At 59.8% G+C, this 230,686-nt stretch carries 184 protein-coding genes, 1 tRNA gene, 13 pseudogenes and 2 riboswitches (2 of these 200 running past the window's edge); of the genes and pseudogenes, 93 read left to right on the top strand and 105 right to left on the bottom strand.

All coding sequences use genetic code 11. The features are described 5' to 3' along the window. On the bottom strand, nucleotides 1-594 hold the 5' portion of the coding sequence (locus AB4N33_RS07360; protein WP_460141775.1) for an AraC family transcriptional regulator. Its footprint begins 423 nt before the window's first position; the window shows 594 of its 1,017 coding nt (coding positions 1-594); the start codon lies at nucleotides 592-594; its stop codon lies off the left edge, out of view. A gap of 356 nt (nucleotides 595-950) precedes the next feature. Between AB4N33_RS07360 and AB4N33_RS07355 the strand changes: the two genes are divergently transcribed. The 3 genes and pseudogenes from AB4N33_RS07355 (at nucleotide 951) to AB4N33_RS07345 (ending at nucleotide 3,439) form a co-directional block, all read left to right on the top strand. Beyond that, nucleotides 951-1,763 carry an EAL domain-containing protein gene (locus AB4N33_RS07355; RefSeq protein WP_476456853.1) on the top strand — a complete coding sequence of 271 codons (813 nt, stop codon included), beginning with the start codon at nucleotides 951-953 and terminating at the stop codon, nucleotides 1,761-1,763. Between the two features lie 50 nt (nucleotides 1,764-1,813). Beyond that, nucleotides 1,814-2,584, top strand: a pseudogene (locus AB4N33_RS07350) (MCP four helix bundle domain-containing protein); the annotation flags it as partial. After that, a complete protein-coding gene (locus AB4N33_RS07345) occupies nucleotides 2,567-3,439 on the top strand; it encodes a methyl-accepting chemotaxis protein (RefSeq protein WP_460142134.1) in 873 nt (290 codons plus the stop codon). The pseudogene AB4N33_RS07350 and the gene AB4N33_RS07345, both read left to right, overlap by 18 nt. A 54-nt stretch (nucleotides 3,440-3,493) precedes the next feature. Here AB4N33_RS07345 and AB4N33_RS07340 read toward each other — a convergent pair whose 3' ends face one another. After that, nucleotides 3,494-5,623 (bottom strand): TonB-dependent siderophore receptor, encoded by a 2,130-nt coding sequence (locus tag AB4N33_RS07340; RefSeq protein WP_476456852.1) that lies wholly within the window; start codon nucleotides 5,621-5,623, stop codon nucleotides 3,494-3,496. A 180-nt stretch (nucleotides 5,624-5,803) separates the two neighbouring features. Here AB4N33_RS07340 and AB4N33_RS07335 point away from each other — a divergent pair, with 180 nt between their 5' ends. Next, a complete protein-coding gene (locus AB4N33_RS07335; RefSeq protein WP_460141772.1) occupies nucleotides 5,804-6,301 on the top strand; it encodes a hypothetical protein in 498 nt (165 codons plus the stop codon). Between the two features lie 59 nt (nucleotides 6,302-6,360). Here AB4N33_RS07335 and dapA read toward each other — a convergent pair whose 3' ends face one another. The 4 genes from dapA to AB4N33_RS07315 all read right to left on the bottom strand — a co-directional run bounded on the left by dapA (nucleotide 6,361) and on the right by AB4N33_RS07315 (nucleotide 12,492). Beyond that, nucleotides 6,361-7,227 carry a 4-hydroxy-tetrahydrodipicolinate synthase gene (gene dapA, locus AB4N33_RS07330; RefSeq protein ID WP_476456851.1) on the bottom strand — a complete coding sequence of 289 codons (867 nt, stop codon included), beginning with the start codon at nucleotides 7,225-7,227 and terminating at the stop codon, nucleotides 6,361-6,363. A gap of 482 nt (nucleotides 7,228-7,709) precedes the next feature. Next, nucleotides 7,710-8,996, bottom strand: a complete 1,287-nt coding sequence (locus tag AB4N33_RS07325; protein ID WP_476456850.1) for a carbohydrate porin — start codon at nucleotides 8,994-8,996, stop codon at nucleotides 7,710-7,712. An 84-nt stretch (nucleotides 8,997-9,080) separates the two neighbouring features. Next, complete coding sequence (locus AB4N33_RS07320) at nucleotides 9,081-11,489, bottom strand: glucose/quinate/shikimate family membrane-bound PQQ-dependent dehydrogenase (protein WP_476456849.1); 2,409 nt, start codon at nucleotides 11,487-11,489, stop codon at nucleotides 9,081-9,083. 67 nt (nucleotides 11,490-11,556) lie between these two features. After that, complete coding sequence (locus AB4N33_RS07315) at nucleotides 11,557-12,492, bottom strand: LysR family transcriptional regulator (RefSeq protein WP_476456848.1); 936 nt, start codon at nucleotides 12,490-12,492, stop codon at nucleotides 11,557-11,559. A 134-nt stretch (nucleotides 12,493-12,626) separates the two neighbouring features. Between AB4N33_RS07315 and AB4N33_RS07310 the strand changes: the two genes are divergently transcribed. The 6 genes from AB4N33_RS07310 to AB4N33_RS07285 all read left to right on the top strand — a co-directional run bounded on the left by AB4N33_RS07310 (nucleotide 12,627) and on the right by AB4N33_RS07285 (nucleotide 19,818). After that, nucleotides 12,627-13,952, top strand: a complete 1,326-nt coding sequence (locus tag AB4N33_RS07310; RefSeq protein WP_476456847.1) for an MFS transporter — start codon at nucleotides 12,627-12,629, stop codon at nucleotides 13,950-13,952. 13 nt (nucleotides 13,953-13,965) lie between these two features. Further along, a complete protein-coding gene (locus tag AB4N33_RS07305) occupies nucleotides 13,966-15,522 on the top strand; it encodes a M81 family metallopeptidase (RefSeq protein ID WP_476456846.1) in 1,557 nt (518 codons plus the stop codon). A gap of 52 nt (nucleotides 15,523-15,574) precedes the next feature. Continuing rightward, complete coding sequence (locus AB4N33_RS07300; protein WP_460125041.1) at nucleotides 15,575-16,462, top strand: LysR family transcriptional regulator; 888 nt, start codon at nucleotides 15,575-15,577, stop codon at nucleotides 16,460-16,462. A 94-nt stretch (nucleotides 16,463-16,556) separates the two neighbouring features. Next, on the top strand, nucleotides 16,557-17,336 hold the full coding sequence (locus AB4N33_RS07295) for an aldolase (protein ID WP_460141765.1): 780 nt from the start codon (nucleotides 16,557-16,559) through the stop codon (nucleotides 17,334-17,336). Nucleotides 17,337-17,449: 113 nt separating this feature from the next. Then, nucleotides 17,450-18,793 (top strand): MFS transporter, encoded by a 1,344-nt coding sequence (locus tag AB4N33_RS07290; protein WP_460125036.1) that lies wholly within the window; start codon nucleotides 17,450-17,452, stop codon nucleotides 18,791-18,793. A 284-nt stretch (nucleotides 18,794-19,077) separates the two neighbouring features. Beyond that, a complete protein-coding gene (locus AB4N33_RS07285; RefSeq protein ID WP_476458791.1) occupies nucleotides 19,078-19,818 on the top strand; it encodes a creatininase family protein in 741 nt (246 codons plus the stop codon). 15 nt (nucleotides 19,819-19,833) lie between these two features. Here the strand turns inward: AB4N33_RS07285 and AB4N33_RS07280 are convergent, their stop codons facing one another. The 4 genes from AB4N33_RS07280 to xylA all read right to left on the bottom strand — a co-directional run bounded on the left by AB4N33_RS07280 (nucleotide 19,834) and on the right by xylA (nucleotide 25,098). Further along, nucleotides 19,834-20,970: a sugar ABC transporter permease gene (locus AB4N33_RS07280; RefSeq protein ID WP_476456845.1), complete on the bottom strand. Its 1,137-nt coding sequence runs from the start codon at nucleotides 20,968-20,970 to the stop codon at nucleotides 19,834-19,836. Beyond that, entirely contained in the window at nucleotides 20,971-22,527 is a 1,557-nt protein-coding gene (xylG, locus tag AB4N33_RS07275; protein ID WP_476456844.1) for a D-xylose ABC transporter ATP-binding protein, read from the bottom strand. A gap of 111 nt (nucleotides 22,528-22,638) precedes the next feature. After that, nucleotides 22,639-23,640 (bottom strand): D-xylose ABC transporter substrate-binding protein, encoded by a 1,002-nt coding sequence (gene xylF / locus AB4N33_RS07270; protein WP_460125027.1) that lies wholly within the window; start codon nucleotides 23,638-23,640, stop codon nucleotides 22,639-22,641. Nucleotides 23,641-23,781: 141 nt separating this feature from the next. Continuing rightward, nucleotides 23,782-25,098: a xylose isomerase gene (xylA, locus tag AB4N33_RS07265; protein ID WP_460125024.1), complete on the bottom strand. Its 1,317-nt coding sequence runs from the start codon at nucleotides 25,096-25,098 to the stop codon at nucleotides 23,782-23,784. Nucleotides 25,099-25,274: 176 nt separating this feature from the next. On the opposite strand from xylA, the gene AB4N33_RS07260 reads away from it, so the two are divergent. The 4 genes from AB4N33_RS07260 (at nucleotide 25,275) to AB4N33_RS07245 (ending at nucleotide 29,583) form a co-directional block, all read left to right on the top strand. After that, a complete protein-coding gene (locus AB4N33_RS07260; protein ID WP_476456843.1) occupies nucleotides 25,275-26,486 on the top strand; it encodes a XylR family transcriptional regulator in 1,212 nt (403 codons plus the stop codon). A gap of 82 nt (nucleotides 26,487-26,568) precedes the next feature. After that, on the top strand, nucleotides 26,569-27,300 hold the full coding sequence (locus tag AB4N33_RS07255) for a GntR family transcriptional regulator (RefSeq protein WP_460125018.1): 732 nt from the start codon (nucleotides 26,569-26,571) through the stop codon (nucleotides 27,298-27,300). A 134-nt stretch (nucleotides 27,301-27,434) separates the two neighbouring features. Further along, complete coding sequence (locus tag AB4N33_RS07250; protein ID WP_476456842.1) at nucleotides 27,435-28,724, top strand: MFS transporter; 1,290 nt, start codon at nucleotides 27,435-27,437, stop codon at nucleotides 28,722-28,724. A 28-nt stretch (nucleotides 28,725-28,752) separates the two neighbouring features. Further along, nucleotides 28,753-29,583: an amidohydrolase family protein gene (locus AB4N33_RS07245; protein ID WP_476456841.1), complete on the top strand. Its 831-nt coding sequence runs from the start codon at nucleotides 28,753-28,755 to the stop codon at nucleotides 29,581-29,583. A gap of 40 nt (nucleotides 29,584-29,623) precedes the next feature. Here the strand turns inward: AB4N33_RS07245 and AB4N33_RS07240 are convergent, their stop codons facing one another. Next, on the bottom strand, nucleotides 29,624-29,854 hold the full coding sequence (locus AB4N33_RS07240) for a hypothetical protein (protein WP_460125009.1): 231 nt from the start codon (nucleotides 29,852-29,854) through the stop codon (nucleotides 29,624-29,626). Nucleotides 29,855-30,028: 174 nt separating this feature from the next. On the opposite strand from AB4N33_RS07240, the gene AB4N33_RS07235 reads away from it, so the two are divergent. Beyond that, nucleotides 30,029-31,681 (top strand): SulP family inorganic anion transporter, encoded by a 1,653-nt coding sequence (locus AB4N33_RS07235; protein ID WP_476456840.1) that lies wholly within the window; start codon nucleotides 30,029-30,031, stop codon nucleotides 31,679-31,681. A gap of 23 nt (nucleotides 31,682-31,704) precedes the next feature. On the opposite strand, the gene AB4N33_RS07230 is transcribed toward AB4N33_RS07235, so the two are convergent. Then, nucleotides 31,705-31,893, bottom strand: coding sequence for a ribbon-helix-helix protein, CopG family (locus AB4N33_RS07230; RefSeq protein ID WP_460125003.1), 189 nt, complete (start codon nucleotides 31,891-31,893; stop codon nucleotides 31,705-31,707). A 315-nt stretch (nucleotides 31,894-32,208) separates the two neighbouring features. On the opposite strand from AB4N33_RS07230, the gene AB4N33_RS07225 reads away from it, so the two are divergent. Continuing rightward, nucleotides 32,209-34,773 (top strand): EAL domain-containing protein, encoded by a 2,565-nt coding sequence (locus AB4N33_RS07225; RefSeq protein ID WP_476456839.1) that lies wholly within the window; start codon nucleotides 32,209-32,211, stop codon nucleotides 34,771-34,773. Nucleotides 34,774-34,935: 162 nt separating this feature from the next. Here the strand turns inward: AB4N33_RS07225 and AB4N33_RS07220 are convergent, their stop codons facing one another. The 7 genes from AB4N33_RS07220 to AB4N33_RS07190 form a co-directional block, all read right to left on the bottom strand. After that, a complete protein-coding gene (locus AB4N33_RS07220; protein ID WP_476456838.1) occupies nucleotides 34,936-36,204 on the bottom strand; it encodes an MSMEG_0569 family flavin-dependent oxidoreductase in 1,269 nt (422 codons plus the stop codon). Between the two features lie 49 nt (nucleotides 36,205-36,253). Continuing rightward, nucleotides 36,254-36,589, bottom strand: coding sequence for an MSMEG_0570 family nitrogen starvation response protein (locus AB4N33_RS07215; RefSeq protein WP_476456837.1), 336 nt, complete (start codon nucleotides 36,587-36,589; stop codon nucleotides 36,254-36,256). Nucleotide 36,590: 1 nt separating this feature from the next. Next, nucleotides 36,591-37,622: a sll0787 family AIR synthase-like protein gene (locus AB4N33_RS07210; RefSeq protein ID WP_476456836.1), complete on the bottom strand. Its 1,032-nt coding sequence runs from the start codon at nucleotides 37,620-37,622 to the stop codon at nucleotides 36,591-36,593. Continuing rightward, entirely contained in the window at nucleotides 37,615-38,175 is a 561-nt protein-coding gene (locus AB4N33_RS07205; protein ID WP_476456835.1) for an MSMEG_0567/Sll0786 family nitrogen starvation N-acetyltransferase, read from the bottom strand. The genes AB4N33_RS07210 and AB4N33_RS07205 overlap by 8 nt, the downstream gene beginning before the upstream one ends. An 11-nt stretch (nucleotides 38,176-38,186) precedes the next feature. Next, entirely contained in the window at nucleotides 38,187-39,269 is a 1,083-nt protein-coding gene (locus AB4N33_RS07200) for an MSMEG_0568 family radical SAM protein (RefSeq protein ID WP_476456834.1), read from the bottom strand. Further along, complete coding sequence (locus AB4N33_RS07195; RefSeq protein WP_460141750.1) at nucleotides 39,256-40,236, bottom strand: Nit6803 family nitrilase; 981 nt, start codon at nucleotides 40,234-40,236, stop codon at nucleotides 39,256-39,258. The genes AB4N33_RS07200 and AB4N33_RS07195 overlap by 14 nt, the downstream gene beginning before the upstream one ends. Before the next feature lie 103 nt (nucleotides 40,237-40,339). Then, nucleotides 40,340-40,822, bottom strand: a complete 483-nt coding sequence (locus AB4N33_RS07190) for an MSMEG_0572/Sll0783 family nitrogen starvation response protein (RefSeq protein WP_460124982.1) — start codon at nucleotides 40,820-40,822, stop codon at nucleotides 40,340-40,342. A 242-nt stretch (nucleotides 40,823-41,064) separates the two neighbouring features. Here AB4N33_RS07190 and AB4N33_RS07185 point away from each other — a divergent pair, with 242 nt between their 5' ends. The 4 genes from AB4N33_RS07185 (at nucleotide 41,065) to AB4N33_RS07170 (ending at nucleotide 46,770) form a co-directional block, all read left to right on the top strand. Further along, nucleotides 41,065-42,972 (top strand): sigma 54-interacting transcriptional regulator, encoded by a 1,908-nt coding sequence (locus AB4N33_RS07185; RefSeq protein WP_476456833.1) that lies wholly within the window; start codon nucleotides 41,065-41,067, stop codon nucleotides 42,970-42,972. 142 nt (nucleotides 42,973-43,114) lie between these two features. Beyond that, a complete protein-coding gene (locus AB4N33_RS07180; RefSeq protein ID WP_476456832.1) occupies nucleotides 43,115-44,641 on the top strand; it encodes an efflux transporter outer membrane subunit in 1,527 nt (508 codons plus the stop codon). Next, a complete protein-coding gene (locus AB4N33_RS07175) occupies nucleotides 44,634-45,755 on the top strand; it encodes an HlyD family secretion protein (RefSeq protein ID WP_476456831.1) in 1,122 nt (373 codons plus the stop codon). The genes AB4N33_RS07180 and AB4N33_RS07175 overlap by 8 nt, the downstream gene beginning before the upstream one ends. Beyond that, the gene (locus AB4N33_RS07170; RefSeq protein ID WP_476456830.1) at nucleotides 45,745-46,770 is read left to right on the top strand and encodes a DUF2955 domain-containing protein; all 1,026 of its coding nucleotides are present in this window, start codon (nucleotides 45,745-45,747) and stop codon (nucleotides 46,768-46,770) included. The genes AB4N33_RS07175 and AB4N33_RS07170 overlap by 11 nt, the downstream gene beginning before the upstream one ends. Here the strand turns inward: AB4N33_RS07170 and AB4N33_RS07165 are convergent. Then, nucleotides 46,755-47,204 (bottom strand): hypothetical protein, encoded by a 450-nt coding sequence (locus tag AB4N33_RS07165; RefSeq protein ID WP_476456829.1) that lies wholly within the window; start codon nucleotides 47,202-47,204, stop codon nucleotides 46,755-46,757. The genes AB4N33_RS07170 and AB4N33_RS07165 overlap by 16 nt on opposite strands. A 39-nt stretch (nucleotides 47,205-47,243) precedes the next feature. Further along, on the bottom strand, nucleotides 47,244-48,182 hold the full coding sequence (locus AB4N33_RS07160; protein ID WP_476456828.1) for a helix-turn-helix domain-containing protein: 939 nt from the start codon (nucleotides 48,180-48,182) through the stop codon (nucleotides 47,244-47,246). A gap of 161 nt (nucleotides 48,183-48,343) precedes the next feature. Here AB4N33_RS07160 and AB4N33_RS07155 point away from each other — a divergent pair, with 161 nt between their 5' ends. The 17 genes and pseudogenes from AB4N33_RS07155 (at nucleotide 48,344) to AB4N33_RS07075 (ending at nucleotide 64,937) form a co-directional block, all read left to right on the top strand. Next, complete coding sequence (locus AB4N33_RS07155; RefSeq protein ID WP_476456827.1) at nucleotides 48,344-49,702, top strand: glutamine synthetase family protein; 1,359 nt, start codon at nucleotides 48,344-48,346, stop codon at nucleotides 49,700-49,702. 112 nt (nucleotides 49,703-49,814) lie between these two features. After that, nucleotides 49,815-50,903 (top strand): polyamine ABC transporter substrate-binding protein, encoded by a 1,089-nt coding sequence (locus AB4N33_RS07150; protein ID WP_460124960.1) that lies wholly within the window; start codon nucleotides 49,815-49,817, stop codon nucleotides 50,901-50,903. Further along, nucleotides 50,900-52,201, top strand: coding sequence for an NAD(P)/FAD-dependent oxidoreductase (locus tag AB4N33_RS07145; RefSeq protein WP_476456826.1), 1,302 nt, complete (start codon nucleotides 50,900-50,902; stop codon nucleotides 52,199-52,201). Before AB4N33_RS07150 ends, AB4N33_RS07145 begins: the two co-directional genes overlap by 4 nt. A gap of 310 nt (nucleotides 52,202-52,511) precedes the next feature. Beyond that, on the top strand, nucleotides 52,512-52,703 hold the full coding sequence (gene relB, locus AB4N33_RS07140) for a type II toxin-antitoxin system RelB family antitoxin (protein ID WP_476456825.1): 192 nt from the start codon (nucleotides 52,512-52,514) through the stop codon (nucleotides 52,701-52,703). Then, nucleotides 52,693-52,962: a type II toxin-antitoxin system RelE/ParE family toxin gene (locus AB4N33_RS07135; protein ID WP_476456824.1), complete on the top strand. Its 270-nt coding sequence runs from the start codon at nucleotides 52,693-52,695 to the stop codon at nucleotides 52,960-52,962. The genes relB and AB4N33_RS07135 overlap by 11 nt, the downstream gene beginning before the upstream one ends. 99 nt (nucleotides 52,963-53,061) lie before the next feature. After that, nucleotides 53,062-53,658: a paraquat-inducible protein A gene (locus AB4N33_RS07130; RefSeq protein ID WP_476456823.1), complete on the top strand. Its 597-nt coding sequence runs from the start codon at nucleotides 53,062-53,064 to the stop codon at nucleotides 53,656-53,658. Continuing rightward, nucleotides 53,655-54,299 (top strand): paraquat-inducible protein A, encoded by a 645-nt coding sequence (locus AB4N33_RS07125; protein WP_476456822.1) that lies wholly within the window; start codon nucleotides 53,655-53,657, stop codon nucleotides 54,297-54,299. Before AB4N33_RS07130 ends, AB4N33_RS07125 begins: the two co-directional genes overlap by 4 nt. Then, nucleotides 54,280-55,935 (top strand): PqiB family protein, encoded by a 1,656-nt coding sequence (locus AB4N33_RS07120; protein WP_476456821.1) that lies wholly within the window; start codon nucleotides 54,280-54,282, stop codon nucleotides 55,933-55,935. The genes AB4N33_RS07125 and AB4N33_RS07120 overlap by 20 nt, the downstream gene beginning before the upstream one ends. 17 nt (nucleotides 55,936-55,952) lie before the next feature. Beyond that, nucleotides 55,953-56,510, top strand: a complete 558-nt coding sequence (locus tag AB4N33_RS07115) for a PqiC family protein (protein WP_476456820.1) — start codon at nucleotides 55,953-55,955, stop codon at nucleotides 56,508-56,510. Nucleotides 56,511-56,718: 208 nt separating this feature from the next. Continuing rightward, nucleotides 56,719-57,357 (top strand): lipopolysaccharide core heptose(II)-phosphate phosphatase PmrG, encoded by a 639-nt coding sequence (gene pmrG / locus AB4N33_RS07110; protein WP_476456819.1) that lies wholly within the window; start codon nucleotides 56,719-56,721, stop codon nucleotides 57,355-57,357. Between the two features lie 296 nt (nucleotides 57,358-57,653). After that, nucleotides 57,654-58,667, top strand: a complete 1,014-nt coding sequence (locus tag AB4N33_RS07105; protein WP_460124933.1) for an iron ABC transporter substrate-binding protein — start codon at nucleotides 57,654-57,656, stop codon at nucleotides 58,665-58,667. Between the two features lie 4 nt (nucleotides 58,668-58,671). Next, nucleotides 58,672-60,270 carry an ABC transporter permease gene (locus tag AB4N33_RS07100; protein WP_476456818.1) on the top strand — a complete coding sequence of 533 codons (1,599 nt, stop codon included), beginning with the start codon at nucleotides 58,672-58,674 and terminating at the stop codon, nucleotides 60,268-60,270. After that, nucleotides 60,267-61,330, top strand: a pseudogene (locus AB4N33_RS07095) (ABC transporter ATP-binding protein). The gene AB4N33_RS07100 and the pseudogene AB4N33_RS07095 overlap by 4 nt, the downstream one beginning before the upstream one ends. A gap of 205 nt (nucleotides 61,331-61,535) precedes the next feature. Then, complete coding sequence (locus tag AB4N33_RS07090) at nucleotides 61,536-62,393, top strand: SDR family oxidoreductase (RefSeq protein WP_476456817.1); 858 nt, start codon at nucleotides 61,536-61,538, stop codon at nucleotides 62,391-62,393. 166 nt (nucleotides 62,394-62,559) lie between these two features. After that, a complete protein-coding gene (locus AB4N33_RS07085) occupies nucleotides 62,560-63,171 on the top strand; it encodes a Yip1 family protein (protein WP_476456816.1) in 612 nt (203 codons plus the stop codon). A 17-nt stretch (nucleotides 63,172-63,188) separates the two neighbouring features. After that, a complete protein-coding gene (locus AB4N33_RS07080; RefSeq protein ID WP_476456815.1) occupies nucleotides 63,189-64,532 on the top strand; it encodes a cation:proton antiporter in 1,344 nt (447 codons plus the stop codon). Between the two features lie 117 nt (nucleotides 64,533-64,649). Then, the gene (locus AB4N33_RS07075) at nucleotides 64,650-64,937 is read left to right on the top strand and encodes a hypothetical protein (RefSeq protein ID WP_476456814.1); all 288 of its coding nucleotides are present in this window, start codon (nucleotides 64,650-64,652) and stop codon (nucleotides 64,935-64,937) included. Here AB4N33_RS07075 and AB4N33_RS07070 read toward each other — a convergent pair whose 3' ends face one another. The 3 genes from AB4N33_RS07070 to AB4N33_RS07060 form a co-directional block, all read right to left on the bottom strand. Continuing rightward, entirely contained in the window at nucleotides 64,938-66,890 is a 1,953-nt protein-coding gene (locus AB4N33_RS07070) for a hybrid sensor histidine kinase/response regulator (RefSeq protein ID WP_476456813.1), read from the bottom strand. A 94-nt stretch (nucleotides 66,891-66,984) separates the two neighbouring features. Continuing rightward, complete coding sequence (locus tag AB4N33_RS07065) at nucleotides 66,985-69,267, bottom strand: ATP-dependent DNA helicase (protein WP_476456812.1); 2,283 nt, start codon at nucleotides 69,265-69,267, stop codon at nucleotides 66,985-66,987. Next, nucleotides 69,264-70,916, bottom strand: coding sequence for a VRR-NUC domain-containing protein (locus tag AB4N33_RS07060; RefSeq protein WP_476456811.1), 1,653 nt, complete (start codon nucleotides 70,914-70,916; stop codon nucleotides 69,264-69,266). The genes AB4N33_RS07065 and AB4N33_RS07060 overlap by 4 nt, the downstream gene beginning before the upstream one ends. Before the next feature lie 192 nt (nucleotides 70,917-71,108). Between AB4N33_RS07060 and AB4N33_RS07055 the strand changes: the two genes are divergently transcribed. The 3 genes from AB4N33_RS07055 (at nucleotide 71,109) to AB4N33_RS07045 (ending at nucleotide 73,296) form a co-directional block, all read left to right on the top strand. After that, the gene (locus AB4N33_RS07055; protein ID WP_460124905.1) at nucleotides 71,109-71,333 is read left to right on the top strand and encodes a YgdI/YgdR family lipoprotein; all 225 of its coding nucleotides are present in this window, start codon (nucleotides 71,109-71,111) and stop codon (nucleotides 71,331-71,333) included. A gap of 32 nt (nucleotides 71,334-71,365) precedes the next feature. Further along, nucleotides 71,366-71,854, top strand: coding sequence for a GFA family protein (locus tag AB4N33_RS07050; protein ID WP_476456810.1), 489 nt, complete (start codon nucleotides 71,366-71,368; stop codon nucleotides 71,852-71,854). A gap of 206 nt (nucleotides 71,855-72,060) precedes the next feature. Continuing rightward, complete coding sequence (locus AB4N33_RS07045; protein WP_476456809.1) at nucleotides 72,061-73,296, top strand: trypsin-like serine peptidase; 1,236 nt, start codon at nucleotides 72,061-72,063, stop codon at nucleotides 73,294-73,296. 21 nt (nucleotides 73,297-73,317) lie between these two features. Here AB4N33_RS07045 and AB4N33_RS07040 read toward each other — a convergent pair whose 3' ends face one another. Further along, nucleotides 73,318-73,926, bottom strand: coding sequence for a MiaE family protein (locus AB4N33_RS07040; protein ID WP_460124897.1), 609 nt, complete (start codon nucleotides 73,924-73,926; stop codon nucleotides 73,318-73,320). A 160-nt stretch (nucleotides 73,927-74,086) separates the two neighbouring features. Here AB4N33_RS07040 and AB4N33_RS07035 point away from each other — a divergent pair, with 160 nt between their 5' ends. Further along, nucleotides 74,087-74,950, top strand: coding sequence for a universal stress protein (locus tag AB4N33_RS07035; protein WP_460124894.1), 864 nt, complete (start codon nucleotides 74,087-74,089; stop codon nucleotides 74,948-74,950). Between the two features lie 170 nt (nucleotides 74,951-75,120). Here the strand turns inward: AB4N33_RS07035 and AB4N33_RS07030 are convergent. Further along, nucleotides 75,121-75,592: pseudogene (locus AB4N33_RS07030) on the bottom strand (DUF1289 domain-containing protein). Between the two features lie 406 nt (nucleotides 75,593-75,998). Here AB4N33_RS07030 and acnB point away from each other — a divergent pair. Further along, complete coding sequence (acnB, locus tag AB4N33_RS07025; RefSeq protein WP_460126695.1) at nucleotides 75,999-78,599, top strand: bifunctional aconitate hydratase 2/2-methylisocitrate dehydratase; 2,601 nt, start codon at nucleotides 75,999-76,001, stop codon at nucleotides 78,597-78,599. 69 nt (nucleotides 78,600-78,668) lie between these two features. On the opposite strand, the gene AB4N33_RS07020 is transcribed toward acnB, so the two are convergent. Then, the gene (locus tag AB4N33_RS07020; RefSeq protein WP_476456808.1) at nucleotides 78,669-80,075 is read right to left on the bottom strand and encodes an NAD(P)/FAD-dependent oxidoreductase; all 1,407 of its coding nucleotides are present in this window, start codon (nucleotides 80,073-80,075) and stop codon (nucleotides 78,669-78,671) included. Between the two features lie 50 nt (nucleotides 80,076-80,125). After that, the gene (locus AB4N33_RS07015; protein WP_460124885.1) at nucleotides 80,126-80,941 is read right to left on the bottom strand and encodes a helix-turn-helix transcriptional regulator; all 816 of its coding nucleotides are present in this window, start codon (nucleotides 80,939-80,941) and stop codon (nucleotides 80,126-80,128) included. A 264-nt stretch (nucleotides 80,942-81,205) separates the two neighbouring features. On the opposite strand from AB4N33_RS07015, the gene AB4N33_RS07010 reads away from it, so the two are divergent. Continuing rightward, complete coding sequence (locus tag AB4N33_RS07010) at nucleotides 81,206-81,478, top strand: DUF1652 domain-containing protein (protein ID WP_460141728.1); 273 nt, start codon at nucleotides 81,206-81,208, stop codon at nucleotides 81,476-81,478. Nucleotides 81,479-81,626: 148 nt separating this feature from the next. Here AB4N33_RS07010 and AB4N33_RS07005 read toward each other — a convergent pair whose 3' ends face one another. Beyond that, nucleotides 81,627-84,098, bottom strand: coding sequence for a UvrD-helicase domain-containing protein (locus tag AB4N33_RS07005; RefSeq protein ID WP_476456807.1), 2,472 nt, complete (start codon nucleotides 84,096-84,098; stop codon nucleotides 81,627-81,629). A 234-nt stretch (nucleotides 84,099-84,332) separates the two neighbouring features. Between AB4N33_RS07005 and AB4N33_RS07000 the strand changes: the two genes are divergently transcribed. Then, nucleotides 84,333-85,028 carry a pirin family protein gene (locus tag AB4N33_RS07000; RefSeq protein WP_476456806.1) on the top strand — a complete coding sequence of 232 codons (696 nt, stop codon included), beginning with the start codon at nucleotides 84,333-84,335 and terminating at the stop codon, nucleotides 85,026-85,028. Between the two features lie 255 nt (nucleotides 85,029-85,283). On the opposite strand, the gene pgm is transcribed toward AB4N33_RS07000, so the two are convergent. The 3 genes from pgm to AB4N33_RS06985 all read right to left on the bottom strand — a co-directional run bounded on the left by pgm (nucleotide 85,284) and on the right by AB4N33_RS06985 (nucleotide 89,916). Beyond that, a complete protein-coding gene (gene pgm, locus AB4N33_RS06995) occupies nucleotides 85,284-86,930 on the bottom strand; it encodes a phosphoglucomutase (alpha-D-glucose-1,6-bisphosphate-dependent) (RefSeq protein WP_460124873.1) in 1,647 nt (548 codons plus the stop codon). 110 nt (nucleotides 86,931-87,040) lie between these two features. After that, a complete protein-coding gene (locus tag AB4N33_RS06990) occupies nucleotides 87,041-88,441 on the bottom strand; it encodes an aminotransferase-like domain-containing protein (RefSeq protein ID WP_476456805.1) in 1,401 nt (466 codons plus the stop codon). Continuing rightward, on the bottom strand, nucleotides 88,438-89,916 hold the full coding sequence (locus AB4N33_RS06985; RefSeq protein WP_476456804.1) for a hypothetical protein: 1,479 nt from the start codon (nucleotides 89,914-89,916) through the stop codon (nucleotides 88,438-88,440). The genes AB4N33_RS06990 and AB4N33_RS06985 overlap by 4 nt, the downstream gene beginning before the upstream one ends. A 345-nt stretch (nucleotides 89,917-90,261) precedes the next feature. On the opposite strand from AB4N33_RS06985, the gene AB4N33_RS06980 reads away from it, so the two are divergent. After that, nucleotides 90,262-90,486 carry a hypothetical protein gene (locus AB4N33_RS06980; RefSeq protein ID WP_476456803.1) on the top strand — a complete coding sequence of 75 codons (225 nt, stop codon included), beginning with the start codon at nucleotides 90,262-90,264 and terminating at the stop codon, nucleotides 90,484-90,486. Here AB4N33_RS06980 and AB4N33_RS06975 read toward each other — a convergent pair. Continuing rightward, entirely contained in the window at nucleotides 90,468-91,490 is a 1,023-nt protein-coding gene (locus AB4N33_RS06975) for a zinc-dependent alcohol dehydrogenase family protein (protein WP_460124861.1), read from the bottom strand. The genes AB4N33_RS06980 and AB4N33_RS06975 overlap by 19 nt on opposite strands. A 269-nt stretch (nucleotides 91,491-91,759) precedes the next feature. On the opposite strand from AB4N33_RS06975, the gene AB4N33_RS06970 reads away from it, so the two are divergent. Continuing rightward, a complete protein-coding gene (locus tag AB4N33_RS06970) occupies nucleotides 91,760-92,674 on the top strand; it encodes a LysR family transcriptional regulator (RefSeq protein WP_460124858.1) in 915 nt (304 codons plus the stop codon). 299 nt (nucleotides 92,675-92,973) lie between these two features. Next, nucleotides 92,974-94,461 (top strand): MFS transporter, encoded by a 1,488-nt coding sequence (locus tag AB4N33_RS06965; protein ID WP_476456802.1) that lies wholly within the window; start codon nucleotides 92,974-92,976, stop codon nucleotides 94,459-94,461. 50 nt (nucleotides 94,462-94,511) lie between these two features. Here AB4N33_RS06965 and AB4N33_RS06960 read toward each other — a convergent pair whose 3' ends face one another. The 6 genes from AB4N33_RS06960 to AB4N33_RS06935 form a co-directional block, all read right to left on the bottom strand. Next, nucleotides 94,512-94,916 carry a heme-binding protein gene (locus AB4N33_RS06960; protein WP_460124852.1) on the bottom strand — a complete coding sequence of 135 codons (405 nt, stop codon included), beginning with the start codon at nucleotides 94,914-94,916 and terminating at the stop codon, nucleotides 94,512-94,514. 65 nt (nucleotides 94,917-94,981) lie between these two features. Further along, nucleotides 94,982-95,764, bottom strand: a complete 783-nt coding sequence (locus AB4N33_RS06955) for an ABC transporter substrate-binding protein (protein WP_476456801.1) — start codon at nucleotides 95,762-95,764, stop codon at nucleotides 94,982-94,984. Nucleotides 95,765-95,914: 150 nt separating this feature from the next. After that, nucleotides 95,915-96,268, bottom strand: a complete 354-nt coding sequence (locus tag AB4N33_RS06950; protein ID WP_460124846.1) for a RidA family protein — start codon at nucleotides 96,266-96,268, stop codon at nucleotides 95,915-95,917. After that, nucleotides 96,265-97,665: an FAD-dependent oxidoreductase gene (locus tag AB4N33_RS06945; RefSeq protein WP_476456800.1), complete on the bottom strand. Its 1,401-nt coding sequence runs from the start codon at nucleotides 97,663-97,665 to the stop codon at nucleotides 96,265-96,267. The genes AB4N33_RS06950 and AB4N33_RS06945 overlap by 4 nt, the downstream gene beginning before the upstream one ends. After that, nucleotides 97,658-97,990, bottom strand: a complete 333-nt coding sequence (locus tag AB4N33_RS06940; protein WP_460141719.1) for a (2Fe-2S)-binding protein — start codon at nucleotides 97,988-97,990, stop codon at nucleotides 97,658-97,660. The genes AB4N33_RS06945 and AB4N33_RS06940 overlap by 8 nt, the downstream gene beginning before the upstream one ends. Next, nucleotides 97,980-99,098 carry an NAD(P)/FAD-dependent oxidoreductase gene (locus tag AB4N33_RS06935; RefSeq protein ID WP_476456799.1) on the bottom strand — a complete coding sequence of 373 codons (1,119 nt, stop codon included), beginning with the start codon at nucleotides 99,096-99,098 and terminating at the stop codon, nucleotides 97,980-97,982. The genes AB4N33_RS06940 and AB4N33_RS06935 overlap by 11 nt, the downstream gene beginning before the upstream one ends. Before the next feature lie 168 nt (nucleotides 99,099-99,266). Here AB4N33_RS06935 and AB4N33_RS06930 point away from each other — a divergent pair, with 168 nt between their 5' ends. Continuing rightward, nucleotides 99,267-100,178, top strand: coding sequence for a LysR substrate-binding domain-containing protein (locus AB4N33_RS06930; protein ID WP_476456798.1), 912 nt, complete (start codon nucleotides 99,267-99,269; stop codon nucleotides 100,176-100,178). Between the two features lie 97 nt (nucleotides 100,179-100,275). Next, a complete protein-coding gene (locus AB4N33_RS06925) occupies nucleotides 100,276-101,850 on the top strand; it encodes a sensor domain-containing diguanylate cyclase (RefSeq protein WP_476456797.1) in 1,575 nt (524 codons plus the stop codon). Here the strand turns inward: AB4N33_RS06925 and AB4N33_RS06920 are convergent. Further along, the gene (locus AB4N33_RS06920; protein WP_476456796.1) at nucleotides 101,847-102,779 is read right to left on the bottom strand and encodes a S66 peptidase family protein; all 933 of its coding nucleotides are present in this window, start codon (nucleotides 102,777-102,779) and stop codon (nucleotides 101,847-101,849) included. The genes AB4N33_RS06925 and AB4N33_RS06920 overlap by 4 nt on opposite strands. Nucleotides 102,780-103,129: 350 nt before the next feature. On the opposite strand from AB4N33_RS06920, the gene mexE reads away from it, so the two are divergent. The 4 genes from mexE (at nucleotide 103,130) to AB4N33_RS06900 (ending at nucleotide 110,583) form a co-directional block, all read left to right on the top strand. Then, nucleotides 103,130-104,383, top strand: a complete 1,254-nt coding sequence (mexE, locus tag AB4N33_RS06915) for a multidrug efflux RND transporter periplasmic adaptor subunit MexE (protein WP_460124827.1) — start codon at nucleotides 103,130-103,132, stop codon at nucleotides 104,381-104,383. Nucleotides 104,384-104,398: 15 nt separating this feature from the next. Continuing rightward, nucleotides 104,399-107,584: an efflux RND transporter permease subunit gene (locus AB4N33_RS06910; protein ID WP_460124824.1), complete on the top strand. Its 3,186-nt coding sequence runs from the start codon at nucleotides 104,399-104,401 to the stop codon at nucleotides 107,582-107,584. Beyond that, nucleotides 107,584-109,005, top strand: coding sequence for an efflux transporter outer membrane subunit (locus AB4N33_RS06905; protein ID WP_460141715.1), 1,422 nt, complete (start codon nucleotides 107,584-107,586; stop codon nucleotides 109,003-109,005). The genes AB4N33_RS06910 and AB4N33_RS06905 overlap by 1 nt, the downstream gene beginning before the upstream one ends. Before the next feature lie 120 nt (nucleotides 109,006-109,125). Then, nucleotides 109,126-110,583, top strand: coding sequence for a hypothetical protein (locus AB4N33_RS06900; RefSeq protein ID WP_476456795.1), 1,458 nt, complete (start codon nucleotides 109,126-109,128; stop codon nucleotides 110,581-110,583). Between the two features lie 283 nt (nucleotides 110,584-110,866). Here AB4N33_RS06900 and AB4N33_RS06895 read toward each other — a convergent pair whose 3' ends face one another. The 4 genes from AB4N33_RS06895 to AB4N33_RS06880 form a co-directional block, all read right to left on the bottom strand. Beyond that, nucleotides 110,867-111,814, bottom strand: coding sequence for an HlyD family secretion protein (locus AB4N33_RS06895; RefSeq protein ID WP_460124816.1), 948 nt, complete (start codon nucleotides 111,812-111,814; stop codon nucleotides 110,867-110,869). A 4-nt stretch (nucleotides 111,815-111,818) separates the two neighbouring features. Continuing rightward, a complete protein-coding gene (locus tag AB4N33_RS06890) occupies nucleotides 111,819-112,019 on the bottom strand; it encodes a DUF1656 domain-containing protein (RefSeq protein ID WP_460124813.1) in 201 nt (66 codons plus the stop codon). Continuing rightward, nucleotides 112,009-114,144 carry an FUSC family protein gene (locus AB4N33_RS06885; protein WP_476456794.1) on the bottom strand — a complete coding sequence of 712 codons (2,136 nt, stop codon included), beginning with the start codon at nucleotides 114,142-114,144 and terminating at the stop codon, nucleotides 112,009-112,011. The genes AB4N33_RS06890 and AB4N33_RS06885 overlap by 11 nt, the downstream gene beginning before the upstream one ends. 181 nt (nucleotides 114,145-114,325) lie before the next feature. Beyond that, on the bottom strand, nucleotides 114,326-115,435 hold the full coding sequence (locus AB4N33_RS06880; RefSeq protein WP_476456793.1) for a PilT/PilU family type 4a pilus ATPase: 1,110 nt from the start codon (nucleotides 115,433-115,435) through the stop codon (nucleotides 114,326-114,328). A gap of 111 nt (nucleotides 115,436-115,546) precedes the next feature. On the opposite strand from AB4N33_RS06880, the gene AB4N33_RS06875 reads away from it, so the two are divergent. Both AB4N33_RS06875 and AB4N33_RS06870 read left to right on the top strand, forming a co-directional pair. After that, nucleotides 115,547-118,084, top strand: a complete 2,538-nt coding sequence (locus AB4N33_RS06875) for a PAS domain-containing hybrid sensor histidine kinase/response regulator (protein WP_476456792.1) — start codon at nucleotides 115,547-115,549, stop codon at nucleotides 118,082-118,084. A 55-nt stretch (nucleotides 118,085-118,139) separates the two neighbouring features. Beyond that, nucleotides 118,140-118,415, top strand: coding sequence for a peptidylprolyl isomerase (locus AB4N33_RS06870; protein ID WP_368558263.1), 276 nt, complete (start codon nucleotides 118,140-118,142; stop codon nucleotides 118,413-118,415). Nucleotides 118,416-118,508: 93 nt separating this feature from the next. Here AB4N33_RS06870 and AB4N33_RS06865 read toward each other — a convergent pair whose 3' ends face one another. The 10 genes from AB4N33_RS06865 to AB4N33_RS06820 all read right to left on the bottom strand — a co-directional run bounded on the left by AB4N33_RS06865 (nucleotide 118,509) and on the right by AB4N33_RS06820 (nucleotide 128,348). Next, nucleotides 118,509-119,426 carry a sugar kinase gene (locus AB4N33_RS06865; protein ID WP_476456791.1) on the bottom strand — a complete coding sequence of 306 codons (918 nt, stop codon included), beginning with the start codon at nucleotides 119,424-119,426 and terminating at the stop codon, nucleotides 118,509-118,511. 127 nt (nucleotides 119,427-119,553) lie between these two features. Next, entirely contained in the window at nucleotides 119,554-120,771 is a 1,218-nt protein-coding gene (locus tag AB4N33_RS06860) for an amino acid deaminase (RefSeq protein WP_476456790.1), read from the bottom strand. A 39-nt stretch (nucleotides 120,772-120,810) separates the two neighbouring features. Continuing rightward, entirely contained in the window at nucleotides 120,811-121,575 is a 765-nt protein-coding gene (locus AB4N33_RS06855; RefSeq protein WP_460124794.1) for an IclR family transcriptional regulator, read from the bottom strand. Between the two features lie 154 nt (nucleotides 121,576-121,729). Further along, on the bottom strand, nucleotides 121,730-122,119 hold the full coding sequence (locus tag AB4N33_RS06850) for a RidA family protein (protein WP_476456789.1): 390 nt from the start codon (nucleotides 122,117-122,119) through the stop codon (nucleotides 121,730-121,732). Nucleotides 122,120-122,150: 31 nt separating this feature from the next. Next, nucleotides 122,151-122,945: an amino acid ABC transporter ATP-binding protein gene (locus AB4N33_RS06845; protein ID WP_460141709.1), complete on the bottom strand. Its 795-nt coding sequence runs from the start codon at nucleotides 122,943-122,945 to the stop codon at nucleotides 122,151-122,153. Then, a complete protein-coding gene (locus AB4N33_RS06840) occupies nucleotides 122,942-123,604 on the bottom strand; it encodes an amino acid ABC transporter permease (protein ID WP_460124787.1) in 663 nt (220 codons plus the stop codon). Before AB4N33_RS06840 ends, AB4N33_RS06845 begins: the two co-directional genes overlap by 4 nt. An 8-nt stretch (nucleotides 123,605-123,612) precedes the next feature. Further along, on the bottom strand, nucleotides 123,613-124,275 hold the full coding sequence (locus AB4N33_RS06835) for an amino acid ABC transporter permease (RefSeq protein WP_460141707.1): 663 nt from the start codon (nucleotides 124,273-124,275) through the stop codon (nucleotides 123,613-123,615). Nucleotides 124,276-124,324: 49 nt separating this feature from the next. Next, nucleotides 124,325-125,173: a transporter substrate-binding domain-containing protein gene (locus tag AB4N33_RS06830; RefSeq protein ID WP_460141706.1), complete on the bottom strand. Its 849-nt coding sequence runs from the start codon at nucleotides 125,171-125,173 to the stop codon at nucleotides 124,325-124,327. Nucleotides 125,174-125,551: 378 nt separating this feature from the next. Then, on the bottom strand, nucleotides 125,552-127,111 hold the full coding sequence (locus AB4N33_RS06825) for a TerC family protein (RefSeq protein ID WP_476456788.1): 1,560 nt from the start codon (nucleotides 127,109-127,111) through the stop codon (nucleotides 125,552-125,554). Nucleotides 127,112-127,481: 370 nt separating this feature from the next. Next, nucleotides 127,482-128,348 carry a LysR family transcriptional regulator gene (locus AB4N33_RS06820; protein ID WP_460124775.1) on the bottom strand — a complete coding sequence of 289 codons (867 nt, stop codon included), beginning with the start codon at nucleotides 128,346-128,348 and terminating at the stop codon, nucleotides 127,482-127,484. Nucleotides 128,349-128,512: 164 nt separating this feature from the next. On the opposite strand from AB4N33_RS06820, the gene AB4N33_RS06815 reads away from it, so the two are divergent. Next, nucleotides 128,513-130,054, top strand: a complete 1,542-nt coding sequence (locus tag AB4N33_RS06815; RefSeq protein WP_476456787.1) for an MFS transporter — start codon at nucleotides 128,513-128,515, stop codon at nucleotides 130,052-130,054. 218 nt (nucleotides 130,055-130,272) lie between these two features. Here AB4N33_RS06815 and AB4N33_RS06810 read toward each other — a convergent pair whose 3' ends face one another. The 4 genes and pseudogenes from AB4N33_RS06810 to cobW form a co-directional block, all read right to left on the bottom strand. Then, nucleotides 130,273-130,878, bottom strand: a complete 606-nt coding sequence (locus tag AB4N33_RS06810; RefSeq protein WP_476458790.1) for a vWA domain-containing protein — start codon at nucleotides 130,876-130,878, stop codon at nucleotides 130,273-130,275. A 55-nt stretch (nucleotides 130,879-130,933) separates the two neighbouring features. Next, a pseudogene (locus tag AB4N33_RS06805) lies at nucleotides 130,934-131,932 on the bottom strand (magnesium chelatase ATPase subunit I); the annotation flags it as partial. 164 nt (nucleotides 131,933-132,096) lie between these two features. Continuing rightward, nucleotides 132,097-135,945, bottom strand: a complete 3,849-nt coding sequence (gene cobN / locus AB4N33_RS06800; RefSeq protein WP_476456786.1) for a cobaltochelatase subunit CobN — start codon at nucleotides 135,943-135,945, stop codon at nucleotides 132,097-132,099. A 3-nt stretch (nucleotides 135,946-135,948) separates the two neighbouring features. Beyond that, the gene (gene cobW / locus AB4N33_RS06795) at nucleotides 135,949-137,010 is read right to left on the bottom strand and encodes a cobalamin biosynthesis protein CobW (RefSeq protein ID WP_460124766.1); all 1,062 of its coding nucleotides are present in this window, start codon (nucleotides 137,008-137,010) and stop codon (nucleotides 135,949-135,951) included. A gap of 99 nt (nucleotides 137,011-137,109) precedes the next feature. Then, nucleotides 137,110-137,322, bottom strand: a riboswitch (cobalamin riboswitch). A gap of 164 nt (nucleotides 137,323-137,486) precedes the next feature. Further along, a riboswitch (cobalamin riboswitch) is annotated at nucleotides 137,487-137,713 on the top strand. Nucleotides 137,714-137,831: 118 nt separating this feature from the next. Between cobW and AB4N33_RS06790 the strand changes: the two genes are divergently transcribed. From AB4N33_RS06790 to cobM, 4 genes are all read left to right on the top strand, one after another. Further along, a complete protein-coding gene (locus tag AB4N33_RS06790; protein WP_460124763.1) occupies nucleotides 137,832-138,026 on the top strand; it encodes a CbtB domain-containing protein in 195 nt (64 codons plus the stop codon). 11 nt (nucleotides 138,027-138,037) lie between these two features. Continuing rightward, nucleotides 138,038-138,730 (top strand): CbtA family protein, encoded by a 693-nt coding sequence (locus tag AB4N33_RS06785; protein WP_476456785.1) that lies wholly within the window; start codon nucleotides 138,038-138,040, stop codon nucleotides 138,728-138,730. Continuing rightward, nucleotides 138,727-139,140 carry a cobalamin biosynthesis protein gene (locus AB4N33_RS06780; protein ID WP_476456784.1) on the top strand — a complete coding sequence of 138 codons (414 nt, stop codon included), beginning with the start codon at nucleotides 138,727-138,729 and terminating at the stop codon, nucleotides 139,138-139,140. The genes AB4N33_RS06785 and AB4N33_RS06780 overlap by 4 nt, the downstream gene beginning before the upstream one ends. 80 nt (nucleotides 139,141-139,220) lie before the next feature. Continuing rightward, complete coding sequence (gene cobM / locus AB4N33_RS06775; protein WP_476456783.1) at nucleotides 139,221-139,967, top strand: precorrin-4 C(11)-methyltransferase; 747 nt, start codon at nucleotides 139,221-139,223, stop codon at nucleotides 139,965-139,967. Nucleotides 139,968-140,036: 69 nt separating this feature from the next. Here the strand turns inward: cobM and nfuA are convergent, their stop codons facing one another. From nfuA to AB4N33_RS06760, 3 genes are all read right to left on the bottom strand, one after another. Continuing rightward, a complete protein-coding gene (gene nfuA / locus AB4N33_RS06770) occupies nucleotides 140,037-140,621 on the bottom strand; it encodes a Fe-S biogenesis protein NfuA (RefSeq protein WP_007959519.1) in 585 nt (194 codons plus the stop codon). Nucleotides 140,622-140,678: 57 nt separating this feature from the next. Continuing rightward, nucleotides 140,679-141,713, bottom strand: a complete 1,035-nt coding sequence (locus AB4N33_RS06765; protein WP_476456782.1) for an acyltransferase family protein — start codon at nucleotides 141,711-141,713, stop codon at nucleotides 140,679-140,681. A 108-nt stretch (nucleotides 141,714-141,821) separates the two neighbouring features. Further along, nucleotides 141,822-144,119, bottom strand: a complete 2,298-nt coding sequence (locus tag AB4N33_RS06760) for a fatty acid cis/trans isomerase (RefSeq protein WP_476456781.1) — start codon at nucleotides 144,117-144,119, stop codon at nucleotides 141,822-141,824. A 153-nt stretch (nucleotides 144,120-144,272) separates the two neighbouring features. On the opposite strand from AB4N33_RS06760, the gene metH reads away from it, so the two are divergent. After that, nucleotides 144,273-147,983 carry a methionine synthase gene (metH, locus tag AB4N33_RS06755; RefSeq protein ID WP_476456780.1) on the top strand — a complete coding sequence of 1,237 codons (3,711 nt, stop codon included), beginning with the start codon at nucleotides 144,273-144,275 and terminating at the stop codon, nucleotides 147,981-147,983. A 252-nt stretch (nucleotides 147,984-148,235) separates the two neighbouring features. Here metH and AB4N33_RS06750 read toward each other — a convergent pair whose 3' ends face one another. Beyond that, complete coding sequence (locus tag AB4N33_RS06750) at nucleotides 148,236-153,449, bottom strand: dermonecrotic toxin domain-containing protein (protein ID WP_476456779.1); 5,214 nt, start codon at nucleotides 153,447-153,449, stop codon at nucleotides 148,236-148,238. Nucleotides 153,450-153,580: 131 nt separating this feature from the next. Here AB4N33_RS06750 and AB4N33_RS06745 point away from each other — a divergent pair, with 131 nt between their 5' ends. Next, a complete protein-coding gene (locus AB4N33_RS06745; protein ID WP_460124743.1) occupies nucleotides 153,581-153,799 on the top strand; it encodes a DUF2970 domain-containing protein in 219 nt (72 codons plus the stop codon). Here AB4N33_RS06745 and AB4N33_RS06740 read toward each other — a convergent pair. Next, nucleotides 153,796-154,869 carry an ABC transporter substrate-binding protein gene (locus tag AB4N33_RS06740; RefSeq protein ID WP_476456778.1) on the bottom strand — a complete coding sequence of 358 codons (1,074 nt, stop codon included), beginning with the start codon at nucleotides 154,867-154,869 and terminating at the stop codon, nucleotides 153,796-153,798. The two genes, AB4N33_RS06745 and AB4N33_RS06740, sit on opposite strands and share 4 nt — an antisense overlap. A gap of 518 nt (nucleotides 154,870-155,387) precedes the next feature. Between AB4N33_RS06740 and AB4N33_RS06735 the strand changes: the two genes are divergently transcribed. After that, nucleotides 155,388-157,046 (top strand): nitrite/sulfite reductase, encoded by a 1,659-nt coding sequence (locus AB4N33_RS06735; RefSeq protein WP_460141689.1) that lies wholly within the window; start codon nucleotides 155,388-155,390, stop codon nucleotides 157,044-157,046. Then, nucleotides 157,030-157,524 (top strand): DUF934 domain-containing protein, encoded by a 495-nt coding sequence (locus AB4N33_RS06730; RefSeq protein WP_460124735.1) that lies wholly within the window; start codon nucleotides 157,030-157,032, stop codon nucleotides 157,522-157,524. The genes AB4N33_RS06735 and AB4N33_RS06730 overlap by 17 nt, the downstream gene beginning before the upstream one ends. A 104-nt stretch (nucleotides 157,525-157,628) precedes the next feature. Here AB4N33_RS06730 and AB4N33_RS06725 read toward each other — a convergent pair whose 3' ends face one another. From AB4N33_RS06725 to sohB, 3 genes are all read right to left on the bottom strand, one after another. Further along, the gene (locus AB4N33_RS06725) at nucleotides 157,629-161,081 is read right to left on the bottom strand and encodes a leucine-rich repeat domain-containing protein (protein ID WP_476458789.1); all 3,453 of its coding nucleotides are present in this window, start codon (nucleotides 161,079-161,081) and stop codon (nucleotides 157,629-157,631) included. A gap of 19 nt (nucleotides 161,082-161,100) precedes the next feature. Next, on the bottom strand, nucleotides 161,101-161,349 hold the full coding sequence (locus tag AB4N33_RS06720; protein WP_476456777.1) for a hypothetical protein: 249 nt from the start codon (nucleotides 161,347-161,349) through the stop codon (nucleotides 161,101-161,103). A 294-nt stretch (nucleotides 161,350-161,643) separates the two neighbouring features. Continuing rightward, nucleotides 161,644-162,666 carry a protease SohB gene (gene sohB / locus AB4N33_RS06715; protein ID WP_460141686.1) on the bottom strand — a complete coding sequence of 341 codons (1,023 nt, stop codon included), beginning with the start codon at nucleotides 162,664-162,666 and terminating at the stop codon, nucleotides 161,644-161,646. Nucleotides 162,667-162,868: 202 nt separating this feature from the next. On the opposite strand from sohB, the gene AB4N33_RS06710 reads away from it, so the two are divergent. The 5 genes from AB4N33_RS06710 (at nucleotide 162,869) to AB4N33_RS06690 (ending at nucleotide 167,282) form a co-directional block, all read left to right on the top strand. Further along, complete coding sequence (locus tag AB4N33_RS06710) at nucleotides 162,869-163,579, top strand: histidine phosphatase family protein (protein ID WP_476456776.1); 711 nt, start codon at nucleotides 162,869-162,871, stop codon at nucleotides 163,577-163,579. Nucleotides 163,580-163,629: 50 nt separating this feature from the next. Then, nucleotides 163,630-163,944: an SCP2 sterol-binding domain-containing protein gene (locus tag AB4N33_RS06705; RefSeq protein WP_460124723.1), complete on the top strand. Its 315-nt coding sequence runs from the start codon at nucleotides 163,630-163,632 to the stop codon at nucleotides 163,942-163,944. Nucleotides 163,945-164,085: 141 nt separating this feature from the next. Continuing rightward, nucleotides 164,086-164,949: a LysR family transcriptional regulator gene (locus AB4N33_RS06700; protein WP_460124720.1), complete on the top strand. Its 864-nt coding sequence runs from the start codon at nucleotides 164,086-164,088 to the stop codon at nucleotides 164,947-164,949. Nucleotides 164,950-165,048: 99 nt separating this feature from the next. Then, a complete protein-coding gene (locus tag AB4N33_RS06695; protein WP_476456775.1) occupies nucleotides 165,049-166,194 on the top strand; it encodes a sterol desaturase/SRPBCC family protein in 1,146 nt (381 codons plus the stop codon). Continuing rightward, entirely contained in the window at nucleotides 166,191-167,282 is a 1,092-nt protein-coding gene (locus AB4N33_RS06690) for an SMP-30/gluconolactonase/LRE family protein (protein ID WP_460141683.1), read from the top strand. The genes AB4N33_RS06695 and AB4N33_RS06690 overlap by 4 nt, the downstream gene beginning before the upstream one ends. A gap of 136 nt (nucleotides 167,283-167,418) precedes the next feature. On the opposite strand, the gene AB4N33_RS06685 is transcribed toward AB4N33_RS06690, so the two are convergent. Then, nucleotides 167,419-167,661 carry a DUF465 domain-containing protein gene (locus AB4N33_RS06685; RefSeq protein ID WP_460141681.1) on the bottom strand — a complete coding sequence of 81 codons (243 nt, stop codon included), beginning with the start codon at nucleotides 167,659-167,661 and terminating at the stop codon, nucleotides 167,419-167,421. A 216-nt stretch (nucleotides 167,662-167,877) separates the two neighbouring features. Here AB4N33_RS06685 and AB4N33_RS06680 point away from each other — a divergent pair, with 216 nt between their 5' ends. Then, nucleotides 167,878-168,399 carry a DUF4142 domain-containing protein gene (locus tag AB4N33_RS06680; RefSeq protein WP_460124705.1) on the top strand — a complete coding sequence of 174 codons (522 nt, stop codon included), beginning with the start codon at nucleotides 167,878-167,880 and terminating at the stop codon, nucleotides 168,397-168,399. A gap of 82 nt (nucleotides 168,400-168,481) precedes the next feature. Here the strand turns inward: AB4N33_RS06680 and AB4N33_RS06675 are convergent, their stop codons facing one another. Next, nucleotides 168,482-168,658, bottom strand: a complete 177-nt coding sequence (locus tag AB4N33_RS06675; RefSeq protein ID WP_476456774.1) for a hypothetical protein — start codon at nucleotides 168,656-168,658, stop codon at nucleotides 168,482-168,484. Nucleotides 168,659-168,916: 258 nt separating this feature from the next. Here AB4N33_RS06675 and AB4N33_RS06670 point away from each other — a divergent pair, with 258 nt between their 5' ends. Genes AB4N33_RS06670 through AB4N33_RS06645 form a run of 6 tightly spaced genes read left to right on the top strand, consistent with a single transcriptional unit; the run spans nucleotide 168,917 to nucleotide 174,338 of the window. After that, on the top strand, nucleotides 168,917-169,768 hold the full coding sequence (locus tag AB4N33_RS06670; RefSeq protein WP_460124703.1) for an STAS domain-containing protein: 852 nt from the start codon (nucleotides 168,917-168,919) through the stop codon (nucleotides 169,766-169,768). A gap of 4 nt (nucleotides 169,769-169,772) precedes the next feature. After that, nucleotides 169,773-170,135 carry an STAS domain-containing protein gene (locus tag AB4N33_RS06665; RefSeq protein ID WP_460124700.1) on the top strand — a complete coding sequence of 121 codons (363 nt, stop codon included), beginning with the start codon at nucleotides 169,773-169,775 and terminating at the stop codon, nucleotides 170,133-170,135. After that, nucleotides 170,132-170,536 (top strand): anti-sigma regulatory factor, encoded by a 405-nt coding sequence (locus AB4N33_RS06660; RefSeq protein WP_460124697.1) that lies wholly within the window; start codon nucleotides 170,132-170,134, stop codon nucleotides 170,534-170,536. Before AB4N33_RS06665 ends, AB4N33_RS06660 begins: the two co-directional genes overlap by 4 nt. Beyond that, a complete protein-coding gene (locus AB4N33_RS06655) occupies nucleotides 170,533-171,537 on the top strand; it encodes an ATP-binding protein (protein WP_476458788.1) in 1,005 nt (334 codons plus the stop codon). Before AB4N33_RS06660 ends, AB4N33_RS06655 begins: the two co-directional genes overlap by 4 nt. Continuing rightward, nucleotides 171,530-172,405: a sensor histidine kinase gene (locus AB4N33_RS06650; RefSeq protein ID WP_476456773.1), complete on the top strand. Its 876-nt coding sequence runs from the start codon at nucleotides 171,530-171,532 to the stop codon at nucleotides 172,403-172,405. Before AB4N33_RS06655 ends, AB4N33_RS06650 begins: the two co-directional genes overlap by 8 nt. After that, on the top strand, nucleotides 172,395-174,338 hold the full coding sequence (locus AB4N33_RS06645) for a response regulator (protein WP_476456772.1): 1,944 nt from the start codon (nucleotides 172,395-172,397) through the stop codon (nucleotides 174,336-174,338). The genes AB4N33_RS06650 and AB4N33_RS06645 overlap by 11 nt, the downstream gene beginning before the upstream one ends. Nucleotides 174,339-174,436: 98 nt before the next feature. Here the strand turns inward: AB4N33_RS06645 and AB4N33_RS06640 are convergent, their stop codons facing one another. The 16 genes from AB4N33_RS06640 to AB4N33_RS06565 all read right to left on the bottom strand — a co-directional run bounded on the left by AB4N33_RS06640 (nucleotide 174,437) and on the right by AB4N33_RS06565 (nucleotide 194,029). Then, the gene (locus AB4N33_RS06640) at nucleotides 174,437-177,073 is read right to left on the bottom strand and encodes an excinuclease ABC subunit UvrA (RefSeq protein ID WP_476456771.1); all 2,637 of its coding nucleotides are present in this window, start codon (nucleotides 177,071-177,073) and stop codon (nucleotides 174,437-174,439) included. Nucleotides 177,074-177,225: 152 nt separating this feature from the next. After that, entirely contained in the window at nucleotides 177,226-179,337 is a 2,112-nt protein-coding gene (locus tag AB4N33_RS06635; protein WP_476456770.1) for a hybrid sensor histidine kinase/response regulator, read from the bottom strand. 235 nt (nucleotides 179,338-179,572) lie between these two features. Further along, a complete protein-coding gene (locus tag AB4N33_RS06630) occupies nucleotides 179,573-181,855 on the bottom strand; it encodes an error-prone DNA polymerase (protein WP_476456769.1) in 2,283 nt (760 codons plus the stop codon). Continuing rightward, nucleotides 181,747-182,649, bottom strand: a complete 903-nt coding sequence (locus tag AB4N33_RS06625) for a PHP domain-containing protein (protein ID WP_476456768.1) — start codon at nucleotides 182,647-182,649, stop codon at nucleotides 181,747-181,749. The genes AB4N33_RS06630 and AB4N33_RS06625 overlap by 109 nt, the downstream gene beginning before the upstream one ends. Beyond that, nucleotides 182,646-184,061, bottom strand: a complete 1,416-nt coding sequence (locus AB4N33_RS06620; RefSeq protein ID WP_476456767.1) for a Y-family DNA polymerase — start codon at nucleotides 184,059-184,061, stop codon at nucleotides 182,646-182,648. The genes AB4N33_RS06625 and AB4N33_RS06620 overlap by 4 nt, the downstream gene beginning before the upstream one ends. 7 nt (nucleotides 184,062-184,068) lie before the next feature. Beyond that, complete coding sequence (gene imuA / locus AB4N33_RS06615; protein ID WP_460124674.1) at nucleotides 184,069-184,686, bottom strand: translesion DNA synthesis-associated protein ImuA; 618 nt, start codon at nucleotides 184,684-184,686, stop codon at nucleotides 184,069-184,071. Beyond that, the gene (lexA, locus tag AB4N33_RS06610; RefSeq protein ID WP_460124672.1) at nucleotides 184,686-185,303 is read right to left on the bottom strand and encodes a transcriptional repressor LexA; all 618 of its coding nucleotides are present in this window, start codon (nucleotides 185,301-185,303) and stop codon (nucleotides 184,686-184,688) included. Before lexA ends, imuA begins: the two co-directional genes overlap by 1 nt. A gap of 237 nt (nucleotides 185,304-185,540) precedes the next feature. Then, nucleotides 185,541-185,816, bottom strand: a complete 276-nt coding sequence (locus AB4N33_RS06605) for a DUF971 domain-containing protein (protein WP_460124670.1) — start codon at nucleotides 185,814-185,816, stop codon at nucleotides 185,541-185,543. Beyond that, on the bottom strand, nucleotides 185,813-186,775 hold the full coding sequence (locus AB4N33_RS06600) for a HEAT repeat domain-containing protein (RefSeq protein WP_476456766.1): 963 nt from the start codon (nucleotides 186,773-186,775) through the stop codon (nucleotides 185,813-185,815). The genes AB4N33_RS06605 and AB4N33_RS06600 overlap by 4 nt, the downstream gene beginning before the upstream one ends. Next, the gene (locus AB4N33_RS06595; protein ID WP_476456765.1) at nucleotides 186,772-187,620 is read right to left on the bottom strand and encodes an ABC transporter ATP-binding protein; all 849 of its coding nucleotides are present in this window, start codon (nucleotides 187,618-187,620) and stop codon (nucleotides 186,772-186,774) included. Before AB4N33_RS06595 ends, AB4N33_RS06600 begins: the two co-directional genes overlap by 4 nt. Further along, nucleotides 187,620-188,402 (bottom strand): ABC transporter permease, encoded by a 783-nt coding sequence (locus AB4N33_RS06590; protein ID WP_460124665.1) that lies wholly within the window; start codon nucleotides 188,400-188,402, stop codon nucleotides 187,620-187,622. The genes AB4N33_RS06595 and AB4N33_RS06590 overlap by 1 nt, the downstream gene beginning before the upstream one ends. A gap of 140 nt (nucleotides 188,403-188,542) precedes the next feature. Continuing rightward, entirely contained in the window at nucleotides 188,543-189,949 is a 1,407-nt protein-coding gene (locus AB4N33_RS06585; protein WP_476456764.1) for an ABC transporter substrate-binding protein, read from the bottom strand. Between the two features lie 212 nt (nucleotides 189,950-190,161). Continuing rightward, entirely contained in the window at nucleotides 190,162-190,407 is a 246-nt protein-coding gene (locus tag AB4N33_RS06580; protein WP_008060065.1) for a 4Fe-4S dicluster domain-containing protein, read from the bottom strand. Between the two features lie 25 nt (nucleotides 190,408-190,432). Further along, on the bottom strand, nucleotides 190,433-192,175 hold the full coding sequence (locus AB4N33_RS06575) for a fumarate reductase/succinate dehydrogenase flavoprotein subunit (protein ID WP_476456763.1): 1,743 nt from the start codon (nucleotides 192,173-192,175) through the stop codon (nucleotides 190,433-190,435). Continuing rightward, nucleotides 192,172-192,924: a GntR family transcriptional regulator gene (locus tag AB4N33_RS06570; protein ID WP_476456762.1), complete on the bottom strand. Its 753-nt coding sequence runs from the start codon at nucleotides 192,922-192,924 to the stop codon at nucleotides 192,172-192,174. The genes AB4N33_RS06575 and AB4N33_RS06570 overlap by 4 nt, the downstream gene beginning before the upstream one ends. Before the next feature lie 217 nt (nucleotides 192,925-193,141). Further along, nucleotides 193,142-194,029 (bottom strand): Dyp-type peroxidase, encoded by an 888-nt coding sequence (locus AB4N33_RS06565; RefSeq protein WP_460141670.1) that lies wholly within the window; start codon nucleotides 194,027-194,029, stop codon nucleotides 193,142-193,144. 163 nt (nucleotides 194,030-194,192) lie between these two features. Here AB4N33_RS06565 and AB4N33_RS06560 point away from each other — a divergent pair, with 163 nt between their 5' ends. Together AB4N33_RS06560 and AB4N33_RS06555 are read left to right on the top strand one after the other, a co-directional pair. Further along, entirely contained in the window at nucleotides 194,193-195,818 is a 1,626-nt protein-coding gene (locus AB4N33_RS06560; protein ID WP_460141669.1) for an NADP-dependent glyceraldehyde-3-phosphate dehydrogenase, read from the top strand. Between the two features lie 67 nt (nucleotides 195,819-195,885). Beyond that, nucleotides 195,886-196,905, top strand: coding sequence for an FUSC family protein (locus AB4N33_RS06555; RefSeq protein ID WP_476458787.1), 1,020 nt, complete (start codon nucleotides 195,886-195,888; stop codon nucleotides 196,903-196,905). A 2-nt stretch (nucleotides 196,906-196,907) separates the two neighbouring features. Here the strand turns inward: AB4N33_RS06555 and AB4N33_RS06550 are convergent, their stop codons facing one another. Beyond that, the gene (locus tag AB4N33_RS06550; protein ID WP_476456761.1) at nucleotides 196,908-197,801 is read right to left on the bottom strand and encodes a DMT family transporter; all 894 of its coding nucleotides are present in this window, start codon (nucleotides 197,799-197,801) and stop codon (nucleotides 196,908-196,910) included. A 135-nt stretch (nucleotides 197,802-197,936) separates the two neighbouring features. On the opposite strand from AB4N33_RS06550, the gene AB4N33_RS06545 reads away from it, so the two are divergent. Continuing rightward, entirely contained in the window at nucleotides 197,937-198,374 is a 438-nt protein-coding gene (locus AB4N33_RS06545) for an Lrp/AsnC family transcriptional regulator (protein WP_460124645.1), read from the top strand. 68 nt (nucleotides 198,375-198,442) lie between these two features. On the opposite strand, the gene AB4N33_RS06540 is transcribed toward AB4N33_RS06545, so the two are convergent. Next, complete coding sequence (locus tag AB4N33_RS06540) at nucleotides 198,443-199,114, bottom strand: Bax inhibitor-1/YccA family protein (RefSeq protein WP_064677351.1); 672 nt, start codon at nucleotides 199,112-199,114, stop codon at nucleotides 198,443-198,445. 123 nt (nucleotides 199,115-199,237) lie between these two features. Between AB4N33_RS06540 and AB4N33_RS06535 the strand changes: the two genes are divergently transcribed. Then, nucleotides 199,238-199,325 (top strand) — tRNA-Ser (locus tag AB4N33_RS06535). 420 nt (nucleotides 199,326-199,745) lie between these two features. Here AB4N33_RS06535 and AB4N33_RS06530 read toward each other — a convergent pair. Next, nucleotides 199,746-200,917, bottom strand: a pseudogene (locus AB4N33_RS06530) (IS3 family transposase). Nucleotides 200,918-200,970: 53 nt separating this feature from the next. On the opposite strand from AB4N33_RS06530, the pseudogene AB4N33_RS06525 reads away from it, so the two are divergent. The 7 genes and pseudogenes from AB4N33_RS06525 to AB4N33_RS06495 form a co-directional block, all read left to right on the top strand. Then, nucleotides 200,971-201,234, top strand: a pseudogene (locus AB4N33_RS06525) (sunset domain-containing protein); the annotation flags it as partial. 34 nt (nucleotides 201,235-201,268) lie between these two features. Then, nucleotides 201,269-201,655, top strand: a complete 387-nt coding sequence (locus tag AB4N33_RS06520; RefSeq protein WP_460124639.1) for a hypothetical protein — start codon at nucleotides 201,269-201,271, stop codon at nucleotides 201,653-201,655. Between the two features lie 451 nt (nucleotides 201,656-202,106). Beyond that, complete coding sequence (locus AB4N33_RS06515) at nucleotides 202,107-202,430, top strand: hypothetical protein (protein WP_460124636.1); 324 nt, start codon at nucleotides 202,107-202,109, stop codon at nucleotides 202,428-202,430. Nucleotides 202,431-202,834: 404 nt separating this feature from the next. Further along, the gene (locus AB4N33_RS06510; RefSeq protein ID WP_460124633.1) at nucleotides 202,835-204,370 is read left to right on the top strand and encodes an OmpA family protein; all 1,536 of its coding nucleotides are present in this window, start codon (nucleotides 202,835-202,837) and stop codon (nucleotides 204,368-204,370) included. Nucleotides 204,371-204,391: 21 nt separating this feature from the next. Next, nucleotides 204,392-205,978 carry a hypothetical protein gene (locus AB4N33_RS06505; RefSeq protein WP_460141667.1) on the top strand — a complete coding sequence of 529 codons (1,587 nt, stop codon included), beginning with the start codon at nucleotides 204,392-204,394 and terminating at the stop codon, nucleotides 205,976-205,978. Continuing rightward, on the top strand, nucleotides 205,975-206,808 hold the full coding sequence (locus tag AB4N33_RS06500) for a hypothetical protein (protein WP_460124629.1): 834 nt from the start codon (nucleotides 205,975-205,977) through the stop codon (nucleotides 206,806-206,808). Before AB4N33_RS06505 ends, AB4N33_RS06500 begins: the two co-directional genes overlap by 4 nt. A 737-nt stretch (nucleotides 206,809-207,545) precedes the next feature. After that, entirely contained in the window at nucleotides 207,546-208,880 is a 1,335-nt protein-coding gene (locus AB4N33_RS06495) for a PBS lyase (protein ID WP_460124626.1), read from the top strand. Between the two features lie 103 nt (nucleotides 208,881-208,983). Here AB4N33_RS06495 and AB4N33_RS06490 read toward each other — a convergent pair whose 3' ends face one another. The 13 genes and pseudogenes from AB4N33_RS06490 to AB4N33_RS06430 all read right to left on the bottom strand — a co-directional run. Further along, nucleotides 208,984-209,850, bottom strand: coding sequence for a PoNe immunity protein domain-containing protein (locus AB4N33_RS06490; RefSeq protein ID WP_460124623.1), 867 nt, complete (start codon nucleotides 209,848-209,850; stop codon nucleotides 208,984-208,986). A gap of 169 nt (nucleotides 209,851-210,019) precedes the next feature. Continuing rightward, nucleotides 210,020-210,175: pseudogene (locus AB4N33_RS06485) on the bottom strand (DNA/RNA non-specific endonuclease); the annotation flags it as partial. A gap of 382 nt (nucleotides 210,176-210,557) precedes the next feature. Continuing rightward, entirely contained in the window at nucleotides 210,558-210,773 is a 216-nt protein-coding gene (locus AB4N33_RS06480; protein ID WP_460124620.1) for a hypothetical protein, read from the bottom strand. 716 nt (nucleotides 210,774-211,489) lie between these two features. Next, a pseudogene (locus tag AB4N33_RS06475) lies at nucleotides 211,490-212,290 on the bottom strand (transposase); the annotation flags it as partial. Nucleotides 212,291-212,359: 69 nt separating this feature from the next. Further along, nucleotides 212,360-212,800 carry a DUF6990 domain-containing protein gene (locus AB4N33_RS06470; RefSeq protein WP_460126688.1) on the bottom strand — a complete coding sequence of 147 codons (441 nt, stop codon included), beginning with the start codon at nucleotides 212,798-212,800 and terminating at the stop codon, nucleotides 212,360-212,362. A gap of 157 nt (nucleotides 212,801-212,957) precedes the next feature. Beyond that, complete coding sequence (locus AB4N33_RS06465; RefSeq protein WP_460124617.1) at nucleotides 212,958-213,227, bottom strand: hypothetical protein; 270 nt, start codon at nucleotides 213,225-213,227, stop codon at nucleotides 212,958-212,960. 71 nt (nucleotides 213,228-213,298) lie between these two features. Further along, on the bottom strand, nucleotides 213,299-215,272 hold the full coding sequence (locus AB4N33_RS06460; protein WP_460155219.1) for a hypothetical protein: 1,974 nt from the start codon (nucleotides 215,270-215,272) through the stop codon (nucleotides 213,299-213,301). Then, nucleotides 215,269-216,213 (bottom strand): bpX6 domain-containing protein, encoded by a 945-nt coding sequence (locus tag AB4N33_RS06455; RefSeq protein WP_460124612.1) that lies wholly within the window; start codon nucleotides 216,211-216,213, stop codon nucleotides 215,269-215,271. Before AB4N33_RS06455 ends, AB4N33_RS06460 begins: the two co-directional genes overlap by 4 nt. Further along, nucleotides 216,206-218,038, bottom strand: a complete 1,833-nt coding sequence (locus AB4N33_RS06450) for a hypothetical protein (RefSeq protein WP_460124609.1) — start codon at nucleotides 218,036-218,038, stop codon at nucleotides 216,206-216,208. Before AB4N33_RS06450 ends, AB4N33_RS06455 begins: the two co-directional genes overlap by 8 nt. After that, on the bottom strand, nucleotides 218,038-218,472 hold the full coding sequence (locus AB4N33_RS06445) for a bpX5 domain-containing protein (protein WP_460124606.1): 435 nt from the start codon (nucleotides 218,470-218,472) through the stop codon (nucleotides 218,038-218,040). The genes AB4N33_RS06450 and AB4N33_RS06445 overlap by 1 nt, the downstream gene beginning before the upstream one ends. After that, nucleotides 218,469-219,590, bottom strand: a complete 1,122-nt coding sequence (locus AB4N33_RS06440; RefSeq protein ID WP_460124604.1) for an AAA family ATPase — start codon at nucleotides 219,588-219,590, stop codon at nucleotides 218,469-218,471. Before AB4N33_RS06440 ends, AB4N33_RS06445 begins: the two co-directional genes overlap by 4 nt. Before the next feature lie 818 nt (nucleotides 219,591-220,408). Then, nucleotides 220,409-220,753 carry a hypothetical protein gene (locus tag AB4N33_RS06435; RefSeq protein WP_460124601.1) on the bottom strand — a complete coding sequence of 115 codons (345 nt, stop codon included), beginning with the start codon at nucleotides 220,751-220,753 and terminating at the stop codon, nucleotides 220,409-220,411. A gap of 427 nt (nucleotides 220,754-221,180) precedes the next feature. Next, nucleotides 221,181-221,492 (bottom strand): annotated as a pseudogene (locus AB4N33_RS06430) (transposase); the annotation flags it as partial. Between the two features lie 553 nt (nucleotides 221,493-222,045). Here AB4N33_RS06430 and AB4N33_RS06425 point away from each other — a divergent pair. Beyond that, a pseudogene (locus tag AB4N33_RS06425) lies at nucleotides 222,046-222,204 on the top strand (IS30 family transposase); the annotation flags it as partial. A 181-nt stretch (nucleotides 222,205-222,385) separates the two neighbouring features. On the opposite strand, the pseudogene AB4N33_RS06420 reads toward AB4N33_RS06425, so the two are convergent. After that, nucleotides 222,386-222,873, bottom strand: a pseudogene (locus AB4N33_RS06420) (Lrp/AsnC family transcriptional regulator). Between the two features lie 131 nt (nucleotides 222,874-223,004). Between AB4N33_RS06420 and AB4N33_RS06415 the strand changes: the two are divergent. From AB4N33_RS06415 to AB4N33_RS06400, 4 genes and pseudogenes are all read left to right on the top strand, one after another. Beyond that, nucleotides 223,005-224,464 (top strand): annotated as a pseudogene (locus AB4N33_RS06415) (L-lactate permease). A gap of 176 nt (nucleotides 224,465-224,640) precedes the next feature. Beyond that, nucleotides 224,641-225,330, top strand: a complete 690-nt coding sequence (locus tag AB4N33_RS06410) for a B3/B4 domain-containing protein (RefSeq protein ID WP_460141662.1) — start codon at nucleotides 224,641-224,643, stop codon at nucleotides 225,328-225,330. A 157-nt stretch (nucleotides 225,331-225,487) separates the two neighbouring features. Next, a complete protein-coding gene (locus AB4N33_RS06405; protein WP_460141661.1) occupies nucleotides 225,488-226,123 on the top strand; it encodes a LysE family translocator in 636 nt (211 codons plus the stop codon). 104 nt (nucleotides 226,124-226,227) lie between these two features. Further along, entirely contained in the window at nucleotides 226,228-226,869 is a 642-nt protein-coding gene (locus AB4N33_RS06400) for an FMN-binding negative transcriptional regulator (RefSeq protein ID WP_460141660.1), read from the top strand. 22 nt (nucleotides 226,870-226,891) lie between these two features. Here the strand turns inward: AB4N33_RS06400 and AB4N33_RS06395 are convergent. Together AB4N33_RS06395 and AB4N33_RS06390 are read right to left on the bottom strand one after the other, a co-directional pair. Further along, nucleotides 226,892-227,458: pseudogene (locus AB4N33_RS06395) on the bottom strand (molybdopterin cofactor-binding domain-containing protein); the annotation flags it as partial. 159 nt (nucleotides 227,459-227,617) lie between these two features. Then, a complete protein-coding gene (locus AB4N33_RS06390; RefSeq protein ID WP_460141659.1) occupies nucleotides 227,618-228,823 on the bottom strand; it encodes an MFS transporter in 1,206 nt (401 codons plus the stop codon). A 109-nt stretch (nucleotides 228,824-228,932) separates the two neighbouring features. On the opposite strand from AB4N33_RS06390, the gene AB4N33_RS06385 reads away from it, so the two are divergent. Beyond that, complete coding sequence (locus AB4N33_RS06385; RefSeq protein WP_476456760.1) at nucleotides 228,933-229,559, top strand: TetR/AcrR family transcriptional regulator; 627 nt, start codon at nucleotides 228,933-228,935, stop codon at nucleotides 229,557-229,559. A 480-nt stretch (nucleotides 229,560-230,039) separates the two neighbouring features. On the opposite strand, the gene AB4N33_RS06380 is transcribed toward AB4N33_RS06385, so the two are convergent. Both AB4N33_RS06380 and AB4N33_RS06375 read right to left on the bottom strand, forming a co-directional pair. After that, complete coding sequence (locus AB4N33_RS06380) at nucleotides 230,040-230,555, bottom strand: hypothetical protein (protein ID WP_460141657.1); 516 nt, start codon at nucleotides 230,553-230,555, stop codon at nucleotides 230,040-230,042. Nucleotides 230,556-230,558: 3 nt separating this feature from the next. Beyond that, nucleotides 230,559-230,686: the 3' end of a hypothetical protein gene (locus AB4N33_RS06375; protein ID WP_460141656.1), read on the bottom strand. It continues 319 nt past the right edge of the window; the window shows 128 of its 447 coding nt (coding positions 320-447); the start codon falls outside the window, past its right edge; it ends in the stop codon at nucleotides 230,559-230,561.

The raw sequence follows: 230,686 nt of genomic DNA, 5'->3' as shown, positions 1-230,686 counted from the left end.
CTGGATGTCGCTATCGAAGGTAAACCTAAGATGCGGAGCATCAAACAGGATGTGGCTGCCGAATAGCTGCGTCAGGTCATTCGTTTCAAGCGGCTCCGGGTAGGGCATTTCAACCCTGATCGGATCGACTTTCGAGGGATGAGCCAGCCAGTGGATGAGCCCTAGTAAAAGAGCGGCTACAGCATCAAAAAAATACCGGGGGGCTTCGTAGGAACCGCCCGGTTGAACGGTGAGGATGAAGTCTGCACACGCCTCTTCAAAGGTGAGGACCGAAGAATCAGTGATTAACGGGTGATATCGTGCCAGGCGCTCCAGCGCAACTTTGATCGTGGAACTGGACATTACCAAATAACCCGGCACGCCAAGAAAATAGGGCCTGCCGAAATCATAGGCAATCAAACCAATATTTTCATCTCGGGTATTTGCATAAGCATCATTGCAAAAGCGATAAACTAGAGCGAGGTCAAGCTTGTCGGTGGTTATACCATTTGACAGTTCGGCCTGAAAATCGGCTAGAAGACTATTGAGTGCCTTATTATTTTTCGAGATCGCCTGGGCAACATTGTTAAATGCAGTCGCCGAAATTGTACACATTGCTCACCCTGAAAAATTCACAACTCACGGATAGTTTCGGCATTCAAGTTAGAAAACATGAACTGCGCGATCGGACATAATAAAAGAAGCTCAAGACACTAGGCAAGGATGACTGTCGGTGTGATGATTTATTCGGTGGTAGCTTAAGGCCACTTTCTTGAATGGATATTTGGAGAGAATTCAAATCGGTTTCATGCGCACACCAGCGCACTACCAGCGCAGGTCCGACGCAGAGCGTTTTGCACGCGTTGATTATCAACTGTAGTGGAGGCTGAGTTGAGTTTCACCGTTCGGTTTGCTCTTCGCTTCTGAGACTGGCGTACCAATATGGCGGCGTCGATCGAAAGGTAATATTGATGGTCTCTCACGTTGATATGTGTTCCGACCTGGAATTTTGCAGCGTTTGTTCAGATGAGGCATTGGAATTTGTACACTGGTTCTACGATGAGCTGGCGCGGGGCCAATTGTTTCTGGCGTTCCAACCTGTTACGTCGGTCAAGCCCGGCACGATTTTCTACTACGAAGGGCTTCTGAGGCATTGCGAAGGCCCGATGAAAACTAATCCCTTTCCGATCCTGGAAGGTCGCAAGTCCATTAGAAAGTTAGATCATTGCGTGGTCTCTAGCGTCATTTCAATGTTGCGCGATAATCCGGGCATTCGCCTGGGTTGCAATGTATCTGCACAGAGTGCAGTACTGGATGAGAGATGGAGCGACATTATCGCGCAATTAGTTGCAGAACCCTTGCTGGCAAAAAGACTGGTCATCGAAATAACCGAAAGCGCTTTAGCAAACCATGACGCAGCCGCGGAGTTTGTTATCCGCATGCGCAGTTTGGGGTGCCTGACAGCAGTTGATGATTTTGGTTCGGGCTTCAGTACTCTCGAGTTTATTCGCACGGCATCCCCCGACATTATAAAAATCGATAAGGGATATCTGCACCGAGCCCGTCACTGTGAAGTCGCTGCCAAGGCCTTCGAACACCTGATGGGACTGTGTCAGACATTTGTGCCCCATGTCGTGGCTGAAGGTGTGGAATTTGCGAGTGACACCGAGCGACTGGTGCACTGTTCAGCGCAATGGATGCAGGGCTTTCTGATTGCAAAGCCGCAACGCGTTTTACCAGGCGCATCGAGGCAGTGCGTGGTCGTTAATTATCCGACCCCGTAACCGAGCGTTGATCGACGCTGATTTACTTTAAATGACCGACCGAGGTAAAAATGTTGCTGCGCAAATTAAAAATAGCCAATCGCGTGCTGGTGTGTTTTGCCTCGATGGTTTTGATTGTATTGATGCTGGGCGTTTTTGGCCTTTTACAAATTGCCAAGGTTCGGGAAGAAGGGCAGAGGATCGAGAACGATGCGCTGCCTGGTGTCGCATTGGGAGACGATATCGCCCTGGCTTTTTCGAACACCCGAGTCGACGTCGTTCGTTTGATGTCAGTCGGTGTAGCCAAATTGCCGGAGGCTTTCGCCAGCTATCAGGACAAGGTCAAGGCATTCAATTCGGCGGTTGATCACTATCGCCCGCTGATCAATACACGGGAAGAAGAAACGGCTATCGGTGCGCTGCTGTCGTTGTTCGCCACCTACAACACCGATGCCCAAGCCAGTTACGAGCTTTTGCAAAACGGCAAAAGCGAGGCGGCCCAGGCTGTCATCATGGGCAAAATGGTGACCACCGCAGGGTTGATCAAAGAACAACTCGCGAACCTGGAAACCATCAACGACGATACCAAGGCCAGTGCAGTCGACGCGGCTGCCGCTGCCTATAGCGAGGCCCAACTGGTGGTCGGCATCGTACTGGTCGTGGCGTTGCTGTATACGATGATGCTCGCCTGGCGATTGATCGCGAGCCTGGCGGGGCCCATCAAGCTGGCACTCGACAGCTCGGATCAAGTCGCGTCCGGCGATCTGCGCAAGACGGTTGTGGACATCGAGGGCACCGATGAAGCGGCCTTGTTACTTCAATCCATGGAGCGCATGCGTGGCAACCTGCATGCGATGCTCCTGCAGATTGGGGCTGCGTCGAACCAATTGGGATCAGCCGCTGAAGAGCTCAATGCGTTGATGCGCGACAGTCATGCGGATTTGAATGCCCAGAATGTTGAAATCGAAATGGCGGTGACTGCCGTTACGGAGATGACGCAAGCGGTCGAAGAAGTTGCGCGCAATGCCGTATCCACGTCCGAGGCGTCCCGTTCGTCAAACAGTGCCGCTCGTTCCGGGCAGGAAGAGCTCGATGTCACCCTGGGCTCGATCACCGATCTGGTGCGCAATGTGGGTGAGGCGTCCGCTCAGGCGCAGTTGTTGTCGGATCACACACAAGCTATCAGTAAGGTTCTGGAGGTGATTCGCGCGGTGTCGGAACAGACTAACCTGTTGGCGCTGAACGCCGCGATCGAGGCGGCCAGGGCGGGCGAAGCGGGGCGTGGGTTTGCCGTGGTTGCCGATGAGGTTCGAGGACTGGCCTATCGCACCGGTGAGTCCACGCGGGAAATCGAAAGCATGATCGAACAGGTTCACGTCGGTACGCACAACACCGTGCAGGCGCTGGGGCACAGTACATCACAGGCCGAGCGCACCCATTCTCAAGCCACTTTGGCCAATCACGCGTTGTCGGTGATCGTCAAATCGGTTGCCGAGATTGATGAGCGCAATCTGGTGATTGCCAGCGCTTCGGAAGAACAGGCGCAGGTCGCTCGAGAAGTCGATCAGAACCTGGTGCGTATTCGCGACCTGTCGGCTCAATCGGCTGTTCGTGCAAGCCAAACCACCAGTGCCAGCCAGATGCTCGCGCAACTGGCCGGCGAGCTTAATGTCACGATCCAACGCTTCACGCTCTGAATTGCGGCGCTGCCGGATCCTCCTCGAGGGAAGATCCGGCCAGCCTCCGGTGTTCTAGAACGTGTACGCCACCCCCATCTGCACCGTCCGCGGTGCACCCGGATAGGCATAGGTGTTGAACGCGCCTTCGTCGTAACCCTTGTTGAAGACATTCTTCACATCCAGGTTCAACCGCACGTGCTCGTTGACCTTGTAGAAGCTCAGCAAGTCCACCACGCTGTAGCGGTCCATGCTGTAGGTGGTCGCTTCGGTCTGGCCGTTGCGGTCATCCACGTATTTAACGCCGGCGCCCAAGCCCAATCCCTTGGCGAAGCCATCCTGAAACTCGTAGGTGTTGAGCAGGCTGAAGCTGTTGCGCGGAATGTTGGCCAGGCGCGTGCCGTTGGGCAGGCGATTGTCCTCGATCACTTCGGCATCGACGTACGCGTAGCCACCGATCACTCGCCACTCTGGGGTAATGTTGCCGGCAACGTTGATGTCCAGCCCACGGCTGCGCACTTTGCCCGCCGCCACGCTGTAGTTGGTGTTCACCGGGTCAAGGGTCAGCACGTTTTCCTTGACGATGTGGTACACCGCCGCATCGACGCTCAGTTGGCGATCCAGCGCTTCCCATTTCACACCCAGCTCATAGGACTTGCCTTTCTCCGGATCGAAGCCACCGCCGGCGAACGGAGTGCCGCTGTTCGGTTTGAACGAGCGCGCGGTGTTGGCGTAGACGGCGACGGTATCGGTCAGGTCATACAGCAAGCCAAAGCGCGGTGTGGCCGCATTCTGGCCCTTGGTGAAGTCCCGGGAGTTGACCAGCTTGTCATCGTAGTCATGCTCGAAGCGCTCCAGACGCACACCGGCCAGGGCCTTCAGGCGCTCGGTCAGCGCAACCTGGTCTTGGATGAAGAACGCCCAGGTCTTGAGGTTTTCCTTGTCCCAGGTGGTGGTGCGGGTGAGGGCAGGGCGGGGCTGTCCAAGGACCGGGGTGTAGATGTCGATTGGATAGGTGCCGTTGGCCGCCGACGAGCGCCGGATGATCGAGTTGTAGTCGTAGTTCTCGTACTCGATGCCGGTCAGCAGCGTATGAGCGAAACCTGCCGTGTCGAAGTGGCCGGTGAGATTCAGTTGGAAGTCACGGTCGGTCCACTCAAGCTTCCGGTAGTTGAAGTTGCGCTGCAACGTACGGCCATCGGCCGGCGCGCCATTGGCTTCGACCGCATTGCCTTCAAGCGAGCCATCGAGAAACTGGAAGCCACCGCCTAGGGTCCAGTCGTCATTGAGCATGTGCTCGAAACGCACTTGGGCCATGTTGTTGTCATTGTGCAGCAGGTTGTCGCTGCCTTTTTCCCAGATGTAGGTATCGCGCGAGGCGCTGCCGGATTGCGTGGGGTAGCGTGTCAATCCACGGTCGAGCGGGTGGTTGTTGCGCATGAAGTCACCCTCGAAGATGATCTTCGTGGTGTCGTTGACCTGCCAGCTCACCACCGGCGCAACGTCATACCGCTCACTTTCGACATCATCACGGAAACTGTCACCCCCTTCGCCCAGCAGGTTCAGGCGATAGGCCAGGCTGCCGTCCTGATTGAGCGGCCCGGTGGCATCGAGCGTGGCACGGTGCATGCCCTGGTCATCGAACTGGCTGCCCAACGTCACTTTCGATTCTGGCAACGGCTGCTTGCTGACTACGTTGAACGTGCCACCCGGATCGCCACGGCCATACAGGCTGGTGGCCGGACCGCGCAGCACTTCCAGACGCTCGATGGTATTGGCGTCCGGGGCATTCGGGTAGCCACGGTTGATGGGGAAACCGTTGCGGTAGAACTCGCCGGTGGTGAAGCCGCGCACGGTGAACGTGGTCAAACCCTGGCCGCCGAAGTTATTGGCGCGTCCTACGCCACCGGCGTAATCCAGCGCGTCCTGCAGGCGCGTGGCGCTGGTGTCCTCGATGACATCGCGAGGCACCACGCTGACCGATTGCGGCGTTTCATGCAGGGCGGTATCGGTGCGGGTGGCGCTGGCCGAGCGGGTGGCCTTGTAACCTTCGACCGGGCCGTCGGCACGTTCGACATTCAGCGCATCGGCATTGATGCTGAGGGCTTCGAGTTCAATACTGACGGGTTCTTGAGCGGGTTGCTCAGCCCAGGACAACGAGGGGACAGCTTGTAGCAGACAAAGGGAAACGAGGGTGCGGCGCATTGGTAGGGAAATCCTTGCGGGGGCAGGGTAAAGAAAGCGCGCGGATATTATCTGCGAATAGTTCCTATTAGCAATGTAATTTTGGGATGATGGTATGCCGAACCAAAACCGTGATTTTCCCTCCTGTTAATTCAAGACTGGCCGATAAGGATCAACGTCTACGGCTGATTTACTTGTGGTGTGAAGTTGAAAAAATCCATCCTGATCTGCTGCATCGCGTGGCTGGCGGGCTGCGTCGGTCACTACCAGCAACCGGCGTCGAGCGCTCCCCATGCCACCCTCGAGGCCAAATGGGGCACGAACAATTTGATGAATGGTGGTAGCCAGGCGTACTGGGCGTATCACGATAGGCGCTGCCAGGACACGACCGAGACCGGCGTGCTGGGCGCGCTCTCGCAGACGGAGCCTGCGAAGAATCGATTTCTGATCAAGGCGGATCAGCGCATTTACCTGACGGCGGCCAGCATGGGCATCATCGAGCGCAAGAGCAGCGGCGACGCACTGATTCACCGCAGCTGCATGAACGCCAGCAGCTTTGTGCCCGAGGTGGGGGTGACGTACCAGGCCACACATTCGGCGACGGAGTCGGCGTGTTCGTTGGCGGTCGTCGACACGCGCACCGGTCAAGCACCGACATCGCTGGTCGTCGAGACCATCTCGAAAGAGTGTGGTTTTTGACGGGTGCCTTCGCCGTCACCTCGCAATAAACGTGGCCACGACGGCCACCTTTGCGCTGACTAAGCATCCAGTTCCAAAAGCACCGCTTGCAAGCGCCTGATCGTCGCCTCCGTGCACGCTTGCATGGGCTCCCGAAGCTCATTGGCAATCAGGCCCTGAAGGCTCAGCGCAGCTTTCACCACCGCAGGATTGGCTTCGACAAACGCCATCTGAATCCACGGCAGCAGCCGGTAGAACGTCGCCCGTGCACCGGCCACATCGGCTTGATCCATTTCATTCATCAACTGGACGTAGAGATCGGCCCGCACATGCGCGGAGGCGGATATTGCACCCGCGCCGCCCAGCGCCAGATTCGAAAAGATCTGCACGTCTTCGCCCGTCAGCACCTCGGCCAGGCCATCGTTGATGAGCGCCAGGGTGGTTTCGATGTCCCCGCCGCAATCCTTCACCGCCGCGATATTGGGGTGACCCACGATCCTTCTTAGGGTTTCCCGCTCTATCCGTACGCCGGTCCGATAGGGAATGTCATACACCACCACCGGCACCGACGATGCGTCAGCCACTGTCTGGAAAAACGATTCAAGGCCTTGTTGTGAAGGGCGGATGTAGCAGGGTGCCGGAACAAGGACGCCGGCAATGTCACGTGCCTGGATCTTTTGCTGGAATGCCAGGAGTTCGTGCAGATTGTAACCTGACAGCCCCATGATCACCTGATGTGGCTGCGCGACTTGCAGCACGGCATCCAGCACCGCCAGTTGTTCGTCCTTGCTCATGGCAGCCGCTTCGCCGGTGGTGCCACACACCACCAGGCCGCGCACCCCGTCCGCCAACAGCTTCGTCACCAAGTCAGCAAGGGCGTCGAAATCAACGTGCCCAGCACGAAAAGGTGTGACCAGTGCAACCCAGATACCGCGAAAATTAGACATGCATGACTCCTAAGGCAGACCGATTAGTCGACGTCAGAGGAGGAGAGGGGAATCAAGCAGGGGGAGGAAACCTGGCGCTATCTGTCCTGTCAGCTCATCTGACGGGACAGCGCCCCGGTCAAATGAGCGACTGTTTCTTCGATTTCTTGGCAACGGACACACATGCGCAGCCCTGGGCAGAAAGGCCCTGGGTGGTCAGCATGCGGTGAGCGTCGTGAATCATGAATGATCCGTTGCCAAGTTAGGTGAAGCCGGATAATGCGCAGGGTGGCGCGCGCAAGTCAACCACCTATCTCGCGACTTGCCCGCCCCAACCTGTAGGAGCGAGCATGCTCGCGATGGTGGTACAGGCACCGCGGAGTGCCAGGCCGCCAGCGTTATCGTTAACGACCATCGCGAGCATGCTCGCTCCTACAGATTTGGTGTGACCTCTGTGGGAGCGAGCCTGCTCGCGATTGCGGGCGTCCTGATACCCCGCAGTGTCAGAGCGCCGCTTTCACCTGCAACCCCACCACCAAGGCGTTGTCGATGTCCTGTCCGGAAAACGCCCCCGGCTCGATGATGTATTGCAGGTTCGGCCGCAGGGTCAGCCAAGGGGTCGCTTGATAGCCGTAGCCAAGTTCGATCAGTTGTTCGGCGCTGTCCAGGTTCGACAGCGGTGTGCCGTTGGCCAGCGCAGCGTCCTGTTGCACATCGCGGCTGCGTGGGTTGAGCACGGCGCGGCCGTAACCCAGGGCAACGGTGTCACGCGGGCGGCCTTCGAACGGCTTGTACAGCACCACTCCCGTGCCATACCACTTGCTGAAGGGTGACGCCGCTTCACTCGCTGCCGAGTATTCGCCGAAGGCATGCAGGCTGCGGCCCTGGTCGGTGGACGAGCGCCACACGGCCTGGTCGATCAACAGGTAATGGCCGCCACGACCGGACACTTCCTCGTCGCTGCCGATGCGTTTCACATCGGAGCTGTCGTAGTAGTAGCCGACCTTGTATTCGCCGGGCAGGGGGCCTGCGTGTTTGTAAACCAGCTCGATAGGCACCACGGTGCCCGTGGTGTGTTTCGGGCCCAGGTGCCAGGCGCGGCTGGAGTTGCCGTTGCTCGACGGGTCGACGTTGAAGGCGGCCACGCGCAGTTGCCAGGCCGACGACAGGCCGTATTTCACCCGTGCGCCGAGGTGAGCGTTGGGGTAGTTGGTCCAGCCGCTGCCGCCGGACATGTTCAGCGGGTGGCCACAGAAACCTGCGTTCATGAAGTTGCAGAGGATGCCGCTGTCGAGACCGCCCAGGTCGTTGCCCATGGCCATGTAGCCGAGTTTGACGTTGAGCCTGGAGGTGAACAGCGTGCGCTCGTAGCTCAATTCGGTCAGGCGAGTGTAGAGGCCGCCGTAGTTTTCCTGGATCGGCAGGCGGTTGCCCACCAGGTCTTCGGAGGCGCTGTTGCCGCGACGGTCGTTGATGGTCAGTTGGATTTTGCCGGCATTGTCGACGCCATACAGCTTGCTCAAGTCGAACTGCGCGCCGAGTTTGATGTTCTGCGAATAGCGCGCCGAGCGGTGCAGGCCGCCGTCGACGTTGTAGGCGGTTTCGCCGCTGTAATCGCCGGTGAACTTGACGCCGTCTTCATCCAGTTGGTGGCGCAGGTCACCCCAGTCGCCGGTCAGGGTGTTGCGGGTGAACAGGTCGGATTCGGCGAAGGCGGGCAGGGCTGTGCTGCAGGTGAGACCGAACAGCACCCCGGTGACGACGCCGGGGTGGGAAAAACGAACTGGCATGTGAAACTTCCTGCTGAAAGCTAGTACGGAAAACGACGCGGCACCCGAAGGTGCCGCGCACTGTTGCAATGAAGGGAGCCGCGGTTACGGCAGGGCGTAGGCCATCACGTAGTCGCCCCGATCGGTCGACTGACGCGCACCACCGGCGGTGATGACCACGTATTGCTTGCCGGTTTTTGGCGACACGTAGGTCATCGGGCCACCCTGGCTGCCCACCGGCAGGCGGGCTTTCCAGACTTCTTCACCGTTGCCGCTGTTGAACGCACGCAGGTAGAAGTCCTGGGTGCCGGCGATGAAGATCAGGCCGCCCTGGGTCGACAGTGTGCCGCCGAGGGTCGGCAGGCCGATCTTGATTGGCAGGTGCATGCGGATCCCCAGAGGACCGGTGTCTTCAACGGTGCCGACCGGCACTTGCCACGCGATTTTCTGGGTCTTCATGTCGATCGCGGTCAGCGTTCCGAACGGCGGCGCCTGGCAGGGAATGCCGGCCACCGACAGGAAGCGGTTCTTGTTCACGGCATAAGGCGTGCCTTTGAGCGGAACGGCGCCCATGCCCGTGTTAAGCGCTTCGCCACCGGAGGTGGCCTGGCCCTTGTTCTGCGACGCGATCATCTGGATCCACAGGCCCAGGCGCATGTCGTTGACAAAGATGAAACCATGCACCGGGTCGGTGGAGATGCTGCCCCAGTTCATGCCACCCAGGGAACCGGGGAAACTCAGCGATTTGTCGGTGCCCGGTGCGGTGTAGAGGCCGTCATAACGCATCGATTTGAAATCGATCCGGCACAGCAACTGGTCGTACGGCGTCGCGCCCCACATGTCCGACTCGGTCAGGTGCTGGGCACCGATCTGCGGCATGCCCACCGATTTCGGCTGGGTCGGCGAGTACGGCTCATTAGGGATGTTGGACGCCTTGACCGGTACTTCCTTGACCTCTGTCAGCGGCTTGCCGGTGGCACGGTCCAGTACGTAGATCTGTCCGGCCTTGGTGCCGATCACCAGCGCCGGGATGGTTTTGCCGTCCTTGGTGAAATCGATCAGGCTCGGCTGCATCGGTAGGTCGAAGTCCCAGAGGTCGTTGTGGACGGTCTGGTAAACCCACTTTTCTGCGCCGCTGTTGGCGTCCAGCGCCAGGATCGACGCGCCGTAGGTGTGATCCAGCTTGCTGCGCTCCACGCCGTAAATGTCGGTGGACGAGCTGCCCATTGGCAGGAACACCGTGTTGGTGGTGGCGTCGTAGGACATCGGCGCCCAGCTGTTCGGCGTGCTGCGCACATAGGTGGTGCCGTCGGCGGGCGCGTTGCGATCCTGCGGGTTGCCCGGGTCGAACGCCCAACGCATGGCGCCGGTGATCACGTCAAAACCACGGATCACGCCGCCTGGCATGTCGGTCTGCACGTTGTCGGCCACACGACCGCCAACTACCACCGTGGTGCCCGCCATCAACGGCGCGGAAGACAACTGATAGTAGCTGTCCGGCACATCACCCAGGCCGGCCTTGAGGTCGACCTGGCCGTTGTTGCCAAAGCCCTGGCAGAACTCGCCGGTGTCGGCATCGACGGCGATCAGGCGGGCGTCGATGGTGTTGGTCAATAAACGACGCTGGCAGTTGGCGCCAGATGCAACCGCAACCGGGTCCGCCAGCAACGGCGTTTGCGGCGGGGCGACGGCGGCCGTCGCGTCGAAGTAGGCCATGCCACGGCAGCGCTGCCAGACCTTGGACTGGGCGTTGATCGCGTTCTTCCAGAGTTCCTTGCCCGTGTCCGCATCCAGCGCAATCAGGTTGTTATGCGGGGTGCAGATGAACACCTTGTTGCCGACCTGCAATGGGGTGAGCTGGTCTTCGGCGCCATTGCCGTCACTCTCGGCCACGTCGCCGGTGTGATAGGTCCAGGCGACCTGCAACTTGTCGACGTTGGTGCGATTGATCTGGTCCAGCGCGGCAAAGCGGCTGCCAGCCTCGGTGTTGCCGTAATGCGCCCAGTCTTTTTGCGCCTTTTCAGGCGCTACCGGCGTCAGGCCAGGGCCGGTGCCCGTCGCGGCGACGGTAGGGTGTGCAACGAACATGTTGCCGCCAGCGACGGCGACCGCTACAGCCAGCACGGCGGCAATGCCAAAGGCACCGCGACCTGGCACGCCACCGCTGGCACGCTGCAGCAGCGGATAGACCAACGCCACCACCACGCCCACGACGCTGAACATGAACAGGCGCGAGAACACCGGCCAGAACACCAGGCCGGCATCGATCACCGCCCAGATCGCCGTGCCCACCAGGAACGCTGCGAACAACCAGGCACCAGCGGGTCTGAAGCGAGCGATCAGCAGGCCGGAAACAGCCATTACCAGACCGCCCACCAGGAAGTACCACGACCCTCCCAGGCTGACCAATTTCACGCCGCCAGCAGCCAGCGCCAGGCCGAGGAGGGCGATGACCACGCCCAGCCCGACCAGTATGAATTTTGATAGGCCTGAGAGGCCCTGACTCTGCTTCACGTTGAATGTCCCGTTGGAAAGAGGGACGCAGTATATAGATAGGTAACTACCTAGTTAAATCATAAATTCACGACGAAGGTGGATTAGCGTGAGTTCGCGCAAACAGTGGCATGCGCTCGATGATCCAGCTCAGGCACTCTTCGGCGGCAGGGGATAGCGGGCGCCTGGCTTTAACCAACAGGCGTGCATGGGCGGTCTGGAAAAAATTGTGATTGATGGAGACAGCAACCAGATCGTCACCGGTAATGCTCAGGGAGTCTGCAAAACCACCCAGCAGAGTCACACCGTTGCCTCGGCTGACGAAGCGGCGCAGGCCTTCCAGCGAATTGGTGACAAGGGTCGGATGCAGTTGCAGGTTCTCCGAGAAGGCGACCCAACGTACTGCCTGGCCCAGCCCATATTCTGGCGGCATCAGGGCCAGTGGGTACTCGAGCAACTCCTTGACCTCGACCGCAGTACCCCGCACAGCCAGAGGGTGCCGGGCATGTACCAGCAACTCAACCGGCTGCAACGCGCTGCAGCGGTATTCAATTTCAGGGTGTGGGGCCGGGTTGTAGGCGATACCGATGTGGGCACGGTTTTGCGCGACCTCCGTCAGCACTTCGTCGACCGGCAGGATATCCATCAGTATCCTGAGCCCCGGATAAGTCGAACAAAAGTCGGTGAGAACTGATTCCATCAGTCCGTCCACGTAGCCTTGGCTGAGGACGATGCGGATCTCCCCGGTCTGCAAACCCATCAGCGCGTTCAGTTGATCTTCGAGGCGCTCCTGCTCCGACTGGCAGCCACGCCAGAACTCCAGCAAACACTGAGCAGCCTCCGTTGGCAGTACGCCACGTGCCTGGCGCTCGAACAACTGCGCGCCCACTTCGCTCTCCAGCAACTTGATCTGCCGGGTGATGACCGAGGGAGCGGTATTCAGATTGTCTGCCGCCCCTCGTATGGAGCCCGTCTTGAGTACTTCGTGGAAGTACCGAATTCGCCGCTGATTGAGCTCGCGCATGTTCAACCTCCGTTGCTCTTAGGGCAACGATAGTACCAACAAGTTGCTCTTGCTGTAGCCAGCGTCCCGTCAGACCATGACCTCACCCAGCAGGCGACGACCGTGCGCCTGGCTTACCCACGAGAGGTCTGGTCATGTTGCTCGATACCAAGAATAAAAATAGTCCGGATGCACTGTCCCGCCTGTATCGCAAGATTAGCTGGAGGCTGCTTCCATTCCTGCTCCTGTGCTACGTCTTTGCGTACCTGGACCGGGTCAATATTGGTTTCGCCAAGCTGCAGATGCAGGCGGACCTGGGGTTCAGCGACAAGGTCTACGGCATCGCCGCCGGCATGTTTTTTGTAGGCTACGTGTTGTTCGAGGTGCCCAGCAACCTGATGCTGCCCAAGGCCGGTGTTCGCCGCACACTCGGGCGTATCATGGTGCTGTGGGGGCTGACATCCACGAGCATGCTGTTCGTACAGAGCGAAACCACGTTCTACGTCTTGCGCTTCATTCTTGGCGTGTTCGAAGCGGGCTTCGCCCCCGCCATGATCTTTTACATGACCTACTGGTATGCCCAGAAGCGCATGGCCAGCGTCATGTCGATCATCTGGTTGGCGGCACCATTGGCCGGTATTTTCGCGGCGCCGGTGTCGACGTGGATCATGGATGCATTTGCCGGCCAGAATGGCCTGGCGGGGTGGCAGTGGATGTTTTTGCTTGAAGGGCTGCCCTGCGCTGTGCTCGGCGTCGTGGCCTGGTTCTACCTGACCGATCGTCCCGAACAGGCTCAATGGCTCAGCGCTGAAGAAAAGCGGCTGCTGGCGTCGCAAGTCAATGTCGAGAAGACGCAGCATCATTCGTTCAGGGCCGTCCTGCGTGACCCCAAGATCTACCTGCTCGCCGCAGCCTATTTTTGCCTGCTGAACGGCATTTACACCACCAGCTTCTGGTTGCCGACGCTGCTTCGTGACGCTGGGATCACGGATATCAAGCAAGTAGGCCTCTATTCTTCAGTTCCCTATATCGCGGCAGTAGTCGCCATGCTGATCTTCAGTCGCAGCTCTGATCGGCTTGGTGAAAGACGCCTGCACAGTGCAATCCCGGCACTGGTCGCAGCAGTTGCACTGGCTCTGAGTACCCAGATCAGCGGACAGTTGTTCTGGACAATGGTAAGCCTCACCGTGGCGACCTCCATGACCTGGGTGGCCTACACCGTGTTTTGGGCCATGCCCGGTCAATTCCTCAAAGGCGACAGTGCCGCAGGGGGCATCGCCCTGATTAACAGCATTGGGCAAACCGGCGGTTTTTTTCAGCCCCATCATCATCGGCTGGGCGAAAACCACCACCGGGAGCACCAACGCCGGCCTGCTACTCATGTCCTCGTTACTGGTGGTGGGGGCCTTGCTGCTGCTCGCCAGCCGTGCACCCCAGCGCTCGATCGCGAACGCACTGCCCTCACGATAACAACCGATTGAATGGACCCGTCATTTGGACGGGGATCAGATTCAGGAGTTTGCCGACATGAACATTCGAGTACTGATTGCGGGGTTTCAACACGAAACCAATACCTTCGCCCCGTCCAGGGCGACGTACGAGAACTTTGAGAAGGGTGAAGGTTTTCCGATGATGGCGCGGGGTGAGCAGGTGCTGGCGCTGCGCGACGTGAACATCCCGGCGGGTGGTTTCATACAGGCTGCGGAGCGCGTCGGATACGAGCTGCTGCCGGTCATCTGGGCAGGCGCGAGCCCGAGTGCGCACGTCGAGGAAGAGGCCTATGAGCGCATTGTCAAAGAGATAACCAACGCTGCCCGCGAATGGGATTTCGACGCCATCTACCTGGACTTGCACGGCGCAATGGTTGCCGAACACACGGACGATGGGGAGGGCACCTTGCTGGAGCGGCTCAGGGTCATAGTCGGACCGCAGTTACCCATCGTTGTCTCGCTGGATTTGCACACCAACTTCACGCAAAAGATGTTCGAAAATGCCGACGCGTTGGTCGCCTACCGGACGTATCCGCACGTCGATCTGGCGCAGACGGGCGAGCGGGCAGCGCAATTACTCGAACGTTTGCTCATCCAGGTCACCCCCTATGCTCGCGTGATGAAGCGGGTGCCATTTTTGATTCCCATCAATGGCATGTGCACGTTGCTGGAACCCGCTCGGTCTTTCTACGCGCGCCTCGCGGAGCTGGAGACTGGCGCGGTGCAGTCGCTGTCGTTCACCCCGGGGTTTCCGGCAGCTGACTTTCCCGAGTGCGGTCCGGTTATCTGGGGACATGGGAGTGATGCAGAAGCGGTCGCCCAGGCCGTTGATGAGCTTTACGCCACGCTACTTGCCGAGGAAGCGAAGTGGAGGGTGCCACTGCTTGACCCCGATGCCGCTGTCCTGCAAGCCATGCGACTGAGCGCAGGTGCGAGTAGGCCCGTGGTGATTGCCGATACCCAGGACAACCCGGGGGCAGGTGGGGACGCCAACACCACCGGCATGTTGCGCGCACTGATACGCAATGGCGCCCAGCGAGCAGCCATCGGCCTGATATGTGACCCTGAAGCGGCTCGCGCCGCTCATGCCGCAGGTGTGGGTGCATTTATCGAAATCGGATTGGCCGGCTGCGCGCAAATCACCGGGGATGAACCGCTGTTCGGGCTTTACCAGGTCATGTTTCTTTCTGACGGACGATGCAGGTTCGATGGCCCGATGATGCATGGCATGCTCGCCGAACTGGGCCTCGTAGCCTGTCTGAAGATTGACGACGTGCTGGTTGCGGTGAGTTCGAACAAGGCCCAAATGTTTGATCGTAATCTTTATCGCGTGGCAGGCATTGAACCTGAGGCAATGAAGATTCTGGTCAACAAAAGCTCAGTGCATTTTCGTGCTGACTTCGAGCCCATTGCCGAGGCGATCCTGGTCGCCCAATCACCGGGGCCGGCAGTGGCGGACCCTGCTGCATTGAACTGGACGCGACTGGCAGAAGGCATGCGCACCAGCCCGATGGGCCGCCCATTCACCCGTGCCGTCGCCGCGTGCGCTCCGATGCCGTGATACTTTGGGTTCAAGGACCCCAAAAACACCGGCAGCAGGAGTTCACACCCAGATGAATCACGAGCTCGACAGCAAGATCAGGAGTTTTCTGTGTATCTCCATGCATGGTTCCATCTCGAAGGCGTCCGAACACCTGGAAATCTCCCAGCCTAGCCTGAGTCGCCAGTTGGCCTCGCTCGAAGCCTTTGTGGGCCGGCCATTATTCAAGCGTACCGGCCGAGGCTTGATATTGACGGACGCCGGTACGCACCTGGCTGCCAGCGCGGGGCCTGCCTTCATTGCCATCGACTCGGCACTCACCCAGATCAGGGAGCAGTTCGGGGTGACACAAGGCAACCTGCGCCTTGCGACGGTACACACCTTGACCTACTACTTTCTCGGCGCAGTCGTTGCCCGTTTCGTGCACGAAAATGAGGACGTCAACGTCTCGTTCATGGCGCGCAGCTCAACCGAGGTGGTCAAACTCGTGGAGTCGGGCAGGGCGGAACTCGGTTTTGTCTATGACAGCGCGGTTGCATCTGCGGAACTGGTCAGCCAATCACTGTTCATGGAGTCCATGTGCATCGTCATTCGGGCAGAGGAGGTGGCGCCGCAGGGCACTCTCGATCTACACGAAGCCTGCCCCAGGCTGGTGGTATTCCCACAAGGCTATGCGCTGCGAAGAATGCTCGACACCAGCGGTATTACATACACGATTGCCGCTGAAGTCGAAACGGTCGATGCCATGCTGGAGCTTGTTTCGTCGGGTGTTGGCGCGTGCATTCTGCCTTCGTTCATCCCATCGCGCGTGCTGGAGCAATACCAGCTCAAGCGTGTGCCGGATATCACTCCCGCACTGACGCGCAAGGTGGTGGCAATCTTTAAATCCGATCAGGAACCGAGCGCCGTTACCCGGGAATTTCTGCGACGAGCTGCTCAAACCATCCCCTTCGTGGATTGAATAGCTGATATAGCGCTGGCCCCATCGCGTCGGGCAGCACAGGTTTTTATTCTCGAGTTCAGTGATTGAACGTCTGCATCCGAGGATAAGAAAAATGAGTCAGCCATTGCGTAGCAAAGAATACTTCGACCAGCGAGCCACCGAGGAGATGGCTCAGCACCTCAAAAGCAAAAAGATGACACTCAAGGAGCGGCTTGCCTACGCCGCGCGCATTCTAGCCATGACTGGCCAGGAGGCGGGGCTCGCGGGGCAGCTCAGCGCTCGCTCCGAACGTGAGGATACCTATTGGACACTGCGCTTCGGGCTCGGCTTTGAAGAAGCGACGGCAGACGATTTCATCGAGGTCGACAAGGATCTCAATACCGTATCCGGTGAAGGGATGGCCAACCCCGCCACTCGTTTTCATTTGTGGGTGTATCGCAACCGGCCCGATGTCATGTCGATCATTCACACACACTCACCATGGGCCTCTGCGTTGGCGGCTGCGCGTCAGCCATTGGTCATTTCCCAAATGGACATGACGCCGCTGTTCAACGATTGCGCATTTCTTGGGGAGTGGCCTGGCGTGCCCATTGCCGACCATGAGGGCACGCTGATTTCAGAAGCGCTGGGCGCCATGAAATCGATCATTCTGGCTCACCATGGCTATCTCACCGCTGGCGTGACAGTGGAGGAAGCGACGTATCTCTCGGTGTATCTGGAGCGCGCTGCGCGCCTGCAAATACGTGCCCAAGCGTTCGGAAACCTGACGCCCGTAGACCCCGTGCTGGCCCAGGAAGCCCACGATTACTTGCTTAAACCCTCCATCGTGAATGCAACCTTCGAGTACTGGTGCCGCCAGACCCATCGTGCACCCGGCATGCCGCCGATGTAGCCCAGTCAGTCGCTCAGTATCAGGCGTCCTGTCCTCGATGGCAGGACGCCGCACGGGCCTATAAGAAAACCAATTTCCCGAATATTGAAAACTGCCAATAAAGGTGACACCGCATGTCTAAGCAAACAAGAACGGCAGGTTCGAGTCCACAATCGGTTAAACGCCAGACCGTGATCGCGGCGTTGGCAAGCATGATGGGGACGACCATCGAATGGTACGACTACTTTCTGTACGGAACAGCCGCAGCGCTGATTTTCAACAAGATCTTTTTCCCGGATTTTGATCCGGTCACCGGCACGCTGGCAGCCTTCGCCACTTACGCCGTGGGGTTCTTCGCACGCCCTTTCGGTGGCATCGTGTTCGGTCATTTCGGCGATCGTTTCGGGCGCAAATCAATGCTGCTCATCACGTTGTTCATGATGGGCGTGCCGACAATCGTCATCGGCCTGATTCCGTCCTACGACTCAATTGGCTATTGGGCAGCCGTGCTGCTGGTTCTCATGCGTATCCTGCAGGGCATCGCGGTGGGAGGCGAGTGGGGCGGGGCGATCCTGTTGGCGGTGGAGCATGCGCCTGAAGGCAAGAAGGGGTTCTTCGGCAGCCTTCCCCAGACAGGCGTTGCGCCGGGGCTGATCCTGTCTTCGCTGGCCATGGGCGCTGTTTCCCAGCTACCCGAACAGGACATGCTCAGTTGGGGCTGGCGCATTCCGTTCCTGGCCAGTGCGGTCCTGTTGCTGGTGGGTTGGTACATTCGCGAGCATGTGTCCGAGTCGCCCGATTTTATCGCTGCGAGGCGAGAAGCCCCCAAGGAAATGCCACTGCGCACGGTGTTTCGGGATCACACCCGGGCGTTGCTGGCGGTCGCGGGTGCGCGACTGGCGGAGGTCACCTGGTTCTATACCGTGGCAACGTTTTCGCTGGCCTATGCCACCAAGACGTTGAGCATCCCTCGGGATACGCTGCTCGGCGCAATCGTCTGGGGAGCCGGCGTCGCGATGTTCACCATGCCCATTTGCGGCTGGCTGGGCGACAGGATTGGTAATCGAAGAGTCTTTGCACTCGGCACAGTGGGCGTCATCCTCTTTTCGCCGATCTTTTTCTCCCTGCTGCAAACCCAGGATGCATTCTGGGTAGTCTTTGCCATGGTGGTGGCGATCGGTATTGTCTACGCGCTGTTGTATGGACCTGAAGGCGCGTTGTTTTCGGCGCAATTTTCAGCGGACGTCAGGTACACCGGCATTTCGGTGGCGGTGCAGATTTCCGGTGCGGTCGGTGGCGGCTTGGCGCCGATTGTTGCGACCTCCTTGCTCGCCTACGGCAGTGGAAACCCGTTCTATATCAACTGTTACCTCATGGGGCTGGGTGGCATCGCACTGCTGGCGCTGTGTTTCATGAAAGGTGTGGTAGGCGAGGACGTCAGCGCGCAGCGACCAGGCCAACCTGTTCCCGCTCGTTAGACACCGTTGCTCGCTGATACAACACGGGGCGGACTCAAGGAGTGAGTCCGCCCCGTGCGCTTGATGACAGCTCCAGTGCCGCGTGATGTCATGAGGAGCAGTTTGCCAGTGGTTACACGGTTCTGCTCACCTCCACAAACGCACAACTGTTGCCTATCGAGCAACAGGTAAGGATTCTTGTTGCTCTTGCTCCGATGTCTGGTTGGGCGCACCATTTTCATACAGGCGCGATGAAACGCCGTCCGTGGATAGCCTTCCACACAACCTGCGAGGAGAACCGCCGCATGCTTTTGTATATGTCGACATGGTCTGAGATCGGCCAATACCTGGAGCGCAGCCGTACGATAGTGATTCCGATCGGCTCGAACGAGCAGCATGGCCCGACCGGACTGCTGGGTACGGACTGGATGTGCCCGGAAATCATCGCCCGCGAAGCGCAAAACAACGCCGATCTATTGATCGCTCCAACCTTCAATATCGGCATGGCGCAGCACCATCTGGGTTTTCCAGGGACAATCTCGTTGCGCCCATCAACGTTTATCGCCGCCATCGGCGATTGGGTGCACTCGCTGGCGGCGCACGGCTTTGAGAAAATCCTGTTTCTCAATGGGCACGGCGGCAACGTGGCCTCCATCGAGGCGGCGTTTTCCGAGCTGTACGCGCAAGCCAGCTTCGCCAAACGGCCAGCCGGTTTCGCTTTGAAGCTGGTGAACTGGTGGGATCTGGCAGGGGTCAATGAGCTGGCTCGTGAGCAATTCCCAACAGGGCATGGCGCCCACGCCACCCCCTCGGAAATCGCGGTTACTCAATGGGCCTATCCGGACTCCATCAAACAGGCTCACTACTCCCCGCAAATTGCCAACTCTGGTCCCATCCGCGAGGCAAGTGATTTCCGTGCGCGCCATCCTGACGGCCGAATGGGCTCGGATCCAGGTCAGGCGAGCCCGGAGAAGGGAAGGGCATTGGTGATGCTGGCTGCTCGCAGTCTCGTGCAGGAAGTCGCGGCCTTCAGTCAGGAACGCTGACGGCCTGCCCGGCTCTCAACGTCGCCCGGTGCGCGTGCTCACGTCCACCCACACGGCCAACACCAGAATGCTGCCCTTGACGATCATCTGCCAATAACTGTCGACGTCGAGCATGGACATGCCGTTGTCCAGGCTGGTGATGACCAGCGCGCCGAGGAGGGCGCCGTAGACGGTACCGGAGCCGCCGCGCATGGACGTGCCGCCAATGAAACAGGCAGCAATGGCGTCGAGTTCGCCCATGCTGCCGGCGGACGGTGAACCGGCGGCCAGGCGCGCGGTGTTGACCACGCCGGCGAGGGCGCACATCACGCCCATGATGCCGAAAATCCACAGCTTCACGGCCTGGACGTTGATACCGGACAGGCGTGTGGCTTCCATATTGCTGCCCACGGCATAGACGCGTCGACCGAACACCGTCTGGCTCGCGACGTAGCTGAACACGCCCAACAGCACCAGCAGGAGCAGCACCGGCACGGGAATGCCGTCGTAGCTGTTGAGCGTCTGGACGAAGCCGGCCAGCACGGCGCCGATCACGGCCACGCGTATGATGTCCCGCGCCAGCGAGTGCGCCGCCAGACCGTGAAGGGCGCGATTGCGCCGTTGTTTCCAGGTCAGGAACACCGTCAACGCGAACAACAGCACACCCAGGCCGGCTCCAATCGAGTGGGGCAGGTAGCCCTGGCCGATGTACACGAGCTGCGGCGATACCGGCGCGATGGTCGTGCCGCCGGTGATCCCCAGCAAAATGCCTCGGAAAGCCAGCATGCCGCCCAGACCGACGATAAAGGAGGGTATGCGCAGGTAAGCCGCCATGTAGCCATTGGTAAGGCCGATCAACAAGCCGCAAAGGGCGACCAGGCTCAGGTTCGCCAACAGTGGGACGTGGTAAATCACATCGAGAATGGCCGCCAGCCCACCCAGCAGTCCCAGCAATGAGCCGACCGACAAATCGATCTCGCCGCTGATGATCACCAGCACCATGCCGCAAGCGAGGATGCCGGTAATGGACATCTGGCGCAGCAGATTGGAAAGGTTGCGCGGGGTCAGGAATCCGCCGTCGGTCTGCCAGCTGAAAAACAGCCAGATCAACACCACGGCAAACACCAGCGCGAGCATCTTGTAGCGGGTGAACAGTTGTTTAACCTGATTCATTTACGCGGATTTCCGATCATTATTGTTATGGCTGCCAGGCTGGCTGAGTGCGGCGGCGAGCACCTGTTCCTGCGTGAGTTCATGGTTGACGAAGTCGCCCCTTAACTGGCCTTCGCCGATCACTAGCACGCGATCGGATACGCCGAGCACTTCGGCCAGCTCCGACGACACCATGATGATCGACACCCCAGAGGCGGCCAGCGCGCCCATCAACTTGTAGATTTCGTATTTGGCGCCCACATCCACGCCTCGGGTGGGCTCATCGAGAATAAGCACCCGGGGCTGAGTCAGCAGCATCTTCGCCAATACGGCTTTTTGTTGATTGCCTCCCGACAGACTGGTGATCGGCAGGAACGGGCTCGCGGTCTTCAGGTGCAGGCGCGAGATCTCCCGATCGATGCTGCCCAACTCGGCCTCGGCATCGATGCGAGTCAGTTTCGAATAATTGTCCAGCACGGCCAGGGTGATGTTCTGGCCGACACCCAGGTCCGGAATGATGCCCTGGCGCTTGCGGTCCTCAGGCACCAGGCACACACCTGCGCGAATGGAGTTGAGGGGCGTGCGGGTGTCGATGCGTTGACCTTCCAGCCAGACTTCGCCCTCGTGGCGTCCGGGGTAGGCGCCGAACAGCGCGGTCACGAGTTCCGTGCGGCCAGCGCCGACCAGCCCGGCGATGCCCAGGATCTCGCCACGCTTGAGAGCGAAGGAGACATCGTCGACGCGTTTGCGCCTGGGGTTGTCGACGTCGTAGCAGGTGATGTGACGGGCCTCGAAAATCACTTCGCCAACGTCGTGGGGTTCGCTGGGGTAAAGGTTGCTCATTTCCCGCCCGACCATCTGGGTGATGATCTGGGGGATGTCCATGTCGGCCATGGCCGTGGTGGCGATGTGTTTTCCGTCGCGGATCACTGAAATGGTGTCGCAGACGGCGGCCACTTCATCGAGTTTGTGCGAGATATAGACGCAGGCCACCCCCTTGGCCTTGAGGTCGCGGATGATGTCCAGCAGCACCTCGATTTCCGAACGGCTCAAGGCCGACGAGGGTTCGTCGAGGATCAGCAGGCGCGCCTTTTTGTTAAGGGCCTTGGCGATCTCCACCAGTTGCTGATAGCCACCACCGTACTGGGAAACCGGCAGCGATACGTTCATGTCGGGGACTTTCAATTCGCGCATCAGGGCTTCGGCGCGGTGGATCATTGCCGGGTAGTTCATTCGTCCGCCCGGCAGCGTCAGTTCGTGGCCCATGAAGATGTTTTCGGCCACCGACAAGTCCGGAACCAGGGTCAGTTCCTGATGAATGATGACGATGCCGGCGGCTTCCGTTTCGCTGATTGACTGCGCGGTAAGCGGTTGCCCGTCCCAGAGGATTTCACCGTCCCAGGTGCCGTGGGGATAGACCGCCGAAAGGATCTTCATCAGCGTGGACTTGCCGGCGCCATTCTCGCCGCACAGTCCCACGCATTCACCCGGCTTGACCTTGAGGTCGATACCGTTGAGCGCTTTGACACCGCCGAAGGTTTTGACGATACCGTTCATTTGCAGCAGATAGTCGGGCATGGAGAGGACTCAAAATCGCAAAGACACTGGACTTTGTGGGAGCAACGGTGCGACGAGTCGACCTGCTCGCTCCCACAAGGTTTTGCGTAGAACCAGAAGTTGGTGCCTTTGTCACTGCCCGGCTATTTGTGCCTTGGTGTAGAAGCCATCCTGTTCGAGCAGGTCGATGTTGTCCTTGGTCAACGCCGTAGGCGTGAGCAGGATGGTGTCGACTTTTTTGCTGCCATTGTCGTACTGCGAGCTGTAGGCGGGTTTCTCGTTGCGCGCCAGTTGTACCGAGAGCTTGGCGGCTTCAGAAGCGATGAGTTTCAGCGGCTTGTACACGGTCATGGTCTGGGTGCCGGCGATGACACGCTTGACCGCTGCGAGGTCCGCGTCCTGGCCCGAAATCGGCACCTTGCCGGCCAGTTGCTGAGCTGCGAGGGCCTGAATGGCGCCGCCTGCCGTCGCGTCGTTGGAGGCGACAATGCCGTCGATTTTGTTGTCGTTGCGGGTCAGGGCGTTTTCAACAATGCTCAGCGCTTCGGTCGGGTTCCATTCCTTCACCCATTGTTGGCCAACGATCTTGATATCGCCCTTGTCGATGGCCGGTTGCAGCACTTTCATCTGGCCTTCGCGCAGGATTTTTGCGTTGTTGTCGGTGGGTGCACCACCCAGCAGGAAGTAATTGCCCTTGGGCGCAGCGTGCAACACGCCACTGGCCTGCATCTCGCCGACCTTTTCGTTATCGAAGGAAATATAGGCGTCGACGTCGGCATTGAGAATCAGCCGATCATAGGACACGACCTTGATCCCGGCCTTCTTCGCTTCGGCCACCGCGTTGGTCAGCACTGTGGCGTTGAACGGCACGATGACGATGACATCGACGCCGCGGGAAATGAGATTTTCGATTTGTGAAATCTGTTTTTGCTCGTTGGCATCCGCTGATTGTACGAACACCTTGGCATCCATTTTTTCTGCCGCCGCGACAAAATAATCACGGTCACGGGACCAGCGCTCCAGGCGCAGGTCGTCAATGGAGAAACCGATTTTCGGGTGGGTCGCATCAGCCATCACTGGCAATGACAGCAGCGCCAGGGCAGAGGCCAACAGTGTACGTTTCAGGTTTTTCATAGCGGGGCGTCCTTTTATTGTTGTTTGAAAGAAACGGCCTGACGATGAGTCTCGGGCTGGGTAAAACTGTAGAAAATCCGCAGGCGCCGCAAGCATAGTTTTGTCGTTGAAATGTCACAGCGCGCGCAGACCGCTTGGTGATCAACGATAGATAAATCGGTTGACGACGTTCTCGAGCATTTCCTGCCTGCCGCTGACGGCCTGCGGGTTCAATGCGTTGGCGAAGGCGTGTTCGGCCAGTGACTCAAGGTTGAATTCACCTGCCAGCACTGCCTTCCCCAATGGCTGTTGCCACCCGGCGTAGCGCTGATCCTTGAAGCGCTGCAGCTCATCGTTCTGCACCATGGCGGCTGCGCGTTCCAGAGACTGGGCAAGAACGTCCATAGCGCCCACGTGGCCATGGAACAGGTCGATCTGGTCGAGGCTTTGGCGACGAACCTTGGAATCGAAGTTGAATCCGCCATTGTTGAACCCTCCCGCCTTGAGGATTTCATAGAGGGCCAAGGTCATTTCTTCGACGCTATTGGGGAACTGATCGGTGTCCCAACCGTTTTGCGGATCACCGCGGTTGGCGTCGATGCTGCCGAAGATGCCCAGGGAGGCGGCGGTCGCTATCTCGTGATGAAAACTATGGCCGGCGAGGGTGGCGTGGTTAGCCTCGATGTTGACCTTGATTTCCTTTTCCAGCCCGAATTGCTGGAGAAAGCCGAACACGGTGGCGCTGTCGTAATCGTATTGGTGCTTGGTGGGCTCCTGCGGTTTTGGTTCGATCAGAAGATCGCCGGTGAAACCGATCTTGTGCTTGTGCTCGACCACCATGCGCATGAAACGGCCCAACTGCTCACGTTCATGCTTCAAGTCAGTGTTGAGCAGGGTTTCGTAGCCTTCGCGACCGCCCCACAACACGTAGTTAGAGCCTTTGAGGCGATGGGTCGCGTTCATGGCGCTGAACACCTGGGCGGCGGCGCAGGCGAACACCTCAGGGTCCGGATTGCTCGCCGCGCCGGCTGCAAAACGTGGATTGCTGAAGCAGTTTGCGGTGCCCCACAGCAGCTTGATGCCACTCTCTTCCTGATGGCGCTCCAGGTGGTCAACCATTTGCGCGAAGTGGTTGCGGTACTCCTTCAACGAGTTGCCTTCCGGAGCGACATCGGTGTCGTGGAAACAGTAATAATCGATACCCAGTTTGGAGAAGAACTCGAAGGCGGCAGCCGCCTTGCCGATCGCGACTTCCATCGGGTCACCGGCCTGATGCCATGGGCGCTTGAACGTACCCGCACCGAACACATCGGAACCTGGCCACACGAAGGTGTGCCAGTAACACGCGGCCATGCGCAGATGTTCGCGCATGGGTTTGCCAAGGATGATCTTGTCGGCGTCGTAGTGGCGGAAGGCGAGGGGAGAATCGCTGTTCGGTCCCTCATAGCGGATTGTGTCGACATCGGGGAAGTACTGCATTGGCCATGTCCTGGTTGTTCTTGTTGGTGACTTGATACTAACAACGGCGTTTGGCCTGCTGATTATGAAAAACATCAACACAGGGTGCGATTTTGCGTATTGAGCTTCGCCGCCCACGCGCCTAGTCTGTGCACATCGCCTCAGTGACACCGGGGCCCTGAACCTGCATAAAAACAATGAAAACAGTACCGCCTGTTCACCGCATCGCACTGTTGTTCAACGGCAGCAAGGTTTATGACCGAGGCATCATCAGCGGCATCGGTAACTACCTGAGCAGCACGCGAGCGTCCTGGGACCTGTTCCTGGAAGAAGACTTTCTGTGCCGCTTGAAGGGAATAGAGCGCTGGCAGGGAGACGGCATCATTGCCGACTTCGATGACCCGTTGATTGGCGAGGCGCTGGCCGACATCCATCTGCCGGTGGTAGCGGTAGGGGGCTCTTATGAGGAGAAGGGGGCCTATCCGACATCGATTCCCTATGTTGCCACTGACAACAACGCACTGATCACCCTGGCCTATACGCACCTGATCGAGGCGGGGCTGCAGCGTTTTGCCTGCTTCAGCCTGCCTGAAGCACAGGCCAATCGTTGGGCCCAGGAGCGGGAAAAGGCCTTTCGCCGATTGATGCAGCGCGACGGCTTGCACACCGAAATCTATCGTGGCATGGGCACCAGCGCACCGCTCTGGGACAGCGCGGTCGAACAGCTGATCGCCTGGCTGCAAAGCCTGCCCAAGCCCATTGGAATCATCGCGGTCAGTGACGCCCGCGCCCGCCAGTTGCTGCAAGCTTGCCTGACAGCCGGCATTGCGGTGCCGGAGCAGGTGGCGCTGATTGGCATCGACAACGACCCACTGACCCGCAGCCTGACGCGGGTCCCTTTGAGTTCGGTGAGTCAGGGCACTGAAACCATGGGCCGGACCGCCGCTCAGTTACTCCACCAGATGCTCCACGGCATGCCATCCACCGGCACGCAAATCCTGGTGCCTCCGGATGCGGTCAACGTGCAGGTGTCGAGCTTGCACCAACCGTTGGGCAATCCGTATGTGATGCAGGCGCTGCTGTTTATCCGCCAGTACGCCTGCCAGGGCATCAAGACTGCGCAGGTCGCGGCCTATGTCGGCGTATCTCGCTCGTCACTCGAAGCGCATTTTCGCAACGAGCGCGGCTGCAGCGTGCATGACGAGATTCTGCGTTTCAAACTGGCCGCGGCGACCAAAGGGCTCAAGAACACCGATTCGGCCATTGCCGATGTGGCGAGGATGTGCGGCTTTAAATCGGCGCAGTATCTGCACACGGTGTTTCGGCGGGAGTTTGGGTGCACGCCCCGGGAATATCAGCAGGGGGGAGGCACTCGCGGGATCTTGAGTCAAAGCCCTGACTCACGCTGATCGACCTTGACAGTCAAGTCATCTATATGAATACTCCGCCCATATTCATATAGATGACTAGATAACAAGGTGAATAAAGTCGATGAATGCTCTTTCCAGCGATGCTCGTCTGCCGCTTTATCAACGTCTGCGTGACCACCTGGTTGAACAGATCGCTAACAATCGTTGGCGTCCGGGGGAAGCCATTCCCACAGAGGCTGCGCTTTGCGCGGAATATCAGCTGTCCACGGGCACCGTGCGCAAGGCGGTGGATTCGTTGGTCAGCGAAGGCATTCTTGAGCGTCATCAAGGGCGGGGCACCTTCATTCGCCGTCCGCAGTTTCAGTCATCGCTGTTTCGATTCTTTCGTTTTCAAACCGCTGCCGGCGAACGCCAGGTACCCGAGAGCCGCATTCTGTCGATCGAACCGGTCGTCGCGCCCTCGGCCGTCGCACAGGCGCTGGGGTTGCCCCTCGAGTCGCCGGTTATCCGCATCGTTCGCTTGCGTTTGCTGGAGCTCAAGCCCGTTCTCGCCGAAGAAATCTGGTTGCCGCGCAGCCGTTTTCAAGCGCTGCTGGACATTGACCTGAGCCGCAAAGGGCCGCTGCTTTATCCCATCTACGAAGAAATCTGCGGTCAGGTCGTGGCCAACGCCGAAGAGACACTCACCGCTGAATCGGTGAATGACGTGCATGCTCGATTGCTGCAGGTACCGGTCAACAGTCCGGTGGTTGTGATCGAACGATTGGCTCGCGATTACGCGGGCACACCACTGGAGTGGCGTCGTTCTCGTGGGCATGCGGAGCACTTCCGCTACAGCGTGGATATTCGCTGACGCATGCCTGTGTAACCAATCGTTGTGCGGCGAGCCGATCGCCGCTGGTTTCCTGTTTATTTGCCAAAACTGGCCCTGTAGCGGTGCGGTTCGCTCTCGGCTGCCTTACGTTCCACTTATAAGGATAAAAAATCATGTTCAGTTGGTATCGCCAAGTCACTCCTCGGGAGCGCAAAACGTTCTGGGCCTGCTTCGGCGGATGGTCGCTCGATGCGCTGGAAGTACAAATGTTCGGCTTGGCGATTCCGGCGTTGATCGCCGCGTTCGCCCTGACCAAGGGCGATGCAGGGCTGATCAGCGGCGTGACGTTGGTCACTTCAGCCATCGGCGGTTGGGTAGGGGGGACATTGTCCGACCGCTACGGCCGGGTGCGCACACTGCAATGGATGATTTTGTGGTTCTCGTTCTTCACTTTCCTGTCCGCCTTCGTCACCGGTTTTCACCAGTTGTTGTTCGTGAAAGCAATGCAAGGCTTCGGTATCGGGGGTGAATGGGCCGCGGGCGCGGTGCTGATGGCCGAGACGATCAACCCTAAGTTTCGTGGCAAGGTGATGGGCACCGTCCAAAGCGCCTGGGCCGTTGGCTGGGGACTGGCGGTTGGGGTGTTCACCCTGATTTATACGTTCGTGCCGCAGGACATGGCCTGGCGTGTGATGTTTATCGTCGGTCTGCTGCCATCGTTCCTGATCATCTGGGTACGCCGCAGCGTCGAGGAGCCTGACAGCTTCCAGCGCCTGCAAAAAGAAAACGCCATCCCGCAAAGCTTCTTCAAGTCCCTGGCCGGCATCTTCCGACCTGAACTGATCCGCGTAACGCTGTTTGGTGGTCTGTTGGGCCTCGGCGCGCACGGTGGTTACCACGCGGTCATGACCTGGCTGCCGACGTTCCTCAAGACCGAGCGTAATCTTTCGGTGCTCAACTCTGGCGGTTACCTCGCCGTGATCATCTTCGCCTTCTGGTGTGGGTGTGTGGTCAGTGGATTGTTGATCGACCGAATAGGCCGTCGTAAAAACATCGTGTTGTTTGCGTTGTGCTGTGTCGTCACCGTGCAGTGCTATGTGTTCCTGCCACTGACCAATACCCAGATGCTGTTTTTGGGCTTTCCGCTCGGCTTCTTCGCCGCAGGTATTCCGGCCAGCCTCGGGGCGCTGTTCAACGAGCTGTACCCAGCGGACGTGCGCGGCGCCGGGGTCGGTTTCTGCTACAACTTTGGCCGAGTGCTTTCTGCGGTCTTCCCATTCCTGGTCGGTCACATGAGCGACTCCATGTCCCTGGGCTCTGCGATTGGTATCGACGCCGGTATTGCCTACGGCGTGGCCGTGATCGCGGCACTTTGCCTGCCGGAAACCCGTGGCCGTGCCCTGGAAGCCTCGAACATTTCGGCGCAAGCGGCAGTCGACGGCAGTGAAAGCGCGCGAGCCTGATGACTCTTACCTTCAAATGATGAAAGCCATGCCTGATACCTGTTCAACGCCGATCACCGGCATCGATTCCCATGCTCACGTGTTCAGCCGCGAACTGAACCTGACCGCCGCTCGACGTTATACCCCTGGCTACGACGCCACGCTCGGGGAGTATCTGGAGCAACTGCAAACCCATGGCCTGAGTCATGGCGTGCTGGTGCAGCCCAGTTTTCTCGGCACCGACAACAGCTACCTGTTGGCGGCGTTACGCCAGGCGCCGGAACGGTTGCGCGGGGTCGTGGTGCTGGAGCGCAGCGTCAGTCGCGAGACGCTCAACGATATGGCTCGGCTCGGTGTGGTAGGCATTCGCCTGAACCTGATGGGCAAAGCCCTGCCGGACTTTCGTGACTCGGCGTGGCAAGACTTCTTCGGCCACATCGCCGAGTTGGACTGGCATGTCGAATTGCACCGCCAGGTGGAAGATTTGCCGGGACTGCTTCGTCAACTCATGCCATTGGGCATTAAACTGGTGATCGATCACTTCGGCCGTCCGGATGCACGCCTGGGTGTTGATCAGCCAGGTTTTCGCGAGATGCTGGAACTGGGCTCGCGCGGGCAGGTGTGGATGAAGGTTTCCGGGATCTATCGATTGGCTGGGACGGATCCCCAGAACCGAAAGTTCGCCCGAAACGCGTTGTCCTTGCTGCAGCAGAGTTTCGGGTCCAGTCGTTTGGTGTGGGGCAGCGACTGGCCGCACACTCAACATGAAGACAGTGTTGGTTTTGGGGCGGTTGTGGAACAGCTTCAAGCGTTGGAGTGTTCGCCTGAGTTGATGCGGTCGCTGCTGGTGGAGGCGCCTGGGGAGTTGTTTGGATTTTAATCTTGCTCCTGTCGCGAATGACCGGAGTGTGACCCAAGGGTTAAAAGTGGATTTCAGCGGTCTTGAGGCCCAAGTCTCGTAGCTCGGCGATCAAGTCATCCAAATGCCCGAAAGACTCGACCTCCTCGTTGTCGTCCACCAGGAAATAACTTCTTCCAGCGTCCTTCTTGAAAAACACAATCCACTCCTTGGGGTTGGTTGGATTTGCGATCAAATGGGTGTCGAAGGTCACGCCTTCGGCATGTTTGGTTTTCACAGCTTGACGATTCATGTCTATCACCACGCTACGCGCGTTATCAAAATTTCTCTATTGGCAGCACGCCCGCTCAGCTCCCTCTGAGCTTCCAGCATGGACATCTCCAGCCGCACAAGGCATTGGAATCAGGAGATTTCAATTATCACTGCATGTTAATATTATGCACATGGACGCACTGAGGAGCTAGCCATGATTGCGATAGGTGAGGCATGGAAGGCGGGGTTGTTGGGACGAGGACACTGGCTTCGCAACGTGGTGTCTGGCGTGATCGTCGGAGTCGTGGCACTCCCGCTGGCCATGGCGTTTGCCATTGCGTCTGGCGTCAAACCTGAGCAAGGCATCTACACCGCCATCATCGGTGGTCTGCTGGTTTCACTCTTTGGCGGAAGCCGCTTGCAGATTGCCGGGCCGACAGGTGCGTTCATCGTGATTCTGGCGGACGTCACAGCCAAGCATGGCGTTGACGGCCTGCAAATCGCCACGATGATGGCAGGGGCCATGTTGTTACTGCTGGGGATGGCCCGGCTCGGTGCAATCATCAAGTTTATCCCTGACCCGGTGATCGTCGGATTCACTGCGGGCATCGGGGTGATCATCTGGGTCGGGCAGTGGAAAGACTTTTTCGGGTTACCGACGGTCGGGGGAGAGCGCTTCCATGAAAAGCTCTGGCATCTCGTCCAGACCCTGCCGGATCTTCATATGGCTACGACGCTGCTGGCGACACTCAGCCTTTTCCTGGTCATCACCGCGCCCAGAATTCCCGGTCTCAAACGAGTGCCTGGCCCATTGATCGCCATGGCGGTCGCGACAGCGATACAGTCCACCTTTCATTTCGAGGGGGTCGCAACGATTGGCAGTGCATTTGGTGGCATACCTCAAGGTTTCCAAGGGGTGAGCCTGCCTGAAATCACGCTGTCGCGTGTCATCGATTTGATTGGTCCGGCGTTCACGATCGCCATGCTTGGGGCAATCGAATCGCTGTTGTCCGCGATGGTGGCCGATGGCATGGCAGGTACCAAGCACGACTCCAATCAGGAGTTGATCGGTCAGGGGGTGGCCAACTTGGTCACGCCATTGTTCGGCGGCTTCGCCGCTACCGGGGCCATTGCGCGCACGGCCACCAATATCCGTAACGGCGGCACAAGCCCGCTGGCCGGCATTACCCACGCCGTCACCCTGGTACTTATCATTCTGTTTCTGGCGCCTTTGGCCTCAAATATCCCGCTGTGTGCATTGGCCGCGATACTTTTTGTGGTCGCGTACAACATGAGCGAGTTAAAGCACTTCAAGCGAATGGTCAGGAGAGCTCCGCGGGCAGACGTATCGATCCTGCTAATCACCTTCGGTCTCACCGTATTCAGTGATTTGGTGATCGCGGTGAATATCGGCGTCATTCTGGCGATGCTGCACTTTATGCGTCGCATGGCCTCATCGGTGGAGGTGCGGCAGGTCGTCGAGCACGAGTTGGAAGTAGAGCTCAGGGCCAACGGGAATGCTCGCCTGCCGCCCGGGATATTGATTTATACGATTGAAGGGCCGTTGTTCTTTGGCGCAGCCGAGACCTTCGAGCGTGTCCTGGCTCAGACCCATACCGATCCACGCCTGCTGATTATCCGTTTAAAACGCGTACCGTTCATGGATATCACGGGCTTACAGGTGTTGGAGGAGGTCATTCAGCAACTGCACAAACGACATGTCATTGTGAAACTCTGCGAGGCGAATGCGAAGGTGCTTAACAAGCTGAATAAGGTGGGCATCCTGCAAGAAATCGGCGCGGAGCATTACCACACCGACTTCAACAACGCGCTGGCCAAAGCTGTCAGTCTCGCAGAGGACAACTAGAGCCTAAAACTGCCCGTGTTCGGTTATGACTTGGCGCTGGTGGCGTGCTTGCTTCTCGTTGAATAGCTGGCACCGTGGGTGTCCAGGTAATCACGAATAAGCTGACGTACCACCTGAGAAGACGTCAAATCCTGTGCTGCACAGAGCTCCTCGAACGCTTTTTTCTTGATGGGATCAATGAGCACAGTGAGGCGCGCAGTCTTGCTTTCCATGGGGTATTCAATCACTCAATCGCTGGATGTTAATCAAATTGTAATTGCCTTGTCCGGTGCTGTCACTGCTACGACGTGGGTCGTTCGGCAGGTTAATTGTGATCAGTAATGTGCGACCGGAAACGACTTCAGAGCTATCCTGACTCTATAACTTGAGCACAGTGGTGAACGTGTGTGCAGGGCAGGCAGAGCAGCGTTGTTTGACATCAACATCCCGTACTGGATGTTGCGCTCACCCTCTGGTGAAGAGGGCTCTTTTGGTGCTCCACAAGGCCTTTAGGGAAAAAGCCCGGTGGCATATGGAAAGTAGCAGCAATGAATGCAAAAGTCGGATTGACGAGTGATGCAGAGGCGGAAGACTTTTTCATACAAACACTGGAGCAGGCGATCGATGCTGTTGTGATCATTGATGATCACAACAGGGTGGCGTTTTTCAATGCCGCTGCCGAGGCCTTTTGGGGTTGCTCCAGGCATGAGGTGCTCGGTCGAAATGTCCACGCTTTGGTGCCAAACATCCTGCGCGCCCATCATGATGGCTATATCCAAGCTAACCGCGAGACCGGGATCAACAAAATTGTGGGCGTCTGCCGGGATGTCCGAATTATGCGTGATGATGGGCAGGAGCGCTGGGGCTCGATGTCGATCTCGAAAATTACCCTTCATGATCGAATCCTCTACGCGGCCTTTCTCAAGGATATAACGCAATTACGCTTGAACGACATCGAACGCCGGTTGTTATCGATGTCGGTGAATGTCACCAGTTCGGCCACCTGCATCGTCGACGCGCACTCATGCCTTATCTATGTCAACGATGGGCTGATTCGACTGCTGGGCTATTCTCGCGAGGAGATGATCGGGCAGTCACCGCTTATGTTCTTTGTTTCAGTCGCTCCTGCGCAAACGCCCGCGGAGCCGGGGCTGGAACCCATTCTCTGTGGTCAACCTCATGATGTCAGTGCCTTGATCAGCAAGCGCAACGGCCAACGACTTTGGGTGCACGTCTCATCAACGCCTGTGTTCGACGCGCAAGGGTTGCTCGAAAATGTCGTCATCGTGCTCACCGACATTACCCAGTCAAAACTGCATGAAGTCCTACAGGATAGGGTCATTGGGGCACTGCTGAAAGAGGAGCCTCTAGAGAGCGTGCTAACCATGATGTGCCACGAGATTGAGCGCATCGTCCCGGACGTCATTGTCTCGATCCTGAGCGTGGACGAGGAGGGGACCTTGCACCCTCTGGCCAGTCCAAGCTTGCCCACCGATTACTCCAGGGCCATTGAGGGATTATCCATCGGTCCGGTGGCAGGTTCCTGCGGTACGGCCGCCTATCGGGGCGAACCGGTTCTGGTAACGGACATCAATAATGACCCGTTGTGGGCTGAGTACAAATGGCTGGCGAAACAGTCAGGCCTACGGGCTTGTTGGTCTATTCCTGTACGCAACGGCTCAGGACGAGTTGCGGCGACCTTTGCGCTCTACTTTAGGGAAAACCGCGGCCCCGACCCCTTGCACGCTCACTTGGTGACGGCGGGAACGCACTTGTGCATGTTGGCACTCGAACGAGAGGAGGCACGTCAATCCATTCGAAGAATGGCCTTCTATGATGCGTTAACCGGCTTGCCCAATCGCAACTTCCTTCTTTCCCAGGCACAGCAGTGCATACTCGAAGTGACTCGAGAGGCTGCAGAGCTTGCCGTCCTGTTTGTCGACCTGGACCGATTCAAGCAAGTCAACGACGCCTTGGGGCATGCGTCGGGAGACGAGTTGCTGCGAGTCATGGCGCAACGGCTACGCAGCGTGCTTCGAGAGTGTGATTTCGTTGGGCGTTTATCCGGTGATGAGTTCGTGTTGGTACTGCCGCGGATGAATGCGACGCAGGTCACGATCTTTCTTGAACGACTGATGATGGTCCTGAGGGCTCCGACGACGATTGCGGGCACTTCCATCGTTGTTTCCGCCAGCATCGGCATCAGTCTGTTTCCAGGAGATGGTCAAGACATGGAAAGTCTATTGCATTGCGCTGACATTGCCATGTACCAAGCCAAACGGGCGGAGCGGGGTACCTTCAGGTTCTTTCTTGAAGAGATGAATACACTCGCTCAAGGGCGATTGATGCTGGAAACGGAACTGCGCAAAGCGCTCACTGACAGCGGTCTGCAACTGCATTATCAACCACAAATCGACTTGAACAGCGGACGCCTGTTCGGTGTTGAGGCATTAGCGCGTTGGGTACACCCAACGCTCGGAGCTATCTCGCCCATGCAATTCATTCCTCTTGCCGAGGAATGCGGGTTGATCAACGACCTGAGTCAATGGGTATTGCGGGAGGCCTGTCAGCAGCTAGCCGAATGGCAGCGGCATGGCTTACAGGTTCCGTCCATGTCGATCAACCTCTCACCCATCAATTTTCACAACCAGAACCTTGCGACGCTGATTGCTCAACAACTGCAACGCCACGGCTTGCAACCCGCCAACCTGTGCGTGGAAGTCACCGAGGGTGTATTGCTTAGCGAAAGCCCCGGGGCCGAGCAAGCCATCCGGGATTTGCACGCACTAGGAGTGCGACTGGCCATTGATGATTTTGGCACAGGCTATTCCAGCCTCGGGTATTTACGGCGCCTACCCATCAGCGAGCTGAAACTGGATAAGAGTTTTGTCGACGATCTGGAGCACGATACGTCCTGCCGCGCTTTAAGCGAATCCGTCATAGCGATAGGCAGAGGGCTTTCCTTGCACGTAGTGGCTGAGGGTATAGAGCACGCAACTCAGTGTGAGATTCTTAAAGCCCAAGGCTACAAAGTGGGGCAAGGTCACTATTTTTCAGCACCGATGTCTTGCCGGGATTTTGAACAATGGTTCACGGCCTACAAATTTGTTTGAGGGGGGCTGGCAAGGCCACGTAATATGTCGTTTAACATAATATACATTACACGTAACACGATATTACGAAATCCCCCCGGTTACCCACGCCTTTTCACACCTGCAATGAGATGGGCATGGCGCACCACCCAATCCACCTTGCGATGGCGCGCGCCCACTTCTTCAGCTGGCTTTCAATTCAGCAATGCGCTCGACCACATACTCGGCATCACGTGCGACCCCCGAGAAACGCCCGGAACCCCACGTGTAGAGCCAGGGTAATCCGAGAAAATACAAACCTGATTGCGCCGTGACCCCGCGTTGGTGCCCAGGATGGCCACGCCCGTTGAATACTGGAGCCTCCACCCAGCTAAAATCGGGACTAAAGCCTATGCACCATATGATGCAAGAGATGGCTTCGGCTTCAAGGTCCAGTTCACTTCGCTCTTGTTCAGGTGTCCACTTTGGGACGTAACGCTCGCCAGGGGGAGCATCGATCTCGTTCTGCTCAATGTAGTTGTCGATCGAAGTATTTATACGGTTGTACACCGCGTCAGCACTGTCCAGGCTTTCGCCCAAGTTATGGGAAAATTGCAAGCGAGTGCCCTGTAATCCTTCGAGTCGTCCGAATAGCTCCATGCCCTCGCTAGCAAAGCTACGCAGGTCAATATCGCGCCCGCCATCGCGCCCCGTGACGTAGTGGTTGGTGTTATCACGCACACCCTCACGCAAGGGATGAGTGTCGACGCCAATGTCGTAGTAACCCATTTCCGCGAGCCAGTCGACCACGTCTTTGCCGCGGTAAAAGCGCGCACAACGTGGGGCATCACCTACTGCCAGGTAGACCTTACGTCCTGCCAGATGCAGGTCCTCCGCGATTTGGGCTCCCGACTGCCCTGAACCAACCACCAATACATTGCCTGCGGGAAGTGACTGCGGGTTGCGGTACTGTTCAGAATGGAGTTGATGAACACTCGCGGGCAGACGCTCGGCCAATCGCGGAATAATCGGCGTGTGGTAACCGCCTGAGGCCACGACTACCTGATCCGCTGTGAACTCACCTTGCGAGCTATGGATCTCGAATCCACCCGACGCTTTTGGAACTACACGCTGCACAGTAGTGCTCTCGCGCACTGGCGCATTTACTGACTTAACAAAACCGGCGAGGTACTCGTTGATTTCGTCCTTCCTCATGAAGCCATGTGGATCCGCGCCGTTGAAGTCATTGAGGTATGTATAGCCCGGTAAGGCGCATTGCCAGTTGGGTGTAACCAGACTGAAGGCATCCCAGCGCTGGTTACGCCACGAGTGAGTCACACTGTGTTTTTCAAGCACCAGATGGTCAATATCCTGTTGTTGCAGGTAATAGCTTGCAGACAACCCAGCCTGCCCGCCGCCGACGACGATGACGCTGTAGTGTGGAGGTTTGATGGTGGTGAGGTGGCTGGTCATGGGCACTCCGTAACTCGGTGAATATAGGATTAAAGAAACAAACGATGGATCAGAACGAGCCCCAGCCTTCGCGAACAACTCGGCCAGCGCCCTCGGTGCACATACTGAGAATGTCGACCTGCGCAGCTGACGAATCCGTCCGCTCGAGATAGCTGGCCTGCCCCTTGAGCGAACTCAAAGTGTCCATCGCTGAACTGCAATAGAATCCCTTGACCTGTTTGACGCGCTCCGAGGCATTGTTCAGTGCACTTTCGATGCGTTGGAGGAACTCTGGCAGCGGGTAACTTGCGCCCTCCTCCAGGTATTGATAGATCACAGTCGACGGCGAGTAGCCGGTCGCTTCCTTACCATTTGGCCAGCGGATCTTGAAATTGACGGCAGGCATGTCAGTGCTCCTGTTGCGTGCGGTTTAAGGGGGATAGATCGAGATGGGGGTAGCTGAACCCGGTGAAGGCTTGCTCACGCAGGTCCCAAAACTCATCGCACTGCTCACCGAACTGGACGCTTAACGCTCCAGTGGCGTTAACCTCACCGATGCGCTCACAACACACTCCTTCGAAGGCAAATGCGGTCTGCACCTGCGCCCAATTGCGCTCGTCCAGCGTCATCAAAAAGCCGTAACTGGGAAAGACCTGGAGCCAACGAGCCAAATCGGCCTCCACCGGAGATGGGAGCGCCGACAGGTCGATAGTCGCGCCGCAACCGGTGGTTTCCAGAAGCATCAGCAGGCTACCCAGGACCCCAGCGTTACTGATGTCCTTGGCCGCGTGCAGCAACTGCGCATCGGCCAGGCGTGGAAGTACATCGAGCTTGCTGCGAAGGCGTTCGGCGGGTACTCCTTCGAATGCTTTCCAGTAAGCACTGTCGGCATGCCAGTGTCCTTCAAGGTCCACTGCCATGGCGATGACCTGACCCGGTGCCACGTGCAGGGTCGACAGCAAGGTTTGCGCAGTTCCCGTAATCGCCACCGCGAGCGCCGTTGGATTGCCCGTAACGAGGCTGGTATGTCCACCTGCTAGCAGCAAGCCGTAGGCCTCGCATGCCGCACGGATACCCGAGAGGATCTGCTGCGCAGCAGCGTTGTCATGATGCCAGTAGGCATTGACCACTGCTGTCGCGCGCCCACCCATGGCGGTAATATCGCTGACATTGGCCATGACCGCGGACCAGCCGGCAAACCAGGGGGCTGCTTCAACAAAGGCCGGTAACATTCCTTCGATGGCGAGCAATTGGAAGTCAGTGCCACAGGCAATAGCCGCAGTGTCGTCCCCGGGCAATGCGTACAGCTGTTCGCGGGTCAAAGCCCGTTCCTTGTGACCAATCGCCGCTGCGGGTTGTTGGATGGTCTGTTTTGAGAGCATCGCCGGAGTGTTGCGCAAGGCGCGCAATAACGCCGTCAGATCGGAAGCCTCAGTCATGGCGAATGACCTTTTGCGCACGCAATGACACTTGGCGTGGCATCAGGGGGTAGCTGGATAGCTGCGCTTGCATCAAACAATGCGGTTGGCCGAGCAGCTCGAGCGTGTCGAGGGTCTGCCAGTGCAGACTGTGAAAGTAGGCTTCGTTTTGCGCCTGCACCGTGGCCCGGAATACTTCGCAGCCCAGTTCTTTAGCCCGGGACACCGCTTCGTTCACCAGCGCTTTACCGATCATGCTGTGCCGGCGATAGGCCGACGCAACGCACAGGCGCCCGCCAAACCACAACCCAGGTTCAGACTGATAGATTCGTACCGCCCCCACCACTTGATCGGCCATGCCGCAGTTGCCCGCCAAGGCGACGATGGCGATGGCCTGGAAGTCGTGACTGTCCTTGTCCTGTGCCAGCAGTTGTTGTTCGTCCGAAAAAACAGCGCGGCGCAAGGCGAAGTAAGCCTGTTTTTCCCAGTTTTCGCCGGCGGGTTTGACCAGCAGTTCACCGGCACGAAAAGGCTCGAAAGTACTGTCGACTAATGCAAATGCAAGGTTGGCCATGTCGCTTCCTCCTATTCGTGACTCTTCAGGGCTGAACACGCACCACATTTGGCGCAGCCAGCCTTGATCTGTTCGGAATGCAAACCATGGCGACGCAAGCTGGCGCCAATCTGCGGGTAGAGTCGAGCCATCATCGCGCTGTCGGGTTTCGGGTGATGGGCAAGCGGCGTCCCGTCGATGGGCACAAACGGCACTACGAATGGGTACACACCAATCGATGCCAAACGCTCGCTCATTTGGCTGATGGCCGACTCGCTGTCACCTAGGCCCGCGAGAATGTAGGTACTGACCTGCCCCCTGCCAAACACGTCGACCGCTGCGCGGAAGGCCTCGAAATAACGGCTCAGCGGCACTTCGGCCTTGCCTGGCATAATCCGCTGACGAACTTCGTCGGTGACCGCTTCCAAGTGCATGCCAAGGGACACCACACCGCTGTCGGCGAGGCGCTGGAACCAGCGATCATCATCTGGCGGTTCGCACTGTGCCTGGATCGGCAAGTTCACCGCTGCGGTCACGGCCGCCGCCGACTCGCAAAGAATTGCCGCGCCACGGTCCGGGGTTTGGGGGGTGCCCGTGGTCATCACCATGTGCTTGACGCCGTCAAGCTCCACCGCGGCTTTGGCCACTTCCGCCAGTTGCTGCGGACGTTTTCGGGCAATGGTCTTACCTGCCGCTAAAGACTGGCCGATCGCGCAGAACTGGCAAGAAGTGGCCCTATCATTAAAGCGGATGCAATGCTGCAACACCGTTGTCGCCAGTACGTCGCGGCTATGCAGCGTGGCGATCTTCCAGTACGGAGTACCGTCAGCGGTGGTCAATCCGTAAAAATTCGGCACGCCAGGCATCTGCACCTGACCGACCTGAATACCTTCGCGAAAGATAAGCGCCTCGCTGCCGTCACTGCTTGGCTGGGCCTGGTACGGTGAACTTTGCGAAGCTTGATTGAGGATCGGCACCATCAGGGTGCGACTGCCGAGGCTCAGCGCCTTGTGATCCGAAGGGCCTGCGCCCCCTTGGCGCGACAAGCCATTCTGTGCGGCCGGCCAACGCAGGCCTTGAATTTGCAGATCAGCGAGCAATTCATTGGTCTGCATGGACGACCTCCTGCATACCGACACTGCTCGGAACGAAACCGGCGCGCTCATGAACATGCGCAGTTGGCGATCGATCGATTAAGAGGCTGAGCAATTCGGGCCGACTGTAATGCCCAACTGAGTCCATCATGCGTTTACGTTTATCGATCAATGCCAGATCGAGATCAGCAATCACTACACCTTCGCCTGAGCGCAGCGGCTCGCCGAGTAATTTCCCCTCCGGCGAGACGATAGCGGTGAAGCAACCGCCGGAGATCGGACCTGGGCCGCAACCGGTGTCCTGCATAATCTGGCCTTGCTGATCAGCATCCAGCCAAGCAGTGGCATTGACCACAAAGCAGCCGGATTCCAGCGCGTGATGGCGGATGGTGACTTCGATCTGCTCGGCGAAAATGTCCCCCACCAAGGAGCCGGGGAACATCGCTGCGTGGATCTGCTCGCGGTCAGCCATCAAGGCATAACGGGCCAGCGGATTGTAGTGCTCCCAACAGGCCAGCGAGCCGATGCGTCCGACGGCGCTATCAACAGCGCGCAGGCCGGAACCGTCGCCCTGCCCCCAGACCATGCGCTCATGGTAGGTCGGGGTGATTTTGCGGCGATGTTGAATCAGCATGCCATCCGCGTCGAACAGCAATTGGGCATTGTAGATTGTGCCGCCATCGCGCTCATTGACTCCGATGGAGACGACCATTCCTGCTTGCTTGCACGCTTCGCCAATCGCCAGGGTCGCGGCCGATGGCACGGTTACAGATTGATCGAGTAATTTGAGGTGTTGCGCACCCATGGCAAACGCCGGCTGCACGAACGAAAAATAGGGGTAGTACGGCACCACCGTCTCCGGGAACACTGCGAACTGAACGCCTTGCTTGCCGAGGGCAATGATCTCCCGGCAGACCTTTTCCACGGTGCCTTCGCGGCTGTAAAGCACCGGGCTGATCTGTACGGCTGCTGCGCGAATGATGGCCATGATGGGTCCTGGTGTTGAGATGATGTTGTACGATCGTTTCGCGGGCTGGACCTGCTCCTACAAGATGCGGGTGCAGTACTCACATCCTGCAGGAGCAGTAAAGTCAGGCAGTCCAGGTGTCGATGATCATCGCGCCCTCACGGCGCATCAGCAGACGGAGGTCCATCACATCCAGGGGATTGATCGGACGAATGCCTTCGATCAAGGCTTTCTCGGTCTGACCATAGAGGGCTTGCAGGGCAAAACGGCAGGCGTACACCTCACCGCCCTCCTCCATGAATTGCATCAATTGCTTGTTCACTGCCAGATGGCCCGGGAACGCCTCGGCGCCCAGGGTTGGGAAACCGCGTTGCACGCCCAGTTGCACCCCCGGTCCGTACAACAGAACTTTGGTTTCAAAGCCTTTGCGCAACAGACGCTTGGCCTGAAGCATATTGACCAAGCCGATGGAGCCCTCGAAGGCGATGGTGTGGAAGGTGATCAGAACTTTTTCGCCGGGCTCGGCTTTGACGTCCTCGAAGACTTTCTCTTCGTAATTGACCAGGAAGTCGCCGTCTTTGTAATGGGGGATGTCCACGGTTGGCATAGTGTCGCTCTCCAGTTTCTTCTTACTTGAACGTCAGCCATGTCGGCTGCCGGGGTTACAGGAGATAGAGCGAACGCCGTGCCAAAAAATAAAATGATTTTTAGTAGCCTCCTAGGCTATTGATTTATATGGAAATACGAATCTGATCCGCCTTTTAAACACGTATCTGATGCTATCGGATGATCACGGATTCCCGTAGAAATACGAATATTCGTAGGGTTAAAACACGAGAATTCGTAGTCATGACCGAAACTGACTCTCTTAACGGCTGGGCTGATCTGGCGTATTCAGCACGAAATATGGTGTTCGAGCATTGCGCCGAAGCCATTGCGCTGCTCAATCCATTTTCCGACCGGTTGGGCGATCTCAACATCGCTGCTTGCAAGCTGCTTGGCTATCCGCGTCAGGAGTTGTTGGAGCTGCCGGTAAGCAAACTGTTCGGTCATCAACTGGCGGACTTGATCGTATTCACTCAAGCGGTGATGGACAAAGGCCGTGGCTGGACCGAGGAGCTGAGCTGCAACTGCAAAAGTGGCGAGCGCATTGAACTGGAGATTTCCGCAACAACCCTACAGATCAAAGGTGAGCAGCACTTGATTCTCGTGCTCCGCGAAATGAGTCATGAGAAATATCAACGTGATCAGGCTCATACCGAACGTACGATGCGTGGCGGCCTGATTGAGTGGCGCAATATCCTTAACCTGTTCCAGGAATCCGAACGCGACAACCAACTTTTGCTTAGCTCAGTGGGTGATGGCATCTACAGCATCAACAGCGAAGGACTGGCCACTTTCGTCAACCCGGCCGGCGCGCGAATGCTGGGCTGGGAGCCGCAGGACATGATCGGCAAAAACATACACCGCATCCACCATCACACACATGCAGACGGTAGTCATTATCCGGTCGAAGAGTGTCCGATCTACAAAGCCGTGCGCGACGGGGTGGTCCACGAGGGACGCCAAGAAGTCTTCTGGCGTCGAGACGGTAGTTCTCTTCCAGTTGAATTCACCAGCACCCCGGTGATATCCGACGGCCGAATCGTAGGTGCCGTTGTAGTGTTCCGCGACATCACCGAGCGCCGCAGCACCGAAATCCAACTGCAAAGCGCCCTGGAGGAACTCAAGGTGCTCAAGGTTCGCCTCGAAGAGCAAAACGCCTACTTGCAGGAAGAGATTCACATCGAGCATAACTTTCGCGAAATCGTCGGCCAGAGTGAACCGATCAAGAAGATCATTCGCCAGATCGACGTAGTCGCTCCGACCGATGCCAGCGTTTTGATCAATGGTGAATCGGGGACGGGTAAAGAGCTGATCGCCCGTGCCATTCACCAGGCGAGTCGCCGTAACGGGCACCCACTGATTCGGGTCAACTGTGCGGCGATTCCCGCGGAGCTTTTCGAGAGTGAATTCTTCGGCCACATTCGCGGCGCCTTTACCGGTGCTGTACGTGACCGGGTAGGACGCTTCGAGCTGGCGGATGGCGGGACCCTGTTTCTCGATGAAATCGGCGAAATCCCCCTGGAACTGCAAAGCAAACTGTTGCGGGTCTTGCAGGAAGGTCAGTTCGAGCGCGTCGGTGAAGAACGGACACGTAAAGTTGATGTGCGGATCATCGCAGCGACCAACCGCGACTTGCGCCAAGAAGTCGCGGCCAAACACTTTCGCGAAGACCTCTATTTTCGTCTCAACGTTTTCCCGATCCAGTCGCCGGCGCTACGTGACCGTCCCTTGGATATTGCTCCCCTAGCTGCGCACTTTCTCAAACAAACCAGCAAGCGCTTGAACATGCCTGGACGACGCCTCCGTCATTCCGATATCGAGGTACTGCAACGCTACTCTTGGCCGGGCAACATACGTGAATTGCAGAACGTCATTGAGCGAGCCTTGATAACCTCCAATGGTCCAGACCTGAACCTGGATTTTCCAGATGAAACGAAAGCGCCTGCCCAAAGCACTCAGCCTCCATCAGCGTCAAATGCGATTTTGACCGACGCTCAAATGAGGGAATTGGAGCGCAATAATGTTCAGTCGGCCCTCAAGGCCACAGCCGGGAAACTGTTCGGGAAAGGTGGTGCAGCGGAGCTATTAGGGCTCAAACCTACGACATTGGCATCGAGGCTGAAGCGTCTGGACATTAAGCTCGATGGATGAGCCCATAGCGATATGCGGTGGGAACAGGGTGCGGCGCCAAGGCTGACCGCCATCATTCAATTTAACCCGCACGCCCAGTTTGAAGTTGGCAACGCTGCAAGCCGTCTATGCTCCTTTGAACTCAATCCACTGGCGTACACGCATGCATCTGACGCAACTGGGCCGATTGCTTTTGCTGGGTGTGCTGGGCCTGACCGGCTGCGTGCGCCTGGGGCCGGATTTTCAGTCGCCGAAACAACCGTGGATTGAACACTGGAACACTCCTGCCCTTGATCAATCCAGTCAGCACGGCCTTCATCCGGATTTGCAGCGTTGGTGGCAGGTGTTCGGTGACCCGGTGCTGGATCGTTTGATTGCCGACGCCGACGCCAACAATTCCGACCTCAGGATAGCCGGCCTGCGTGTGATGGAAGCCCGGGCGCAGTTGGGTATTGCGCTGAGTGGACGCTATCCACAAGTGCAGCAAGCCAGCGCAGACAGTCTTTACGTCAATCGTCGACAATTCGGGGGCGATAATCCGCAGGACAACCATTTCTGGCAATACAGTGCCGGCTTCGACGTGGGCTGGGAGCTGGATTTCTGGGGACGGTTCAGTCGGGCCATTGAGTCGGCCGACGCCAGTTACTTCGCCGCACAGGCCAACTATGACGACGTGCTGGTGCTGCTGCGGGCTCAGGTAGCGGACACCTATTTCTCCCTGCGTACCACTGAGGCGCGTTTGCGCGTCGCGCAGGCCAACGCCAAGCAACAAAAGCGCAATTTCGAGATCACCGAAAAGCTGTTCAACAGTGGTCAGCAAGCCGAGCTCGATCTGCAGCAAGCCAGGACTCAGTACCTGGGGACCTTGAGCACCATCCCGAGCTTCGAGGATCAGGTGCTGCGCCTGCGCAACGCCCTGGCCGCGTTGATCGGTCAGCCACCGGGGGCGTTGCCGCAGTTGCTTGAAAATCAGGGGCTGATTCCTTTGGTGGATCGCGCCGTGTTGCAGGATGTGCCGGCCAACCTGCTGCTTCGCCGTCCTGATGTGCGCGCCGCCGAGTTGAATGTGGCGGCGCAGTCGGCCTTGATCGGTGTGGCCGAAACCGATTTTTACCCATCGCTGACGTTGCTGGGCAGCATCGTCTGGTCCGCCGATACGCTGAATGGCACGTCGAGGAACCTGGATTTTATCGGCGGGCCTAGCCTGCGCTGGAATCTGTTCGACCATGGCCAGATCAGCAACAACGTGCGAGTCCAGGACGCGCGCTTGCAACAACTGATCGAGGCCTATCGCGACAAAGTGCGACAGGCCGCCCGCGAAGCCGATGATGCAGCCAGCGGTTTGATCAAATCCCTGGAACGCGAACGCATCCTGCGCGAAGCCGAAGTGGCCGCCAAACGCTCGCTGGTGTTGGCGGACGCGCAATACCTGGAAGGCTACTCGGATTTTCAGCGGGTGCTGGATGCCCAACGCGCATTGCTCGAGCAACAGGACAATTATCTGGTCAGCCGCAGCAATGCCGTGAGCAACGTGATTGCCCTGTACAAGGCCCTGGGCGGTGGCTGGTACAGCCCGCAGCCGAAACTCGATGCGGCGACCCGCCAGCAAATGGAGCAACGCACGGACTGGGGGGATTTGCTGGAAGACCCCAGGCCTGCCCAAGTGAAAAAGGTAGAGTCCCATGAGTGAAGCGCCCCCCTCCTCCAAACCTGCCAAGGCACCGGCCGACCCTGCGAAAAAAGGTATCCGCTGGGTGTTGCTGCTGATCCTGCTGAGCCTGGCGTGGTACCTGGCGGCGGACCGCGTTACGCCTTACACGCAGCAGGCGCGGGTCGGTGCCTTTGTGATTCCGGTGGCGGCTGAAGTCGCTGGCCGGGTGGTGCGCGTCAACGTCCGCAACAACCAGGACGTCAAGGCCGGCGACCTGCTGTTCGAAGTGGACCCGCAGCCCTACCAGATTGCCGTCGACCGTGCCCGCGCCGACCTGGAGTCGACGCGACGGCAGATCGGCGCCAGCACGGCCGGCATCGCTTCAGCGCAAGCCAACTTGCGCGCGGCCCAGGCCAATGAGCTCAAGGCTCGCCAGGACAACCAGCGCCTGGAAGCCCTGCATCGAGACGACCCCGGAACCATTTCCGTACGCCTGCTGGAAGTGTCCCGGGCCAACCGCGAACAGGCGGTCAGCCAGGTGGCCGCTGCCCGCGCCGAAGTGCAACGTGCCCAGGAGCAGGAAGGTGGCAGTGCCGAGGACAACGCACTATTGCGCAGCGCCGCCACAGCACTGTCGAAAGCCGAACTGGACCTGGCCAACACGCAGATCCGTGCGCGCTCGGCAGGATTGATCACTGACCTGCGCACTGACGCCGGGCAATTCGCGGCGGTGGGCAGCCCCGTCATGACGCTGATCGCCATCCATGACATGTGGATCAGCGCCGACATGAGCGAGAACAACCTGGGAAGGGTCAAACTCGATACGCCGGTATCGATCGTACTCGATGCGTTGCCCGGTGAAGTGTTCGACGGGCGCGTGCGCAGCATCGGCTACGGCGTCAGCGTGGGCCAACCGACCCAGCCTGGTAGCTTGCCCACGGTGCAGAACAGCCGCGACTGGCTGCGCCCGGCCCAACGTTTTCCGGTGATCATCGAGTTCTCGGAGGACGCGGAGGCGCGTTTGCGTGACAGTCGGGCGATCCGTGCGGGCGGCCAGGCGGAAGTCATGGCGTTTCCGTCCGAAGGCCATCTGTTGAACCCGTTGGGTCGCCTGTTCTTCCGCCTGATGAGCTGGCTGTCGTATGCCTACTGAACGATCGCCTCGGGCCCAGCGCGCACTGCGCCTGGCCACCGGCACGGCGTTGTGCCTGGTGGCGAGCTTTGGCCTGGCGTTGCCGATTCCGTTTCTGGCGCCGGTGCTGGCGTTGGTGCTGCTGGCCAGCGTCAATCGCCCCTTGCCGCTCAAGGCCGGCCTGGCTTTGACGCTCGCCGCGCTGTTGACCACCGGCGTTGGCCTGCTGTTGATCCCAGTCCTGCGTTATTACCCGGTCAGCGGCGTATTGCTGGTGGGCGTCAGTCTGTTCCTGGTGTTTCGTTATGGTTTGCGTGGCGGCAACAATCTGATCGTGACGTTCCTGGTGATCGGCCTGACCATGATACCTGCTGCGGGGGTCGCCGATTTCGACCTGGCGGCAACGGTCATCGGCGCACTGGTCAAGGGCTTGCTGTGGGTCGTGCTGATCGTCGCCGTAAGCCACTGGCTGTTTCCCGACCCGACCAATGCCCCCTCCCCACCCGCTGCCCCGTCGCTGCCGGCCGAAGAAACTGACCGGGTGGCGCTGCGTGCGACGCTGATCGTGATGCCGACCTTTTTGCTGGTCCTGGTGGATCCGGCGAGCTATCTGCCAATCATCCTCAAGGCCGTGAGCCTGGGACAGCAAAGCTCCACCACCGCCCGCAATGCTGGGCGTGAGCTCGTCGGATCGACGTTATTGGGTGGTTTGCTCGCGGTGTTGTTCTGGTGTGCGCTCAGCCTGTTCGTGCATCTCTGGATGTTTTTTCTGTGGATGTTGCTGTTCGGCCTCATCCTGGCGCGCAAGTTGTACGGCTTAAGCCCCGGCCGATTCAGTCCGGGCTTCTGGCTCAATACCTTCATCACCCTGATCATCCTGCTCGGCCAGTCGGTTCAGGACAGCGCGGCAGGCAAGGACGTCTATACCGCGTTCGCGATCCGCATGGGGTTGTTCTTGCTAGTGACATTGTATGCGTGTCTGATGGTTCGCCTGTTGGACCGGCGAGCCACACGACACGCTCACGGATTGACCTGATAGCCCTTGCCTTGCAGACAACTGCTGTAGGCCGTCGCGTTGGCGGTCTCATTGCTGTTGCGCTGAGCTCGCCGGTCCTGGCGCTGGCGCGAACCACCGACCACCATGCCCGCCGCAGCCGTTTGTTTGGCGCGGTCCTGGCGATAGTCCTGCTTGCGGTCGTCGTCGACACGATCATAAACCTCATCGTGCTGGTTGCCGCGTATCTGCGCCGCCGTCGCCCCGGCGGCAGCACCGGCCGCAGCGCCCTTGATACGGCCGCCAGAGGGCGTCGATGAAGGGGTTTGGCCGGCCGCGATGTTCTGGCATTCAGCCATGTCGGTCTGGGTCTGCTGCGAGCTCTGGCCTTTCATGGGGACGACCGACTGGGCAAGTGCCTGGCTGACACCGAGCGAGAGCGCGACACAAAGGCCTAGGGAAGACAACCTGTTCATGATGACCTCCGGGCAATGGGGAGTCATCAAGAGTCTAGATCAGCGTGACGAAGCACTCCGGGCAGGCGACTGACGGCCGCATGTGCGCTTCAGAGTTTCACTCGGAAGCTCCCGAAACAACGCGTGATAACTGCTGGAAAACCGCCCCAGATGCCAGAACGACCACTGCATCGCCACCTCGGCCACCGTGGTTTCCAGCGGTGAGCTGCTGAGCAGTTGGCGACGGGCGCTGTTGAGGCGGCGCAGCCGTAGCCAGTGGGTGGGTGTCATGCCGGTGTAGGCCTTGAATGCATGTTGCAACTGACGCAGTGAAACACCGGCAATCTGCGACAGCTCCAGCAGGTTGAGCGTTTCCTCAGGGGAATCGGCTGCCCATTCGCCGATGCGTTTTATCACTGAGCGCTCTTCAGTGCGACGCTGCAAGCCGCCACGATCCAGGCAGATACAGGCGTTATCGAGGATGTAGAGGCAGTCTTCGAGCAACTGCTGCGTCAGCGCGTCCCTGCTCGGCGGATCAATGATTTGCGCCAGACGGGTCAGGGTTGCGCTGAGCCAGCGACTGAACAGCGCGTTCTGTCCCGAGTTCAGCGGCGCCATGAACAAGCCTTCCAGACGGGACACATTCAGGCCGTGGCGCTGGACAAATTCCGGGCCGAAGACCACGGCGATTTCCTGGTAGTTCTCCGGGGTGATCCAGATGTTGCGGCTCTCTTCATTGAGCACGTACAGCGTGTTGTCGCTGCGATCGAAACAGAACGCCAGGGCCCCTTCGGGAGCGCCGAAATTCTGTTCGACCCGGGTGTTCATGTGTTCTTCGTAGATTTCCACGCCCTGCAGGTCGAGATAGCGCACCCGCCCAGCAAAATGACCCGGCGACATCTGCTGGTAATGCTGCACCCAGCCCGGTGTGGCGCGGATTTGCTCAGCCACGTCGGTGGTATCGAACGCCTGGACCTGTAACGAATTGCACGCTGTCATGGGTGACCTTTCGCACTCTTTTGGTGCGTCTCGGTGCTGCTGAAAGTGGATAGATGGAACCTCGGGGCTCGCCCAAGATAGTCGTCAACGCGTCTCAGGGGAAGTGTGCGGCGGATGAAACCGGCCTCCCCGGCGTTAATAAAACCAATAACGAGGTCTTTATGAATGTCCCTTTCGATCAGTTGCTGACGTGGCTGAAAGATCACAAGATTACCGAAGTCGAGTGCGTCGTCAGCGACCTGACCGGCATTGCACGCGGCAAGATTGCACCGACCAACAAGTTCCTGCATGAGCGAGGCATGCGCCTGCCGGAAAGTGTGCTTTTGCAAACGGTAACCGGGGACTTCGTCGACGACGACATCTACTACGACCTGCTCGACCCGGCGGACATCGACATGGTCTGCAAACCGGTATCCGACGCCGTGTACGTGGTGCCATGGGCGATCGAACCGACGGCCATCGTCATCCACGACACCTTCGACAAGTTTGGCAACCCCATCGAACTGTCACCGCGCAACGTGCTGAAAAAAGTCCTGCAGTTGTACACCGACAAAGGCTGGAAGCCGATCGTCGCCCCGGAAATGGAGTTCTACCTCACCCAGCGCTGCGAAGACCCGGACTTGCCGCTCAAGGCGCCGCTGGGTCGTTCCGGTCGCGCGGAAAGTGGTCGACAGTCGTTTTCCATCGACGCCGCCAACGAGTTCGACCCGTTGTTCGAAGACGTCTACGACTGGTGCGAACTGCAAGGCCTGGACCTCGACACGCTGATCCATGAAGACGGCCCGGCGCAGATGGAAATCAACTTCCGTCACGGCGACGCCCTCGACCTGGCCGACCAGATCACCGTGTTCAAGCGGACGATGCGCGAGGCAGCGCTCAAGCACAACGTGGCGGCAACCTTCATGGCCAAGCCTATTGGCGACGAGCCTGGCAGCGCCATGCACATTCACCAGAGCGTGGTGGACATCATCAGCGGCAAGCCGATCTTCGCCACTGAGGATGGGCAGATGAGCGAGCTGTTCCTGCACTACATCGGCGGTTTGCAGAAATACATCCCCAAAGTGCTGCCGATGTTCGCGCCCAACGTCAATTCGTTCCGCCGCTTCCTGCCAGACACCTCGGCGCCGGTGAACGTCGAATGGGGTGAAGAAAACCGCACTGTCGGCCTGCGCGTGCCGACCTCCAGCCCTGAAGCGATGCGCGTGGAAAACCGCCTGCCGGGCGCCGACGCCAACCCTTATCTGGCGATTGCCGCCAGCCTGCTGTGCGGCTACATCGGCATGGTCGAGGGCATCGCGCCGAGCGCTGCCGTAGAGGGCCGGGCCTACGAACGCCGCAACCTGCGGTTGCCGATCACCATCGAGGAAGCGTTGACCCAGATGGAGGAATGCACGGCCATCGAGCGCTATCTGGGCAGCAAGTTCATTCGTGGTTATGTCGCGGTCAAGCGCGCCGAACACGAGAACTTCAAGCGGGTGATCAGCTCGTGGGAGCGGGAGTTTTTACTGCTTAGTGTCTGACACACCGCCCCTTCTTCAGTGGGAGCGAGCAAGTCGGATCGCCGCACCGCCGCTCCCACATGGGGTAAGCGAACACCAAACAATCTCAACAACTCCAACAAGAGGTGTCGAAATGCGTCTACTCAAATCCTTCCTCCCCACCGCCCTGGTGGTAGCGTTCAGTACCCTGGCCCACGCCGAGCCCACCGTCAGCGTCTACAACTGGACCGATTACATTGGCGAAACCACCCTCACCGACTTCCAGGCGAAAACCGGGATCAAGGTGATCTATGACGTTTTCGATTCCAACGAAACCCTGGAAGGCAAGCTGCTCGCCGGCCGCACCGGCTATGACGTCGTCGTGCCGTCCAACCACTTTCTCGGTCGCCAGGTGAAGGCCGGCGCGTTCCTAAAACTGGATCGTGAACAACTGCCGAACTTCAAGAATCTCGACCCGAAACTGTTGAAGTTGCTGGAGCAGAACGACCCGGGCAACCAGCACTCCGTTCCGTATCTGTGGGGCACCAACGGTATCGGCTACAACGTGGACAAGGTCAAACAGGTGCTGGGCATCGACCACATCGACTCCTGGGCCGTGCTGTTCGAGCCGGAAAACATCAAGAAGCTCAGCCAGTGCGGCGTGTCGATGATGGACTCGCCGGATGAAGTGTTCCCGGCCGTCCTCAATTACATGGGCATGGACCCACGCAGTGAAAAGGCCGACGACTATAAAAAGGCCGAAGCCAAGCTGCTGAGCATCCGTCCCTATGTGACCTACTTTCACTCCTCCAAATACGTGTCGGACCTGGCCAACGGTGATATCTGCGTGGCCTTCGGTTATTCCGGCGATGTATTCCAGGCCGCCAACCGCGCCAAGGAAGCCGGTAATGGTGTGAACATCGCCTACGCCATTCCCAAGGAAGGCAGTAACCTGTGGTTCGACCTGCTGGCGATTCCCGCCGATGCCAGTAACCCCAAAGAAGCCCACGCCTTCATCAATTACCTGCTAGACCCGCAAGTAATCGCCAAGGTCAGTGCCTCGGTCGGCTACGCCAACCCGAACCCGGCGGCCAAGCAGTACATGGACGCCGAGCTTGTGAACAACCCCGAGGTTTACCCGCCTCAGGACGTTCTCGACAAGCTGTACATCTCCACCACTCCGCCCCAGTCGATCATGCGCTTGATGACCCGCTCCTGGAGCAAAGTGAAGTCGAACAAATGAATCAGTACACCCAAGAACATGCCCGCTCCTACTATGCCGCCTCGGCCAACGGACTGGCACCCTTCCCTGCCGTGTCTGGAGACCTGACGGCGGACGTCTGTGTGATTGGCGGCGGGTTTACCGGGGTCAACACCGCCATCGAACTGGCGCAGCGCGGGCTCTCGGTGATCCTGCTGGAAGCCCGGCGCATTGGTTGGGGCGCCAGCGGGCGTAATGGAGGGCAGTTGATTCGCGGCATTGGTCATGATGTCAGTGGTTTTGCCAAACATGTCGGCGTTGAAGGCGTGCGTTACATGGAGCGCGCCGGGGTCGAATCGGTGCAGTTGGTGGGTCAGCGCATCCGTGAGCACGACATCGAATGCGACCTGCGCTGGGGATTTTGCGAACTGGCCAACACCCCGGCCCAGTTCGCTGCGTTCAAGACCGAGCAGCAACACCTGATCGAAAGCGGTTACGCCCACGAAACCCGACTGGTCGGCCCCGAGCAGATCCGCGAACAAGTGGTCAACTCCGGGGTGTACGCAGGAGGCCTGGTTGACATGGGCTCCGGGCATTTGCACCCCTTGAACCTGGTGCTCGGCGAAGCGCGCGTGGCGCAAAACCTCGGGGTGAAGATTTTCGAGCAGAGCCCGGTCCTGGAACTGATCCATGGCAGCACCGTGCAGATACGCTGCGCCTCCGGCACCGTACGCGCCGGTAGCCTCGTACTGGCATGCAACGCACATCTGGACGAACTGGAGCCCAAACTCAGCGGCAAAGTATTGCCCGCCGGCAGCTACATTATCGCCACAGAGCCCCTGGCGCCGGACGTCGCGGCCAATCTGATCCCGCAGAACCTGGCGTTGTGCGACCAGAAAGTCGGCCTGGATTATTACCGGCTCTCGTCCGACCGGCGTTTACTGTTCGGCGGCGCCTGCCATTATTCCGGGCGCGATCCGGCGGACATCGCCGCCTACATGCGTCCGCAGATGCTCAAGGTGTTCCCGCAACTGGCCGACGTGCGTATCGACTATCAATGGGGCGGCAAGATCGGCATCACCGCCAATCGCTTCCCGCAGGTGGGTCGCTTGCGCCAGCATCCGAACGTGTTCTACGCCCAGGGTTACTCCGGTCATGGCCTGAACGTCACGCACTGGTGCGCGAAGCTGCTGGGTGAAGTGATCCATACAGGTCACAGCCAGGGGTTCGACGTGTTCAGCGCGGTGCCGCACATGACCTTCCCCGGCGGCCCGATGCTGCGCTCCCCCCTGCTGGCCCTCGGCATGCTCTGGTACCGCCTGCGCGAAGTCCTGGGCTGACCCCACTCCTGTAGGAGCGAGCTTGTCGAGGCGTCGAACCGTCGCGATGGTGGCCCAGGCACCGCGGGCCCCCAGACAACCCACTGCGCGGGATGTCAGATTTAACGCGGGATCGGGCACAGCACCAGGAATCGTCCGACATCTTTTTAAGGTTGCCGGTCAGAAACCCGAAGTTTAGCGTGGTGACCTCCTTCAGCGACGGCATCTCATCATGAACGATCTGTGTGAAATACCCACCCGACAGTCAGTGCAACCACGACAAAAAACTCCATCGCGAATAGACTGGCCGGCATCCGATATGGAGGTCTCCATGTGCCCCGAACGACCTACGTTTGATCCTTCGTTCGATAACGAGGAACAGGTGGCCGGCCATGACCGCTGGTTCCGTGCAAAAGTGCAGTCTTCGATAGACGATCCGCGTCCCAATACTCCGCACGATCAGGTAATGGCCGAAGTCCAAGCATTGATTGAGTCCAAGCGTAACAGGAGCGATGCGGATTGAATGGCGGCCCGGAGCTCGGGCTGAATTATTGGAAATACTCGACTACATCAGCGATCACGATATTCAAGCAGCCAACGAGCTGAGCAGAGCCATCGACGCTGCTATCGCAGCACTTTCGCGACACCCCTTCCTGTATCGAACCGGCCGCGTTTCCGGTACTCGGCAAATCGTGGTACATCCCAATTATGTCGTGGTCTACCGCGTAACGGACCAGATAGAAGTCCTGAGCATCCTGCACGCAAGACAGGAATACCCCTGAGTCGGCACCTCGCATTGCGCCTTTCGATTTGCTCAATCGCAAGGCACTTCTATATTGAGGTGGTGCTCTGACTTTCCTGTCTCCCGGCGAGAGCGGCCTATGGCTTCGACCGATCAACTGATCATCTGCGAGCACTGCGACTGCGTGTACCAGAAAGTCACGCTCACCAAACATCAGAAAACACTCTGCGTGCGCTGCGGTGGCGTGCTTCAGCGTTATAACGGGCTGACGGTGCAGCAGCGCCTGGCGCTGACCCTCACCGCACTGATGCTGTGGATCTTCGCCAATTTCTACCCGGTCATGAGCATCAGCCTGCAAGGCCTGAAGAACAGTGCGACGCTGTGGGATTCGGTGCTGGCCCTGAGCCTGGGGCCGATCACCTTCATTGCCCTGGTGGCGGCGATCTCCATGATCATCGCGCCGATATTCCAGTTGGTCCTGCTGATCTGGGTGCTGAGCCATGCCCTGGCCGGCCATCGTTCGCCGGGGTTCAAGTTCTGCATGCGATGGCTGGAAACATTGCGGCCCTGGAGCATGCTGGAAGTCTGTCTGCTGGGGGCCATGGTGGCCGTGATCAAACTGGCCGGGTTTCTCGACGTGCTGCCCGGTATCGGCCTGATCGCCCTGGCCATTCTGAGCCTGATGATGATCCGCATCGCCGGGCGCGATGTGCGCGATCTGTGGGAGCTGCCATGAGCACACCACCCACCGCCGACGAACTCAACCTGTGCCTGTGCCACACCTGCGGCCTGGCCTGTGACATGACCCATGAGCCCCACGAATGCGAGCGCTGCGGCGCGCCGTTGTATCGGCGCAAGACCAATGCGCTGACGCGGACCTGGGCCTATCTGATCACCTCCCTGGTGTTCTACGTCCCGGCCAATCTGCTGCCGGTGATGAACACCAAGATGGTCGGCAACGGTACCGACAGCACCATCATGAGTGGTGTCATCGACTTTTGGTCGCACGGTGCCTGGGACATCGCCCTGATAATTTTCATTGCCAGCATTGCGGTGCCAGGCATCAAGTTCATTGCCCTGGGCATGCTATTGATTACCGTGCAGCGCAACAGTAACTGGGCGCGCAAGGAGCGCTCGCAGTTGTACCGCTTCGTCGAGGTCATCGGCTATTGGTCGATGCTCGATGTGATCGTGGTCGCGCTGGTTGCCTCACTGGTGAAATTCCAGGCCCTGGCCGACATCGAGCCACGCACCGGCATTCTGTTTTTCGGCCTCGTGGTGGTGTTCACCATGCTGGCGGCGATGAGTTTCGACCCCAGGATGATCTGGGACAGTCCAATCAACGAGGAGGTCATGGATGAAGTCGCAAGCCACTGAAGGGCCGCAGGCCCCGGGACCGGCGCCTGTCAAGACCAGGCGTTTCAGCGTTTCGCTGGTGTGGATCGTGCCCATCGTTGCCGTCCTGGTGGGCATTTCCCTGGTGGTGCACAGCATCATGCAGGAAGGCCCCACCATTACCGTGACCTTCAAGACCGGCAGTGGTCTGGTCGCCAACAAGACCGAGGTGAAATACCGCAACGTGGTCATCGGCCATGTATCCGACGTCGAGCTGAGTGACGACCAGAAAAGCGTTAACGCCACCATCCAGTTGGCCAAGCAGGCCGAAAGCTTCACTCGCAAGGATTCGCAATTCTGGGTGGTGCGTCCGCGCATCGGTGCCGGCGGTGTATCCGGCATCGACACGCTGCTTTCCGGTGATTACATCGGCGCCGATATCGGCCAAGACAATACACGAGCCAAACGCTTCATCGGCCTGGAAAACCCGCCGCCCATCACCTATGGCGAACCGGGCAAACGCTTCACATTGCACACCGACGACCTGGGTTCATTGGATATCGGCTCGCCGGTCTACTACCGCAAGATCCCGGTCGGCCAGGTGGTTGCCTACGCGCTGGATACCGACGGCAAGGGCGTTAACATCGAGGTGTTCATTCATTCACCCAATGACGCCTACGTCACTGAAAACACCCGCTTCTGGAATGCCAGCGGCATTGACGTCAATGTTGGCGCCAACGGTTTTGCGGTCAAAACCGAATCCCTTTCTTCGCTGCTGGTGGGTGGCATCGCCTTCCGTGCCCCCGAGTACAGCCCCAATGACGTGGCGGCAGCCGAGGAAAAGTCCTTCGAACTGTTCGAAGACCAGCAGACCGCCCTTGCCCCACCCGCCGGCAAGGCGCAATACCTGGTGCTGCGCTTCGAACAGGCACTGCGCGGACTCAAAGTCGGTGCGCCGGTGGAGTTCCTGGGTGTCGAGTTCGGTCGCGTGGTATCGGTCAATCTGGATTTCGATGCCGAAAAACGCAGCTTCCCGGTCAATGTCGGCATCCTCATCTACCCGCAGCGGCTCGGTCAGGCCCATGTAAAAATGCTCAAGGTGTTGAATCACAACCCTGAGGACGAAGCCGCCGGCATCCGCCTGATCGGCACTTTCATCGACAATGGCCTGCGCGCCCAGGCTCGCAGCGGTAATCTGCTGACCGGGCAGCTGTATATTGCGCTCGACTTCTACCCCAAGGCCGAGAAAGTCGTGTTCGATCCGACCGCCCGCCCCCCTTCCATTCCAACCATCCCCGGCAGCCTCGAGCAGTTGCAGGAAAAACTCGAAGGCATGGTCAACAAGATCAATCAGCTGCCAATCGAGCGGATCGCCGGCAACCTCGACAGCAACCTCGTGGAACTGCGCAAGAGCCTGGTGCAGTTCAATGCCAAGACGCTGCCTGGCGTGTCGACTACTCTGGCCGATGTCAGCAAGACCTTGCAATCGGCAACGTCGACCCTGGCCGAGGACTCGCCGCAACGCGAGCAGTTGGGCCAGACCCTCAACGAACTCGAACGCATGTCGCGCTCGCTGCGAGAGCTATCGGACTACCTGGGCCGACATCCGGAATCGCTGATTCGCGGCCGTCCCGACAACGCCGCGCCATTGGACCTCAAGGCGCCACCGCGCAACTGACCACAGGAGCAACAATCATGGCGTGTTCGCTAAAGGTTACGTTGGTCACTGCGTGTGTGCTGCTGGCGGCTTGCCGCAGCGATCCCATTCAATTCCACACGCTCACGCCTGCACCGCTGGGCGCCACGGCCCGGGGCAATGGCAGCGAAATTCAGATTGAAAGCCTCAACGTGCCGCCACAGGTGGATCGCCCGCAGATTGTCATCCGCCAGGGCAACAGCGGGCTGGCGATCCTCGAAACTGACTGGTGGGCGGCAACCCTGGTGGATGAGTTGCGCAGCGCACTGATCGATCAACTGGCCAACAGCGCTCCCCAACGCAAGGTGTCGGTGCGACTGGAGGTCCAGCGCTTCGATTCGATTCCCGGCCAATATGCGTTGATGGACGTTCGTTGGCGCCTGCGCAGCCCTGGCGACGGTGAGCGCACGACGCTCAACTGCCGCAGCACCTTGCAGACGCCTTCCGGGCCTTCGATCGACGATCTGGTGCTGGCCCAGCAACAAAACGTCAAGCGCCTTGCGGAAGCGATCAGCAAGGCAACTGGCGGTACAAACCTTACCTGCCCTGCTTCCTGAACACGGTCTGCATGGCGGTGACGACTGGAGCCGCTGTGCAGACATGTGTCTAATCCGAGCCGGGTAATACACGTCAAAGACAAACTTTATCAGTCGCTCAATAACGCACTCCCACCGACTTGCGCTGCGCTTTTTTCACATTGGTTTCACCGCTCGACTACCGCGCTGAACTTAGTTTTCCCTAACGACGTTCAGATCGTAGATCTTCATGAAATCCCGACTCCAAACGATACTGTCTTACAGCGTAGCGCTTTGCGTCGCTGTTGCGGTCACTGGTTTTGTCTGGTGGCCGCGCTCCCCCGCCGATCTCGGGCAGGCAGGCTCCAGGAACGCTGGCGAACTGATTCGGCGCTGGCAGGCCGGCGATATTGTCGCGTTGGTTCGTCACACTGAGCGTTGCGACCGTTCAAGCAATCCCTGTTCCGGCCCGGCAGATGGCATAACTGACCTTGGTACCCAAGCGGCAAAGGCGCTGGGGCAAGACTTTGAACAACTTGGCATGGCCCAGGTGGATGTCCTCACCAGCCCGATCACCCGCACCGCGCAAACTTCACATTTCATGTTTGGCAAAGAGGCCATCACCCAGGACTGGCTCGCCTCCTGCGGCAAGGCCTTGCCCAACGAAGTCGTCGCGCACAAACGTACCCACCACAACCTGTTGCTCGTCACCCATAGCGGTTGCATCAGTGACTTCGAAGCACAGACCGGTTTCCCGCATGCGAAAACCAGCGAATACGGCAGTGTGTTATTCGTGCGAGTCGACAGCAACGGGCAACTTCAAGTGCTGGGTCTCGTCAATACCGACGGTTGGCCGGTCGTTTTGAAGAAAACACACGCCTTCAAATAACCTCGCAAAACCAGTCTTCAGCGGTGGCGACCTTTCAAGCTGCCAATCCATAGCTACGCTAACCCTCGATATCTGGCTCGACGCCGCTGACGGTGCTCGATCCTGATCGCGCGAGCATTTGTTTCTCGTGCTGCTAATCTGAATGGAAATCACATTTGTTAACGGTTTTTTTAACGTATTTTTCTCATTGTGCTCACTACATTCCCTGCGACTTAAATATGCAAATCGTTCGCATTAAAGCTTTTTTGCGAAAGGCCTTGCATCACTGGAAAAATAGATCAGGAGTTGCCCGCCCAATGAATTGCAAAGTTCCGTCTTTCCTGAAAAAAGCCCTGCTGGCCACCGCCTTGCTCGGCGCCGGCCATGTCTATGCTGCCGACGCCGATGGCATTGTGGTTTACAACGCCCAGCATGAAAGCCTCACCAAGGCCTGGATCGAGGGTTTTACCAAGGAGACCGGGATCAAGGTCACGGTGCGCAATGGCGATGACACCGAGATGGGCAACCAGATCGTCCAGGAAGGTGCAGCTTCGCCGGCGGATGTGTTCCTCACCGAAAACTCGCCGGCGATGGTGCTGGTCGATAATGCCGGGCTGTTCGCACCGGTGGCGCCGGCCACCCTCGAACAGGTGGATGCCGCCTACCGCCCGGCTCACGGCAAGTGGGTGGGCATCGCCGCGCGCTCCACAGTGTTTGTCTATAACCCGAGCAAATTGACCGAAGCCGACCTCCCGAAATCGCTGATGGACCTGGCCGATCCGAAATGGAAAGGTCGTTGGGCGGCCTCGCCCGCCGGTGCGGACTTCCAGGCCATTGTCGCGGCGGTGCTGGAACTCAAGGGCGAAGCGGCCACGCTGGAATGGCTCAAGGGCATGAAAGCCAACTTTACCGCGTATCGGGGTAACAGTTCGGTGCTCAAGGCAGTGAATGCAGGGCAGATCGACAGCGGCGTGATCTACCACTACTACCGTTTTGGCGATCAGGCCAAGACGGGCGAAAACAGCAAGAATACCGCCCTGCACTACTTCAAGCACAAGGATCCGGGCGCGTTCGTGAGTGTCTCCGGTGGCGGCGTCCTGGCGTCGAGTCAACACAAGGAACAGGCTCAGGCGTTCCTCAAGTGGGTGACCGGCAAGGACGGCCAGGCGATCCTCAAGACCGGGAATTCGTACGAGTACGCCGTTGGCAAGAACGCTGAATCCAACCCAAAACTGGTGCCTTTGCAACAGCTCGACGCGCCGAAGGTCGACGCGTCCAGGCTCGACAGTAAAAAAGCCGTGGAGCTGATGACTCAGGCCGGACTGCTCTGAATTGATGCCTGAAACCCTACCGGCGAGGGTCGCTACACCGATCCCCGCCCCCATGCGCCGCCATTCCCGGGGTTTGTTTGCCGGCCGTGGCGGTGCGTGGGTGATCGGCTTGTCCGTACTGGTGTCCTTGCTGTCTCTGCTGCCCATTGCGTTTGTGCTGGGTGTTTCCTGGCAGACCGGATGGGTCAGACTGGTGGAATTGGTAGTTCGCCCCCGGGTGGGCGAACTGCTGATCAATACCGTATTGCTGGTGGCGATCACCATTCCTCTGTGCATCGCGCTGGGCGTTACGTTGGCGTGGTTGACCGAGCGCAGCAATTTGTCCGGGCGTCGGGTCTGGTCGTTGCTGGCCATTGCGCCGCTCGCCGTACCGGCGTTCGTGCACAGCTACGCGTGGGTCAGCCTGGTACCGCCGATCCATGGGCTGTTTGCCGGCGTGCTGGTGTCGGTCATCGCCTACTTCCCCTTTCTTTACTTGCCGGTGGCCGCAACCCTGCGCCGTCTCGACCCGGCTATTGAGGACGTCGCGCAATCGATGGGGCTCAAGCCCTGGACGGTGTTTTTCCGAGTGGTGGTGCCACAGCTGCGGCTGGCCATCTGCGGTGGCTCGCTGCTGGTAGGCCTGCATCTGCTGGCCGAATACGGCCTGTACGCGATGATCCGCTTCGACACCTTCACCACGGCGATTTTCGACCAGTTCAAATCGACCTTCAACGGTCCTGCCGCCAACATGCTCGCCGGCGTGCTGGCCCTGTGTTGTCTGGCGATGCTGACGGTCGAGTCGGCGGCCCGTGGACATGCACGTTATGCGCGGGTCGGCTCGGGCAGTGCCCGCGAACAGCGACTGGTCCGGCTCAAGCCTGGCCAAACAGTGATGGCCCTGACGCTGTGGGTGCTGACCTGCGCCCTCACGCTCGGCGTCCCGCTGGTGACCTTGGGCAAGTGGCTGCTCGCGGGCGGTGTGCAGGTCTGGCAGATGGCCGAGTTGTTGCCGGCGTTGCAGCAGACACTATTGTTGGGAGCAGCAGGCGCCGCGCTCACGACCCTGGCGGCGATTCCGATCGCCTGGCTTTCGATCCGCTCGCCCGGGCGTTTACAGAGGATGCTTGAAAGCTGCAATTACATCACCAGTTCCCTGCCGGGCATTGTCGTTGCCCTGGCACTGGTGACGGTGACGGTGCATTTCGCCCGGCCGATCTACCAGACGACCCTGACCGTGCTGCTGGCCTACCTGTTGATGTTTCTGCCCCGGGCATTGGTCAGCCTGCGTGCCGGTATCGCACAGGCCCCCATAGAGCTTGAAAACATGGCTCGCAGCCTGGGACGTTCGCCCGCCCGGGCGCTGTGGCTGATCACTTTGCGCCTGGCTGCCCCCGGCGCTGCGGCAGGTGCTGCACTGGTGTTCCTGGCGATCACCAACGAACTGACCGCCACCTTGCTGTTGGCACCCAATGGCACCCGCACGCTGGCCACCGGTTTCTGGGCCCTGACCAGCGAAATCGACTATGCGGCAGCCGCGCCCTACGCGCTGCTGATGATCGTATTGTCATTGCCGTTGACCGGCCTCCTCTACCACCAATCCAAACGCACGGCGGGCCGATGAACGCGCTTGAACTGCATTCGCTCAGTAAATCCTATGGCTCACAGCGCGCGCTGGACGGCGTTAGCCTCTCGGTGCCGACTGGGAGCCGCACTGTTATCGTCGGGCCTTCGGGGTCAGGCAAAACGACGCTGCTGCGCATGATCGCCGGCTTCGAGTTCCCCGATACCGGGCGCCTGCTCCTTAACGGCCAGACGCTGGTGGACGCCACCCACGAAGTCCCGGCTCACCAACGCCAGATCGGTTACGTTCCGCAGGACGGTGCGCTGTTTCCGCACCTGAGCGTGGGCGCGAACATCGGGTTTGGCCTGGCGACCAAAGGCGAGGAAAAACGCGAGCGTATCGCGCAGTTGCTCGACAGCGTGGCGCTGCCCCAGAGCATGGCGGAGCGTTGGCCCCATGAACTGTCCGGCGGGCAGCAGCAACGGGTCGCGTTGGCCCGGGCCCTGGCGCAACAACCCCGGCTGATGTTACTGGATGAGCCTTTCTCCGCGCTTGATACCGGCTTGCGCGCGGCCATGCGCAAAATGGTCGCGCGCTTGCTCGACGATGCGGGCGTAACCACCATTCTGGTCACCCATGACCAGAGCGAAGCCTTGTCGTTTGCCGATCAACTGGCCGTCATGCGCGATGGCCGGCTGGTGCAGTCGGGTCATCCGCTGGACCTGTATCGCTACCCCGACGATGAGCAAACCGCGCATTTTCTGGGGGATGCGGTGGTCATGCCCGCCCGGATCGAAGCCGGCTGGGCCCATTGCGACCTGGGGCGGATCCCGGTCAACAACCATCGTAACAACCACAGTGCCCAGATCATGCTGCGCCCTGAGCAATTGCAAGTGATTGGCGTGGTCTCGAACAACCTGGATGTCGCCGGTTGCCCCGCCGTTGTCACTGACCGCGACTTCAGCGGCAACACCTGCACCCTGACCGTCGAACTCGCCCCCAGCCCGGCCGGTCACTGATGGTGCGCAGCTCCGGGCTGTACGCCCCGCCGACCGGCACCGCGGTACACCTCACCACCATTGGACATGCGCATGTGTTGAGCGGGGCGAGTCCTCCGTGACTCCATTCCTGTAGGAGCAGGCTTGCCCGCGATGAGCCGGAGAGCGCCGCGGAGTGTCAGGTGCCCCGCGTTATCGTTGACCTCCATCGCGAGCAAGCTCGCTCCTACAGTCGAGGTCGGCGCAGGTCATCAATCCAACCGAACTCACCGTTAAAGAGCCGGGTCCACCCTATGACTCTTCAACCTTGATAACGGAGATTTTCCGATGACCGACTATCCAAAACCACCCTTCAAGAAACAGGCCCAACCCGTCCCTGGCTCGCAGAAAAAGATGGATCCGTACCCCGATTGCGGCGAGCAGAGCTACAAAGGCTCCGGCCGCCTGGAGGGCAAGATCGCCCTGATCACCGGCGCCGACAGCGGCATCGGCCGAGCGGTGGCCATTGCTTTCGCCCGTGAAGGCGCGGACGTTGCGATTGCCTACCTTAATGAGCACGAAGATGCGCAGGAAACCGCGCGTTGGGTCGAACAGGCCGGACGACAGAGCCTGCTGCTGCCGGGCGATATCGCGCAAAAAGCCCAGTGCCAGGCGCTGGTGGACAAGACCGTCGAACGGTTCGGCCGCATCGACATCCTGGTTAACAACGCCGCGTTCCAAATGACCCATGAGCGCTTCGAAGACATACCCGACGAGGAATGGGTGATGACCTTCGATGTCAACATCACGGCCATTTTCCGCATTTGCCAAGCCGCGCTGAAACATATGCAGCCGGGCAGTTCGATCATCAACACCAGCTCGGTCAACTCGGACATGCCCAAACCGACGCTGCTGCCTTACGCCACCACCAAGGGCGCAATTGCCAACTTCACCGCCGGGCTGGCGCAGATGCTCGGCGAGAAAAACATCCGGGTCAATTGCGTGGCGCCGGGCCCGATCTGGACGCCTTTGATCGTCTCGACCATGCCGGATGAGGAAGTCGAGAACTTCGGCGGGCAAACCCCACTGGGACGACCGGGCCAACCCGTGGAAGTGGCGCCGATCTATGTGCTGCTGGCGTCGGATGAAGCCAGCTACATCACCGGTCAGCGCTACGGCATTACGGGCGGCAAGCCGATGCTCTAGGTCCGCTGATCCCCTGCAGGAGCGAGCGTGCTCGCGATGAGCGCTTTCAACAGGCTTGCTCCCGCAGGGGCCATCGGTTCACGAGAAAAACGGAACTCCTGCCAAACCCCGCCCCTCAACTGCTTAAGAGCCCATTTGCCGGGCCGTCCGCGCTCAGGAGGTCGTCATGTCCGCACCCCTCGTCAAACTGTTTACCCAGCCAAACTACGCCTGGACCGAAATCCGCCAGGAAGAGGAAGCTCATCCACGTCATTATCTGGCGCATTTGCTACTGCTCGCCCTGATCCCCGCGGTGTGCCTGTTCATCGGCACCACCTACGTCGGGTGGAGCCTGGCGGAGAGTGAAACGGTCAGGCTCAGTAGCAGCAGTGCCCTGCAATTGTGTGCGTTGCTTTACGTCACCATCGTTGCCGGTGTGGCCCTGATGGGCGCGTTTATTCGCTGGATGTCGCGCGCATTCGAGGCGCGCCCGACGTTGAACCAGTGCATTGGATTCGCTGCGTACACCGTGACGCCGTTCTTTATCGCGGGCATCGCCGGTTTGTACCCGAGCCGTTGGCTGGCGATCATCGTGCTCGGCGCCGCGTCGGTGTACTCGACGTTCCTGTTGTTCGTCGGCATGCCCACCTTCATGCATGAACGCAAGGAACAAGGACTGCTCAATGCCGCCTGCGTGTGGGGTGTCGGCCTGCTGGTCCTGGTCACCATCCTGGTGGAAATGATCCTGGTATGGTTCAACGTCCTGCAACCGGAGTATCTACGTGCGACGGTGGGTTGATCGTTGAGCCCGGTAGCATGAACTTCATTTCATGGGTGGCGGTGCTCGGTGCGGTGCTGCTGACATTGGCGCTGACGTCCTCGTATTTGCGCTGGATGCCGGTGACCACCTCGGCAGTGTGCCTGGTACTGGGCATCGCCATCGGTCCGTCCGCACTGGGCCTGTTGCAGTTGGACATGAACGACGCCGCCACCTGGATGGAGCATCTGACAGAAGTCGCAGTGCTGTTTTCGTTGTTTGTCTGCGGCCTCAAACTGCGCAAGCCGTTCAGCCACGTAAACTGGCGCGTTGCCGTCGGCCTCGCTGGCCCCGTGATGGTATTGACGATCGCTTGCGCGTGCCTGGCGCTGCACTATGCGTTGCAACTGCCATGGGGTGTTTCGGTGTTGATCAGCTCGATCCTGGCGCCGACAGATCCAGTGCTCGCTGCGCTGGTACAGGTCAACGATGCACGAGATGACGACAGCGTTCGTTTCGGCCTGTCCGGAGAGGCCGGCCTCAACGATGGCATCGCCTTCCCCTTCGTGATTCTCGGTCTGTTGTTGGTGCGCAATGACGCCGCGCCCGGCTTTTTCGGTGACTGGGTTCTGGGGAGCGTGGTGTGGGCGGTTCCCGCCGGTTTGCTGATCGGTTACGCGATGGGGCGCGGCATTGGTCGTGTGACGCTGAGCTTGCGCATCAAAAACGACGACAGCACCCTTTCGCCCAATGACTATCTGGCCCTGGCCCTGATTGCCCTCGCCTACGTGGCGGCCGAGGCAATCCATGGCTACGGCTTTTTATCAGTGTTCGCTGCCGGCCTGGGCTTGCGCCATGTGGAGGTCAATTCCGCGGGCAACGATGATCTCCCGGCCGAGCATTTGGTCCAGCCAGTGGTCGGCCATCAGAACGTGGAGCCGCAACAGGCGGTGCATGGTGATACCCAGCGCCTGGAGGACGCCCAGGTCGCCGCTGGCATCATGATGGGCGACATGCTCGCGTTCGGCAGCCTGGTGGAGCGTGCCATGGAAGTGTTCCTGGTGACCCTGCTGGGTGTGGTGCTGATCGCACATTGGGACTGGCGCGCTTTGCTGATCGGCGCGGCGCTGTTTTGCCTGATTCGGCCATTGAGTGTCGTCGCCCTGCCCTGGCGCGGTTCGCTCAACGGACATCAACGCCTGTTGATCGGATGGTTTGGCATTCGGGGCATCGGTAGCCTGTATTACCTGTTCTATGCGTTGAACCACGGGCTCGACCCGTCGGTAGCCAAGGTATGCACTGACCTCACCTTGTCGGTTGTTGCCTTGAGCATCCTCATCCATGGTTTCAGTACCCAGCCGGTATTGACCTGGTATGAACGGCGCAAGGACCGGGTTGGTTGATTTGATTTCTGCCCATTTCCGCAGGGACTCATCAAGTTTTCAGATTCATAAACTTGCAATCCTTTTTGTCCGTGCCCGGTCAAAACCTTATATCCCCTTTAAAGCAAGGTGCCGGTCATGATCCAGTATTCAACCCGCGATGAAATCAAGGCTTGCCGGGCGTTTGCCCTGGAACGTAATCAACAGATGTTCGAAGAGGCGCAGGCGTTGAGTCGCGAAGCCTTTGCAATGCTGGAGGGAAGCGATCTGGATGGCGAACTGTTTGACCAATACCTGACACTTCGCAGGAAAGCCGACCTCAAGTTCGCCGAAGCCATCGAACACCTGCGGGTACTGAATGAAAACTTCCCGCCGATTCCAGCAACTCGAAAACGCGAGGTCATCCATCAGCCAGTGACGGCCTGATCATTGGTGCCCCTGGCGACCCCGCACCCTGATGTCGGATAGCGTCGAGGCGATGATTTCCACCAGATTGAGCTGCGTGAACGGCTTGGCGAGCCGCGGCAGCTCCACCGCAGCCCCTTCCAACCGTTCGGCGTAACCGGTGGCGAGGATGACCGGTACATCAGGTCGTAGTGATCGAATCGACTGCGCCAACTGCGCACCATTCATCTGCGGCATGGCCATGTCTGTGATCACCAGATCAATCGCTGTTTCGCTTCCGAATACTTTTAACGCCTGCGCCCCGGATGCTGCGCTGATCACCCGATGCCCCAAGTCCTCGAGCAGCAGGCAGGTGCTGGTCAATACCAGGCTGTCATCGTCCACCACCAGCACGCACAACCGGGAGACGTCCGGTGTCGCTTGATCCTGAATGGCCTTGGCCACTGCCCCCCCAGCGGCCACCGGGATCCACAGCTCAGCCGTAGTGCCCTTGTCCTTGCGGCTTTTGAGAATAAAGCGGCCACCCAATTGTTCGATGTAACCGTGCACCATCGACAACCCCAGGCCCGTGCCTTTACCGACACCCTTGGTGGTGAAAAACGGGTCCGTCGCCAACGCCAGGGTCGCATCATCCATGCCCTCCCCGGTATCACTGATGCTCAGGCAGACAAACTCCCCCGAAAGAGGGGCAAGCCCCGGATGGTCCGCTGCATTGGCCGAAGCCATGCTGATCACGATCTTTCCGCCATGGGGCATGGCGTCACGGGCATTGGTCACCAGGTTGAGGATGGCCAGCTCAAGTTGGTTGACGTCGGCCACGACCGGCTCGGCGTGTGCCGCAAAGCGAGTTTCAAGCAACACTGAAGGGCCGAGGGAACTGCGCAGCAGGCTGGTGATGCCCTCCACCAGCGCGGGGATCTCCACTGATTCGGTCTTGAGTTCCTGACGCCTGGCGAACGCCAGCATGCGTTGGGTCAACGACACGCCGCGCATGGCCCCCTGGGTGGCGTTATCCAGCAAACGCGTGAGCTTGGAGTCACCGTCGACGCGCTTGCGTACGATCTCCAGGTTGCCAAGGATCACGGTCAACAGGTTGTTGAAGTCATGGGCGATACCGCCGCTGAGTTGTCCGATGGCCTGCATCTTCTGCGCCTGGAAAAGCGCTTCCCGAGTTTGTTCGAGCGTTTGCTGGGCGAGTGTTGCTTCGGTGATGTCCCGGGTGATCTTGGCAAAACCGAGCAATGTGCCGGTGTCGCCCCAGATCGGGTCGACCACCACGTGTGCCATGAACCGCGTGCCGTCCTTGCGCACCCGCCACCCCTTGTTCTCGAACCGTCCTGCGTTGACGGCCATGCTCAGGGTGTTTTGCGGCTCGCCGGCATCGCGATCTTCCGGTGTGTAGAACAGCGAGAAGTGTTCGCCGATCACTTCCTGGGGTAAATACCCCTTGATGCGCTGGGCACCCGCGTTCCAGTTGGTCACACGGCCCTGGGGATCGAGCATGTAGATGGCATAGTCGGTGACACTTTGAACCAGCAACCGGAACTGTTGCTCGCTTTGCTTGAGAATTTCTTCGGCCAGCTTGCGCTCGGTCAGGTCGCGGGTGATCTTGGCGAACCCCAGAAGCCGGCCGGAGGGGTCATGGATCGGGTCAATCACTACGTGACACCAGAAACGCGAGCCATCCTTGCGCACCCGCCAGCCCTCACCTTCGAAGCGCCCTTCATGGGTCGCCGTGTCCAGCGCCCGCTGCGGCAACCCCTTCAAACGGTCTTCTTCGGTGTAAAAACGCGAGAAGTGCTCCCCAAGTATCTCGGGCTCGTCATAGCCTTTGAAGCGCCGGGCACCGGCGTTCCAACTGGTGATGATGCCGTCGGGATCAAGCATGTAGATCGCATAGTCGATTACCGCATCGATCAACAGGCGAAAACGCCCGTCCTCAATGACGCTGGCCTTGGATCTATCTTCGTTCATCAAACGCTCACGACAGAATGGTTTGGTTGAAGTATGGAATAAACAGAAAAATTGAAAAGCAGGAAAACGTGTGCTTGAACAGGCAGTGGCAGAGTCAACCCTGTACCACCTTCCCGGAGTCAGCACCCACTGCCCACCAGCGCGGCAGCAACTGTTTGACCTTGCTCTCGCCAAAACGGTCATCGATCAACATCACTACGCCCTGATCTTGTTGAGTACGGATCACCCGCCCCGCCGCCTGAACCACTTTTTGCACACCGGGAAACAGGTAGGTGTAATCGTAGCCGGCACCAAAAATAGCCGCCATACGGTGCTTGAGCTGTTCGTTGACCGGGTTGAGCTGGGCCAGCCCGAGAGTGGCGATAAAAGCACCGATCAATCGCGCGCCGGGCAAATCGATGCCCTCGCCAAATGCTCCGCCCAGCACCGCGAAACCGACGCCCTGACTGTCAGCGGTAAACTGATCGAGGAAGGCTTGGCGCTGCCCTTCGTCCATGCCTCGCGATTGCGACCATACCTTGATGTGGGGATGCGTTTCGGTTAGCAGCTGGGCCACCTGTTGTTGGTAGTCGAAGCTGCTGAAAAACGCCAGGTAGTTTCCTGGTCGTTCCACGAACTGCCGGGCGATCAGGTCCACGATCGGCGCCAGGGACGATTGTCGATGCACGTAGCGCGTGGAAATCTGGTTGACGATATGGACTTGCAGCTGGTCGGCATGAAATGGCGACTCGACGTCGATCCACACTGTATTGGCCGGCATGCCCAACAGATCCGCGTAGTAATGCCTGGGGCTCAAGGTCGCGGAAAACAACACGGTGCTGCGTGCCGCCGTCAGCCGTGGTCGGATGAAGCCGGCAGGCACCACGTTGCGCAGGCACAGTTGTGACAGCGGCCGTTTGCGGTCAAGGTCGCGCTTGCTGATGTCGAACAGGTACTGCTCGTCGAACAGCTCAGCCACGCGGCAGAACTGCAGCAGGTCGAAATAGAAGTTCTGCAAGGCGCTGTCCAGGCCCTGCGGGTGATCATTGAGATAGTCGCCGATGCTCGCGCCGCAGGAAAACAAGGCCTGGAGCAGTTTTTCCGGTGGTTTATCGTAAGCCTGATACGCCGCCAGTTGAGGGCTATGCAGGGCGTTCCACTCGCGATTGACCCGTTGCAGGGACTTCTTCAACGGTTCGGGTGCAGTCTTGCGCACGCCGTTGAGCGTCGACTGGTCAAGGCTGGCGCTGTACATCTGCCGCCCACGCTCCACCAGATTGTGCGCTTCGTCCACCAACGCGGCGACTCTCCACTGATTGGCCTGGGCCAGCCCGAACAGCAGCGCAGTGAAATCGAAGTAATAGTTGTAGTCGGCAATCACCACGTCCGCCCAGCGCGCCATTTCCTGGCTCAGGTAGTAAGGACAGACGTTGTGGTCCAACGCCACCTCGCGCAAGGCTCGCTGGTCCAGCAGGCGCAATTCGCTGGCCGCCTGGCGCGCGGCCGGCAAACGGTCGTAAAAGCCCTGCGCCAAGGGGCAGGATTCGCCGTGGCAAGCCTTGTCCGGGTGCTCGCAGGCCTTGTCTCGAGCGATCATCTCCAGAACACGCAGCGATGGCCGGGTGCAACCGTCCAGAATGACCTGCGCCGCATCGAGCGCCAGTTTGCGCCCCGGGGTTTTCGCCGTCAGGAAGAACACCTTGTCCAACTGCTGTGGCGCCAGCGCCTTGAGCATGGGGAACAGGGTGCCGACGGTCTTGCCGATACCGGTCGGCGCCTGGGCCATCAGGCACTGGCCGGTGCTGACAGCCTTGAATACCGATTCCGCCAAATGCCGTTGCCCCGGACGAAACCCTGCGTGCGGAAATGCCATTTGCTGCGCGGCAGCATTGCGCGCCTGACGATGGGCCATTTCCTGCTCGGCCCAATGCAGGAATAAACGGCAGTGATGCTCGAAGAACTGCTTGAGTTCCTCGGCGCTGAATGCCTCGACCAGGCAGGTTTCCTTCTCGCTGGCGATGTCGAAGTACACCAGCGCCACATTGATCTGCGCCAACGCCAGCTTCTGGCACATCAGCCAGCCGTACACCTTGGCCTGGGCCCAATGCAGTTGCCGATGGTTGGCGGGTTGCTTGCTCAGGTCGCCGCGATAGGTTTTGACTTCCTCCAGGCAGTGCTGCGCCGGGTCGTAACCGTCCGCCCTGCCCCTGACCTTCAACGTCTGGTACTGGCCTTCCAGTGCAACTTCGTTCTGGTACCCATCACTGCGCCGGGAGGCCACCGTACGATGGCCGATGATACCTTCCAGGGCGGTCGGCGAAGGCGTGAAACGCAGGTCGAGGTCACCGACCTTGGCGGTGAACTCACATAGCGCCCGCACGGCGATGCTGTAGCTCAAGCGCTCTGCTCCGCCCATTGCACATAGCAGACGGCAATGGGCATCTGGTGTTCATGGCAGAATTCCAGCCAGCGCAACTGGTTGTCCTGAAGGCGATCACCGGGACCTTTGACTTCGATCATGCGGTAGGTCTTGTCCTGGGGCCAGAACTGGATCAGGTCCGGCATGCCGGCGCGGTTGGCCTTGATATCGACCAATAACCGGTTGAACCAGTGCCGCAAGTGCTCGGCCGGCAGGCATTCAAGCGCCTGATCGAGCAGGTCGTCGCTGAGCGCGCCCCAGAACTCAAAGGGTGACTGCACGTTCCACTTGGTCGCGTAACGTTCGCGGATCGTCTGTCGATAGCGCCCGTCGTCAAGTTCAGCCAGGCAGGAATGGAACAGGTCCGCCCGCCGCGCATGGAAATCTTCATGGTGCAGATCCACGGGCCCACGCTGGAACGGATGGAAAAACGCCCCCGGCAGTGGCGCGAAAATCGCGGGCCAGCACAGTAAGCCGAACAGCGAGTTGATCAGGCTGTTTTCCACGTAGTGCACCGGCGCCGAATCCTGGGCCAGATGCGCCTGAACGTAAAACTCCACCGACAGCTCGGGATCGGTCCTGGGCAATTGCAGGTCCAGGCGCAGCATTTGCCTGGGTGACGGGCGTTTGTTCGGTGGCCCGCCCAGCTTGCGGCGCAACCTGGGCAAAACGCGCAGCAATTGCTGTTGTTCGGCGGCGCTTTGCGGAGACTGTTGGGCAAGCATCGCCAGGTCCATTGCCAACGCGTACTCGCCGCAACGCTCCAGCACCCGGATCATCCGCCCCCGCGCGCCGGGCCACGCACATTCGCGGTAGATGGCCAACGCGTTGGCGAAGTCCGCCATGCGCTCGCAATGCTGGGCAATCTGGAATAACAGCTTGGCGCGACGCTTGTCCAGCCAGGGGTTGTTCAAGATAAGGCCATTGATCTGCTCGACGACGGTCGTCACCGGCTCGCCGGCCTCGAAATCCTGCTGGCACTGGTGCAGGAACAGGCAGGCATCCACGTCTTCACGACTGCGCAGGCCACGGGATTCAGCGCAAAACTCGACCTTTTCATAGGTGAAGATGCCGAGGTCGGCCAACACGAATTCGGACCAATCCTGATAAAGATTGCCGAAAAACATCAGGCGCAGTCGGTCGCACAGGTCCATGATGGTCAGGCTGAACAAACGGTCATTCAATGGCGCGCACCACTGGTCGAACGCCAGGGGTTCAGGAAACTGTTCGCTCAAGATCGCCAACCAATCGCTCTTCCTGCCTTTGGGCGGTTCGAGGGCATTGGCGAAACACTGGACGATTTCCGCCTTCAGCAACACATCGAACAGGGTGGCGAGCGTCACCGGTGCTCGACCGTCGATCCAGCCCAGGGCCAGCAATGGCTCGGCAGCGGCAGTAATGTCGCCAATCTCGAGATAATGCAGTTTGCTTTCCCGGAAATGTGCCCCCTTGCGCATCACCATCCGTACCAGCAACGCCTGGGAAAGCCGGGGCAGTCGGTTGAAATCACCAATGAACGCCCGCTCCTCGACACTCAACACTTCGGCATAGCGCTGATCAAGCCAATCAAGCACTTGCAGGAAGTTGTTCAGGTAATAGAACGGGTCATCGAGGGGGTGGGTGGTCACGGGAAAACAGGGCCATGGCTGCAAGTACTGGTTATGCGTACAGATACCAGCAACCGCGTGCTCGTTGCAATTGGAAAAGGATCAATGGCGCAGGCTTTATGGATTTTTTAGTGATTTGGCGAACTTTCCGGCTCTGTGCAGTACCAACCGCGATAGAGGTGCAAGTTGCCGTCATTTATTGAAGAGGTGGTTATGAACATCAAGAGTCTGGGTTTGCCCCTGGCGGTCGCAACGTTCCTGGCATTGGCCGGTTGCTCGACGCCGACGGTGGTGACGCTGCAAAACGGTACTCAGTATCTGACGGAGGACATGCCCGACACCGACACCGCGGACGGTTTCTACGAGTTCGAAGACATTTCAGGAACCAAAGTGCGCGTCAGGGCGGATGAGGTAGCGACCGTTCGTAAAGAGGACTGAGCCCGCCCGACAACGTTCAATAGGAGCACGCCATGCGCCTTGAAGGTTCCTGCCACTGCGGCGCGGTTTCATTCAGCCTGAGCTGCGTCCATCCCTATCCGTATCAGCGCTGCTATTGCTCGATCTGTCGCAAGACCCAGGGTGGTGGCGGCTATGCGATCAACCTTGGAGGCGACGCCACCAGCCTCAAAGTGCGCGGGCGCAAGCATATTGCGATCTACCATGCTCGGCTCAAGGATGAGGGCGCCCAGCGCGCCCATAGCAGTTCGGCCGAGCGGCACTTCTGCAGTTTGTGCGGCAGTGGCCTATGGCTGTTCAGCCCCGAATGGCCGGAGCTGATTCACCCCTTCGCCTCGGCCATCGACACGGCGCTGCCTGTTCCGCCAGAACACACGCACTTGATGCTCGGCTCGAAAGCATCCTGGGTCGAAGTCGAGGTTAAACCCAAGGACCAACAATTCGAGGCCTACCCGCAAGAATCCATAGCCCAGTGGCATGAACGCCTGAATTTGAGCCGTTGAAAGGATGGCTCATGCCCCATCGCGAACAGGATGCTCGCAATGGGGCTCGACAACTACAACCGTTTAATTGCAATAACACCCCCGCAAAACATTGACACCATTCCCCCTTATATAAACTTGCAACGAACAACTGAGCTCATTATTGTCCGCACTGCAATGGCATTTAGTTGTGAAACTTAATAACTTACAAGCACCAAGGAATGGTCATGAAAAAAGAATACTTATTTATACTCTTCGCCATATTGGTACTGGCAACGCCCCTTCACGCCAAAGACCTCGGCGAAGGCTTGGCCAATGAGTCGGGCGCCGTACTGCTGAAGAACAACGATGACCGCTATACACACTGGAACGGCGTGGGCAAAATGTTCCTGAATGAAGCGCCCGCCTGCACCGCGAGCTTGCTGGACACCCGTGACGAAGCCAACCTCGCGACGGGACCGGCGTACTTGCTGACCGCTGCGCATTGCATACCGGGCGTCAGTGGCCCGCCACCTTCAGGTAACTATAAAGAGTCGGTAAAATTCAACTACTTCAACGACACTTACAACACCTCTGAAAGTTACGCGATCAAGGCTGCCGTATGGCAGGACTATGGCAATAGCGATATCGCTCTTTATGAACTTGAAGTTCCACTGTCTACTTTGATTGCCGACGGAATAACCCCATTACGCCTTGCTTCACAATGGTCTCGAGCGTCCACGGATGTACTGATCGTGAACGCACCGGAACACCTGCCCGATTCAGGACTGCGTCTGGCGGCCTGCGCCCAGCAGTTCACGTCGGCGGACCTCGTGGAAGGCGACCGTGCCTATGTCGGCGCATTGAAAAACCGCTGCAAACAGGTGCTGCCGGGGTCGTCCGGAAGCCCCATCTTCGACCGCCAAAGTGGCCAGATACTTGCCGTCGTATCGACGAGTACCGGTGGCGCGCCCATTGAGAATCAATGCGCCAGTGATGCTCCGTGTGAGGCTCGCGATGGCAAAATCGAGTGGTTCGCCGATACCCACTACGGCCACCCGGCCGACTATCTGGCCGGCTGCTTCAAAAAGGGTGTGTTCACCGACGTCAACAACGCCTGTACCGCTGCCCCAAGGTTCCCGATGGCGAACCTTGAGTATCTCCCCACCCGACACATCACACTGCCCCGGCGGGCCAACAGTCCCGCCCCGGTGATCAACACGGAGTTCTCAGTGAGCACGCCGTACTATCGCTACAAGACCACCCGAAATGCGGCAGACTGCCGATCGCCTCGCCGTTACAGCGACGTGATCAGTGCAGACAACGTGGTCCTCGACGCACCTATCACGAGGGAACCGGGCATGCACTACTTGTGCGTGATCGGTGTGGAGTCTGCCGATCAACAACCGGATGGCAATTTGATGAAAAGTGTCTGGATCAGCCCGACGCAAGCGTTGGAAAGAAAACCCACCGCAAAGCCCTGACCTGACCAGGTTTCGTGCCGGTCAGTTAATGGCCGGCACACCACTGTGGAAACGGAATTCCACATCCGGTGACTCGATGAGCGCCTGTTCGGCAGCCCGCACACGCTCGATCACCTGAGCAATGTCCTTCGCGTCCCCGTATTGGTAGGCCAGTTTCAGGTAACCCTGGAAATGCCGGGCTTCACTTTTCAGCAGGCCGAAGTAGAACTTGCCCAGTTCTTCGTCCAGATGCGGCACCAGCGCCTCGAAACGCTCGCAACTGCGGGCCTCGATGAACGCCCCCACCACCAGGGTATCCACCAGTTTGACCGGCTCATGGCTGCGCACCACTTTGCGCAGCCCGGAGGCGTAACGCCCCGCAGATAGCTGGCGCAATCCGATTTTGCGCTTTTTCATCAGGCGCATGACCTGTTCGTGGTGCACCAACTCTTCCCTGGCCAGCCGCGACATCATGTTGATAAGGTCAACGTGGGAATGGTACTTGGCGATCAGGCTCAATGCCGTGCTGGCAGCCTTGAATTCGCAGTTCTTGTGGTCAATCAGCAGCGTTTCCTGATCGGCCAGCGCGGCCTGGACCCAGCCATCGGGGGTGCGGCAGCCTAGGAACTCGTGAATTTCGGGAAGGATCATGGGGCTCACGGACATAAAGGGTTCAATCGAAGGGCGCCGATTATACCGGCCCATCGCCAGACCACCAGCCGCGACCGTTGATATGCATCAAGTCCCCGATGCGCGACCAACAACTATAGTTGTGCAACGTTGTGCTTTTTACTTTCTGGAGAGGCCGATCATGCAAGCCATTCGCAGCATTCTGGTGATCATCGAACCCGAACACGCGGAAAGCCTGGCGCTTAAACGCGCCAAGTTGATTGCCGGCGTGACCCAGGCTCACCTGCACCTGCTGGTCTGCGACCGCAAGCACGACCATAGCGCCATGCTGAGTGTGCTCAAGACCGCGTTGCTGGCGGACGGCTACAGCGTCACCACCGAACAGGCGTGGAACGAAAGCTTGCAGGACACCATTATTGATGTGCAGCAAGCCGAAGGCTGTGGGCTGGTGATCAAGCAACACTTCCCCGACAGCCCGTTGAAAAAAGCACTGCTGACCCCTGCAGACTGGAAATTGCTGCGCGCTTGCCCGACCCCGGTGCTGTTGGTGAAAACCTCGAAACCCTGGACCGGCGGTGTCATCCTGGCAGCGATCGACGTGGGCAATCTCGATGGTGAGCACCGCACGCTGCACGCCACTATCGTCGATCACGGGTTTGACATCGCCAGCCTCGCCAAGGCCCACCTGCATGTTATCAGCGCACACCCCTCCCCCATGCTGTCGGCCGCAGACCCGTCGATGCAGCTCAGCCAGACCATTGAGGCGCGCTATCGCGAACAGTGCAAGGCATTCCAGGCTGAGTTCGATATCGATGATGAGCATCTGCACATCGAGGAAGGCCCAGCGGATGTGCTGATTCCGTTCATGGCACACAAACTTCAGGCATCGGTAACGGTGATAGGCACGGTGGCGAGGTCGGGGTTATCCGGTGCACTGATCGGCAACACCGCTGAAGTAGTGCTCGACGCGGTGGAAAGTGATGTGCTGGTGCTCAAACCGGATACGGTGATGGACCATCTGGAGGAAATGGTCGCGCAGCATTGAAATCATACATGTCGCCCTGCCCCTGTAGGAGCGAGCTTGTCGAGGCGTCGAACCGTCGCGATGGTAGCTTAGACACCCCAGGCCTCCAGGCAGCCCGCGTCATCGTTAACGACCTTCGCGAGCAAGCTCGCTCCTACAGGGATGTGACCTCCATTGTGGGAGCGAGCTTTTCAGCCGCCAAACGCATCCTTCAAGAACCCGGGCGCAATGTAACGCTGGTAATGCGCCTCGGAGAGCAGGAAAAACTCCCGATCAATGGCATCACGCAACTCCGGCAGATTCCAGTCGCGGAATTCCGGCAGCAGCACCATCCCGTAGGCCTCAAGGTTGGTGATCACCCGCGCGCCACGTGCAATCAACTGGTACGCCCAGCAATATTCCGACTGATGTGGCATCGAAGCGAATCTTTCGTTGTTCCAGCTGCTGGCGCAGGCGTTCCTTGTCAAAAACCTCGAGCTTGGCGGCCATCACCAGGGACAGCAGTTGCTCCAGTCGTAACCAGACCGCACGTTTTTCCTCCTCGTTGTAACCATTCCAATTGATCACTTCGTGGTGGAAGCGCTTGCAGCCGCGGCACACCAGATCTCCGTAAACAGTGGAGCAAAGGCCGACGCAGGGGGTCTTGATGGTTTGATTGGGCATAGGTCAACAAGCATGGGGCAGCAGGACAGGCGGGCATGTTAGCCCTTTGTCTAACATTCATCACCCCTCAAAGTTCAGGGTCGAACTTACCTTTAATTTTTTTTTGCCGTAGAATCAGCCTGCCTTTTTAGGCGCCAATGTCCGTAAGAAGCTGTTTTCAAAGCGTCACGAGCACAGTCGTTCCTTCAGAGCGGTGTTGGCGAAGGGTTTTTCCAGCGGGGAAAAGCCCAACGCCAACCCTCATCAGCTCCCGTTCTGCAGGCGTAAAACTTTGAAAGCAGCTTCTGTAAGGAATTGCCGGTAATTCTGGCCAAGTGGCTCACAACGCCATGCAGCGCATGAGTACGGCAATTTCGGGATGAGCGTCCCGGACACCCATTTGGGACCACTGATGAGGGTAATAACTGTGCTTGAAGCCTACCGCAAACATATCGAAGAGCGCGCAGCACTGGGTATCGTTCCCCAGCCGCTTAACGCCGAACAAACTGCAGGCCTGGTCGAGCTGCTGAAAAATCCCCCGGCTGGCGAAGAAGCTTTCCTCGTTGACCTGATCACCAATCGCGTTCCGCCAGGAGTGGACGAAGCAGCCTATGTAAAGGCCGGCTTCCTGTCTGCCGTTGCCAAGGGCGAAGCGAAATCCCCTCTGATCGACAAAAAGCGCGCTGTTGAACTGCTCGGCACCATGCAAGGCGGCTACAACATCGTGACCCTCGTCGCCCTGCTGGACGACGCTGAGCTGGCACCCGTGGCCGCCCAGGAACTCAAGCACACCCTGCTGATGTTCGATGCCTTCCACGACGTGGCTGAAAAAGCCAAGAACGGCAACGTTCACGCCAAGGCCGTACTGCAATCCTGGGCTGACGGCGAGTGGTTCATCAAGCGCCCGACCCTGGCCGACAAGATCAGCCTGCGTGTGTTCAAGGTTACCGGCGAGACCAACACCGACGACCTGTCCCCTGCTCCTGATGCCTGGTCCCGCCCGGACATCCCGCTGCACGCCCTGGCGATGCTGAAAATGGCTCGCGACGGTATCGTGCCTGACGTCCAGGGCGTCACCGGCCCGATGAAGCAGATCGAAGAAATGCGCAACGGTGAATTCCCTGTTGCCTATGTAGGTGACGTGGTCGGTACCGGTTCCTCGCGTAAATCGGCGACCAACTCGGTCCTGTGGTTCTTCGGCGACGACATCCCGTACGTACCGAACAAGCGTGGCGGCGGTTTCTGCTTCGGCAGCAAGATCGCTCCGATCTTCTACAACACCATGGAAGATGCTGGCGCCCTGCCTATTGAATTCGACGTTTCCAACATGAACATGGGCGACGTGATCGACCTGTATCCGCATGCTGGCAAAGTCTGCAAACACGGCACCGACGAAGTCCTGGCCACCTTCGAAATGAAGACCCCGGTCCTGCTGGACGAAGTTCGTGCTGGCGGTCGTATTCCTCTGATCATCGGCCGCGGCCTGACCGAGAAGGCACGTGCCGAACTGGGTCTGCCACCGTTCGATCTGTTCAAGAAGCCTGAAGCACCCGCTGAAAGCACCAAGGGTTTCACCCTGGCGCAGAAAATGGTCGGCAAGGCTTGCGGCGTAGCCGGTGTGCGTCCTGGCACCTACTGCGAACCGAAGATGACCACCGTGGGCTCCCAGGACACCACCGGTCCAATGACCCGTGATGAACTGAAAGACCTGGCGTGCCTGGGCTTCTCCGCTGACCTGGTGATGCAGTCCTTCTGCCACACCGCGGCTTATCCAAAGCCGATCGACGTGACCACCCACCACACCCTGCCTGACTTCATCATGACCCGCGGCGGCGTTTCCCTGCGTCCGGGCGACGGCATCATCCACTCGTGGTTGAACCGCATGCTGCTGCCAGACACTGTTGGTACCGGTGGCGACTCGCACACCCGTTTCCCAATGGGCATCTCGTTCCCGGCCGGTTCCGGTCTGGTCGCGTTCGCCGCAGCCACTGGCGTCATGCCGCTGGACATGCCGGAATCGATCCTGGTGCGTTTCAAAGGCAAGATGCAACCGGGCGTCACCCTGCGCGACCTCGTGCACGCCATTCCTTACTTCGCCATCCAGTCGGGCCTCCTGACCGTTGAGAAGAAAGGCAAGAAGAACGCCTTCTCCGGCCGCATCCTGGAAATCGAAGGCCTGGACAACCTGAGCATCGAGCAAGCTTTCGAGCTGTCCGACGCCTCGGCCGAACGTTCGGCTGCCGGTTGCACCATCAAGCTGTCCAAAGAGTCGATCACCGAGTACCTGCAATCGAACATCACCCTGCTGCGCTGGATGATCGGCGAAGGCTACGGTGACGTGCGCACCCTGGAACGTCGCGCTCAAGCGATGGAAGCCTGGATTGCCAACCCTGAGTTGATGGTTGCCGATGCTGACGCCGAATACGCCGAAGTCATCGAAATCGACCTGGCCGACATCAAGGAGCCTGTGCTCTGCGCGCCGAACGACCCGGACGACGCTCGTCTGCTCTCCAGCGTTGCTGGCGAGAAGATCGACGAAGTGTTCATCGGTTCGTGCATGACCAACATTGGTCACTTCCGCGCTGCCGGTAAACTGCTGGATCAGGTCAAGGGTCAGCTGCCAACCCGTCTGTGGCTGTCGCCGCCGACCAAGATGGACGCTCACCAACTGACCGAAGAAGGCTACTACGGCATCTACGGCAAGGCTGGCGCGCGCATGGAAATGCCGGGCTGCTCGCTGTGCATGGGTAACCAGGCACGTGTCGAGCCGAACTCGACCGTTGTGTCGACTTCGACCCGTAACTTCCCGAACCGTCTGGGTGACGGCGCGAACGTCTACCTGGCTTCGGCTGAACTGGCGTCCGTGGCTTCCATCCTGGGTCGCCTGCCGACCGTCGAGGAGTACATGGAATACGCTGGCAAGATCGACAGCATGGCGGCCGATGTCTACCGCTACCTGTCCTTCGACCAGATTGCCGAGTTCCGTGAAGCTGCTGCGAACGCCAACATCCCGGTCGTTCAAGCCTAACGCTGCAACGCAATGAAAAGCGCCGCCCATCGTGAGATGAGCGGCGTTTTTTTTATGCCTTGCGAAACATCAATGCATGAAACCTTCCATGAAACCGGCGACGCTACTGGCGAGCCTGCGCCGCCAAGGCGCGGTAGCCGGATTGGCGAGGACCTGGTCTTCGTGGACGAAGCTGCGGATGATTGCGTTGTAACCGAGCCAGCGGCAGGGTTCCGGCTCCCAGGCTCTGAGAGACCCCAGCCCGCCTTGAGGGATGACCCAGGGCTGGTGCACCAGCTCGCTGTCGCGCTGCAGGATCAGATCGGCCAGGGTGCGCCCGCCCAGGTTGCTGGCCCCCACACCTTCACCGCCGTAACCACCCGACAAGGCAATGCCGCTGGCGTGATCACACAACATGTGCGGCTGGAATCGCCGGGACATGCCCAGGTTGCCGCCCCAGCCGTGGGTGATGCGCACGTTTTTGAGTTGCGGGAACAACTCGCCGAACAGGTAGCGACGCAGCTCGACTTCATGACGGGTCAAATCGAAGTTCTCCCGCAGCCTGCCGGCAAACTGATAGCCGCCGCGCGCACCGAACACCAGGCGGTTGTCCGCCGTGCGCTGGCCGTAAGTGACCTGACGACTGCTTTCGCCGAACGCCTGTCCGCGGCTCAGACCTATTTCGTCCCACGTCGCGGCAGGCAAGGGTTCGGTGGCGACGATCAGGCTCTGCACCGGCAACTGATAACGCCCCAGGCCCGGCAAGGTCGCGGCATACCCCTCCACTGCCGGCACGACCCACCGAGTACGCACAGAGGATTTCGCCGTGCGCAGGCTGCCCGATTGCCAATGGGTGACCGGGCTGTTCTCGTAAATCCTGACGCCCATCCGCTCAACGGTACGCGCCAGGCCACGTACCAGTTTCGCCGGGTGAATGGTGGCGACGTGCGGTGCAAAGATGCCGCCATAGGGCTTGGCGATCCGGATCTGTTGTGCAAGTTGCTCTGGGGTAAGCCAGCGATACTCACGTTCGCTCAAGCCTTGCAGGTAAAGCTTGTCCAGATAATCGCGCAGGCTGGCTTCCTGTTCGGGATAGCGTGCGGCGCAGTACAGCGCCCCGCCCTTGCGGTAATCACAGTCAATGCGTTCACGTTCGAGCACGATTTCCACTTCATCGGCGATGCCGTGCAGCAACTCGTAGGAAGCACGGCGCTGCTCCGCAGGCAGATTGGCCAGCAAGCGGTCTTCACCAAGAATATTGCCCATCAGCCAGCCGCCGTTGCGCCCGGACGCGCCAAAACCGGCGGTCTGCGCTTCGACAATGGCGATATTCAGGCCAGGCGCCTGCCGCTTGAGGTAATAGGCCGTCCACAGGCCGGTGTAGCCAGCACCAATGATGGCAACGTCGACATCCAGGTCTCGTTCCAGTGCCGGGCGCGCCAGCAGCGGCTCGTCGAGCTGATCCATCCACAAACTGATAGTGCGCCACGCCGGCATGCCAACCCCACCACTCGAACTTTAGATGGCGTTGATCCTAGTGCGTAGGCTCAGGGACTGTCTTGCGCGCGTGCACGCAAGGAAATTTGTTTGACGTACGCCTTGGGCGACAGGCCGGTGTGCTGGCGAAAACAACTGTAGAACGCCGATAACGAGTTGAACCCCGCGGCGAACGCAAGATCGTCGATGCGTAGCGGTGGCGTGGCGATGTCCAGTGCAGCCAGCAGATGGTGCAGGCGTGCCTGATTGACGTATCGGTAGAAGCTCAGGCCCAGCACCTGGTTCATCAGATAGGAGATCTGATTGCGGCTATAGCCACACTCCTTCGCCACCCGTTGCAGATCGAGTTCAGGGTCGAGATAGGGTTGCTGGCGCTCGAAATAGTGTTGCAGGTCTTCGGCCATGAAGCTCAACTGGCGTGCCGACAAACCCAGTCGACTGGCAGCCGGTCTTGGTGTGGCGTTCGATTGCCCGCAAGCTTGCTCGCGAACCAGCGACGCGTACTCGTTGACCCGCCAGATGAGCCCGTCGCGCACGGTAATTGCCTCGCTGGCCCGAAATGACACCAGCCCATCGCCGCCACGCAGGGTAATTCGATACTGGATAAACGCCGTGTCGCCGTCCAGACGGATCCGGTCCGTATGCTCCAGCGCCTCGTCCGGGTCGCGCGGCATGCTGCTGCGAACGTATTCGCGCAACTCATCAAGACCCATCACGCGGTTCTGGAAGAAGTCGTTGTAGAGCACATCCGGGTGATAAAGCGCCATGACCCCGTCCAGATCCCTGTGTTTCCAGCGCAGGTGATACCGCATGACCGTCTCGCTCGTGGCCTGGGTTTGCAGCGGACCATCATCTTCGGCGGGCATTGCGGGTCTCTACGGGAAAACAGCGAGCTTGCCGAAATTAGCCGGCGGCTTCAACGGGGATTCAGTAATGGCGTTTCGCCCAAGCACCCACACTGCTGTGACCTGGGTCAAAAAAAACTGAACCAATCGCCAAACGGCCTGAAAATTCCATATTCCTTTCACATCCAGATGCTACTTTTAACGAGTCACCGGTTGAGCCAATGAAGGCTCTTCCCTCCTGCACATGAGCTAAAGGAAGCGCTCGAACATGAAGGTGGGCAACATATGAATAAAGGGTTCAGCAAGGTCACTTTTCCAAACGCCTGCCAGTTGATGCGCTGGCATTTTCATCCCATGGGTTTCGAGGCGAGCATGGACGCCCCAGGCAGTATGGTCGCCCGTCTGTTTGACCGTGCCAGTGGCGAGACCATGATTGCCATCGCCGGTATTCCGTGCGCAACGGTCATGAATGCCGCAGATGTGGAACGAATAATCGAAGCGGTGGAGGATGAGCTTGAGTCGTTCATCCCACCGGTCGCGCTCAGGAGCTATGCCTGAGACTGTCCCCCTGTAGGAGCGAGCTCGTCGAGGCGTCGAACCGTCGCGATGGTAGTCCAGACAACGCTGTCATCCTGACGCCCCTCGTCATCGTGGACGCCCATCGCGACGGTTCGACGCCTCGACAAGCTCGCTCCTACAGGGGGCTTCAACCGGCGCTGCCTTTGCGCTGGTCCGCAAAAAACGGCTTGCCCTTTCCGATCCGGTCCGAAGCCTTGGGCATATTCGCCACCTGTGCATCCTGCCCATCGACATACCAGTAGCAATGACTCACCGCCCGCGTGATTCCCACATATGCCAAACGCAGGATTTCGTCTTTCTGGGCGTTATCGTAGGCCTCATTGTCGTTTGGCTTGCCCAGGCCGGCCATGCGGTAAACCTGATTTTTGTAAGGGGAGCTGGTCAGGTGCTGACAATCACCCAACAGGAAAACAGCGTCAGCCTGCAGCCCTTTGGCACTGTGGTAGGTCAGTTGCTTCAACCTTCGAGATTCGTACGGCAAGCTAGAATCTGCATTAAGTACCGGTTGAATATACTGCTCTATCAATGACTTATCGCTGCTTTTTCGATAAAGCATCAAGATTGAATCGCCCTGCTTGTAATGCTCCATCAATCTCAAGGCCATGGCTTGGTCATCACGATCCAACACATTGACGGGCCACAGGGATTTAGCTTCCCCGGCTGCCCTGGCCTTCTTGCCCGCGATAGCCGGTGCCGCGCGGACGATGTACTCGGCGGCGTCGATGATGTGTTGGTGGCTGCGATAGTTATCGCTGAGCATGACCCTGGTGGTGCTCGGCGACGCAAATTCCTTGTTGAACTCCATAAAGTAACTGGGTGAGCTGCCCCGCCACCCATAAATGGACTGCCAGTCATCGCCCACGCAGAGCAGCGAGGAGCGCTGGGCACCACGGCCCACGTGCATCGCCGGCCCACGGCTGCGGATTTCGGCAAGGCTGGCGCGAATCCAGGAAACGATCTGCGGCGATACGTCCTGGAACTCGTCGATCATCAGGTGCGACAACGGTCGCAGCAGCTCATCACTGAGCAGCTTCTGGTTTTCCGGAGAATGTTCGCTGAAGAGCGCAAACATGCGGTTATAGGTCATCACTGGCGGTTTCTGATCCAGCAGATGATCTTCCAGTGCCCGCCGGTACAGGCTCAGGGCCTCAAAGAAAAAACGGTCCGGATCGTCCTTGGCGAAACTCATCTGGGCGACGGCGCTCGGCACGTCCAGGCCCAGGTTTTCGATAAACCCGGCTGCGGTGACAAAACAGTCGAGCAGTGGCGCCGAACCCAGCTCGCCCTTGACCTTGTAATCGAACCCCGGCCCGGCGCTGGCATCGCCAGCCAGGGACGCCAGGACTCGCTTGGACGACTCATAACTATCTAGCCATATCAATGGCTTACGGCAGAAAGCTTGAAATAGGGTGCGCTTCACTGCCCACTCTGCACGGACGCTGAGCTTGGCATTCGGGCGGCTGACCTGGGGGTTCTCCCGAGGGTCGAAGCCCAGCACCACCCAGGCATCCAGGCTGGGAATGTAGCCGTGACAGTGAAACGTTGAGCCATTGATATCGAATGTCTGCCGGTTAGGTTCGATGCCCTTGATGGGCCAGGCACCCGCGGCAAACCACAGGTCTTCGACAAAATCGCACAGCTCTTCATCACGCTTGGCCGCAAGTTCGGTCACCGCGACGCGCTTCTGCACGTCCGGGTGATCGCGCTCAAGCTCCTTGAGCTGCAGGGCGTGGCGGGACAACGGCTTGATCAGTTCGCGAAAGCGTTCGTCACGGCCATGCAACTGGTGATAACAGGCGTTGAGCAACTGGCGCTGGGCGTCGTTGATGCGCAGATCGAACGGATTGCTGTCGGCTTCCTCATCCCCACTGTGCGGGCGATGACTGATGTTTTCGAACGCTTGCAGGCGCTCGAAACCCGGCAGGCTGCGCACCATTGGCAGAATCCGCGAGTGGAAGGTTCGCACCAGGTCCCGCGCCTCTTTCAGGCTCAGCCTCTGCCCCCAGAGGGCAAACAGCTCGATCAGTTTGTTGATGAAGTCCTTGCGGGACTCCCGGGTAAAGGTCACTACCGTCATCGAATCCAGCTCGAAGCCCAGATAGTGGGTCAGCAACACGATGCGCAGCGCCAGGGTCGTCGACTTGCCGGCGCCGGCACCGGCGATGACCGATGTAGAAGGCGTTTCGCTGAAGATCATCTTCCACTGCGCGGCGCTGGGTTGGGCATAAGCAGGCAGCAACCGCGCCACGTCGGCCTTCATGCGCTTTTTCAACTCGGCATTCAGAGGCAGGCGCCAATCGTCGAACAGGTTGTCATCGACGTTGGGGGCACGATGTTCGGTCGAGCGAGAATCGCGAATCAGCAAGACCTGGCGACCTTCCTCCAGGCCTTCGAGCTTGCCTTCCTTAAAGCCGTAGTCGACACCCGCACTGTGCCCGCTGCGAAACCCGTCGGCCTGGCCATGCAACCAGGAGGCCCGGTGCTGCGCACGCAAGCGCGTCAGGCCATGCCCAAAGAAACGGGCGGCCAATCGCTTGAGCAAAGGCATTTCAGCAAGGGGGCGAAGTTCAGGCGGAAGATCGGAGGTGTGTTGCGGCACGCGCTGGCTCCAGAGTGTAAGGCAGTGAGGTCTATGGTGTCTGCATTTGCCTTTCAGTTCTAGTGAAATGCTTACAGGTCATTGGCTTATGCGATGAACTGAAGGTTGGATGAGAATGTTTCGAGGTCCAATTGCATCAGTCGATTCGATGGTAATGCTGCACTTTTTACGCTTTTTCTCGATGAGTGCCTGTTGGATGATGCTCGCCATCAATATCCAATTCAGGAGACGATCATGCTCGAACTCAGACCCTTCAAGTCCCTGGGCGGCGCCCACCACGGCTGGTTGGATGCGCACCACCACTTTTCGTTCGCCGAGTACTATGACCCCAATCGCATGAACTGGGGCAACCTGCGCGTCTGGAATGATGACGTGATTGCAGCCGGTACCGGGTTCCCGACCCATCCGCACCGGGACATGGAAATCATCACGTATGTTCGTGAAGGCGCGATTTCCCACCAGGACAACCTGGGCAACAAGGGCCGCACTGAAGCAGGTGACGTTCAGGTCATGAGCGCCGGGACCGGGATCGCCCACAGCGAGTACAACCTGGAAAGCACCGACACCAAGATCTTCCAGATCTGGATCATTCCCAATGAATCGGGACTGGCACCTTCATGGGGCGCGAAACCCTTCCCCAAAGGAGACCGCGAAGGCTTCGTCACCCTGGCCAGCGGCAAATCCGGCGATGACCAGAGCTTGCGGATTCGTGCAGATGCGCGGTTGGTGGCGGCAAACCTGAAGGCCGGTGAGTCTGCCGAATATCAATTGGACAGCGGCCGACGTGCTTACCTGGTTCCTGCCACAGGTGTCATTGAAGTCAACGGCTTACGCGCTGAAGCTCGAGACGGCGTCGCAGTGGCCGATGAGCAGGTGTTGTGGGTGACGGCGATCGAAGACAGTGAGATCGTGTTGGTTGATTTGGCCTGAACCTGCGGTTGCATCGGAGACTGTAGGAGCGGGCTTGCCCGCGATGGTCGTTAACGATAACGCTGGGTGTCTGAATGCCCGCAGTGCCTGGGCTGCCATCGCGAGCAAGCTCGCTCCTACACGTTGATCGCCGTCTTCTGTAGGAGCGAGCATGCTCGCGATGGTCGTTAACGGTAACGCTGGGTGTCTGAATGCCCGCGGTGCCTGGGCTACCATCGCGAGCGTGCTCGCTCCTACAGGTATGTGGGGATTGGGTTATTTCGTGGAAATCGCCCCATCCACCAGCGTCTGCGCTTCAGCCACCAACTGCTTGAGGTGCTCGTCGCTGACAAAGCTCTCGGCATAGATCTTGTAGATGTCCTCAGTGCCCGACGGACGCGCCGCAAACCAGCCGTTCTCGGTCATCACCTTCAGGCCGCCAATGGCTTGGTCGTTGCCCGGGGCATGGCTGAGGATACTCTGGATCGGTTCGCCCGCCAGTTCGGTCGAGGTGACCTGCTCCGGCGACAGTTTGCTCAACAGCGCTTTCTGCTGCGGGTTGGCCTTGGCATCGACGCGCACGGAGAACGGCTCACCCAGCTCGTCGGTCAATGCACGATAGGCCTGGCTCGGGTCGCGACCGGTACGAGCAGTCATTTCCGCCGCCAACAATGCCGGAATCAGACCGTCCTTGTCGGTACTCCACACGCCGCCGTCCTTGCGCAGGAACGAGGCCCCAGCACTTTCCTCACCGCCAAAGCCCAGCGAGCCGTCAAACAGCCCGTCGGCAAACCACTTGAAGCCGACCGGCACTTCATACAGGCGACGACCGAGGCGCTTGGCAACCCGATCGATCAAACCGCTGCTGACCACCGTCTTGCCCACGGCTGCATCGGCGCGCCATTGCGGGCGATTCTGGAACAGGTAGTCGATGGATACAGCCAGGTAGTTGTTTGGCGCAAGCAGACCGCCTGAGGGCGTCACGATGCCATGGCGGTCGTGATCCGGATCACAGGCGAACGCCACGTCGAAGCGCTCCTTGAGACCGATCAGGCCCTGCATGGCGTGGCTGGACGAGGGGTCCATGCGGATCTGGCCGTCCCAATCCACGGTCATGAAGCGGAAGGTCGAATCGACTTCCTTGTTCACCACTTCAAGGTCCAGCTTGTAGTGCTCGGCAATCGCCGACCAGTAGCGAACCCCTGCTCCGCCCAGCGGATCGACGCCCAGACGCAGCTTCGCATCGCGAATGGCATCGAAGTCGATTACGTTGATCAGGTCGGCGACGTAGGTATTGAGGTAATCGTGACGATGGGTGGTGCTGGCCTTCAGCGCCTGCTCGTAGCTGATCCGCTTGACGCCGGCGAGCTTGTTTCCCAGCAGTTCGTTGGCCTTGGCTTCGATCCACTTGGTGACATGGGTATCGGCCGGACCACCATTGGTTGGGTTGTATTTGTAGCCACCGCTTTGCGGCGGGTTGTGCGACGGCGTGATGACGATGCCATCCGCCAGCCCTGAAGTGCGGCCACGGTTGTAGCAAAGAATGGCGTGGGACACCGCCGGGGTCGGGGTGTATTCGTCACCCTCGGCGATCATCACCGTGACGCCGTTGGCGGCCAGCACCTCAAGCGCCGTGGCGCCGGCAGGCGTCGACAGCGCATGGGTATCGATACCGACGAACAGCGGACCATCGATGCCCTGGGCTTCGCGATACAGGCAGATCGCCTGGCTGATCGCCAGAACGTGCCATTCGTTGAAACTCAGATCGAACGAGCTGCCCCGGTGTCCGGACGTGCCAAACGCCACGCGCTGGGTCGAGACGCTGGCATCGGGCTGGCCGGTGTAATAGGCCGTGACCAGTCGCGGGATGTCGACCAACAGTTGTGCCGGTGCCGGTTTGCCCGCAAAAGGACTGAGTGTCATGCAAAACCTCTGGAATAGAGTGGTTCAGGGATGGATCGCAGTTTACTGGCAGTTTGACCGCAACGCGATGGGATCGATCCACGGGCCCGCAACGATGTTTTGCATCCTGCTCAGTCGACGGACTCCAGCCGCAGTGCATCCCCCAACAAACTCAGCGCGGCCACCACATCGTGATCACCGTCGTAGGCATGGCTCAGGCGCAAATGCTGCGAATGCAGGCCCTGCAGGCTGAACAACTCTCCGGGCGCAATCACCACGTGATGCTTGAGCAGGCGCTGGAATACCCCGCGCATATCGACCTGGCGCAGGGAACGCGCCCAGATGGTCGCCCCGCCCTGAGGCTCGACCACCTGCAGGGCGTCGCCCAGACGCTCCTGCAACAGCTGCGTCATTTGCACTTTTCGCTCCCTGAGCAACCTTCGCAGCACCTGAAGGTGCTGGTCGATCCGGCCATTGCCGTACAAGCGGGCTATCGCCTTCTGCCGGATCGGCGACAAACGAAAAGCGCGCAACAGGAAATGCCGCTGTAATTGCTCACTCAGGTGCCGCGACAATAGATAACCGTAAGGGGCCTCGGGGCCGATGATTTTTTCGAACGTGGAGAACACGATCAGCCGTTCAGGGTCGAGCAGATCGCGAAACCGGGTGCTGCCCGGCTCGAATTCGAGCTCGCCGCAACAGTCGTTCTCCAAGACCCAGCAACTCTTTTGCGCCAGCAATTGCGCGACAGCCTGTCGGTTATCGTCAGGCGCCAGGCTGCCGCGTGGCACGTTCAAACCTGAGGACAGCATCACCAGTTGCACTCGACGGGTTTCCAGCAACCCTTCGAGCTGCGCCGTATCCAGACTGCCGTTGGCCTGGACCGGCCACTCGATCACCTGGACACCGGCTTCCTGCAGCAGGCGAAGAATGGTCCAGTCGCAGGGCGCTTCAACCACCACGGCGGCATCCTTGAGGTTCAGTACCGCAATCAGGATTTCCAGGACACCGCGCAGGTCCGCACCGATGTACACGTCATCGGCATGCCAGCAGCGCACGGGCGATGTGGTGTAGCGCGCAGCCAGTGCGGTACGCAGTTCAAGTTCACCGCAAGGCTGCGCCGGTGGTTGCGGCAGGCGCGGGTACTGGCGCAGCAACTCGCGCTCAAGCAACAACAATGGGCTGTCGAGCGGTTGCAGCAGCGCCGGCTCATCGGCGCTGAAGACCATCATGCCCGGACGTCGGGCGCTGACGTACACGGTTTCGAGCAGATCGCCGTCGGCACCCGGCATACTCAGCGATGACACCGGCATCGCGTAATACCCCGACTTGGCCACCGAATAGACCCGCCCTTCCTTCTCCAGCAGCGAATACGCGTACTGGATGGTGGAGATCGAGACACTCAAACGATTGGCCAGTTGGCGCAACGAAGGTAAACGCACGTTGGTATCGTTGCCCGGATCGTTGATCAGGTGGGTCAGGTATCGGTACACCGCCTGATAGGCAAAATCGGTCTCGCGGGGTCCTTTCAACGTCCCGCTGACCATTCACCCGCCACCGCTGCCTCATGATCGGCGGCAAATCCGTCGAAGTCATCGAAAATGCTGTCTCTGAGCCCGCTCTCGACAGCAGGCACCGGCCCCATGCGATACAGCCTGCTGATCAGGTTGACCGGTAGACCGCTGACATCGACCATCCATTGCGCGATCTGCTCCGATACGGGACTGCCCTGCATCGCCCGGTGCAAGTCAGGCATGGCCACCAGCATGCCCGGGTGGCACTGGCGCAGGAACCGCTCAAGCCCGGCGCCGCTGTCGACGAAAGGAGCGAAGAGCAGGCACACCAACTGCGCCTCGCTCAACCCGAGACTCTTCTGCGCCTCCTCGCCAGCCAGGGCGCGCTGATCCGACACCCTCGCGGGATTGCCGAACACTTCAACCGCCTGCTCGCACAGGCGTTCAGGCAGACGCTTGCGGCGCATCATCACCAAGGCGCGCTGCAGGTAACCGGCGACACCCGACTCGTAACTGCCGCCATGCACGAAAGAGGCTTGCAGCCCGCGAATATGGGCGGAAATCATCGGACCGACGTAATCGTTCTCGCGCAGCTGCGCCGTGAGTTCGTCAGGCTGGAATCCGAGGAATTCAGTGAGCAGCGGCCAGCGCTCCTCTCGATTGCTGACCAGCATGTCGTGAATATCGATAAAGGTGGAGCGACGACAGGCTTCGAACTGTTCGGCCGGACGCCATGGTGCCTGGTCCTGTGCGCCATGCAGCGCCCGGTAGAGGTCGCTGCCCAGCTCATCGAGAACCGAATAAAGCTCCTCGAACCCCGTCCCCGCAAGACGCGGCGCTTTGAGCCCAGCCTTGCCCGCCGCTCGCTTCAGACCGTCGAGGAACCGTTTCTGCTGGCGCGGCGTCTCGCTGCAAACGAACGCATCAACCCCCCGATTCCAACGCGCCACCTGCCCATAGAACTCGCCCGTGGCCAGGTAGCCGTCATCCCAGAGGTCCAGCGGCCCTCCCAGGGTCCGGCGATGGCCGACCATCAGCAGATTAAGACGATTGGCTTCACGGCCGGCGTCAGAAACGGGAGCCGGCTGGGTAAAGGGCAAGATCTGGCGGTGGTCGGCCGTCACCACCTCCACCCGCGGGTCATCGTAGAAAAACAAGGCGCTATTGCACCGGTGGAGGTTGTCCTGCGCCAACGCACTCACGCCGCTCCTGCGCAATGAAGCCACGCGCAACTGGAATGTCGCGGGAGCCCGGCCGGCAATGCTCAACTGCGCTGCCCGCAGCAGTGCCAAGGTGTAGCAACTGTCCCGGGACCCGGACTGAACGGCCAGCACCTTGTAATCACCAATGTGTTCCATGCCACCGGCGGTGACGACCAAACGCTGGATCAACAGCTGCAGTGCCGTGCGTTCCGCTCGGGAAAAGAAACTCAGCAAACGTTGCAGCATTTGCTGATAGACATAGTTCATTGCCTGATCATGAATAAGGGTCATCTTTATTTACCTGATGCTCGTAAGTTCAGTAATGCACAAACAACGAAAAGCAGTGAGCAAACAGATTGTCTGCCACCAATGAAGTGCTGGATGTCACTCAAATGCTAACACCTTAGCCCTGAGTCATTATTTTGAGGAACGGGACCGAATCCCATTGTCGGCAACGTCTGACAGACCGCAAACGCTTGTGATAGAGCGGTCATCAGAATACTTGAAAGATCCTAGGAAATGTCTTACAGCGACCCACAGGCATTTAGCACAGGAAATAAAGAAAGAAGTCGCACTTGCTGATTTGGCAGTTGCGCAATGTTCGACGTTTTGTCGGAAATGTATTAACGAAGTGCGATGAAAAGTATCAACCCGATACACAGACATGACTCTTTCCTTGAGATGAAAGTAATCATTCAATTATCGGGGCTTAAAAGACGATTAGAAGATACAGATCAAGGGCAAAAACCAGTTCAGTTGCTGAGCCGGCCGCACCTGCAAATGGCCGGAAGTCAGGTGCAGGCAAAAAAAATCCCGTGCGAGCACGGGATTTTTCGGGGTGGTCAGGCCGTTTCGACCTGAAGGGCGACCCGTTCGCGACATGGGCATTCGTCCATGTAGCGGTGCGCCTCGACAAACTCGGTAAACGGGAAGACCCGGGTCTTGAGCGGCAGCAGCACACGATCGGCGGTCAACTGGTTGATATCGCGCAACGCCCGTTGCAGCGCGGCCTGGTCCTGGACGATGCCCAGTTCCGGCTTGCCGGTGAAGTTGCCGATGCAGTGCACGAAAAACTGAATGTTCTTCTGGAACGCTGCACATGCCGGAAACGGTGTCTGATTACCGCCCTGCAAACCATACAACACCAGGCTGCCACGCGGTGCCAGCACATCGCCGAGCATCGACATCTGCGGACCACCAAGACCATCGAAGACCACGTCCACGCCGCGATTGTCGGTAATCTTGTTGATCTGCATCAGCAGGTCCTGTTCTTCGGTGACGATGACTTTCTCGGCACCCAGGGACAGCAGGTATTCACGCTCTTGCGCCTGTTTGGTGGCTGCAATCACCCGTATGCCGAGCGCCTTGCCCAGTTGTACGAACGACGGACCTGCGCAGTGACTGGCATCTGTCACCAGGGCGAACTGCCCGGGCTTGACCCGTGCCAGGTCGCTATACGCAAAGTAGGCGACCAGCAACGGCGTGTAATGCACCGCCGCCTCGATCGGGCTGAGCACGTCCGGATAACGGGTCAGTGCGGTGCGCGGCAGCACAATCTGCTCGCCATACACGGGGTAGTCGTTAGGGCTTTCAGCCGGGAAGCTGGCGACCTTGTCACCCACCGCCAGGTCATCGACCCCCTCGCCGACTGCCGTCACGACACCCGACATTTCATGGCCGAGGCCCGAAGGCAGACGTGCATGGGAGGACGCCAGGTTCTGACGCCAGAGTATGTCGTACCAGCTGATGCCGATCGCTTCGACGCGCACCTGCACTTCGCCCGGCGCAGGGAGAGCCGCCGCATGCTCTTCGCATTTGAGCACCTCGGCTGGACCAAACTTGTGAAAACGGATCGTGCGGGACATCGCAAACCTCGCCAAATGAACCTCTAATGCCATGAACTCTATCCGGGCTTTGGCCCCAAGACCATCAGTGGCTATTAATAGTCGACATGCCTGTCATTAATTCCGCAACGGCGGCGACTTCGTCAATTGTCGTAAGAAATGGACACGTTATTCGCAGGAAAACTCAATTACTCGGTGCAGAGTAGCAGCCTTTCCCCTTAATATTCATGCCGGCCATTGTTCTCATATGGCTGCTCTCGTCAAGCTTGATGACTCTGCCAGGACTCCAGATGAATCGTAATGACCTGCGTCGTGTCGACCTGAACCTGTTAATCGTATTCGAAACACTGATGCACGAACGCAGCGTGACCCGCGCTGCGGAGAAGCTGTTTTTGGGCCAGCCGGCCATCAGTGCGGCACTTTCCCGCCTGCGCGGACTGTTCGATGACCCGCTGTTCGTGCGCACCGGCCGTAGCATGGAGCCGTCGGCCCGGGCGGTGGAAATCTTCGCCCTGCTCTCCCCAGCCTTGGACTCGATTTCCACGGCAGTCAGCCGGGCGTCGGAGTTCGACCCGGCCACCAGCACCACGGTGTTCCGTATCGGCCTGTCGGACGATGTCGAATTCGCCTTGCTGCCGATGCTGCTCAAACGTCTGCGCGCCGAATCCCCTGGCATCGTGCTGGTGATTCGCCGTGTGAACTACATTCTGATGCCAAGCCTGCTCGCCTCCGGTGAAATCTCCATCGGCGTCAGCTACACCACCGACCTGCCGGCCAACGCCAAGCGCAAAGTGCTGCGGCGCAGCATGCCCAAACTGCTGCGCGCCGACAGCGTGCCGGGCCCCTTAAGCCTGGACGACTTCTGCGCCCGCCCCCACGCACTGGTGTCGTTCGCCGGGGACCTCAGCGGCTTCATCGATGAAGAACTGGAAAAACTCGATCGCAAACGCCATGTGGTGCTGGCCGTGCCGCAGTTCAACGGATTGGGAACGTTGCTCACCGGCACGGACATCGTCGCGACAGTCCCCGACTACACGGCAGAAGCGTTGACCGCCGCCGGCGGTTTGCGGGCTGAAGACCCGCCGCTGCCAACCCGCAGCTTTGAGCTGCACATGGCCTGGCGGGGTTCGCAGGATAATGATCCTGGGGAGAGATGGTTGCGGTCGCGGATTCAGATGTTTTTTGGGGATCCGGATAGCCTCTAAGAGGCGTCGAGCTGGCTATTCATTTGATCCTTTTGGCCATTCCACAAACAACAAGCGTGCGCATGCAGTTCGGGCTAGTCGGCAGCTCGGCGAAGAACGGCTCAGTAGGACACAGTTCGTCAGATTCAAATCCCAAGCCATGTGCTCGTAGGCGAAATGGCAAAATATGCGCAACGGTATCAAGCGCTGATCCTCGCTGCACTGCAAGCGAGCAGCCATCAGGTCGCCCGCATTTTTTGAACTCCCTCGCCGCTGCAAGGCTCGTTAGAAAGTAAACCCGTCAGCAAACCGGACCGGCCATGACGACCCAAGCCTTGCACGAGCCCGCCAGCGCGTCGGCACAGAGCCGGCTCTACAGCACCGACATCCCCGCCCGCCTCGATCGTCTGCCGTGGACGCGTTTTCACACCTTGCTGGTCTTCGCGCTCGGCATCACCTGGCTGCTCGATGGTCTGGAAGTAACTCTGGCGGGTTCGGTGTCCGGAGCGCTCAAGGCCAGCCCGGCGTTGGCGATGAGCAATACCGACATTGGCCTGGCAGGCGCCATGTACATTGCGGGCGCGGTGTTCGGCGCCTTGTTCTTCGGCTGGCTGACCGACCGACTGGGTCGGCGCAAGCTGTTCTTTATCACGCTGTTCCTGTACATCGGCGCAACGGCGGCCACGGCGTTTTCCTGGAGCTTCGCCAGTTTCCTGCTGTTTCGTTTCCTCACCGGCGCCGGCATCGGTGGTGAATACACGGCGATCAACTCGACGATCCAGGAATTCACCCCGGCGCGTTATCGCGGCTGGGTCGACCTGACGATCAATGGTACGTTCTGGCTCGGAGCGGCGCTGGGCGCGATGGGTGCGGTGGTCCTGCTCGACCCGCAGGTCGCAGGGGGCGAACTGGGCTGGCGCCTGTGCTTTGGCATTGGCGCGGTGCTCGGCCTGGTCATCCTGCTGATGCGGTGGTGGATACCGGAAAGCCCGCGCTGGCTGATGATCCACAATCGGCCGGACGAAGCCGAGCGCATCGTAGCCGACATAGAACGCCACTATCACCAGCGCGGCATTGAAATACCGCCCTCGCAAACCCCGCCCCTGCGCTTGCGGGCGCGCAATCACACGCCGCTGCGAGAGGTATTTCACAGCCTGTTCGCGGAGCACCGGCAGCGCGCGCTGGTGGGGCTGACGTTGTTGACTGCCCAGGCGTTCTTCTACAACGCGATCTTCTTTACGTACGCGCTGGTACTGACTGATTTTTACGGTGTGCCCTCAGCCACCGTCGGCTGGTACGTACTGCCGTTTGCCCTTGGCAACTTCTGCGGGCCGCTGCTGTTGGGTCGACTGTTCGACATCGTCGGGCGGCGCATCATGATCAGCTCGACGTACTTGATTTCCGGGGTGTTGCTAAGCATTAGCGGTTATCTGTTCCAACAAGAGCTGATCGATGTCACCCAGCAGACGATCGCATGGATGGCCATTTTCTTCTTTGCGTCGGCGGCGGCCAGCTCGGCCTATCTGACCGTCGCCGAAACATTTCCACTGGAAATCCGCGCCTTGGCCATCGCTGTGTTTTACGCGTTTGGCACAGGGCTTGGCGGCTTGATCGGTCCCACATTATTTGGCGTGCTGATCGAAACCGGCGAACGGCTCAATGTGTTTTATGGGTATTTGCTGGGAGCGTTGTTGATGGCGATTGCCGGGGTGGTCCAGGCCATTTGGGGCGTGGCCGCGGAACGGCAGCCGCTCGAGCAGGTGGCCCGGCCGTTGTCACAGGTAGAGGATCAACCCTCGAACCTGTAGGAGCAAGCTTGCTCGCGATAGGTTCAAGACCATCGCGAGTCAACTCGCTCCTACAGTAGCTGTTCAACCGCCAGCCGTGCCAGCTCGGCATCCTGCTCGGCCTTCACGCCCGACACGCCAACCGCACCGATACAATGGCCGTCGTGCCAGATCGCAATCCCGCCCTCCAGCATGCCCTGCAGATTCGGTGCACTGAGGAACGCCGCACGTCCGCCATTGATCATGTCTTCATAGACCTTGCTGTCGCGCCGACCCAGCGCGGCGGTGCGGGCCTTTTCGGTGGCGATGTAGCCGGAGATGGGGGCGGCGCCGTCCAGGCGCAGCAGGCCCAGCGGATGTCCGCCATCGTCGACGACGGCAATCGCCACCGCCCAGTTGCGCTCGTTGGCCAGCTGCTTTGCGGTGGTCAACAGGAGTGAAATCTCTGATTCACTGAGTATGGCCTTGGTTTGCATATTGCCTCCTCCTTAATTAAAAACGACACGACTGAGCAATCAGGCGTGTCGCTGGAACTATGGGGTCATTCGCCGTAGATGTCGAAATCGAAGTACTTCTGACGAATCCTGTCGTAGGTGCCATCGGCACGAATTGCCGCCAGGGCCTGGTTGAAGCGACCCGCCAGCGGATCGTTCTTGCGCACGGCAATGCCAATGCCGGTGCCGAAGAACTGCTCATCAGTGTAGTTCGGGCCGACGAACTCATAGTCCTGCCCTTCCGGACGTTTCAGCAGACTTTCATCGATCACCACCGAGCTCGCCATGGTTGCGTCGAGTCGACCGCCCAGCAGGTCGAGGAAGATTTCATTCTGTGAACCGTAACGCACCACTTCGGCGCCGGCCGGGGCGAATTTTTCAGTCACGTACCGATCGAAGTTGGTCGCACGTTGAACGCCAATGCGTTTGCCTTTGAGCTGGGCCGGGATGTCGGTGATGCCGCTGCCTTTCTTGAACACCAAGCGCGCCGGGATGCGGTAGTAACGATTGCTGAAATCCACCGACTTCAGGCGCTCCGGGGTCATGGACATTGATGAAATCACCGCGTCGACCTTTTTCACCTTGAGCGCGGGAATCAGACCGTCGAACTCCTGCTCCTTCCATTCGCACTGGACTTTCATTTCAGCGCACAAGGCCTGGCCGATGTCATAGTCGAAACCGATGATCTGGTTATCCGGGGTCTTCGAGGCGAACGGCGGATAGGCCGCCTCGATGCCCAGGCGCAGCGGTTGCTCCGCCGCGTGCAGGTTGGCACTCAAGGCCAGCAAAGAGATCAGGCCAGCCTTCAATACAGCGTTTTTTACGTTCATACATGGCTCCAGATGCGATGTTGTTTCTGTCGGGCGCTCCGCATGGGAAGGCGTCCGTTATGGCAGCGGCAATGTGAACAGGCAGAGATGGTGGCTCTATCGGCCACCTGCTCTTGCGTTGTGCCAGCGTGCCCGGCACAACGGCAACACTCAAACAGCGGCGGTAACGATCAACTCCAATAGGATCTGTGGGTCATCGAACGACACCTGCGCAGTGGCCCGCGCCGGCGTTTGCGCGGCGTCGACCCAGGCGCTCCAGGTTTCATTCATGCCGGCGAAGTCGGCGGTCATGTCTTTCATCCAGATCTGCACGCTAAGCAGGCGGCTCTTGTCGCTGCCGGACAGTTCCAGCAATTCGTCGACCCGTTGCAGCACCTGCCGGGTCTGGCCACGGATGTCCTGGCTGCAATCGGCGGCGACAATGCCGCTCAACCAGGCCACGCCGTTGTGCACGACACTGCGGCTCAGGCGTGGGTTGCTTTCGATGCGTCGGATAAGGCTCATACAGGCTCCTGGGTCAAAGGTTCTTCGTTGGCGAGTTGGGAAAGGGTGATGGGTTTGAGGGGTGATCTGATGCGGTAGTAGCCGACTTCTGCTGCGGGCACCTGGCGTTGTTCGGCAATGATTTGCGTCACGCTCAAGCCACACTGGCGACCCTGGCAAGGTCCCATGCCACAGCGACCGAACGCCTTGGTCTGATTCGGCCCCAGGCATCCAAGCTCGACAAACTGACGAATCGAACCGGCGGTGACTTCCTCGCACCGACAGACGATGACCTCATCGGCGGGCACACGGTTTTGCAGCAACGGGCGGTACAAGGCGTCGATCAGTGGCCTTGCCGCACGCTGGCGAGCCAAGGCCTTGCGGTAAGGCGCGGCGAGGTCTCGTGCTTGATGCGCGTTGATCGCTCCCACACGGGCGGCCACCGCCAGCGCGGTGAGGCGGCCTTCGAGTCGTGCCACTTGAGCGCCGCCAATCGCCCCACCGTCGCCGGCAATGAAGACCCCCGCCAGGCTGGTTTCACCCTCCTTGTCGCGACGGGCGATCCAGCACAGTTGCTGCTCGCTCCAATCGTGCTCCAGGCGCAGCGACCAACTGATCTGGGTGTTGGGGACCACCCCCTGGTGCAGCAAAACCAGGGACGCCGGCAGGGTCCAACTGCGACTACCACATTCAAAGCTCAATGCCTGGGCGTGTTCCTGGCCCTCGACGCGAAAATTCCGTGCATTGCGAAAATGCCTGACACCGGCACGCTTTAATGTGGCGAGCAGTTGCAGCCCCTTCAGCAAATCCCGCCAGCCAGGCAAGGCTGAGGGAACCTCGCGCCAGGCGCGTACCAGGTCGCCGGTGCCGCTGGTGTCGACCAGCGCCTCAATCGCCACGCCGGCACGCAGGTATTGCACCGCCAGCAGGTACAACAACGGTCCGCAACCGGCCAGCACCACAGGGCCTTGGGGCACCAGCGCGGCATTTTTCAGCAGGATCTGCCCGGCGCCAGCGGTCATCACCCCGGGCAAAGTCCAACCGGGAATCGGCATCGGACGCTCGAATGCACCGGTCGCGATCAGCACGTGCCGCCCCTGAAGGATTTGCGCACGGCCTTCGATCAGGAAATGCACCTGCCGCTCTGGGGTCACTTGCCAGATTGCGGCGCCGCTCAGGAAGCGCGCACCGCATTGCAGAAACTCTGCAACCAGTTGCGCACCCGCCTCATAGTCGCTACCCAGCACTCGACGCTGGTGAGCATCCGCCTGCTGGACATTGCGATAGATCTGCCCGCCCGCACTGCCCTGCTCGTCCAGCACCACCACCGAAAGCCCACGCACCGTGGCTTCAACAGCCGCGCTCATGCCTGCCGGGCCGGCGCCGATCACGATGAGGTCAACCGTTTGCTCATTCATCCGCCATCTCCTGGTCACCCGCCAGCAAGTCACGTGCTCCGCGCTGCCGGTGCACACGCATACCGGCGCGCACCGGCAGCAGACACGCCTGGCAATTGGCCTGCCCGTCAACCTCGACCAGGCACTCGAAACACACGCCCATCATGCAAAACGGCGCACCGGAGCGGCCATTGACCGCGCTTTCACGGGTACGAGTCACGCCGCTGGCGAGCAACGCCGCGGCGAGGGACACGCCGGCAGGCACCGCCAATGACGCACCTTCAAACTCGATTCGTACGGTGTTTTCTGCAGGGCTTAACGCGCGGAACAAAGGTTCAACCGGCATGGCGCACCTCGGGACTGAAACGCTCAAGGCTGAAAGCCGAAACCGCCGGATCGTCCCGTTCACCGTCAATCCACGGTGCGAGGCGCAAGGCGTGCATTGCCGCCAGAGTCACACCGCTGTGGCAACTGACAACGACCGCACCCGGGCACGTCCGGGAGGCTTCATAAATGGGATAACCGTCCTGGCTCATCACTCGCAGCGCGCCCCAGGCCCGCACCAATCGCACTTGCCCCAACCGGGGGAAGCAGCGCACCGCGCGCGCGGCGATGGTCGCCATCACCTGGCTGCCCGTGCCGTCATCCAGACCGGCCGACTCATGGGAGTCACCCAACTGCACGGTACCTTCGTCGGTCTGGCGCACATAGGTGGTGGGGTAATGCAGGAAGGGTTTAAGGCGTTCGGTGACCAGGATTTGTCCGCGATTGGGACTCACCGGAATATCCATGCCCAGTTGCGCGCCAAGTTCACGATTGCCAAGGCCCGCAGCCAGCACCACGCGCCCGGCATACCAGCGTTGCCCGGCGGCCGCCAGTTCAAAACCGCCAGCACACTGGGCGATGCCGCTGACTCGATGGCCATTGATGATGTTCACCCCGCGCACCCGGCAGGCGGTATACAGCGACCGCAGCAGCTTCAACGGATTGATGTGGCCGTCCATGGGCGAATAACACGCACCCACCACGGTCGGCCCGACGCCCGGTAAACGGGCGCGCAGTTGCTCGGCGTCCAACAGCTCAAACGGATAATCGCCGTGCATGGCCTCGCGCAACCACAGTAGACGACGGCTCTCCTCGGCCATTTCTTCATCACTCAGGCACAACTGAAAGCCGCCTGGCTGGCGCAGATGAAGGTCGATGCCCGTGTCGGCCTGCAACGCCGTGGCAAAGCGCGGCCACAGCGCCACCGCTTCACGCGTCCACTGCGCATAGGCGCTCATTCCGTAGCCTTTGCCCTGAACCCACAGCAAGCCGAAGTTGCCACGGGCGGCACGCAAGGCGTCGTCGCCTTCGTCGAGGACGCTGACCTGGCGGCCGAGCAAGGCCATTCCATACGCAATGGACAGTCCCACCAAACCACCGCCAACGATCATGACATCAGTTTTTTGCATGAGCTCCACTGCCGCCCTTTCAACGCCCAAAACTCAGTTCAGGCGCAGGCATTACGCCTGGATGATCTTGATGGGTACGATGCTAAAGAGCTGACGAAAGCTTGAAAAATGCTTTATTTTGGCAAGTCCATGTCTTTTTGTTATGGATTTCATTGAAGGATACACAGCATGAACCTTCGTCAACTGGAGGCCTTTCGCGCGGTCATCCTCGGCCAAACCGTCACCCGCGCCGCCGAGATGCTGCACATTTCGCAACCGGCGGCGACACGCCTGATTGCGAGCCTTGAAGAGGACATCGGCTTCGACCTGTTCATTCGCGTCAAGGGCCGGCTGCAACCTACTGCCGAAGCCATGACGCTGTATCAGGAAGTGCAGCGCTCACTGCTGGGTGTCGAACGCATTGCAAGAACAGCCCAGGATATTCGCAGCCTCAAGCGCGGCTCATTGCAGATCGCGTGCGCTCCAGCCATGGGCCTGTCGTTCCTGCCCAGGGCCATTGCGGCGTTCGTGGCTGAACACGATCAGGTGCAGATTTCGCTGATGGTGTTGTCATCCCGCGAAGTGGTCGACCTGGTGGTAGGCCAGCGCTGTGACCTGGGCATCATCGTCCTGCCCAACACCTACCCCAGCCCCCGCGCAGAGAAACTGCTGGCCACGCGCATGCTGTGCGCCCTGCCCGCCAGCCATCGCATGCGGGACAAAGCCACTATCCAACCGGAAGACCTCAAGGGCGAAGCCTTCATTTCCTACCCGCAATCCATCGGCTCGCGCCAGCTCATCGACTCGATTTTTGCCGCCTACGGGGTCGAGCGAGAGCTGCGCCTGGAAGCCCAGCTCTCGCTGCCGATGTGCGCCTTTGTCGAACAAGGCCTGGGGGTGGCACTGGTGGATGCCATCAGCGCGGTCGAGTACCGCGGCAATGGCGTGGTGTTCAGGGCTTTCGAACCGGCGATTGAAATGGATTTCAGCATGCTCTTGCCAGTCCACGGGCCGGCGTCGAAATTGCAGGTGGCCTTTTTGGAGCATATGCAGGACTTTATAGGCCGCGAGGTGCCGTCGGAGTATCGGTTCCAGACATGAGTTTCACGTAAGCGCCCGCGCGAGGTGGTGTCTACAAGCCTTTCGCCGAGTAATCTAGACTGAGTTGCATGCAGATCAGTCCCAAGGATATTCATCGATGCTCGGACGCGGTAAACCAGGGCCCAACGCGGCTACTGCCACCGCCCGCACGCGTGGCAAGCGGATGAGGCCCGGGGCCACTTTCCGCCTGATCGTGAGTTTCATGCTGGCGGTCATCCTCGCGTTCCTGACTGTTGAGGGCTGGCGGACGTGGCGTGACTATCGTGCGGCCTTTGCCTCCGCTCGCGACTCGGTGACCAACCTCGCCCGTGCCACCGCGCAGCACGCAGAGGACGCGATTCGCCAAGTGGATGTGCTGACCGCCGCGCTGGCTGAACGAGTCGAGGGCGATGGCTTGCAGGGCATCGACGTGTCGCGCATCCACAATCTGCTGGTTCAACAGGCGCGTATCATGCCGCAGCTCCATGGCCTGTTTATCTATGGGCCGGATGGCCAGTGGGTCGTGACCGATAAAGAGGTCACGCCGGAGATGGCGAACAACGCCGACCGCGATTACTTCAGGTTTCACCGCACCCACGAAGATCGCGACGTGCGTATTGGTGATGTGGTGCGAAGTCGTTCCACCAACGATCTGATCATCCCGATTTCGCGGCGATTGAATAACCCTGACGGGTCGTTCGCCGGTGTCCTGCTGGGGACCATCAAGGTCAGCTATTTCGTCGATTACTACGGTGACTTCAAGATCGATGACAAAGGTGCGCTGGTGCTGGCGACGCGCAGCGGAACCATCCTGGTCCGCCGCCCTTTCATTGAGTCCGTCGTGGGCAAAAGCCTGGCGAACAGCGAGATCTACAAAACCTACCTGCCCAAATCCAATCAAGGCATCGCACAGGTCAGGGCGATCGTCGACGACACCGAACGGCTGTATGGTTACCGGGCCTTGTCTACGTATCCGCTAGTGGTGGAAGCCGGGCTGTCACGCGAGTCCATCATCGGACCGTGGCGCCGCGACCTCATCAAGACCAGCCTGGTGCTGTTCTGCCTGTTGGCCGTTTTTACCGCGTTTGGCTTGATCGTCTTGAGTCAGCTGCGTCAGAAGATGGTGATGTCCAGGGAACTGCGCCGCGCGCATCAGGCCATGGCGGAAATGGCGTTGACCGACAGTCTCACCGGGCTGGGTAATCGCCGACGCCTGGACAAAGCGCTGCAGGACGAGATTCGCCTGGCTCAGCGCCAGGGCTCTGCGCTGTCCCTGATCATGATCGATGTCGATTACTTCAAGCGCTACAACGATCGCTACGGGCATGCCGGCGGCGATGACTGCCTGAGCGCGGTCGGCGCGGCCATCCTGCACGCCATCAAACGACCGGGTGACCTGGCGGTGCGCTACGGCGGCGAAGAATTTACCGTGCTGCTGCCCAACACGGACAGCGCCGGTGCTGCCCAGGTCGCCGAGGACATTTTGCAGGGGATCCGCGCCCTGGACATCGAGCATGCCGATCACCCGCTGGGCAAGGTCACTGCAAGCGCTGGCATTGCGACCCGCCAGCCGGGCATCGAGGATGTGACGCCGGCCAGCCTGCTCAAATCGGCCGACGCCTGCTTGTACTCCGCCAAACACAGTGGGCGAAATCGATGGTATGCCGTTGATGGCTCGCACTTCTCCCCCTAGAGATACCTCACGCAAGTTAGGCCTGGCTGCACTTCTATTTCAACTTCCGCCCCCATGATCAGCGGATAGTGATCGGGAATATGCCCGGCAGGAAATGCAAATATCTGCGGAATTCTATATTTTGATAAAACTTTACTGATCACCCGATAAGCCGTTTCGTCAAAGTTCGATTTCACGCCGCCGATATCTCGCATGGAGCCGATGATGACGCCTTTTATCCTGGCCAACGCTCCGGCTGTCTCCAGTGTTTGCATCTGGCGGTCGATTCGGTAATAAGCGTTCTCCCCGATATCTTCCAGAAACAATATTGCCCCTTCGTAATTCAAATCATAACGGGTGCCGGAAACAGCACCGACAATGGTTTGATTACCGCCGACCAGTCGACCTTTGGCTTTACCCGTTTTGTTCAGCGCATGGGGTGTGAGCGAATACGACGGTGCCCGGCCTTGAAGAATATCGAACACCTTGCTGTAGCTGGAGGCCGGCGGTTCAACCCCCATGCTCAGGGTCCTTACCACGTTGGGCCCGTGGATCGTCGCAATGTCGAATCGATTGAAGAAGCTGTGCAGGTAAGTGATGTCGGAATAGCCGATCAGCCATTTGGGCCTTGCACAAATAGCACTCATATTGAGTCCGCTCAATAACTGGACACTTCCATATCCACCACGTGTCACCCATATCGCCTCTATCTGCGGGTCATCGCACGCCCACTGCAGATCTTCCAGGCGTTGTTGGGGCGTGCCGGCATAGGCGTAGTTGTTGTCATATTTTTCAAAACAGTTTTTCGACAATACCGGTTCATACCCCTGCTTTTTGATCATTGGCGTGACGTGATCCAGAAATGCAGGATTAGTCAAATGCCCCGCTGGCGATACGATTGCGATTTTACTTCCGTTTTTTAGTGGCTCCGGCAATTTAAAATTCGTCATCTCTTACTTCCCTGACTGGCTGAAAACCAACCATACCAGAGACGTTCAACATGACACTCTTGCATTGTTGACAGATCATTACCGCCAACTTTAAGAGTTGCCCAGTCAACACTTTCCCACCACACGGGCGGCTGACCCACCAGCCCTTCTGGCGCTCATCATTGCAGACGCGGCAACAGACAATTGCTGCGAACCGGGTTGAATTAATCCTGGCGCAAGGCGCACGCTAGAGAGCTGCCTGGGTTCTTATATCATTCCGAATGATAGTTACCTTCGCTTCGTTCGATTCGTGCGACAGCACTGCCGCCAAGCATCATCCGCCCATTCTCAATACATTGGCGGATGCATCCATGGAACAATCACTCAAACATTTGCGCTTTCCCCTGGCCGTGTTGGCCGTTGTGGTGATGAGCGCCTGCGGCAAGGCGCCTCAGACAGCGGCGACCATGCCGGCCGCTTCGGTCAGTGTCGCCAAGGTGCTGGAACAGCCGGTCAACGAGTGGGACGAGTTTACCGGGCGCCTCGAAGCGCCGGAGACTGTAGAAATCCGCCCTCGCGTCTCAGGCCAGATCGATGAAGTGGCCTTCACCGAAGGCGCGCTGGTCAAGAAAGGCGACCTGCTGTTCCAGATCGACCCGCGTCCGTTCCAGGCGGAGGTCCGCCGCCTCGAAGCGCTGGTTGCCCAGGCCCGTGCCAACGCCACCCGCAGCGAAAACGAAGCCCAGCGCGGCGAACGCCTGCGCACCAGCAACGCGATTTCCGCCGAACTGGCTGACTCGCGCACCAGCGCCGCTCAGGAAGCCCGCGCCGCCGTCGGCGCCCTTCAGGCGCAACTGGACTTGGCCAAGCTGAACCTGAGCTTCACCCGCGTGACCGCACCGATCAGCGGTCGCGTCAGCCGTGCGGAAATCACCGCCGGTAACCTGGTCACTGCCGATACCACCGCACTGACCAGCGTCGTGTCCACCGACAAGGTCTACGCCTACTTCGACGCAGACGAACGTGTCTTCCTCAAGTACACCCAGCTCGCTCGCCAGGGTAAACGTGGCGCCACCACCCCGGTGTACCTCGGCCTGTCCAACGAAGACGGCAACCCGCACTTGGGCCAGATGAACTTCGTCGACAACCAGGTCAACCCGAAAACCGGCACCATCCGTGGTCGCGCCGTGTTCGACAACACCGATGGCAACTACACCCCAGGCCTCTATGCACGTCTGAAACTGGTGGGCAGCGGCACCTATAACGCCATGCTGATCAACGACGAAGCCGTCGGCACAGACCTGGGCAAGAAATTCGTACTGGTGATGGACGGCGAGAACAAGACCGCCTACCGCGCCGTTGAACTGGGTCCGAAAATCGAAGGCTTGCGCATCGTGCGCAGCGGCCTGAACAAGGACGACACCATCATCGTCAAGGGCTTGCAACGCGTACGTCCTGGCTCGCCGGTCACCCCTGAAGTGGTGCCGATGGCCAGCGAACAGACCCTGGCGGCCCTCGCCCAACAACGACAAGCGCTGGAAGCCAGCAACCTGCCCCGAGTCGCGCCTGCCAAGGGCGCGCCGGGTGCGGCTGTGAAGCTGGCTGCTACGTCCCCACGCGGTTAAGGGATAACGACTCCGATGAATTTTTCCAAGTTCTTCATTACCCGGCCGATCTTCGCAGCGGTGCTGTCGCTGCTGATCCTGATCGCCGGTGCCATCTCGCTGTTCCAGTTGCCGATCAGCGAATACCCGGAAGTGGTGCCACCCACCGTGGTGGTGCGTGCCAACTTCCCGGGCGCCAACCCGAAAGTCATCGGTGAAACCGTGGCCGCTCCTCTGGAGCAAGCCATCACCGGCGTCGAGAACATGCTGTACATGTCCTCGCAGTCGACCGCCGACGGCAAGATCACCCTGACCATCACCTTCGCCCTGGGCACTGACCTGGACAACGCGCAGGTGCAGGTGCAGAACCGAGTGACCCGGACCGAGCCCAAGCTGCCTGAAGAAGTGACGCGCATCGGTATCACCGTGGACAAGGCTTCGCCCGACCTGACCATGGTCGTGCACTTGACCTCGCCGGACAAACGCTACGACATGCTCTACCTGTCCAACTACGCCATCCTCAACATCAAGGATGAGCTGGCGCGCCTGGGCGGTGTCGGTGACGTGCAACTGTTCGGCATGGGTGACTACTCGCTGCGGGTGTGGCTCGATCCGAACAAGACCGCGTCGCGCAACCTGACCGCTACCGATGTGGTCACCGCCATCCGCGAGCAGAACCGCCAGGTGGCCGCCGGCCAACTGGGTGCACCGCCTTCGCCGAGCGCCCAGAGCTTCCAGTTGTCGATCAACACCCAGGGCCGTCTGGTGTCCGAGGAAGAGTTCGAGAACATCATCATCCGCGCGGGCGACAACGGCGAGATCACTCGCCTCAAAGACATCGCTCGCGTAGAACTCGGCTCCAGCCAATACGCCCTGCGCTCGTTGCTCAACAACCAGCCGGCCGTGGCCATCCCGATCTTCCAGCGTCCTGGTTCCAACGCTATCGAAATCTCCAACGAGGTTCGGGCGAAGATGGAGGAGTTGAAGAAAGGCTTCCCGCAAGGAATGGACTACAGCATTGTCTATGACCCTACGATCTTCGTGCGCGGCTCCATCGAAGCGGTGGTTCACACCCTGTTCGAAGCACTGATCCTGGTCGTGCTGGTGGTGATCCTGTTCCTGCAAACCTGGCGCGCCTCGATCATCCCGTTGGTGGCGGTGCCGGTATCGTTGATCGGTACGTTTGCGGTGATGCACCTGTTTGGCTTCTCGCTCAACGCCCTGTCGCTGTTCGGCCTGGTACTGGCCATTGGTATCGTGGTGGACGACGCCATCGTGGTGGTGGAGAACGTCGAACGTAACATCGAGTTGGGGCTCGAACCGTTCGAAGCAACCAAAAAGGCCATGAGCGAAGTGACCGGACCGATCATTGCCACGGCGTTGGTGCTGTGTGCGGTGTTCATCCCTGCAGCGTTCATTTCTGGCCTGACCGGTCAGTTCTATAAGCAGTTCGCCCTGACCATCGCGATTTCGACGGTGATCTCGGCCTTCAACTCGCTGACCCTGTCGCCGGCACTGGCTGCCGTGTTGCTCAAGGGCCACGACGCGCCGAAAGACCGCTTCTCGAAAATCCTCGACAAGATCTTCGGTGGCTGGCTGTTCCGTCCGTTCAACCGCTTCTTTGAAAAAGCCAGCCATGGTTATGTCGGCACCGTACGCCGGGTCATCCGCAGCAGCGGTATCGCCCTGCTGTTGTACGCAGGCCTGATGGTGCTGACCTTCTTCGGTTTCTCCAGCACGCCAACCGGTTTCGTGCCTGGCCAGGACAAGCAATACCTGGTGGCCTTCGCGCAACTGCCGGACGCCGCGAGCCTGGACCGTACCGAAGACGTGATCAAGCGCATGTCTGACCTGGCGCTGAAACAGCCTGGCGTGGAAAGCGCGGTTGCCTTCCCGGGCCTGTCGATCAACGGGTTCACCAACAGCCCGAACGCTGGCATCGTGTTCGTCACCTTGAAACCGTTCGACGAGCGTAAAGACCCAAGCATGTCTGCGGGCGCCATCGCCGGTGCCTTGAACGGCCAGTTTGCCGGGATCCAGGAAGCCTACATGGCGATCTTCCCACCGCCGCCGGTACAAGGCCTGGGCACCATTGGCGGTTTCCGCCTGCAGATCGAAGACCGGGGCAACCTGGGTTACGAAGAGCTGTACAAACAGACCATGAACGTCATCGCCAAGAGCCATAACGTTCCGGAACTGGCTGGGCTGTTCACCAGCTATACCGTCAACGTTCCGCAGGTCGATGCCGCCATCGACCGGGAAAAAGCCAAGACCCACGGCGTGGCCGTCAGTGACATCTTCGACACCCTGCAGATTTACCTGGGTTCGCTGTATGCCAACGACTTCAACCGCTTCGGTCGCACCTATCAGGTCAACGTTCAGGCCGAGCAACAGTTCCGCCTCGAATCCGACCAGATCGGCCAGCTCAAGGTCCGCAACAACCGTGGCGAGATGATCCCGCTGGCGACCTTCATCAAGGTCAGCGACACCTCGGGTCCGGACCGCGTGATGCACTACAACGGCTTCATCACGGCTGAAATCAACGGCGCGGCAGCCCCTGGCTACAGCTCCGGCCAAGCCGAAGCGGCCATCGAGAAGCTGCTCAAGGAAGAACTGCCCAACGGCATGACCTACGAATGGACCGACCTGACCTACCAGCAGATCCTGTCCGGCAACACCGCGCTGTTCGTGTTCCCGCTCTGCGTATTGCTGGCGTTCCTGGTGCTTGCCGCCCAATACGAAAGCTGGAGCCTGCCACTGGCGGTGATCCTGATCGTACCGATGACCCTGCTGTCGGCCATCACCGGTGTCATTGCTTCGGGTGGCGACAACAACATCTTCACCCAGATCGGCTTGATCGTACTGGTGGGGCTTGCCTGTAAGAACGCGATTCTGATCGTCGAGTTTGCCAAGGACAAACAAATGGAAGGCCTCAACCCGCTCGCTGCGGTACTGGAAGCTTGCCGCCTGCGTCTGCGTCCGATCCTGATGACCTCCTTCGCGTTCATCATGGGTGTGGTGCCACTGGTGTTCTCCAGCGGTGCGGGTGCTGAAATGCGTCACGCCATGGGTGTGGCGGTGTTCTCCGGGATGCTCGGGGTGACCTTCTTCGGCCTGCTGCTGACACCAGTGTTCTACGTGTTGATCCGTAATTTCGTGGAGCGCGGCGAAGCCCGCAAAGCGGCCAAGGCGCCAAAACTGAACAACCTGGAGGCGCACTAATGAGCCTGAAAGTCTTCCTGCCAAGCCTGCTGGTACTGGCCCTGAGTGCCTGTGCCGTAGGCCCTGACTATCAGACCCCGGCGACCGAACACGCCAACATCACCACCGCCACCGACGGCGCTGCCGGCCAGAAGAACTTCGACCGTTCGCGTTTCGAAGGCATCTGGTGGCAGCAGTTCGACGACCCGACCCTCAACCAGTTGGTGACCCAATCACTGCAAGGCAACCGTGACCTGCGCGTCGCCTTCGCCCGCTGGAAAGCGGCCCGGGCGATTCGCGATGACGTCAGCAATGACGCCATGCCGACCATCACCAGCCGTGCCAGCAGCGACCTGGGCAAAGGTCAGATCCCTGGCGAGACCACCAACCGGGTCAACAGCGAACGTTATGACCTGGGGCTGGACATGGCCTGGGAACTGGACCTGTTCGGACGCATCCAGCGCAACCTGGAATCCAGCGAAGCCGAGCAACAAGCGGCCGAAGCCGATCTGTACCAACTGCAAGTCACCATGATTGCCGAACTGGTGGACGCCTACGGTCAACTGCGCGGCGCGCAACTGCGCGAGAAGATCGCCCTGGCCAACCTGAACAACCAGCAGGAGTCACGCAAGATCACCATCGCTCTGCGTGACGCCGGTGTAGGTGATCAGCTCGATGTCGAACGCGCCGATGCGCGCCTGGCATCGGTCGAAGCCAGCGTGCCGCAATTGCAGGCGGAACAGGTGCGACAGAAAAACCGTATCGCCACCCTGCTCGGCCAACGTCCGGACAAACTGACCGTCGACCTGAGCCCCAAGGACCTGCCGGCGATTGCCAAGGCCTTGCCAATCGGGGATCCGGGTGAACTGCTGCAACGTCGCCCTGACATTCTCAGCGCCGAACGCAAACTGGCTTCGGCCACAGCGCGCATCGGCGTGGCCAAGGCCGACCTGTTCCCTCGGGTGAGCCTCAGCGGTTTCCTCGGCTGGACCGCCGGGCGCGGTTCGCAGATCGGTTCCTCGGCGGCCAACGCCTGGGCACTGGGCCCGAGCATCACCTGGGCGGCGTTCGACCTGGGCAGTGTGCGCGCCCGTTTGCGCGGCGCCGATGCCGACGCCGAAGGCGCCCTGGCGACCTACGAGCAGCAAGTGCTGCTGGCACTGGAAGAGTCGGAAAACGCCTTCAGCGACTACGGCAAACGCCAGCAACGCCTGATATCGCTGATTCGTCAGAGCGAATCCAGCCGCGCAGCCGCCGACCTGGCGCAGATTCGCTACCGCGAAGGCACGGCCGACTTCCTCGTCCTGCTCGATGCACAGCGCGAGCGCCTGGCGGCAGAAGACAGCCAGGCCCAGGCGGAAATCGATCTGTATCGCGGCATCGTCGCGATCTACAAAGCCCTGGGCGGCGGCTGGCAACCGGAGACGGTCGCCAGCAAGTAACCCATCAACGAGCTCTTTTGGTTGGCAACACCAACCAAATTTTTGCCCCGCGCCTCATTCGGTCGCGGGGCTTTTTTTTGCCTGATACGCCACCACTCCCACGCTCGATTCGATATCAATATGCCACTAACCCCTGCTAAAATCCGCCCCGGCTCGCCAATGGATGCCGAGCGTTCGATGGAGTTGTTGCGCGTGAAGTCATTTCCCCGTTTGGCAGGTTTTTTATGTGTGGTGACCCTGGCGGGCTGCGCCGGTTCTGGTGGCCTGAGCAACAGTTATCGAGACGGCATCGTCGCCCGCCTCAAGGCCGAACGCAGTGCCATGGCGACGCGAGTCCTGGCCCAGCCGTTGCCTTTGAACACGGTGATTAAAACGGGCCCACACGGCGCCATGGCCCAGTTCGACGTGCCCGCCCAGGGCGCCGAACCTGCCACCCAGGCGCGGCTTTTCGCCCGCTGCGACACGCAGGCCTTGAGCATGGATTATCGCGACGCCCGGGCCTGGACCATTGTCTCTGCCCTGCCCGAGCAGACACCCGCCACTCGTAGCGTCACCGCGCAACTGTGCCAGGCTGCCAAGGGTGGCGAATGGCGAGCGCTCGCGGCAAACGAAGCTGACTGGCTGCTGCTGGACCCGCAGAGCCAGGCGGTCATCGACGGTCAGTTGTGGGTGTGGACCGGCGTCGACTACGAGCGTGCGCGCCAGAGCGAAGACGACACCTATACCTATGATCGCCAGTACGAACGCGTCGAGATCGATTGCGCAGCGCGGCAGGTCAACAGCCGACTGTCCATGCGATCGGTTGCCGCGACGCTGCTGACACCGCCGACCCAGCCGATTGCCAGCAGCCTGAGTGCCAATCAACGCAGCCAACTGGTGGGCGCACTGTGCCCGGTAACGGCTGACCTGGCGAACCTGCCGGCGGCCATCATGCGCAAGAAGCTGCCGCCAAACCTGGCGACACCGCAAGTACCGGAAACCCTGCTGTCCCAAGCCCGCGCATTGCCACGTGGTGAAGCGGCCAGCAGCCTCAGTCACCTGCAAATGGTCTACAGCGCCAGTTCGCCACTGATCCCCGGCGCACAAATCAACGAAAACCCGCTGGACCTGTACCTGCAAACCGGCCCGGCACCGGGCCTGTGGCGTGTGCAATCAGTCGGCGCCCTGTCCAGCGAAGGCGTGAGCATCCGCTGGCGCGGCCTGATCGACCTCGCCACCATCAACCGCATCGGCAACAGCGGCAAGATGGAGCAACGCCCAAGCCCCGAGAGCATTCACTTGGCGGGTGATTGGAAGAACGTGCCGGGCGGTGCCACCCTCAGCTACAGCAAGGTGAGTAAAAGCAGCGAGGGCAAGGCCTTCACGCAAAATGTCGAGTGCCAGGTCGGTCCCTCGTTCCCGGCTTCCCAGCAAGTGGCATCCCTCAAGGGTGAAGCGCGCCTGGTCACCTGCGCCCAGCTCGAAGGCCTGAAATCGACGAGCACCCATGTGTACCTCAAGGACTACGACCTGTTCGTGCAGACCCTCGATAGCTCGATGCTGATCGTGCAGAACAATACGTTGAAGGCGGCGGAGTAACGCCACCCGCCTGTCCTGTAGGAGCGAGCATGCTCGCGATGATCGTCAACGATAACGCTGGCTGTCTGATTGCCCACGTTGTCTGGTCTACCATCGCGAGCATGCTCGCTCCTACAGGTCTGCGCTACACCCTGACTCCAAGAACACCCCTGGCCCCTGTGGGAGCGGCGGTGCGACGATTCGACTTGCCCGCGATGAGGTCATCACATCCAACATCTTTAGTGCCTGACACACCGCCATCGCGAACATGTCGAATCGTCGCACCGTCGCTCCTACGCTGGGATCAGCGCCTTTGCTTGACCGTCACCGTCGCCGTGGTGCCCGCCCGCAGCTGGCCCTTGCCGGCGTAGTCGGCGTCGATACCGATTCGCACCGGGACCCGCTGGGCGAGCTTGACCCAGGTGTAGCTGGGGTTGATGTTGGCCAGCAGGCGCCCACCGGGCAGGTTTTCACGGTCGGCGATGGCGAAGGCGATGCTTTGCACGGTGCCGCCAAAACGCTCGCCGCTCATCAATTCGATCTCCACCCGGTCACCCTCGGCGATTCGCGGCAGCTTGGTTTCCTCGAAATAACCGCTGATGTAGAAGCTGTCGCTGTCCACCAACGCCACCAACGGCCCGCCGGCGGTGGCGTAGTCGCCCTGGCGGGTCAGCAGGTTGGTGACGTAACCGCTGACCGGCGACTCGACCCGGGTGCGTTCCAGATCATGTTCAGCCTCGGCCAGCGCGGCGATGGCCAGTTGCACATTGGCCTGGGCGAAACTCAGGTTGGCCTGGTTGCGCAGCAGATCAGCCTGGGCCACCGACACATCAGTGCTGGACTTTTCCCACTCTTCGCCGGAAATGGCCGCGCGTTCTTTGAGTGTCCTTCTTCGGCGCTCTTCGCTCTGGCGCTGCCTGAGCAACGCCTGGCTCGCCACGATGGTCGCTTCGGACTGGCCCAGCGACGCCTTCGCCACTTCCACCGAACGTTTGGCATGCTCCACCGCCAACGCGTAGCGCGAGGGATCGATTTCCAGCAGCAACTGCCCTTTCTGCACATGCTGGTTGTCCTGTACCGCGAGGTTGACGATGCGTCCCGCGACATCGGCGGACAAGGTCACCACATCGGCGCGCACCCGTGCGTCGCGGGTCCAGGGCGCCCGGGTGTAGTGCTCCCAGGCGAACCAGCCGAGCACAAAAGCCAGCACCACTATTGCCACTGTCGTGAGTCGGGCAAGGATCTTGTTCAACGCATCACGCTCCCATCAGCAGAATCAGAGTGGCACACACGCAGGCGTACAAGGCACCTTCAAACAAGGCTTCATGCCAGACGAACTGCAATACCCCAAGGCGGCGCAGAACCCAGTCCAGAAGCAGGAAAATCGCAAGCCCGAGCAGCAACGCCTGGGCGATCGGCGGCAGATAGACGCCGCCTATCTCAAGATCAATGGGCAAGAGCGGGTACTCCTTGTGGCATTGGCGCCTCGAAATGGGCCCGGTGACGTTGCAGGAACGAGACCACGATCAGCAGCGCCACGCGCATGCGGAACACCGACCACAGTTGTTCATGCACGTTGCAATGCAGGGCATCCAGTTCGTCCCCCAGGGTTTGCAGGCTGTCGAGCACCGTGTCCAGTACAACGTCAGGACGACCGGCGATCAGCCGCCCTGTTTCGCGCACCGTGGCGAACAAGCGGCCCTGTATCTCCAGACTGAGCAAGGCATTGTGCTGCCCTTGCTGGCGAAGCTGGGTCAACGCGATGCCTACAGCCATGCAACCGAGGCTGACGTCGAACAGGGCGCGCGCCGACGTGTCCTGGATCGCCGGCAGCAGCCCGAGCATGGCAGTCAATCGGTCGACCATGCGGCTCTCGAAGGCGAACTGGTTTTCATCCGTGGCGGGTATCGTCATCAGGGCCTGTACCTGCTCGCGATTCTCCTTGTGCAAGCGGCGTATGCGCAGCGCCGGTCGGAAGGGAAAGATCAGGGCGTAGACGCTTAACGCCAACGCGGTGGCGCATACGTATGCGCCAGCAAACTCGAACCACTGGATTGCGCTGTTTTGTCCAAGGCCGGTGTTCTGAGGCCCCAACATCAGCAATGTGATCAGTCCGAGGGCGATCCCGGTGCCGGTCGTTGGCGGGCTCGACAACCCCACGGCGACTGCATACAACACCGGCGCCAACAGGAGCGCCAGCATTTCGAAATTGCTGACCATCGGCACGAGGGCAAACTGCAAAATCGCCGACACCACCAGCGCCAACCCCAGCCCCCGGGCGAAACCTTGCGCCGCCAGCAAAGGCCTTGGGAACGTCGCCATCAGCGAACAGAGAATCCCGGTGACGATCATACCGCCGCGGGCACCGTCCCAACCGGTCTCGATCCAGATCAACCCCGCCACCATCAGCGCGCAAAAGGCACGGATCGCGTTCATCGCCGCCAAGGTGTAGTCCATGTGCAGCGTGTTTTTCTGTCCGCGATAGAGGCTGCTGGCACCGCGTCCACTCTGGATCGCGTCGCTTAATTCGAGGACCGTTTCGAACTGCTGGACCAGCCGCGCCTGCTCCCAACGCAGCGACCAGGACAACGAGCGCAGGGTGGCCGGCAATGGTTCGACCAGTTGTTCGGAGCGATAGGCCAGGTCATCGAAACGCTTTTGCAGCGCCGCAAATTGACGCCGTTGCTCATGTGGCATCGTACGCCCCAGCCGGGCCAGCTCCTCGAGGAGCGCGACTTCTTCGTCAAGCAGGCCCTGGATTTCAACCGGCAACTCGCCTTCCCAACGCTCAAGCAACAGTTGCCGTTGGTGACGCAATGCCGTGAGCCGAGCCGTCAGCAGCATCAGCTGATTGCCGAGCAATTGCACGAGGTCGTCAGCGCTGCGCAGGCGCGGCGCGTCGTAATACAAATGCCGACGAACGCCCTCCAGCGCCCCGATCTGCCCGAGCAATTGCATCTGCCGTTGCTGAAATTGCGCCTCGCTCTCGTGCGTGCGAATCACCGCGATGGCGTGGGTGGCCAGCAACCGGGTGATTTGGTCGATCCTGTTGAAATAATCCCGGGCAACGTTCTCCGGACGCGCCGTCAACAGGCTCACCACACACACGCAGGCCACCGCCAGCAAGGTTTCGGTAACACGGGTCACCGCGAGCAAAAAAGTACCGTCCTGATCCGGCACCGCAAGCAAGCCGACCACGACGGCCGTGTAGCCGCTGAGCACAAACGCTCCGGAACTGGTGTAACGCAGCAAGGTGCCGCCGGCCGTGCAGACGGCCAGCCACAGGGCCAAGGTGACGAGGAATGGCAGCGGCGCCTGGGGAAACAGCGCCATGAACGCCACGGCCACAGTGGCACCAACGGTGGTGCCGATGACCTGGCCAAAACTGCGCGCCAGGGTCATGCCGGCCGAGGGTTGACTGACAATGACCACGGCCATGATCGACCACTTGGGCTGGTCAAGGTCGAACAAGAACGCCAGGTACAGGGTTAGCAACCCGGCAGCGATGGTGCGCAGGCCGAACAGCACCACGCCGGGGCCGGGATGCAGGATTGCCTTGAAGTACTCCAGCAGCGCTTGCATGGAAACGGCTCGTAGGGTTCGATCAAGCAAGCGTAGTCAGTGTTGTCGGGTGGCACATTCAAAGATGATGTCGGGGCGACTGGCCCCATCGCGAGCAAGCCCGCTCCCACAATCCACCACCGTACCTGTGGGAGCGGGCTTGCCCGCGATGAGGCCCGCACAGACAACCACTGCTTTGCTGTTATTCCACCAATCCCCAATCCCCCGAAGCACTCCCCGCCCCCGGATTCGACTCGGCATGCAACTTGAACCGCAACCGCAAATTATTCACCGAATCGGCATACTTCAGCGCCTCTTCTTCACTGATCGCGCCCTCCACCACCAGATTGAACAGCGCGCCGTCGTAGGTCTGCATGCCCGCTTCCGCCGATTTTTCCATGATGCCCTTGAGCTCACCCACCTCATTGCGCCGGATCAGGTCGCCGATGGTCGGCGTGCCGATCATCACTTCCACTGCCGCCCTTCGCTCGCCGTCACGGGTGCGCACCAGTCGTTGGGAAACGCATGCCTTGAGGTTGTTACCCAGGTCATGCAGCAGTTGCGTGCGCCGCTCTTCGGGAAAGAAGTTGACGATTCGATCCAACGCCTGATGAGCATTGTGGGCGTGCAACGTCGAGATCACCAGGTGCCCGGTGTCGGCGAAGGCCAGCGCGTGTTCCATGGTTTCGCGGTCGCGGATCTCGCCGATCAGCACCACGTCCGGCGCCTGGCGCAGCGTGTTTTTCAGCGCTGCATGGAAACTGCGGGTATCGACGCCGACTTCACGTTGATTGATGATCGATTTCCGGTGTCGATGGATGAACTCCACCGGATCTTCAATGGTAATGATGTGGCCACTGCTGTGACGGTTTCGGTAATCGATCAACGCAGCGAGTGAGGTAGACTTGCCTGAGCCCGTGGCACCGACGACCAGTATCAGCCCCTGCTTGAGCATGATCATGTCCAGCAAAACCGGGGGCAGCTTGAGGTCTTCGAACTGCGGGATGTCGAGTTTGATATTGCGCGCGACGATCGACACGTCGTTGCGCTGCTTGAAAATATTGACCCGGAAGCGGCCGACACCCGCCAACGAAATTGCCAGGTTCATCTCCAGATCCCGATCGAACTCAAGCCGTTGCTCGGCGTCCATGATGGACAGGGCAAGCGTTGCGATTTCTCCCGGCTTGAATGGCTGGTGGGTCAAGGGCTTGAGCACGCCATCGAACCGTGCGCACGGCGGCGCGCCAGTGGAGAGGTACAGATCGGATCCATCCTGACTGGCCAGGATTTTCAACAGTGCATCGATTTCCATGGCAAAAACACCCGCGAAGCCCTTCAATGAACGACCCTGAAGCGGGTCATCCGGCGTGTACCGCTCTAGGATAGTAGACCGCGACACTTGGCAGACGTGCAGGACACTTTGATGAATCCACCTTCCATCGGTAGCGAAGCCCAGACCCTGATTGCCAGGCTGGACTGGACGAACACCCCATTGGGCGCCGCCAGTACCTGGCCGCAGAGCCTGCGTACGGCGGTGGACATCGTCATTCACTCGCCCATGCCGATGTTGTTGCTGTGGGGACCTCAACTCACGCAAATCTACAACGATGGCTTCGCCCTGTTTGCTGGCAACCAGCATCCCAAGGCTTTCGGACGACCGACGCACCAAATGTGGCCGGAACTTCGAGACTTTACCGGCCCGATTTACAGCGCAGTCCTACAAGGCCAAGTGCGGACCTACAGTGAACAACGCTTCACCCTGCACCGCGACGGCAAGGATACCGACGTTTGGTTGGACTTGACCTACAGCCCCATCCGCGATGAAAGCGCCGAGGTGGCCGGGATCCTGGTCACCGCCATCGAAACCAACGAACGCCGACGCATCGCCCTCGAACTGGAGCAACGCTCAGTCGCCAGCCTGAAGGCCCAGCGCGAGACCGAGGAGCGCCTGCAACTGGCGCTCGCCGCTACCGACGCGCTCGGCACCTGGGACTGGGACGTTAACGAAGACCGATTCATCGTCGACAGTCACTTCGCCCAGTTGCACGGCGTGGACCCGCAGCGCGCCAGCCAATTGCCAATCACAGCCTACCTGGAAGGCGTGCACCCCGAAGACCGGGCGATGATCACCCGAAGCATCAAGCACTGCATTACCCACGGCAGCGAATACGCCGTGGAATACCGCCTGTTGCAAGCCAACGGCCAGTTGCGCTGGGTATTTGCCCGCGGACGTTGCTACAAGGATCACCATGGCCGGCCAATCCGTTTCCTCGGCGCAGCCCTCGACCTGACCGATCGAAAGCAGACCGAGCAAGCGTTGCGTCAGAGCCAGACCGAGTTGCAACTGATCATCAACGCCATGCCGGTCCTGATCAGTTATGTCGACAGCGAGCAGCGGTTTCGCCTGAACAATTCCGCGTACCTGAACTGGTACGGCCTGACGCCGCAGGAGCTTTACGGCCGGACCATTCTTGAAGTGCTGGGCGAAGATGCCTACGCCTTGCGCGCCCCCTATATCGCCGAAGCGCTGTCGGGAAAACCCTGCTGCTTCAGTATCAGTACACCCCACGGCGACGGCAGCACCCGCCAGGCCTTGATGAACTACCTGCCCCGCCACGGTGCGGATGGTGCGGTCAACGGTTTCTACATTTTCGTGATCGACGAAACCGAGCGCAAACAGACTGAAGAAGCCTTGCGCAACCTCAATGAAACCCTGGAAGAACGTGTGGCCTCGCGCACCCGGCAACTGGCCGAAGCCAACGAACGTCTGCAAAACGAGATGTTCGAGCGCGAACGCGCTGAAGACGCCTTGCGCCACGCACAAAAAATGGAAGCGGTCGGCCAGCTCACTGGCGGCATTGCCCATGACTTCAACAACATGCTCACCGGCATCATCGGCAGTCTCGACCTGATGCAGCGCTACATTGCCGAAGGACGCACTGACGAAATCGCTCGTTTCACCGAGGCGGCGGTGTCCTCGGCCAATCGCGCAGCCTCCCTCACCCATCGCCTGCTGGCGTTCTCCCGCCGCCAATCGCTGGATCGCAAACCGCTGATCGCCAACAACCTGATTCATTCGCTGGAGGACCTGTTCAGCCGTACCAAAGGTGACCACATCGAGCTGAAACTCGACCTGGCCGACGACATCTGGTCGGTCAGCACCGATGTCAGCCAGCTCGAAAACGCGCTGCTCAATCTGGTGATCAACGCCCGCGACGCCATGCCCGAAGGCGGTCAATTGCTGATCCAGACCGCCAACGTGCACCTGGACAGCCACGATATCGTGCCCCTGGAGTCGGTCGCTGCCGGCGATTACGTGATGATCGCCGTCAGCGACAACGGCTCCGGCATGACCCCGTCGGTGCGGGCCAAGGCATTTGATCCGTTTTTCACCACCAAACCCATCGGCCAGGGCACGGGCCTGGGGCTGTCGATGATTTACGGTTTCGCCCAGCAATCGGGCGGCCACGTCAGCCTCGACAGCCTGCCGGGCCAGGGCACTTGCGTGCGCCTGTATCTGCCGCGACTGCTTGACCCGGAGCCGGAAAAAACCCTGCTGCCGTTCAGCGGTGCGGCGCCGGCCGCGATTGCCGGCGAAACCGTGGTACTGGTGGAGGACGATCCCGCGGTGCGCATGCTGGTGCTCGATCTGTTGAAGGAATTGGGTTATCAAGCCCACGAAGCCGAAGATGCCAGCACGGCCCTGCCGTTGCTGGAATCGGATGGGCGCATTGACCTGTTGGTGACCGATGTCGGGCTGCCGGGCATGAACGGTCGGCAACTGGCGGAAATCGCCCGCCAGCATCGTCCGGACCTGAAGGTGCTGTTCATGACCGGCTACGCGCAGAACGCCGCAGAACGCCAGGTTTTCCTCGAAGAAGGCATGGACATGGTGTCCAAGCCGTTTTCCATTGACCTGTTGGCCAACAAGATTCGCCAGATGATCGGCCAACCCGAGTGAGTTCAGGCATAATCGCGCGCCGCGCCGTCACGTCACGCTACAAGGTAATTGCCCCATGAAAGCTCAAGCCCGCCACATCCTGGTGAAAACCTCGGAAGAAGCCGAGCAGCTCAAGCAACGCATCGCCAAGGGCGAAGCGTTCGATGTGCTGGCCAAGAAGTATTCCACCTGCCCCTCCGGCAAACGCGGCGGTGACCTGGGCGAAGTGCGCCCTGGGCAGATGGTCGGGGCGATCGATGCGGTAATTTTCAAGAAACCGCTGCGGGTGGTGCATGGGCCGATCAAGAGCAAATTCGGGTATCACCTGGTGCAGGTGTTTTTCAGGGATTGAAGCCCTCATCGCGAGCAAGCTCGCTCCTACAGATGATCACATCCCCTGTGGGAGCGGGCTTGCTCGCGATCCGATGGCGCAGCCAGCGGCCATTCACCTAGCAATCAACGCCCCGCGCACCTGAATCACCTGCGCCGCCAAACCATGCCCCGCCTCCGCCGCCTCAACCGGGCTGCCTCCCATCAGCCGACTGGCCAGATACGCCGCGCTGAATGAATCCCCCGCCGCCGTCGTATCCACCACCTTCTCGACCTTCCGCGCCGGCACCTCCAATTGCTCGCCGTTGCAGCGAATCAGGCACGCCTCGGCACCGCGCTTGAGCACCACCTCCGGCGTGCCGATCTGCTCGTAGGCGGCGAACACCGCCTCGCAGTCGGCAAAATGAAACAGCGCCTGTTCGTCATCGACGGTGAGCAAAGCGAGGTCGATGTACGGCAGCACGCTGCGATACGCCGCGCGCGCTTCCTCGACGGATGCCCACAGGCGTGGCCGGTAGTTGTTGTCGAAGACGACCTTGGCATCGCGCAAACGGGCATCGATCAAGGCTTCGACCAGCTTGGCCCGGCCCTGCGCACCGAGTACCGCCAGGGTAATGCCGCTGAAGTACAGCACGTCGTAATCCGGCAGGGCCTTGAGAATCGGCGTGGCGGCCGGGGTGGTGAAGCACTCGCGGACCGCCGCCTCGTTGCGCCAGTACAGAAAGCGTCGCTCACCATTGGCATCGGTCTGGATGCAATACAAACCAGGCAAGCGACCCGGCAAACGCTGGACCATGCCCAGGCCGATGTTCTCCTCGGCCCAGCTGCGGCACATGGCGTCGCTGAAACTGTCGTCGCCCAGGGCGGTGACATAATCCACCTGGCCACATTCGCCCAATTCGCGGGACAGGTAGACGGCAGTGTTGAGTGTGTCGCCGCCGAAGCTTTGCCGCAGGCTGCCGTCGGCGTGGTGTTGCAGTTCGATCATGCATTCGCCGATGAGGGCGATGCGGGGGGTGTTGGGGGTGGTCATGGGGGTTGGGTCCCTGGTTTTTGTGTTGTCTTGTAGGGCCTCATCGCGGGCAAGCCCGCTCCTACAGGTGCGGTGATTCCCTGTAGGAGCGGGCTTGCCCGCGATGGCCGCAACTCGGTCTAAAGCCTTAGAAACAAGTCTCCATGGTCTCGATCACCGCCAACTGCTCATCCACCAAAAGCCCAACCCGCCACTTGTCGAACGTCAGGCACGGGTGCGAAGTGCCGAAGGAAATGATATCCCCCACCCGCAACTCAACCCCCGGCGCCACGGTCATGAATGCGTGCTGGTCCATCACCGCCGTCACCTTGCAGGCGCCGACATCGTCACCCACCGCAGGCACCACGCCGGCCTGGTAGCGCAGCAACGGCACGGGCAGCCCGGCGTCGTACGCCACGTCGCGTTTGCCCAGGGCAATCACCGCAAAACCCGGTTCCGGCAACGATTGCACGTGTGCCCAGACCTCCAGTGCCGGGCGCAGACCTTCGTGCAGGTCGCTGCGACGGTCGAGCACGCAGCATTGCGCCTCCTTGTAGATGCCGTGATCGTGTGCCACGTAACTGCCGGGACGCAGCACGCTGAGGAAGCGGCCGCCGGCGTTCTGTGCCTCGAAAGACTCGGCGATCAGGTCATACCAGGCCGAGCCCGACGCGGTGATGATCGGCTTGGCGATGTCGAAGGCGCCGCTGTCCCGCAGTTGCACCGCCAGGCGCACCAGCGAATCAGCGAACTGACGAATGCCGGCGATGGCATGGTCGCCATGGATGACCCCTTCGTAACCTTCGATACCGGTGAGCGCCAGGGCCGGTTGCGCGTCGATGGCCTTGGCCAGGTCGAGCACTTCCTGCTCGCTGCGACAACCGCAACGGCCACCGACCACGCCGTACTCGATCATGACGTTCAGGCGTACTCCGCGCGAGGCGAAATAGGCGCCCAGGTCCGCGACGTTGTCCGGGTGATCGACCATGCAGTAAAAATCGAACGTCGGGTCGGCCAGCAGGTCGGCAATCAGCGCCATGTTCGGCGTACCGACCAATTGGTTGGCCATCAACACCCGCCGCACGCCATGGGCATAGGCTGCGCGGGTTTGCGTGGCGCTGGCCAGGGTGATGCCCCAGGCGCCGGCGTCCAGTTGGCGGCGGAACAGCGCCGGGGTCATGCTGGTCTTGCCGTGAGGCGCCAACTCGGCGCCGCTGTCGCTGACGAACGCCTGCATCCAGCGAATGTTGTGTTCCAGCGCCTGGCGGTGCAGCACCAGCGCCGGCAGGCTGACGTCGCGCACCAGATGGGCGCCAATGCTGGCATCGCCTTTGGCCACGGCGTCGGTATTTTGGGCAGTAGACATGGTCGAACTCCTCACAGTCGCGGCCGCAGGCAGCCGCAGTTATTCGTTGATTCGCCGGGCAAGGCTGTTGGCGCTGTCGATCAGCACCCGGCGGTAGTCGTTATAGTTTTTCTTGGCGTCGGCCCGTGGCGCGACGATGCACAGGGTCGCAATGGCAACACCGTGGTTGTCCTTGACCGGAGCCGCAAAGCAGTGGGTGAAGGTGTCCGCGACGCTGTCGAACGAGAAAAAGCCGTCGATGGCGGCCTGACGGATTTCACCGAGAAATTGCTCCAGTGACAGACGTTCACCGTCCGGCAGGATGAAATCGTCCGGGTCAATCAGGTCAACGATCGCCTGGTCGCTCAGGTGGGCCAACAACAGGCGACCCGAGGCCGTCCATGGAATCGGGGCGTTTTCGCCGATGTCCGAGGAAATACGGAAATGCCGTTCGCCCTCCTTCATCAGCGCCACCGTGTATTTGCGCCCGTTGAGCAAGCACATCTGTGCAGTCTCGCGGGTCTGGCTGACGATTTCCTGCAAGGCATGGTCGGCCTCGCGGGTCAGGTCGAAATGGCGCAGGTGCGCCTGGCCAAGGAAATACAGCTGACGGCCCAGGTAGACGTGACCTTCCTTGCCCACCGGTTCGAGGATGCGTCGTTCCAGCAGCGAAGCCACCAGTTCATAGACCGTGGACTTGGGACTGCCGATGCCACTGGCGATGTCATTGGGACGCAGCGGCTGGCCGATCTCCTTGAGGAAATCGAGAATATCGAACGCCCGGTCCAGGCCACGCGCCCGGCGTTTGATGGTGTCTTCGGTCATGTCTGTGGTTCCCCTTGATAATGCCGGGATTTTAACCAGAGTGCAGCGGCGACCGTGAGGCCGCTATCGCGAGCAGGCTCGCTCCCACAGGATTTTGTGAACGCAGAAATCCCCTGTAGGAGCGGGCTTGCCCGCGATGGCCGCACCGCGATCCTCAGCCCTTCTTCTTGTAGGCAATACAGTCGATCTCAACCTTGCAATCGACCATCATGCTTGCCTGCACACAGGCCCGCGCTGGGGCGTGTTCGGGTTTGAAGTACTCGGAGAACACCTTGTTGAAACTGGTGAAATCCCGCGGGTCGTCCAGCCACACGCCCGCGCGCACCACGTCTTCGAGGCCATAACCGGCCTCTTCGAGAATGGCGATCAGGTTTTTCATGGTCTGGTGCGTCTGTTCAACGATGCCGCCATTGATGATTTCGCCATCCAGCGCCGGTACCTGCCCGGAAACATGCAGCCAGCCATCGGCTTCAACGGCGCGGGCAAAAGGGCGAGGCGTGCCGCCGGCAGCGCTGCTGCCGATGCCGTAACGCGTAATGCTCATGAGTGCTTCTCCTGCTTGGAAATAAAAGGGATCAAAACCGCGTGTTCTTGAGAAACTCAGCCAGACGCGGCGATTGTGGGCGTTCGAACAGCTCCTTGGGTGGCCCCTGCTCTTCGATGCGCCCTTGGTTCATGAATACGATCTTGTCCGAGACCTCGAAGGCGAAACGCATTTCGTGGGTCACCAGCAGCATGGTCATGCCTTCGTCCGCCAGGCCCTTGATCACGTTCAACACCTCGCCAACCAGCTCCGGATCGAGGGCCGAGGTGACTTCGTCGAACAGCATCAGGCTGGGGTTCATGGCGATGGCGCGGGCAATCGCCACGCGCTGTTGCTGACCACCGGACAACTGGCCGGGAAAGTGATTGCGTCGCTCCAGCAGGCCGACCCGATCCAGCCACTTCTCCGCCAGCGCCACGGCCTCGTCCTTGTGCAGCTTCTTGACCTTGAGCAACCCCAAGGTCACGTTCTGCAACGCGGTCAGGTGCGGAAACAGGTTGAACTGCTGGAACGCCATGCCGGTCATGGCACGATGCCGGGCAATGACTTTTTCCGCGTGGCGCACGCGCTTGCCATCGACTTCGTCATAGCCGATGGACTCGCCGTCGAGCATGATCTGCCCACCCTGGAATTCTTCGAGCATGTTCACGCAGCGCAGCAAGGTGGTCTTGCCCGAGCCGCTGGAGCCGATCAGCGTGACGACGTTGCCGCGTTGCATGGTCAGGTCGACGCCCTTGAGCACTTCAAGCTTGCCGTACTGTTTGTGCAAGCCACGAATGTCGAGCAGCGGTTGGCCGTTTTGTGCATTGGTTTGAGTCTGAATCATGGCAAGGCCACCCGCTTTTCAATGTGCCGGCCGAGTAATTCGATGGCGTAGTTGATGACGAAAAACAGAAATCCGGCGAACAGGTAAAACTCCAGGGTCATGAAGGTCCGGGCGATGATCTGCTGGGTACTGAGCAGCAACTCGGCTACACCGATGACCGATAACAGCGTCGAGGCCTTGACGATTTCGGTCGAGGAGTTGACCCAGGTCGGCAGGATCTGCCGCAACGCCTGAGGCAACAACACGTAGCCCAAGGCCTGGTAGAACGTTAGACCGATGGCCTTGCTCGCTTCCATCTGCCCACTGGGCAAGGCTTGCAACGCACCGCGCACAATCTCGGCGACGTGGGAGCCGCAGAACAGCGTCAGCCCCAGGGCGCCCGCCTGGAACGCACTGATCTTCCAGCCCAAAGCCGGCGCCATGTAGAAGCAGGCCAGCACCAGCACGAACACCGGTGTACCGCGAATCAGGTCGACGTAGAAACGAAACGGCGCACGCATCCAGAACTTGCCGTAGGTCAGCACCAGGCCGGCGACGATGCCGACCATCGTGCCCAAAAGGATCGCCAGCGCCGACACCTGCACACTGGTGAGAAAACCCTGCCACAGCACCTCGCGGGCAACCCACAACTCATGCAACCAACTGGGTGATTCGTACATGGGGCCTCCTATCGGCGGATCGCCAGACGCTGCTCGAGGTAACGCAGCAGCATGGCAATGAGGTAACAGGCCGCAACATAGAGCGCTGTCGTCACCAGCCAGGTTTCGATCACCCGGTAGCTCTCGACATTGATCTTGCGCGCGTAATAGGTCAGCTCCGGCACGGCAATCGCCGCCGCCAGCGAGGTGTCCTTGAACAGCGAAATGAAGTTGTTCGACAGCGCAGGCAGCACGTTGCGCAGCATCACCGGCACGGTGACGTAAGCCTTGACCTGCCACTCACCCAGGCCGATGGCCAGGCCGGCTTCGCGCTGCCCTTTGGGGATGCTCAGCAAACCGCCCCGGAACACCTCGGTCAGATAGGCCCCGGCATACAACGACAGGGTGATGATGAACGAGGGAATCTTGTCCAGGCGGATGCCCAGGCTCGGCAAGGCGAAGTAGATCAACAGGATCAGCACCAGGATGGGCGTGTTACGCACCACCGTCACATACACCGACGCCAGTACCCGCAACGCCCGGTGTTTGGACAGCAACGCAAACGCCATCATCAGGCCGATCACGCAGCCGATGGCGATCGACACCAGCGCCAATTGCAGGCCCAGGCCGAGCCCCGCCAGCAAGGTGTCGAAATCGCGCCACACGGCGGCAAAGTTCAACTGATAGTTCATGGTCAGCAATACCTTGAGCGGGGCGATTGTCCGCCCCGCTCCCACGGGGTCATTTGTATTCGACGGGGAAACCGATGGCTGGGGTTGGCAGGTCTACACCGAACCATTTTTTGAACGACTCGGCGTACATCGGAAACTCAACGCCCGTCATGGCCTCATGCAGGGCGGTGTTGACGAAGTTCAGCCAGTCCTGGTCGCCGCGCTTCACCGCGCAGGCATAGGTTTGCGGGCTCCAGGCGTAGGCCGGGCTGCGGTAGCGACCCGCGTTCTGCACCATCAGGTATTTGACCGAGGACTGATCGGTGGCTGCCGCGTCGGCGCGTCCGGAGTTCACGGCCTGATACATCAGGTCAACGCTGTCGTATTGATCGACCTTGGCCTTGGGCAGTGCCTGGTGCACCAGTTCCTCGGCATAGACGTTTTGCAGCACGGCCACGGTGACACTGTCGCCGGCGGCTTTCAGGTCTTCGATTTCCTTGTACTTGCTGTTGGCCGGCAGCAGCAGGCCGACGCCCTCGCGGTAGTACGGCAAAGTGAACGCCACCTGCTGGGCTCGGCTGGCGGTGACGGTGATGAACTGGCAACTGATGTCGACTTTGTCGGTCAGCAGGTTTGGAATCCTGGCATCGGAAGACTGCACCACGTACTCGACCTTGTCCGGATCGTTGAACAAGCCCTTGGCGATGATGTGTCCGATGTCGATATCAAAACCCTGCAACTTGCCATCCGCTCCCTGGAAGTGCCAAGGCGCATTGGTGCTGCCAGTGCCCACGATCAATTTGCCACGGGCCAGCACGCTATCGAGCTTGCTGTCCGCCGCCTGGGCCACGCCCATGGCAGCAGCCGAAGCTGCAAAAAGAAAAACACACGCTTTGAACAAGGAAGGTCGGCGATGCATGGCAAGCACTCCTGGATGTGAGTTATTCCGCTATACCGGAACATAGTATGTAACAGCGGAATAGACAGCAGAAAGTGTGCCACAGGTTGTAACGAGGTGGGAGCGAGATTTGAAAAGTGTTTTGAATCAGGGGGATGGGTTGTTCTAAGAAATTGCTGTTACCCGAGGAAGCAATGGCGCAGCGCTACCGTTGGCTACAGCGGGCGGGTATTTGCACCACATTGGACCGGCAAGCCCGCTTCCACAGAGGATCTGTGTCGTTCACAAATCCCCTGTAGGAGCGAGCATGATCGCGATGGTCGTCAACGATAACGCTGGAGGCCTGACACCCCGCGGTGCCTGGTCCTCCATCGCGAGCGTGCTCGCTCCTACAGTGGGTCAGGCGTCCATACGTGCCAGGAACACCCGCGTCACCCGTCGTTCTTCCACCGACACCACGGTCATCCGCCAACCTTCCCACTCATGGCTGTCGCCAATCATCGGCAAGCGGTCCAGCAGGCTGACCACCAGCCCGGCGAGGGTCTGGTAGTCGTCGGTCGGTTCGGCGGCAAAGCCGGTGCGTTGGCGCACCCGCGCCAGGTTCAGCGCGCCGCTGACCACAAAACCGCCCTTCTCCTCGACCACGTCCGGGCCTTCGATCTCGCTGGCGTCCGGCAGCTCGCCGGCAATGGACTCGAGGATATCGGTCATGGTCAGCACGCCGACGAAGTCACCGAATTCATTGACCACGAAGGCAATGTGGGTCGAAGCCTTGCGCATCTGCTCCAGGGCATTGAGGATCGAATAGCTGTCCAGCAGGTTGATGGCCTGGCGCGCCAGGTGTGCCAGATCGGGCTCGTTGCCACTCAGGTACTCCTTGAGCAGCTCCTTCTTGTGCACGAAGCCCAGCGGTTCATCCACCGCACCGTCACGGATCAGCGGCAAACGCGAATAGGACGAGTGCATCAAGCGTGTGCGAATGGTCTCGGCGTCATCGGCCAGGTCGATGTAGTCGACATCGGCGCGCACGGTCATCAGCGTGCGGATCGGTCGTTCGGCCAGTTGCAGCACACCGCTGATCATCACCCGTTCACGACGGTCGAACAGCTCTTCAGTCGGGGTCTCGCCGTTGTCCAGCATGTCGGCAATTTCTTCACCCACCTCTTCCGCCGCCAGTTTACGACCACCCAGCAAGCGCATCACCGCATGCGCAGTGCGTTCACGCATCGGCCGCAAGCCCTGCATCGAGCGTTTGCGTTTGGCCCGGGCGATCTGGTTGAACACCTCGATCAGGATGGAGAAACCGATGGCGGCATACAGGTAGCCTTTCGGGATGTGGAAGCCCAGGCCTTCGGCGGTCAGCGCAAAGCCGATCATCATCAAGAAGCCCAGGCACAGCATGATCACGGTCGGGTGAGCGTTGACGAAGCGGGTCAGCGGCTTGCTGGCGACGATCATCAAGCCGATGGAAATGATCACGGCGATCATCATCACCGCCAATTCATCCACCATGCCCACGGCGGTGATCACCGCGTCGAGGGAAAACACTGCATCGAGCACGACGATCTGCGCAACGATGGGCCAGAACATCGCGTAAGCGGTGTTGGCCGTGCGCTCGCCAACATGGCCTTCGAGGCGTTCGTGCAGCTCCATGGTGGCCTTGAACAACAGGAACACACCGCCGAACAGCATGATCAGGTCTCGTCCGGAAAAGCTCTTGTCGAACACCTCGAACAGTGGCTGGGTCAAGGTCACCAACCAGGAAATACTCGCCAGCAGGCCCAGGCGCATGATCAAGGCCAGGGACAAGCCGATGAGACGTGCACGGTCGCGCTGCTCGGGAGGCAACTTGTCGGCGAGGATGGCGATAAACACCAGGTTGTCGATGCCGAGCACCAGCTCCAGCACGATCAATGTCAACAGGCCCAGCCAGGCGGTGGGGTCAGCTAACCATTCCATATAAAAGTCTCGATCTCTTCGTTAATTCAGAATGCCGGGCACGGCAAAGCGCGGCGCAGAGGCCGTGGGGTTGCAATGACAAAGGAATTCAGGCGCCGAAAGACCGGGTGTTTTGCGTACGAGCAACGTGCGCGATGGCGCGAGGAGGAAGGGTAACTGGGAGGCTCCGAGAGGGTGTTCATGCAAATCCTGAAAGACAAATGGCCTTTGAGCGTACAGGCTAAAGGGATATTTCCCACAGCTGGAAATCATTACAAAATCTGTAGGAGCGAGCTTGCTCGCGATGACGGCGGCACATCCAACATCTTCGGCACAGACACGTCGCCATCGCGAGCAATCGAGCGTCGACCGGCTGCTCCTACAGGGGGATTCAACCAATTCGAACCCGCTCGATATACCGCATCACCGCCGCCGATTTCTCGAACCGCCGATGAATCAACGACAGCCACGAATTCGCCTCGTTGCCCTTGATCGACCGATACACCACACCGGGCAATCCCACATGCCCGACCACCGACTCGGGCACCACCGCCACGCCCTGCCCTAATGACACCAGCGCCAGGACCGCCACCAGCCCGCCCGGCTGCGCGCCCAGCTTCGGCGCAAACCCGCCTTGGGCGGCGACTTGCAGAGTGCCGCTGATCTGTTCCGGCAGGATGAACGTCTCGCCTTGCAGATGCTCAGGGCCAATCTCGCCCAAACGGCACAACCAGGACTCGCCGGGCAGCGCCAGCACAAAGCCCTCGGCATCCAGGCGAATCGCTTCCAGCCCCTCGGGCAAGGTCATGGGCGATCGAACATAGCCAATATCGAATCGCCCCTCCAAAACCATTGCCGGCAAGGACGCCATCGGATACTCGCGCACGTTGAGGCTCACATCCGGGCACTCGCGACTGAACGCCTGCACCTGCTTCTGCAACAGCCCGGAATACACGGCCGAAGCCACATAGCCCAATTCAATATGACCAATCTCCCCACGCCCCGCGCGCTGGGCATTTTGCTGGGCGTATTCGAACTGACGCACGGTCGCTTCGGCTTCGATCATCAGGGCGGCGCCGGCTTCGGTGAGGCTGACTTCGCGGGTCTGGCGTACGAACAGGCGGGTCCCGAGTTCGTTCTCCATGTCCTGGATCTGCCGGGTCAGGGTCGGTGGTGCAATCCCGAGCTGTTCAGCAGCGCGGGTGAAGTTGCCCTGCCGTGCAACGGCCAGGAAGTAACGGAAATGGCGGATGTCCATGGGGCATTAGCTCAAAGGTAATGAAATGCCGATCGCAGGCTAACAAAGCCACTGGATCGTCGCGATAAGCTCATCTGGCAATTACAGTAGAGAGCCCTTGCCATGCGCGTCAAACACCAAAACCTCCGCCATGCCAGCGACCTTGCTCAAAAGGCAATCACAGCATGAGCCCGGTCAATCCACGCCTCACGCTGTTGACGGCTTCCGGCGTCTGCTCGCTCATCGTCCTGGACACCAACATCGTAGCCGTCACCTTGCCGACGATCGCCCGCGACCTGGGGGCCAACTTCGCCGACATCGAATGGGTAGTCAGCGCCTACATGCTGGCGTTTGCCGCCCTGCTGTTACCCGCCGGCAGCATCGCCGACCGATTTGGCCGGCAGAAAATCCTGCTCTGCGGCCTGGGCCTGTTCATCCTGGCGTCCATCGGCTGCGGCGCGGCGCCCAGTGCGTTGTTTCTCGACATCGCCCGGGCCATCAAGGGCGTCGGCGCGGCGTTGCTGCTGACCTCGGCCCTGGCGTCGATTGGCCACACCTTTCACGATGAAGTGGAACGGGCCAAGGCCTGGGCATTCTGGGGCGCGTGCATGGGCGTGGCGATGACGGCCGCACCGACCATCGGCGGGCTGATCACCGAGTACATCGGCTGGCGCTGGATTTTCTACCTCAACCTGCCGGTGGGCCTGTTGCTGATGGTCATGGTCTGGCGCGCCGTGCCGGAATCCCGCGATCCACAATCCGCTCGACTTGATCCGTGGGGCAGCCTGGCGTTCAGCGGCAGTCTGTTGTGCCTGATCTGGGGCTTGATCGAGGCCAACCGGATCGGCTGGAGCAACCCGACCACCTACGCCCGCCTGCTCGGCGGTGCTTTGTTGCTAGGCCTCTTCGTGGTGATTGAAAAACTGCAACGGCGGCCAATGATCGACCTGCAACTGTTCAGGCACCCTCGTTTCATCGGTGCATTGCTGGGCATGTTCGCCTATGCCGGTTGCGCCCAGGTGATGATGACCCTGCTGCCGTTCTACCTGCAAAACGGCCTGGGTTTTTCGGCCATCGCTTCGGGCCTGGGCATGCTGCCCTTTGCCCTGACGATGCTGATCTGCCCGCGCATTGGCGTGCGCCTGTCCACTCGGTTCGCCCCGGCGACGATGATGGCCAGCGGATTGACGCTGGTCGGCTGCGGCAACCTGTTGAGCGCCTGGGCCGTCAGCAGCGGTGGTTACCTGCCCTTCGCCCTGGCGATTGCCGTTACCGGCGCCGGCGCGGGATTGCTCAATGGCGACACCCAGAAAAACATCATGGCCTGCGTGCCCCGCGAGCGCACCGGCATGGCATCGGGCATGAGCACCACCATGCGTTTCAGCGCCATTGTGCTGGCCATCGGCGTGTACGGTGCTTTGTTGTCCAGCCAAACCGGGCAATTACTGCACGCCAGCCTATCGGCACAGGGCGCGCAATGGCTGGGCCAGACCCAGGGCATCGCGTCACGGGTGGTGGCTGGCGACATGGCAGCGGCGATGAGCCTGCTGCCCGATAGCGCCCACGCATTGATCGAGCCCCTGGCGCGCCAGGCCTTCGTCGGCGGCTTCAGCATGCTTTTGTGGGTCGCCGGGCTACTGGCCTTGCTCGGTGCGCTGGTGGTGGGCACCTTGATGCGCAATCCGATACCCGCTCAGCCCGCGTCGCAAGCCCTGGTGCTTGAGTGACGCCAGCACCCGCTCGGCATTGGCTTCACAGCCCATGCCTTCGGGGCGAGTCTCGGAGTGCGATGGGTGGGGTGACAGCGAGTCCGCGTCAGCGTTGACGCCCCCCTGTAGGAGCGAGCTTGCTCGCGATGCAAGCCCAGACACCGCTGGGTGTCAGGCAGCCAGCGTCATCGTTGACGACCATCGCGAGTGAACTCGCTCCTACAGAGGTCCGGTGTTCACAGGGGCTCGTCGATGTGCCGGTACTCAGCGTGCAACTGCTGCGCCAATACCTTGCTGCGGCCCAGACGGATCGGGCCGCGCTCGATGTCGATCAGCAAGGCCGGGCAGTCCAGCGGCGCCAGGGCCGGGCAGTCCTTCAAACGTCCATCGGTGACCACCAGCACGCGCTGTTGCTCTGCCGGGAAGCTTTTTTTGCGGGCGCTCATCCAACGCTCGGCTTCTTGCAACGCTGCCAGCAAGGGCGTCCCGCCGCCGGCGCCCAGACCATCGAGCCAGTGACGCAAGCCGTTGGAAGCTTTCAAGCCCTGCACCTGCCATTTCGGCGCGGCACCGCTGGCCGTTAACAACGCCAGGCGTGCGCGTTGGCGGTAAGCGTCGTCGAACAGTTGCGCCAGCAAGCCCTTGGCATCGCTCAGGGCCTGATGGCGTCGAGTCGAAGCCGAGGCATCGACGATCACCAGCCACAACTCATGGGGTGAGCGGGTGCGCCATTGGAACAGCAACTGTGAACGCTGGCGCGGCCGGCCATTGAGCAAGGTGCCCGGCCAGTTCACCGAGCCGTCGCGCGCAGCACGCCGCTTGCCCTGATTGCCATGCTCCAGGCGTCCGGCGCGGGGTCTGGCATTCGCCCCCGCTTGCGATCGAGGGCGAATGCCTAGGGCTTTTTGGCCAGCTCGGCACTTCGCGACGGTCGCCGACCGGCAGGGCCTGGGCCGGCATTTCACCCCATTGCCCCTGGCCGGTGCCGGGGTGACTGTCTTGTTTAGAAGGTGCCTGCGCGGGTTGTTGCGGTGCCGGCGGCGAGGGTTCACGTCGACGATGGCGTAAGGCGAAATCGGCCACCGCGTCGATATCTTCCCTGCCAATCGCGCTCGCCCCTCGCCACGCCGCATGGGCACGGGCAGCGCGCAGCCAGACCAGATCGGCACGCAGACCATCGACGCCCGCTGCGAAACAGCGTTCGGTAATCTGCGCCAGGGCTTCGTCATCCAGCGGGATGTTGGCCAGATGGCGACGTGCCTGCTCGCAGCGCTCGCGCAGCGCCTGTTGCTGCGCTTCCCAGTGCGCACAAAAACCCTGCGGGTCGCTGTCGAAATCCAGGCGCCGACGGATGATCTGGCCACGCGCCTGTGGGGCGATATGACCGCCCAGGGCGACGTTCAAACCAAAGCGGTCGAGCAGCTGCGGACGCAACTCGCCCTCTTCCGGGTTCATCGTGCCAATCAGAACAAACCGGGCGGAATGCCGGTGGGAAATGCCATCGCGCTCGATCAGGTTGGTGCCACTGGCGGCGACGTCGAGCAACAGGTCGACCAGATGGTCCGGCAACAGGTTGACCTCATCCACGTACAGTACACCGCCGTCAGCCTTGGCCAGTACGCCCGGGGAAAACTGCGCATGCCCTTCGCTCAGGGCTGCTTCGAGGTCGAGGGTGCCGACCAGTCGCTCCTCCGTGGCGCCCAGCGGCAGGGTCACGAACTGGCCGCTGGCCAACAGGTCCGCCAGGCCCCGGGCCAGGGTCGACTTGGCCATGCCTCGAGGCCCCTCGATCAGCACACCCCCAATTTTCGGGTCGATGGCAGTCAGGTACAGCGCGAGTTTCAAGTCGTCGGCGCCGACCACGGCGGAAAGCGGGAAATGTGGGGTTTGGGTCATTAAGTCTGTCTCGATCGTGGTCGTCGTTTTATCAGCAACATATTTCCCCTGTGGGAGCGGGCTTGCCCGCGATAGTGGTGCGTCAGTAGATACATGAATCGCTGACCCAACGCTATCGCGGGCAAGCCCGCTCCCACAGGAGGCACAGCGTGTGTGGGGGGAAGCTAGCCATCTTCTTCTATATCCAACAACAGGTTTTCCAGTGCCTCGCGGTACTCCCCAGGCTCCTTCCACAGGCCTCGCTGCTGAGCTTCGAGCATGCGCTCGGTCATATCACGCAAGGCATGCGGGTTGTGTTCGCGCACAAAATCCCGGGTCCCCGGGTCCAGCAGATAGGCATCGGCCAGCAACGCGTACTGGTGATCGTCGATCAACTGCGTCGTCGCGTCGAACGCGAACAGGTTGTCCACCGTCGCCGCCATCTCGAACGCACCTTTATAGCCGTGACGCTTGACGCCCTCCAGCCACTTCGGGTTGGCGGCTCGCGAGCGAATGACCCGGTTCAGTTCTTCCTTTAACGTGCGGATCTTCGGCAGGTCCGGCTGACTGTGGTCGCCGTGGTAACTGGCGGCCGCAACGCCGCCGAGGCTTTCCACGGCGGCGAGCATGCCGCCCTGGAACTGGTAATAGTCGTTGGAATCGAGCAAGTCGTGCTCGCGGTTGTCCTGGTTTTGCAACACCGCCTGGACCTGGCTCAAGCGCCGGGCGAACTGCTCGCGTGCAGCGGTGCCTTCGTCGGACCCGCCGTAGGCATAGCCGCCCCAATTCAGGTACACCTCGGCCAGGTCCTCGCGGCTTTGCCACAGGCGACCGTCGATGGCGCCCTGCACACCGGCACCGTAGGCCCCTGGCTTGGCGCCGAAAATGCGCCAACCGGCCTGGCGTCGCGCCGCGTCTTCATCGAACCCGGCCTGCAGCAGGTTCTCACGCTCGGCCCGCACTTTGGCGGCCAACGGATTCAGATCATCCGGTTCGTCGAGCGAAGCGACGGCTTGCACCGCAGCGTCGAACAGACGAATCAGGTTGGCGAACGCATCGCGGAAGAACCCGGAAACGCGCAAGGTCACGTCCACCCGCGGGCGGTCGAGCAGGCTCAACGGCAGGATCTCGAAATCGTCGACGCGCTGACTGCCCGTGGCCCACACCGGTCGCACGCCCATCAACGCCATGGCCTGCGCGATGTCGTCGCCACCGGTGCGCATGGTCGCGGTGCCCCACACCGACAAACCAAGCTGGCGTAGATGATCGCCATGGTCTTGCAGATGTCGTTCAAGAATCAGGTTGGCGGACTGGAAGCCTATGCGCCACGCGGTGGTGGTGGGCAGGTTGCGCACGTCCACCGAATAGAAGTTGCGCCCGGTGGGCAGCACGTCCAGGCGACCGCGACTCGGCGCACCGCTGGGCCCGGCGGGCACGAAGCGGCCACTCAAGGCGTCGAGCAGGCCTCGCATTTCTGCGGGGCCGCAGGCGTCGAGGCGTGGGGCGACGACTTCGTTCAGGTGGTCGAGGATCGTGTTCACTTCAGACCAGTCACCCCCATCCTGTAGGAGCGAGCATGCTCGCGATGGTGTGTCAGTCGCCGCCAGAGTGTCTGATACTCCATCGCGAGCATGCTCGCTCCTACAGAGGGCGGTGTTCAGCGTTTGCGAGATCAGTTCGCTGGCAAACAACTCCAGCCGCTCACGGGTATCCCCCGCCGTGCGCCACAGTTCATCACTGACGGCCAGCAACGCCTCCGGTCTCGGCCCGCCCCACGGATCGGCCAGCGCGCAATCGAGCGGATCAACCCCTAATCCGAATGCCTTGGCCAATGTCCGCAACAAGCTCGACTGCGCCCCGCGCCCATCACCACGTGGGATGCGCAGCAATGCCAGCAGCGTATCGATGCGCAAACGTCCGGTCGGAGATTCGCCGAAAATGTGCAGGCCATCGCGGATTTGCGATTCCTTCAAGTCGCACAAATACGTATCCAGGCGCGGCAACCAGATCGCCGCGTCGGCGTCACTGTCCAGGCTTTCGTCCAGCTGCAACTCGCGGTCGATGTGGGTCTCGCGCACCAATTGCAGGATGTCACGCTGCAACTCCCGCGCCCGCCGTGGGTCGAGCAGTTGCGCTTCGTAATACTCGTCGGCCAACAATTCCAGGTTGCGCAGCGGCCCGTAGGTTTCTGCGCGGGTGAGCGGTGGCATCAGGTGATCGATGATCACCGCTTGCGTGCGCCGTTTGGCCTGGGCGCCCTCGCCCGGATCGTTGACGATGAACGGGTAGATATTCGGTAGCGGCCCGAGCAACGCGTCCGGCCAGCAGTTTTCCGACAGGCCAACGCCCTTGCCCGGCAACCATTCGAGGTTGCCGTGCTTGCCCACGTGAATCACACCGTGCGCACCGTAGGCGTGACGCAACCAGAAGTAGAACGCCAGGTAGCCATGCGGCGGCACCAGGTCCGGGTCGTGATAGACCGCGCTCGGGTCCACCTGATAGCCACGGGCCGGCTGGATGCCGACAAACGTCAGGCCCAAGCGCAGCCCGGCGATCATCATTCGCCCTCCCCGGCACATCGGGTCTTGCTCCGGCTCGCCCCAGCGCTCCAGCACCGCCCGCCGATTGGCTTCGGGCAAGGCATCGAACAGTCGCGTGTAGTCATCCAGCGCGAGGCTCTGATGGCACGGACGCTGGTCGAGATTGTCGAGGTCATTGCTGACGCCACCGAGCAATTGCTGGATCAACGCGGTGCCGCTGTCCGGCAATTCGGCCGGCAGCGGGTAACCTTGCTCGTGCAACGCCCGAAGGATGTTCAGGGCGGCGGCCGGCGTATCGAGGCCGACGCCGTTGCCAATGCGCCCATCCCGGGTCGGATAATTGGCGAGGATCAAGGCAATGCGTTTCTCCCCGTTGGGCACCCGCGCAAGTTCCACCCAGCGCCGCGCCAGCTCAGCGACAAAATCCATGCGCTCGGGCGCTGCCCGGTAGCACACCACATCGGACTGGCTGCGTTCGCTGCGCCAGGCCAGGTCCTTGAAACTGATCGGGCGGCTGATGATGCGTCCATCCAGCTCCGGCAGCGCAATGTGCATCGCCAGGTCACGCGGGCCCAGCCCTTGCTCGCTGTCACGCCAGCCGGGCTCGTTGTCCTGGGCACAGATGGCCTGGATCACCGGGATATTGCGACGAAACGGACGCAGGTGCGGCGCTTCCGGGCTGGATTGAGCAAAGCCGGTGGTGTTGAGGATCACCGCCGCGTCGACCTGGTCCAGCCAGTCCTCGACCACCGTCAGGCAACCGGGCTCTTTCAGGCTGGCCACCGCAATCGGCAAGGGATTGAGCCCCGCCGCTTGCAAGCGCTGGCAGAACACATCGATGAAGCCCGTGTTCGCCGCCTGCAAGTGCGAGCGGTAAAACAGCACTGCCGCCATTGGCTTCCCGGCCTCCCAGACGGCTTGCCAGTCGCTGAGCACAGCCGGGCTTTTGCTCGGGTGATAGATCGCGGTGCGCGGCAGGGCTTGCGGTTCACTCCAGGTGTAATCGCGACCGAGCCAGCGACTCGCCAAACAGCGGAACAGGTCCAGGGCGTTGGCCATGCCGCCCTGGCGCAGGTAGTGCCAGAGCCGGTCACGCTCTTCGACCGCTACCGTGCTCAGGTCGCTGAGTTCGGGGTCCGGGCGGTCGTCACCGGGCACCAGAATCAATTGCACGCCGCGCCGGGACAGCTCGATCAGTTGCTCGACGCCATAGCGCCAATAGGCGATGCCGCCGTGCAGCGAAATCAGGATCACCTTGGCATGGCGCAACACTTCATCGACGTACAAATCCACCGAGGCGTGATTCTGCACCTGCATCGGATTGGCCAGGCGCACGCTCGGGTAATCGTCGGGTAACTGTTGCGCGGCCTCGGCGAGCAAGGCGAGGCTGGAGTCGCCACTGCACAGGATCACCAGCTCGGCGGGGGTTTGTCCAAGGTCGGCGATGTTGTCATCCGACACGAAACCGCCGGGCTGGGTCCTGAGCAGGTGCATGGGTTACACGCTGAGCGCGGCGCGCAGTTGCGCTTCGAGTTGCACGGCGTCCAGCGCCTGGCCGATCAGCACCAGGCGTGTGGTGCGCGCTTCATCGGCGCCCCACTGGCGGTCGAAGTGCTTGTCGAAACGTGTGCCCACACCTTGGATCAGCAGGCGCATGGGCTTGTTGGGGATGGCCGCAAAGCCCTTGACGCGCAGGATGTCGTGCTTGATCACCAACTGGGTCAGCGCATCCAGCAACAGGCTCTCGTCGGCCTGGGGCAATTCGATGGAGATGGAGTCGAACGCGTCGTGATCGTGATCGTCCTCGCCTTCGTGGTGGTGATCGTGGTGACTGTGACGGCTGTCGATGTGTTCTTCGGAACCGGCACCCAGGCCGATCAGCACATCGAGCGGCAAGCGACCGCTGCTGGCTTCGATGATCTTGACCGCCGGCGGCAATTCTTCGGCGACTTCCAGGCGCACGCGAGCCAGGTCTTCAGGGTTGATCAGGTCGGCCTTGTTGAGAATCACCAGGTCGGCGCTGGCCAGTTGGTCGGCGAACAGCTCGTGCAGGGGCGACTCGTGGTCCAGGTTCGGATCGAGTTTACGCTGGGCGTCGACTTGATCCGGGAATGCGGCGAAAGTGCCGGCAGCGACGGCCGGGCTGTCGACCACGGTGATCACCGCGTCGACTGTGCAGGCGCTGCGGATTTCCGGCCACTGAAAGGCTTGCACCAATGGTTTGGGCAGTGCCAGGCCAGAGGTTTCGATGAGGATGTGGTCGAGATCGCCCCGGCGCGCCACCAGTTCGCGCATCACCGGGAAGAACTCCTCCTGCACGGTGCAGCACAGGCAGCCGTTGGCCAGTTCGAAGACACGACCGACGGCTTCTTCCTCGGTGCAGCCGATGGAGCACTGCTTGAGGATTTCGCCATCGATGCCCAGCTCGCCGAACTCGTTGACGATTACGGCGATACGACGGCCCTGGGCGTTGTCGAGCATGTGGCGCAGCAAGGTGGTCTTGCCCGAGCCGAGAAAGCCGGTGACGATGGTGACGGGGAGTTTGGCCAGTGTTTTCATCGGATGCCCTTTGGCAAGGTGGCGGGCATACGGGACGACAAGCGCTGCAACAGCGGTGCGCGCAAGAGTTTCGCCACCGGATCACCCCGCCCGGTTGTAGTGAGAATCTGGATCGAGGCAGGTCTCCTGGCTGACAGTGTGCCGGGCGGTTGGCCCGGCATTCGCTGCGCCTTCCCGCGAACCCATTGTGCAGGGCTTGCAGTGGCGTGGCAGCGAACATCACCATTCACAGTTGCGGGGGCAGCCGCGGCATTGACCGCGTTCCCTTCTTAGCTTCGACAATGGCGAAGAACCTCGAAGCGACAAGGCTACGCATGGTCTGTGGGCGGGTCAAATTCTTGTGGCGGCAATCGGGACGCCATCGCGGGCAAGCCCGCTCCCACAATGGGCCGGTGTCCGCAGTCCCCTGTGGGAGCGGGCTTGCTCGCGATGGGCGCGACCCGGTCTCGATTGACGGCAAAGCCGCCCCATGCTCTCCTACACGCCTTGTTACGGGTGCCCTTCACAGGGTGAAACGGGAAACCGGTGAATCATGTGCTTTACTCAAGCCCATGTCAGTCCGGTGCTGCCCCCGCAACGGTAAGCGAGCGAAGAATCAGATCCACTGTGCCGATCATCGGCATGGGAAGGCGATTCTTGCAGGTTTCGGCAGATGCCCAAGCCCCTCGCGAGCCCGGAGACCGGCCCGCAACACACAGTGACGATACGATCACGAAAACAACAAACCCGCGGTGGGCGGGCGCTGTTTGAACCTCTGCGTGCACGCTACGCAGGGTGTCTGCATGCGCTCTCGTCACCCTGACAGAACAGAGGGAAGCGCCATGTCGATCATCAGCAGCACCGGCCACGCACCGGCCAGCAGCCACACAACCACCCTGACCCAACGCCTGACCGTCGCCGTCTGCGCATCAATCCTGGGCGCGTGCCTGGTCTACTTCGCCGGTTTCTCGCACATCGAAGCGGTCCACAACGCCGCCCACGATACCCGCCACAGCGCCGCGTTCCCTTGCCATTGAGACCTGACGACATGATCAAGCGTATCGCGCAAACCGCAGGTTTTTCCGGACTGCTGGCCGCCCTGCTGCTCACGCTGCTGCAAAGTTTCTGGGTTTCGCCGCTGATTTTGCAGGCCGAAACCTACGAGAAATCCGAGCCTGCCGCCGTTGAAGTGCATGAACACGCTGCCGGCACGGCCGCGCACAACCACGACACCGAAGCCTGGGAGCCGGAAGACGGCTGGCAGCGCGTGCTGTCGACCACCGGTGGCAACCTTGTCGTCGCCGTCGGTTTTGCACTGATGCTCGCCGGCCTCTACACCCTGCGCGCACCGACCAAAACTGCACAGGGCCTGCTCTGGGGCCTGGCGGGCTACGCCACTTTCGTGCTGGCGCCAACCCTCGGCCTGCCCCCTGAACTGCCGGGCACCGCCGCGGCGGATCTCGCGCAACGGCAAATGTGGTGGATCGGCACCGCCGCTTCGACCGCTGTCGGCATTGCCCTGATCGTGTTCAGCCGCCATTGGCTGATGAAATTGCTGGGCGTGGCGATCATCGCCGTTCCGCATGTGATCGGCGCACCGCAGCCGGAGGTGCATTCGATGCTCGCGCCAGAAGCGTTGGAAACGCAATTCAAGATGGCTTCGCAACTGACTAACGTCGCGTTTTGGTTGGCCCTTGGCTTGCTCAGCGCCTGGCTGTTCCGTCGTCAGAACCAGGCATGATCATTGAAAGCACAGCGCCGACCCTGGTGGTCGGCCTGGGCTGTCAGCGCGGCTGCCCGGTCGAAACGCTGCGCGCTTTGCTCGACCAGGTCCTCCAGGCTCATCAAATCGAACTGCGTCAAATACAGGCCCTGGCCAGCATCGACCTGAAACGTGACGAGCCCGGCCTGATCGAACTGGCTGCACAACTCGACCTGCCGCTGACGTATTTCAACAGTGAACAACTGGCGCCCTACGAGCCGTGCTTAAGCCACCGTTCGCAGATCGCCTTCGAACGCACCGGCTGCTACGGCGTGGCCGAGAGCACCGCCCTCGCCCTCGCCGAACAACTCGCTCAGGCACCGGCGACCTTGCTGATTTCACGACAAAAATACGCCCAGGCGACACTGGCATTGGCCGGCGCAGCGTAAAATCCCGATAATCCCCGCCCCTGAACATGAGCAATCTTCATCTGAAGCCTTGCCCAACCCTTTTTTGACAGGAAACGACGATGACCGTCTACTTCATTGGCGCAGGTCCCGGCGATCCGGAAATGATCACGGTCAAAGGCCAGCGCCTGATCCGCAGCTGTCCGGTGATCATCTACGCCGGCTCCCTTGTGCCCGCCGCCGTGCTGGAAGGCCATAGCGCCGAACAGGTGGTCAACAGCGCCGAACTGCACCTGGAGCAGATCATCGAACTGATCAAGGCCGCCCATGCCAATGGCCAGGACGTGGCGCGGGTGCATTCCGGCGACCCGTCCCTGTATGGCGCGATTGGCGAGCAGATCCGCTATTTGCGCGAGCTGGGCATACCATTCGAGGTCGTCCCCGGCGTCACTGCGACGGCGGCCTGCGCCGCGTTGCTGGGCGCAGAACTGACCCTGCCGGACGTATCACAGAGTGTGATCCTGACCCGTTACGCCGATAAGACCGCGATGCCGGTCGGTGAAGAGCTGGGCAGTCTGGCGCAGCACGGAGCGACCATGGCGATTCATCTGGGCGTCAACCATTTGCGCAAAATCCTGGCTGAATTGCTGCCGCATTACGGCGCCGATTGCCCCATTGCCGTGATACACCGGGCGACCTGGCCGGATCAGGACTGGGTAGTGGGGACGATCGAGGATATTGCCGCAAAGGTTGAAGCCAAGGGGTTTCGGCGCACGGCGTTGATTCTGGTTGGGCGGGTGCTGGGCAGTGATCAGTTCAGTGAGTCGTCGTTGTATCGGGCTGGGCATGCGCATCTGTATCGCCCTTGAGGCCCTCGAATTTGACGCATAAAAAAACGGCGCTCACGGGGCGCCGTTTTTCATGTCGCAGCGAACACCTTAGTAGTAGGCGTTTTCTTTCTGCGTGTGGTCGGTCACGTCGCGAACGCCCTTGAGCTCGGGGATGCGCTCGAGCAAGGTCCGCTCGATGCCTTCCTTCAAGGTTACGTCGGCCTGGCCACAGCCCTGGCAACCGCCGCCGAACTGCAGAACGGCGATGCCGTCCTCCACCACGTCGATCAGGCTGACCTGACCGCCGTGGCTGGCCAGCCCCGGGTTGATCTCGGTTTGCAGGTAGTAGTTGATACGCTCGTTGATCGGGCTGTCGGCGTTGACCATCGGTACTTTGGCGTTTGGCGCCTTGATGGTCAGTTGGCCACCCATACGGTCGGTGGCGTAGTCCACGACCGCGTCATCCAGGAAAGCTTCGCTGAACGAGTCGATGTAGGCAGTGAAGCTTTTCAGCCCCAGTGCGGTGTCTTCGGGTTTTTCCTCGCCCGGCTTGCAATAGGCAATGCAGGTTTCGGCGTATTGGGTGCCGGGCTGGGTGATGAAGACGCGGATGCCGATGCCTGGAGTGTTCTGCTTGGAGAGCAGATCGGCCAGGTAATCGTGGGCGGCGTCGGTGATAGTAATAGCAGTCATGGAAACTCCTCACAGGCTTGGGCGCAGTTTACGCCAATCATCGCGCCGCACAAAGTCCTAGTATTTTTGTCGGGAAATAACCGACTGACTTTGGCGAGCGAATTCGCCGTCAATCCGCTGTTTTAGCCACCGATAGCTGCACTTTTCCACCCATTGATAACTTGCCCAAGACCCTGCGCCGATGGCAAGGACGCATACGATGAACATCACGTACGGGTTTACCCCGTAGCGCTGCGCGATAAAGCCGCCTGCCGACAACACCAACACGTGCATCAGATACACCGAGTAGGAGCAATCCCCTAGCCATTTCAGCAGCCGGCGACTCTCGAAAAAGCGCTCCAACGCCATGCAGGCCATCACCAGCACCGCACTGGGCAAGCCCCAGGCGAGAAAGCGTGGTTGCGGCGGCAGGTGGTAAATGCTCAGCAGCGCACCACCGATCCCCATGAGTGGCAGATACAAGCCGGGCTTGATCCACCCACGGCGGTAGATCATGCCGATGGCGATGCCCAACAGGAACTCATACACGATGCTCGACCGGTAAAACTCGCTGATCCAGCCATAGCCGGTCCAGGCCTCACAAACCGCAAACAGCAGCGCCGCGACGATCAGCAGCCGCCATTGCAGGCGGAACAACAGCGCCCAGGCAAACAGCACGTAAAACAGCATTTCGTAATTGAGCGTCCAGCCGACATTGAGCGTCGGATAAATCCCGTAGCCGCCGGGGTTTTGGGTGGGAATGAACAGCAACGACAAGAGGAAATGCGACCAGTCGACCGTCTGACCCGGCAATAAGGGCCGGGCGAACACAACGAGCAACGCCATCAGCACCGTGTACAGCCAATAGGCCGGCACGATGCGAAACAGCCTGTAGAGCAGAAAGCGCCCAGGTGGAAGCGATTTGCCTTCGGTGGAAAGGAAAATCACCAGGCCGCTGATGACGAAGAAGATATCGACCCCCACCGCGCCCTTGTCGATGAACAACTGTCCAATCGGCCCACGGGCCTGGAAGTCGAAGAAAATCTGCATGAAATGGTGACAGACCACGGTCCAGGCCGCGAGGGCGCGCAGTGCCTGTACAGAAATCAACATCGATCGCTCTCCGGGAATTGTTTCCCCCGCGCCCACAGGGGGATCAGCACAGGCAGGGGAATCGGCGGTGTATATAGAGTCCGACACCGCCACCCCGGCAAAGGTCGATCAAAGATTCTCGTAGCGATTCATGTCCAGCACGCCCTCTTCCACCGGATCGGTCTCATGGATGTACTGGCTCAGGTCATGGAAATAGAACCAGAACTGCGGATGACTTCGGCGGATCCCCCAACGTTCGACGATTTTCTCGAAACGATTGGCGTCCTTGGCATTTTCCATAGCCTCTACGAACGCTGGCACCTGGGCCGCAGGAATGTTGAAGATGAAATTCGGGTAGCTGCTGAGCACGCCCGGGAAGATGGTCAGCGTATCCAGCCCCGGCTGGTAGCGCAGCGACTCGCCGAGCAGGAACGCCACGTTGCTATGGGCGCGGTTGCGCAGAAGGCTGTAGACCTCGCGCTTGCCGCTGGACGTCTCGATTCGCAGCATCGTCGCTTCCGGCAACTGGTCAATCACTTTCAATCCCGCCGCAGGACGCGAAGTCAGGCGGCTCAGGACCTGTTCGGCACTTTGCAACTCAGGGTCAATGTTGGGACGTGAGCAATACGCGCCGTCGCAACGGTTGATCGGGTCTGGTTTGGCGTTCAGCTCGCCATAGCGCACGAGCAATTGCTGGGCGAAATCGTACTTGGGGTCTTTGGGGTCGAGTTTAAGCGCGGTGGGCTTGTCGTCGTCGATATCTTCGTAGTCCATCCACATTTTGATCTTGCCGCTGTTCTGGTACCAGTCATCGAGGTAACCCTCGCGAGAATTGGCCGGCATCAGACGCAGGAAGTTCTGTTCGGCGCCGTTGCGGATCAGGTCGAAATACAACCGCGTCTGCGCCTGATGGGACACGTTACCGAACACATCGAAGTTCACCGCCAACTGGTAGTAGGTGCGCTCCAGCAAGGGGTAGTCGAATAGCCACATCGTCTGCGGCACTTCGCCGATCAGGCCCTTTGTCACGGCGGCGCTGTCAAAATGACGGAAGATGCTCAGCAGCGCATTGTTGTTACCGGCCCAAAGGGTCGACCAACTTGGCGCCGGCAGGTCAGCGTAACTGTCGCGCCGCAAGGCTTCGTATTCGTTGCGCTTGTTACGGTAGTCGTGCCACAGGCCAATGACGCTGCCAACGTCGTCGTTCTGTCCCGGCATCGCCAGCAAGGGCGTAGCCTGTCCCCGGTAATTGGGGTCGGTGATGTAGAGGTCGTGCTCCGGCGCCTGGAACAACGCCCAGAAGTTGTCGCGAATCACATCCGTGGCGATCTGGCCCCGGCACACCGGGCCGCGAATGAAAGTGCGCACGAAGTATTCGGCGTTATCGAGCATGAACTGGTAGCGCGCCTGGGCCGGAATGGCCTCAAACGTCGAAAACGGGTTGGCTCGGCGCTCCGGCCCGTAGCCCGGCAAGGCGTTGACCTGCCAGTTGCCGCTGTAGAACAAGCTTTTGACCCGCGCCATTTTTGCCGCGCTCAGCGGGTAGGTGATATGGGTCTTGTGCACGATCACACCCTGCACCGGCCACAGGCGATAGTAGAACTCGGTTCCGGGATCGTCGTTCGGGCGGCGGGTGTTGATCACGTTGATCGGTTGACCCGTTGGCGTCCGCGAGCGCACCCACTGGAAAAAATGCCCCGGCTCACCGTCCTTGAAATAGAGGTGCGCAAGGAACCAGTGCTCGTATAACCAGCGTCCTACGAGGCTTTGCCGGGCGCCCGGCGCATTGAGCAGGTTTTCCCATTGCATCACCTGCATCGCTTCGTTTGCGCTTGGCGCCAGGCCCTTCTCGTCAATCGGCGCCCCCGAAGCGAGCCAGCGCTGCAAAGTCTGGTATTGCTGATCGGTCAGGCCGGTGACGGCCAGGGGCATGCCCTGTCCAGGATGGGTGCTGGTATAGGTATCGAACTCCGCCGGCATGGCACAGGTGTTTTCGCGGTTCAGACCCAGGACGATGTCCTGCGGTAATTTGGCATTGGGCTGCAACGGCGTGTTGTGGCCGAACTCCAGCATCCGCGCCATCAGCGCGGCCTGGCTGCCCTGGGCGTCGAGTACTGAGTAGAAGCCTTTCTGTTGCCAGGCACGCTTGCCGGTCGCGTCATAAAACAACCGGGTTGGCGTCGCCGCCTGGGTACGCTCCCCGTCGTAGACAGGCGATTTGCTGGCGCCACGCGCCGCGCCTTCGCCACTGCCCAGGTTGAGCTGGCAGGCGGAGTCATAGCAGGCGTGGCAAGCCACGCACTTTTCGGTAAAGATCGGTTGGATATCGCGGGTGTAGGAAAGACCCGGCGCAGCCGGCAGACCTTGCGCCACGGCGCCCCAACTTAAAAGCAGCAACACGCTGCCGATGACGACGCGATACGACATGGTCTGTTCCGATCCTTGAAAAACGCCGCGATTGTACAGACCCGGCCGCCCCACCAACATGAGCGATATTCATGCAAAACCTGCACATGCTCTAGAAGCCCGCAGGTTTGTTATGATTCCGCCCCTTCGTAATGGTCTTTCCGAGTAGTTCTAATGTCCGATCGCAGCCTTCGCCTTCAAGCACTCAAGCACGCCCTTAAAGAGCGCATTCTGATTCTCGATGGCGGCATGGGCACAATGATCCAGAGCTACAAGCTCGAAGAACAGGATTACCGTGGCAAGCGCTTCGCCGACTGGCCGAGCGACGTCAAGGGCAACAACGACCTGCTGGTACTGACGCGCCCTGACGTGATCGGTGGCATCGAGAAAGCCTACCTGGATGCCGGCGCTGACATTCTCGAAACGAACACCTTCAACGCCACGCGGATTTCCATGGCCGATTACGGCATGGAAGGCTTGAGCTACGAGTTGAACGTAGAAGGCGCACGGCTGGCGCGCAAGATCGCCGACGCAAAAACCCTCGAAACGCCCGACAAACCACGCTTCGTCGCCGGCGTGCTGGGCCCGACCAGCCGCACCTGCTCGCTGTCCCCGGACGTGAATAACCCCGGCTACCGCAACGTCACCTTTGACGAACTGGTGGAGAACTACACCGAATCGACCAAAGGCCTGATCGAAGGCGGCGTTGACCTGATCCTGATCGAGACGATCTTTGACACCCTCAACGCCAAGGCGGCGATTTTCGCCGTCCAAGGCGTGTTCGAGGAATTGGGCATCGAGTTGCCGATCATGATCAGCGGCACCATCACCGATGCCTCCGGCCGCACCCTCTCCGGCCAGACCACCGAAGCGTTCTGGAACTCGGTGGCCCACGCCAAGCCGATCTCGGTCGGCCTGAACTGCGCCCTGGGCGCCAGTGAACTGCGGCCTTACCTGGAAGAGCTGTCGAACAAGGCCGGCACCCACGTTTCCGCGCACCCCAACGCCGGCCTGCCCAACGAATTCGGCGAGTACGACGAATTGCCGTCGCAAACCGCCAAGGTCATCGAAGAATTCGCCCAGAGCGGCTTCCTCAACATCGTCGGCGGCTGCTGTGGCACCACGCCAGGTCACATCGAAGCCATCGCCAAGGCCGTGGCCGGTTATGCGCCGCGCCAGATTCCCGACATCCCCAAAGCCTGCCGCCTGTCCGGCCTGGAACCGTTCACCATCGATCGCCAGTCGTTGTTCGTCAACGTCGGCGAACGGACCAACATCACCGGTTCTGCCAAATTCGCCCGCCTGATCCGTGAAGACAATTACACCGAAGCCCTGGAAGTCGCCCTGCAACAGGTCGAAGCCGGCGCCCAGGTGATCGACATCAACATGGACGAAGGCATGCTCGATTCGAAGAAGGCCATGGTGACCTTCCTCAATCTGATCGCCGGTGAACCGGACATCTCCCGCGTGCCGATCATGATCGACTCCTCGAAATGGGACGTCATCGAAGCCGGCCTCAAGTGCATCCAGGGCAAGGGCATCGTCAACTCGATCAGCATGAAAGAAGGCGTCGAGCAGTTCATTCACCACGCCAAACTGTGCAAGCGCTACGGCGCGGCCGTGGTGGTGATGGCCTTTGACGAAGCCGGCCAGGCCGACACCGAAGCGCGCAAGAAAGAGATCTGCAAGCGCTCCTACGACATTCTGGTCAACGAAGTGGGCTTCCCGCCGGAAGACATCATCTTCGACCCGAACATCTTCGCCGTGGCCACAGGCATCGAAGAACACAACAACTATGCAGTGGACTTCATCAACGCCTGTGCCTACATCCGTGACGAGCTGCCCTATGCGCTGACCTCCGGTGGCGTGTCCAACGTATCGTTCTCGTTCCGTGGCAACAACCCGGTGCGTGAGGCGATCCACTCGGTGTTCCTGCTGTACGCGATCCGCAACGGCCTGACCATGGGTATCGTCAACGCCGGCCAGTTGGAAATCTACGACCAGATCCCGACCGAACTGCGCGACGCCGTGGAAGACGTAATCCTCAACCGCACCCCGGAAGGCACCGACGCCCTCCTCGCCATCGCTGACAAATACAAGGGTGACGGCAGCGTCAAGGAAGCCGAGACCGAAGAGTGGCGCAACTGGGACGTCAACAAGCGTCTGGAGCATGCACTGGTCAAGGGCATCACCACCCATATCGTCGAAGACACCGAAGAGTCGCGCCAGTCGTTCGCCCGCCCCATCGAAGTGATCGAGGGCCCGCTGATGTCCGGCATGAACATCGTTGGCGACCTGTTCGGCGCCGGCAAGATGTTCCTGCCGCAGGTGGTCAAATCCGCCCGCGTGATGAAGCAGGCCGTGGCACACCTGATCCCGTTCATCGAACTGGAAAAAGGTGACAAGCCGGAGGCCAAGGGCAAGATTCTCATGGCCACGGTCAAGGGCGACGTGCACGACATCGGCAAGAACATCGTCGGCGTGGTGCTGGGTTGCAACGGCTATGACATCGTCGACCTGGGCGTGATGGTGCCGGCAGAGAAGATCCTGCAGGTGGCCAAGGAACAGAAGTGCGACATCATCGGTTTGTCGGGCCTGATCACTCCATCGCTGGATGAAATGGTCCACGTGGCGCGCGAGATGCAGCGCCAGGACTTCCACTTGCCGCTGATGATCGGTGGCGCCACCACTTCCAAGGCGCACACCGCGGTAAAAATCGAGCCTAAATACAGCAATGATGCGGTGGTGTACGTCACCGACGCCTCCCGCGCCGTGGGTGTGGCGACGCAATTGCTGTCCAAGGAGCTCAAGGCCGGTTTCGTCGAGAAAACCCGCAGTGAATACATCGAGGTCCGCGAACGTACGGCCAACCGCAGTGCCCGCACCGAGCGCCTGAGTTACGCCGCCTCCATCGCCAAGAAACCGCAGTTCGACTGGGGCTCCTACCAGCCGGTCAAGCCGACCTTCACCGGCACCAAGGTGCTGGATAACATTGACTTGAAGGTGCTCGCCGAGTACATCGACTGGACACCGTTCTTTATTTCCTGGGACCTGGCGGGCAAGTTCCCTCGCATTCTGCAGGACGAAGTGGTGGGCGAAGCGGCCACCGCGCTGTATGCAGACGCCCAGGAAATGCTCGCTAAACTGATTGACGAGAAACTGATCAGCGCCCGTGCGGTGTTCGGTTTCTGGCCGGCCAATCAGGTGCATGACGACGACATCGAACTCTACGGCGATGACGGCAAACCATTGGCCAGGCTGCATCACCTGCGCCAGCAGATTATCAAGACCGACGGCAAGCCGAACTTCTCCCTGGCAGACTTCGTTGCGCCCAAGGACAGCGAACTGACCGACTACGTGGGCGGTTTCATCACCACCGCTGGCATCGGTGCCGAAGAAGTGGCGAAGGCTTACCAGGACGCCGGCGACGACTACAACTCGATCATGGTCAAGGCCCTCGCGGACCGTTTGGCCGAGGCCTGTGCCGAGTGGCTGCACCAGCAGGTCCGTAAGGACTACTGGGGTTACGCCACGGACGAGGCGCTGGACAACGAGGCATTGATCAAAGAGCAATACAGCGGCATCCGCCCGGCGCCAGGCTACCCGGCCTGCCCGGATCACACCGAGAAAGCCACGCTGTTCGCCCTGCTGGACCCCGAGGCCGCCGAAATGCGCGCCGGACGTAGCGGCGTGTTCCTCACCGAACACTACGCCATGTTCCCGGCGGCAGCCGTCAGCGGCTGGTACTTCGCGCACCCTCAGGCGCAGTACTTCGCCGTGGGCAAGGTCGACAAGGACCAGGTGCAGAGCTACACCTCGCGCAAGGGCCAGGAACTGAGCGTGACCGAACGCTGGCTGGCGCCGAACCTGGGTTATGACGATTGATGCAGCGCCTGTAGGAGCAGCCGGTCGACGCTCGAATGCTCGCGATGGAAGATCAGACACCGCGGGGCATCAGGCCGCCCGTGTCATCGTTGACCACCATCGCTAGCAAGCTAGCTCCTACAGGGGATTTGCGAACACCCAACATCTGTAGAAGCAGCCGGTCGACGCTCGATTGCTCGCGATGGAAGATCAGGCACCGCGGGGCATCAGGCCGCCCGTGTCATCGTTGACCACCATCGCTAGCAAGCTTGGTTATCTGCGGCGCCTCCCGGACATTTCTTCGGCGCTGTCGGTGGAAGACGCGTCCATCGCCGCCCAATCGGGATTGGCGAGCCATCGTTCGATGTTATCCCGCGAGATGCCCAGCACCTTGTTCCCACCTACCCGGTCGAGGTGAGCCAGGAGCCGTTCGAGGGTGTCCGTCGTTAAATAGCGCAGGATGCCAAACAGGTGCGTGCCCCTCAGTAATCGATCATGGGTGCCATCGAACGCCTCTTGAGGGATATCCTGAATCGGGTTTCCGGCCAGGCTCAACTCTTCCAGGCTGGGCGCCTGCAAGACACCTTCAGGCCACTCCCGCAGGTCATTGCCATTGAGATGCAGGCTTTGCAGCGACTCGGGAATGGGGCCTACGAAACGGTTCATCTGGTTGTAGTTCATTTCCAGCTTGCGTAGCCCGCGCAACGCTTGCAAGCCTGCACCGTCGAAGGTCTTGATCCGGTTGTAGCTCAACCGCAACGATTCAAGCTGTGCCATCGCCCCCAGATCCTGCCCCAAGGCCAGCAGATCGCTGAGACGGTTGCTGGATAATCCCAATGTTTGCAGACGTGTCATGGCAGCGACCGCCGACGGCACACGCTCCAGGCTGTTAAGGCTCAGATCCAGCGAGCGCAACCCGCTGAACACCGGGAGAAAGCCATGGACGTCGGCTTCATTCAATCCCACGCCGCGCAGGTTCAACGATTGCACATGTCCGAAACCTGTCGGCAACTCAGGCAGCTCCCCCAGGCCAGCGATGCTCGACAGATCCAGCGTGGGCACGCGCTCCCGGGACATGGCGTTCAGACCTTCTTTCCAGCACGCCATGATCCGCCCTGCCGCTTTGCTGCGGCGCTCGGAAGCTGTCCAACGCCCACCGTACGCGGCGCTGCCTGTGCGCCGATGAAAAATCCAACCGTTCAATTGCCGGGTGATCGCTTCGAACCGGTGCCCCCACTCCTCGACACGCGCGTCGACCCAGATGTCGTCCGCGCCAACGCGCCAACCCTCGATGACTTCCAGGGCCTCTCCCTCGGTAAATGAAGGGTCAACCCTGCGCAAGCGACCGACAAATGACGGCACACTTTCGGCGGCAGGCAGCGCCGGTGGCAGTGGCAGCAATCGGCTGGCAAGTAGCGAGCCGTTTTCGAAAGGCTGTACGGCGTGATCCGGGACAGGCTCCAGGGCGAACGTGTGCAACGCACCATCGGGCAGGCCTAAGGCTGATTCGCATCGACGCCTGGCCAATTGAAGTTGTTGCCGGGCGGAATTCGATAACGGCGCTCCGGTCAGGTTGGTGTTGATCAACAATTCATCCCGCGCCAACGCTTCGGGCGGCAGCTCGCGAATCAGCGTGCCACGCAGGTCGAGCCAGCTCAGGCGCGGCAACCTGTCGGCGCCCCGAGGCCATTGTTGCAGCGGCGTGCCCTCCATGATCAGCGTCTCCAGATCCGTCATGGCACTCACATCGAATTGATACAACGGGTTGTCCGAAAGATCGAGCTTGCGTAGCCGACCCGCGTTCTGTGGGGCAATCGGATCGATAATCAGGCGGTTACCCCGCAGATCAAGGTATTGCAGGCCTGAAAAGTTATGGAGCAACTCGCGAATCTGCTGGTCGGTGGAATTGGGCACACGCAGGCGCAACGTCCACACGTGAGAAAAATCGGCTGTCAGCGCCGGCAGTGGTTCATCGCACACCAGGTCGAGTTGCCGGTAGGCCGCGTTTTCAGCGGCGAATGGCCTGCCCCGCCAGGTATTGCGCAAACTCAGGGCGACACCTGCCTTCTGTTCAAGGTCACCCCCGTGGGTCACCCAATCCTCCAGGGTTTGTTCAAGTGTCAGCCATTGCTCGCGCAGTCCTTCGAGCATCTGCAGGATCTGTATATCGTTTTGTCCGGCGCGCAGCAGCGCGAGCACCATTGCATTGGCTTCGGCCATTTCCAGGTCGGGATACAGATGCTGCAGGCGTAACACCAGCCCTACATTTAACCCGGAAGAACCGACCAGCCCTTCGCCGCTTGCCGGGTAGCCCACCAGGTTCTGCCGGATACGCTGTGGGGGCCGGAATGCACGGCCATGCCGACTCTGCGGCTCCAGGATCGCCGCACTGTGGTCGACATGCTCCGTCGCATATCGGCAGATGGCTCGCTGCAACGCGGGACTGTCGGTGACCAGAGGCATACCGAGCGCCTGCCGGGTTGGCGCGGGCAAGGCATGCAGAAGCGCGGCATGGAAATGGTCGATGGAAGCCGAGGGTTGGTTCAGCGCTTCGCCGTCGTCGTTGAACGCCTGGTAGAACGGGCCTTTCTGCACCACGTGGCAACGCTGCGCTGCCGTCCGGGGGCCAATGGCATCGAGCAGCCGTCCCGTAATGCTCCCTTCGCGGATCTCCAGGCGTACCTCATCGGACCAGCCCGGCAAACGCTCAAGCGTGTGTACAGCCAGGCGCCGTGCATCGGCTGACAGCATGTTGCGCATGTGCAGCTTTGCCAGCGCGCGGGTCAAGCGACCACGCCTGGCGTACCAGCGTGCCTCCCGGAGCATTGACCGTGGCACCTTGGTGGTGTTCCTCACAATGGCCATGTCCACGGCGCTGGCATGGGCCAGCACTTCGTTCGCCGCGGCATCACTGAGGCCGGGGTACACCCGTTGCAACGGGTCGGCCAGCGCAGTGGCCTGAGCATTGCGGCGATAAAAGCTTTCAAACAGTAATGACCGTCTGGTTCGGGCCTGAGCGGCGATCTGCTCCCTCAATGCCTGGGCGCGCCAGCCACGGTTCTGCGCGGCCTCTGCCCCCAACAGCGCGACGATCTCGGCTTCGTCCAGGGCTTCCAGTACCCGCATCGGCAACTGCGCGGTGAGTACATCGTATCGACTCATGCGAATCGGCGGTTTCACCGGCGCACCAGCCTCCAGCGGGGCCTGGCCGTACTCGGCCCGCATGCCAGACAGGCCTGGCCTTTCAAATATCTGCAGGATTCGCCCGGCCGGCCAACGCGGTAACTCCGTGATCATCGGCACTGCGTGCAAATAACGCTCGTCGATGAGCTCGCCGCTCACCACCTGTTCAATCACCTGTGTGACGTCGCGGTCGGCGCCCCATAGCCGCAGCGCATCGGCAAGCTCCGGTGGTGGCAAGCGGTTGTCCATGTGCATCCGGCGCAACGCGTTATCACTGACCCCGGCGATGTCAGCGATCGTGAGCAGTTGTTCATCGCTGCACGCATCGGTGATATGGCCCATTCGCCGCAGCAGTCTCAAGCGGCTCCAGCTCAACGGGTTTTCCAGGACGTGGCGCCAGGCGCCGGCTGCATTGTGCGCCAGTACCGGTTGATAGGCCTGCGCATCGGTTGGATGCCTGATGCGCCAGCGTTTGAGATCACGGTCAAAAACCTGCTCGTAGACCTTGCCTTCGAGGCGGATAAACGACCTGTCGTCCAACGTGTAACGGCCCATGGCATCCGGCCCGGTATCGGGATCGAAGGCGCCTGGCACTTCATAACCGGCCATGTCCGACCTGCACAGCCGTGCGCTGCCATCAGGCAAGGTGACCGGGTGCAGGTCCTCAATCACCGGCATTGGCTCGACTGCCGACAACTTCGACAGCCCCTTGCCAGCACTCGCAGTGAGCCCCAACAACAGCAGGTTCTGCGCAACATCCAACAAATGTGCCTTGGCGGCCTGGCGATCGCCCTCGCTCCATTCGACCACGCCCTCGATCGACTCCGCCAGCAACTGGCACGCCATCAACGTCATCATGACTTCACCCAGAACCGGCACGAACATCGAGACCGAGCCCAGGATCAGCATGCCAATGTTCAGCAATTTATCGAACAGGGCGTCGCGTTCCCGAGCATCGACAGTTGCCGACGGCACGGCGTAACTGAGGGCATCGGCGATCTGCTGCTGGCGATGTCGCTCGAACAGCCAATCCCAGAGATCAATGTTGCGATCACCGTCCCTTTCGAGCAGGACGAACAACGGTGCGAGAAACGGCTCGGGGTTGGCCACCTGGCGGATGGCCGGCGCCGGGGCCAACTGTTCGACCTGGGTGCCGGGCAATCGGCTGAGCCCATTGATAACGTCGCTGATCAGAGAATAGTGCGCCCGCAGCTCGCTGATGAACGGGGTGTCGGGAGCGTCCACGGTGAACTGGCTGAAGAAGTACGGTCGATCGGCATAAGCGACAAACCGGCTGAAAAATTGCTGGTAGGCGGTGGGGCTGCCCGCGTCTGTGCCCCGGGCAGTAAAGTGCTGCTTGAGCGTCGCCTCCACTTGCCCAGGCTTATAGCGCTTCAAGGGATGATGCGGATCGTCGGGGATGAAAAGCAGCAGGTCTTCGGGTGTCTCGAGGGTTTTGCCAATCGCGAAGCCGATGCAGCCGGTCAACGGTCGATTCATCAGGGTCATTTCGCACAGCCCGATACGCTTTTCGCCCTGTCGGGGATTTCGTTCGCCCTGGATGATCGCCAGAATCGAGGTGTAATCCTCAGGTTCGATATCTTTTTGCAGCAAGGCCCGCTCAGCCGCCGTGCGCAGGGCGGTTTTCTGCACCGTATTGAACTGCTCGCGCATCGCGTGCTGCGTGGCAGATGCGTCGGGGTATACGAAGGCCTTGAGGTACTGCTGATACTGCCCGCCAATGTCCAGCACTCGGCAGGCATGGATGAACTGACTCACCGTCATGGAGGTGCCGAGCGCCTCGAAACGCCCCGACTGCGCGGACTTGACGACAAACCCGGACGCCCGGTGATAGGCATCGAGCTCGCACTCGGCTTCTTCAAAGTTGTGCAGTGCCGCTTGCAACAATGTCCTTTGCGACACTTCGAAGGCGCCCACTTCGATGGGGATCACGCGGCCCACTTCAATGGGTTTCAGCAAATGTAAAAAGGTGTGGTTGACGTCGAGATCGACATCGAACTCGGCCTTCAGGTGTTCGCGCAGTCGCGGCTCGGCGAAAGCCTGGATGTCTTGCAAGCCCGCCATCGACCTGGACCACTGGTTCTGCGCAATGAAGTGGGCGACCAGGCTTTCGTCGAACGCCTTGCGTTGTTGTCTTGAGGCTTCTCGATACCAGGCGGGCAGCGGCGCATTGGCGCTTTTCAGCGCGTGCAGGTGCTGAGGCGTTGCCTGGTTCACCCAATATGGGATCGACTGCTCAAGCAATGGAGCGTGAATGCTGCGGGTGACGTGCGGGTGAGACATGCTTTTGCTCCTGAGAGTGGGAGCCTCAGCACATCATGGGTGAACCCGTGGTGGGCGGTAGATAGTTCTTGACCCTGCTGGGTGCCGGATTTTGTCTATGCTCAACAGGCAGACTTCAAGACGAGGGGTTTATGGACGATCCAATCGACAACAAACCGCCGACCTTCTGGCAAATGCTGCACAGCGTCATGGCCGCAGCGTTCGGGGTTCAGAGCGGGAAGAACCGGGCCCGGGATTTTACCCATGGCAAACCCAGTCACTTCGTGATTCTGGGTGTGCTCTTTACGGCGGTATTCGCCCTGTCGCTGTACGGCATCGTGCAACTGGTCCTGTTGCTGGCCGGGGTCTAGCGCATCAGGGTTTGCAGGTTGAACGGATAGCGATACCCGCTAGGCCGCCCTTTGGCGGACATTTTGCGGAAGTCCACGTTGTAGTCCGGCTCATCGCCCATCGCCAACAATCGCTTGGCGGTAGCCGTGTCGATGAGTTGCAGTAGAGGGACCTGTCGATCCCGACCGCCGTATTGGCTGATGTCCACGCCACGGTCGATGTCATGTAACTGCACCAGTGCCCAGCCCCCGAGGGTAAAGTGCCCACCTGTCAGCACGCTCAAGCGCCCCGCCACCTTTGCCAACAGCGCCTCCTTCGAGGTGTTCACCGCACTGAACAGCACGTCCTTGCCGGGCACCTGGCCGGCCTCTGTGTAGGCCTGCATTGCGCCAAAGGCCATTTGATCATTAGCCGACCAGACCAGCGAAACATTCGGGTAGCGATGGCGCAGCAACCTCGCCTGCTCGTACGCCCGCTTATGCGTCCAGCCGCCATAGACCAGTTGCCGCAAACGTACTTCGGGGTGCTCGCCAAGGGCACGCATCATGCCTTTTTCGCGCAGTTGTGCAGATGGCGTGATCTTCAGGCCAGAAAACGCGAGCATTTCGATGGTCTGGCCGGGCGCCACGGGCCGATGCTGGCGAATCAGCTCCTTGGCCATCAGGTAACCACCCTCCTCGTCGTTGGGTACCAGGCTGCCCAGGCGATCCGGGCGCTCGCCCAACAGGCTCATCTGACTGGGCGTCAGCGATGCATTGACCATATACAGCTTGACGCCGCTACCCTGCGCAAGACGCATGACCTGCGGGGCGATGTATTCCTCGTTGACGAACATCAGGTAGTCGGGACGATTGGGTCCGTGCAGCGCCTCGCGCGCCTGCGCCACCGTCAGTTCAGGCATGCGCCTGGAGTAGACGATACGCAGGTCAATGCCCAGATCGGTGGCGGCGGCCTGCATGAATTGCGAATAGCTGACCCAGAACGCCTCGTCGACCTCACCGGGATTGAGGAACAACACCGACTCGGCACGCGCGCCTTGGCCATAACCTGCGCCCAGCACCAGCAGGAAGGTGTAGAAAAACTTCAGCATTGATCGTCCGAGCCCCCGAATTCGCGGCGCATTATAGCCAGCGAATCGTTTCAAAAGGCGCTAATTACACAGATTGTCCGACAATCTGCGCAACCGGGCCCGGACGGGTCATTTATTGATGGCTCACCCAGAACACCGCAGTGCCCACGACCAGGATGATCAGAAACAGAATGGCCCAAGCGTCGACCGTACTGTCTGGCTTTGAAGCTTTGGTAGGGTTGCTCATTGCATCGCCTCTTGTCGGTTTTGTCGGTGATTGCACGAAGACACGAGCAGAGTAAAGACGACGATTGCCCGTACGACAAATGCGGGTATAGCAATAACAATTCTCGTTAGTCGTTTTGGTTCTTTACATATACTCAAACATCACTTTTGCGCATAACCGCAAACTGGTATCTTGCCCCGGCTCCGTTGGGAGTGCGCGGCCGTGCGCGCAGAATTGCCGAGGCGGTTCGGAGACTTCAGTCAGCGACAAACGCCACTGGATCCGACCAGCCCAGCCTGAGAACAGGACTTATATGTACGTATACGACGAGTACGATCAGCGGATCATCGAGGACCGCGTCAAGCAGTTCCGAGATCAGACCCGACGCTATCTGGCAGGCGAGCTGAGCGAAGAAGAATTCCGCCCCCTGCGCTTGCAGAACGGGCTCTACATTCAGCGTTTCGCACCCATGTTGCGAGTGGCGGTGCCTTACGGCCAGTTGACCTCGCGTCAAGTGCGCATGATCGCCAAGATTGCCCGCGACTACGACAAGGGCTATGCCCACATCAGTACCCGGCAGAACATTCAGTTCAACTGGCCGGCGCTGGAAGACATCCCGGACATTCTCGCCGAACTGGCCACCGTGCAGATGCACGCCATCCAGACAAGCGGCAACTGCCTGCGCAACGTCACCACTGACCAGTTCGCCGGTGTCGCTGCCGACGAACTGATCGACCCGCGCCCATGGTGTGAGATCGTCCGTCAGTGGACCACGTTCCACCCTGAGTTCGCCTACCTGCCGCGCAAGTTCAAGATCGCCATCAATGGCTCGACCTCTGACCGCGCCGCCATCGAAGTCCACGACATTGGCCTGGAGCCAGTACGTAACGCGGCTGGCGAAGTCGGCTTCCGCGTGCTGGTGGGCGGCGGCCTGGGCCGTACCCCGGTGGTCGGTGCGTTCATCAATGAATTCCTGCCGTGGCAAGACCTGTTGAGCTACCTCGACGCCATTCTGCGTGTGTACAACCGCTATGGCCGTCGCGACAACAAGTACAAGGCGCGGATCAAGATTCTGGTCAAGGCGCTCACGCCTGAAGTGTTCGCGCAGAAAGTCGAAGCGGAAATGGAACACCTGCGCGGTGGCCAGACCACGCTGACCGAAGCGGAACTGCATCGCGTCGCCAAGCATTTCGTCGACCCGGATTACAAGGCACTCGACAATATCGGCGCCGAACTGGCCGAGCTCGACCAGCAGCACCCGGGCTTCGCCCGCTGGCGCACCCGCAACACCCTGGCGCACAAGAAGCCGGGTTATGTGGCCGTTACCCTGTCCCTGAAGCCGACCGGCGTCGCGCCGGGCGACATCACCGACAAGCAGCTCGACGCCGTCGCCGACCTCGCCGAACGCTACAGCTTCGGCCAACTGCGCACGTCCCACGAGCAGAACATCATCCTGGCCGACGTCGAACAAAGCCAGTTGTTCACTCTTTGGGGCGAATTGCGCGAGCAAGGTTTTGCCACGCCGAACATTGGCCTGCTGACCGATATCATCTGCTGCCCTGGCGGTGATTTCTGCTCCCTGGCCAACGCCAAGTCGATCCCGATCGCGGAATCGATCCAGCGCCGTTTCGACGACCTGGACTACCTGTTCGACATCGGCGAGCTGGACCTGAACATCTCCGGTTGCATGAACGCCTGTGGTCACCACCACGTCGGCCACATCGGCATCCTCGGCGTGGACAAGAAAGGCGAAGAGTTCTATCAGGTGTCCCTGGGTGGCAGCGGCAGCCGCGATGCCAGCTTGGGCAAGATCCTCGGCCCGTCCTTTGCCCAGGACGACATGCCGGATGTGATCTCCAAACTGATCGACGTGTACGTCGAACAACGTACCGATGAAGAGCGTTTCATCGACACCTATCAGCGCATCGGTATCGACCTCTTCAAGGAGCGCGTCTATGCAGCGAATCATTAAGAACAACGAAGTCGTCGACGAAACCTGGCACCTGCTGCCCAAGGATTTCAACATCGACGAAATCAGCAACTGCGACGACTACATCGTGCCGCTGCAGTTGTGGCGTGAGCACGGCCGCATGCTCCTGGCCCGCGATGGCGGGCTGGGTGTGTGGCTGGACGCTGACGAAGAAGCTGAGGAAATCGGTGAAGACGCCAATAAGTTCCAGGTCATCGCCCTGAACTTCCCGGCCTTCACCGACGGTCGCAACTACTCCAACGCCCGACTGCTGCGTGACCGTTATGGTTTCAAGGGCGAGCTGCGGGCGATTGGCGATGTACTGCGCGATCAACTGTTCTACCTGCATCGTTGCGGGTTCGACGCCTTCGCCTTGCGCGCCGACAAAGACCCGTACGAAGCCCTTGAAAGCCTCAAGGACTTCTCGGTGACCTATCAGGCCGCCACTGACGAACCGCTGCCGCTGTTCCGTCGCCGCTAGCGAGCCTGCTCGCGATGGTGGTCAACGATGACGCGGGATGCCTGACACCCCGCGTTGCCCCGGCTTCCATCGCGAGCAAGCTCGCTCCTGCAGTTGTTGCTGGGTCAGGGTTCGCCTGGTTCGACTGGGAACGGTCGTCCCAAAGCCACCCAATCGCGGTGCACCCGGGCTCGGTCTTCCAGTGCGGAAAACACGGAGTACGGATTGTCAAAGATCCCTGTCGGCACGGGTATCCCTTGCGTCAATCGCCGCCATAAATCCTGCGAAGCATCGGCTTCAGACAGCAGTTCCCAGACACGCGTCTGTAGCTCCAGATAACTGATCTGGAAATCGGCCGTGAGGGTCAATGCGTTGATTGCCGCCAGAAATCGGTTGCCACGCGGCTTGAGTAGCAACCGTTGCCAGAGCTGCAACCTGGCCTCCCGCTGCCCGCCTTCGATCCCGTCCAACCAGCCTGCCGCCTCTGAGTAATGCAGCGAAGGTGAACTCAACCACAGGTTGAGTCCCGTTTGTCGGCGGTGCAAAACCAGCCGATGCAGCGTGTCTTGATCGGTGATGGGGTTGTTCCACAGCAGCACGCGGTCCCTGGCAATGGCCTGATTGAGAATCGCCTGTGGTACTCGACGGATCCGGTTATTGCGCAGATCCAGCAACGTCATGTGCGGCTGATCCCGAATGCCGATAGGACACCTGTCAATACCGGTATTGTTGAGTCTGAGCACTTGTAACTGGTCCATGCCGATGACCACCGGAGGCACCGCCAGCGGATTGTCACTCAGGTCCAGCGATTGCAGATTCACCAGGCTACTGAACAGCCCGGCATTGTCCTCGCTGAAGGTCAGGTGAGTCAGTCGAAGATTCAGTGAAGTCAGGTGCTGCAACTGAGCAATGGTGGACGGCACTGCCCCCCGAAACACTCCGGTAGCGTCAGCTATTCGCAGATCGGTCTTCTCCAGCGTCAAGGTACGCAGGTTTGGGAAGGCCTCGAGAAAGCCGTCCAGGCTCTCCCGGTCAATCATTTGCAGGTTTTGCATCTTCAACCCGATGACATCGTTGAAACGAATATTCAGCGACGGCAAGCAGTGAAAATCCTCGTTGTTCATGTCCATCGTGAAACCGTCCGTGGCATTTCCCGAATAATGGCTGCCGGCTTCGGGCGCGCGCTTCTGCAGGATGGCAATCAACTCATCACCCAGTTCGCCCCGGCTGTCGCGCTCATAATCGATCGTGTCTTGCACCCGCTGGGCGTTCCATTGCGCGAGTTCTGCGTCGGTCATACCCGCCGTACCGGGATCGCCCATGTGCAAGAAGTGAACATCCATGTCGTCGATGTCCACGGCCACCCTCTCCAGCCAAACCTCCAGATCCTCATACAGTTGCAGGAACTGCTGCTTGGTCCTGTCGATGTAAGCCTGGGCTGTCCCGCCCAGTTGCAGCACAAGCGCATCGATTTGCTCGCGGGTCATCGTCGGGTACAGGTCCTTGATCTGCGATTGCATCATGGCATGGGTCAAGGCCCTGCCCTGAGGCGTGTCGGGATAGCCGCCCCCGCGCAATCCCTGCGCCTCAAAAGGCAAACCCGAGTCCATTCGACCCAGGCCCAGGGCCAGCACCGGCCGGGGTAACGGCTGCCGACCGGCCCTCAGGCGCAACTCATTGCCAGCACCATCGGACGGCAGACTCAACACCGTTCGTTCTTCCGGGGAAAGAACGCCTGCAACGGCGTCGTACAGGTTTGCACCCACTGCGCCCGAGGGTGTCAGGCTGAAGGGCTGATAGCCCTGCGCGCCCTTGATCAATCGACGACAATCAAGCGTATCGAGCGGGCCGACGCGGTCCAATACCCGACCGGTGCTGAAACCGTCGTGAATTTCGATGCGCACGCCTTTGGGCCACCCGGGCAAGCTTTCCATCGAGTGCAGCGCCAGGATGTCCGTCTCGGGGCACACGATCGAACGCAGATAAAGGCCTTCATAAACCCGATTGAGGCGCACATGTTGCTGGTACTGGCGAGCCTTGCCGTCCAGTTGCTTGAACAGGCGCTTGGCCTGCGCGCCGTCCACCGCAGCAGTGAAGTCAAAACCGGAGCGGTCGAACATTTGCTCCACCACCGCGCTGGGCAGATCGGGATATTGCCGCTGGAACAGGCGCACCCCTTCATGTTCACTCGTTTGCATTGCCTGGTAGCGGCGATTGAACAACTGGCTACGCGCAGCGGCTGACTCGGTGAGCCCGGCGACTTCCTGATCGAGACGAAAACGCGCCAGGGTGTCTGCCAGCATCGGCGTTGGTGGGCGCCCGGCCTGGATCACTCGCAGCATGTCGTTGCCTACGTCACTCACCCTGGCGATCTGCGAAAGCACCTCCTCGCTGAAGGTTCCCTGCGGCACGCCGATGCCGCTCAACAGATCGGTGCGCGTTTGCGCAGCGTTCAGGATCGGGTCAGACATCAGCTCTGCGGCGTCTGGCTCACGGAAATTCCCGCCCGCCGCTGTGCCCTCACGTCCCAGCGAAGCCACCTCCACCGCCAAGGGCAGCGCATTGAGCAAACCGAACACCGTACGAACCACGCCCCGGGAACGCTCGCTGGCGGTTTGACCTTCGAGCGCCTGGCCCAGGCCCACACTGGCGTCGATCAGCCCCACGAGCGCCAGGACTCCCTCGCCCCCTGGAACAAACAACGCCAGCGGGCCGAAACGGTTGACCCACTGCACGATCGGCTCGACCACGGCGCTCAGATTGTCCCGATTGACCTGGGCGTCACTGCGAATGGTTTTGACGCTGGCCTGGGCCGCCTGTTTCATGCTCAGCACCAGTTGCGCAAAGGGATCCGTGCCCTTGGGCGGCAAATCAAAACCAATGTAATCGGCCGGTTCCCAGTAACCATCGTTGTTGAAGAAGCCGGCCTCCTTGCCCAATCGATGCTGCTGCGGATAAATCGCCAGGCCCTCCAGCGCGGTGACGACTCCGGCGTGAAAGGTGCCATCGCGGCGATCCTCCTCGGCGAAGTGCGCCGCCAGTGCCTGGCGCGCGGCGTCAGCCTTGGCCTGCCCCACGATCCATCGACGCAGGTGGCTGGCATCGATGAACTCATGCAGCGGTGACGAGTTGCCCGGGATGTACATCAGCAGCCGGCCACTGCTGCGTTCGCAGAAGCACCAGATATCCGTGGCGATGTAGCGGTAGATCTTGAGTCGGCTGACCTGGATATCGGCGGTCAGGCGTGTCGGCGCTTGCAATTGCGCCATGGTCAGTTGGCCCCAGGTTTGCCCCGGCGCGAGCCCCGCCGCACTCATTGCCAGTGCCATGCCCTTGTCGGACAGGCAGTGCTCGCGATGCTGTAACCACGCACTCATGACAAAAGCTGCCTTGGTCGAGGTGCGCAGGTCATAGGCCGTGCTCCTCAGTATCGTCTCGTCTGAGGGCCAGGTTTTGTCGACGTACGCTTGATACAGCTCATCGAAGAACAGCTGCCACACCCATTGCTTGAAATCCGCAGGCCTAAGGTCGAGCTGCGTTCGCGGTTCATAGACCTGGGGATCAGCACGCCGGTAGATGCCTTCATACGTGCGGTGATCATCGGTGGAGCGGCGGCGCCTGCATCAAACGCACGACCGGACCCACATCGGGCGGCGTGTAAAACCCGAACGCACTTTCGCCAAAACGACCATCGCCCACGGTCTGGTAGTTGGACAGCAGGACCTGCACCAGCGACTGGGATAGGGCGACGTGTCCCACATGACTGCCGTCCGGCTCGGCGCGTAGCCAGTAATCGTAATGCAGGGTGACCAGTTGCGCCGTTTGCGGATCGAGGGCCGCCCCCACTTCTCCCGGATCAACTGTTCGGCAAGCTGGGCGGGATTTTTGGGTAACGCGCTGTCGATCAGCCTGCGCAATTCATCGCGCAGGCCAAGAGACGGTTGGGTATTCGTGTTCACATCCATGTTGAACGACCTTGAAACTGATAAGAGCCCTCAGCTTAAGGTCGAATTTTTGATGGAAAAAGCGCAAATGGCCGATGGTTGAGCGCTAGAAAACAACAGGATTGAGAGACGTTAAAACAGATATGTACCGCACCCGGTCCTGTGCGGGCATGCGCCGACAGGACCCTCGTGACAGTTACCAGAAACGTTGCTGGGTCAGACGGCTCCACCAGCTCGACAGCACGCGATCGACCGAACCGCTGGCTGCCATGCCGATACGTTCCTGCAAGCTTTTGCGCTCGGCGAAATGCAGGTGGTATACCTCGGATTTCCTCGCACGCTCGGCCAAGTACTCGTCGCTGGTTTTCAGCTCATCGACCAGTTGTTTGTCCAATGCGGCCACACCCAGCCAGATTTCACCGGTGGCGACTTCGTCGATGGCCAGTTGAGGGCGATAGCGCGCCACGAAGTTCTTGAACAATTGATGAGTGATGTCCAGGTCTTCCTGGAACTTTTCGCGGCCCTTCTCGGTGTTTTCGCCAAACACGGTGAGGGTGCGCTTGTACTCGCCGGCCGTCAGCACTTCAAAGTCGATGTCGTGCTTTTTCAACAGGCGGTTGACGTTGGGCAACTGCGCGACCACACCTATTGAACCCAGGATCGCGAACGGCGCGCTGATGATCTTCTCGCCGATGCACGCCATCATGTAGCCGCCGCTGGCCGCTACCTTGTCGATGCACACGGTCAGCGGCACACCGGCGTCGCGGATGCGCGCCAACTGCGAGGATGCCAGCCCGTAGCTGTGGACCATGCCGCCACCGCTTTCAAGGCGCAACACCACTTCATCCTTGGGCGTCGCCAGGGTCAGCAACGCGGTGATTTCGTGGCGAAGGCTTTCCGTCGCCGAAGCCTTGATGTCACCGTCGAAATCCAGGACGAACACCCGTGGCTTGCTTTCCGGTTTCTTCTTTTGCTTCTTGTCGGTCTTGGCCTCGGCCTTGCGCAGGGCCTTGAGCTGATCCTTGTCCAGCAAGGTTTGTTCCAGGCGCTCACGCAGCCCTTTGTAGAAATCGTTGAGCTTGCTCACTTGCAACTGGCCGGTCGATTTTCGTCGACCCTTGGTGCGCAATGCCGCAAAACTGGCCAGAACCACCAGGATGGCGATTACCAGTGTCACGGTCTTGGCCAGGAAAACCGCGTATTCGGTCAAAAACTCCACAGGGACTCCTTCAATACGATGCGCAGCACAACGCGCGCGGGATGGCACCAGCATACCCATGCGCCGGCCATGGGGCCAGCCGGGAAACCTTTGGCAACAGGCCTGTAACGAGCATTTCAAACAAGCGTATGTTTTTTCATTGACAGCTCACCCTCATCCTCATAACCTCGCCGAACCTTCAACGTACCGGGACGACGCGGACGTGGGCAGTATTTATCTGATTCGACATGGCCAGGCCTCCTTTGGTGCAGACGATTACGACGTCCTGTCGCCGACCGGTATCCGCCAGGCAGAAGTCCTCGGCCAACACCTGGCTGAACTGGGCCTGAGCCTTGATCGCTGCGTTTCGGGCGACCTGCGCCGCCAGCAACATACCGCCAGCAGCGCACTGGAACAGTTCGCCGCCGTTGGCCTGCCAGTGCCGATCGTCGAAACTGATGCGGCCTTCAATGAATTCGATGCCGACGCCGTTATCCGAGCCCTGCTGCCGGCCATGCTCGACGAGGAACCCCAAGCGCTGGACATCCTGCGTAACGCCGCTCAGAACCGTGCCGAATTCCAGCGCATTTTCGCCCTGATCATCGAGCGCTGGCTGGCCGGCACCTATGACACCCCGGGCCTGGAAAGCTGGCTGGGTTTTGTCGAACGGGTCCAGGCCGGCCTGCACCGAATCCTGGACAACGCCGACAACACCCAGAAGATCGCTGTATTTACTTCCGGCGGCACCATCACCGCCCTGCTCCACCTGATTACCCAAATGCCTGCCCGCCAGGCATTTGAACTCAATTGGCAAATCGTCAACACCTCGCTCAACCATCTGAAGTTCCGTGGTCGCGAGGTGGCACTGGCTTCTTTCAACAGTCATGCGCACCTGCAACTGTTGAAAGCCCCGGAACTCATCACTTTCCGCTGAGTCCGGACTACTGTGACCCTGGCTGTAATCAACCCAAAAAGGATCGAACCATGACCTCCGTAGCTGATGCCGTACAAGCAATGAAAGCCAAGTTCAACCCAGCCGCTGCTGCCGGTCTGGACCTGGTCTTCGGTTTTCGCATCGACGAGACCAAGAACTTCTCGCTGATCGTCAAGGACAGCACCTGCGAACTGAAAGAAGGTGAGAACCCTGACGCCCAGGTGACCCTGGTGATGGACGGCGAAACTCTGGAAGGCATCGTCAGCGGCGAAACCGACGGCATGCAAGCCTTCATGGGCGGCAAGCTGCGCGCCGAAGGTGACATGATGCTGGCCATGAAACTGTCCGAGTTGTTCCCGGCGTAAGATTGCCGCGAAAGCCTACGAAACCCGCCCCTGTGGCGGGTTTTGTCGTTTTGCAGTGCCCCATGTCTCGCCATCGCGAGCAAGCTCGCTCCTACAGAGGGATGGTCTTACAATGCCAGCACTTTACCGACTGGCCGCCCCATGGATATCGATCTCGCTCGCACCTTTCTGGAAATCGTTCGTCACGGCAGCCTTGCTGCTGCTGCCGAAAAGCTCCACGTCACCCAGACCGCGATCACCGCGCGGGTTCAGAAGCTCGAAAGTCAACTGGGCAGCACCCTGTTCGTGCGCAATCGCGCCGGCGCACGCCTTACGCCCAATGGCGAAGCCTTTGTGGTGTATGCCAACCAATTGGTAGAAACCTGGGAAGCGGCGCGGCGCGATTTGCCGCTGCCCGAGGGTTATCACGACGTGCTGCACATCGGTGGCGAGGTCAGCCTGTGCAACCCGTTGATGCTCAGTTGGGCCGGTGAACTGCGCGAAAAAATCCCCAGCCATGCCCTGCGCATGGAGATCCGCGACGGCGAAAACCTGCTGCGGCAACTGGAACTGGGCGTGCTGGACGCGGCATTGGTCTATCAGCCGGAGTATTGGCCGCGCCTGCAAGTGGAGCAGGTGCTGGAAGAAAAACTCATCCTGGTGCGCCAGCCCGGTCGCGAGTCGCCTTACGTCTACATCGACTGGGGCCAGGACTTCCGGCGTCAGCACGATGCTGCGCTGCCCGAGAAAGCCAAGGCAGCCCTGAGCTTCAACCTCGGACCACTGGCCTTGCAGTACATTCTGGAGAACGGTGGCAGCGGCTACTTCCGGACCCGCGTGGTGCAGAGCTACCTGCAAAGTGGCGTCCTGGAGCAGGTGCCCAAGTCTCCCGAATTCAGCTACCCGACTTACCTCGTCTATTCCCGCGACCGTGACTCGGTGACCCTGCAACGGGCGTTCGATCTGCTTCGTGAAGTGATCCGTTCCGACGATGACTGGTCGCAACGCTGGAATCCACTGACCTGATACACCGGAACATGGCGTTTGTGTCCCCACAAGTTCGGCCCTGCGAATGCGCAGAGATCGGCTAATCTGCTGGGATAACAAAAAACGCAGGTGAATGCAGTGAGGCAGACCACCGAAGCATTTCGCAGCCGCTACCGGGCGGCCATCCATCCCCGTTACAACCCTTGGCTGCATGGCACCTTTGTGTTGCTGTTCGGGGTATTGGCCATCACTGCATTCTGGAGCAACGTGCATCAGGTGCAGGTTCTGCAATGGCTGGCGGTGCCCGCGACCTTATTGCTGTTCAATCTGGGCGTGTACTGCGTGCATCGTCACCTGGGGCATCACAAGAAAAGCTTCGCTCGCCTGTTCTATGCGCGCCATGCCGGTGACCACCATAGTTTTTTTGCCCCCGGCAGCATGGCGTACGACAGCGCCCGGGACTGGCGCGTGATCCTCTTTCCAGCCTGGCTGGTCGTGGTGCACACGCTGCTCATCAGCCTGCCGATCTGGTGGCTGCTGCAACTATTCGATGCCAACGTCGCCGGTCTCGTCGCTGGCTTTCTGGTACTCGGTTACCTGGCCTATGAGGTGTTCCACGCCTGTGAACACCTGCCACACTCCAACCCGATGACGCGCTGGCCCTGGATTCGCCAGATGCGCCGCCTGCATGAACTGCATCACCGTCGCGAACTGATGCAGGAGCGCAACTTCAACATCGTTTTCCCCCTGATGGACTATCTGTTCGGCACCCTCTACTGGGAGCCCGAACCCACCTGCCCGGACACGACGAGAATGCCCATGACCCGCATGCAGCATCACATCAGCATCGCCGGCAACCCGATTGCCGTACTCGCCTACGCCAGCACCGTGACCCTTTGGCCGCTTTGGCATCCCTCATCCCTGAAGATTGAAGGCCCCGACGGCGCCCTGCACGCCGGTGCCCGGTTCGAGGAAGACATACGCGCCGGCGGTCGCGATGGGCATCTGAGCTGGGTGGTCACCGAGTATCTGCCCGGCCGCCGCTGGTGTGCGCGTGCCCAGGGCGATAACGATTTGTCGCTGCTGCTGACTTACGAATGCGCGGCCGCAGGCGACGGCACGGAGTTTGTCCGCACCCTGGAGTATCAGTTCAGTGGCCTTGCGCTGCGGGTCGCCAATCATCTGCTGCTCAAAGGGCGCATCGATCGGGAGTCCGCTGCGTCTCTGATTGCCTTGCGCAACGCGGTCGAGAAACACCTGGACCCGGCAGGAGTCACCGCGTGAGGCGAACCATCAGGATTCATCATCTGGTGCTGTCGGTGTTCGTTGCCATTGTCGCGTTTTTGCTGCTGATGCCTACCAAGGTGCAACCGCTCGCCTGGGCGCCGGCTCCGGCGCCATCGCTCACCAGCGGCCCCTATGCCGACAACCAAAGGCTCAAGGGCCTTGAGCGCGTGGGTGCCGACGGTATCGACGGGCCGGAGGCACTGCTGCTGGAGAACGACGCGCTGATCACCGGCCTGCATGACGGCCGGCTGATCCGCACCACCCTCGACGGCAAGACCACCAAGCTGCTGGCCGACACGGGCGGTCGGCCCCTGGGTCTGGCACGTCACCCCAACGGCTTGCTGGTAATCGCCGACGCGGTCAAGGGCCTGCTGTCGTTGGACGCACAAGGAAGGCTGGTGGCCTTGACCACCACGGCCAATGGCGTGCCCTTCGGCTTTACCGACGATGTGGCTATCGACAAGCCTGGGCATTACGCCTATTTCAGCGACGCCTCCAGCCGCTTCGGTTACGGCCACGACGGTGAAGCCATCATCGAACACGGCGGCGACGGGCGCCTGCTGCGTTATGACTTCCAGACGGGCAAAACCGCAGTGCTGCTGGACAAGCTGGAATTCGCCAACGGCGTGACCCTGGGCCCGGACGATGCGTTTGTGCTGGTCAATGAAACCGGCGCCTACCGCATCACCCGCTACTGGCTAAGCGGGCCGAAGGCCGGTACTCACGACCTGTTCATCGACAATCTGCCGGGGTTGCCGGACAACCTGGCGTTCAATGGCCGAGACCGCTTCTGGGTAGCGCTGTATGCACCTCGCAACGCTCTGCTGGATGCCACGGCGCCGCATCCGTTCTTGCGCAAGGTGATCACGCGCGCGCTGCTGGTGCTGCCCAAGCCGGTGGAGAAACGCGGGTTTGCGCTGGGGCTGGATGTGGAAGGCAAGGTGATCGCCAACCTCCAGGACGGCAGCAGCGACAGTTACTCGCCGATTACCACTGTGCGTGAGTATGGGGAGTGGTTGTATTTCGGTTCGTTGAAAGAGCAGCACATGGCACGGTTGCCGTTGAGCACAGCATTGAAGGATTAACGCAGAGCCTATGGTGGGAGGGGGCTTGGGGCACCTCGCATGGAGCCGAGAAATCGGACTCTGATCATTCGAGGTGCCGGAATTTACTGCCGTTCCAATTTTTCAGTCACCGCCTGTCGGTGGCTGAAGCCCTGCCTCAGGGTGTTTTCAGAAGCTGGTCGACAATCTTGTCTTTGACCAGCAGACGCTTTTCCTTGAGCTTTTTCAGTTCGTCATCACTGGGGGCATCCGACTTGGCGCTTTCAGCCTCTACCACTTCGGCGTCCGCCTGCGAATACTTGGTGAGCAGTGAATCCAGTAATGGATCCTGGGTGCGTCTTTGCTGGATATCTTCCTTGGTACGATTCAAGTCCGCATAAAGATTGTGTGGCACCGGCATGGAACACCTCCGTTTGTTGATCGAAAGCAAACGCGATCGATTGCGTTCGCCCAACCATCAGAATGGCCTTGGTCTACGGGATCTGTCGACCTTCAATCAGACAAGCGGTGTCCGTTCGTCGCCGTTTGGCAAAACCGATCAAACCTTTGCCCGCTCGTCGGCCTCCACATTTTTACGATCAACAGATCGCCAAAAAACCAGTGTGGAGAATGACCAATGGACGGATTTACCCTGCGCAATATCGCTCTGGCAGTCGCCCTGAGCACTAGCATGGGCGCGGCGTTTGCTGCCACTTCCAATGACTTCGTCGACAACGCGGCTGCTGGTGGCATCGCGGAGATCGAAACCAGTCGTCTTGCTCTGGAGAAAAGCCAATCGGCGGACATCAAGACGTTCGCCAACATGATGATCACCGACCATTCCAAGGCGAACGACGAACTGGCCGCCATCGCCAAGAAAAATGACATCGAGGTGCCAGACACCACGACCCTGGTGAAACAGGCCAAGGAAAAAATCCTCGACATGCGCGACGAATCGTTCGACGCCGCCTACGCCAACAATCAGGTGAAGGCCCACGAAGAAACCATCGAGCTGTTCAAGAAAGAAGCCAATACGGTGACCGACGACAAGGCCAAAGGCTCCGCGGAGCTCAAGGGTTTCGCGCAGAAGATGCTGCCAGGGCTTGAGAAGCATCTGGAGATGGCGAAAAAACTGCAGGCGGCCCACCCGAGCAAGTAACCCGCGGCCCCTTCAGGGCTGTCCAAGGGCATTAAAAAGGGGCCGCGTTCAAGATGAAGGCGGCCCCTTTTTACATCCGCCACTATCCCCCATCCGTATCGATATCCGCATCGGTGTCTTCGCTGGGCGCAGGCCGATTGGGATCAGGCTTGAAGCCCGGACTGAATTCGTTGTCGTTATCGCTGTGATGTTGCTTCTGGTCTACCGAGTCATCGGCGCTTTCCGGCCCCGGGGTGTGTCCGTTGTCTTGGTCTTTCATATCTACCTCGTTCGTCACTGGCTTCAGGCTACGGCAGTAATCGGCCCTGTAGGTTGGAAACCCCCGACGGATCAGGGTTCCATCTGATGGCAGATTGAGGTCAAATGGGCGCAGTTTTGCGCGGTGCCCGCTACAGTACTTGTGCGTCGACGGAAATAATCCTGCCGGGACGAACAACTATTTCTACACGCAAATGTCATTGATCAGCGCCGGTCGTTTTTTGGGGAATCGGCGTACATATCCCAGGAGTCAACGCACATGGCAGCACTGCAGACCAGCACACTCGAAGCACTGAAAAAAGACCAGGCGCAATTGCTTGCCAACTGGTACAGCAGTCTTGAAGCGAGTGGCGCCACGCGCAACCTCAAGGAACAAGAGGTCAAGCAGCAGACCTCTGATTTTTTGCAACTGATCATCGCCGGCCTCGACGCAGGTAATGGCAGCAACGTCGCCGCCTCCGGCTGGGACGAGATTCGCCAGTTCCTGGAAAAGCTCTCGCGCAGTCGCGCCCTGCTCGGACAAAACTCGCAGCAAACCGCCAACTTCATCTTCGCCTTCAAGGGCCCGCTCTTCGCAGCGTTGCAAAATCACTATCAGGACAATCCCAGCTTGTTGGCCGAACAACTGCTGGAACTGTCCGAGTTGCTCGACAGCCTCGGGATGCACACGATCCGCACCTTCCAGGAGTCACGCGAGGCGGTGATCAAGCGCCAACAGGAAGAACTGCTGGAGTTGTCCACGCCCGTCGTCAAACTGTGGGACGGTGTATTGGCGTTGCCAATGATCGGCACCCTGGACTCGCAGCGCACCCAGGTGGTGATGGAATCGCTGTTGCAACGCATCGTCGACACGGGTTCGGAAATCGCCATCATCGACATCACCGGTGTGCCCACCGTGGACACCCTGGTCGCCCAGCACCTGCTCAAGACCGTGACCGCCATTCGCCTGATGGGCGCTGACTGCATCATCAGCGGCGTACGTCCGCAGATCGCCCAGACCATCGTGCACCTGGGCCTGGACCTGCAAGGCGTTGTGACGAAAGCCAACCTGGCGGACGCCTTGAAACTCGCCTTGTCGCGCCTGGGGCTGACCCTCACCAAGGCGGGTTGAAGCCATGGAACGCATTCCGATTTTGCAAATGGGCGACTTCCTGCTGGTGACCATTCAGGTCGACATGCATGACCAGCTGGCGTTGACTCTGCAAGAGGACCTTTCCGAGCGCATCAGCAGAACCTCTGCGCGCGGCGTGCTGATCGATATTTCAGCGCTGGACATGGTGGACTCGTTCATCGGCCGCATGATCGGCACCATCTCCGGATTGTCCCGGATCATGGATGCGCAGACGGTACTGGTGGGCATGCAACCGGCGGTCGCCATCACCCTGGTAGAACTGGGCATGACCCTGCCAGGGGTAAGCACCGCATTGAATGTCGAGCGTGGGATGAAGCTGCTTCAGGACTGGGTAAGCAACCAATGACCGTACGCAGCAGCGGCACCCATCCGATCCATATCGAACAAGATGTCGTTCTGGCGCGCCAACTGACACGCAAACTGGCCACCGAATGCGGCATGCGCCTGATCGACCTGACCAAACTGGTCACGGCCGTCAGCGAACTGGCCCGTAACACCATGGTGTACGGCGGCGGCGGTGACATGGACTGGCAAATCATCGAGGAAAACGCGCGCACCGGTGTTCGCCTGGTATTTCGCGATGAAGGACCTGGCATCCCGGACATCAAGCTCGCCATGACCGATGGCTGGACGTCGGGCAATGGTCTGGGCCTTGGCCTGACCGGTGCCAAACGATTGGTCGAAGAGTTCGAGCTCGACACCGCGCCCGGCCAAGGCACACGCATCACGATTACGCGATGGACATGAATATCTCCGGTTCACTGACCCAGGTGCTGCTGATTGAAGACAGCAGCCAGATCGGTCACGCCCGACGCACCGCCCAGCAGTTGGCGGAGAAAAACGGTTTCGACGCGACCGATGCAGGGCGGGTGGCGCTGGTGGCCACCGAGCTTGCCAGCAATATTCTCAAACACGCGACCCATGGCGAGCTGCACCTTCGGGTGCTGCCCCGTGCGTCGGGCGCAGGGATCGAGATCCTCGCCGTTGACTGTGCCGCCGGGTTTGACGTGGATGCCTGTCTGGCGGACGGGTTTTCCACCCGAGGGACCCAGGGCATCGGCCTGGGCGCCGTGTTCCGCCAGACCGAAGTGTTCGATGTGTACGCCGATTCACGCGGCACGGTACTGTTGACGCGCCTGTACCCGCGCACCGACAACGCACCCGATCCACGGTTCGGTGTCAGCCACCACTCACTGCATGATGATCCCGCGTGCGGCGATACCTGGCATTTGACCTATGACGGCTCGAACATCAGCGCGCTGGTGATCGATGGCCTGGGCCATGGTGAAGAAGCCGAAGAAGCGGCGCGTGCCGGTGAGAAAGCATTCAACCACTTGCCATTCGCGTCCCCGACACTGCTCTTGCAAGACCTTCACGAAGCCATGACCGGCACGAGGGGCGGCGCGGTGGCCATCGCACAATTCGATGGCGGCAGCCTGCGCTTCGTCGGTATCGGCAACATCGGCGCCACCCTGATCGGCCCGGAAAAATCCCGAGGCCTGGCCTCCCACCCCGGCATCGTCGGCGGGCAATACCGGAAAGCCCAACCCTTTGACTATGCTCAAGTGAATGGACACCTGTTGATCATGTACAGCGACGGCCTGCAATCGCGTTGGAACCTGCAAGATTACCCCGGACTGGTGCACCGCCACCCTGCCGTGATCGCCGCCATCCTGCACCGCGATTTCTGCCGCGGACGTGATGACGTCACGGTGTTGGTCGTTGCTCTGGAGACAGCCCATGGCTGATACACACCTGAGTCAGATCGACGAACAGGCCGCCCAGGTGGCACGGCTGCAAAGTGAGTGCGACGCCCTGCGGGCTGAACTGGATGAAACCAACCAGGGCGTTTTGGCACTTTACGGCGAGCTGGACATGCAGGCCGAACAACTGCGCCAGGCGTCGGACCTCAAAAGCCGCTTCCTGTCTTATATGAGTCACGAGTTTCGCACGCCACTGGGCTCGATCCTCAGCATCGCCAGTCTGTTGACCGACGAGCTCGACGGACCGCTAAGCCCGGAGCAACACAAGCAGGTGAACTTCGTCAGCAATGCGGCGCGGGAATTGAGCGACATGGTCGACGATCTGCTCGACCTGGCAAAGATCGAAGCCGGGCGTATTTCGATCTCGGCGGCCTGGTTCGATATGTTCGACCTGTTTGCCGCGCTGCGCGGCATGTTCCGGCCCATCGTCGATGCGAGCGCCGTTGACCTGATATTCGAGGAACCGGTGGGTCTCCCGAGGTTGTATACCGATGACAAGAAACTCGGGCAGATCCTGCGCAACTTCATTTCCAACTCGCTGAAATTCACCACCCGTGGCGAAGTCCGCGTCTCGGCGAGACTGGAGTGCAGCGACCGGATCCGGTTCGCCGTGACCGATACCGGCATCGGTATCGCGCCCGAGCTGCATGGTGCATTGTTCGAGGACTTCTCCCAGGTCGACTCGCCTTTGCAGAAACGTCTGCGTGGCACCGGTCTGGGTCTGTCGCTGTGCAAACGCTTCGCCGAGCTGCTGGGCGGTGAGGTGGGGCTGGAGAGTACACCAGGGGTCGGTTCGACCTTCTATGTGATCATACCGCTGGCCCTCGCCACGGAGTCCGCCGATGAAACGTGACATGCGTTTGCTGATAGTCGACGACAACGTCGCCACCCGCTACGCCTTGCGCAGGCGCCTGGAGCGGCATGGCTACATCGTCCTCGAAGCCGGAACCGGCGGTGAAGGCCTGGCCCTGATCCACAGCGAAACCTTCGACGCGCTGATCCTCGACGTCAACCTGCCGGACATGAGCGGCTTCGACATTGTGCGCAAATTGCGCTCGGAACCTGCCACCGCCCTGCTCCCGGTCATCCACGTATCAGCGGCCTCGATTCAGTCCGGCGACATCATCACAGGCCTGGACGCCGGTGCCGATGCCTACCTGATTCATCCGGTCGACCCGGATGTGTTGCTGGCCACCCTGCGCACGCTGCTGCGCGTACGCGACACCGAAAATGCGTTGCGCGAAAGCGAGGCGCGCTTTCGCGAGATCTTCACCAACATCTCCGCGCCGATTGCCGTGCTCGATGCGCAACTCAAGGTGCACGAGTGCAACCATGCGTTTGCCCGGCTGATCCAGGACAATCGCGACCCGGACGCCTTGCGCGAATGCTTCGCCGACCAGCAGGACGCCATTGTCGATGAGTTGCGCCTGCGACTGAGCGTCGGTGAACGCTGGAAAGGCACGTTGAACATGCGGGTCGAGGGTGAGCTGCGCGAAACCGAGTGGCAGATTTCGCCCTACCGCACACCGGCATTGAGCCTGGTGTTTGTCGAGGACGTCACCGAGCATCGGCACCGCGAGCGCTCGCACCTGGCCAGGCTGGACGACGCCACCTCGCAACTCGAGACCGAAATCGCCTCGCGGGTCCGCACCGAAGCCCAACTGCTGCAAGTGCAGAAGATGGACGCGCTGGGCAAGTTGACCGGCGGCATTGCCCATGACTTCAATAACCTGCTGACCGGCATCATCACGAGCCTGGAGCTGATCCAGAAACGCATGGCCGATTCGCGTCCGGAAAAAGTCGAATTCTATGCCGGCGCAGCCCTTAGCTCGGCGCGCAGCGCTGCTTCCCTGACGCACCGACTGCTGGCCTTCGCCCGGCAGCAACCGCTCAACACCCGGCCGGTGGACATCAACGACCATATTCGCTCCCTCGAAGAGTTGTTGAGGCGCACCATCGGCGAGCACATCACGTTAAGGCTCGAACTGACCTCCAAGACGGCGATTGCCCTCGTGGACCCCATTCAGCTGGAAAGCGCGGTGTTGAACCTGGTCATCAACGCCCGCGATGCCTTGCCCCAGGGCGGCAATATCTGGGTCAGCACCTACGCAGCGTATTCCCACGGTGATCCGAAACTGACCGATGGCGCCTACGTGGCACTGGCCGTGCGTGATGACGGTACGGGTATCGAGCATCACGTGATCGACAAGGTGTTCGACCCGTTTTTCACCACCAAGCCGCTGGGCCAGGGCACCGGCCTGGGATTGTCGAGTATCTACGGCTTCGCCCGGCAATCGGGCGGCGACGCGCACATTCGCAGCGTGGCTCGACGCGGTACCGAAGTGACCATCATGCTGCCCGCCAGCAGCGACCCGACTACGGTGGAGGAAGAATCGCCAGTGGTTGAAGTGCCCGGTTGCGGCGAGCACATCCTGATTGTCGAGGACATGGCATCAGTGCGCATGTTCGTCGCCGAGGTGCTGGTGGACGCCGGTTACCGCTGCACGCAAGCCGGTGATGTCGAAAGCGCCCTGGAACGCTTGCAAAACGACCCGTCGATCGATTTGATGCTGAGCGACGTTGGGCTGCCACGCATGAACGGCCGCGAACTGGCCGATGTCGCCCGCGGCTGGCGCGAAGGCTTGCCGATCCTGTTCATGACCGGTTATGCCGAAAATGCCCTTAATCGCCAGATGTTCCTGGGCGATGGCATGGACATGCTGGTCAAGCCGTTCCAGATCAGTGAGCTGCTGGACAAGGTTCGCCGCAGCATCGACGGGGCCTGACAGATCGAATCGCGGGCAAGCCCGCTCCCACAATGGTCGACGGGTGCCCTTGTGGGAGCGGGCTTGCCCGCGATGAGGCCGGCCGACTCACCGCCTATTTATGCCTTACCCAACACCCTGGCCAAAAACGGCGCCGTCCGGCTTTTCTTGTGGCCGGCCACCTTCTGCGGCGTGCCAGCAACGACGATCTTGCCGCCCTGATCCCCTGCCCCCGGCCCGATGTCGATGACCCAGTCACTTTGGGCCACCACGCGCATCTCATGTTCGACCACGATGACCGTGTGCCCCGCTGCCACCAGATTGTTCAACTGCTCCAGCAATCGGTCCACATCCCGTGGGTGCAATCCGGTGGTCGGCTCATCGAGCACATACAAGGTGGCGCCCCGTTGATTACGCTGCAGCTCGGTCGCCAGTTTGATGCGCTGGGCTTCGCCGCCGGACAATTCGGTCGCCGGCTGACCCAGTCGCAGGTAGCCCAGGCCAATGTCGCGCAGCACCTCCAGTGAACGGTGAATCCCCGCTTGCTCGCGGAACACCTCGACCGCCTCATCCACCGTCAGTTGCAACACTTGGGCGATGTTCAGCCCCTGCCAGTTGATGGCCAACGTTTCCGGGTTATAGCGGGCGCCATGGCACGTCGGACATGGCGCATAGACACTGGGCATGAACAACAACTCGACGCTGACAAAGCCTTCGCCTTCGCAGGTTGCGCAACGGCCCTTGGCGACGTTGAAGGAGAATTGGCCGGCGTCGTAACCTGCGGCCTGCGCCTGCTCGGTCGCGGCAAAGAGTTTGCGCACGTTGTCGAACAGCCCGGTGTAGGTCGCCAGGTTCGAGCGTGGCGTCCGGCCGATGGGCTTCTGGTCCACCTGCACCAGGCGCTTGATCGACGCCAGCCCTGCGCTGACGTGACCACCACTGGTCTGCGGCGCGTCATCCTCCAGGCTTAGCTCGGCGGCATCCGGGTCACGCGCTGAGCGACCGAAATGCGCCCCGACCAATTCGAGCAGCGCCTGGCTGACCAGGCTGGATTTACCCGAACCCGAAACTCCGGTGACCGCCGTGAAGCAACCCAATGGAAATTCGGCGCTGAGATTGTTCAGGTTGTTGCGGGTGATGCCCTCCAGCTTCAACCAGTCCTTGGGTTTGCGTCGACCTGCAGCCGCACTGACCTCTTCGGCGAACAGATAGGCCCGCGTCTGCGATTGCTGCACCTCGGCCAGCCCCTGAGGCGGCCCGCTGTAGAGAATCTGTCCGCCATGCTCACCCGCCGCCGGGCCGACATCGATCAGCCAGTCAGCGCGGCGCATGGTCTCCAGGTCGTGCTCGACCACGAACAACGTATTGCCCGCCGCTTTCAGACCTTGCAGCGCCTCGAACAGCGCTTCGCCGTCTGCCGGGTGCAAGCCGGCCGAGGGTTCGTCCAGCACATAGATCACGCCAAAGAGTTGCGAGCCCAGTTGCGTGGCCAGGCGCAGGCGTTGCAATTCACCGGAAGACAGGGTTGGCGTGCTGCGCTCCAGTGCCAGGTAGCCGAGTCCCAGGTCGGTCAGGATGCTGACCCGCTCCAGCAAATCCTGGGCGATGCGTTGCGCGGCCAGGCGCTTTTCCACCGACAGGTTAGGCGTGTGGCGTACGTCAGGCGCATTGGCGTGGCCGCTGGCGCCGTGGGCCACCCGTTGTTCACGGGCGTGGCTGGTTTGCTCGTGGGTCAGCACTTCGCCCGCCTCATCGGCTGCATCGAGGTAGCTTTGTGCGGCCACCGGTCTCAGGACTTCGGCGACTTGCAGCAACGGCATTTGCGAAAGCTCGCCGATGTCGTAACCGGCGAAAGTTACCGACAAAGCCTCGCGCTTGAGCCGTTTGCCGGCACACAACGGGCACGGACTGCCGATCATGAATTGCGAGACGCGCTTCTTCATCAGCGCGCTTTGGGATTGGCTGAAGGTGTGCAGGATGTAGCGTCGGGCGCCGCTGAAGGTGCCCTGGTAACTCGGCTCCATCTTGCGCTTGAGCGCGACTCGGGTTTCCTCGGGGGTAAGCCCGGCATACACCGGAACGGTCGGGGTTTCCTCGGTGAAGAGAATCCAGTCACGCTGTTTTTTGGGCAGGTCGCGCCAGGGTTTGTCGACGTCAATGCCCATGGTCACCAGGATGTCGCGAAGGTTCTGGCCCTGCCATGCCAAGGGCCAGGATGCGACGGCGCGCTGGCGGATGGTCAGGCTCGGGTCCGGCACCATCAAGGCTTCAGTCACTTCATACACTCGGCCCAGGCCATGGCACTCAGGGCACGCGCCCTGGGGTGTGTTCGGCGAAAAGTCCTCGGCGTAGAGCATCGGCTGGTTCGCCGGGTAACTGCCCGCGCGCGAGTACAACATGCGGATCAGGCTGGACAAGGTGGTGACGCTACCCACCGAAGAGCGCGTGCTCGGCGTGCCACGCTGCTGCTGCAGGGCGACTGCCGGTGGCAGGCCTTCGATGGAATCAACGTCCGGCACCCCGACCTGATCGATCAGGCGCCGCGCATAAGGGGCCACGGACTCGAAATAGCGGCGCTGCGCTTCGGCATACAAGGTCGAAAACGCCAGGGATGACTTGCCCGAACCGGACACTCCGGTGAACACCACCAGGGCATCGCGGGGGATGTCGACGTCGACGTTCTTGAGGTTGTGCTCACGGGCCCCGCGCACTCTGACCATGTTGGAGGGGGATTGGGTGGGGCGCTTGGAGGTCATGGGCGGCCTTATGATTGTGAGTGTTGCTACCTGTGGGAGCGAGCCTGCTCGCGATGGTGGCGTTACATCCAATGAAGGTGCTGAATGTTATAGGTCCCCCGCGAGCAGGCTCGCTCCCACAGTGAAGATTGCGCAACCCTCAGGGATGAGTTTCAGCCATTAAGCACCGTACGTACCATTCGTGTCAGCGCTTCAGGGCGATAAGGTTTGCTCAGCAAAAAGGTATCGGGGCTGAGCTGGTGGTTGCGCGAGATCATGTCACGGGTGTGGCCGGAGGTGAACAGCACCGCCACCGGCGGCAGCTGGACCTTGGCCCAGGCAGCCAGGTCCGTGCTTTTGATCAGGCCGGGCATGACCACATCGGTGAAAATCAATTGCACGGGCGCCCCTTCCAGCAACATCTGCATGGCGACATCGGCGTTGGGGGCAGTCAGGACCTGATAACCCTCCTCCCTGAGCAGCTCGACCGTCGAGGTCCGCACGGCCTCATTGTCCTCGACCACCAGGATTGTCTCGTCTCCACCGTACTGGTGCACTTCGTGGGCGCTCGGTTCACAGGGCAGTGCGCGTCGGCTGCGCGGGAAATACAACTGCACCCGCGTGCCTTCACCCTCCACGCTCGACATTTCGATATGGCCACCGCTTTGCTTGACGAACCCGAACACCATGCTCAAGCCCAGCCCAGTGCCCTTGCCATCGGGCTTGGTCGTGAAGAACGGCTCGAACGCCTGGGCGAGCACCTGCTCGGGCATGCCCATACCGTTATCGCGGAGGGCGACGCGAACGTAGTCCCCTTCCGTAATGCCCTTGCCGGCGCAGAATTCACGGTCGAGCGAGACGTTCTGCGCGGTCAGCTCTATCAACCCTTCGCCCTGCATGGCATCGCGGGCGTTGATCGCCAGGTTGAGGATGGCGTTTTCCAACTGGTTACGATCCACATGGATGTACCAGGCGTCTTCCGGCAAACAGATGTCGATCTGAATGGTCTCACCCATTGTCCGTTGCAGCAGCTCGCCCAGCCCTTCGAAAATCTGCAGCGGGTCGCACACTGCAGGCGACAAAGGCTGGCGGCGAGCAAAAGCGAGCAATTGAGTGGACAGTTTGGCGCCGCGCTCAACGGCGGCAATCGAGGCCGAAACCCGGCGCTGCACGTTGGCGTTATCCGGTTCGTGGCGCGCCAGCAAGTGCAGATTGCCAGCGATCACTTGCAGAAGGTTGTTGAAGTCATGGGCCACGCCGCCGGTGAGCCCACCAATGGCTTCAAGTTTCTGCGACTGGCGCAATTGCTCCTCTGCCGCCAGCCTCGCCTGCACTTCATCGCTGACGCGCTGTTCCAGATCGCGAGTGAATTTCAGTAGGGATTCTTCGGCGGTCTTGCGTTCGTGAATGTCGATCAGCACACCGGGAAACCGAAACGGTTTGCCCTGCTCGTCAAACTCACAGCAACCGCTGGCCTGTACCCACCTATAACTGCCGTCAGCACGCATCACCCGATATTCGGCATTGTAGGGTTCGCCGTTGGCGACTGACTGGTCAACTCGTTCGCTGACCCATGCCCGATCATCGGGATGAATGCGGGTTTCGGCGAAATCGATGGGCAGATTGCCCAGGTCCTGTGTGGACGGATAGCAGAAGGTCCGGGCGAATCGTTCATCCGCCGAAAGACGGTTTGCCTTGAGGTCCCACACAAACGAGCCCAGCAAGGCGCCGGCGTTCAGCGCCAGGCGCACCCGCTCATTGTCTGCACGGTAAGCCGCCTCCGCTTCCTGGCGGCGGCGCTCGGAAATCACGTGGTCGGTGGTCTCGACCACAATCGCCATGACCCCGGCGGGTTTGCCGTTGTCATCGGACACCGGGCTGTAATAGAGGTCCATCCAGACGTCTTCAGGCACGCCATCGCGCAGCAGCACAAGCTCTTTGCTGTGGTACGTCAAAGTGCCGCCGGCCAGGCAGGTATCGACCACGTGGCGGTTGAACTCGGCGACCTCCGGCCAGCCCAGCTCGACCGGAGCACCCAACAGATAAGGATGACGCCCACCGGCAAAGACCGAATAGGCGTCGTTATAGATCATGTACCCCTGATATCCCCACAGCATGACGATCGGTACAGGCGAGGCCAGCAACATCTGCACGGCGCTACACAGGCTGGCGGGCCAGGTATCAAGTGGTCCCAGTTCGGTGTGGCTCCAGTCGAACGTGCGAATCCGCCCGGCCATTTCCCCCCGCCAACCCTCGCACCCATGGCTATCGTCTAGAAATTGCATCGACTGATTCTGAGTCCCTGTGATTGACGCCCGTTTGTTTCGAGCATTGGGCGCGGGAATGGTTTCATAGAGATATCGCTGAATCTTTCGGACACTGCGCCCCCCTGTAGGAGCGAGCTTGTCGAGGCGTCGAACCGTCGCGATGGTCGTCAACGATAACGATGGGGGTCAGGATACCAGCGTTGTCTGATCTTCCATCGCGAGCAAGCTCGCTCCTACAGGGGGGAGATCGTGGTCAGTGAAAATCCCGACTCCGCACATCCATGCCATCGAGCAACTCACTCAAGTCACTCAGGCGTCCGGCGATCAGGTGGCGTACTTCGCCCTCTTTTTCCCAACGCCCATCGACCTTGAGTAATTGCGAGCCCACCAGCACCTTGCGCTGACGCTCGGCCAGGTCTCGCCAGACCACCACGTTGACGTTGCCGAACTCGTCTTCAAGGGTGACAAAGGTCACGCCACTGGCCGTGCCCGGCCGCTGACGCCCGGTCACCAGCCCGGCGATGCTGACCGGACGCCCATGCTCGACCTCCAGCAACTCCCTGGAACTGCGGCAACGCCGGGCTTTGAGTTCGCCCCGCAACAGTGCCAGCGGGTGCGGTCCGAGCGTGGTGCCTAGACTGTTGTAATCCGCCAGCAGGTTTTCGCCCACCGTGGGCTTGGGCAGCGTCACGACGATTTCTTCCTGGCTCGGCAAACCGGCGAACAAGCCCAACTGCTTCTGCACACCCGCCACTTCCCAGCGGGCGCGATGGCGATCACCTGCCAGCCCCCGCAAGGCGCCGGCATCGGCCAGTTGTTCCTGCGCACGGCTATCAAGCTGCGCCCGCTCGCCCAGATCGGCAATGTCGATAAACGCGCCCATCGACCGCGCGACTTCGATACGCCGGGCATCGTCTTCGCGAAAGCCCTTGATCATGCGCAGGCCCATGCGAATCGCCGGCTGCCCGCCGCTGACCGCTTCGAGGCTGCAATCCCAGTCACTGGCGCGCACATCCACCGGGCGAACCTGCAAATGATGCCGACGTGCATCCTGCAAAATCTGATCGGGGCTGTAGAAACCCATGGGCCAGCTGTTGATCAGCGCACAGGCGAAGGCTGCCGGTTCATGGCATTTCAACCAGCAACTGGCGTAGGTCAGCAAGGCAAAACTGGCGGCGTGGGACTCGGGGAAACCGTAGCTGCCAAAACCCTTGATCTGCTCGAAAATCTGGGTGGCAAATTCGGCGGTGTAACCGTTTTTCTTCATGCCAGCGGCCAGCCGCTCCTTGTGCGGTTCCAGCCCGCCATGACGTTTCCACGCGGCCATGGAGCGGCGTAATTGGTCGGCCTCGCCGGGGCTGTAGTCGGCAGCGACGATGGCGATCTGCATCACCTGTTCCTGAAACAGCGGCACACCAAGCGTACGTTTGAGCACCACTTCCAATTGAGGCGATGGATAAACTTCGGCTTCCTGTTTGTTTCGCCGTCGCAAATACGGGTGCACCATGCCGCCCTGAATCGGCCCCGGACGGACGATGGCCACCTGAATCACCAGATCGTAGAACGTGCGCGGCCTCAATCGCGGCAGCATCGACATCTGCGCCCGCGACTCGATCTGGAATACCCCGACGGTGTCGGCGCGGCTGATCATTTCGTAGGTGGCCGCATCTTCGGAGGGGATCGTGGCCAAGGTCAGGTTCTGATTACGATGGCGCCGCAGCAGATCGAAACAACGGCGAATCGCGCTGAGCATGCCCAACGCGAGGATATCGACCTTGAGCAAGCCGACCGCGTCGAGGTCGTCCTTGTCCCATTGAATGATCGTGCGATCGGCCATGGCGGCGTTTTCCACCGGCACCAGGGTGTCCAGTGGTTGCTCGGAAATCACGAAACCGCCGGGGTGCTGCGACAGGTGCCGGGGGAAGCCGATCAATTCATCGGTCAGGGTCAACACCCGACGCAGCACCGGGCTTTGCGGGTCGAAGCCGGCTTCGAGCAAGCGTTCTATCGGCGGCGTGTTATCGCTCCAGTGACCGCAGCAATCGGCCAGCGCATTGATCTGGTCCGGTGGCAGTCCCAAAGCCTTGGCCACGTCGCGCACCGCCCCGGCGGCGTGATAGCTGCTGACCACTGCGGTCAGCGCGGCGCGGCCGCGACCATAACGGCGGAACACGTATTGCAGCACTTCCTCGCGGCGCTCGTGCTCGAAGTCCACATCGATGTCCGGGGGCTCGTTGCGCTCCTTCGACATGAAGCGCTCGAACAGCAACGTGGTGCGGTCCGGGTCGATCTCGGTGATGCCCAGGGCGTAGCAAACCGCCGAGTTGGCAGCCGAGCCTCGGCCCTGGCAGAGGATGTGCTGTTCGCGGGCGAAGCGCACCACGTCGTGCACGGTGAGGAAGTAACTTTCATAGCCGAGTTCGGCAATCAGCTTGAGCTCCTTGCTGATCTGGCGCAGCACCTTGGTCGGCGCACCTTTTTCCAGCGCCAGGCGATCCCCTCCTTGGTCAATTGCCGCAGCCAGCCGGTGGCGCAATACCCCTCGGGCACCAGTTCCTTGGGGTATTGATAACGCAACTGGTCCAGATCGAAAGTGCAACGCCGGGCCAGGTCCACCGAGGCCTGCAACAACGCGGGCGGATACAGCTCGCGCAACAGTTCCAGGCTGCGCAGATGCCGTTCGCCATTGGGGTGCAGGCGCAACCCGGCGTCGGCCACCGGCAGATGATGGCGGATCGCGGTCATGGTGTCCTGCAAGGCGCGGCGACCACGGCAATGCATGTGCACATCGCCGCTGGCCACCGGCGGGATGTCCAGTGCCCTCGCCAGCGCCAACAACTGGTTGAGCCGACGGTGATCGTCCTGACCGCGATGCAACTGCACCGCCAACCACAGGCGCTCGGCAAACACCTTTTTGAGCCAGCGGCCCGGCGCCGGGTCATCGAGCGTATCTGGCACCCACAGCGCCAGCAACCCCGGCAAAGGCGCGTCGAAGTCGCTGCGCAGAACCTGATACTGGCCCTTCTGCGTGCGTCGCCGCGCCTGGGTGATCAGCCGGCACAGGTGCTGATAGCCTTCGAGGTTCTCCACCAGCAACACCAGTTTCGGGCCGTTTTCGATCCGTATTTCGCTGCCGATAATCAGCGGCAGCGCCACGGACTTGGCCGCTTGCCACGCACGAACAATGCCCGCCAACGTGCATTCGTCGGTGATTGCCAACGCCTGGTAGCCGTGCTTTTTCGCGCGCTGGAACAGCTCCAGGGCGCTGGAGGCGCCGCGCTGGAAACTGAAGCTGGACAGGCAATGCAGTTCGGCATAATCGGGGCTCATGCGAACCAGCCCTGCAACCACAACGGGCCGTCTTCACCGACCGCCCTGTAGGCCCAGCCTTGCTGGCCGGAGCGGGTTTCGATCAGGTAATAATCGCGGCGCACGTCGTCGCCGTCCCACCAGCCGGATTCGATGCGTTCGGGGCCCATGAGGATGCGTGTCGAGGCTTCGTGCACCGCTTGCGGTTCGGTCAGTAGCCAGCCCGGACGCTGCACGCCGGGCAGCCCGGGGCAACGTTGAGGGTCGTTTCCGGCCTGCCACGTGCACTCGGGCCGGTGATCGGCCTGGAAGCGCAAGCCGTGCACCGCGTCATCGCCCAGCCGGGCGCGCAGACGCTCGCGCAGTTGCTCCCAGGGCAAGGATTGCTGTGGGCGTTCGTCGAACAGCTCCTGATACTGCGGCACGAAGGCCGGCAAATCTTCGGCGCGCAAACGAAAACCGCGCACCGGGGCCTCGACCTGCACCTGCTCCAGGCGCCCCCGGGCCAACTCGAAGAGCATCGCCGCATCACGCTCGGCACTGAGCAAGCCGACCTTGATCACGCTGTCCGGTAACCCGGCGTGCTCAAGGTGCAGGTCAAAACGCTGCACGCCACTGTCTCGTCCACAGAGAAATGCCGAGAGGTCACCGGTCAAGCGGCGCAACGGAAACAGCAGCGCCTGATGGGATTGCACGTCGAAGTTGAGTTCGATGCGCACATCGAAGCGATCCGGCGGCAAGTAGAACGCCAGCGCCAACCGGCGCAGCCCCAGCAAGGCGTCCAGATGCTTGAGCACCTGCGCCTCGAAACGCCGGGCGAGGCTCTGTCGAGGTAAACCCAGCACCTGGTTCAAGGTGCGCAGCCCCATGCGTGACAACGCAGTGGCGACATTCGCCTCAAGGCCGATGCGGTCGACGGGCAATGGCCCCAGGTGGCGCTGCAAGGCTTGATCGTCCGGCACCACCAGCCCGTCATAGGCATTGGCCAGGATTCGCGCCGCCACCGGGTTGGGGGCCGCAACGATGCGATGGCGAAAGCCCAACTCGTCGAGCTCGGCTCGCAAGCGTGCTTCCAATTGCGCCCAGTCGCCGAACAACCCCAGGCTGGACTCGATTTCGAAAACCACCGTGCGCGGGTAATGCACGCTGACCTGGGAACTGAAGCGATAGGCCCAGGCCGCCAGGAATTGTTGCCAATGCTCGATGTGTGCGGCGTCGTATTCAGCGGTGGCGAACCCTTTGCTCAGTGCCTGGGCGGCGGTCATCGACTGGCCGGGGCGCAGGCCCAGTGCGCGCGCTTGAGCGTTGACCGCCTGCAACACCCGGCGCTGCGCCGGGCCGGTCAGCAGCGCCAGCGGCTCATCGGGGTCGGTGCGCTGACGCAGTACCGCGTCCAACGCCAATTGCGGGAATAGAATGCACACCCAACGCATGGCAACCTCAATGCCCTACGGCAAAGGCGATCGGCGCCGAACGGGCCAGCCCGCCCCGGCACTTGAGTACGCGCAACTGCGCAGGCCGGGCATCGATGGCAATGCGCAGGGCCGCGGGTGACGGGTTGATCGCCTCCTGGATCGAGCGGTAGGCAAAGGCCAGGGTCGAGCCGGTTTCCGCCGCCACCTGCAAACGCCGCAACGCGCGGTCATCGGCCTTGTTCGGCCAGCACAGCACGGCGCCACAACTGCCCGAACGCAGGCATTGTTCCGTGGCCCACAAGGCATCGCGCTCGCTGGCCTGGATAATCGATAACTGACGCAGATCGATCCCGGCATTTTCCCAGGCCTGGGGATACGGCACAAACGGCGGCGCCACCAGCACGATCCGCTCGCCCGCGTCCGCCAGCCGGGCCAACGTCGGCCACACCAGTTGCAACTCACCGATGCCCTGCCCGGCCAGAAGGATTTCGCTCAATGCCGCTTCCGGCCATCCGCCCGTGGGCAACGCCGCATCCAGCGCGGCGTGCCCGGTGGGTTGCGGGCTGACGGTGGGCGGCGCAGGCCGGCCCTTCCAGACCTGGCCGCCATTGAACAGCGTGTCCAGCGCGACGACGGCACCCATCAGCCTTGCCTCACCAAACCGCAGAACACCCCTTCGATGGCGAGGTCCTGGCCGGGCTCGACCACGATCGGCTGATAAGCCGGGTTGCGCGGCAACAGGCGCACCGTGTCACCCACGCGCTCAAAGCGCTTGATGGTCACTTCGCCTTCCAGGCGTGCGACCACGATCTGCCCGTTGATTGCCTCGGGGCTACGGTGCACGCCCACCAGGTCGCCATCGAGAATGCCGTCCTCGATCATCGAGTCGCCACTCACCCGCAGCATGTAGTCCGGGGTCCGGGAGAACATCGACGGATCGAGCAGCAGGTGGTTATGGATCTCGGCATCGGCGCCGATGGGCGCACCTGCGGCCACTCGGCCGAGCACCGGAATGTCAAGCAATTCGGGACGTGCAGGCAGGCCGAGCAATCGAATGCCCCGGGCCTGATTCGGGTTGACCTCGATAAAACCGGCCTCGGTCAGCGCCAGCACATGCTTGCGCGCCACGCTGCGCGAGGCAAAACCAAAGGCCTCGCTGATCTCGGCGAGGCTCGGTGACTGACCGTGCTCGGCGATTCGCTCGCGGATAAAGGTCAGGATGGCGGTACGGCGGGGAGTTAAAGTCGTCATGGAGTACATTTGTACTCTTTTGCGATTTTTCTTACAAGAATTTGTCGATGAGCTGTAGGAGCGAGCTTGCTCGCGATGGGTGTCAACGATGACGCTGGCGGCCTGATACCCCGCGGTGTCTGGGCTACCATCGCGAGCAAGCTCGCTCCTACAGTGGGTTGTGGACACCCTCGAAATTGTGGGAGCGAGCTTGTCGAGGCGTCGAACCGGCGCGAAGTGGTCAGTCGAGTCAATACGGACGGTGGATCAGGTCAGATCCGCCAGGTACGCCCACGGATAAATCCCACGCTCATGACCATCACTGAACACCAACTGCAGGCCATACCCCTGCGGATTCAACTCAACCACCCGCACACGCTCATCCACCATCGGCGGCGTGCCGCGCAAGCGGAATGCCCGGCACTGTGAGCATGGGCACTGGCGACGCAGGTCGGCGTGCGCCAGCAGCTGTTCGCGTCCATCCGGCCAGCTCAGGCGCAACTGTTGGCGGCTTGTCGAATTGCCGATCGCCGAGGGGGTCATTGCAATTGACTCAGGGCAATGCGCACGGCCTTGCGCACTTCGGGGTCGCCATCGTCCTGGGCGGCCTGCAAAGCGGCGATGGCGCCTTTATCGTTAAGCTCACCGAGGGCCAGCGCGGCTTCCTTACGCAGATTGCTGATGCGATGACCAAGGGTTTCGATCAACGCGTCCAGTGCCGCAGCGAATCGCAGACGGCCAAGGCTGCGGGTTGCGCGCAAGCGTACTTGCCAGTAATCGTCGGTCAGCGCCGCGATCAATGCCGGGCCGGCATCGCTGTGGCCGACCTTGCCCAGGGTGGTCGCGGCCTCTTCGCGCACTTGCCAGGCCTGATCCTGCAAGGCCTGGCGCAATGCGGGCAGCACCTGTGCATCAGACGCCAGCCCCAGCGCCCCGGTGGCGGCGCGGCGCACTTCGGTGTCCGGGTCAGCGCTGGCCAGTCGAGCCAGCGCCGGCACTGCATCGAGTTGCTTGAGCCAGCCCAGCACGCCAACCGCCTCGCGTCGGACGCTGGCATCCTCGTCGTTCAATGCCACCGCCGCCGCTGGCGCCGCCTCGGCGAAGCGCAATTCGCGCAGTGCACGGAACGCGGCGACGCGCACACTGACGTCGGCATGCCCGGTCCAGGGCAGAATCACCCGTCCTGCCGCCTCGCTCTTGAGCAAGCTCAAGCTCTGCGCGGCGGCGGCCTGTACCGCCGGCGCCGGATCGGTCAGGGCCTGGCATAACGCCTCGACCACCGGCTCATCCTCCCAGGCTTCGAGCAAGCGTGCGGCTTCGGCGCGGACTTCCTCGGTCGGGTCTTCGGCCAGTCGATTGACCAGCCACAGCAAACCGTCGGGTTCCTCAAGGTCAGCCAGTTCGATCAGGGCAATGCGGCGCACACCGGGGTCGGCATCGGTCAGGCGCGGTTGCAGGGCAAGAATGTCGTCGTTGTCGGTTACATCGAATAGAGAAGTCATAGGGCAAATCGCGGCAGTTTGTGTTCAAGGGGAAGGCCAAGCGGGTTCAGGCGTGGTAACTGCCGACCCTCCTGGTGGTGCAGCAGTTCGAGGCAATGACGCTTGAGGCGCGAGAACTCGTGGCTGGTCACCAGTTCGGTGGTACGGGGCCTTTGAAAGTCCAGGCGCAAGTCTTCGATGATCCGCCCCGGACGCGAACTCATCACCAGCAGGCGGTCAGCAAGGAACAGCGCTTCGTCGATGTCATGGGTCACGAACACCACGGTGGTACGAATCTGTGTCCAAATCTTCAGCAGCAGTTGCTGCATGTTCAAACGGGTCAGTGCATCGAGCGCGCCAAACGGCTCATCCATCAGCAACAGGCGCGGACGGTTGACCAGCACCCGGGCAATCTCCACCCGTTGCTGCATGCCGCCGGAGAGCTGGTCCGGCCAGCGCTCGGCAAATCCTTCAAGGCCCACCAGGGCGAGGATGTCATCGGCCGCCCGGCGCCGTTCGGCCTTGCCGATGCCGCGCATTTTCAGGCCGAACGCCACGTTGTCGCGCACGGTGCGCCAAGGGAACAGCGTGTGCTGCTGGAACACCATGCCGCGCTGCGGTGAAGGGGTCGACACGTCGGCACCGTCGACCTTGAGGCTGCCGACCCGTGGTTGCAGATGCCCGGCCAGTGCGCCGAGCAACGTGGACTTGCCACAACCGGACGGCCCGAGAATGCACACGAACTGCCCCGGTTCGATCTGGCAATCAAGGCCCTGCACCGCTTCGAACGCGGCACGGCCCTCACCGAGGCTGATCGACAAACCGCGAATGTCGATACGCCCTTCAGGTTGTTCAAATAGGCTCATCAGGCTTTTCCTCGTGGTCGATGCCAAGGCGTGAACAACCCGCCCAGGCGTTTGATCAGCAGACTGCTGCCCATCCCGAGTACGCCAATCAGCAACATGCCGACCACGATGTCGGGGTAGTTCTGGATGGTGTAGGACTCCCAGGTGTAATAACCGATGCCGAACTGGCCGGAGATCATTTCCGCAGTCACGAGGCAAAACCACGACGTGCCCATGCCAATGGCCAGGCCCGTGATGATGCTCGGCGCGGCACCCGGCAGGATCACTTCGCGCAACATCGCCCAGCGCCCTGCCCCCAGGCTTTTCGCCGAGGCGATCAGACGCGGGTCGACGCCTTCCACGCCGTGCACGGTGTTGAGCAGGATCGGGAACAAGGCACCAGTGAAGGTGATGAACACCATCGACAGTTCCGACGACGGGAACATCAGGATCGCCAGCGGAATCCATGCCACGGCCGGAATCGGACGCAGCACCTCCAAAGGTGGCAGCAACAGGTCTTCGGCCCACTTCGAACGACCGATGGCCAGGCCCAGGCCGATACCGATGACCAGCGCCGCGAGGTAACCGGCGAATACGCGGCTGAGGCTGCTGCCCAGATGCTGGGCGAGCTTGCCGGAGTCACCCAGGCCCAGCGCCGCTTCGACGACGGACCAGGGTGTGGGCACGTTGGCGAAGGTGACCAGGCCAAGGTTCCAGTGATGGCTGGCGGCGAGCTGCCAGAACAGCAGGCAGAGCAATAAGGAGGCGGCCCTGGGGAGCCAGCGTTTGAGTGATCTGAACACGGCATGTCCTCTGAACACAGCCCCCTGTAGGAGCGAGCATGCTCGCGATGGACGTCAACGATAACGCTGGCTGCCTGGCGCCCAGCGGTGCCCTTGAGACCATCGCGAGCATGCTCGCTCCTACAGGGAAGGGTCGTTGGTTAACGGGTCGCCACGGCCTGCGTGGTCGCGTCGGTGAAGTCGAACACCTTGCCACCCTGGGCCGTGGCGAATTGCTGGGCCTGGCCCTTGAGCAGGAACGCGCTCAGGCGGCCTTTGGCATCACTGGCAAACCACGCCTGATCGGCCAGCAGCTTGATCCCGCTGTCACTCGCCTGGGCATACACCGCGCGGATGTTCTTGCCTTCCTGCTTGAGGCTGGCCAACGCGGTGAACGCCGATTCCGCCGAAGCGTATTGACGGACTTTCGGCTCGCCGCGCACCCAGATCTCGGCCACATGCTTGAAGTCGGTGATGGGTTTGCCGCTGGCGGCATCCAGGGCCTTGAGCGGGGTCTGGGCGTAGTTGGCCAACTGCGCGTTGTAGTCCAGGTTCGCTGCCTTGAATGCGGCGCGGATGTATTGATCGTCGATAAAAGTGTTCAGGTCCAGGCCGCGATCAGCCTTCTTCAACAGCTTGAGGGTATCGATCGCGGTGCCGACGGCCTGACGGTATTCAGGCTTCCAGCTCAGGTCGCGGGTCTGCACACCAAGCGGGCCGTGGAACAGGTAGTTGACCTCGGCATCGACACCCGTGACCTTGGCAATCAGCTCGCTGTACTTCTCTGGCTCATCGGCCAGCAACTGATTGGCCTCGATGCTGGCGCGCAGGTAGGCGACGACGATCTCCGGGTACTTTTTGGCGTAGGCCTGATCCACCAGTGCGCCATGGAAAGTTGGCGCGTTGGCTTGGGAGCCGTCGAAGATCTTGCGGGCAAAACCCCGGCTGGTGAACAGTTCGGCAAAGGGCACGAAGTCGGCATGAGCATCGATCTTGCCAGCCTGCAATGCGGAGCCCGCCACTTCCGGCGCCTGGGCGATAATGTTGACGTCTTTGAGTGGGTCCCATCCCTGATCCGCTACGGCCCGCAGCAACATGCCATGGGCTGTCGAGGCGAATGGCACGGAAAGGGTCTTGCCCTTCAACTCCGCCAGTGACTGCACGCTCGAGGCGCTGGGCACGACGATGCCATTGCCGCTGCCTTTGATGCTGCCCGACAGCACGTTGATGAACAGGCTGTGCTTGCCTGCGGTTTCGAATGCGACGCCATTGAAGGAGCCAGGAAAGTCGGCCATGGCGCCAAAGTCGAGTTTGCCGGCGACCATCTCATTGGTCAGTGGCGCGCCGCTGGTGAAGTTTTTCCAGACCACGTCGTACTTGGCGTCCTTGTACGGGCCGTCGTGGGGCAGGTATTTGTCCAGCAGGCCGAGTTCACGAATCAACAGGCCGCCGGCGGCGCAGTTGATGGTGGTGTCCTGGGTGCCGATGGCAATGCGGATGGTTTCGGCCGAAGCCGACAGGGTGAACGAAGCCAGTACCAGACCGGCGAATGCTGCGCGCAATAACATGGGTGTGTCCCCTCGAATCATTTTAAGTGTTCGTCTCCGCCACGATCAGGGCGTGGTGGGAAACGAGGGGTGTTTTTCAAGCATGCGTCCCGGGGGTGGCCGGGTGGCGGTTTCTCGGGTGTCTGGACGGGCCTCATCGCGGGCAAGCCCGCTTCCACAGTTGATCGCATGCCCCTGTGGGAGCGGGCTTGCCCGCGATGGCGCCCTGTCAATCACCGCAGCAGGTAGGGGATATCCACTTTCACCGCCCCCGTCGGGCAGTCCTTCTCGCACGGCATGCAATACCAGCACTCATCGAACGCCATGTAGGCTTTCTGGGTGGCCGGGTTGATCGCCAGCAAGTCCATCGGGCAAACGTCGACGCACACGGTGCAGCCTTTGTGGGCGATGCACAGGTCTTCGTCGACCGTGACCGGTGCATTGGAGCGGAAGAAGATTTCCTGGGGTTGATAGGCCATTTCACGGTCTCTCTTTTGATGGGGCTCAGGCCGCAAAGGCACCGACGCGAAGGCGGTCATAGGCCTGCATTTCCTCGGCATCCAGCGGGATGATGTAGGGCTCGACGGCTTTCTTGAAACTGCTCATCTGACCGTGTTCATCCTTTTTCAGATGGCAATGGCAGAACCAGTCGCTGTCGTTGCGCTGCGGGTGATCGACCCGATAGTGGTAAAGCCCCCAGCGACTTTCCGCGCGAAACAAAGAGGCACGGGCGGCCATTTCGGCGCAGTCGCGGATCATGCTGACTTCCATGGCGCGCATCAGTTCGTGGGCGTTGTGCGCCTTGATCTGGTCAAGGTCACGCTGGATGTCACTGAAGCGTTGCAGGCCGATCTGCATCTTCTTGGTGACCTTCGGCGGTTGCAGATAATCGTTCACGAAACGGCGCAGCTTGTATTCGACCTGGGCCGGCGGCAGGCCATGCTCTCGATCCAGCGGTGCGTAGACCCTTTGTTTTTCCGCCTCGACCTGCGCGGCGTCGACCGCAGAAAACTCGCGACCGGCCACAAAGTCCGCCGCGTTGTGGCCGGCAAACCAGCCATAGGTGAACGCACCCAGCATGTAATTGTGCGGCACCGCGGCCATGTCCCCGGCCGAGTACAACCCCTTGACCGACGTCTCTGCCTTCTCGTTGACCCACACCCCGGACGCCGAATGGCCGCTGCAAAAACCGATTTCAGAAATGTGCATCTCGACCATCTGCGTACGATAATCAGTGCCGCGATTGGCGTGGAACTGGCCACGACTGGGTCGCTCGTTACTGTGCAGGATCTCCTCGATGTTCTGGATGGTTTCCTCGGCCAGGTGGTCGAGTTTGAGGAACACCGGGCCGTTGCCGCTTTCGAGTTCCTGGTGGAACTCCCACATCATCTGGCCGCTCCAGTAATCGCACTCGATGAAGCGCTCGCCCTTGTTGTTGGCGGTGTAGCCGCCCAGGGGACCGGTCACGTAGGCGCACGCCGGGCCGTTGTAATCCTTGATCAGCGGGTTGATCTGGAAGCATTCCAGGTTCGCCAGTTCTGCCCCGGCGTGATAGGCCATGGCGTATCCATCGCCGGCATTGGTCGGGTTTTCGTAGGTGCCCATCAGGTAACCCGAGGACGGCAGCCCCAGGCGCCCGGCTGCACCGCAGGCGAGGATCACGGCCTTGGCCTTGATCACATGGAAATCGGCAGTGCGGCAGTCGAAGCCCATCACGCCGTTGACCGCGCCCTCCTCGTCCTTGAGCAACCGGGTGCACACCAGGCGATTGGTGATGCTGACCCGCGCCCGCTTCAACTGGCGGTACAGGACTTTCTTGATGTCGTGACCTTCGGGCATTGGCAGCACATAGGCACCCATGTGGTGGACTTTCTTGACCGCATAGTCGCCGGTCTCGTCCTTCTCGAACTTCACGCCCCAGCGATCCAGTTGCTCGATGGTTTCGAAGCTGTGCGTGGCGTAGGCATACACCGCCGCCTGGTTGACGATGCCGTCGTTGGCGATGGTGATTTCCTTGGTGTACTGCTCAGGCGTGGAATGACCGGGAATGATGGCGTTGTTCAAGCCGTCCATGCCCATGCTGATCGCGCCGCTGCGCTTGACGTTGGCCTTGTCGATCAACAAAACACGCAGGTCGCGGTTGCGTTCCTTGGCCTTGATCGCCGCCATGGGCCCGGCCGTGCCGCCACCGATCACGACGATGTCGTATTCCTGTTCCAGGGTCGCTCTTGTCACGGAATGGGTCATGCCTGGTCCCCTTTGTGCCGGTCGATACGCAGGCGGTACTGGAAGGCATCGCCGCGGTAGTAGAGGTGTTCGAAGTCCACGGGCTGGCCGCTGGCGTCATGGGTCAGGCGTTCGATGCGCATGATCGGCGAGCCCGCTTCAACGCCCAGCGCCTGGGTCAGGTCGCTGTCGGCGAGCACGGCGTCGATTGCCAGGTCAGCGTGACCGAGCGCCAGACCGCAGTCGTTCTCCAGGATCAGGAAAATGTCGCGGGTGACCAGATCAGCCTTCTCCAGTCGCTCGCCAATGGCCTTGGGCAAGTAGGTGATTTCCAGCGAAATCGGCTCGCGGTTGATCAGGCGCACTCGCTTGACCTGCGCCACGATCTCGCCCTCGGCCACCTGTAAACGCTCGGCCACCAACTTGTCGGCGGCGATGAATTTGAAACTGCGCAGGCGGTTGATGACCTCGTAGCCCCGACCGGTCATGGATTCGGCTAGGCCTTGCAAGGTGCTGACGTTCTGAAAGGTTTTCGGCTTGGCGACGAAGGTGCCCTTGCCGTGGATCTTGAAGATCAACCCTTCCTTCTGCAGATCACCCAGCGCTTGGCGCACGGTGATGCGGCTGACCTTAAACAAGGCACCCAACTCACTTTCGGAAGGCATCTGGCTGTCCTGCGGGTACTCGCCGTCGAGAATGCGAGCACGCAGCACGTACCGTAGCTGGGTGTGCAGCGGAACACTGCTGAGGGATAGAACGTTATCGGTCATGGGCTGATCACTTGTTATAACGAGTTATAACGTGATCTTATGGTTCTAATGACCGTGGTGAGAAATACCGTTTGAGAATAAGGTTAGAGCGGTGTTGTTCGACCTGTAGGAGCGAGCTTGCTCGCGATGGCGGCCCCGGCACCGCGGGGTGTCAGATTGCCAGCGTCATCATTGACGATCATCGCGAGCATGCTCGCTCCTACAGGGGATCTGAGTGTCAGTGAAGGTTTAATGCACTCAGGTTCAGGCGCCCATCCTTGAGCGGCGGACACCAGTAATACCCGCCCGTGATCGGGCGGCTGATGCGATACAGGCCGTCGGTGATGCCGTCTTCCAGACCGCTCATGCGCCGCAGTTGCGCTTCGAACGCATCCAGGGAGAAGCCGAACGCCAGGAACATCAGGCCCGCACGATCGCCTTCGATCCATGGCATCGAGCGGCGCACCACGAACGCTTCGGGGGCGAAGCTTTCCTGGGCGGTGCGTTTGACGTGAGCGGAGACCGGTGCGTCGTCGATCTCTTCGTTGTCGGCCAGGCGACGACCCATGATGTTGTCTTTCTCATCCGATGGCAGTGCATGGAAACCTTTCAGATCATGCTGCCACTGCTGAATCGCCGCGAAGCTGCCGCCCACCAGGCCTTCACCGCCCACGCTCGCCAGTCCGGCAGCCACCGCCGCTTCGTCGTGAGGGTTTTCGGTGCCATCTTCGTAGCCCGTCAGGTCGTGGCCGGTGAGGTGGCGAAACGTCTCGTTCATTTGCACCAGGCGCAGCGCCGGTGCCAGCGCCGCTTCGATGGCGGTGCTGCGATTGAGCAACTCGCCGCGGTCGACGCCATGCAACCAGCACCACAGCGCGTGTTGGGTCGAAGGGTTGTCGACACCCACACCGGTCAACGCCGGGAATGGCCGCAGGCCTTCGATCTGGCCGTGCAACGCCTTGACCAGGGATTCACCGAAACCGACCACCGCCGACTTGCCGTCCACCAGTTGCATCAATTTGTCGAGCGCAGCCGGCACTGCATCGACCGATTCCAACGCGAAGAACATATGACGGGCCTGAGGTGGAACGGGGGTGGCGAGAATGCCCGGCTGGTAGTAACTCATATGAACTCCTTAAGAATGAACGGCAAGTTTACTCGCAGCACCCGTGGTTGTGGGCGATCGCGGCAAAAGATCGCGGCAACATGACATCCAGGCTTAAAAAGTCTGACCAATAAGGCGTATAACCTCTGAAGTGAAATTGAACGGCCTCACATGGAGTAAAAACATGACCACAGAACATATCCTTGGCAACCTGTTTCCCGACTCCAGCGACATTCCGGAAAAGTACCGACTCAGCGGCCCGACCGAGCAGCGCGAATACCTGGTCGATGGCCAGCTCAAGACGTGGTCGGGCGCCCTCGCCCAGGTGCGCAGCCCGGTGTACCTCACTGGCGAGAACGGCGATGAACAAGTGATTCTGGGCAGTACCCCGCTGCTCGATGCCGACACAGCACTGACCGCCCTCGACGCCGCCGTGCGCGCCTATGACCGTGGCCAGGGCCTATGGCCAACCATGCGTGTGGCCGAGCGCATCCAGCATGTCGAAACCTTCCTCGCCCGCATGCGCGAACAGCGCGACGCCGTGGTCAAGTTGCTGATGTGGGAAATCGGCAAGAACCTCAAGGACTCGGAAAAGGAATTCGACCGCACCTGCGACTACATCGTCGACACCATCAACGCGCTGAAAGAACTCGACCGCCGCTCCAGCCGCTTCGAGCTGGAACAGGACACCCTCGGCCAGATCCGCCGTGTGCCGCTGGGCGTGGCCCTGTGCATGGGCCCTTACAACTACCCGCTGAACGAAACCTTCACCACGCTGATTCCAGCATTGATCATGGGCAACACCGTGGTCTTCAAGCCGGCCAAGCTCGGCGTGCTGCTCATTCGGCCGCTGCTGGAAGCCTTCCGCGACAGCTTCCCGGCCGGGGTGATCAACGTGATCTACGGCAGCGGTCGCGAAACCGTCAGCGCCCTGATGGCCAGCGGCAAGATCGACATATTCGCGTTCATCGGCACCAACAAGGCCGCCAGCGACCTGAAAAAACTGCACCCCAAACCGCACCGCCTGCGCGCCGCCCTGGGCCTGGATGCGAAGAACCCCGGCATCGTGCTGCCGGAGGTAGACCTGGACAACGCCGTGAGCGAGGCCGTCACCGGCTCGTTGTCGTTCAATGGCCAGCGTTGCACCGCGCTGAAAATCCTCTTCGTCCATGAAGACGTGGTCGAGTCATTCATCGAAAAATTCAACGCCAAACTCGCCACCCTCAAACCCGGCATGCCCTGGGAGAGTGGCGTGGCCCTGACGCCGTTGCCGGAGGCGAGCAAGGTCGATTACCTGCACGGGCTGGTGGCCGATGCCATCGACAAGGGCGCCCGCGTGGTCAATCCAAACGGTGGCGAGTCACGCGCGTCATTTTTCTACCCGGCGGTGCTGTACCCGGTGACGCCGCAGATGCGCGTCTACCAGGAAGAACAGTTCGGCCCGGTGGTGCCGATCGTGCCGTACAGGCATCTGGACACGGTGATCGACTACGTCCTAGAGTCGGACTTCGGCCAGCAATTGAGTATCTTCGGCACCAACCCGGTGGCGGTCGGCCGGCTGGTGGACACCTTCGCCAACCAGGTCGGACGGATCAACCTCAACGCTCAGTGCCAGCGCGGTCCGGACACCTACCCCTTCAACGGGCGCAAGAACTCGGCCGAGGGCACATTGTCGGTACATGATGCGTTGCGCGTGTTCTCGATCCGTACGCTGGTGGCGACCAAGTTCCAGGAGAACAACAAGGAACTGATCAGCGACATCATCAGCGGGCGCAACTCCAGCTTCCTGACCACCGATTATATTTTCTGAGGAGCACAACCTGAGTACGCCCATAACCCAACGACTGCCACCTTTGGTGCGCCGGGTATTGCGTCCGCTGCTGGACCCGTACCGGCGCTACCGCCATGCCAAATTGATCCACGCGGTGCGCGTGTCGCTGGGGTTGTTGGCGACGATCCTGCTGACCACCGGCATCAACCTTCCCCACGGCGAGTGGGCGTCGGTGACCATGCTGGTGGTGATTGGCGGCTTGCAGCACCACGGCAACATCGGCAAGAAGGCGGCTGAGCGCGCGATCGGCACCCTGCTCGGCGCGTCGATCGGCCTGCTGCTGGTGGTGCAACAGGCCTGGCTCGGCCTGCCGTGGCTGACCTATTTCGCCATGGCGGTGATTTGCGGTTTTTTCTCCTACCACGCCATCGGCAAGGGCGGATACACGGCGCTGTTGGCGGCAATCACCGTGTTCATCGTCGCCGGGCATGGCGACAATCCGGTCTCCGATGGCTTGTGGCGCGGGGTGGACATCTTGATCGGCATAGGCCTGGCCCTGGCGTTTTCCTTCGCCCTGCCCCTGTATGCGGTTTATTCCTGGCGCTACAACCTGGCCGATGCCCTGCGCGATTGCGCGACGATCTATGGGCGCATCATCAATGGCCAACCCGTCACCGATGACGAGCACGTGAGGCTCATGAATCGCTTGAACGTGGTGATGGTGCAATTGCGTTCGCTGATGCCCTCGGTGTCCAAGGAAGTGAAGATTTCCATGAATGAGCTCGACGCCATCCAGCGTCACTTGCGCCTGTGTGTCAGCACGCTAGAGATCCTCGCCAACACCCGACCCGATGCCAACGACCCGAACGCCATGGCCCATCTGCAAACGGCGCTGAAAGCGGAGCATCGACTAATCCGCGTGCAACTGGTCGGCATGGCCCGGGCACTGAAATCCGGGGCCTTCCAGCGTTTGTCTCGTCCGATTGAGCCGCCGGCGGACGCGAGCCTGGATACGCAGGTCGATCATCCGCTGGACGGCTACCGCTTGCTGAGCCGTCAGATGGCCAACAATATCGGCGAGATGCGCCAACGCCTGGCCAAGACTGCGCCGCGCTGGAGCATCTGATGTCATGACGTAACGGTGCGGCGAAACTTCAGGCTCCAACCTTGCTGCATACCGGCAGCGGCCAGCAGGATTGCCGCCACCCCGATCCATTGCAGCATTTGCAGTTGATGACCGAAGGCAAACCAGTCGACGAAAATCGCCGCAATCGGGTAGATGAACGACAACGCGCCGGTCAGTGCAGTCGGCAGCTTCTGGATCGCGCCGTATAGCAGCACATACATCACGCCGGTGTGCACAATGCCGAGGGTTACCAGGCTGGCCCATGCGCTTGGTGCTTGCGGCAACGCGGAGAAATGCGCGAACGGCGCCAGCAACAACACGCCAGTGCTGACTTGGACCAGGGCAATCAAGTGCGGCGGCGTGCCGGTCAGGCGCTTGATGATCAAGGCAGCAATCGCGTAAAGGAACGCCGCGCCCAACGCCAGGGCAATGCCCACCAGGTAATCACTGCCGGCCTCGCCCTGCTGGCTGTGGGCACTGACGATCGCCAGCATCCCCAGAAACGAAACGCCCAGCCAGGTCAGCTTCTGCAGGGTAATTTTTTCGTTCAAAAACAGCGCCGCCAATCCCACCAGCATGAACGGCTGGACGTTGTACACCGCCGTGCCGATGGCAATCGAGGCGCGTGAGTAGGAAGCGAACAACAACACCCAGTTACCTACAATCGCCACCCCGCTGAGCACCGCCAGCAGGAGCGTGGTGCGGGTCAGAATGCCCGGACGCAGGAAGCCGAATGCCGCGCAGATGAGCAACAAGGTGCCGGCGCCGAACAGGCAACGCCAGAACACCACATCCAGCACCGGCTGGCCGGATACCAGCACAAACCAGCCAATAGTCCCGGAGATCAGCATGGCGGCGGTCATTTCGAATGATCCGCGACGTAGGTTGTTGTCCATCATCAGGCTCCTGTGTGTGAGCCCAAAGTATGCCGATTGGGCGCAGGGCTTCTCCAGAGCAAAAAGAAGGCTAAAATCTGGCTCTGCCTTTCTTATGAAGGCTATTTCGATTAATTGCCTTACAGGAATTGAGACATGACCGACGACATCGACCAAGTGCTGATTGCGGCCCTCATGGAAGACTCACGGCGCTCGCTCAAGGCCTTGGCAAGCATCAGCGGTCTATCTTCGCCCAGCGTTGCCGAGCGTTTACGACGCCTTGAAGAACGTGGCGTGCTCAAGGGCTATACCGTGGAGATCGACCCTAAATGCTTCGGCTATCAACTCCAGGCCATCGTGCGCATCCGCCCCCTGCCCGGACAGTTGCACGAAGTGGAGCGGCAGATTCAGGCCATACCCGAGTTCACCGAGTGCGACAAGGTCACCGGCGACGACTGCTTTATCGCTCGCCTGCACGTGCGCTCGATGGAACAACTGGACACCCTCCTCGACCGCCTCAACAGCCACGCCGAAACCAATACCGCCATCGTCAAGAAAACACCGGTCAAACGGCGCTTGCCACCGATGGCGTGAGTTCCGGTGTGAATCGCAGACAAGAAAAAACCCGCTGCGAAGCGGGTTTCTTCATTCATGGACGATGATCAATCGTCGCGGCTCATGATGCCGAAGATCTGCAACAGGCTGATGAACAGGTTGTAGATCGATACATACAGGCTGATGGTCGCCATGATGTAGTTACGCTCGCCGCCGTGAATGATGGCACTGGTCTGGAACAGAATGCAGACCGACGAGAACAGCACGAAACCTGCGCTGATCGCCAGTTGCAGGCCGCTGATCTGGAAGAAGAAGCTCGCGACCACAGCGCCCAGCAACACGAAGAAACCAGCAGTGATGAAACCACTGAGGAAGCTCATGTCCTTGCGGGAAATCAGCACGTAGGCGGACAGACCGCCAAATACCAGTGCCGTCATCGCAAATGCCGAGCTGACCACTTCCGCGCCGCCCTGCATGCCCAGGTAACGGTTGAGGATCGGGCCGAGCAGGAAACCCATGAAACCGGTCAGGGCAAACGCCGACACCAGGCCCCACGCGGAATCACGGAGTTTGTTGGTGAGGAAGAAAAGGCCGTAGAAGCCGATCAGCACCACGAAAATATTCGGGTAGCCAACACGCATCTGCTGTGCGACATACGCCATCACACCGCTGAAAGCGAGGGTCAGGGCCAGCAAGCCGTAAGTGTTGCGCAGGACGCGGCTAACCTCTAGCTGCTCAGCCTGCACGCTGTTATTAACTGCGTAATCCTGTTCGCGCATGGCGACACTCCTGTTGGTTTGAAACGTTCAGTCGCAAAGATCATAACAGACGCTCTGTAACAAGCTATGGAGAGAGTTTGACAGTGTGTTTCATTCAGGTATTATGGCGCCCGCAACAGATCTGGAGGTGTGGCCGAGTGGTTTAAGGCAACGGTCTTGAAAACCGTCGACTGTAACAGGTCCATGAGTTCGAATCCCATCGCCTCCGCCATATTTGCACCTAAAGGCCCCATTTTATGGGGCCTTTTTTGCTTTCTGGGCTTTCTGTTCCCCCATCTGTTCCCCCACTTTGAATTTCTGCCGCAATGATCGGTTGTGGACCCTGAAAAGGTGGACTGCCGCCTCCTAATAGCACAGGGTTTGAAAATCATAATCCGGCCCTCACTTAGCAGAACAGCTGAAATCTGTTTCCAAAGCGTCTTCAGCACTCCCCCATTCGCGACTTTTTGACTACCCGAACGCTCATTAAGGTCAGCTCACAACCAACCTCAGCCTATTGAGACCGGTACTACAGGGCGATTTTTCGATTGCCGAGAATGTCAGATCCTGGCTGAAATCCGCCTGTCGCGAAGGGGCCGCTCTAAGCCAAAAACGCGCAAAATATTCTGATTCAAAGTCCCACGTGTAGTGGTCAACTAATCACGGACACGACGTTAAGTTTTTTCTCGGCCTGAGCTGGGGCCAGTCCGTTGTTGAATTGGTGCGGTCTAATCCAGTTGTACCGATGCATCAGGTAATGACTGATGTCGCGGTGCGCTTCTTGAGCTGTCATGTAGCCCACGGTCGGTATCCATTCAGTTTTCAAGCTGCGAAACACACGCTCCTTCGGCGCATTATCCCAACAGTTTCCGCGACGGCTCATGCTTTGGCGCATGCGGTAACGCCAGAGCCGTTGGCGAAACTGGCGAAACTGGCGACTGCCATATTGGGCGCCCTGATCCGAGTGAAACAGCAGCCCTTGAGGCCTGCCGCGCTGTTCGTAAGCCATGTCCAACGCCTTGATGACCAGATCCGCATCCGGCTTGTTTGACAGCGCCCAACCCACAATTCGGCATGCGTAGAGATCCAGAACGACAGCCAGGTAATGCCATTTCCATTGAACCCAGATGTAAGTGATGCCGCCACACCAGACTTGATTCGGCGCCGGCACATCAAACTCTCGATTCAAGATGTTCGGAATGTCAGGCCGCTCAACCGTCGCCTGTTTGTAGGCATGTGATCCAGGTTGTTTGCTAACCAACTCCAGCTCCCGCATCAGGCCACGCAGCTTGAACCGCCCGATTTGCTCACCGTCTTCCTGCATCATCGACACGATGCTGCGGCTACCGGCAGCGCTTCGCCTTTGCGTAAACAGTTCGTTGACCCGACTGCGCAACCGAAGCCGCTCAACGTCCGGAGTTCGGCGCCTGAGGCGGTGGGAGTAGTAACACGAGCGAGTAATGTCAAAGACTGTGCAAAGCCAATCGACCGGCTCTTGGGCGCTCAGTTGATCAATCAGCGCGTGCGCTCGTGCTGTTCTGACATCAAGAGCGCGGTAGCCTTTTTTAAAATGGATTTCTCCCGTTCAAGGCGAGCGATTCGAGCTTCCAATTCCTAGATTTTCTGCTGCTCAGGCGTCAGCGCCTTACTCTGCGGAGTAACGCCGTTGCGCTCCTGCTGGAGTTGATTAACCCAGCGACGCAACGCGGACTCGACCACCCCAAGCGAGCGGCTGGCTTCGATATGGCTATAGCCTTGATCGAGCACGAGGCCTGCGGCCTCGCGTTTGAATTCAGCGGAAAAGGAACGACGTTGCTTGGTCATCAGACACCTCTATCTGGCGAGCATTCTCGCCTAAATGGGTGTCCGGTTTCATTAGACCACTACAGGCAGGCTACAAGACGGTTGGAGATGGGGTCGTCGCCTTGGCACCTGCTCAACACAACCGCCCTACCTCAACGCCCACCCAAATCTCGACAGTCAGCGCAGGTTCAATCGTTGGCAACCGTAACAGCCATGTTTATCACCTGGCTGAAGGCTGCCCGGGTTATTCGCAGGTGGCGCTGAAAAATCAAATTGCATTCGGTTCCGAGTCCGAAGCGCAAGCAGCGGGATATCGCAAAGCGGGTAACTGCAGATAGAAAGGTGAGGACGACCTCGACTAGGTAGACAGCCATGATCGGCGTTTTACCAAAGAGCGAAATCAATGAGCTGTTGGCGATGGCGCAAGCAGACGGTCTGACGCTGACCGACCTTGCCCGCATTTGCCAAGCGTTCAACATTGCACCCAAACAAGTCCTGAACGAGCTATCTGTTGCGGTTGCAGGAGGCTATTTAGATGGCTCGCTAGCCTACGAATTCTGTGACGATGTCATGAACGGGATCATCAATGCCGTAGTTGAAGTGAGCATGACTGAGGACATCCCTCAGCCCGCCTTTTTGCTTTATCAAGCTTTCGATCAAGGTGAATGGCTGCGCAGTGACGACCCACTTGGTACTGACACCGGTGAGAATTACACGAAGCCCTTGGTCGTGAAAATCATGCAAACCCTCAAAGGCTAGCTCACAGATCGACTGATCACTTTATCCCGTTTGGGCGTCTGCAATTGGCCGAAAGGCGCTGTTCCATGCAAACACTTCAGAGCCGATCCGGTAAGACTTCAAGGCTCACATGGGACGCCACGCGGGGCAGCGGCGGACATCACAAAAAAGCAGATCTACGTCAGATTTGTTGAGCCAAAACGCGAGGATCATCCGGTTTCCAGAGCGAGCATTACGATCGTCTACCATTCGAAAACGTCGTGGCGGTGTCTCTCGTTGACTGGCAAAGCTATCACTATGAAAACGCGCCAGGCGCTTGCGAACTGCTAGAGAGCGACCCCTTCTCTACTGAGACTATCAGCCTCAGCGGCGCAACCGATATCGACGCTCTGGGGCCAGCGACTCTGATTGCTCAGCCTCAGGCTCAGAGATACCCTTTCTTCTGCTTACAGATAGGCGCGGCCAACAAATCATGTCTAATTTCTATTCCATTCAAATCACGCCAGAAAGACCATTACCGGCCTTCTATTGCATTGCTGAACATCTATGGGGAACCGGATGTGATGTAGACTCTGACGGTGACTGCGCAGGTTCAGATGATCGCAAATGGACGGAACTGACATTGTCGCTTCGAGGCACATCAGGAGAACGTATCGACATTGACCCGCTCTCGCTCATGCCTCTTACCCTCATAATCCGTTCATCGCACGTCATCCTCTGCCAAAGAGCGGCCGACTACATCGTATCTGTTTCCGGCGGCACTATCGGCGCAGCTGTTAACGTCAAGAAGGTATGAGTGCGGGGAAACGAGGCTTAAAGATTTCCGGCAGGTGAAGAACCTATAAGTGAGCCCCCTTAGTGTTTTTACACACTCTGGGCCAGAAGCAGTCGTTCACAGAAGGCAGCTTTCGGCTCAGCGCTGCCGGTTGCCACTGACAGGCAATGGCCGACAGCTAGCGGTCATGGACGGTAGGAACCGCCCCTTTGCAACCGCCGGGCAAAGAGCAAGCATTTCCAAATAGTTGCCCTATTGTCTCAAGGGCAACTCACGCGGATATACGCCCCGCTACCAGTCGGTCAGAAATAAAACCTGTCGTCGGCTGGTTCCTGATGGCGATATGGGACATTTCTCTGTAAATTCCACGCGCAGGCAGGTGTCAATTTGCCATCGTCGAAAAAATAGACCGGCAAGGAGCCGTCATGCAGAAAACGTTTCGCCTAACCGCACTCAGCTGCGCATTCCTTACGGTAGCCGGATGCAGCGGTCAGCAAGTGCAGGGTTTTAAAGACTCCGTAAATACCATTGGCAAAGACTACGGCATGCCTGTGCTCTGCGGAGTTGGGATTATTGCTGGCGGCGCAGCCGGATACGCTCTGAAAGGTAAGGATGGGGCACTTGTTGGCGCTGCAGCTGGCGGCGCAATTGGCTGCGCCTTGGGCTATGTCTGGCAGTCCCGTCTTCAAGAGCTGGACCGCATCGCTAAAGAAGAAAACCTTAAAATCACTACCGAGCAGCTGACTGTCGCTTCCAGCGCTGTAGTTACCGCCGTGCCGAAAGAGGCTGGCCTAGTCACCCAGATCGAAGACAGCGGCATGTTTGCCACAGACTCTGACCAGCTCACCGAAAACGGCAAGCGTGCAGTCAGCAAGCTGGCGCAGATGTACTCCAGGCCCAGCACTACCGACCAGAAAGCCGCCGCCAAACAGCTTCAAGAGCGTCGCCTGCTCGTGGTTGGCCACAGCGATGCTACCGGTAACGCTGAGCACAACCAAAAGCTGTCCGAGCGTCGTGCTAGAACTGTGGGCAATGTGCTGATGCAAGCCGGCATCCCCGCCACCGTGATCTACTACCAGGGTGCTGGATCCTCTCGCCCAATCGCCGACAACAGCGATCCGTTTGTGCGTGGCCAGAACCGCCGCGTAGAAATCGTCGAACTGGCCAACGAGCAAGCGCTGGTCATGCGTGCCCAGGCTGAGGCCGGCAACACCAAGTACCTGCAATACGGCACATCCCCGACCGTCAAGCCAAGTACAGCCGTCACCCAGACCGTTAAGTCTTCTGGCTCCGCAAACGCTCCGGTGGCCACTCAGAAGCCTGCATCTGGGACTGCAGTCGCTAGCACCAGCAATGCCCAGAAGCTGGTTACCAAGGCTAAGCCTGCTGTCGATTTCGCCGGCAAGCCGGCGGATGCATATAACTGGTCCATGGCCCATAACATCGAGCCCAAGAGAAGTGGCTTTGCGCTGATCAGCTCCGCACACGCCAAAGAAATGCCAATCGCAAGCTGCGAAGCTGACATGCCTCGTAATGCCGGTGATGTCCTGAGCATGGCTGATGACAAGCCTCTGCAGCGTCATGCGACGAAGGACTACCTCCCGGGGTACAACAACCGCGTGTGGGCCAACACTGTAAACGGTCATCTGGTCACGGTGTCGCCTGTTTCGATCCTGCGCGAAAACGCGCAAGTTGATCGCCAGCCGATTTTGCAGGTCGTCAAAGACTACGACCAAAACAGCAAGAACAAAGCGCAAACGATCAAGGCCGTGGCCAACACCTACGAAGGCGAGAGCCAAGTGCTGTACCGCGTATTCGCCAACGATGCCAAGGCATCGGTTTCCTGCATGGATCTCGTGTTCAGCAAGGGTAACGCCAAGGTTACCGAGGGCGCCCTGTTCTATGCCGCCGGTTCAGATGCCTACGTGGCGCCGTACCTGCCAATTCCTGCCACCAAATAAAGCAAGTCACGGAAGGCCTAAATGGAAGACTTATCTCTAGCTGCACTCAAATCACTGATCCTTGCCAACCAATTGCTGACCACCGGCATCATCTCGCTGCTCGTGAGTGCCGTGGTCATCTGGAAGTACTGGGAACAGGTTTCCTACTTCCTGATCCGCGTATGGCATAGCTTCCCCCTGATCGGTACTGTCGCTCGCCTGTCGCGCAAGCCGTCCTCGGTCGATAGCGATGGCTGGATCAACCACGAAGTTACTCTGGCTGGCGTGTACTACCGCGAGCACAAAAAGTACATGAAGGGCCCGGAGGCCTACAACGCCTCCCTCGACTACCTCGCCAAGGCCGGTGAAGCCGGCCGCTCTCCCCGCCCGGCATGGGTTCTGTTCCTGGTAGTTGGGCTGGTCCTGATCGAGGCGATGGGTTTTGCCTACGTGCTCGCAGGATGGATGAACATGGATGCCTCTACCAATGACCGTCACCTGCTGACAGCTGGTACCGCAATCCTGCTGGCAGTGGCATCGGCGATTTTTGCTGAGGCCGCCGGCCATACCGTGCATCACAACACCTTGATTGCCCGTGCACGCCACTGGTGGCAGGGCGAAGAGCCGAGCAAGCGCTCCCGCTCCCTGAAGGCCAACAAGGCAATCAACCTGGAAGATTCGTTCTCCGATAGCAACAGCCCTGACTATGAGCAACTGCTGGCTCGCGTGAAGGACGTTAACTCCAACGTGTCCCGCAAGTTCCTTTGGCTGATCATCTGCGGTGTCTTCGTCGCCTGCATGGCCATTGGAGCCTTCGTAGTTCGCTCCGCCACTCTGGATAGCATCGAGACCGAGATGGTCAACAGCATGCGTACGGAGGCCTCCGCTCAGAGCGGCAGCAACGTTGGCTCGCCGTTTGACCTGCCGGCAGAGTCCCAGGCCATCAACGATGAAACTCAGGACGCCACTATCGATGACAAGATGACGGCCATCCGCCAGGCCAGCCTGACCACTTACGTCATGCTGTCCCTAATCTACATCGCCATCCAAGGCATCAGTATCTGGCTGGCCAGCAAGTACCACTTCGCCGGTACCCATTCCCACACCGCATGGCGCCTGACTCATGAGTACGCCACTGCCGAGGAAATGATGGACGCCATGGATCAGCATCGTACTGCCATCGCCAGCCATGCAGACGATAAGCTGCGCCGACTCCAGACGGCACTATCCAGTCGCGACCATACTAACTCTGGCGTGCTCGGTGCCCTGGAAGGCGAGAATTCGGCCCACCGAAATTTCTTGGCCTACGTTGAGTACAAGGCTGGCAAGGTATCCCAGAAAGCTGCTGCACAGCCTGCACCTGTAACTCCGGTGGCTCAGGTAGCTCAGGTTGAAGCCACGGCCTCTTCGGCTGTAGCAGCTACCGCCCCAGCACCTACTGCTGAGCCGGGCACCGCTATCAAGGCCTCTGACTTCCATGATGTCACCGGCCTACCCGAGGAAAGCCTTGCTGCTGCCAGCCGTGCTCTGAATGTCAACGAAGCTCAGCTACGTGATATTCGAGAGCAGCAGCAGGCTCTGAAGGCCCTGGGTCTGTTCCCGGCCAACAAAGAGGTAACACTGTCGTGAGAGCTGCCAAGGCTTTGATCCTGGCGCTGGCGCTGCCTTGTGCAGCGTTGGCAGCCGAACGGAATGACCTGCAGAGCTGCTACGACCGGAACGGCCTCACCGAGATCAAGCCGGCTGGTACCGGGCGCGAGCTGGTGGTCATTATCGACCAGACCATCCCTATGCCCGAGGATTTGCAGCGCAGCAGTTGGGGACAGGTTGACCGGTTCGTTCAGGCTGGTGACCGCGTGAAGCTATACACCTTTTCGGCATTCTTGCCAGGCGAGTATCTGCGCCTGACTTATTCCGCTGAGTTGGACATGCCGCTCGAAGGCGAAATCCGTGACGACGTGAACATGCGCAAGCTGCGTGGCCTGGATCAGTGCATGACAACACAGAAGAAGGCGTTCCAAGCTGGCTTCGGCAAGCAGTTCGTCAACGGCCTGCGTCAAGCACGGGAGGATATCCCGAAGAGCGAAATCATGAATTCCCTGCGTAAAGTGGGCGAGGACATGCAGCGCGAACAGGATGTAAATGATCGCGTGGTTTACCTGATCTCGGACATGCTTGAGCACTCAGACTACACAAGCTTCTACGCCTCCAACCAGATCAAGCAGCTCAACGTGAGCAACGAGCTCAAGCTCGCGCAAAGCAAAGGGCTTTTCGCTGATCTGCAGGGCGCTCGTGTCTACGTTTCGGGTGCCGGCCTTGTCACCGATTCGGTGAAGCACGCCTACCGCTCGGGCAAGACCATGGACGCGCTCAATCAATTCTGGTCTCAGTACCTGAGTGCCTCGAACGCGACTCTGGCTGGATTCGGGACACCGAGTTTAAGCACTGATCTTCGCTGAGATTGATGGCTGAAAATGTGCTTTTACCAGCATTTCAATACTGCTAAAAGCGCAAATTCGACAAGAAGTGCAACACAACTGAAAAGGATAACTTATGGGCGTCTGTGACAGGCAAGTCCTGGTCGAAAGACGTCAACGCAAATAACAGTGACGGCTAAACTGATCAACTCGGATTCACTCAATCAGCTTGGAAGCATGACGATCAAATGGATTTCATTCTGGACATACTAGCGCACCGCATCGGTGTTTATGTGCTGAGCTTGTTAAGCGGAGGTCGCTTCAAGGGCGTAAGCGGTTTTGCTTGGGGCTGCGCAGTGGCAGTAGGCGGATTGATTATGTTGGGGTCAATCGCCGCTCTGATCACCGCACTCATTTATAGCAACCAGCATGTTACGGGGGCCTCGTAGAGGACTAGAGATAAGGCCATGACCTTGAGTTGAAAAGTCAGCCTCGTTGTAGGCTTGACCGGACGCAACCAATCGCATCGAGAAAATCCGCTGCTCGAAAAAACGGCCTACCCGACTCCTCGTGTGTGTGCTGCGCACGACGTTCAAAGCTATCCATAGCGTGAACTTCATCGACTGGGTACCTTCCAGCCTTTACGATACTTCGCCAAGAGCCGAGCCAATGCCTCGGTCTCCCCTGGCGCTTGTTTGAAGAAATCTCTGATACGACAAGCATGCCCGTCATTGATCGAGCCTAAATGGCGTCGACCATAAGCGCAAAAAGGACTGAGCGTGAACACCACCAACGACTGGCTGAACAAACTGAAGCACAAATTAGCGCCCTCTTCCTCGTGGGCGGATCAACGACGCTACGAGGCGCTGCAGTTGCTGGCGAACATTGAAGGTGACTGCAATTGGGCAGCAATGACTGCCCACCAAAATGGCTTCATTCGGGAAGTCGCTGTCAGGGAACTGTGCAGCCACCCCTCCCCTGAAGCATTGGTCGCTTTGATTGAAAGGCTTAATGACTGGGTGCCACAGATTCGCGATCTCGCGGGGGCGGGGTTGAAACAGTACCTTTCTGCGACGCATGCTCAGGCATTACTGTCAGCGCTGGTGCCCTTGATGGCGCTGGCCTCACGCAGCAGGGCTGACCACGGCCCAACACTGCTGGCTGTGCGAGCAGTACTGCAATCGCCCGGCATCCGCCAGGCTGTCCATGAAGACTTCCTCACACGTCAAGGCAAAGCCGCCCGCTACCTGTTTGCACTGTTGCTCCAGGGCAACACCGACCCTCAACTGCTAGTACGCAGCGCCCTTGCCCATAGAGAGTTGACCGTAAGACTGTTAGCCGTGTCCGCCTGCAAGGAACTGCCGGCTGAGCAAGCTCGCACGTTGCTCCATGAAGCCTTACCCCGACCAGGGGCCAAAGTCCGAGTGTGCATACTGCGGGCGCTGCTGCCATTACTCGATGACCCCAAGCCCGTATTGCGCGAGTCATTGATCGACATCTCTGCCTCGATACGTGCGTTCGCGCGCTGGGCGGCCCCCAAGAACGGACTCGATGCACATGATGTTCTCGCTGCGCAATTGAACCAGGCGCTGCCCACAGCGAAGCGGGGCTGGCTGGGCACTCTTGGCTTGACTGCGGAGCTGAATGCTGTCCTCCCAAGTTCGTGGCATAAGGCTGCTCTGCGCTCTGTTTACCCCACCGTGCGACTGGCTGCCGTGCACCTTCTTCGGGAAGACCAACTGCGGGAGATGTTCAACGCACTTGATGATCCGTGCGACCAAGTGTTTTTTGCCGCGATCGCTCGATTGAACGAACAGCCTTGCAACTCGATAAAGTCAGAACTGAATACCCAATTGAGTCGTGACTGGCCCAGCCTGCCAGTGGCACGTGGACAAGCGGTCCTGCGGCTGCTCCCGGGATGGCAGCAACTGGCATACCTGCTCAATCGCTTGGACACAGAACAAACATTGCAGGCTTTCTGGCGCCGCCAAGTGAACATGTGGCGTGACCGGCAGTATCTGATGATCGACCCCGTTACGCCAAAAGCCGAACGTGAAGCCTTGGCGAAGAGGCTCCAGAAGCTGGAGCCGCTACTTGGTCAGTGGTCTATGTGAATGAAGCTCGGGACCGACCGCGGTTCCTTTCTTCAATAACCCGACATCGCAGTGCTCTACGCAATCGCGCTGAAGTCTGATGTGATCAATCCTGATCAACTGATTACTTGTCTCGGCCCGCTCCAAAGAATCGAAACCAGCTGCGCGATTGCTTGGCCGGTGCATGTGTACGGTGCGTGGTGGGCCCCTCAGGACGCAATAGATCACCTGGATAATGTGGATGCCCCAAACACTGACTGTCATCCAATGAAAAAGCCTGAACGACGGCCACAGCTTCAATGCACCAACGCCCAAAATAGCTGCCCGCCTCCAGCGGGTGCTTTTCAGGATCACCGTAGTGATACCACCACGGTTGTTGCTTGCCCCGGCGGTTAAGCTCCGGGTACCAAGCGTCGACGAACATCTGCAGCTTGCCACCCGCAAGGTCTTTCGGCGCATCAATAGCTTCGAGCAGCCGGGCGTATGGTTTTGGATGCAATAGAGCACTCCCTATGACACGGGTGGGCTCACGGCTGGCAATAACCCTGTCCAGCAATACGTCGGCACCCTCTTCACCAATCAGGGCCACCAGTCGACGCCATTGCTCGTCAGGAACACGCAAGACCAGCGCCAGTCCCACCAACCAGAAACACCAGATGTAGTGATCGAGATCGGCAAGATCGAACGTCCAGTCGCGGCAGGTTTTCAGATTGCTTTCAGCGCACACGCTTTCCGCCAAACGATTAGATAGCTCCCAGGTATCCACCAACTGCGCAAATGATTGGCCTAGCTCAGCAACCGGATCGCCCTGGGAATAGCGGCGCAAGGTCAAACGTAAAATGTCTTTTGATAGATCAAAAGAAAATTGCGGGTCATAGACCGGATTCTTTGAGGGCTCAGACAAGAGCCTCTGCGCTTTCTCTATCCAGCTTAGATCTTTCGCGACCCGCTCGCGCCAGTAGACAGGCCCTGCCACTGAGTCTCGAGTCATAGTTGTGCTCCTGCAGATAATGAAGCCTGTGCATTTAGGTCCCCCTTACAATTTGGAGCTTCATTCAAGTAATCAGGAGGCAAATCACGAGGCCTAGTATTGTGCACCCAGGTCATGCACTCGCATACATAGAATGTGTGGCCCACATTGACAGTCAGGTTGTAGGTCACCAGTACCCACTGGGTATCGTATGAACCTTATTCGTCCCAGGTAACGACCCCATATCCCGCTCATAGAGTGGCCCTGTGGCCACATACACCGCATCAACACCCTCAACCTTACTCAGACTCCGCTCCTGATCCTCCAACCGCGCCCAGGCGCCTTCACATTGTTGATATGGCGACTTCAAACTTGAATCAGGCAAAGAGCACTGATCATTCACGCGTACACGCAGGTGTTGGAAAACATTGCCTATCGTACCGAAAATGCTTGCGCCACGGCGTGCACTGGCAGACGTTTCCTAGCTGCTGGTCGTACCGTTGCTCGATGGTTGCACTCTAATGGATGTACTTGGTCGGCGGCTGCGGGGTGAATGAACCAGGCGACCTTTGGGGCACCCGTTTTATGGCGTGAGCAATAGATAAATCCCTTTTACACCGCAGGGACACTCGTCACGAGGCTGATAGTTTTTACATCTCCGACGTCAAAAATGTGACAGACTTATTCTGTCGCCAACTCTCACGCAAAATGACCTACCCACCTACAGCCTAATCTTCAAACTCCACCCACTCATACCGATCACCGTCTTTTATTTCTTCGCTAGCTCCAGGCACGTATTGACCATACTCAATGACAGAAGCGCTAGAGAGGCTTGGCTCGCCTCGTACACGGTTAATAAACCGAAAATACATTTCTCGAATTCCTTCGGGAAGTTCCGGCTCCAGACCACCCATCATAAGCCATACATTGTATGGTTCATCCATGCAGGGGAAGTCCAAAATTTCAACCAACATATTATTAATAAACGGCATTAGTTTTTTTGATACGAGTATCGAATCTCCTCCGCAGGGTCTGCAACCATAATATAATTCATCAATGCTTCACCTTCCCTCCGAAGCGCCTTGCGATCAATTTCAGTCAACCGCCCATCCTTATTTCTTCTAACCAGCTTTCTCACATCACCCTCCTTTTAATAAACACTAATCTCCCAACAAATTCAGCCGATGTAAACAGTGATCGATTTGGAACGATTACTTCCAACACAGCTCCACTGCGTCACGCCTTTTACAGAGTTTTTTCGTAACCGCAATTGTACTTTGAAAACCGTAGCTGTATCCCTCAGTGTGATTTGATAAATATCAAACGAACTGGCACTCACTGTACTAGGAGGCAATCCGAATAGCGCACCCAATTGAGAGGAGTTTTTCATTTAGGCATTTAGGGCTGATACGGTTGTCCAATAACGAGTCGTCGCGGACTGAGATGTTCCGATTGGTACAATTTTAACTAGCTTATCACTCGATATTGATTGTTTGCGCTGGTGGAACGTTAGCCCCTGACTCTAGAAATCCATTGGCGTACCGTTGCGCCTGTTCAAGAGGCATAGCGCTGGCTTGCAATCCTGCCCAGCCGGACACCCAACTGCACAGTGATCAATCACTACAGGCGCCGCTACCAGGGAATCAGGTTGATCTACCGGAATGTCGAACAACTCTTCGACTCGATCAATCATGGTTTTGGTGCTCTCGACCTCGGCCGTTCGATGAGCCGGTGTGGGTTCTACATCCATGATCACGCCATGCTCGACATCAATCAGGTAGTTCGTGGAATAGGCGAAAAACGCTGAGCCACCCGGGGCGGCCGTCCAACGGGCTAAAGGATCAGTCAGCGATAAGCGCTTGGGAAGAGCTTCAGCGAGCGCCTCCTCATCGAGTGCTTCGAGGTATTCACGGACAGCACGAGTGCTCAGAGACGGGTCGCGCAGTTGATCTCTTCATCGTTAGACGCTCCACGTTGCCAACTCGCGTCCGCCTTGATGATGCTGGCGTCCACGGCAAAGCCTTCGCCCTTGACCAGACCCGCGTCCATGCAGCGATGCAGCGATGCAGCGATGCAGCACTTCATCAAAAAACCAGCGAAACAGATCGCTGTCCCGGAAACGGCCGTGTCGATTCTTGGAAAACGTAGAGTGATTAGGCACTTCATCCTCAAGGCTCAACCGGCAGAACCAGCGATACGCCAAGTTCAAATGAGCCTCTTCACACAAGCGCCGTTCGGAGCGAATGCCATAGCAACAGCCCACGACTAGCATGCGGATCATCAGTTCAAGATCAATCGAAGGACGCCCAATAGGGCTATAGAAATCGGCGAGGTAGTGGCGCAGGTCGCTCAGATCGAGGCACCGATCAATGCTGCGCAGAAGATGGTTTTTTGGGATGTGGTCTTCAAGGTTGAACGAGTAAAACAGCTGATCCTGCCCACTCGATAACTGCCCCATCATGCTGCGTACTCTCCCGCTGGCCGATGGAGTGATTTTGCCGCAGATCAGTCCATGGAGCTACTCAGGGAATCAGTTAACCTTGGGAGCGGTTCCCCGCGCAATCAGCAGCGAGCGCTCAATCATTTCAACGGTGATGTATGGGACGAACCCCAGCCTTTCGCCCTTTTTAAAGCTTTTTTTGTAATCCTCTAACTGATCGACATCTTGCGCAATTGCTAGTGCAGCTAGATGCCTGAGTGGCATTGCTCCTTTGGCGTCTGTAGGTAAAGACCTGTAGAGCGCCAGACTCGCATCTATATCTTGATTCTGAGCCCAAGATAGCGCCCTGTCAGATAGCTCGACTACATCGTCAGCGCCAATGGTCTCTAACTTCTGGGGCGTTTCGTTGCTTACGATGACAGGTGAAAAATATTTTCCCTCCCCAATGATGAACGCGACAGCATCCGAAAACGCTGTCGAGGAGATGGAGGGCGTGAACGAAACTCTAAAATGATCCGAGCGCTTCCCTATAGTCGGTCGGATGATACTGGTTTCTTAGGCTCTCAAGCGGGCGCTTTCTAGCCAACCTGCTTTAGCTGGTCGCGCGCTATAGATCTGCAGGAGACCTACTTTTTCAACAGAATCGGCCAAAAGCAGCCATCTGGGTTAAACGCTATCCGGAATACACTTAGGCTTCGACGTTAAACCTGCTCAAAAACGCGGCACCATCCGTGACACCAAGAATCTGATCGATCGCAGCGATTTTCATGATTGTGTGACCAAGATGGAAATCAGCGTTGCTGTACGCAGCCTCAGCCTCATTGTGGAGTGCATACGCCATGTGAGCCGCGATACGGACGCTCATTGGGGCATCTACTTCGCTGCCCAGGTAATCAGCAAGCAATGTCTTGATCTCAAGTAGCCCAAGCGCGAGTAGCCTAGTCTGGTCAGACTGCATAAACGAGCTCTCAGTATCAAAGCGAGTGTGCAAGGGGCTCGCGGGGTTAAATAAACTGATGCCGGATCTGTTCAGTTGAGGGACATGTTGCGCTGGCTGGCATCATCGACATTGATATGGCTCAAGCGGCCCTGGTGGTCGAACAGCAACCAATCGGCGCCCAGGCAACGCGCTTGCACATCTTGCAGCGGCCATTGCAGTGCAGCGCAGAGGCGGTCACTACTGCGGTGGATGAAATGCCAGCGTGTGTCCTGGTCGGAGACGATATAGCCGATCAACAGCCAGCGTTCGTAGAGAAACAGACGTACGGGATCCTCATAGGCAAACCCTTCAACGCAGCCGGGCAAACGGTAGCCCTTGCGACTGCCGCGCTGCTCCAGCACAAGGATTGGATCGTCCTCTCTCTCGGATTTAATCCGGAATTCAGTGACTTCGCTGGATGCACTGAACAGCTGGTAGCCGTCCTCATGAATCCTGGCGGGCATCGGCTCACGGCTGACCAGCCGACGTTCAGGCAGACGGTAGTGCCAAAGCTGGCTGCCCTCCTGAGGAGAGAATAACCACAGGCATTCGCTCTGCGCATCGTCCTTCAAGCTCACGATCCGGCCAGGCAAATCACTGACATGCCACAGGGTTTCAAACCCGCGGTCAACATCCACCACCCGCAACTGATGCCCGCGGCCGATGGTCCACGCCGTACCATCGAATGACTTGGCGAAAATGTCCAGCATCAGCACGCCCAGATCCGTCGCGGTGCGGTTGACCAGGTCCAGTTTGCTGATTCGCCACACGTCATCGCGTCGGGCCAGAACCAGCGCCATCTGCCGACTATTGGCCAGGACGATCGCCTCAGCAGGTATCGGGAAATGGAAGAGCGGCTTGCCGGCTGCGTCGATCACCACCGCCCCGACCTCACCCAGGGCCACTAAGTAACGTGTATCTTCCAGCGGCACCGCATCGAAAATGGCCCGACTTCCCATCTCCGGCGCCGTCCATTCAAGGGTCGAGTCGACACTCTGCAGCGACAGGCCAGCGGGACGCGGCAGCGCCTGGCCCGGCAGGTCGGCTTGCAGCAGTTTGTCCTTGCTCATTTTGACCAGCGCTTGCAGCTGATTCTGGGTCAACCGCCCGTGGCCGCAGGCCTGATCGGCGACAATAGCGTGTACCGTGGCGCCGGTGAGCCAGGCCAATGCGCCCGCCTGATTCTTGTGCAGCAACAACGTTTCGGCCAGGGCGGCACGCTCGGCGAAGCGCTGGGGATCATCCCGTAGCTGCTCGACCCAAGCCCCGTAGGCCGCCAGGGTATTGGGCAGTAAAATCGCCCGTTTGACCAGCGCTCCGATGGCCAGCCGTCCTCCGGCGACTTCGGCATTGAGCAACCATTGCGCGGCCCGCTCGCGCTCGGCAGGCAGACTCCAGATCACGTCCACGGCTTGCAGCCAGAGGCCCTTGCCGGTCAAGGCTTCGGCCCATTCCAGGCGCAGACGGTCGGCACTCTCGGGCCACCTTTCCTGAAGCATCACCACCGCGTCACCAAAGGCATCGTCACGACGGGCTACCAGCAACGCACGCTGCCAGTTGTCGGCCAGGCACAGCAGACGCACGATCATCGCTGACGGCATATCCCATGCGAGGGCAAGATCGGCCGCTTGCTGGTGACGGCCGTGTTTTTCCAGGTAATCGAGGGATTCCTGGCGCACCTTGAGCAGTTCGGCGAGGACAAACACCGCCTCTTCGACCCGGCCTTCGCGGTCCAGACGTTCAAACGTCTGCCGGTAGATTTGCCGTAGGTGGGACTCCAGATCTTCCTCGAACATCATCGAGCGACTGGGCCCACGGTGCTGATTGATCGCCAGTTCCTGACGCCGCTGTGGAGTACCAAACTCCTGCTCACCGCTGCTTTGCCCATTGCCCAGAGGAATGGCGTGGCGCAGGGCTTCTTCCAGATCGCCGTTTTCGAACATCTCCAGCATGCGCCGCATATAAGCGGCCTGACGCTTTCCATACAACCCGGACAGGCGCGAATGGAGGGTCAGGCGGGTCAACCAGCGACGCCAGGTGGCGGGCTTGTGTTGAACGCGCGTGGCACGCGGTGCAAGCGGCGGCTGCGCCGGTTTCCGTGGCGCCCCCCTTGCACAGGCGCTGCACGACGCAGAAGTTTGCGCGCGCCCATCAACAACAGCGTGAACAACACCGAACCGATCACCGTCCCCACCAGCACACCGCTGAATTCAAACGATACGGGCGCCACTGGACTCGCCGGCAATTTGGGTAAGCCATTATTTTTGCCCTGGGACCCCATCCAAAACAAGGCCACCAGCAACAGCAAGGTCACGCCGAGTTTCAGCCAAGGCATTGATGGGTCTTCGGTATTCTTCCAGGCATTGTTCTTTGGCGTGCTGACTTGAGGAGGGGGCAGGTTATTTTGCGCATGGCGCTGGCGTTCCAGCAGCGCTTGCATCACTCCTTCCCGCTCAGGGCTGACCGGCCCCAGCGCACCACCAAGGATTTCCCGCACATCGGTTGGCACCGCCAGAGGTTCAAGCACCGGTTCCGGCAGCGTGCTGCGACAGTCATAAGTGTCCAGCATGGTGTAACCGCTGACGTCGATCCACTGACCTGGCGCAAGCGGCGCAGCATCGCGCAGTTGCAACGCGCTGACGTGACTACCGCGTACCAGCCAGACATCGGCGGCGGGCAAGCTGCGCATCTCTTGCGGGGCCAGCAGGGCAGAACACAAGGCACGGCCCTGACGGATCAGAGGCCACCCGATCAGCGCTTCGCACTGAACCGATACTGACTGGCGAAAACGCAGCAAGTCGCCGTCGGCGAAGCGATAGACGCTGGCGCCGGTTTGCCACTGATCGAGGATCAAGTGCGCACGCTCGCACTCGTCAAAGCGCTCGAGGGAAAACCACACCCCTTCAATCTGTTGATGACCGGTAAGCACCGGGCGGCGAATTAATGCTGCGTCGTGCTCAAGCATCGGCGCCTTCCTTGTGTTTTTCCGGTATCTGGTTACAGAACACTTGCAGGCGCATGGTGCGCATGGGAACCGAGTACACCAGCAACTCTCGGGCGCTGGTCAAGGCTGCGACCAGGCCGCTCATGGGGCAGAAACTGACCCTGGAAATGGCATGGGAGGTCGTGAACAATACACGCTGCTGCCCTTCGCAATACAGGGCGATAATTTGCTGATTGGGGCTGAGCAATACCAGGGAATAGTGGTCATCACCCTCTTGCAGCAGCAAACCCAAACCCTTCCAGCGGCTGGCCAGATCGATCCGTTCCATCTGCACCGGGCGACCAGTGGCCGAGATCACCCGCCAGCTCTCGCTGCCATTGTCGACAGAGAGCAACGCACAGCCACCGAAAGACCGGCGCCACAGTGGACTGGCGGCAAACAGAACCTGGCTCACACCTTCGGCGACGCCGAGCACGTGGGCGCGTGATCCGATCCCGTCGGCGCCGACCGAATGGGCATACAAACGACCGCCGTCATTCTGCACATAGGCCACCACGTCCTTATCGACCTTGGCCAGACCCAGGACCCTATCCGCCAAACGGTGGGTTTTCCCGGTCGCTGGCAGGGTGGGAGATTTTCCGGTTTCCACCACCCAAAAGGCCAGATGACCCTGGGTATCCAGCAGAAACAGGCGGCCGACCGAGCCGCCGCGCAACCAGGCTGCGGGTAACAGTGTCGCGGTGCCGGGCGGTAGTTGCAGCTCTTCGCGGCTGGGCTTATGGATTGGTGTCAGACCGGGCATATTCCAGAACGACAGCTGCTGCTCGTAGCTCAACACCGCGCCGAGGGTGCGGCTTAAAAAGGTTACGGTCAGTGGCACCCGCCCGGCACTCCAAAGACTGCGGCGGATTTCCAAGGGTTTTTTCTGGTTTTCAGCCGGCAGTTTGATCACCACCATGCCAGCCTCGTCGAGTATTCTCAGCGCGATATGGGTACCCGCACTGGAGATGACCGGCGGCAAGGTCAAGGAGACGCGCGGCACACTGCCTTTAAGCGATGGCGCTACCACCACCTCACCGTCAAACTGACCTTTAAGCAACTGCAAGGCCAAACGCTCGTCGGGGATCGGCAGCGACACAAGCCGGGTGGTCGCTGCCTGCAATTCAAAGGACAGTTTCTGCCCGTCAAGGCTACGATGTACCTGAACCCGGTGGGTGCACGACTGGCTGTCGGTCTTGGGTAAACGCTGACCAACGATCCAGCATTCCCCGGCATTGTGTTGCTGTTCGGCCAGCCAGGCGCGCCAGGCATGCCAGTGTTCATCGCCCACCAACTGATAGGTGCGGGCATTGAGCAGGCGCTTGAGTTGCGACGAGGTGTCGAGTTCATGGAGCCGAGGCGCGTTTTGCAGAATGCCCCACCGCAACTCGGCACCGGCCTCCTGAGCGCGCCGCGCGAGCAACATCAGCAAAGCGAGGTGAACCAGACGCGCTGCGCCCAATTGCAAGGGGCCGGCATCAAACAAGACGACGATCATGCGGTTGGCCTGGCGTCCGCGGTACTGCGGCACGATGAACATATGCTCACCCACCACCGCCCGGCGCAGGAATTCTTCGGGCACCTCATCGGCTAGCAGCCATTCGCTGGACAACAGCCGTTCATAGGGACCACGGCGTCGCAGGTCGCCCAGGCCATCGGGCTCGGGCACGCCACCTTGTTGCAGACCGCGCAATGGACCCAGCATCGGGTTGAGACGGCCCAGCAGGTCGGCGAACAGCGGCCATTGCTCGGGGGCAAACCATTCCAGCCATTGGCGCCAGGGGTGCAAGGATTCAGGTAACTGCATCAGCGTCCCGCCCAATACGCATCGATTCGCTGCAAATGCTGCAGGGTTACCGGAAGTTGTCGATCGAGGGGAACCACCACCGGCGGGTCGCGCCACAGCAACAGCGGTGAACGTAAAAATCCCGTCGACAACGCCTGGCACACCAGATCGGTCGGCACCTCGGGCTCCCAACTGGTGGGCAACCACAGCCCCGGCGCACGTTCATCCGCCGAGGCGTATTCGACACCGTCGACCCAGGGCAGATCGCTGGCAACACCCGACACCACCAGCACGTCGCGATTGGCCGTGGCTTGCAGACGTGCTACCTGCTCTAAGGGCATCAGTAACAACCGTGCATGCAGGCGCCGCGCGGCATCGCCCCAGGCCACGGCGGCCTGCGGTTCGGCAGGCACCTGCCGGGGCCGCCAGGCCCAGCCCATTGCTGAGACACTCATGCAGCGGACGTCAACAGGCGGGTCATTAGCCCACGCACTTCCTGCAACCGCGCCGGCATGGTCTGGCTATTGAAGTTGGCATCGATCTCCCGCAGCAGGCCTTCCAGTAAGGGGCTTGCCGGCGGCTCGGTGCGTGCCAGGTATTCCTCGGCTGTTTCCAGCAGGCGATTGAGTCGCGACATCGGCTGCAAGGTCGCCTCCTCCACGGCACTGAACAAATGGCTGTTGGTGGACTGCGCGAAGATCTCACGCAGAACCTCGCGGCCATGCTGCTGGGTTTCTTTGGTCGGCAACACATACAACAGCGGCCACAGGTCCGCTTCGCTGGCCTCAATACGCCCACCGAGCAAAGCTGCAGCAGCGATCAGCCGTTGGGATTTGACAATGCGTCGGTCCGACAACTGGATACCGGCCTCACGCAAACGGCGGATCGCTTGGGCCAATGAGGGGCGAACCAGAGTGAGATCGACATTTTTCAGGGCCTGACCGAGGGTGTCCAGCTGACTCAAGCCAAGCAACTGCTGAACCGGCCGTTGCTCGGACTGCCAACCACCCGCCAGCATTGCTTCCAGCTGACTATCTGGCACCGATTCGACAAACAGGTGCAGTAGGAATCGGTCGCCAAATGCCGCCAAGGCTTCGTCGTCCGGTAGGCCATTGGCCGCCCCGACACAGACCCGCAGCGGGCATTGGATCTGAGTATGGCCTCGACGAAAGCGTCGCTCGTTGAGCACTCCCAGTAGCGTATTGAGGATCGCCGTAGAACCGAGGAAGACTTCGTCGAGAAACACAATATCGGCTTCTGGAAGCATGCCGCTGACATCAGTTTCCACCGTACCTTCGCGCAGTTTTTTCAGGTCCACCGCGCCAAACAGCTCCGAAGGCTCGGTAAAACGGCCCAGCAGGTATTCGAAATAGCGCCCCCCCATGGATTGCGCAACCCGCCGCACCACTGCGCTTTTGGCTGTGCCCGGCGGGCCGATCACCAGGATGTGCTCCTGGGCAACGGCGGCCAGAACAATCAGCTCGGCCAACTGTTCGCGCCCCACCAAGCCTTCGGTGGCTACACGAACGGCCTGGCGAATTTGCGCAGCAGCGCTCTGCAATGAAGCAATCATGGGCATCTTCCCTGAAACTGGAGCCGTGAATCTTGCCTGACTGAATGGCTCTGTCACAAGTCAACTAGAGACATAAGTGGCTATTTGTCATCATTTTCCATGTGGGAGTCCTTTGTTTGCGTAACCAACGCTGCGATGTCCCGCTGTGAGCGTCGGCTTGGGTCGATTGCGACTCTTGGTGACCGGCAGAAATCGGCCAGAAGCGGACTGTGCACGGGTAGATGCTGGCATCCCAACGCTGGCATTCTAGTAACCACACAACGCAAACAAGGAACATCCATGTTGGTCATTGAAATTGATCGGGATAGCGTGCTGCAGGGGATGATTTGGAAAGTCACAGGACATCAATCAGGCTTGATCCAGCAGTAACAATGGGTGCTTTGTTCGAAGCGATCCAAGCTATGGGTTACCTGCCTGGCCTCAGTGGAGGCAAGGCGACGTGGATTATTTGTTCGTCTGGCAAACATATAGGTGTTATCGCTCAGCAATGGCCAGAAACTAAATTGCTAATCCCCGCCGAGAGCATCCTGAGTCAGTATTTTCGGGATACCGAACCTATGCTTCTGTTCAGATATTGGTGCCAGACAGATCCAGACCATGTCTTTTCAAAGATCAAAGCTGGAAACGAACCGCCGTCTCGATTGTAGGACTGGCGGGGGCCGCCTATTGACCAAGAAGCTGAAATGTCTGCTTTCGATTGTGGTGGCCCGATGTGGTGGAGAACACTAGGCTATTTGCGGCCTGTTGCGGAGGTGGGCTACCGATCTACAGCTGCATCCTTTCGTTATCAGATCAGGTCGAAGGCTCACACCTGTAAGCTAAAGTTTTTCGTACACTACCTCGAATTCTTCACCCAATTCTTGTTGAATGGATTTCAGTAATTTAGCGGCGGCCACGTCAAATCTTGCGTAATCGTCTGCACCCCAAGGGCCGGGGTCAGGTGGAGAGTCCCAGTTCAGCGAGGTGTCATGCCACTGTGAAAGCTCGTTAAGCATTGCCTGGACTTCGTTACTGAGTGGTAGCCTCTCTTCAATAGGCCCTGCAGAAAATTTCTCCCGGGTATTATTGTTTCCACACCAAAGGCAACCGCCGCCCCATTCGAACATTAAGCGAACTCGATAGCGTTTTGCCCTCATCATTGGACCCCATTTTTTGTGGTACATGGTGAGCACAATAGGCTGGCAAACATCTCCACGCTAGACCAGCAACTGTTGCGACTGGCAGCAAATGGGTCGTTTTGAGCCGGTCACGACAGGCAGAAAACGACCCCAAATGGTTTTAATGCAGCGTCCAAATCAGGGTTTGAATGGATCGATCCAGCCAGGCCTAAGTCCTGCCTCGAATTCTTTGCGTACGTAGGTGAGCGACTCTGCGCATCCCATTTCCGCCTCGATGGCGCCTATGCATCCCCAGCAATCTCCGCCGCAATTACCTGATAGCGGATCTGCCGGGTTGTCGAGTAAGCATCTGCAGATTGTGCAGTATTCCGGCTCGTTGCTGTTTGTCATGATCCCGCTCTCCAAACGTCCGGCCTTGGCCGGTTTCTGCCTCTCGTCACAGCAAGAGATCGGCCAGCAGCGGACATTTATTGAAATCCGGCATCAAACGTCCGGTCAACCACATCAGTTCGACGTTGCGTTGGGCTTCTCGCTCCAGGCGTCGGCTCGACTGGATGCGGTTGAGATAGCCGTAAATGTAGATTTTCAGCAGGATCGCGAGGTGGTAAGCAGGCCGGCCAGTGTCGGCTGGAATGGCACCTTCAAAACCCAGATTGACCAGGTCGAGTTCGTCGACAAAGACGTCGACTACGCGCACCGGATTGGTATCGCTGACGTAGTCGTCGAGGCTCTCGGGAAGTAAGGTGCCTTGGCCTCGATGTTCACCTTGGATAAAGCGCTTGATGGGCGATCCCTTCGATGAAATTCTCAGAAATCATCGCAGGGCTAACGGTTGCGTTATGTTCAGACATTAATGCCTTTTTCGACCGACTGTAGTTGCCTTACCGGGTCCCAACCACTCGGTGACGCTTGAGCTTTGCTCCACCAAAGCATTCCATTAGAGATCCATAATCTCCGCAGATCAGCATGAGCAGATGTCGCGTCATCGTAGCCAAACTGTGTACCGCAGGACGGGCAGATGTCAAACGAAGAGCAACCAACGCCGTCGTATGGAGGATCTTCAAGCCCGGCGTATCCACAAACCGGACAAAGATATGAAACGTTGCCTGCAATCATCCAACCCCCAGATTTCTAGCCTCTAGCCCACGCTGTCGGCGTGCCTTCTGATCGTCGAAATTTTATACTGAATCTGAGCAACTGATGTCTGACTAGGGCTGAGTAGAGCGAAACACTCCGGGTGAACGTGGCTAACAAGGGTTTTGACACACTCTGGGCTGTGGATTCAACCGGTCGATGCAACACAACTAAATTCTGTATAAGCAGAAGGAGTGTTGCAGATGAAGCAGAGACCGCGGATCTATTACACCGAAAGCCAGAAAAAGCTGATGTGGGATCACTGGCAGAAAGGCGACTCTCTCCAGCACATAGCCCAACTATTTGATCGAAACCATTCATCGATACAGCGCGTCTTGGCGGAAACAGGCGGTATCAGACCCGCTGTGAATCGCCCCGGATCCTCTAGACACCTTGCAAGCTCATTGCGTAACGCTTTTCAAACTCTACCAGCGACAGCCGATTGTTGAAACCATGGTGACGCGTTGATCGCCGTGAGACCTACCGATTCCTCGCTCTTTAATTTCAGCATTCAGAATCCGCAAGACGCTGTTGCATAAGCGGTTATCCAGGCACGCTCGGCACATCAAGCCCGACTTTCACACGGTCAAGCGCCACGATTGTCTTGAACCAGGTGACGTTGGAATTTTCGGCAAACAATCGCCGCGCCAAAGCCTGGTATTCCTTCATGCTGGCAACGGTTAACACCAGGACGAAATCCACTTCGCCGGTGACGTAGTAGCACTGCTGAACTTCGGGCACCGCGAAGTGTGCCTTCATCGCCTCCAGCGCCTCGATACTGGTGCGCTCTGCCATCACTTCCACAATGATCGTGATCGGCCGTCCTACAGCGGTCGGATCCACGACGGCGACGTTGCCTGTGATGACTCCCCCTCTTCCATTCGCTTGATGCGGCGCTGAACGGCGGCCGTGGAAAGATTGACCTGCTCGGCCACAAGGCGCAGCGGCATCGTGTTGTCGCGCTGGATGAGATCGAGGATGGCCCGGTCGAAATTGTCCAGCAATTCAGGTGCAGCGTTGTTCTTTGCCATAGTCGACCCGCGAGAAATTTTCTCGAAAACTACCAGAAAACTGCGGCCCTTTATCGAGTCAGGAGAAATATTATCTCGCCAGCAGTCTGCATTCGCAGCCTTGATCGGAAACACACACAGGATTTACTGGCATGCTCGCACTGTTCCATCTTTCCCCCGTCCTGTTGGTGACAGCCATGCTCGTCGTGCTGCGTCGGCCCCCCGTCCACGCCGCCATTGCGGGCACTCTATCGGTCATGGTGCTCTGGCTCGCCGGCGCTGCCGACGCGTGGCGCCCAGGCAGTATGTTGGCCGCGGCTCAGGATACGGCCGTGCTGTTTGCAAGTACGGCGTTCGTGATCGTTCCCGGCCTGGTCTTCGTGATTTTTATTGAGCGCATGGGCGTCAACCAGGCGCTTAGCCAATGGGTGCGGTCGCTGGGGCTTGGACGCGGCGATCAAGTGTTGTTTATCGTCCTTGGACTGGCACCGTTGCTCGAAGCGATGACCGGCTTCGGCGTGTCGTTGATCGCTACGGTGCCCCTGCTGCTCAGTCTGTTCGAACGTCGGGTCGCGCTACGAATAGCATTGACCGGCATGGCAATCATGCCTTGGGGAACGTTGGGCTTGGCATCTGTCATCGGCGCTTCACTGGTTCACCTGGATGCACCCGCGCTGGCATCGACCTCGGCACTGACCAGCGCACCGGTTTTTTGGCCCTCAGTGCAATCGCGCTTTATCTAGCCAGCGTTCGCGACTCGCGGGAATGGAGGGCGTTGGGCGTTTTCTGGCTGCTGTTTGTGGGCGTGCTTTACAGTGCCAGTCGGTGGCTGGGGCCGGAAGTGGCCGGGGTTGCCGCGGGCCTGGTGACGGCAGCAGCGGTACTCTCCACCGGGCTGTGGCGCCTGCGCCGCAACGATAGCGAGCACGGTGCGGTGCAATGGCCGCGTCAGGCATGGCCTTACCTGGTGCTGATCTTCTGCATTGTCGCGTTGAAGATGGTGTGGACGATCACCTCCTGGCAGGATCACTGGGTTGTACAGGGCGCCCAGGTCACCTGGAAGCCCCTCGCCTCACCCGGCCTGGCGTTGGTTCTGGTGCTGATCGGGCTAGGGTTTCACGCGCGCAACGCACAACGCCAGACAGCACTCGACATCAACATGCCTGCTGCGCTGGTGGCGCGGGCGAAGCGGCCCTTGTTGACCATTTTCTTCTTTCTCGCGATGTCGCAGATGATGGTGAAGGCCGGCTTCCTCACGGGTTTGATGCAACTGCTGGCGGGCCTGTCGTCCACCGCCGCGACGTCGCTGGTTGCCATGTTTGGCGCGCTGTCAGGCTACATGACCGGGTCTAATGTTGGCGGCAACGCGATCTTCATGCCGGCCATCGCGATGTTGCCCGAATCCTCTCGCCTATTGTTGGCGGCAGTCCAGAACAGCTCGGCAGGGCATGCAGCACTGGGCTCGCTGTCGGTCGTCATGCTGATCCTGGGACTTGCTAAAACCCAGGCCAAGGAGGAAGGCGAACTGGTCAGGTTTGGCTTCATGCTGGTCTGTCTCAATACCGCATTGGTCGCGTCGGGTGCAGCGTTGCTGAGTGGATGGTTTGGATAGCAGGTGATTGGCAGGCAGATGGCCCCAATGGTCCCAGCGCCCATGCTCGCTGGTTAACTGAATAAGCATTACTTATGCACCATGACGTTAAATCATTAGATCTAATGGTCCTGAAGGGTTAAAAATCGACGCCGTAATCACCCTTACTGCGGAGGTAGTTAGCCTTGGAGGCCAGCATGTCGTTTGTCGCTCCGGTTCTTGATCCCCAAATAGCTGAAATTGCACCCGGTTTCCGAGCGCTGAGTATCTGCGTCGACGCTTCGCCGATCGAGCACCCTCAGGTTGCAGCAATCGCACTTGAAAAGGTGTGCGAGTCGCTGGTCGCTGGCACCCCGGCTTGGGCCGAGCGTCATTTGGCGGCGTGGGCCGATACATTCAGGCAATTCGGCGCCAAACCACAGCGTACTCCGTGCTCCGGCGAGGCGTTGCGTAAGCGCGTATTGCGAGATGGCAGCCTTCCCAGCATCGATCCCATCGTCGACTTGTACAACGCCATCAGCATCAAGTACGCCCTACCCGTTGGCGGAGAAAATTTTGATGCGTACATCGGTGCTCCCCGTTTGACCATTGCCGATGGCACTGAGCTGTTTGACACAACCAAAGATGGCCGTGCAGCCAACGAGTCTCCAGAAAAGGGCGAAGTCATTTGGCGAGATGACCACGGCGTGACTTGCCGACGCTGGAACTGGCGTCAGGGCACCCGGACGCGGCTGGACTCAAACGCCAAGCGGATGTGGTTCATTCTGGAGAGTCTTCCTGAAATGCCCCTGGAGGCCCTGAGAGCTGCTGGAAATGAGCTGAGCAACGGACTTCAGCAGATGATGCCAGGGGCCAAAATTGAGTCGCAGCTGATTGAGTTCTACTGATCGCAACAACAATGTCTGGAGGTCTAGGCGCTTTTACACTTAGCCTCGTTACTGACGACTGATGCCTCGACGCGTAATGTGCTTGATCTTGTGCGGCGATTTGAAGTCGAATCAGGTCAACGAACATTGACCTGATCACATGTGAGAAACCTCAAGAATGCCGTTCGACTTCAACCATCTGCTGATTGTGCTGACCGTCTACGTCATCGGTGCGGCCAGCCCGGGGCCCAGCAACATGCGAATCATGGGGGTGGCAATGCATCAGGGGCGGCGCCCTGCCCTGATGCTTGCATTCGGTGTCATCAGCGGCTCGTTCTTTTGGGGAGGAATGGCGGCAACAGGTATCTCGGCCATCTTGACGACCTATGCCCAGGCCATCATCGCGCTCAAGATTCTAGGCGGGGCTTACCTTCTTTTTCTCGCCATCAAGGCCGCTCGTTCCGCAATGGTTACGAACGAGCACTCGAGCAAAACGTCAGCGGCTGCGCCCAAGGTTTCGGGATTCAAGCTGTACAAACAGGGATTGATGATGCACTTGACCAATCCCAAGGCTTTGCTCGGTTGGGTCGCCACAATGACGTTAGGGTTGGGACCGCAAGCATCGACAACGACTGTTGCCATCACCCTGGCTTCTTGTGGTGTATTAAGCGTCACCATTTTTTGTGGATACGCCTTGCTTTTCTCAACGGCACCGATGGTCAAGGCATATCGACTTGCACGCCGAGGCATCGAGGGAACGCTGGCATTGGTATTCGGCGTCGCAGGCATAAAGCTGCTGCTTAGCCGTTCATGAGCGTGATGGGTGCAGGCAGGTCCTGGCAAGTAATGTCAGGCGTTAACATCAATCAATTCGCGCCCAAGTCGCTAAAGCTTCCCAATGTTCAAGAGGCGTAGCTGATGTATCTACCATCGCACTTCAGCGTGTCGGCACCGGAACAGCTGCATCAGCTAATGGTGCAATATCCGTTTGCCACGATCATCACCCAGGGCAGCGTAGGGCTGGATGCTAACCACCTCCCCTTCGACCTAGACACTAGCGCAGGAAAGCTTGGAACACTACGAGCCCATGTCGCGCGTGACAATCCCCTTTGGCGAGAGGTACAGCCTGATCAAGAGGTGCTGGTCATCTTCCGGGCGGGTGACGCCTATATTTCGCCTCAGTGGTATCCGAGTAAGCACGAGCACCAGAAGCAGGTTCCGACCTGGAATTACCGAGTGGTCCATGCACACGGAAAAATTCGAGTGCTCGACGATACGAGGGCTGTTCGCGGCATCGTAGCCAAGCTGACGCGAACACATGAACAGCTTCAGGAAAAGCCGTGGAAGATCACTGACAGCCCACAAGACTACATGGAGGACATGCTCAGAAGAATCGTCGGGATCGAGGTTGAAATAACTCGGCTGATCGGCAAATTGAAACTCAGCCAGGATGATGAGCGCCGGGACGCTCTGAATGCCGGTCAAATCCTGATTGAGCGAGGCGAACAGGAAATCGGGTCCGCGATGGTCGCCGTGACTCATGGAGATCAACCTTCTTGATTTCAAGGCTGAATGGGATGACTGATGGCCTTGAGTTTGAGCACTTGAGTACCACCCGGTTGCGCACTTGCAAATTGCGAATCGCGTAGCCCCCCGTCAGGTTGCCGTGCATACGGTAGAAAGTCGCAGGCTCCGGCGCTCTGAGGTAAGCGCCACAATCGTCGATCTGGTCGTAACGTAACGCGGTGATGCGGCCACCCTCGATCGCGTCTTTGGCCAGATAGCGGCTGTCAGCGATCACCACCGCCACCGGCTCACCCACGTAGCGCACCTTGTCGACGGCGACGCACCAGTGCTCCATCGGTTGCCGTACACCCACGGGAAACGGCAGCGCCCAGCGTTTGACGTCTTCGCCAACCAGCACGCCGTGCACACCTTTCATTAGCAGCGCGTTGGAAAAGTCCACCGAGGTGATGCGAGCATGAGCGTGGGGTGAACGGATGATTGCTGCATGCAGCGTGCCTGGAGGGATCGCAGCGTCATCAGCGTAGCACCCTTGGCCACGCAACAATGCGGCGTCCTCGACGCGGGTCTGACGGGCGCCGATAGGGCCGGTCCGGCTTTCGGTAGCAGTTTGGAAACTAGTCATTTTTCGCGGCTCTTGTTGTTTTGCAGCGCGATTGCGTTAGAGCCGAGTGTGTGAGAAAGGCGCGGGAAGCGCCTTGCCCGAGGAGATGGAGTTCTGCGCCAGGGTCTGAAAATTAGCCTTAGCGTCTGATTTTCAAAATTGGGACCGCACAGCAGCGCCTCAGTGACCGACCACTACTGCGCCCGAGCGCCGGTCACCGGCGGGAAACCCATGCGCTCGTGCCTGAAGCGCGATGGTCAGACTGCCCAGCAGCAACGCCGCCAATACCCACGGAAACACCGCCACTCCCCAATGCCCAAGCAGCACGCCACCGAGCAGCCCACCTCCTGCTATCGCGCTGTTCCAGACCACGACATTCATGGACAGGGCGACATCTGCACCCTCGCCTGCTGAATCAGCCAAAGCGGTTTGTAGCAGCGTGGCGGCGCCGCCAAAGGTCAGCCCCCAGATGAATGTGCCGATGTAAATGGCCGTGGCCGAAGGCGAGAGAACGCCGAACAGCACCGAAACCACGGCAAACGTCGCGAGGCTGGCCAGTACCGTATTGCGAAGATGGCGGTCCACCAACCGTCCGGTTATCCAGATGCCCATCAGCGCGGCGACGCCAAACACCAGCAGCACCACATCCACATTGCCGGTCAGCCCGGCTTGGGACACGAAGGGCGCGATGTAGGTGTAGAGAATGTTGTGCGCCAGCATCCACGTGACCACGACTCCCAGTACGGAGCGCACGCCGGGTGTCACCAGCACGCGCCGCAGCGGCAGACGCTGCTCTGAGGTTTGCCCCGGATAGTCGGGCACCTGGATCAGCACCCAGGCGATCAATACCAACGTCAACGCCGACATAAGCCCGAATGCCATGCGCCAGCCAATCAACCCGCCCAGCCAGGTACCCATCGGCACGCCCAGCGACAAGGCGATTGGCGTACCCACCATGGCCACCGCCAGCGCACGGCCCTGGGACTCGGGCGCCACCATGCGTCGTGCATATCCGGCAATGAGGCTCCAGGCGAGCCCTGCCGACACGCCGGCGAAAAAACGCGCCACAAGGATGAGCCAATAGTTTGAAGACAGCGCAGTGACCGAGTTGAAAACCAGAAACCCGACGATGGTGACCAGCAGCACCGTGCGCCGCCGCCAGCCCTGGGTCGCGATGGTCAGTGGGATTGCCGCGATCAACGAACCCAGCGCATAGACCGTGACCATTTGCCCCGCCATGGCGGGCGAGATAGCCAGCCCGCTCACGATCTGAGGCAGCAGGCCCGCGGGCAATGTTTCAGTCAGGATGCAGATAAATCCAGTCATCGCCAGCGCAAGCAACGCCCCGTAAGGCAATGCCTTTGAGTGCGGTTCATTTCTATTCATTGGTTATCGCCCTACTTATGTATTGAGTGATACAAATATAGGGATCGAGCAAACGATGGTCAACGACTTATGTATCGAGTAGTATTTAACTCATTCGGAGGGTTCGTCTATGGCACAAATGGGACGGCCGCGCACGTTTGATCGTGACGTGGCAATCACTCAAGCACTGCATTTGTTCTGGGAGAATGGCTACGACGCCACCTCGCTCAGCCAACTCAAGGCAGCGATCGGCGGCGGTATTACCGCGCCGAGTTTTTACGCCGCCTTTGGCTCCAAGGAGCAGTTGTTCAACGAGGTCATGGACCTTTACTTGAACAGCTACGGCAAGGTCACCGACAGCCTGTTCGACACCACCCTGGCGCCCCGAGACGCCATCGAACGGACGCTACGCCGCTCCGCTCGGATGCAATGCGAGCCTGGCCATCCCAAAGGCTGCCTGGTGGCATTGGGCGCGATGAGCGCTTGCTCGCAGGAGAGTAAAATCATCTCCGCGCCACTGGTACAGGCCCGAGCGAAAAATCGTGAGGCGTTGCTGGCATGCGTGGAACGCGGCATCGCTTTGGCTCAACTTCCGGCAGAGATTGATGCAGTCGCTCTCGCCACGGCGTTCGATAGTTTTTTATTGGGATTGTCGACGCTGGCGCGAGATGGGGTGTCGGCGGATTCGTTGGACGCTGCGGTGACGCGCGTCATGATGTTGTGGGATGCGGCAGGGGCTGCAGGAAGGCGGCAATAAAAATAGAGCGAACGCTGTCGTCCAACTCTTGATCGACGAACCGGTCTATTAGTGTGCTGCCACTGCTCATAACCGTTCCTATCCAGTACGGGAAGGCAGTCTGAATCACACCATCCCGAACATTTACTTTTATTTGTGCCATCTACCGCAGCACTTATTCCTTTTGCACCGGCAACCAAGCCTCCTCCAACCAGCGCTTCTCCTGCAACCCCTCTTCAAAAACAGAGCCCAAGAACTTACCAATCCACCCCAAAGGCACAGGCACGAGCGGCCCGACTATCAGGGTATCTTTTCACGCACCTCATAACTCACATTCGGTGTTTTGCTCCAATCGTAATCATCTACTCCGTAATATGACGTTAGAATCTTTTCCAGTCGCAGGTTATCCGCCTGTCTGTACATTGGCCCCAGGCCGCCACCAACTCCTTTTGCACCTATTTATTTTTATGGACTAATGAAAACGTGGTCTGTTCACTATTTTTACCGAAGGGACCAGTCATGCATTGATATAAACTTGATAATTTGTTCTGGTGCATCTTCCAAGGAAGCTCTGTAGTCTGTAACAAAACTAACCCCCGTCAATATATTTCCACTTCTTCTTAGAAGGAAGTCATCGTCCGCATCATTAAACAAAACATCAAACTCCCTTTCTAAGCTCCGGAGATTATCCCCAACGCTTACACCACTGAACTGTCCACGATACCCTTCACCTACGGCAATGCGATAAAGCCTTCCGCTATTTTCGAAGTACAGGGAGACCGCCTCATTCATAAATCGATATGAAATCAAAAGCTCATTGCCGAAACCGATCTTTCTCTTAATTCCGACCCAAGAGTTATTTTGAAGGAGAATATCACGAACAGGTACTTCCGGCCCGTACCACTCAACCACCCCAACCTTTTCGCTAACATTGGGAAACGACTCACCTAAAGAGAATCCCGCTGCTGACATACCTGGCACAAGGTCAGAGTACAAATCAGGGAATAAATTTCTCATAGATCACTTCCACCTCTTCCACTCACCGCCCTCATACTTCAGGCGATTTCCTTGAGTATCGTAGTATTGTTGATAACGCGTGATAGTGCCCGGACTAAAATCAGGCGACGGATCAATTACCCGAATTTCTA

The sequence above is a fragment of the Pseudomonas sp. S1_E05 genome (assembly GCF_056337105.1).
This window is presented reverse-complemented; position numbering and strand designations above follow the sequence as displayed.

Coding starts and splice junctions, on each gene's coding strand:
- dapA (WP_476456851.1), bottom strand. CDS start 7,227: ATGTCTAATTTTCGCGGTATCTGGGTTGCACTGGTCACACCTTTTCGT.
- AB4N33_RS07130 (WP_476456823.1), top strand. CDS start 53,062: ATGGCTTCGACCGATCAACTGATCATCTGCGAGCACTGCGACTGCGTG.
- metH (WP_476456780.1), top strand. CDS start 144,273: ATGTCCGATCGCAGCCTTCGCCTTCAAGCACTCAAGCACGCCCTTAAA.
- AB4N33_RS06835 (WP_460141707.1), bottom strand. CDS start 124,275: ATGAACTATCAGTTGAACTTTGCCGCCGTGTGGCGCGATTTCGACACC.
- pmrG (WP_476456819.1), top strand. CDS start 56,719: ATGAAATCCCGACTCCAAACGATACTGTCTTACAGCGTAGCGCTTTGC.
- AB4N33_RS06830 (WP_460141706.1), bottom strand. CDS start 125,173: ATGCATCGCCGACCTTCCTTGTTCAAAGCGTGTGTTTTTCTTTTTGCA.
- AB4N33_RS07070 (WP_476456813.1), bottom strand. CDS start 66,890: ATGAACGAAGATAGATCCAAGGCCAGCGTCATTGAGGACGGGCGTTTT.
- cobM (WP_476456783.1), top strand. CDS start 139,221: ATGACCGTCTACTTCATTGGCGCAGGTCCCGGCGATCCGGAAATGATC.
- AB4N33_RS06965 (WP_476456802.1), top strand. CDS start 92,974: ATGACGACCCAAGCCTTGCACGAGCCCGCCAGCGCGTCGGCACAGAGC.
- AB4N33_RS07190 (WP_460124982.1), bottom strand. CDS start 40,822: ATGCCAACCGTGGACATCCCCCATTACAAAGACGGCGACTTCCTGGTC.
- pgm (WP_460124873.1), bottom strand. CDS start 86,930: ATGACACTCAGTCCTTTTGCGGGCAAACCGGCACCGGCACAACTGTTG.
- AB4N33_RS07205 (WP_476456835.1), bottom strand. CDS start 38,175: ATGGCCAACCTTGCATTTGCATTAGTCGACAGTACTTTCGAGCCTTTT.
- AB4N33_RS06955 (WP_476456801.1), bottom strand. CDS start 95,764: ATGAACGTAAAAAACGCTGTATTGAAGGCTGGCCTGATCTCTTTGCTG.
- xylA (WP_460125024.1), bottom strand. CDS start 25,098: ATGCAGTACTTCCCCGATGTCGACACAATCCGCTATGAGGGACCGAAC.
- xylF (WP_460125027.1), bottom strand. CDS start 23,640: ATGAAAAACCTGAAACGTACACTGTTGGCCTCTGCCCTGGCGCTGCTG.
- AB4N33_RS06880 (WP_476456793.1), bottom strand. CDS start 115,435: ATGGAAATCGATGCACTGTTGAAAATCCTGGCCAGTCAGGATGGATCC.
- AB4N33_RS06870 (WP_368558263.1), top strand. CDS start 118,140: ATGAAAGCTCAAGCCCGCCACATCCTGGTGAAAACCTCGGAAGAAGCC.
- AB4N33_RS06980 (WP_476456803.1), top strand. CDS start 90,262: ATGAAAAGTATCAACCCGATACACAGACATGACTCTTTCCTTGAGATG.
- AB4N33_RS07290 (WP_460125036.1), top strand. CDS start 17,450: ATGTCTAAGCAAACAAGAACGGCAGGTTCGAGTCCACAATCGGTTAAA.
- AB4N33_RS07010 (WP_460141728.1), top strand. CDS start 81,206: ATGAATAAAGGGTTCAGCAAGGTCACTTTTCCAAACGCCTGCCAGTTG.
- AB4N33_RS06825 (WP_476456788.1), bottom strand. CDS start 127,111: ATGGAATGGTTAGCTGACCCCACCGCCTGGCTGGGCCTGTTGACATTG.
- AB4N33_RS06620 (WP_476456767.1), bottom strand. CDS start 184,061: ATGCGTTGGGTGTGCATTCTATTCCCGCAATTGGCGTTGGACGCGGTA.
- AB4N33_RS07080 (WP_476456815.1), top strand. CDS start 63,189: ATGAACTTCATTTCATGGGTGGCGGTGCTCGGTGCGGTGCTGCTGACA.
- AB4N33_RS06455 (WP_460124612.1), bottom strand. CDS start 216,213: ATGCTTGAGCACGACGCAGCATTAATTCGCCGCCCGGTGCTTACCGGT.
- AB4N33_RS06855 (WP_460124794.1), bottom strand. CDS start 121,575: ATGACCGAAGACACCATCAAACGCCGGGCGCGTGGCCTGGACCGGGCG.
- AB4N33_RS06385 (WP_476456760.1), top strand. CDS start 228,933: ATGGCACAAATGGGACGGCCGCGCACGTTTGATCGTGACGTGGCAATC.
- AB4N33_RS06635 (WP_476456770.1), bottom strand. CDS start 179,337: ATGCAATTTCTAGACGATAGCCATGGGTGCGAGGGTTGGCGGGGGGAA.
- AB4N33_RS07185 (WP_476456833.1), top strand. CDS start 41,065: ATGACCGAAACTGACTCTCTTAACGGCTGGGCTGATCTGGCGTATTCA.
- AB4N33_RS06585 (WP_476456764.1), bottom strand. CDS start 189,949: ATGTTATTGCGCGCAGCATTCGCCGGTCTGGTACTGGCTTCGTTCACC.
- AB4N33_RS07200 (WP_476456834.1), bottom strand. CDS start 39,269: ATGCAGACCAATGAATTGCTCGCTGATCTGCAAATTCAAGGCCTGCGT.
- AB4N33_RS06565 (WP_460141670.1), bottom strand. CDS start 194,029: ATGAGTTACTACCAGCCGGGCATTCTCGCCACCCCCGTTCCACCTCAG.
- AB4N33_RS06900 (WP_476456795.1), top strand. CDS start 109,126: ATGCCACTAACCCCTGCTAAAATCCGCCCCGGCTCGCCAATGGATGCC.
- AB4N33_RS06445 (WP_460124606.1), bottom strand. CDS start 218,472: ATGAGTGTCTCAGCAATGGGCTGGGCCTGGCGGCCCCGGCAGGTGCCT.
- AB4N33_RS06765 (WP_476456782.1), bottom strand. CDS start 141,713: ATGTTGATTTCTGTACAGGCACTGCGCGCCCTCGCGGCCTGGACCGTG.
- AB4N33_RS06760 (WP_476456781.1), bottom strand. CDS start 144,119: ATGTCGTATCGCGTCGTCATCGGCAGCGTGTTGCTGCTTTTAAGTTGG.
- AB4N33_RS06575 (WP_476456763.1), bottom strand. CDS start 192,175: ATGACCCATTCCGTGACAAGAGCGACCCTGGAACAGGAATACGACATC.
- AB4N33_RS06580 (WP_008060065.1), bottom strand. CDS start 190,407: ATGGCCTATCAACCCCAGGAAATCTTCTTCCGCTCCAATGCACCGGTC.
- AB4N33_RS06540 (WP_064677351.1), bottom strand. CDS start 199,114: ATGCGCGAACAGGATTACGCAGTTAATAACAGCGTGCAGGCTGAGCAG.
- AB4N33_RS06410 (WP_460141662.1), top strand. CDS start 224,641: ATGTCGTTTGTCGCTCCGGTTCTTGATCCCCAAATAGCTGAAATTGCA.
- AB4N33_RS07120 (WP_476456821.1), top strand. CDS start 54,280: ATGAAGTCGCAAGCCACTGAAGGGCCGCAGGCCCCGGGACCGGCGCCT.
- AB4N33_RS06605 (WP_460124670.1), bottom strand. CDS start 185,816: ATGACCCCCTCGGCGATCGGCAATTCGACAAGCCGCCAACAGTTGCGC.
- AB4N33_RS06465 (WP_460124617.1), bottom strand. CDS start 213,227: ATGCAGTCTGACCAGACTAGGCTACTCGCGCTTGGGCTACTTGAGATC.
- AB4N33_RS07145 (WP_476456826.1), top strand. CDS start 50,900: ATGAATCAGTACACCCAAGAACATGCCCGCTCCTACTATGCCGCCTCG.
- AB4N33_RS06820 (WP_460124775.1), bottom strand. CDS start 128,348: ATGGACATCCGCCATTTCCGTTACTTCCTGGCCGTTGCACGGCAGGGC.
- AB4N33_RS06645 (WP_476456772.1), top strand. CDS start 172,395: ATGAAACGTGACATGCGTTTGCTGATAGTCGACGACAACGTCGCCACC.
- AB4N33_RS06815 (WP_476456787.1), top strand. CDS start 128,513: ATGAGCCCGGTCAATCCACGCCTCACGCTGTTGACGGCTTCCGGCGTC.
- AB4N33_RS07215 (WP_476456837.1), bottom strand. CDS start 36,589: ATGCCTGCCGTCAATTTCAAGATCCGCTGGCCAAATGGTAAGGAAGCG.
- cobW (WP_460124766.1), bottom strand. CDS start 137,010: ATGAAAACACTGGCCAAACTCCCCGTCACCATCGTCACCGGCTTTCTC.
- AB4N33_RS06740 (WP_476456778.1), bottom strand. CDS start 154,869: ATGCTGAAGTTTTTCTACACCTTCCTGCTGGTGCTGGGCGCAGGTTAT.
- AB4N33_RS07015 (WP_460124885.1), bottom strand. CDS start 80,941: ATGCCCGCCGAAGATGATGGTCCGCTGCAAACCCAGGCCACGAGCGAG.
- AB4N33_RS06735 (WP_460141689.1), top strand. CDS start 155,388: ATGTACGTATACGACGAGTACGATCAGCGGATCATCGAGGACCGCGTC.
- AB4N33_RS07240 (WP_460125009.1), bottom strand. CDS start 29,854: ATGAATCGTCAAGCTGTGAAAACCAAACATGCCGAAGGCGTGACCTTC.
- AB4N33_RS07345 (WP_460142134.1), top strand. CDS start 2,567: ATGGAGCGCATGCGTGGCAACCTGCATGCGATGCTCCTGCAGATTGGG.
- AB4N33_RS06520 (WP_460124639.1), top strand. CDS start 201,269: ATGATCGGCGTTTTACCAAAGAGCGAAATCAATGAGCTGTTGGCGATG.
- AB4N33_RS06780 (WP_476456784.1), top strand. CDS start 138,727: ATGATCATTGAAAGCACAGCGCCGACCCTGGTGGTCGGCCTGGGCTGT.
- AB4N33_RS07310 (WP_476456847.1), top strand. CDS start 12,627: ATGTTGCTCGATACCAAGAATAAAAATAGTCCGGATGCACTGTCCCGC.
- AB4N33_RS07000 (WP_476456806.1), top strand. CDS start 84,333: ATGCTCGAACTCAGACCCTTCAAGTCCCTGGGCGGCGCCCACCACGGC.
- AB4N33_RS06865 (WP_476456791.1), bottom strand. CDS start 119,426: ATGACCACCCCCAACACCCCCCGCATCGCCCTCATCGGCGAATGCATG.
- AB4N33_RS07090 (WP_476456817.1), top strand. CDS start 61,536: ATGACCGACTATCCAAAACCACCCTTCAAGAAACAGGCCCAACCCGTC.
- AB4N33_RS06625 (WP_476456768.1), bottom strand. CDS start 182,649: ATGAGCCCCGATTATGCCGAACTGCATTGCCTGTCCAGCTTCAGTTTC.
- nfuA (WP_007959519.1), bottom strand. CDS start 140,621: ATGACTGCTATTACTATCACCGACGCCGCCCACGATTACCTGGCCGAT.
- AB4N33_RS06545 (WP_460124645.1), top strand. CDS start 197,937: ATGACCGACGACATCGACCAAGTGCTGATTGCGGCCCTCATGGAAGAC.
- AB4N33_RS06745 (WP_460124743.1), top strand. CDS start 153,581: ATGGACGATCCAATCGACAACAAACCGCCGACCTTCTGGCAAATGCTG.
- AB4N33_RS07235 (WP_476456840.1), top strand. CDS start 30,029: ATGATTGCGATAGGTGAGGCATGGAAGGCGGGGTTGTTGGGACGAGGA.
- AB4N33_RS06480 (WP_460124620.1), bottom strand. CDS start 210,773: ATGGATGAACCATACAATGTATGGCTTATGATGGGTGGTCTGGAGCCG.
- AB4N33_RS07160 (WP_476456828.1), bottom strand. CDS start 48,182: ATGACAGCGTGCAATTCGTTACAGGTCCAGGCGTTCGATACCACCGAC.
- AB4N33_RS06680 (WP_460124705.1), top strand. CDS start 167,878: ATGGACGGATTTACCCTGCGCAATATCGCTCTGGCAGTCGCCCTGAGC.
- AB4N33_RS06790 (WP_460124763.1), top strand. CDS start 137,832: ATGTCGATCATCAGCAGCACCGGCCACGCACCGGCCAGCAGCCACACA.
- AB4N33_RS07045 (WP_476456809.1), top strand. CDS start 72,061: ATGAAAAAAGAATACTTATTTATACTCTTCGCCATATTGGTACTGGCA.
- AB4N33_RS06380 (WP_460141657.1), bottom strand. CDS start 230,555: ATGAGAAATTTATTCCCTGATTTGTACTCTGACCTTGTGCCAGGTATG.
- AB4N33_RS06860 (WP_476456790.1), bottom strand. CDS start 120,771: ATGTCTACTGCCCAAAATACCGACGCCGTGGCCAAAGGCGATGCCAGC.
- AB4N33_RS06945 (WP_476456800.1), bottom strand. CDS start 97,665: ATGAATGAGCAAACGGTTGACCTCATCGTGATCGGCGCCGGCCCGGCA.
- AB4N33_RS07250 (WP_476456842.1), top strand. CDS start 27,435: ATGTTCAGTTGGTATCGCCAAGTCACTCCTCGGGAGCGCAAAACGTTC.
- AB4N33_RS07135 (WP_476456824.1), top strand. CDS start 52,693: ATGCGGATTGAATGGCGGCCCGGAGCTCGGGCTGAATTATTGGAAATA.
- AB4N33_RS07035 (WP_460124894.1), top strand. CDS start 74,087: ATGCAAGCCATTCGCAGCATTCTGGTGATCATCGAACCCGAACACGCG.
- xylG (WP_476456844.1), bottom strand. CDS start 22,527: ATGCCCGACTATCTGCTGCAAATGAACGGTATCGTCAAAACCTTCGGC.
- AB4N33_RS06490 (WP_460124623.1), bottom strand. CDS start 209,850: ATGACTCGAGACTCAGTGGCAGGGCCTGTCTACTGGCGCGAGCGGGTC.
- AB4N33_RS07075 (WP_476456814.1), top strand. CDS start 64,650: ATGATCCAGTATTCAACCCGCGATGAAATCAAGGCTTGCCGGGCGTTT.
- AB4N33_RS06910 (WP_460124824.1), top strand. CDS start 104,399: ATGAATTTTTCCAAGTTCTTCATTACCCGGCCGATCTTCGCAGCGGTG.
- AB4N33_RS06840 (WP_460124787.1), bottom strand. CDS start 123,604: ATGTACGAATCACCCAGTTGGTTGCATGAGTTGTGGGTTGCCCGCGAG.
- AB4N33_RS06685 (WP_460141681.1), bottom strand. CDS start 167,661: ATGCCGGTGCCACACAATCTTTATGCGGACTTGAATCGTACCAAGGAA.
- AB4N33_RS06640 (WP_476456771.1), bottom strand. CDS start 177,073: ATGACCTCCAAGCGCCCCACCCAATCCCCCTCCAACATGGTCAGAGTG.
- AB4N33_RS07100 (WP_476456818.1), top strand. CDS start 58,672: ATGCCTGAAACCCTACCGGCGAGGGTCGCTACACCGATCCCCGCCCCC.
- AB4N33_RS06700 (WP_460124720.1), top strand. CDS start 164,086: ATGGATATCGATCTCGCTCGCACCTTTCTGGAAATCGTTCGTCACGGC.
- AB4N33_RS06390 (WP_460141659.1), bottom strand. CDS start 228,823: ATGAATAGAAATGAACCGCACTCAAAGGCATTGCCTTACGGGGCGTTG.
- AB4N33_RS06405 (WP_460141661.1), top strand. CDS start 225,488: ATGCCGTTCGACTTCAACCATCTGCTGATTGTGCTGACCGTCTACGTC.
- relB (WP_476456825.1), top strand. CDS start 52,512: ATGTGCCCCGAACGACCTACGTTTGATCCTTCGTTCGATAACGAGGAA.
- AB4N33_RS07195 (WP_460141750.1), bottom strand. CDS start 40,236: ATGGCCATCATTCGCGCAGCAGCCGTACAGATCAGCCCGGTGCTTTAC.
- AB4N33_RS07020 (WP_476456808.1), bottom strand. CDS start 80,075: ATGCCGGCGTGGCGCACTATCAGTTTGTGGATGGATCAGCTCGACGAG.
- mexE (WP_460124827.1), top strand. CDS start 103,130: ATGGAACAATCACTCAAACATTTGCGCTTTCCCCTGGCCGTGTTGGCC.
- AB4N33_RS07125 (WP_476456822.1), top strand. CDS start 53,655: ATGAGCACACCACCCACCGCCGACGAACTCAACCTGTGCCTGTGCCAC.
- AB4N33_RS06975 (WP_460124861.1), bottom strand. CDS start 91,490: ATGTCCCGCACGATCCGTTTTCACAAGTTTGGTCCAGCCGAGGTGCTC.
- AB4N33_RS06950 (WP_460124846.1), bottom strand. CDS start 96,268: ATGAGCCTTATCCGACGCATCGAAAGCAACCCACGCCTGAGCCGCAGT.
- AB4N33_RS06435 (WP_460124601.1), bottom strand. CDS start 220,753: ATGTACCACAAAAAATGGGGTCCAATGATGAGGGCAAAACGCTATCGA.
- AB4N33_RS06730 (WP_460124735.1), top strand. CDS start 157,030: ATGCAGCGAATCATTAAGAACAACGAAGTCGTCGACGAAACCTGGCAC.
- AB4N33_RS06905 (WP_460141715.1), top strand. CDS start 107,584: ATGAGCCTGAAAGTCTTCCTGCCAAGCCTGCTGGTACTGGCCCTGAGT.
- AB4N33_RS06595 (WP_476456765.1), bottom strand. CDS start 187,620: ATGAGCCTATTTGAACAACCTGAAGGGCGTATCGACATTCGCGGTTTG.
- AB4N33_RS07150 (WP_460124960.1), top strand. CDS start 49,815: ATGCGTCTACTCAAATCCTTCCTCCCCACCGCCCTGGTGGTAGCGTTC.
- AB4N33_RS07055 (WP_460124905.1), top strand. CDS start 71,109: ATGAACATCAAGAGTCTGGGTTTGCCCCTGGCGGTCGCAACGTTCCTG.
- AB4N33_RS06925 (WP_476456797.1), top strand. CDS start 100,276: ATGCTCGGACGCGGTAAACCAGGGCCCAACGCGGCTACTGCCACCGCC.
- AB4N33_RS06440 (WP_460124604.1), bottom strand. CDS start 219,590: ATGATTGCTTCATTGCAGAGCGCTGCTGCGCAAATTCGCCAGGCCGTT.
- AB4N33_RS07085 (WP_476456816.1), top strand. CDS start 62,560: ATGTCCGCACCCCTCGTCAAACTGTTTACCCAGCCAAACTACGCCTGG.
- AB4N33_RS07180 (WP_476456832.1), top strand. CDS start 43,115: ATGCATCTGACGCAACTGGGCCGATTGCTTTTGCTGGGTGTGCTGGGC.
- AB4N33_RS06510 (WP_460124633.1), top strand. CDS start 202,835: ATGCAGAAAACGTTTCGCCTAACCGCACTCAGCTGCGCATTCCTTACG.
- AB4N33_RS06985 (WP_476456804.1), bottom strand. CDS start 89,916: ATGACCCTTATTCATGATCAGGCAATGAACTATGTCTATCAGCAAATG.
- AB4N33_RS06940 (WP_460141719.1), bottom strand. CDS start 97,990: ATGCCGGTTGAACCTTTGTTCCGCGCGTTAAGCCCTGCAGAAAACACC.
- AB4N33_RS07245 (WP_476456841.1), top strand. CDS start 28,753: ATGCCTGATACCTGTTCAACGCCGATCACCGGCATCGATTCCCATGCT.
- AB4N33_RS07280 (WP_476456845.1), bottom strand. CDS start 20,970: ATGAATCAGGTTAAACAACTGTTCACCCGCTACAAGATGCTCGCGCTG.
- AB4N33_RS06960 (WP_460124852.1), bottom strand. CDS start 94,916: ATGCAAACCAAGGCCATACTCAGTGAATCAGAGATTTCACTCCTGTTG.
- AB4N33_RS06505 (WP_460141667.1), top strand. CDS start 204,392: ATGGAAGACTTATCTCTAGCTGCACTCAAATCACTGATCCTTGCCAAC.
- AB4N33_RS06875 (WP_476456792.1), top strand. CDS start 115,547: ATGAATCCACCTTCCATCGGTAGCGAAGCCCAGACCCTGATTGCCAGG.
- AB4N33_RS07165 (WP_476456829.1), bottom strand. CDS start 47,204: ATGAACAGGTTGTCTTCCCTAGGCCTTTGTGTCGCGCTCTCGCTCGGT.
- AB4N33_RS07340 (WP_476456852.1), bottom strand. CDS start 5,623: ATGCGCCGCACCCTCGTTTCCCTTTGTCTGCTACAAGCTGTCCCCTCG.
- imuA (WP_460124674.1), bottom strand. CDS start 184,686: ATGGGTGCCGTCGTCGCGCTGGACACGCTGTTCAATGGCGGCCAGGTC.
- AB4N33_RS06515 (WP_460124636.1), top strand. CDS start 202,107: ATGTCTAATTTCTATTCCATTCAAATCACGCCAGAAAGACCATTACCG.
- AB4N33_RS07170 (WP_476456830.1), top strand. CDS start 45,745: ATGCCTACTGAACGATCGCCTCGGGCCCAGCGCGCACTGCGCCTGGCC.
- AB4N33_RS06705 (WP_460124723.1), top strand. CDS start 163,630: ATGACCTCCGTAGCTGATGCCGTACAAGCAATGAAAGCCAAGTTCAAC.
- AB4N33_RS06660 (WP_460124697.1), top strand. CDS start 170,132: ATGACCGTACGCAGCAGCGGCACCCATCCGATCCATATCGAACAAGAT.
- AB4N33_RS06655 (WP_476458788.1), top strand. CDS start 170,533: ATGAATATCTCCGGTTCACTGACCCAGGTGCTGCTGATTGAAGACAGC.
- AB4N33_RS07325 (WP_476456850.1), bottom strand. CDS start 8,996: ATGCCAGTTCGTTTTTCCCACCCCGGCGTCGTCACCGGGGTGCTGTTC.
- AB4N33_RS07155 (WP_476456827.1), top strand. CDS start 48,344: ATGAATGTCCCTTTCGATCAGTTGCTGACGTGGCTGAAAGATCACAAG.
- AB4N33_RS07115 (WP_476456820.1), top strand. CDS start 55,953: ATGGCGTGTTCGCTAAAGGTTACGTTGGTCACTGCGTGTGTGCTGCTG.
- AB4N33_RS07040 (WP_460124897.1), bottom strand. CDS start 73,926: ATGATCCTTCCCGAAATTCACGAGTTCCTAGGCTGCCGCACCCCCGAT.
- AB4N33_RS07295 (WP_460141765.1), top strand. CDS start 16,557: ATGAGTCAGCCATTGCGTAGCAAAGAATACTTCGACCAGCGAGCCACC.
- AB4N33_RS06570 (WP_476456762.1), bottom strand. CDS start 192,924: ATGACCGATAACGTTCTATCCCTCAGCAGTGTTCCGCTGCACACCCAG.
- AB4N33_RS06920 (WP_476456796.1), bottom strand. CDS start 102,779: ATGACGAATTTTAAATTGCCGGAGCCACTAAAAAACGGAAGTAAAATC.
- AB4N33_RS06930 (WP_476456798.1), top strand. CDS start 99,267: ATGAACCTTCGTCAACTGGAGGCCTTTCGCGCGGTCATCCTCGGCCAA.
- AB4N33_RS07225 (WP_476456839.1), top strand. CDS start 32,209: ATGAATGCAAAAGTCGGATTGACGAGTGATGCAGAGGCGGAAGACTTT.
- AB4N33_RS07050 (WP_476456810.1), top strand. CDS start 71,366: ATGCGCCTTGAAGGTTCCTGCCACTGCGGCGCGGTTTCATTCAGCCTG.
- AB4N33_RS06550 (WP_476456761.1), bottom strand. CDS start 197,801: ATGGACAACAACCTACGTCGCGGATCATTCGAAATGACCGCCGCCATG.
- AB4N33_RS07300 (WP_460125041.1), top strand. CDS start 15,575: ATGAATCACGAGCTCGACAGCAAGATCAGGAGTTTTCTGTGTATCTCC.
- AB4N33_RS07355 (WP_476456853.1), top strand. CDS start 951: ATGGTCTCTCACGTTGATATGTGTTCCGACCTGGAATTTTGCAGCGTT.
- AB4N33_RS06970 (WP_460124858.1), top strand. CDS start 91,760: ATGAATCGTAATGACCTGCGTCGTGTCGACCTGAACCTGTTAATCGTA.
- AB4N33_RS07175 (WP_476456831.1), top strand. CDS start 44,634: ATGAGTGAAGCGCCCCCCTCCTCCAAACCTGCCAAGGCACCGGCCGAC.
- AB4N33_RS06935 (WP_476456799.1), bottom strand. CDS start 99,098: ATGCAAAAAACTGATGTCATGATCGTTGGCGGTGGTTTGGTGGGACTG.
- AB4N33_RS06845 (WP_460141709.1), bottom strand. CDS start 122,945: ATGATTCAGACTCAAACCAATGCACAAAACGGCCAACCGCTGCTCGAC.
- AB4N33_RS06750 (WP_476456779.1), bottom strand. CDS start 153,449: ATGTCTCACCCGCACGTCACCCGCAGCATTCACGCTCCATTGCTTGAG.
- lexA (WP_460124672.1), bottom strand. CDS start 185,303: ATGTACTCCATGACGACTTTAACTCCCCGCCGTACCGCCATCCTGACC.
- AB4N33_RS07230 (WP_460125003.1), bottom strand. CDS start 31,893: ATGGAAAGCAAGACTGCGCGCCTCACTGTGCTCATTGATCCCATCAAG.
- AB4N33_RS06560 (WP_460141669.1), top strand. CDS start 194,193: ATGACCACAGAACATATCCTTGGCAACCTGTTTCCCGACTCCAGCGAC.
- AB4N33_RS06450 (WP_460124609.1), bottom strand. CDS start 218,038: ATGCAGTTACCTGAATCCTTGCACCCCTGGCGCCAATGGCTGGAATGG.
- AB4N33_RS07285 (WP_476458791.1), top strand. CDS start 19,078: ATGCTTTTGTATATGTCGACATGGTCTGAGATCGGCCAATACCTGGAG.
- AB4N33_RS07220 (WP_476456838.1), bottom strand. CDS start 36,204: ATGACCAGCCACCTCACCACCATCAAACCTCCACACTACAGCGTCATC.
- AB4N33_RS06670 (WP_460124703.1), top strand. CDS start 168,917: ATGGCAGCACTGCAGACCAGCACACTCGAAGCACTGAAAAAAGACCAG.
- AB4N33_RS06675 (WP_476456774.1), bottom strand. CDS start 168,658: ATGAAAGACCAAGACAACGGACACACCCCGGGGCCGGAAAGCGCCGAT.
- AB4N33_RS07255 (WP_460125018.1), top strand. CDS start 26,569: ATGAATGCTCTTTCCAGCGATGCTCGTCTGCCGCTTTATCAACGTCTG.
- AB4N33_RS07260 (WP_476456843.1), top strand. CDS start 25,275: ATGAAAACAGTACCGCCTGTTCACCGCATCGCACTGTTGTTCAACGGC.
- AB4N33_RS07210 (WP_476456836.1), bottom strand. CDS start 37,622: ATGACTGAGGCTTCCGATCTGACGGCGTTATTGCGCGCCTTGCGCAAC.
- AB4N33_RS07105 (WP_460124933.1), top strand. CDS start 57,654: ATGAATTGCAAAGTTCCGTCTTTCCTGAAAAAAGCCCTGCTGGCCACC.
- cobN (WP_476456786.1), bottom strand. CDS start 135,945: ATGCACCTGCTCAGGACCCAGCCCGGCGGTTTCGTGTCGGATGACAAC.
- AB4N33_RS06885 (WP_476456794.1), bottom strand. CDS start 114,144: ATGCAAGCGCTGCTGGAGTACTTCAAGGCAATCCTGCATCCCGGCCCC.
- AB4N33_RS06400 (WP_460141660.1), top strand. CDS start 226,228: ATGTATCTACCATCGCACTTCAGCGTGTCGGCACCGGAACAGCTGCAT.
- AB4N33_RS06850 (WP_476456789.1), bottom strand. CDS start 122,119: ATGAGCATTACGCGTTACGGCATCGGCAGCAGCGCTGCCGGCGGCACG.
- AB4N33_RS06665 (WP_460124700.1), top strand. CDS start 169,773: ATGGAACGCATTCCGATTTTGCAAATGGGCGACTTCCTGCTGGTGACC.
- AB4N33_RS07315 (WP_476456848.1), bottom strand. CDS start 12,492: ATGCGCGAGCTCAATCAGCGGCGAATTCGGTACTTCCACGAAGTACTC.
- AB4N33_RS06600 (WP_476456766.1), bottom strand. CDS start 186,775: ATGACTTCTCTATTCGATGTAACCGACAACGACGACATTCTTGCCCTG.
- AB4N33_RS06785 (WP_476456785.1), top strand. CDS start 138,038: ATGATCAAGCGTATCGCGCAAACCGCAGGTTTTTCCGGACTGCTGGCC.
- AB4N33_RS06650 (WP_476456773.1), top strand. CDS start 171,530: ATGGCTGATACACACCTGAGTCAGATCGACGAACAGGCCGCCCAGGTG.